Genomic DNA, 198,514 nt, shown 5'->3' with positions numbered 1-198,514 from the left:
GGCGCTGCAGAACGCCGCCTCCATCGCGGCGCTGTTCCTCACCACCGAGGCCGTCATCGCGGAGAAGCCCGAGAAGACCCCTGCCGCCCCGGCCATGCCGGGCGGCGGCGACATGGACTTCTAGGTCTAATCCCGTCGCACGGACGAAGAGCGGCCCGGGTTTTTCCGGGCCGCTCTTGTTTTGTTTATCTGCTATTACGTTTCACAATTGATCGATTACTTGGAGTGAGGGAAGGTGGGTGGCGCTCGACCTCAACCGAAGGAGCAGAACGTGCTTTTCCGCAGCACACGTAATATCGGCGTCGCGGCCCTCACTCTCGCCGCCGCGCTCGCCGTGGCCGCTCCGGCCCAGGCCGACGATCACTGGTCCGCCCTGTTCGCCCCGGCGGACGTCCTGTTCGTCCCGGTGGACGCAGGAGAGCAGGCGGAGGCCGAGGCGGACGCCGACGAGCTGGCGGCCAGGGCGCGCGCCGACGCGATGGAGGACCGGGCGCACGCCGAGGAGATGGAGGCCAAGTCGGACGCCGCCGGCCAGCCGGGCACACGGGTGCGCCTCGACAGGGAGTCGGCGCCCGCCATCGTGCTCCCGCGTGAGCTGCACATGCCCATCTGCGCGCCCGAGTCAGGTCTCGGCATCCCGATCGTGGACGAGGTGCTGCCGCAGCTCGTGGGCTGCCCGGCGGCGGCGCTGGGCCGCTGACCCGCCAGGGTGCCTGACGCACGGGTGTCTGACGCGCGAGGTGTCTGACGCGCGGGGTGTCTGACGCGCGGGTGTCTGACGCCTGGGTGTCTGACGCGCGGGTGCCTGACGCGCGCGGGTCAGGCACCCGGCGACGGGCGGCTCAGATGCCGAACTGGGCGACGATGTGACCGCGCGCCAGCGTGTTCGCGGTGATGTTGAAGCCCGCCACGGCGGGGCTGACGTCGCTGTCGATGCCGAGCTTGTCGACGCCCAGCGCGTGCACCGTGAACACGTAACGGTGCGGGTCGCCGGGGGGCGGGGCCGCGCCGCCGTACGCCTTGCTGCCGTAGTCGTTGCGGGCGTGCACGGCTCCGTCGGGCAGGCCCTTGAAGTCGGGGGCCGTGCCCGCGCCCGTGGGCAGCTCGGTGACCGAGGCGGGCAGGTCGAACAGGACCCAGTGCCAGAACCCGCTGCCCGTGGGGGCGTCGGGGTCGTAGCAGGTGACGGCGTAGCCGCGGGTGCCCTCGGGAGCGCCGGACCAGCGCAGGCCGGGCGACTGGTTCTGGCCCGTCATGCCCCAGTCGTTGAAGACGTGCAGGTCGGCGAGCGTCTGGCCGTGCTGGATGTCGTCGCTCTCGACCGTGAGCTCGGGCACCGGCGGCAGGTACTCGTGGGGAAGGGGTGCGGGCACGGCATCCTCCTAGCGTGAGTGGCTGCTTGCTCAGCCATCCTAGAAGCGGCCGCGCCCGCCGCTCGTCATGCCGCGTACCGCGCCGGGGGTGCCTTGCTCGTCATGCGACGAGCTGCGCCGGGAGCGCCTTGTCGTGCAGCACCGTCAGCGACGTGACGGCCCGAGTCAGCACCACGTACAGGCGGGCCAGGCCTCTCGGCTCGGCCGCGACGATGTCCGCCGGCTCGACGACGATGACGTGGTCGTACTCCAGACCCTTGGCCAGCGTGGCCGGCACGATGAGGAGGCGGTGCTCCTGCGTGGAGTCGGGATCGAGCACGGCGTGCGGCAGGCCCGCCAGCGCCGTCGAGACCTCCTCGATCAGCGCGTCGGGCACGATGACGCCGATGGAGCCCTCCTTGGCCAGCGCCTCCCCGGCGGCCTGCGCCACCGCGAGGCCCTGCCGGACCGTGAGCGACCCGGCGCCGGGCCGCAGCGAGCGCGGGGCGGCCAGGTCGGGGGCGATGGACGGCAGCAGGCGGGCCGCGAAGTCGAGGACCTCGCGGGGCACGCGGAAGCCGAGCGTCAGCTCCGTCACCTCGCCCTCGCGCTGGCCGAGGTGTTCGAGCACCGACTCCCACGAGCTGGTGGACCACGGCGTGGTGCCCTGGGCGAGGTCGCCGAGCACGGTGGCGGAGCCGTTGCGGCAGCGCCGTCCGAGCGCCCTGAGCTGCATCTCGGACAGGTCCTGGGCCTCGTCCACGACGAGGTGGCCGAGCGAGGGCGTGCGCTCCATGAGGTCGCGCAGCTCGTCGAGGAGCGCGGCGTCGGCCGCCGTCCACTTCGCGGACTTCCAGCTCCGGTACGGCTTGCGCCAGCCGAGCAGCTCCCGCTCCTCGGGCGTCAGGCCGGACTTGGCGGCCGTGGCGAGGAACTCGGGGTCGGACAGCAGCCGGTACAGCACCTGCTCGGGCGTCAGCTTCGGCCACACCGCGTCCACGAGCTGCTTGACCGGCTTCGACCTGGCCACCGCGTCCTGCACCCGGTCGTCGGGCGACTCGCCGCGCTGTTCCATCCTGACCAGCACCATGTGGGCCAGGCGCTGCGCCAGCGCGGCCCGGCCCGGGTTGTAGCGGGTGGTGCCGCGCAAGGAGGCCACGATCTCGCGGACCTCGTAGTCGGCCACCCTGTACCGGTAGGCGCCCTTGGTGAACACCACGCCGTCCGTCGGCTTCACGATGTGCAGCCAGAGGGCGCGTTCGAGCACCGCGGCCATCCTGGCGTCGCCCTTGACCGCCGCGACGAGCGGGTCCTCGGGCGCCGAGTGCTCGCCGAGCAGGCCGGCCACCGTGGTCTGGTCGACCTTGACCTCGCCCAGTGCGGGGAGCACGGAGGAGATGTAGGACAGGAAGGCGCGGTTCGGGCCGACGATCATGACGCCGGACCTGGCGAGCCGCTCGCGGTGGGTGAACAGCAGGTAGGCCGCCCTGTGCAGGCCGACGGCGGTCTTCCCGGTGCCCGGCGCGCCCTGGACGCACACGGTCTGGGCCAGCGTGGCGCGGACGATCTCGTCCTGGTCGGGCTGGATGGTGGCGACGATGTCGCGCATGGGGCCGGTGCGCGGGCGCTCGATCTCCTCGGTCAGGATCTTCGAGGGGCCGATCTCGGCGCCCTCGCCGAGCGGCTCGTCCTCGAACGCCGTGAGCTCGCCGCCGTGGTAGCCGAAGCGGCGCCGGCGCACGACCCCCATCGGGTCGGACGGGCTGGCCTGGTAGAACGCGCGGGACACCGGCGCCCGCCAGTCGATGACCAGCGGCTTGCTGCCGCCGTCGTGCACGTGGCGGCGGCCGACGTAGATGGTGCCGGGCAGGTCGTCGCCGCCGGCGCGGTCGAGCCTGCCGAAGAACAGCGGCGTGTCCGGGTGGTCGGCGAGCGCGGCCACCCGCTGGTCGAGCAGCGACTGGAGGATCTGCTGCGAGACCCAGTCGCCCGCCGCGTCCGCGGACAGCGACTGCGCGTGGGCGCGCATGGCCGTGAGCGCGGCCCTGGATTCCGCGAGGTGCGCCTGCTCGGCGGCGAGGACATCGGTGGGTATGTCGGGTGCCAGCTTGTGTGTGGGCATGCGAAAACGCCTCCCTGGTGCTTTACGGAGGTGGTCAAAGGCAGCGAATCGGCCAGTCTAGTGGCGACTTCCGCGTGACTCCAAAGCTTTTACCGGCGAGGGGAAGGGTAGGGATAACAGGTGGCGCGGATTCAGCTCCGGTTCTCGCCGATCATCCCCACGATCGCGAGCTTCCTGCTCGCGGCGCTGTGGGGGCTGTCGGTGTTCGCGGGGTGGGGGCTGGAGGCGTTCTGCGCGGGCGGCGAGGCCGCGTCCGCGTGCTCGCAGCGGCTGGGCACGGTCTCCACCGTGTCGGGGCTGTTCGCCGCGCTGGCCGCCTGCTGCACGGCCGCCGCCTGGTTGCTGCCCTGGTCACGGCATGATCCGCGGGCGTTCTCGCGCCTGATGGGGGCCGGGGTGCTGGCGTGGATCGCGGCGGAGGGCGTGCTCTTCCTCGGCGGCATGCTGGTGCGCTGAGGCGGCAGTGCTCGTGAGCTGAGATGGCTGTGCTCATGCGCTGAGACGGCAGTGCTGGTGCGCTGAGGCGACATCCTGGTGCGCTGATCCGCGCAACCTGCAACGAACCTGGGAATACCGAAAAATTCGGGCATATCAGGTGGGTTTGCCGGATCATGAGGGTATGTCGCAGGCGGCGTGATAGTACGCAGGTGAGGGGGGTGGTTCGAATGTCGGCCCGCGGAGTCTCGTGGACGTGACGCCACGTTGAGTGCCTGGCCGCTCAGGACGAGCGGCCGGGCATCCCAACCCTCAGACCCCGCCCAGCACGTCGTCGGCGTCGATGATCTGGTACGCGTACCCCTGCTCGGCCAGGAACCGCTGCCGGTGCGCCGCGAACTCCTGATCGACCGTGTCACGGCTGACCACCGTGTAGAACCGCGCGCCCCCGCCGTCGGACTTGGGCCGCAGCACCCGTCCCAGCCGCTGGGCCTCCTCCTGGCGTGAGCCGAACGTGCCCGACACCTGGATCGCGACCGTCGCCTCCGGCAGGTCGATGGAGAAGTTCGCCACCTTCGACACCACCAGCACCTGGATCTCCTTGTCGCGGAAGGCCTGGTAGAGCCGCTCGCGCTCCTTCACCCGGGTCTCGCCCTTGATGACCGGGGCGTTCAGGTGCTCGCCCAGCTCGTCGAGCTGGTCGATGTACTGGCCGATGACCAGCACCTGCTCACCCAGGTGGCGGCGGACCAGGGCCTCGGTGACGTGCGTCTTGGACGGCGTGGTGGCGCAGAAGCGGTAACGCTCCTCCGACTCGGCCATCGCGTACGCCAGCCGCTCCTCGTCCGTCAGCGTCACGCGCACCTCGACGCAGTCGGCGGGCGCGATCCAGCCCTGGTTCTCCATCTCCTTCCAGGGCGCGTCGTACCGCTTGGGGCCGATCAGCGAGAACACGTCGCCCTCGCGCCCGTCCTCGCGCACCAGCGTCGCGGTGAGCCCGACCCGCCTGCGGGCCTGGAGGTCGGCCGTCATCCGGAAGATCGGCGCGGGCAGCAGGTGCACCTCGTCGTAGACGATCAGGCCCCAGTCGCGGGCGTCGAACAGCTCCAGATGGCTGTAGACGCCTTTGCGGCGGGTGGTCATCACCTGGTAGGTGGCGATGGTGACCGGGCGGATCTCCTTCTTGTTGCCGGAGTACTCGCCGATCTCGTCCTCGGTCAGCGACGTGCGCTTGAGCAGCTCGGTCTTCCACTGGTGGGCCGAGACCGTGTTCGTGACCATGATGAGCGTGGTGGCCTTGGCGTGCGCCATGGCCGCCGCGCCGACGATGGTCTTGCCCGCCCCGCATGGCAGCACGACCACGCCGGAGCCGCCGTTCCAGAACGCCTCCGCCGCCTCCCGCTGGTACGGGCGCAGCTCCCAGCCGTCCTGGCGCAGCGTGATCGGGTGGGCCTCGCCGTCCACGTACCCGGCCAGGTCTTCGGCCGGCCAGCCCAGCTTGAGCAGGGCCTGCTTGACGTTGCCGCGGTCGCTGGGGTGCACGGCGACCGTGTCGGCGCCGACCCGCTCGCCCAGCATCGGCTGGATCTTCTTCGAGCGCAGCACCTCTTCGAGCACGGCCCGGTCGGTGGAGGTCAGGATGAGCCCGTGAACGGGGTCCTTCTCCAGCCGCAGCCGCCCGTAGCGGGCCATCGTCTCGGCCACGTCCACCAGCAGCGCGTGCGGCACCGGGTAGCGGCTGAAGCTGATGAGCGCGTCGATGACCTGCTCGGCGTCGTGGCCGGCGGCGCGCGCGTTCCACAGCGCCAGCGGGGTCACCCGGTAGGTGTGCACGTGTTCTGGAGCGCGCTCGAGCTCGGCGAACGGCGCGATCGCCTTACGACAGGCGTCGGCCCGCTCGTGGTCGACCTCGAGCAGCAGCGTCTTGTCCGACTGGACGATCAGCGGTCCATCGCTCACTGGCAGTCTCCGTGGGGTTCAGACGGGGGCCTGGCGCAACAGGACCATCGTCTCTCGATCCCGGCGCCCCCGCTCCGAGTCTCCAACAACGGGCGGGCCAGGATTAGTCCTCAGGATCGCCTGGTCACTCGTCGAAGGCGCCGTTGACGCCCAGGACGACGAACGTGCCGATGGTGAGCACGAAGCCCACTCCGAACAGGATCCAGCTCCACATGACCATGGTGCGGGCCGCCTGGGGCTCGCTGCTGGACTTGCTGATGGCCAGGCCCGCCAGGATCGCGCCGGGCAGCCCGAGGATGTTGCAGCAGGAGACCAGCGCGAAGAGGTTGAGCACCAGAGAGACGATCGCGTTGGCGCTGGGCCCGTTGCTGCGCGGGGGAGGCGGGTAGCCGTAGCCGTACGGCGGGGGCGGCTGCTCGCCGTAAGGCGCGCCATATGGCTGGTACGGATATCCCGACGGGTCACCCTGACTCATGCTCACCTCCAGACAGGTCAACACTTATCACGGAATTGACATGCGTCTGACCGAGAGCGCGAGATCTCCGGGGTGACCTAGCCGAGCCTGCCGCGCAGCGCCTTGCGGTCGAGCTTGAGCACGCTCGTCAGCGGGATGGAGTCGACGAACCGGATCTCGCGCGGGTACTTCACCCGCCCGACCCGCTCGCGGGCCCACTCGATCAGCTCCTCGGCGGTCACCGTAGCATCCGGCCTGAGTTGCACGAACGCCACGACCTCCTCCCCGAGGCGAGGGTCGGGCCGGCCCACGACGCCCGACAGCACCACGTCGGGGTGCCGGTCGAGCGCGTCCTCGACGTCGCGCGGGAAGACGTTGAAGCCGCCGCGGATGATCAGGTCCTTCTTCCTGTCCACGATGTAGAGGTAGCCGTCGTCGTCCACGCAGCCGATGTCGCCGGTCCGCAGCTCCTTGCCGGTCAGCGCGGTGCCCTCGGGGTCGGGCTGGTGCTCGCCCCAGTAGCCGAGCATCAGCGAGTCGCCGGAGACGCAGACCTCGCCGACGTCGCCGATCTCCATCGCCTCGCCGTCGCTGTCGCGGATGGTGATCGTGTAGCCGGCCAGCGGCAGGCCGACGCTGCCGATCCGCCGCCTGCCCGGCGGGTTGAACGTGGTGACCGCGCTGGTCTCGGTCAGCCCGTAGCCCTCCAGGATCTGCACGCCGGGCATCCGGCGCTCGAACTCCTCCAGCGTCTGCCTGCCGAGCGGCGCCGCGCCGCAGGTCAGGTAGGCCAGGTCGGGCAGCGGGTGCTCCTCCAGCGGCTCGGCGAGCAGGAGGTGGATCATGGACGGCACGACGGTGCCGTACTGCACGCGCTGCTCGGCGGCCAGGTCCAGGAACGCCCGCGGCTCGAACCAGCGCATCAGCACCGCCTGCTGCGGCTCGGTGGCGTGCAGCGAGGCGACCGTGATGATCAGCCCGTACGAGTGCGACAGCGGCACGGGCACCAGCGCGCGGTTCCTGCCCTCCTGGTGGGACAGGTCGAAGGCGTCCTTGGCCACCTGCCACAGGCCGTGGTGGCTCAGCATGACGCCCTTGGCCTTGCCGGTGGTGCCGCCGGTGTAGAGGAGCGCCGCCAGGTCGCCGGGGTCGCGGGCGACGGGGCCGCGTTCCGCCGCCCGTTCCAGCTCCGCGGTGTCCTCGTAGACGGGGATGCCGGCGTTCGCGGCGCGGACGGTCTGCGCCAGCTCTGGCGAGGTGACGATCGCGGCGGCGCCGCTGTCGATCAGCAGGTGGCGCAGCTCCTCCGCGCCCACCAGGAACACCACCGGCGTCACCACCGCGCCCGCCGCCCACAGCGCCTGGTAGACGATCGGCACCTCGGGGGAGTTGGCCATCATGACGGCCACCCGGTCGCCCGGCCTGATGCCCGCCTCGGCGAAGCCGCCGCTCATCCGGCGCGCCCGCTCGGCGAGCGCGTGACTGCGGTGCCAGACGCCTTCGTAGTACACCGAGTCGTGGTCGTCGAAGCGGCCCCACGACTCCTCCGCCAGCCTGCCCAGCGTTTGCTCGGTCACATGCACAACCTGATGCGTGTGAGGAGCTTCAGTCAAGCCTCGGCCTCTTGACTAGTCATTGTGGACGATGGTCTTGTAGCCCGTAAATAGGTATATCGCTTCTTCTGTCGCCATACGTGTTTTCATGTCGGTCGGGATCGTGTAAAGGTGGTGTGCCGAGAGTCGCAGGACGTTCCTGGCCACCTGTCTTCGCAGATCAGCAGCCAGGTGATGACGCTCGGTGACCTCCCGTAAAAACGAAGAAACTCGTTGTCTCGCGCTAATTCCTGTAGAAAAGTTTCCAGTTAGCTTCCGAGGTGGCTTCGTGACCGAAACGCCTGAGCCAGGCGAGATCGACCTCGACAACATGACGCTCACGGGGAGCCTCATGGCCGTCACCGAGCACCTCCGCGCCGTGGCCGGCCCGGCCACCAGAGACCTCACCCGGCGGGAGGCCGACACGCTGCTCCGCTCGTACCTGGAGCCCGGCTGCTTCCCCGAGGCGGTGCGCCGCCTGGCCACCCGCCACCTGCTGATCCTCGTCGGCGAGCAGGAGACCGGGCGCCGACTGGGGGCGCTCGCGCTGCTGTCGCGCATGTCGCTGGCCGAGAGCACCATCACCGTGCTGTCCCCGGCCGCCGGGGCGCACGACCTGCTGGCCGGCACCGAGTACGAGCCCGGCAGGGCGTACCTGCTGCACGACTGGATCGCGGCCAGCACCGACCGCACCGAGCTGATCAACCTGGCGCGCAAGCTGGCCGAGCTGGGCTCGTACCTGGTGATCACCAGGAGCGGCGGCCCGTCGCAGGCCGTCGAGGTGGAGCACGCCTGGGCCGTGCCGGAGCCGGGCGAGCTGTTCGACCTGTGCCTGAGCACCTACGACCTGCGCGCCGGGCTGTCACCCGAGAAGCTGAGCCGGGCCAGGGAGCTGGCGCTGACGCTGCCGACGCCCGCCGAGGTCGTCCGCCTCGCCGCGCGGCTGGCCCCGGGCGGCGAGCCCTCCGGGGAAGAGGTGGCGGCCTGGCTCGACACCAAGCCGCCCATGCGCGAAGTGCTGGCCGTCGCGGCGCTCGCCTTCACCCACCGGCTCGCCGAGGCCGCCTTCGACGAGCAGCTCGCCCGGCTCGAACGGCTCTGCCACGAGATCGGCCGGCGGCCCGTCACCGGCCCGCTCATCGGCGCCGAGGACGGGCTCGTCGCCTTCCGCGCCGGGCACCAGCGCGGCCGGGTGCTGGCCGAGCTGGCCGTGCGGTACGGGTTCTCGCTGTGGCAGCCCTTGCGGGAATGGGTCAGGTCGCTGCCGTCGCAGGGGCCAGCCCTCCAGGTACGGGCGGCGGAAGGGGTGGCGTTGCTGGCCCGGCATGCCATGCGGGAGGCGCGGCAGGAGTTCCTGGAGGTCTGGGCCCAGGGGAGCGCGGCCGAGCGGGTGGCGGCGGCCAACGTGCTGTCGTACATGTGCGCCGACGACACCCTCGCCCCCGAGGCGCTCGGGATCGCGGTGGGGTGGGCCGCCGACCCGGCGGACCTCAGGGCGACGGCGGCGGCGGTCGCGCTGGGCGGCGGGCTGGCCGTGCGCTACCCCGGCGACTGCGCGCGGCTGCTGCGGCGCCTGGAGACCCTGGGCGGCCCCGCGGCGGCGGTGGCCGCTCAGTCGCTCAAAGCCCTGCCTCAGGGATGACGCAGGAGGTCAGAGCCCTGCGACGCCGCTGACGCGGACGTCAGAGGCCTGCGACGCCGGTGATGCGGTGCAGGGCGAAGCGGTGCACGGCCGCCCTCGTCTCGTCGTACGCCGTGAGGTAGCCGCCCTCCATCCGCGCCGGCTCCAGGATGCGCGAGGTCGCGTTGCCCTGCGAGTCGAGGTAGCCGATCCACACCCGCACCCCCTGCTTGATCGCCTCCTGCAACGCCGAGATGGTGGCCGTGGCGGGCCCGCGCGGCACCTGACCGCCCGGCGCATCCACCGGCTCCCGGCGGGCCAGGTGCGCCGCGTCGCCGGCCCGCAGCGCGCGCACGGCCGCCGCCGCCACCTCGGGGTCGAGGCCGTTGGGCGAGGCCACGGCGCGGGCGGGCGCCACCCCCTCGGTGCGCCGGCTCTCGAGCTGGGAGATGATCACGTCGCCGTCGAGCGACTCGGCGACGGGGGCGTACCCCATCGCCCGCAGCGAGTCGACCAGCGCCGCCCTGGACGAGCGGGAGGCGATGACGGTCGGCGCGAGCCGGCGCAGCCGCAGCGCGGCCGAGCGGCGGTCGGCGGTGATCTGGTCGAGCAGGGCGGGGTCGTCGCAGCGGATGTACGCGCTCGCGGTGCCGACCCGGATCCGCCCGTGCCGCCTGGCCACGTCCGTCACCAGGTACGACAGCGCCTGCGGCACCGGCGTGGCGGAGTGGCGGGCCAGCATCGACACCAGCTCCTCGCCGCCGTGGCCCGCGTCGAGCGCGCGCCTGATCGAGCTCTCGCTGAACCGGTAGACCGTCGCCCCGCCCTTCGACTCGACGTCGGCGGTGAGCGTCATCCAGCGGTTCAGCTCGCTCGTCAGCGGCCCCGGCGCGACGGCGGTGAGGTCGGCCTGCAGCAGCACGTGATCGACGGGCTCGGGCAGCAGCGGCGCCAGCGCCTCGGCCGCCGCACCGCCCTCCACCAGCGCCCGCCCGTGCCCGGACAGCGCGCCCAGCCCTGTCACGCCGACCTGCTCGGCCTCCCGCAGCGTGAAGTCGACGAGCTGCTCGCGCAGCGGGCCGCGGCGGCGCGGCTGCTCCCACGTCAGCCGTTCGAGCACGGAGTCGCGGTCGGGCGCCAGGCCGGGCGCCGCGGCGAGCACGCCCAGCGTGGCCGCCCTGACCCCCGGCGCGGACGAGCGGCGCAGGTCGGTGTGCAGGGCGTTGAGCGGCCTGTCACGGTCGTCGCGCTCGCCGACCAGGCCCGGCACCCGGTCCATGTGCAGCCAGGTGGCCGCGAGCGTGGTCCAGCGGTCGGCCGTGGACCTGACCCGCCACAGGTCGTATCCGGACGTCGGCAGCCACTCGCCGTCCACGCCGCCGCCGGACGCGATCAGCCCGGCCGCGTGCGCGACCTCGACCACCAGCGCCGTCACCCACTCAGGCAGGTCCAGCTCGCCCGCCGCGCGCTTCAGGTCGCGGACGCCCAGACCGCCGGTGCGCAGCACGCCGGGCGGCTCGGCGCTCCACCGCTCGCACAGCTCCTCCACGGCCCTGACGAACGAGAACGCCTGCCCCGCCGCCGTACGGTCGGCCAGGCTCGGATCGCGCGTGGCGCCGTGCAGCGCCGGCGGGACGGCCAGCAGGTCGCGGTGCACCCGGCCGCCACGCAGGAAGAGGCCCACCTCGCGGGGCAGCGTCACGCTCTCCTCGCCCGTGGCGGCCAGCAGGCCGCGGGCGAGCAGCTCCTCGATGGGCGAGCGGGCGGAGGCCACCCGGACCTCGCGCCTGGCGTTGGGCACGCGGCCGGTCGGCGGGCCCCAGACGAGCTGGTCGAGCGCGCCTCTGGCCTCGGGCGACACAGCCCCGATGAGCGCGCCAGGCTCGGACAGCGCGGCGGCCAGTCGTTCCTTGCCCGAGCCCGCCGTGCCGGGGGCGACGTCGTCGGCCATCTCGTCGAGCTGCTCGGGCGCGTGGTGCCGGAACGCGTCGGCCGCCCTCGGGCCCAGGCCCGCCGGGTCGTCGAGCACCTTGCGCACACCGGGGCCCAGCTCCAGCGCGTCGTCAGGCCCGTAGACCAGGGCCAGGTCGCGCAGCCTGCCGAGCGCCGTGGACAGCGCGGGCTCCGGATCACCCGGCCCGCTCTTCGCCCCTGCCAGCTCGCCGGACGCCAGCGCCCTGCCGACGAGGTCGTGCAGCGCGTCCTTCGAGGTCGGCTCGTCCCGCACCGCCAGCGTCTCCACGACGGCCAGCGTGAACCGGTCGAGCCGGTCCAGCACCCTGCCGATCGCCGAAGGACTGGCGGCCCGCGAGGCGAGGCCCTCCAGATGCGCGGGCACCGGAGTGATCAACTCGGGACGCGCGGACACGAGCGCCCGTAGCTGTTCGTCGGTGCGCCCCCTGATCCACTCCGTGAACTCCATCGTTGCCATGGTATGTCCCCCCTGATTGGGGCAGCATTGCTAGGCGTGATAGAGCGCGCGGACCAGCTCGTGCTGAACTACGTCTCGGCGGCTGCCGACGCCGCTCACGGCGTGCTCAGGGCCGACCAGCGGCTCGACTTCGCCAAGCGGCTGCGGGCCAGGATCGAGGCCGAGCGGGGCGGCAGCCAGAACGCTCGTCAGGTGGCCAAGGTGCTGGCGCGGTTCGGGGATCCGGTGGCGTTGGTCGAGCGGGAGGTCAGGAGGCTGGAGGCCGCGGGGGTTCCTACTGCACGCGCCACAGTCCCGGCTTCTTCTGGAGTGGAGCCTTCGGGCGTGGCGGCCGTCCCAGGCGCGGTGGCGACGCGCGGACCGGTGGAGGGGGTTGGGAACACGCGGAGGTTTCCTGCCATCGTGGACGACGGCGCCGCGCCTCCCGGCGTCCGCACGTACCGCAGGCTCGCGCAGGACCGGATCGACAGGCAGCGGCAGGGCCGCGGGCTGCCGTTCGCGGGCCTGCGCAGGGCGGCGATGTCCAGCGCCAACCCGATGGCCACCGGCGGAAGGGACGCCAGGACCATCGTCAAGGAGCACCCCCGCGACGTGGCGGCGATGGTGATCCTGGTGGTGGCGGCGCTGCTGGTGCCGATCGACCTGCCACCGGTGGCGATCTTCGAGGTGCCCTTGGTGGTGTGGGCGGTGGGCGCGGCGCTGGTGCTGTTCGGGGAGAGCTGGAACGCGCGCGACAAGTTTCTCGGCATCGGCGCGCCGCTGCTGGGCTACTCGGTGGGCGGGGTGGTCGTCGGCGGTCTGCGGGTGGGGATCGAGGCGGGGGTGCAGGCGTTCGTTCAGCAGTTCTTCGACGTCAGCGGCACGATGTTCATGATCGGTACGGGTGTCGGCGTCGTGTGGCTGGCCTACCGGCTGCTGGACGTGAGCTGACCGGCGCCAGGCCGGACGTGAGCTGACCGGCACCGGGCTGGGCCGTCAGCTCACCGGCACCGGGCCCGGACGTCAGCTGACCGGCGCCGGGCTGGGCAGCAGTCCGACGGCCAGGCGTACCCAGGCGGCCACGAACTGGTCCTTCTCCGCGTGCCCCGGCAGCTCCCCCACCGTCTCCTGGAACAGCCGGTAGTGCACCACGGAGCCGCCGAGCACGGTCGAGATGCCCGCCCAGTCGAGCTTGACGTCGCGGTACTCGGGCTGCGCCTGGAACCAGCTCACGATGGCGTCGAACATCGGCTGCATCAGCCCTTCACGCACCACCGCGACCAGCTCGGGGAACTGGCTCAGGTCGCGGAAGAAGACCCGGGTCAGCTCGGACTCCTCGCGCACCTTGGCCAGGCCGGCGCGGCACACGTGGGCCAGCCGCTCCTCCAGGTCGACGGAGGCTTCCATGCTGCTGAGCTGGGCCAGGCTCTCGGCCACCTGGTACCTGGTGCGGCTGGCGTGCTCGTTGATGGCGGCGGACAGCACCTCGTACTTGGACTTGAAGTGCCTGTAGAGCCCTCCTGCGCCGGGAGACAGCCCTGAGGCGGCCTCGATCTCGGCCACGGATGTGGCGGAGTACCCTCGCTCGGCGAAAAGCCTGAGGGCCTCATCGATGATCCGCTCACGGGTCGATCTGCTCATATCTACGCTGATACCTCCGTAAGGAGAGTAATCGCTTCCGCGGGTCGCGGTTCAGCGGCACGCTGCGGGGATCGCACTTCGTCCTCAGGGGCCCGCGCGCCGGATCAGCCCCGCCAGGGCGGAGCCGATGATCAGCCAGACGATGGCGGCGAGCCCGTGGTTGACCAGCGCCGTCCAGCGCGGGTCGGCGAGCTGGAAGAGGTTGGCCAGGCCCAGCGAGAGCCACGAGGCGAGCAACTCGACGAACTGGTACCAGACGTTGGCGGGGTTGGCGCGCAAGACCGTGAAGAGCGCGTAGAGCAGGAGGGCCAGCGCGGCCACCCGGGAGGCCAGCCGCACCAGGCCGGCCAGGGTGGAGGCGACGCGCTGCCTGGCCGTCACGGTGTGCCCACCGGGGCGGGCCGGGCGGTGGGGGCGGGGAGGGGCGGAGGAGGCGACGAGCCGGTCGCCGGGCTCAGGGGTGTCGGTCAAGGCCGCTCCTCTCCGATAAGTAACTCCTTTCTTCCCATTTCTCTTGCCGCGGAACAAGGGCCGTTACGTGGGGTAGGGGCTCGTTTGGCATCCTGCACTCTGTGATGACTTCGGTGGGATTCGACCTCGACATGACATTGGCGGACACGCGGGCGGGCATCGCGGCCGTTTACGACGAGCTGGCCGTGCGATTGGGCGTGCCATTCGACAGTGCGGCGATCGTGAGCCGGTTGGGGCCGCCGCTGGAGATGGAGCTGGCCAACTGGTTGCCTTCGGCGGAGGTGCCGGCCGCCGCCGACCTCTATCGCGAGATATATCCGAAAATGGGGGTTCCGGTGCACACGGCCATGGCCGGCGCGCACGACGCCATCGCCGCCGTCCGGCAGGCCGGCGGCGGGGTGATCGTGGTGACGGGCAAGAACCCCCGCGACGCCAGAGGCACGGTCGAGGTGCTCGGTCTGGACGTGGACGAAGTGGTCGGCTCGGTTTTCGGAGCGGACAAGGGATCGGCACTCGCGCGCTTCGGCGCGGCGGCTTATGTTGGTGACCATGTCGCGGACATCCAGGCGGCACGCGCGGGCGGCGCCGTGAGCGTGACAGTCGCGACCGGCCCCTACACGGTGGGAGAGCTGCGTGATCACGGAGCAGATGTGGCACTGGGCGACCTGACCGAATTCGCCGCCTGGTTCACCGGTTGGCGCGAGCATGATGCGCTTCGCTAATTGTCCCGTAATTACCCGGTCGCCCCGGAGCTTCGCGGGGCATAACCTACATCCATCCATCATCTTTTCGACTGTTTGAACGAGGTCCTCCTGTGCCGAGTGGCAAGGTCAAGTGGTACGACGCCGACAAGGGTTTCGGCTTCCTCACCCGCGACGACGGCGGTGAGGTCTTCGTGCATTCATCCGCGCTGCCCGCCGGCGCAGGCCCGCTCAAGCCCGGCCAGAAGGTCGAGTTCGGCGTGGCCGAGGGCCGCAGGGGTCAGCAGGCGCTCTCCGTGAGGATCCTGGAGCAGCCGCCGACGCTGGCCAAGACCAAGCCCAAGGGCAAGCGGAAGAAGCCGGACGAGATGGTGGTCATCGTCGAGGACCTGATCAAGTTGCTCGACGGGGTCTCGACCTCCTACCAGCGGGGCAAGCACCCGGACGCGGCGCACGCCAAGAAGATCGCCCAGGTGCTCCGGGCGGTCGCCGACGACCTCGACGCCTGACCTCCCTCCTGACCCGCCTCCCCGCCCGGGGGCGGGTCAGCCGTTCGGGTTGGTGAGGGGTTTGGTGGAGTCGAGCTTGTCCTTGCGCGGCGGCTGCTCGCCGTTGGGGACGGTCCTGTCGTACGGGCTGACCTCGTCTGAGGGATTCGGCCCGGAGTAATCGGGCGAGGGCTGATCGGGCGAGGCATGGCCCGTCGAGGGATGCGCGGTCGCGGCGTGCGCGGTCGGGCCGTAAGCGGGCGAGGCGTCGGCGTGCGCGGGCGCGCCGTGATCGGGCGCGGGAGCGCCGTGATCGGGCGTGGCGTGCGGGGTCGCGGCGTCGGCGGGGGCTTCGGCGCGCTGGCGGCGCAGCTTGGCCTTGGTGGCGCGCACCCGCTGCCGCCGGGAGACCAGCAGCCACCCCAGCGCCGCCGTCAGCGCGACGGCCAGCGCCACCAGCCCCGCCAGGCTGCTCTCGGTGAGCGACAGCACCAGCCCCACCAGCCCGCCGAACACCCAGGCGAGCTGCAGCACGGCCTCCACCACGCCGAAGGTGGACGAACGCACCTCCTCGCCGATCTCCCGCTGCACGATCGCGTCGAGCGCCAGCTTGCCCAGCTCCTGGGCGAAGGCCGCGACCAGCGAGATCAGCAGCGCCGTCCACACCCCGAAGAAGATCGCGGTGACGATGGCGGTCACCGCGGTCAGTGCCAGCGTGGCCAGCACGATGAGCTGCGGCGCGTTGTTGCGCGTCCAGTTGGCCACGACGGCGCCCGCCAGGCCGCCCAGCCCGGCGGCGCCCGCCAGCAGCGCGATCGTCTTGGGGATGTCGAAGAACGGGTCGCGCGCCCACGGCTCGGCGGCGGCCAGCCACGGCACGGCCTCGTCCTGCACCAGGAAGAGCAGGAAGAACAGCAGGAACCCGGAGAACAGCCGGATGGCCACGTTCGCCCAGACGGCCTCGGCGACGGCGGGCCCCACCTTGAGCAGGGTGCGCCAGCGCGGGGCCGCGCCCTCCTCCTCCGTGTCGGGGGAGTCGACGTGCCGCGGCAGGCGTACGGCGACCACGCCCAGCAGCAGGAAGCCCACCATGGCGACGCGCAGGATCGCCGCGCTGCCCAGCCAGGCGGTCAGCCCGGCGCCGAGCGGCACCGCGACCCCGGCCGAGACCAGCGTGAACAGCGCCACCCGCGCGTTCGCCGACACCAGCGTGATGTCGGCGGGCAGCACGCTCGGCATGATCGCCGCCCGCGACACGTTGTACGCCTTCGACAGCACCAGCACGCCCAGCGCCCCGATGAACAGCGTCGGCAGGTCGCCGGGGCCCACGGCCGCCGCCATGGCGAAGCACAGCAGGCCGCGCCCGAACAGCGTGCCGGCCATCACGTAGCGCCGCCCTGACCTGAACCGGTCGAGTATCGGCCCGACGAACGGCGCGAGCAGCGCGAACGGCACCATCGTGATGACGAGGTAGAGGGCCACCGAGCCGCGCGCCTCGCCCACGGGGACGCCGAAGAAGACGGTGCTGGCGAGCGCCACGGTGACGAGCGCGTCGCAGGCGCTGTTGCCTGCCGACAGCTCGATCAGGCGGCCGAGCCCGGTGCGGCCCGCGCCGCCCGCGTACGTGAGCTTGCGGGTGGCCTTGCCGACGCCGCGCGCGCCCCTGGCGGTGGCCTTGCCGGCCCGCGCGGTGCCGCTCGCGGTGGCTTTGGTGGCCCGAGCGGTGCCGCTCGCGGTGGCCTTGGTGGCGCGCACGGTGGCGCGTCCGGCGTCAGCGGCGCCGCGCGCCACGCGCCGGGAGATGTGGCGTGCCCGCTCCCAGCCTCCCTCCACGAGTACCAGTCTTACCCGATCCTGGCCCGATCTCGGCCGTGTGGGCCCCCGCAGGTCCCGGGATGGGTGAGAATGAAGTGTGAGCGAACAGCACCTTTCGGCGGAGGCGGCCCGATGAGCCGCACCAGGGCCCGCGTCTCCGCTCCCGACCAGGCCTGTGTCGCCGCGGTCGATCTGGCGCGTGCCGCGGCCGAGGAGCTAGCGCGGCCGGGCGAGCCCGGCGAGCACCTCGGTCATGAGAGCGAAGGCGACCGGATCGTCACCCACTACTTCGCCTGCCTCGACCGGGCCTATCGCGGCTGGCGCTGGGCCGTCACCGTGACGCGCGCCTCGCGCGCGAAGAAGGTCACGGTCAGCGAGGCCGTGCTGCTGCCCGGCTCGGGGGCGCTGCTGGCGCCCGAGTGGCTGCCGTGGAGCGAGCGCCTGCGCCCCGGCGACCTGGGCGTGGGCGACCTGCTGCCGACCGCGGACGATGACGACAGGCTCGCGCCGGGTTTCACCGAGACCGACGACGACGCCGACCATCAGGCGGTTTTCGAGTACGGCCTGGGCCGAGCCCGTGTGCTCTCGGCCATCGGCAAGGACCGGGCTGCCAGACGCTGGCACTCGGGCGAGCACGGGCCGCACACGCCGATCGCACACGCCGCTCCCGCGCAATGCTCCACCTGCGGCTTCTACTGGCTGCTGGCGGGTGGCTTGCGGCAGATGTTCGGGGTGTGCACTAACGAGTACGCCCCCGACGACGGCAAGGTGGTGGCCGCCGACCACGGGTGCGGCGCGCACTCCGAGGCCGCCGTGCTGCCGCCGCCCGTGGAGCAGGCCATCCCGATTCTCGACGATCTGGGTTACGACCTCATGGAGGAGGAAGCAGGTTCGGTGGACGAATCGGCTTCCGAGGAGCTCGGCCATTCCTGACCGTGAGTGTCGGTGAAGGCCGCTACCCTACGGTGGCCCCCTACCCTCCAACCAGGATCGTGATCGATGAGCGACCACTACGGCACTGACCGGATGCGAGCAGCCGTCCTCTCCGCTTGGACGGCCTCGCCCGCCCGGTTCCGCGAAGACGCCAACGCGGAGGAGGACTTCGCGCTCGGCGGCTACCGCGATCGGCTGATCGTCGAGCTGGCGCAGAACGCCGCCGACGCGGCGCTGCGGGCGGGCGTGCCAGGGGTGCTGCGGCTGACGCTGCGCGGCGACGTGCTGACCGCCGCCAACACCGGCGCCGCGCTCGACGCCACCGGCGTGGAGAGCCTGTCCACGCTGCGCGCCTCGGGCAAGCGTGACGAGGCGGGCGCGGCGGGCCGGTTCGGGGTGGGCTTCGCGGCGGTGGTGTCCGTCTGCGACGCGCCCTCCATCGGCTCGCGCGGGGCGCCCGCGGTGCGCTGGTCCCGCACCGAGACCGCGGCCCTCGTCGCGGAGGTTCCCGCGCTGGCGGGTGAGCTGGCCGAGCGTGGCGGGCACGTGCCGCTGCTGCGGCTGCCGTTCGACGAGCCGCCGATGATCGACATTCCCGAGGGCTTCGACACGGTCGTCCGGCTGCCGCTGCGCGACCAGGCGAGCGTCGAGGCCGTGCGCCGCATGCTGGCGGAGACCAGCCCCGCGCTGCTGCTCGGCCTGCCGGCGCTGGAGAGTATCGAGGTCGACCTCGACGGATCCGTGCGCACGGTCGTCGCCGACGGCTGGCACGTGGTGTCGGAGTCCGGCGAGTTCACGCCCGAGGAGGTCGGCAGGCTGTTCGCCGACCGGCCCACCGAGGAGCGCGCGAGGCCGTACTGGTCGCTGCGCTGGGCGGTGCCGGTCACCGGCACGGGCGAGCCGGGCCCGCTGCCCGCCGCCGTGCCGCCCGTGGTGCACGCGCCGACGCCCAGCGACGAGCCGATCGACCTGCCCGCGCTGCTGATCGCCTCGTTCCCGATGGCCACCGACCGGCGGCACGTGGCCAAGGGGCCGCTGGCAGACTTCCTGGTCGAGCGGGTCGCCGACGCCTATGTGCGGCTGCTGCGCGAGCTGCCCCGCACGTCCAGGCTGCTCGACCTGGTGCCCTCCCTGATGGGCAAGGGCGAGCTCGACGCGCGCGTGCGCAGGGCCGTCCTGGAGCGGCTGCCCGGCACGCCGCTGCTGCCGGCGCTGTCGGCGCCCGCCCCGGCGGTGCAGACGCCGTCGTTCGCCGACGAGAAGGTCTACGAGCCCGACGCGCAGTGGCGGGTCGAGCACCCGGCGCCGGAGCCGGGAGGCGACGGCTGGGTGGTGACGGGCCGCGAGGCGGCCGTCGTGGCGTCCGCCTCGGCCGAGCTGCTCACCACCGTCGCCGACTTCGTGCCGGGGCTGCTGCCCGCAGGCTGGCCCGCCCGCCACCCCGCCATGACGGCGCTCGGGGTGCGCAGGGTGGAGCTGTCCGACGTCGTCGATCTGCTGTCGGGCGAGGCGCTGGAGGCGCGCGAGCCGTCGTGGTGGCGCGCCCTGTACGAGGTGCTGCCCGCCGACGACCCCGAGTCGCTGGGCGCGCTGCCGGTGCCGCTGGCAGACGGCCGGCTGGTGCGCGGGCCGCGCGGCACGCTGATCCTCACCGACGGCGGGGCCGACCTCGACCTGACGCCGCTCGGGCTGCGCATCGTGCATCCGGAGGCGGCGCACCCGGCGCTGCTGCGGCTGGGCGCGGCCGAGGCCACGCCCCGCACGGTGCTGGAAGACCCGCTGACCAAGGCCGCCGTCGCGCAGTCGCTCGACAGCCCCGACCCCGAGCCGGTGTCGCGGGCCGTGCTGTCGCTGGTGGAGGCGTCCGGGCTGGCGCCCGGCGAGGCGCCGTGGCTGGCCGAGCTGGCGCTGCGCGGCACCGACGGCGAGCTGTACGCGGCCGGTGAGCTGATGCTGGCCGACGGGGCGCTGGCGGCGGTCCTGGAGTCCGACACGCATCTCGGGGTGGCCGCGGCCGAGCTGGAGGAGACCTACGGGCCGCGCGTGCTGGCCGCGGCGGGGGTGCTCGACGGGTTCGCCGTGGTGCACGAGCCCGACGTGCTGCTCGACCCCGACGAGTGCGACCACGACCTCGACCGCGAGGCCGACTGGCTTGACCACGTGCTCGACCTGCTGCCGGAGCTGGACGTGCCGCCGCTGGTGCCCGAGTTCCTCGCGGTGCGCGACCTGGAGATGGTGGCCGACTGGCCGGCCGCGCTGCGGCTGCTGACCACGCCGCCGCTGCGGGCGGCGTTGCACCCGCTGCGCGTCGAGGGCGTGGAGGTGCCGTCCTACACGGCGTGGTGGCTGGCCCACCGGCCCGTGCTGGGCGGGCGCAGGCCGCTGGAGCTGCGGCTGCCCGGCGCCGACCCGCTGCTGCAGGGCCTGTACGCCGACGCGCCCGCCGGGCTCGACGAGGCGGCGCTGTCGATGCTCGGCGTCCGCACGACGCTGGCGGAGCTGCTGGCCTCGCACGGCGGCCCGGAGGAGCTGCTCGACCTGATGGCCGACGAGTCGATCGAGGTCGACCGGGCCCAGCTCCGGGCGTTGTGGATCGCGCTGGCCGCGGTCGACCCGTCGCGGGTCGCGCCGCCGTCGAGGGTGCGGGCGGTGCTCGGCGGTCAGATCGTGGTGGCCTCGGCCGAGGACGCCGTCGTGGTGGAGGCCCCCGACCTGCTGCAGCTCGTCACCGACCGGCCGCTGGTGCTGGCCTCCTACGACTTGGCCGAGTCGCTGTCCGAGCTGCTCGACCTGCCGCTCGCCGGTGAGCTGACCTCGGGCGAGGTCACCTCTGAGGGGGTGACGCGGCAGGTGCCGGCCGAGGTACGGTCGTTGCTGCCCGCCGCGCCCGGCACGTACGTCGAGCACGAGAAGCTGCTGGTAGACGGGGTGGAGTGCGCGTGGCGCTTCTTCGAGGGCGCCGTGCACTGCACCGGCGTTGACGGGCTGGCCAGGGGGCTGGCCTGGGCGACCGGGCAGTGGAACGACCGGCTCGCGGTGGCGGCCCTGCTGCGCGACCCGGAGGCGGTGCCGCTGCTGCTGGCCGAGGCCGACCTGTCCTGACGCGCACGTACCGGGGAGGCCCCCCGTCAGGGCCCTCCCCGGTCGGTCAGGCGGCGCAGGTGGTGCCCGCGGCCGGCACCTTGCCCTCGATCACGTACGCGTCCACGGTCTTCATGACGCACCCGTCGCCGGTCAGGTAGGCCCCGTGGCCCTCGCCCTCGTAGGTGAGCAGGACACCGGTGCGGAGCTTCTCCGTCAGGCTGGTGGCCCACTGGAACGGCGTGGCGGGGTCGCCCTTGCCGCCGACCACCAGGATGGGCGCGGAGCCGGTGGCGTCGATGCGCCTGGCCGCGTCGTCCCCGCGCACCGGCCAGTGCTCGCACGTCCCGCTGCTGATCCCGTCGAAGGACAGGACGGGGAAGATGTCCTTGATCCGCTCGTTGACCCGCTTCATCTGCGCGGCGGTGGGCCGTTCGGCGTAGTCGGCGCAGTTGATGGCCGCGAGGCTGGTCATCATCGTGTTGTAGGTGCCGTCGGGCCGGCGTCCTGTGTAGGAGTCGGCCAGGGCGAGCAGGATGGTGGCGTTGCCCTTGCGCGCGGCGGCGGTCGCCTGCTCCAGCACGGGCCAGCTCTGCTTGGCGTACAGCGGGGTGATGACGGCGAGCTGGCCCAGCCAGAACGTCAGCTCGCGGTCGCCCACCTTGATGGGGTTGGTCTTGAGCCCTTCGACGAAGTCCTCGACGGTCTTGACGACGGTGGCGGGGTCGCCGCCCAGCTCGCAGCTCTTGGCCACGCAGTCCTCGGCGAACGCCTCCAGCGCCTGGTCGAAGCCGGTGGCCTGGATGACGGCGCGCTCCTCGTACGTCACCGAGGGGTCGAAGGCGCTGTCCAGGACGAAGCGGCCGACGTTCTTGGGGAAGTGGGTGGCGTAGACGGCGCCGAGGTGGGTGCCGTAGGACAGGCCGAAGTAGTTGAGCCGCTGGTCGCCGAGCGCGGCGCGGAGCAGGTCGAGGTCCTTGGCGGCGTTGACGGTGCCGACGTGCGGCAGCACCTTGCCCGACTCGCGCTGGCAGGCCTGGGCGAGCTCCTTGGACATCGCGTCCTGGTCGGCGTCGGCGTCCGCGGCGAGGCTCTTGGCGAACTCGTCGCCGCAGGTGACGCCGGCGCTGCGGTCCACGCCGCGCGGGTCGAAGCTGACGAGGTCGTAGCGGGTGCCGAGCTTGGCGAACGCGGGGGCGGCCACGGCCATCGAGTCGACGCCGGAGGCGCCGGGGCCGCCGAAGTTGAAGACCAGGGAGCCGAGGCGCTCGCCGGTGGCCTTGACCCGGATGAGCGCGAGGTCGATCTTCTCGCCGCCGGGCTGGGCGTGGTCGAGGGGGACCTGAAGCTTGCCGCATTCGACACCGGGGCCGGGGGTGAGCTGCTTGCCGTCGGGGCCGACGAGGTCGGTGCAGGTGCTCCACGCCACCGTGCCGGTGCTGTTGCCAGCCGGCGGGGTCTTCGCGGCAGGGTCGGCAGTGCCGCAGGCGCTGAGCAGCAGGGCGCCCAGGAGGAAGGTGGCGATGGGCTTCTTCATGCAACCCAGCATGAGCCGACGGGCATATGCCGATGTAGTGGGCGAAAACACCACTTGGAGATGACTTCGGGGAACGGCGGGAGATGACGAATGTCACCTGCCGGGCGGGGTCAGCCGCGCCTGGGCCGCCGGACGAACCACATGCCGAAGAAGCCGAAGACCACCCCGGTCACGCAGGTCCAGATCCACCACGTGTTCTCGGGGGCGGGCCGGAAGATCAGCAGGGCGACGAGGGCGACCGCCCACACGGCCGTGCCGACGGCGATGGCGGCGGTGTCGTTGGTCTTGATCGGCTCCGGGTCGGGGTGCCACTGCTGCTTCACGTTGTCCAGCCTAGCTTCCAATCGGGTCTCGATCTCATCACTGGCTCTTTTCGCAGCTCATCACTACTGTCACTCTTCGCGTCGTGAGTGACACACGTAATGCGATAGACCGTTTCTTCGCAATCTCCGCACGAGGCTCCACCCTCTCCCGTGAAGTACGCGGCGGCTTCGCCACATTCTTCACCATGGCCTACATCGTCGTGCTCAATCCGTTGATCCTGGCCAACGGCAAGGACGTGACCGGCGAGTACATCGCCGACAGCGCGACCGCCCCCGTGGCGCTCGTCGCCGCGGGCACGGCGTTCGTGGCCGGCGTGCTGACGATCCTCATGGGGGTCATCGGCAGGGTGCCGTTCGCGATGGCGGCGGGCCTCGGCCTGAACGCCTTCGTCACCTTCCAGATCGCCACGATCATGACCTGGGAGGAGGCCATGGGCCTGGTCTTCCTGGAAGGGATCATCATCGCGGTGCTGGTGCTGACGGGGCTCAGAACGGCGATCTTCCACGCCATCCCCGCCCAGCTCAAGACCGCGATCAGCGTGGGCATCGGGTTGTTCATCGCGCTGATCGGGTTCGTGGACGCCGGTTTCGTGCGCAAGGCCGCCGGGACGCCGCTGGAGCTGGGCATCGGCGGCTCACTGACGTCCTGGCCGATCTTCGTGTTCATCATCGGGCTGCTGGCCACGGCGGTGATGGTGGCGCGCAAGGTCAAGGGCGCCATCCTGATCGGGATCGTCGGCACCACGATCCTGGCCATCATCGTCGAGGCGATCGCCAAGCTGGGCCCGTCGTCGCCGGACAACCCCTTCACCTGGCAGCTCAACCGGCCCGTCGTGCCGGAGCAGGTCGTCGGCTTCAACAACCCGCTCGTGCTGTTCGCCGAGTTCGACCCGTTCGGCGGGTTCGTCCGGGTGGACGTGCTGCTGGCCGCCCTGCTCGTCTTCACCCTGCTGATCACCGACTTCTTCGACACCATGGGCACCATCGTCGGCGTCGGCCGCCAGGCCAACCTGGTGCAGGAGGACGGGACGCTGCCGCGTACCAGGGAGATCCTGCTCGTCGACTCTCTCGGGGCCGCCGCCGGCGGCGCCGGGTCCGTCTCCTCCAACACCACCTACATCGAGTCGGCCGCCGGCGTCGGCGAGGGCGCTCGCACTGGCCTCGCCAGCGTGGTCACGGGGCTGCTGTTCCTCGTGGCCATCTTCTTCACGCCGCTCGTCACGATCGTGCCCTACGAGGCCGCCGCGCCCGCGCTGGTCATCGTGGGCTTCCTGATGATGACCGCCATCAAGGACGTCGACTGGGACGACTTCGACATCGCGATCCCGGCCTTCCTCACCATCGTCATCATGCCGTTCACGTACTCGATCTCGAACGGCATCGGCGCCGGGTTCATCACCTACGTGCTGATCAAGGTGGTGCGGGGGAAGGCGCGCTCGGTGCATCCGCTGCTGTGGGGCGTGGCCCTGCTGTTCGTGCTTTACTTCGCCATCGGGCCGATCCGGGCGATGCTCGGGTTCTGAGCCCGTACCTGACCGTCACACCTTCGAGGCCGTTCCGCACGCGCGGGACGGCTTCGGGGTATCAAGGGGTGGAAAGACAGTTGTGTCCGGAAATATCTTGCCTTGCCGTATAGTTAGCAAAGGTAATGACTCATGCTAACCAAAACCCAGCCCAAGATGGACCTGCGCAGCGACGCAGGCCTGGCTTCAGCCCTGCGCGTGTCCCTGGCAAGGCTGAACCGACGCCTACGACGACAGGCGGCGGCGCACTCGCTGACGCCCACCCAGTTCGCGACGCTCGCCGCGGTGGAACGGCATTCCGGGATAACCCCCGGCGAATTGGCCGAGCTCGAGAAGGTGCAACCACCCTCGATGACCCGCGTGATCGCCGCTCTAGAGGAACGCGGCCTGGTCGCCCGCACCCCGCATCCGACCGACCGGCGACAGGTGACCGTCTCGGTGACCGAGGACGCCGAGAAGCTGCTGAAGGAGGAGCGCCGCCGCAAGGAGGCGTGGCTGACACAGCGGTTGAAGGAGCTGTCGCCGGAGGAGAGGTCGATCCTCAGGCAGGCGGCGCCGATCCTGGAGAAGCTCAGCAAGATATAGAGCCGGAAGAACCCAGGACCGGAATGTTCCGGTCACTCAGGGTTCGTAACTACCGCATGTTCGCGGCGGGCGGCACCGTCTCCAACGTCGGCACCTGGCTGCAGCGCACCGCCCAGGACTGGCTGGTGCTCGACCTGACCGCGGGCCCCGGCAACGCCCACGGCAGCGCGGCGGCCCTCGGCACGGCGACCGCGCTGCAGTTCCTGCCGATGCTGCTGTTCGGGATGTTCGGCGGCGTGCTCGCCGACCGCTACCCCAAGCGGCCCATCCTCATCGCCGCCCAGTCGCTCATGGCCGGGCTGGCGCTGACCATCGGCATCCTCACGATGACGGGCACCGCCCAGGTGTGGCACGTGTACGTGATGGCGTTCCTGCTCGGCATGATCTCCTGCGTGGAGGTGCCGACGCGGCAGGCGTTCGTGGTCGAGATGGTCGGCCGCGCCGACCTGCCCAACGCGATCGCGCTCAACAGCTCCATCTTCAACCTGGCCCGCGTGGTCGGCCCGGCGCTCGCCGGCGTGCTGATCTACGTGCTGGGCGGCACGGGGCCGATCTTCCTGATCAACGCGCTGACCTTCGGCGGAGTCATCTCCAGCCTGATCTTCATGCGCAAGGCCGAGCTGAACGTCTCCCCGCCCGTCCCACGGGCCAAGGGCCAGCTCCGCGAGGGGCTCCGGTACGTGCTGCGGCGCGAGGAACTGCTCATGCCGGTGCTGCTGATCGCCTTCGTGTCGATGTTCTCGCAGTCGTTCTCGATGTCGATCGCGCTCATGGCGCGCGAGACGTTCGGGGCGGGCGCGTCGTCGTTCGGGCTGGCGTCCAGCATGTTCGCCGTGGGGGCACTCGGCGGGGCGCTGCTCGCGGCGCGCAGGGCGCGGCTGTCACGCAGGACGCTCTTCGCCGGGGCGATCGGATTCGGGCTGTTCCAGATCGCCACCGGGGTCGCGCCGTTCTACCCCGCGTACCTGCTGCTGCTGATCCCCACCGGGATCGCGCTGATCACGATCAACACCGTCGCCAACGCCAGCGTCCAGATCGCCACCTCGCCCGACATGCGCGGCCGGGTCATGGGCATCTACATGCTGGTCTTCACCGGCGGGGCGCCGCTGGGGGCGCCGCTGATCGGATGGCTGTCCGAGCTGGGCGGGCCGCGCACGGGCGTCATCCTGTCCGGCGTGCTGGTCCTGGTCGGGACGGGGCTGGCCGTGCTGATGACGCGGCTGATCAGCTCCCGCGTGGCCAAGCCGGCACTCGCCGTCGCATGAGTCATCGGCCGTCGTCGTCGGCGGCCTCCTGGGCGGGCACCTGCGGGTGCCCGCTCTTGTGCTGTACGGGGTGCCGTTCCGGGAGCGAGCACCCGCGGGGGCACAATCGGGGGGTATGAGGCTCTTCGCGGCGCTGGTGCCACCCGACGACGTGCTGGACGAGATCGCGCACGCCATCGCGCCGCACGTCGGGCAGGTGCCGGGCCTGCGCTGGCCAGGCCGGGAGACCTGGCACATCACGCTCGCCTTCTTCGGCGAGGTGCCCGACCGGGCGCTGCCCGACCTGGAGACCCGCCTGGCCCGCGCCGTGCGCCGCTACGACGTGCTCAACCTGGCCTTCGACGGCTTCGGCGCCTTCTCCTCCGTACGGCGGGCCAGGGTCTTCTGGGCGGGCGTCAGCGGCGATCCCATGACGAGGCTCGCCGACTCCGTCAAGGCGGGCGCCCGGCGGGCCGGGGCGGCGCAGACCGACGACAAGCGCTTCCACCCGCACCTCACGCTCGCCAGGGCCAAGGCGGAGACGGACCTGCGGCCGCTGGTGGAGTCGCTGGAGGGCTTCAGCGGGTCGCCGTGGCGGGCGGAGCACGTCCGGCTCGTACGCAGCCACCTGGGGCCACCGGTGAGGTACGAGTCACTCGCCGAATGGGCGCTGGCACCCGCAGAGCAGAGCTAGGCTCCAGGTCGTGGATCGTCCTCGTCCGTGGCTGCTGCCCATCGTGCTCGGCCTGCTCCTGCTGATCGTGATCGTCGGAGCCCTGCTGTCCTAGAGAAGGCCGGGGCCGCCGCCGGGCGAGTGGCGCCACGGCGACGGCCCGTTCACCTACCAGGCGTAGTCCTCCGGAGCGGTGCGGTGCCCGGGGAAGATCTCGTCGAGGCGGCCCAGGGCGGCCTCGTCCAGGTCGATCTCCAGGGCTCGCAGGCTGCCTTCGAGCTGCTGCATCGTGCGCGGCCCGATGATCGGCGCCGCGACCGCCCGCTGCTTGAGCAGCCAGGCCAGCGCCACGTCGGCGGGCTCCTCGCCCAGCTCGTCGCAGAACTTCTCGTACTGCTCGATCTGGTCGCGGTGCTTCTCGAGCTGCTTGAGCATGTGCTCGGCGCCCGAGCGGCCCTTGTCGAGCTTGCGCAGGACGCCGCCGAGCAGGCCGCCGGCCAGCGGGCTCCACGGGATGACGCCGAGCCCGTAGTCCTCGGCGGCGGGCAGCACCTCCAGCTCCGGCGCGCGGGTGAGCAGGTTGTAGTGGGTCTGCTCGCTGATCAGGCCGAGGAAGTTGCGGCGGGCCGCGGTCTCCTGGGCCTTGGCCAGGTGCCAGCCCGCGAAGTTGGACGAGCCGACGTACAGGATCTTGCCCTGCTGCCGCAGGACCTGCATGGCCTCCCAGAACTCCTCGAACGGGGTCGTCCGGTGCACGTGGTGGGCCTGGTAGATGTCGATGTAGTCGGTCTGCAGGCGCTTGAGCGAGGCGTCGCAGGCGCGGCGGATGTTCAGCGCCGACAGCCCCCGCTCGTTGGGCCACTCGCCCATGTCGCCGTAGACCTTGGTGGCCAGGACCGTCTTCTCACGGCGACCGCCGCCCTGGGCGAACCACCGGCCGATGATCTGCTCGGTGATGCCCTCGCCCTTCTGACCGCCGTAGACGTTCGCCGAGTCGAAGAAGTTCAGGCCCAGCTCGTGAGCCCGGTCCATGATCGCGAAGGAGTCCTCCTCCGTGGTGCGCGGACCGAAGTTCATGGTGCCGAGGCTGAGCGGGCTCACCAGGAGACCGCTGCGTCCGAGGTTGACATAGTCCATGCGGACAACCCTAAGGACCTGGAGTGCACTCCAGGCCATAGACTCGCTTCATGATCTCGGACGGCCGGCCGGATCGCCTCCTCCCATGATCGCACTGCTGCGTGCCGCCGTGCCGATCTTCCTGGCCATGGTCGCGGGCACCGTGGGGTCGCTGATCGTCACCTCGGTGCTGGGTCAGCATGACACGGTCACGCTGGCCGCGTTCGCCGTGGTCAGCTCGGTGCTCACCACCGCTGCCGCCGCCGTGCAGGGCGCGTTACGCGGGCTCGGGCCGTTCGTGGCCCCGTACAGGGAGGAGCCCGCCGCGGCCGTGCCGGTCGTGCGGGACGCGCGCTGGCTCAGCCTGGCCACGGGCGCGCTCGGCGCGCTCGCGGTGCTCTGCGTGCCGCTGCTCGCCGCAGCCACCGGGGTGCCGGGCGAGGTGGTGCGGGAGATGGGGGCGCTGCCCTGGTTCCTGGCCGCGTACCTGCTGGTCTTCGCCTCCACCGGCGGGGCGAGCACCATCCTGGTCGCGCTGGGCCGCAGCCGCGACGTGCTCTGGCCCACCCTCGTCTTCGGGACGGGCGTGGGCGGGCTCACCGCCCTGCTGGTGCCGCGGCTCGGGCTGACCGGCGTGGGCGTCGCCTGGGTGCTGTCCGGGCTGGCGGCGGCGGGCGTGGCCACGATCAGCCTGCGGCGGGCGCTCGGGCGGCCCATCGGGCAGGGACGCCCCAGGCCGCGCGAGATCCTCCGGCTGGCCAAGGTCAGCATCCCGCTCGCCGGGACCGTGCTCATCAAGTTCGGCGTGCTGGGCGTGGTGACCTTCGCCGCGAGCACCACCGGCACCCGCGACACCGCCACCCACGCGGTGCTGACCACCCTCACCGGCCTCATCATGCTGGCCTCCTTGTCGGTCGCGCAGGCCGCGGTGCCCGAGGTGGCCCGCGCGCCCGGCCCGGCCGCCGCGCGGCGGGCCCAGTGGCGCGCCGCGCTGCTCGCCGTCACGGGGACGCTCGTGGTGGCGGGGCTGCTGCTCGGCTTCGGCGAGCACGCGCTGCTGCTGTTCAGCGACGACGGCGCGGTGCGGCAGCGGGCGCTCGGGCTGCTGCCGGTGATGCTGCTGGCCTCGGCGCTCGACGCCGCCCAGGCGGTTCAGGGCACCGGCCTGACCGCGCTCAAGCGCTCCGCGAACAGCCTGCTGTACTTCGTCATCGGGTACGGCCTGCTGGTCGTGGCCGCCGTGCCCGTCGCCAGGACGTGGGGGATCGACGGGCTGTGGACGGCCATGGCGGTGGCCAACGGGCTCCTGGTGGTGCTGCAGGGCACCGGGTTCCACCGCCACAGCGCGAAGGTGGGTCAGAACCCGGGCAGCACGAGGTCGCCCGCCCAGGCGCGGTAGGTGTAGGAGGCCAGCTTCCGCACCCGGCCGCTGTTCACGTCCACCGCGTACGTCGTCTCGCCCAGCGTCGGAGTCCCGCCCTCACCGCGCGCGGACGGCGGCTCGCCGGTGACCATCACCTCGGTCCCGCTGATCCAGCCGCCGATCCGCGAGACGCTGAACCCCTTGGGGGCGTCGCGGAAACGGGCGCTCGTGAGCACCTTGCCGCTGGTGAGGTCCATGGTGGCGATCGTGTCGTGCGGCTCGGAGTTCATCCCGGACGTCGCGCCGTCCAGGAAGGGCACGACCCGGCCGTCGGCGGAGGGCTCGCCGTACGAGCGCGTCTCGTCGCCCGCCGGGGACACCACGCTCACCTGGCCGCCCTCCAGTCGTCCCACCCGCCTTGACTCGTCGAGGACGACGACGGGGCCGCCGCCGGCGCCGACCCGCACCGGGTACCAGCCGTCAGGCACCTCCGTCACCTGCGCGGTCAGCATGTCCACCACGACGTTCGGCACGCCGCTCCCGTTCAGGAGCAGGAAGCGCCCGTCGGGCGAGAGCCGCAGCAGGACACCGCTGGCCTTGACCATCGTCTCGCGCGGGATCCGCTGGGGCGACAGCAGGACGGAGCCGTCCGCCAGGTCGCGGACCGCGAAGCGCTGGTCGGACTCGCGGTAGTAGGCCACCTTCCGCCCGTCCGAGGAGATCGCCACCGGGGCGCCGGTGTTCATGTAGTTGCCGGCGCTCTGCTCGGCGTACACGCTCACCGCCTCCGGCATCCTGAACCGCTGCCCCCCGCTCGTCACGAGCCGCCACTGCGTGCACTCCTGGCCGGCGAAGGTGCGGGTGTTCTCGCGGGGGTCCCACTGCCTGCCGCAGAAGTCGTAGTACGCGTACGCGGCCCGGTCCAGCCCGTGCTCGGGCAGCACGTCCGTCATCGTGCCGCTGATCGTGTCGCCGCCGGGAGAGGCGGTGAGGACGCTCACGCCGAGCACGAGTGCGGCCAGCGTGGCCGCCGCCGACCCGAACGCCGCCCCCGCCCGCCGCCGTCGCGCGCCCCGCACCGCGCGTTCGGCCAGATCCACGTCGGGGGCCTGGTCGGCGAGCAGCCGGAGCTCGTCGGAAAACCTGCTCACTGGGTTACCTCCTCGGGATCGACGTCGTGCAGCAGATCGGCCAGCTCAGGCGCCAGGGTGCGCAGGCGGCCGAGGGCGTGGCTGGTCTGGCTCTTGACCGTGCCCTGCGAGCAGTTGAGCAGGTCGGCGGTCTCCTCGACGCTGCGGTCCTCGTAGTAACGCAGGACCAGCACGGCCCGCTGGCGCGGTGTCAGGCGCATCAGGGCGCGCTGCAACGCCATGCGCGTCAGGCTCTCGTCGCCGGGGTCAGGGCCCGTCCGGAGGTCCGGTGGCTGGGCGGTGAGCGTCTCCGCCCGCCTGCGCCGCCGCCAGGAGGTGTGCTCGTTGACGAGGGCGCGGCGCACGTACGCCTCCGGGTTGCCGTCGGCCAGCCGCCTCCAGTGCCTGGCCGCACGCATCAGCACGGTCTGTAACAGGTCCTCGGCCTGCAAGGCGTCGCCGGTGAGCAAGTAGGCGGTGCGCATCAGCGACCGCTGCCGCCCCCGGACGAACTCCCTGAAACCCTCATATGGATCCATGCCTCCCCTTTCACCTCCTATCAACGCGACCCGGGCCGACCGCGTTGGAAGGCCGGCCCGATGCGGGCGTCGGTGGGGCATGATGGCTGACGTGGGGGACTTCGTGAGCAGGATGCTCGTCGTGGCGGCCGTGTGCCTGCTGCCGGCCGCGCCGGCCTTCGCCGCGGCGCCGGAGGGCGACGGGGCGGAGAAGCTGTTCACCTTCAGGGACCAGCGGATCACGGAGTCGAGCGGGCTGGCCGTGTCGCCGACGCACGACGGCCTCTACTACACGCACAACGACAGCGCGGCGGCTCCGGCGTTCTACGCGGTGGACGAGCGGGGGCGCACGCGGGCCACGTTCCAGGTGCGGGGCGCGGAGGCGCGCGACTGGGAGGCGATGGCGGCCACCAAGGACCCGCAGACGGGGCGCGGGGTGCTCTGGTTCGCCGACATCGGCGATAACCTCGACGGCGCCTGGCCGAACGTGTCGGTCTACAAGGTGATGGAGCCGCGGACGATCGCCGACGCCACGCTGCCCGCCGTCCGCTACCGGTTCAGGTACGCCGACGGCGCGCGCAACGCCGAGGGCATCATGGTGCACCCGCGCACCGGGCGGCTGTACGTGGTCTCCAAGGAGTTCTCCGGCTCGGTGTACGCGGCGCCGAAGACGCTGCGCTCCGACCGGGTGAACGTGCTGCGCAAGGTGGGCAGCGCGCCGCTGATGGCCACGGACGCCGCCTACGCGCCCGACGGCTCGTCGTACGTGATCCGCACCTACTTCTCCGCCACCCTCTACCGCTCCTCAGGCGAGACGATCGGCCGGGTGACGATGCCGGAGCTGGAGCAGGCCGAGTCGATCGCGTACACCGCCGACGGGAAGTCGCTGCTGGTCGGCAGCGAGGGGCCGCGCAGCCCCGTCTACCGGGTGCCGCTGCCGGCGGCGGGCACCCCCACGCCGAGCCCGGTCAGGGCGGAGGAGGAGCCGAAGGCGACGTCGAGCGGCACGGCGCGGGCCGACGACGCCGCGGGGGACGGCACGGGGCTGTCGGTCAGCGACGTGCTCATCTGGCTCGCCGCGGCGGTGGGCGCGATCGGCGTGATCACGTTCCTGGCCCGCCGCACCCGCTGAGCCCGGCTCAGGGCCGGCGCATGGTGGCGGTGAACATGTCGCCCCTCAGCGCGCGCTCGACCACCTCGACGGAGCGGGACAGCCGCACCAGCCGCGGCCCCTCCTGCCGGTAGGTGTCGAGCACCGCCTCGATGGCGTGCGGCGGCAGGTGGCCCTTGAGGTCGACCGCCGCCGCCCGGTAGCCGGCGCGGGCCGCCTCGACGGCCGAGCTGACGTGGTGGCGGGCCATCGCGGCCAGCGCCACCGGATGCCGTCTGAGCACCTCGTACGCCCGGTAGTCCGGCGGCACCGCGTCGAGCAGCCAGGCCACTGCCGAGGTCTCCCAGTCGGGCACGCTTGGGGGCCGGACCTCCGCGGGCCATTCTGGTGGGACGTACATGAAGGCATCGTACTCATGTTCGATTCGCCCGGATATGGCGGGGATGGCCGGTAGCACGGAAAATCATCATTGTGACGGAGAAGATCGGAGTCGTGGGCGCGGGCATCGTCGGGCTGGCGGTGGCACGCGAGCTGGCCACCGCCAGGGGGGCCGAGGTGACCGTGCTGGAGAAGGAGGGGCGCGTCGGCGCCCACCAGACCGGGCACAACAGCGGCGTCGTGCACGCGGGGATCTACTATCCGCCGGGCTCGCTGAAGGCCAGGCTCTGCCGGGAGGGCGTGGCGCTGCTCAAGGAGTACTGCGCGGCGCACGCGCTGCCGTACGAGGAGGTCGGCAAGCTGGTCGTGGCCTCGAACAGGGCCGAGCGGCCGAGGCTGGCCGCGCTGGCGGAGCGGGCGCGCGCGAACGGCGTGCCGGGCGTGGCCGAACTGGACGCGCTCGCGCTGCGCGAGATCGAGCCGCACGCGGTCGGCGTGGCCGCCGTCCACTCGCCGCACACGGCGATCTGCGACTTCCCCGCCGTGGCGCGACGGCTCGCGCTGGACGTGGCCGAACTGGGCGGGTCCGTACGCCTCGGCCACCCCGTCAGGGCGATGCGGGAGCGGGCGGGCAAGGTCGAGGTGGTGGCGGGCAGGCGCAGGTTCGCCTTCGACCGCCTGGTGGTGTGCGCCGGGCTCGGCACCGACGCGGTGGCCCGGATGGCGGGCGCCGGGGGCGACGTGCGGATCGTGCCGTTCAGGGGCGAGTACTACGCGCTCAGGGGCGCCGCCCGCGACCTGGTGCGGGGGCTGATCTATCCCGTGCCCGACCCGCGCTACCCGTTCCTGGGGGTGCACCTCACCCGGCGGATCGGGGGCGGGGTGCTGGTGGGGCCGAACGCGGTGCTGGCCACGGCGTACGAGGGGTACCGATGGTCGAATTTCCGTAATGTTCGGCAAATTCTTGGTTGGCCGGGAACGCTGCGGATGGCCAGGGCGCACTGGCGTACCGGAGTTAAGGAAGTCTATGGATCTCTGGCCAAGAGCGCGTTCCTGATGGACGCCCGCCGGTACGTGCCGGAGCTCACCGCCGCCGACCTGGAGCGGGCTCCTGGCGGTGTGCGCGCGCAAGCCGTCGCCAGGGACGGGGGCCTCGTGGATGACTTCGTGGTGGATGTCCGGGGAAAGGTAGTTCTGGTGAGGAATGCCCCTTCTCCTGCGGCCACCTCAAGTCTGGCTATTGCCCGGCATATTGCCGGAATTGTCCCAGCACTCGTCCGATGAGGGCATCCTTGGAGGTGATGGAATCACGCCTGCTGATAGTCGAGGACGACCCGAACATCCTCGAACTCCTCGCCGCGAGCCTGAGGTTCGCGGGTTTCGACGTGACCACGGCGAAGAGCGGCCTCGACGCCGTGGCCGCCGTCCAGCGACACCGCCCTGACCTCGTCGTGCTCGACGTCATGCTGCCCGACCTGGACGGCTTCGAGATCGTCAGGCGGCTGCGCGGCGGCGGGCTGCACACCCCGGTGGTGTTCCTGACCGCCCGCGACGAGACCGAGGACAAGATCCGCGGGCTCACGCTCGGCGGCGACGACTACGTCACCAAGCCCTTCAGCCTCGAAGAGGTGGTCGCCAGGATCCACGCCGTGCTGCGCCGCACCGCCGGGGAGACGCAGGCCGCGCCGCCGCGGCTGACGTTCGCCGACATCGAGCTGGACGAGGAGAGCCACGAGGTGTGGCGCGGCGGCAACGCCGTGGCGCTGTCGCCGACCGAGTTCAAGCTCCTGCGGTACTTCATGACGAACGCGGGCCGCGTCCTGTCCAAGCCGCAGATCCTCGACCACGTGTGGGACTACGACTTCCGGGGCGAGGTGGGCATCGTCGAGTCGTACGTGTCCGTGCTCCGCCGGAAGATCGACAACCGGAGCCCGCGACTCATCCACACCCTGCGCGGTGTCGGATACGTCCTGCGCCTGCCACCGAGCCCCTGATGCGCGGCCTGCCGCTGAGGATCAAGCTCATCGCGTCGATGCTGGCGCTGCTGGGCTTCGGCATGTTCTTCATCGGCCTGGTGAGCGTCTCCGTGCTGCACGGCTACCTGCTCGACCGCGTGGACAGCCAGCTCGTCCTGCTCAGCGCGCGGATGGACAAGAAGGTCAGGAGCGACTGGAGGAAGGACAGGGAGACCGCCGAGCACCCCATCCTCATCGAGTCCGACGCGATCGCCCTGGTCAAGGAGCCAGGCGGCGCGTACGTACCGATGCTGACCGACCGCGACGTGGACAAGAAGCCCAAGCCCGTGCTGCCGCGCTCGCCCGGCCCCGACCCCTACACGGCGCCCGCCATCAGCGGCGACGGCGAGTGGCGGGTGCTCGGCAGCGTCGTCGCCCAGCGGCGCACGCTCGTGGTCGCGGTCAGCCTGGAGGAGGTGGACGCCATCACCACCCGCCTCGTGCTCATCGAGCTGCTGGGCGGCGGCGGCATCCTGCTCATCCTGGCCGTGGCCGGGGTCACGATCGTCCGGCACAGCATGCGGCCGCTGCGCGAGATCGAGCGCACCGCCGAGGCCATCGCCGGCGGCGAGCTGCACCGCCGGGTGCCCGACGGCGACCCGCGTACCGAGGTGGGCGGCCTGGCCAGGTCGCTCAACGGCATGCTGGCCCAGATCGAGGCCGCCTTCGCCGCCAGGTCCGCGTCCGAGCTGGCGGCCCGCCGCTCCGAGGACCGCATGCGGCAGTTCGTCGGCGACGCCTCCCACGAGCTGCGCACCCCGCTCACCTCCATCCGCGGCTTCGCCGAGTACGCCAGGCAGAACCCCGGCGCCGACCCCGCCGAGCTGATGCAGCGCGTGGAGAAGGCGGCAGGCCGGATGAGCGTGCTCGTGGACGACCTGCTCCTGCTCGCCAGGGTGGACCAGCAACGGCCGCTCAAGATGCAGCCGGTGGACATGCTCGCGCTGGCCGCCGACGCCGTGCAGGACGCCCGCATCATCGCCCCGGAACGCGTGATCAAGCTGGACGTCGTCGGCGGCGCCGCCCTGATCGTCTCCGGCGACGAGGTACGCCTGCGCCAGGTCATCAGCAACCTCGTCACCAACGCCATCGTGCACACCGAGCCGGGCTCCCCGATCATCGTCCGGGCCGGGGCGGCCACCGGCAAGCTGTTCATCGAGGTCGTCGACAACGGCCCCGGCCTCACCCCCGAGCAGGTCGAGCACGTCTTCGAGCGCTTCTACCGCGCCGACTCCGCCCGATCCCGCCGCCGCTCCGCCGAGGACCGCGGCAGCGGGCTCGGCCTGGCCATCGTGCAGGCACTCGTACGGGCCCACGGCGGCACCGTCACCGTGGACAGCGCCCCCGACAAGGGCTCCACCTTCCGCGTCGAACTCCCACTCGCCTTGGAGTGACCCTTCAGCTAACCCTCAGGCTGCTGAGTCACCCTGAGTACGTGACGAAATCCGAGGCGCTGATCATGGTGGTGGACGACGAGCCCAGCATCAGGGATCTGCTCGCCGCCAGCCTGCGCTTCTCCGGGTTCGAGGTGCTGACGGCGGCCGACGGTGAGGAGGCCGTGGAGGTGGCCGTCCGGGCCGCGCCCGACCTGGTGGTGCTCGACGTGATGCTGCCCGACCTCGACGGGTTCGAGGTCGCCAGGCGCATCGAGGCGCCCGTCCTGTTCCTCACCGCCCGCGACGCCACCGAGGACAAGATCGCCGGGCTGCGGGTCGGCGACGACTACGTCACCAAGCCGTTCAGCCTGGAAGAGGTGCAGGCCCGCATCCGCGCGGTGCTGCGGCGCACCCGCGGCGAGGCCGCGCCCGCCAACAAGCTCAAGGTGGCCGACCTGGAGCTGGACGAGGAGGCCCGCGAGGTCACCCGCGGCGGCCGGCAGGTGCGGCTGTCGCCCACCGAGTTCAAGCTGCTGCACTACTTCATGGTCAACGCCGGACGGGTGCTGTCCAAGGCGCAGATCCTCGACCACGTGTGGAACTACGACTTCGGCGGAGACGCAGGCGTGGTCGAGTCGTACGTGTCGTACCTGCGGCGCAAGGTGGACGACGTCGAGCCGCGGCTCATCCACACCCTGCGCAGCGTCGGCTACGTCCTGCGCGAGCCGCCGGCCTCCGGCTGATCACCGACGGTAACGCGGGTCAGTCCCGATTACCCGCCGCGATCGGGGATAGCGTGGTTCCCATGGACCTGCTGGGCGCGCTGGAGTCGCTGCGGCGACCGCTGGACAGGGAGCTGTTCCCGCTGGCCATCGGCGAGGCCGACGCCGACCGGCGCGCGCTGCGCGAGCTGACCGGCCAGCTCGACGACTACCTGCTGCCCCGACTGCGCGCCCTCGACGCCCCGCTCCTGGCCGTCGTCGGCGGCTCGACAGGCGCGGGCAAGTCCACGCTGGTCAACTCCCTCGTCGGCGCCGACGTGGCCGAGCCGGGCGTGCTGCGGCCCACCACGCTGGTGCCCACCCTCGTCGTCAGCCAGGCCGACAGCACCTGGTTCATGGGCCAGAACGTGCTGCCCGGCCTGTCCCGCGCCACCGGCCAGGGCCCAGGAGCGCTGCGCGTCGTCACCTCGCCCGCCCTCGGAGCAGGGCTCGCCCTGCTCGACGCCCCCGACATCGACTCCGTCGTCACCGCCAACCGCGAACTGGCCGCCCAGCTCCTCGCCGCCGCCGACCTGTGGCTGTTCGTCACCACCGCCGCCCGGTACGCCGACGAGGTGCCCTGGAGCTTCCTGCGCTCCGCCCGCGAACGCAGCACCGCCCTCGCCGTCGTCCTCGACCGGGTGCCGCCGGAGGCCGTCGAGCCCGTCTCCCGCGACCTGGCCCGCCTCCTCACCGAGAACGGCCTCGAAGGCACCCGCCTGTTCACCGTCCCCGAGGCCGCCCTCCCCGACGAGAAGGCCCGCCTCCCTGCCGCCAGTGTCGCCGACATCTCCGCCTGGCTCACCGGCCTCGCCGCCGACGCCGCCGAACGCTCACGGGTCGTCCGCCAGACACTGTCAGGCGCCCTCGACAGCCTCGCCACCCGCGTGCCGTCCCTGGCCGCCGCCGTCGAACGCCAGCAGACCGCCTTCGACGGCCTGCGCTCCATCGTCACAGGCGCCTACGCGGGCGGCATGGCCGACTTCGACGAAGGCATGCGGGACGGCTCCCTGCTGCGCGGCGAGGTGCTCGCCCGCTGGCAGGACTTCATCGGCACCGGCGACCTCATGCGCTCCCTGGAGAGCCGCGTCGGATGGCTGCGCGACCGCATCGTCGGCTTCTTCACCGGACGCGTACCCGAGGTCCAGCTCAGGGACGCCCTCGAAAGCGGCGTCGAAGCCCTCATCAGAGGCGCCGCCGACGGAGCCGCGGAACGCGCACTCGAAGGCTGGTCCGCCGCTCCCGGCGGCCCCGGCCTGCTCGAACGGCTCGGCCCCGTCGAATCAGCCCGCCTCGGCCGCGCCTCCGCCGACCTCGGCAAACGAGCCGAGTCGGCGGTGCGGGGGTGGCAGGAGTACGTGCTCGACCTCGTCCGCGAGGAAGGCGCGGAACGGCGCACCGCCGCCAGAGTGGCCTCCTTCGGGGTGAACGGGGCGGGGCTGCTGCTCATGCTGGCCGTGTTCGCGTCCACCGGCGGGCTGACCGGGATCGAGGTGGGCATCGCGGGCGGGACCAGCGTGCTGTCGCAGAAGCTGCTGGAGGCCGTGTTCGGGGACCAGGCGGTGCGCACGCTGACCGTGCGGGCTCGGGAGGATCTACGGGAACGGGTGCGGGGGTTGCTGGAGGAGGAGGCGGGGCGGTTCACCGAGCGGCTCGATGCGGTGGAGCCGGATGGGGGGACGGGGGAGGCCTTGCGGGCGGCTGCCCGGCGCATCCAGGACCATCGTGCGGAGTTGCCCGCCTCGGGGGCGGTGACCGTCGAGCTTCCTGTGCTCGCCGTGGAGGAGCCGTCCACGTCGCGTGACGCGGAGGAGAGGCCGTGAAGCTGCTGCGCCGCAAGGAGGGGCCCACCCTCGACACCCGCCTGGCCGCCCTGCTGGAGGCGGCCACCCTGGGCGAGGGCCGCCTGCCCGAACAGGACGTGTCCGCCGCGCGCACGGTCGCCGAACGCGCCGGCGTACGCCGCGAACTGTCCCTCGACCACACCGTGGCAGCCCTGGCCGGCGCCACCGGCAGCGGCAAGTCCTCCCTCTACAACGCACTGACCGGCCAGGACCTCGCCGACGTCGGCGTCACCAGACCCACCACCTCCACCGCCCAGGCCGCCCTATGGGACGGCGAGGGCGCGGGCCCCCTCCTCGACTGGCTCGACATCCCGCGCCGCCACTCCGCCGCCCCCGACCCGAACCTGACCGGACTGGTCCTGCTCGACCTGCCCGACCACGACTCCATCCGGCTGTCACACCGCCTGGAGGTGGACCGGCTGGTGGAGCAGGTCGACCTGCTGGTGTGGGTGGTGGATCCGCAGAAGTACGCCGACGCGGCCCTGCACGAGCGCTACCTCCGGCCGCTCGCCGGGCATCGGGACGTGATGGTGGTCGTGCTCAACCAGGTGGACCGGCTGCCCGCGGAGGCGGTCTCGCGCTGCCTGGACGATCTGCGGCGGCTGCTGGACGGGGATGGGCTGGACGGCATTCCGGTGCTGGCGGTGTCGGCGCGTACGGGGCGGGGGGTGGGGGAGCTTCGGGCGTTGCTGGGGGAGCGGGTCTCGGAGCGCAAGTCGTGGTCGGCCCGGCTGGCCGCCGACCTCACGGCCGCCGCCGACCGGCTCGCCGCCTCCGGGGGCTCGCCGGAAGAGGGCGACACTCCCGTTACGGCAGCGGACGGGAGGGCGTCGGCTGGGACTCGGTCGGCTGGGACTGTGTCTGTCGGGACTGTGTCTGTCGGGACTGTGTCTGTCGGGACGGGGTCGGCTGGGACTGTGTCCGCTGGGACGGAGCGGGCGCTGACGGGTGCGTTGTGTGCGGCGGCTGGGGTGCCGCTGGTCGTGGAGGCCGTCGCCAAGGGGCACCGGCACCGGGCCGTCGTCGCCACGGGCTGGCCGGTCACGCGATGGGTCAGGCGATTCCGCCCCGACCCGCTGCGACGGCTGCGCATCGGCGGCCTGGCCCCCGGCAAACGGCCCGGCCTGGCGCCCGGCGAACGGTCGGGCCTCGCGTCAAGCAAGCGGTCAGGCCTGGTGCCCGCCAAGCGGCCAGGCACGGCGTCCGCCAAGCGGTCGGGCGTCACGTCCCCCGGTCGGCCGGGCGCGTCGTCCGTCGGACAGCCAGGCGAGACAGGCACCGGTCGGTCGGGTGGGGAGGTCGTGGAGCGGCAGGGTGGGGGGATCGTCGGGCGTACCTCCGTGCCCGCCGCGTCCGCCGTCCAGCGGGCGCAGGTCGAGACGGCGATCAGGGACGTCGGCGAGGCGGCCGCCGCGGGGCTGCCCGGGCCGTGGGCGGCGGCGGTGCGGCAGGCGGCCAGGTCGCGCGCCCGGGAGCTGGCGGACGCGGTGGACCGTGCGGTGGCCACGACGTCAGCCGTCGGCACGAGGCGCCCCCTGTGGTGGCGGGCGGTGAACGCGTTGCAGTGGGTGGTGTTCGCGGTCATGCTGGCGGGCGCGTTGTGGCTCGGGGTGCTGTTCGGGATGGACTACCTGCGCCTGCCCGAGCCGCCGCTGCCGACCGTGGGCGTGGTGCCGTGGCCGACGGTGCTGCTGGTGGGCGGGGCGTTGGCGGGCGTGCTGATCGCGTTGTTGTCGCGGCTGGCGGCGTGGGCGGGCGGCAGGCGCCGGGCGCGTCGTACGGCCAAGGCTCTGCGCACGGCCATCGGGGAGGTTGGGGGGAAGCTGGTGCTGGAGCCGGTGGAGGGGGAGCTGGCGACGTACGCCCGCTTTGTCGAGGCGCTGGACCTGGCCCGCGCCCGCACCTAGAAACGCGCGGTCATGGGCAGCGCGCACATGCGAGCGGCGGGGCACGTGAGCGCACATGCAAGCTCAAGTGGCGTGCACACGAGTGGCACATATGCGAGCGGCGTGCACACGAGCGGCGCACGTGCGAGCGGCGTGCACATGACCCTATGCACATAATTCTCTGCACACATGAGCGTGCACAGGAACGCGTGCATGTGTGGGCGCGAGGTCAGGAGCGGTGGAGGAGAGGGATGGTCAGGGCTGCGCCCAGTAGGGCGAAGGTGGAGGCGGCGAGGAAGGGCGCGCCGGGGCCGACGCCTTCCCCGGCCAGCCCGGCCACCGCCGCCCCCGCCGCACCCCCCGTCCCGAGCGCCGTGGACACCCACCCGAACGCCTCGCCTTCAGCCCCCGCCGCATACTCGTCCACCAGCAGCGATGACGTCGTCAGCGCCGGGTTGAGTACCAGCCCTCCCGCGAACAGGGCCACACCGACCAGCGGTAACGAGCCGATCAGGGTGAGTGGGGCGAGGGCGAGGGCTAGGGCCAGCATCAGCCCTGCCAGCCGCAGTGGCACCCGCGACCGCCACGATCGGGCGCCGTAGGCGGCGGCGCCCGTGATGCCGCCCAGTGACAGCGCGGCGATGAGCAGCCCGGTGGCGGCCGGGACGTGGTGGGCGGCGGCGAGCGCGGGCACTCCCACCTGCAGTGCTCCGAAGGTGCAGCCGTGCAGCAGGACGACGGACAGGAGCACGAGCATGCGCCGGTCGGCGAAGACGCGTCCTCGCCCCCGCGAGGGCGCGCCCGGCCCGGACCGCAGCGCGCGGGAGAAGGCGACCGTGCCGAGCCCGGCCGCCGCGGCGACGACGCCGAGGGCGGGTGAGGCGGAGGCGACGGCGATGAGCAGGCCGAAGAGCAGCGGCCCGACCATCATGGCCAGCTCCTGCACCAGGTAGACGAGGCTGTAGGCGGCGGTGCGGCCGTCGTCGGCGGTTCTGCGTCCCCACTCGATCCGCATGCTGACGGAGATCGGCGGCAGCCCGATCCCGGCCACCCAGGCGAGCGCGGTCATCGTCCACCACGGCCAGCCGGCGTGCGCGCAGCCCAGCAGGGCCAGCAGCGCCGTCACGTGCGTGAGGGCGGTGACGGCGAGGACCGGTCCGGCGCCGCGCCGGTCCATGAGCCGCCCCTGTACGGGCCTGCCCATGCCGCCCCCGACGGAGAACGCCGCTGCCGCGACCCCCGCCAGGGCCAGCGAGCCGCTCGCCTCCTGCACCACCAGGACGATCCCGACGGGTGCGACCTGCTGGGTGAGCTGGGCCAGGAACCCGAGCACGGCCTGCGTCGTGACGCCGGGCAGGCCGAGCAGCCTCCGGTAGGGAGAGCCGCCCGGCCCGTTTCGTGTCATCTGCCGCACGCTACCCCTGAAGATCAGGAAACGGGGCAGCCGTACGCTCTCTGCGACTTCTTGTTCTGGAAGTCGATCCTGTCTTGCGGCACCGGCTCCTCCGAGACCGAGAGGGTGGCCACGCCGGGCTCGGTGAGGAAGCCGCCCTGGACGTGCCAGCCGCCGGGCACCGAGGTGCGCAGGTCGCTGCCGTCGTCCTTGGCGACGAGCGTGGAGTCGGAGTACTCGCCGACCCGCACTCCGCGCTGCTCCAGCATCTGCCGCACCTCGGTGACGGTCTTGCCGAGGTAGGGCACGCAGTGCATGGGCTCGCCCTTGGCGGCGAACGTGGTGACGCTCTGGTACTCCTCGCCCGGCCGCGCCTTCCTGCTCACGGCGATGTCGGCGGTCCCGGCGAAGTTCTTGGGGATCTTGACGCCGGTGGCGCAGCCGCCCAGCTTGTCGCACGGGCCCGGCGGGAAGATGCTCTCGATCTCGTCCACGTACTGGTCGTCGGGCGAGGTGGGGAAGACCTTGCGCTCGAAGGCGGCGGTGGCGGGGATCACCCGGAGCGTGACGTCGAGCCCGACCTTGCGCAGCTCCCGCTCGTACACCTTGGGGTTGGCGTAGAGGTCCTTGATCTCGATGACGTAGTAGCCGCCCTCCTGCTTGATGTCGAGCGCGGCGGCGGGCGAGGCGGGAAGCAGCCAGGTCGTGGCCGCCACCGCCCCGGCCGCCAGCAGCGCGCCCGCGGGGATGGCCACCCGCAGGCCGCGCCACCTGCGGGACCGCGCGGGTTCGGGGGTGGGGTCGGGGGCGGGGGTGTCCGCCATGATCTGGTGCATCAGCTCGCGGGCGCCCTCGCTGACGGAGGTGACGGGGGGCGCGGCGAACCGGGAGACGACGTCGATGACGTTCTGGTCGGACCTGGGCTGGTTGGACATGGGATGGTCGGACATGGTCTTGTCAGGCATGGGGGTCACTGTCCCTTCGCGAGAGAGACGGCGCGGCTGCCGTAGCCGGCGAGGTCGGGGTCGAGGACGGCCAGCTCCTTGGCCAGCCGCTTGCGGGCGCGGTGCAGCCGGAGCCTGGCGGCGCCGCGGGAGCAGCCGAGCACCTTGGCGATCTCGGGCCCGCTGAGGCCTTCCCAGGCGACGAGGGAGAGCAGCTCCCTGTCGTCGTCGGCCAGCCGCTGGAACGCCTGGTACGCCGGGTCGTGCGCGTGCTGCGGAGCGGCCCACGTGGCGGCCTCCTCGCGCAGCCGGACGGCCAGGGCGGTGCGGCGTTCCTCGGCGCGGAAGTGGTTGGCGAGCACGCGCCTGGCGACGCCGTACAGCCAGAGTCTGGCCTCGTCCCCCTGGGGGACGGCGGTCAGGCGGCGCCAGGCCGTGGTGAACGTCTCCGCGATCACGTCCGCGACGTCGTCGGGTGACCCGGCGCGGCGCCGCACGTAGCTGGCGACGGCGGGATAGTACGCCATGTAGATCTCCTCAAAGCGTTCTTCGGGCTCAGACGGCCCCATGCGGCGTTCCTTCCGATCGGCGAACACATTTGAGGAGATGTGCGGATATGCGGGGAGTGTTTCAGCCTGTTCCGAGAGATTCCGCGACCGTGCGGAGAGCGGACAGCAGCGGGCGCAGGAGGGGATGGGCGTCGGAGCCGCGGCGTACGGCGGCGAAGACGCGGCGCTCGGGGCCCGGCGTCTGCCGCACCGCCACCCCCGGCAGCGCCATGTCGCGCAGCGCCAGCCGCGGCACCAGCGCCACCCCCGCGCCCGCGCCGACCAGGGCGACCACGGCGCGGAAGTCGTCGGAGCAGTGCACGAGGTTCGGGGTGAAGCCCGCCTGCTGGCAGGCGAACGTGATCACGTCGTGCACCGGATTGCCCGGGTACGGGCCGATCCAGGTCTCCGCGGCCAGCGACACCAGCGTGGCCGAGCCCGCCAGGGGATGGTCGCGGGGGAGCACCAGGTCGAACGGCTCCGCGTACAGGGGGCGGCGTGACAGCCGGGGGTCGGCGGCGTCGGGCGCGCCGCGGTACTCCACCGTGATGGCCAGGTCCGCCTGGCCGTCCAGCAGCAGGGCCAGGCTGTGGTCGCCCTCCGCGTCCTGCACACGGACGTGCACGCCCGGGGACGTCTCGCGCAGGGCGGCGATGGCGGGGGAGAGCACGGCGCTGATGGCGGTCGCGAAGCAGGCCACCGTGACCTCGCCCGCCTGGCCCGTGGTGTACGCGGCCACCTCGGCCTCGGCGCGTTCGAGCTGGGCTAGCACCTCGTTGGCGTGACCCAGCATGATCTTGCCCACGGCGGTGAGGTGCACGCCGCGCCCGTCACGGGTGAACAGCCGGTGCCCCACCTCGTGCTCCAGCGCGACGAGCTGCTGGGACACGGCGGACGGGGTCAGGTGCAGCGCCGCCGCCGCGCCGGTGACCGTGCCGTGGTCGGCCACCGCGCGCAGCGTGCGCAACCGCCGCGTGTCAATCACCCGTGCTCCATAGCACGCGAGAATACTCAGCCCGGCGGGCCGGGCTGCCCAGCACCGTGCCTGGGCGAGCGCGGGGCGGGTGGCTCAGCCTCGGGCCTGGACGAACGCCTGGACGGCGCGGTCCACGTCCTCCTCCGAGTGGGCCGCCGAGAGCTGCACGCGGATCCTGGCCTGCCCGTGCGGGACGACGGGGTAGGAGAAGCCGATCACGTAGATGCCCAGGTCGAGCAGGCGGTCGGCCATGGCGGCGGCCTCGGCGGCGTCACCGATCATGACGGGCGCGATCGGGTGGTCGCCGGGCAGGATGTCGAACCCGTTCCTGGTCATCTCGCTGCGGAAGCGGGCGGTGTTGGCGCGCAGCCGCTCGCGGGCCTCGTTCGAGGTCTCCAGCAGGTCGAGGATGCGCAGCGACGCCGACGCGATGACGGGGGCCAGCGAGTTGGAGAACAGGTACGGGCGGGAGCGCTGCCGCAGCAGTTCGCAGATCTCCTTGCGGGCCGCGACGTAGCCGCCGCTGGCGCCGCCGAGCGCCTTGCCCAGCGTGCCGGTGATGATGTCGATCCTGTCGGTGACCCCGTGCAGCTCGGGCGTGCCGCGGCCGGTCGGGCCGACGAAGCCGACGGCGTGGGAGTCGTCGACCATGACCATGGCGTCGTACTGCTCGGCCAGGTCGCAGATCTCCCGCAGCGGCGCGAGGTAGCCGTCCATGGAGAACACGCCGTCGGTGACGATCAGCCGCCGCCGGGCCTGCGACGCCTCCTTCAGCCGGGCCTCCAGCTCGGCCATGTCGCGGTTGGCGTACCGGAGGCGCTGGGCCTTGGACAGGCGGATGCCGTCGATGATGCTGGCGTGGTTGAGCGCGTCGGAGATGACCGCGTCCTGGGCGTCGAGCAGGGTCTCGAACACGCCGCCGTTCGCGTCGAAGCAGGAGCTGTAGAGGACGGTGTCCTCCATGCCGAGGAACTCGGACAGGCGGGACTCCAGCTCCTTGTGCACCTCCTGGGTGCCGCAGATGAAGCGGACGGAGGCCATGCCGAAACCCCACCGGTCGAGCGCCTGCTTGGCGGCCTCCACCACGGTGGGCTCGTCGGCCAGGCCGAGGTAGTTGTTGGCGCAGAAGTTGAGCACCTCGCGGCCGGCCACGCTCACCTGGGAGCTCTGCGGGGTGGAGATCACGCGCTCGGGCTTGAGCAGGCCCGCCTCGGCGATCTCGTCGAGCGTCGTACGCAGTTGCTGGCGCACGTTCGTGAACATCAGAGGCTCCTGTCTACGGTCGCGACCGCTTCGGCTTCCGTTGGCTCGGCACTCGCTCTCTCCAGCCGAGCTCCTTCGCTCCAATCCAAAATGACCTTGCCTGTACGGCCGCTCGCCGCCGTGTCGAAGGCGGCGTCGAAGTCCCGGTACGAGAACCGGTCGGTGATCACGGGGGAGAGGTCGAGCCCCTTCTCCAGCAGCACGGACATGTTGTACCAGGTCTCGTACATCTCCCTGCCGTACACGCCCTTGATCGTGATCATGGAGGTGACGACGGTCGCCCAGTCGACGGCGAACTCTCCGGCGGGTAGCCCCAGCATGGCGATCTTCCCGCCGTGGGTCATGCTCGCGATCATGTCGCGCACCGCCACCGGGTTGCCGGACATCTCCAGCCCGACGTCGAAGCCCTCGCGCAGGTGGAGCTGGCGCATGCCCTCGGCGATGGAGGAGCGGGAGACGTTCAGTGCCAGGGAGACGCCGAGCTTGCCCGCCAGGTCGAGGCGCTCGTCGCTGACGTCGGTGATCATCACGTTGCGCGCGCCGACGTGGGTGGCCACGGCCGCCGCCATCAGGCCGATCGGGCCGGCGCCGGTGATCAGCACGTCCTCGCCGACGAGGGGGAAGGACAGCGCGGTGTGCACGGCGTTGCCGAACGGGTCGAAGATGGCCGCCACGTCGGGGTGGACGGGGACACGGTGCACCCAGACGTTCGAGGCGGGCAGGGTGACGTACTCGGCGAAGGCGCCGTCCCTGTTGACGCCGAGCCCGATCGTGTTGGCGCACAGGTGGCGGCGGCCGGCCATGCAGTTGCGGCACTTGCCGCAGACGATGTGCCCCTCGCCGCTGACGAGGTCGCCGACGGCGATGTCCTCGACGCCGGGCGCGACCTCGACCACGTGGCCGGAGAACTCGTGCCCGACGATGAGCGGGAGCTCCAGCGTGTGCCGCGCCCAGTCGTCATATTTCCGTATATGTAGGTCGGTGCCGCAGATGCCGGTCCGCAGGACCCGGATCTTCACCTCGCCGGGGCCGACCTCGGGCTCGGGCACGTCCACCAGCCACAGGCCAGCCTCGGGCCGCTCTTTGACCAGCGCTTTCATAGCTCCCATCCCCCCTTGACGAACCTAGTGCACTGTGCCTGCCCGATACGGGACGTGTCCATCGAGGAGTTCTTAAGTGCCCCCTCAGCTCTGCTTCACGCGATCGCCGTACCTGGCAGAATTAGCCAAACTTCTTGGAATAACCGGTTGGAGGTGCGGGTGCGACAGCAGGGCGGTGACGCCTCTCTCCTGCGCAGGCTCAACTCGGCGGCGGTCCTGCGCATCCTGCGCGAGAGCGAGGTGGCCACGCTGTCGGAGCTGGCCAGGGCGGCCCGCGTGTCCAGGCCGACCGCCGAGGTGATCGTGGAGGACCTGCTCGCCGAGGGGTGGGCGGAGGAGTGCGGCGAGGAGCAGGGCGACCGCCAGCGCGGGCGGCCGGCCAGGCGGTTCAGGTTCCGCGCGGCGGCCGGGCACGTGGTGGGCGTCGGCGTGGGCGCGTCCAGGCTGCGGGCCATGGTCACCGACCTGAACGGCGTCGTCGTGGCCGCGCACCGGGTGCCGCACCACCCCTCGACGCCCGCCGCGGACCGGCTCGACGCCATCGCGGGCCTGGTCGGCGCGGTGGTGGCCGAGGCGGGGCTGACCGTGCCGGAGGTGGCGGCCGTGGGCGTCGGCACCACGGGCACCGTCGACGGCTCGGGCAGGGTGGTCAAGAGCGTCGCGCTGGCTGGTTGGACGGGGCTCGACCTGCGAGGCGAGCTGTCCCGCCGCATATCGGCGCCGGTGCTGGTGGAGAACGACATGCGGCTGGCCGTGCTGGCCGAGCACTGGCGCGGCCAGGCGCGAGGACGCCAGGACGTCGTCTACCTCTTCACCGGCAGCAGGCTCGGCCTGGGCCTGCTCATCGGCGGCAGGCCGCACCGCGGCGCCCACGCGGCCTCCGGCGAGATCGGGCGGCAGTCCGGCGACCACTGGCGGGCCTACCGGCACATGAGCGAGTACGCGATCTCGGTGGAGCCGGGCGAGATGCGCTCGCAGCGGGAGGCCGCGGAGTTCGCGATCGAGCGCGCCCGCGCGGGCGACGCGCAGGCCGGGCGCGCGGTCAGGGACTTCGCCCGCCACCTGGGCGAGGGCCTGGTCACCGTGGTCAACCCGCTGGACCCGGAGATGGTGGTGATCGGCGGCAGCCTGGCGAAGGCCGGTGACCTGCTCATCGAGCCGATCAGGGAGCTGTTCTCGGAGGCGTGTATCTGTCCGCCGGTCGTGGTGGCCTCAGGGCTGGGCGGCGAGTGCATCGCGCTGGGCGCGGTCAGGCTGGCGCTCGACCACGCCGATCGTCTGCTCTTTACGCAGGCGTCCTGAAGAAATATGTCGGAAAGATGGCAGTATTGGTCATGTTTGCGTAGATCTGCATGATTTAAGCTGATGGCTTGGATAAATCAGCGCTGCCGGAAGGGGTACCTGTGGAAGACCTGCGCATCGGAGTGATCGGCCTCGGCCTGCGGAAGAGCCTCGCCCTGGCGGCTCACCGGCCGGGCGGGGGCGCGGTCGTGGCCGCCCTGTGCGACTCCGATCCGGCCGTGCTCAAGGCCCAGGCGGGCACGTTCGAGGCCGGCTTCCTCACGGAGGACTACCGCGAGCTGCTCGACCGCCCCGACCTCGACGCGATCGTGGTCAACACCCCGGACGACACGCACGAACGGCTGGCGATCGACTGCCTGGAGGCCGGAAAGGCGGTCTACCTGGAGAAGCCGATGGCGATCACGGTGGAGGGCTGCGACAACATCCTGCGCGCCGCCCGCCGCACCGGCACGCGCCTGTACGTGGGCCACAACATGCGGCACATGGGCGTGGTGCGGCTGATGCGCGACATCATCGCCAAGGGCGTGATCGGCGAGCCGAAGACGGTCTGGGTGCGCCACTTCGTCTCCTACGGCGGTGACTACTACTTCAAGGACTGGCACGCCGACCGCACCCGCACCACCGGGCTGCTGCTGCAGAAGGCGGCGCACGACCTCGACGTGATCCACTGGCTCGCCGGCGGCTACACGAGCAGGGTGAACGCCCTGGGCGACCTCATGCTCTACGGCGACCTGCCGCGTCGCGAGCCCGGCACGCCCCGGCCCGACGGGTGGCTGCGGGAGTACGAGTGGCCCCCCTCTACCCGTAGGAATCTGCACCACATCGTGGACGTCGAGGACGTGTCGGTGATGAACATGCGCCTGGACAACGGCGTCATCGCCGCCTACCAGCAGTGCCACTTCTCGCCCGACTACGTGCGCAACTACACGGTGATCGGCACCGAGGGCCGCCTGGAGAACTTCGGCGACGGGCCGGGCGACACGGTCAAGGTGTGGAACACGGGGCCCACCGGGTACCGGGAGGACTGCGACATCGCGTACAAGGTGCCTGCGGCGACCGGCTCGCACGGGGGCGCGGACGCGGAGATCGTGACGGAGTTCCTCAGGTTCGTCAGGGAAGGCGGGGCGACGGACACCTCGCCGGTGGCGGCGCGGATGAGCGTGGCGGCCGGATACATGGCCACGAGGTCGCTGCGGGACGGCGGCATGCCGTACGACGTGCCGCCGCTGGACGCGGACCTGGCGGCGTACTTCGACAACGGCCAGACGGAACCGGGGAGCGCGCCCGGACAGTAGACATATGTGGATATGTCTTTACGTGCTCGGATACGTGATGGTGATCAGGCGGCCTTCGGGCAACTCTTCGACGCATGCGCGAAGGCCGTCTACAACCATGCCTTCCGCCTGACCGGCAACTGGTCCACCGCCGAGGACGTGATGGCGCTGACCTTCCTGGAGGCCTGGCGCTTACGGGCGAAGATCGACCCCGAGGGCGGGTCGCTGCGGCCCTGGCTGCTGGGCATCGCCACCAACGTGCACCGCAACGTGCGCAGGGCCGCCCGCAGGCACGACGACGCGCTGGCCAGGATGCCCGCGGGCGAGACGGTGCCGGACTTCGCCGACGAGGTGGTGGGCCGCATCGACGACGCCGAGCGCCTGGCCGCCGTGCGCGCGGCGTACGGGAAGCTGCGCCGCCAGGAGCAGGACGTGTTCGCGCTGTGCGTCTGGGCCGGGCTCGACTACGCCCAGGCGGCCGAGGCGCTGGGCGTCCCGGTGGGCACGGTGCGCTCCCGGCTGTCGCGGGCGCGCAAGAAGCTCGCGACAGCCGGGGAACCGCCGCCGGGGAGGCGACAGGTAGTAGGTGACCGAGGCCCCGACAAGGAGGAGATCCGATGAACATGCCGGCTGAACGCGATCTTCCCGAGGGCCGTCACCGACTGCTCAAGGAGTTCGTCATGACCGAGATCGACCGGCGGCCCGGACGCAGGTCCCTCCGTTTCACCGTTCTGGCCTCTGCGCTGGCCCTGGCGGTCGCCGCCGCGGTGGCCGTCCCGGTGTTCCTGGGCGGCTCGCCCGCCTACGCGGTGTCGGAGCTGCCCGACGGCCTGATCCGCATCGACATCATGGAGGCCAAGGACCCGGACAAACTGGAGGCGGACCTGCGGGCCCTGGGGGCGGACGTGGTCGTGGACTACATCCCCAGGGGCAAGAAGTGCAGCCCGCAGCCCCGCAGCAGCCACTTCCTCAGCGTCGAGGAGGCCCCGCTGCACGTCTTCCCCACGCCGGAGGAGTACCTGCCGGGCTTCGTCATCGACCCGGGCGTGATCGGGCCGGGCCAGACGGGCGTCCTGGAGTTCAGCGTCCTGGAGCACCCGAACGGGGGCGTCGTTGCGGGCATCTGGGCGAAGGTGGGTGAGGGGCCGATCGCCGAGTGCGAGCTGGTGGACACCACGGAGGCGCCGCTGTCGCACTGACCGCCCGCACCCGGCGAAGGGCGGTCAGCCGCTCGGCCTCCGATCGCTCGCGCCCGGCGGCGGAGGCTCAGCCGCTCGGCCTCCGATCGCTCGCACGCGGCGGCGGAGGCTCAGCGCTCGGCCTCGGAGTGCTTCTTGTCCAGGTCGGGGAAGGGCGACGGCTCGCTGACCTTCTGCGTGATCTGCCGCGGGCCGTTCGGGCTCTCCGCCTCCTGCGCGTCGGCGACGGCCTCGGCCGCCGCTTCGGCCGCCTTGGCGGCCTCCTCCTCGGCCGCCGAACTCTGCGGGACCTCCTCGCGCGTGGCCGCCGACCGCGGCAGCGCCTCGGTGAACGCCTTGGAGACGCCCTGGAGGGCCGAGGTGACCTCGCTGGGGATCACCCAGAACGTGTTGCCGTCGCCCTGCGCGAGCTGCGGCAGCACCTGGAGGTACTGGTAGGCCAGCAGCTTCGGGTCGGGGTCGTTGCGGTGCACGGCCTGGAAGACCTGGTCGATGGCGCGCGACTGGCCCTCGGCCTCCAGGATGGCGGCCGTGCGCTGGCCCTCGGCGCGCAGGATGCGGCTCTGCTTGTCGCCCTCCGCGGTGAGGATCTGCGACTGGCGCTGGCCCTCGGCGTTCAGGATGGCGGCCCGCTTGTCGCGCTCGGCCCGCATCTGCTTCTCCATCGCGTCCTTGATGGTCTTCGGCGGGTCGATGGCCTTGATCTCGACGCGGTTGACGCGCAGCCCCCACTTGCCGGTGGCCTCGTCGAGGACGCCGCGGAGCTGGCTGTTGATGGTGTCGCGGGAGGTGAGGGTCTTCTCCAGGTCCATGGAGCCGACGACGTTGCGCAGCGTGGTGACGGTGAGCTGCTCGACGCCGGTGATGTAGTTGGCGATCTCGTACGCCGCCGCCCGCGGGTCGGTGACCTGGAAGTACAGGACGGTGTCGATCTCGACGACGAGGTTGTCCTCGGTGATGACGGGCTGCGGGCGGAAGGAGACGACCTGTTCACGCAGGTCGATCATGGTGTAGACGCGGTCGATGTACGGGATGACGAAGTTCAGCCCCGGTTTGAGCGTCCGGTGGTAGCGGCCGAGGCGCTCGACGTTGCGGGCCCGGGCCTGCGGAACGATCCGTACGGCTTTGAGCAGGGTCATCGCTGCGAAAAGTATGATGAAGAGTCCGACCAGCAACAGCGGATCCATCAGTCACTCCCGGGGATATACGAGGGCTGTCGCCCCCTCGATCTCGATGATGTCGACGGTCGCCCCGGTGGGGATCACGAGCGTCTCGTCGTAGGCGCGCGCCGACCATTCCTCGCCCCCGATGCGCACACGGCCGTCGCGGCCCGTCACTTCGGCCACGACGTACGCGGGTTTACCGACGAGCGCTTCCACCCCGAACCGCTGCAGCGGCGGCTGGTTGATATGACGCATCGCGATCGGCCTGAGCACGAGCAGGCCGGCCGCCGAGGACACGGCGAAGAAGATCAACTGCAGGGGGACGGGCAACCCGATGGCCGCGGTGGCGGCGGTCAGCAGAGCCGCGACGCCCAGGAGGCCGAGTGAGGCTGTGAGTGTGAAGATTTCGGCCACGCCGAGGACGACTGCGAGGATTATCCAGATGATCCATTCATCCATGTCCTGGCCCTCCTGATGGGACAACGGGCCTGTGTCCGCGAGTGGTTCCTCCCCCCTCTACCGTAATCCCGATATCACCGCTTCGGCACCCATCCACCTGCGTCGCGCATTTCCCGCAGCGCGCTTCCCTGTTGCCATTTCTCCCACGGGAGTTGCCAGAAACCCCATCCGTTGTCCCATTCCAGGACGCGATCGGTCCCGGTGATCGTCACGGGGTCGCCGCGCAGCGAGGTGGCGTAGAACCAGGCGGCCTGGTCGGGCCTGGCGTTGACGCAGCCGTGGCTGACGTTGGACCGGCCCTGGGCCCACACGTTGTCCTTGGCGTGCACGTATTCGCCGCTGTTGGAAATGCGGACGGCGTGGTCGATCATCAAGTCGTAATATCCGGGGTCACCCTTTTCGCGGCCGGGGGAGATCATGCGCACCGGGTTTCCCTTGTCCATGGTCAGGTGAATGCCGCTGGTCGTGGTGTATTCGGTGGTGGTGGCCATGCCGGCGCTGATGGCCATGCGCTGCGCCGCCTTGCCGTCGCGCAGGACGAGCATCTGGTGGGTCCTGGTGTCGATGGAGCTGGTCTGCCTGCGTCCGACGATGAAGGAGAAGGTGGAGTCGGTGGCGCCGTGCAGGCCGTCGCCCGCGCGCACACCGGCCAGGTGCGCCGTGACCGTGACCCGCTGCCTGGACGGCCACCACCGCCGGGTGCGGTAGACCACCTGCGTGTCGCTGGTCCACCGCCAGGCGCCCTCGACCGGCGACTCGGCCCGCACCTCGAGTGCGCGCTCGACGGCCGCCTTGTCCTCGATGGGCGCGTCGAAGTCGATGACGACGGGCATGCCGACGCCGACCGTCTCGCCGGGCAGCGGCGCGGTGGCGGCCACCTGGAACGTCCTGGCGGCGGTGCGGGTGCGGATGCGGCCCATGGCGACCGTGGCGGGCGCGCCCTCGCGGGTGGCGGTGGCGGTCACGGTGTATTCGGCCCCCGGCCGCAGGGTCCAGTCGGTGCGCCAGGTCGTGCGCGTGTCGTCGAGCTTGCCCGGCACCGGCTCGCCGCCCTCGTAGACGAGCACCTGGGTGAGCGTGCCGCCCTGCACCTTGACCAGCAGGCCGCGGTCGGTGCGGGCGCGCTTGGAGTCGAACGGCGGCCAGACCTGCACGGTGGGCGGTGAGGCGGGCGGCTCGGCCGGGGCCGAGCCGCAGCCGCTGACCAGGAGCAAGCACCCGCAGACCAGGACAAAGGCGACACAAAGGGTCGCGGCGTGCCGCATGGAACTCCTGCTCTCCGAGGGAAGGGTCGTCCTAGGGTAGCGGTGAGTCACCGTGCAAGCACGCCGAGTCAGCTATCCGACAGTTCCGGAAACCTCCCCCAAGCTCAGGCCGGCGGCGGTGGCCCTGATCGTCACCGTGTCGCCGTCCTGCAGGAACGTGCGCGTCTCGCCGCCCGGCAGCTTGATCGGCTCGTCGCCGTTCCAGGTCAGCTCGATGAGCGAGCCGCGCTGGCCCTGCTCGGGCCCCGAGATCGTGCCGCTGGCGAACAGGTCGCCGGTCCGCAACGAGGCGCCGTTCACGGTCAGGTGCGCGAGCATCTGGTCGGGCGTCCAGTACATCGCCGAGTACGGCGGGCGCGACACGACCTCCCCGTTCAGCAGGATCTCCAGCGCGATGTCCAGGCCCCAGTCGGCCTGCCTGCGCAGGTAGCCGACAGGCTCGGGGCTCTGCTCCCGGCCGGGGATCCTGGGCAGCGCCTCCAGCGGCGTGACCCACGGCGAGACGGACGTGGCGAACGACTTGGCCAGGAAAGGCCCCAGCGGCACGTACTCCCACGCCTGGATGTCGCGCGCGCTCCAGTCGTTGACCAGCGTCACCCCGAACACGTGGTCCTCGAACGCCCCGGCGGGCGAGCCCATCGAGGTCGGCACGCCCACCACGAACCCCAGCTCCGCCTCGATGTCGAGCTTCCCGCACGGCCCGAACACCCCGGCCCCGAGCTGCCCCTGCGGACGCCTGACCGGCGTGCCCGACACCACGACCGTGCCCGCCCTGCCGTGGTAGCCGACGGGCAGGTGCCGCCAGTTCGGCTGCAGCGGCTCCGAGCCGGGGCGGAAGATCTTGCCGATGTTGCTCGCGTGGTCGATCGAGCAGTAGAAGTCGACGTAGTCGGCCACCTCGAACGGCAGGTGCAGCCGCACCTGGTCCAGCGAGATCAGGTGCCGCTCCGTGACCGACCTGTCGGTGGTGAGCTTGTTCTGGATCAGCGCCCTGGTGTCGTGCCAGGCCGCGCGGCCCCTGGCCATGAACGGGTTGAGCGACGGGGCCGCGAAGACCTCGTCGTGCAGGGCGGCGGCCAGGTCGAGCACCTTGTCGCCGTACCGGACGCCGACCCTGGGCTGCTGCCCAGGGCAGGAGAAGACGCCGTACGGCAGGTTGTCCACGCCCCAGCTCATGAGATCAGCCCCAGTGTCCGCAGGTCCTCGATGGGCGCGTTGGTGCTGCACGAGCCGTAGCTCACCAGCAGCTTGCGCGCCCGCTCCGCCGTCTCGCGCGGCACGGCGTTCGCCATCCGCACGAGGTGGCCGACGTCGGTCGTGCGCAGCGCGGGCACCGGGTCGCGGCCCTCCACCGCCTCGCAGACGCTCAGCAGCAGGTTCAGGAAACCGTGCCGGTCCACGCCGAGCGACGGGTCGAAGTGGCGGACGGCGTGGTGCAGCCCGGCCGTGGCCTTGAACGGGATGCCGTTCTCCGCGCACGACTTGATGAACTGCCCCAGGTGCTCCGCGGGAGGGAACGCCTCGGCCGTGGCGCCGCCGCAGCGCACCTTCAGCCCGACGCCGTCGGGCACGTCCATGGCCGTCTTGCGCGCGGGCACCTCGGCGAACAGCCGCACGCCGTCGCGCAGCGCGAGCCGTCCGGCCAGCTCCTCGACGGAGGTGTCGGGCGGCAGCGGAATCTCGACGTAGTCGACCGGCAGGTCGCCCCAGTCGGGCAGCGTGCTGGTGTCGGCGATCAGCCCGATCCTGCGCGGCCGGTAGTCCATGCCGCGCAGCCGGTCCAGGCGGCTGGCCGGGCAGAGGAAGCGGTGGGTGAGCACCTGGCTGCCGCGCTCCAGGTCGCGGCGGTTGCGCGCCAGGGCCTCGTCCATGTGCAGGGACGTCGGCGGGAACAGGCCCGCGTCGTCCACCAGTGCGGTGAAGAGGCTCGTGGCCGTGGAGATGGTCATCGGGCCCAGGTCCAGGCGTATCCGGGGTCCTCGCAGGACAGCGCGTCCTGGCCGAGGTCGAGCGGGCGGAAGGTGTCCACCATGACGGCCACCTCGCTGGTCGTCGTGACGCCGCGCGAGACGGCGTCGATCACGGCCTCCACCGCGCCCGGCTGTGGCCCGTGGGTGAAGCCGGCCGGGTGCAGCGAGATGGAGCCGACGTCGATGCCGGAGCCCGCGCGGGCCGAGTAGTCGCCGCCGACGTAGAACATGAACTCGTCGGAGTCCACGTTGTGATGGTTGTACGGGATCGGCACGGCCTCCGGGTGGTAGTCGAGCGGCCTGGGGCAGAACGAGCAGATCACGAACCCCGGCCCCTCGAACGTCTGGTGCACCGGCGGCGGCGCGTGCGTCTTCTTCACGATCGGCTCGAAGTCGTCGATGTTGAACGCGAACGGGTAGAGGTAGCCGTCCCAGCCGACCACGTCGAACGGGTGGTGGCGGTAGACGAGCCTGGTCAGGCCGCCGCGCGTGCGGACCAGGACGGGCACCTCCTCGCCCTCGACGACGTGCGGCTCCGACGGGGCGCGCAGGTCGCGCTCGCAGTAGGGGGCGTGCTCCAGGAGCTGGCCGTACTGCGACAGGTAGCGCCTGGGCGGCCTGATGTGCCCGGCCGCCTCGATGGCCAGCACGTTGACCTGGCCCTCTGGCACCCAGCGGTGGATGGTGCCGGTGGGGATCACCACGTAGTCGCCCTCGGCGGCGTCGATCACGCCGTACGTGGACTCGAAGCGCACCCGGCCGCGCTGGACGTATACGCACTCGTCGCCCATGGAGTTGCGGTAGTGCTCGCTGGGCCGGTCGCTGGTGGCGTACGACAATCGGACGTCGCCGTTGCCGGCCAGCGTCATCCGCCCGCTGACCAGGTCGCCGGCGCTTGTCAGGTCCTGGGTGCGGAAGTGGCGTGGTGAGAGCGGCAGGTTGGGCTCCAGCCGCGCTCGCACGGCCGGGGTGACCGCCTCGGCCTTGATGATCGCGGTCGGCAGGTGGCGGTGGTAGAGCAGCGAGGAGTCGGACGAGAAGCCCTCCTCGCCCATCAGCTCCTCCGCGTACAGGCCGCCGTCCGGCCGCCTGAACTGCGTGTGCCGCTTCCTCGGCACCTCTCCCACGAGCCGGTAGTACGGCATCGGCCCCTCCATACCTGTCCGACTATCGGACGGATGTGTCCACTATCTGTGACTACCGTCCGCTATCCCCGAGGAGATGTCAACCCAGGGCAGCGGCCAGCTCGGCCGCGGCGGCCACCACGCGCGGCCCCGTCGACTCCTCCAGCGGCCCGAACGTCACCACCCCCACCGACGCCTCCAGCCACGGCAGACCGGTCACGGGCGCGGCGACGCCCCGCGCCCCCTCCTGCAACTGCCCCTCCGTGACGAAGTAGTCGTGCCGCCCCTCCCGCAGGGCCAGGATCGCCTGCCCCGCCGCGCCCCTGGCCAGCGGATGGCGAGAGCCCTCGCGGTAGGCCACGTGCATCCGCGTCCAGGACGGCTCCACCACCGCGACGGCCAGCCCGTCGTCGCCCTCGGCCACGGTCAGGTGCGCGGTCGCGCCCACCTGCTCGGCCAGCCGCCGCAACGTCGGCACCGCCGCCGCGCGCAGCAGCGGCTGAACGGCCTGCGCCAGCGCCAGCACCCCGAACCCGAGATGCACCCGCCCCTCGGCGTCCCTGCGCACGAAACCCTCGCCCAGCAACGTCGTGAGCAGCCGGTACACCACGGGACGGCTGAGCGACAGCTCGGCGCTCAGCTCGGTCGGCGTTCGCCCGCCCTTGCCGTCGGCGAGCAGTCGGAGCAGGCGGAGCCCGCGCTCCAGGGTCTGAGCTGATTCAGCGGCCATGCGACCGATTATGGAGTGACGCTCCGCGGTGAAGGGGGTACGTATCGGCGTAGAAGAGCCGGGGGGTAATGATGCGGCAAAGGTGGGTTCTCCTGCTTGCCGGGGCGGCGATGTGCGCTCTTTCGCCTGCCATGCCGTCGCTCACCACCCCCATGGTCCAGGTGTCCAGGGAGACCCCCGCCGACGAGAGCCTGGTCGAGGACACGTTCTACGTCACGGTCGGCATCGAGGTGAGCCAGTTCCTGCTGCCCACGGCCAAGGGCGTCACCTTCCGCCCCGCCTACCTCGCGGTCGGCGTCCAGGTCGACCAGGGCGGCCGGCTGTACGGCAAGCCGCAGCGCTCCGGCACGTTCGTCGCCACGGTGCAGGTCTGCTCGGGAGGCTCGTGCCGTGAGCAGGACGTCACGCTCGTCGTGCTGGCCAACGTGCCGTGGGAGCCGCGCGAGCTGACCTTCCCCGGCAGGGCGGGCACGGCGCTGAACGGCGAGATCGGCATCAACGGCGGCCCCGCCGGGGTGGTGCCCACCTTCACCGTGACCGACCACGACAAGGTGCCGGAGGGCGTGAGCATCGGCCCCGACGGGCACGTGGGCGGGGTGCCCGCCAGGCCCGGCATCTCCGAGGTGCCGGTGCGCGTCTGCGTGGCGGGCAACTGCGCGGGCGTGGTCGTGCGGCTCATCATCGTCTGAGTCTTGTGGCGAGCCCTGGTTACCGGTCACGGTGGTCTCATGAAATCGGTCATTGTGGTCGGAGCGGGCATTTGGGGGTCGTCACTGGCGTTGCGGCTGGCCGAAACCGGCTGGCGGGTGACGCTGGTCGAGCAGCACAAACCGGGGCACGTACGGCAGGCCAGCGCGGGTGAGACCCGCCTGCTGCGCTGCGCGCACGGAGCCGACGACTGGTACGCCCGCCTCGCCTGGGAGGCCAGGGACGGCTGGCGGCGGCTCGGCGAGCGAGCGGGGGAGGAGCTGTACCTGGAGGCGGGCATGGTGTGGCTGGCCAGGACCCCCGACGGGTGGGAGCGCGCCAGCGCCCGGGTGCTCAAGAGCCTGGACATCGAGTGCGTGGAGCTGGACCCGGCCGACGGCGGCAGGTTCTTCCCCAGCTTCAGCGGCGACGGCCTCAGCTTCCTGCTCTGGGAGCCGAACGCGGGCGTGATCAGGGCCAGGCGGGCCACCCAGGTCACCGCCGGCCTGGCCCTCGACGCCGGCGTCCGGCTGGTCAGGGCGCGGGCGCTGCCCGTACCGGACAAGAGCGCGGTAGAGATCGACGGCGAGATCCACCGCGCCGACCGGGTCGTGTGGGCGTGCGGCGCCTGGCTGCCCCACCTCTTCGACGGCCTGCCGATCACCGTGACCAAGCAGGACACGCTGCACTTCGCGGTGCCGCCCGCCTGGTCGGTCCCCGAGACCCCGGCCTGGGTCGACTACGACGCCTCCGCCTACGGGCACGGCGACGTGGACGGCGCCGGCATGAAGTCCACCTCCGACGCGGAGGGGCAGCCGTACGACCCCGAGCACGGCAGCCGCCAGGTCGACGCGGACAGCGTCGAGCGGGCCGCGAGCTACCTGGGCCGCAGGTTCCCCGCGCTGGCGCGGGCGCCGGTGGTGTTCAGCCAGGTCTGCCAGTACGCGCTCACCCCCGACGCCGAGTGGCTGCTCACCGAGAGATCGCCCGGCGTGTGGCTGCTCGGCGGCGACTCGGGGCACGGGTTCAAGCACGGGCCGGCGCTGGCCGCGTACGTGGCGGGGGTGCTGGACGGCGCGCACGCGCCGGAGCCGCGCTTCGGGCCGCGGGAGCGTCTCCCTACCCGTGGCCTGCGGACGAGCGGCCAGGTGGGGTAGGGCGCGCCCCACCGCAAGTCGGGGGAGCGCGGGCATGATCTGGATCGGGTGCGCGACGGAGACTGCGGTATCACCACTTCTCCGGAGGTTTCCACCATGAGCACCTCTGTCATGAGGACCGAGACGGCCCCGCCCGTCGTGCACACCGCCGCCATGCTGTGGCTGTCGGCCGTCGCGTTCGGCGCGTTCGAGGCCGTGCTGATGATCGGCAGTCTGCTGTACGAGGGCACGCCGGTGCTCGGGCTGCTGCCGCAGGCCGGGTTCCGGCTGGCCGTGTTCGCCGGGGCGGTCTTCCTGGCGCTGAAGCTGAGAGGCGGCGCCGACTGGGCCCGCTGGGCGCTGGCCGGGACACTCGGCGTGTTCGGCACGCTCTCGCTGGTCAAGGAGCCGATCGAGTGGCTGGTCGCGGGCGGCTCGATCACCGAGGCGATGGCCGGGGCCGACGCGATGGCGTGGGTCTTCGCGGCCAGCCGCGTCCTGCACGTGCTGGCCGTGCTGGGGGCGGTGACGCTGATGTTCCAGCCCAGGGCCAACGCCTACTTCAGATCGGCGTGAGCGGCCGCCTGCGGCTGCGGCGCACGCAGGTTCCTGACCCCCGGCGACAGCAGCGCGGCCAGCGTGGCGACCACCACGATGACCGCGCAGCCCAGCAGCGACTCCTCGGTGCCGAACCAGCCCGCCGCCGGGCCGGCCAGCAGCAGCCCGATCGGGCCGAACATCATCGAGCCGAGGATGTCGTACGAGCTGACCCGCGACAGCGACTCCGCCGGGATCTCCCGCTGCATCGTGGTCTGCCAGAGCACGCCGAACACGTCGAAGCACACGCCGAACACGAACGCCCCCGCCACGATCAGCCACAGCGGCGCGTCCAGCCCGAGCAGCAGGTACGGCAGCGCGGTCGGCAGGCACAGCAGCACCGCGACCAGGATCGGGCGGCTGGGGCGCAGCCGCAGCGAGATCAGCACCCCGGCGATCGTGCCGACCGCCTCTCCGGCCAGGAACCCCGACCAGGCCAGCGGGCCGCCCAGGCTCTGCTTGGCCAGCAGCGGGCCGAGCACGCCGTGCGCCGCCTGGATGGCCATCACCATCAGCGAGAACTGCGCGACCACCACCCAGATCCACTGCCGCGAGGCGAACTCCCGCCAGCCGTCCCGCAGGTCGGCCAGCACCGAGTGGGACTCGCCGCGCTGCCGGTCGCCGGGCGCCATCCGCAGCAGCGCGACCAGCACGCCCGCCACCGCGAACAGCGCGCCGCTCATCACCAGCGCCCAGCCCCCGCCGAACAGCACCACCATGCCGCCGCCGAGCACCGCGCCCGCGACCCGCGAGGCGTTCGCGCCCAGGCCGAGCAGCGCGTTGCCGGTCTGCAGCCGATCCAGGGGGACGACCTCGGGGATGATCCCGGTCAGCGCCGGGAACGTGACCGCCGTCGCCACCCCGGCCAGCGCCGACGCGGCGATCAGCGCGGGCAGCGGGGTCCAGCCGGTGAGCAGCATCGCGCCCAGGCAGAAGAACCCGGTCGCCATCAGGAACTCGCCCGCCATCATCACCCGGTGGCGCGGCAGCCGGTCGGCGATCACGCCGCCGGCCAGCATGAACAGGATCATGGGCAGCGCCTCGGCGGTGAGCACCGCCGACAGCGTGGAGGCGTCGGCGCCCGGCAGGTTGAGCACGCCGAACGCGAGCGCGACGGGCGCGAACGCGCTGCCGAGCACGGAGATCGTGCGCGCTGAGAGCAGGAGTGCGAAGCGACGGTCCTTGAGCAGGCCGAGATCGCCTAGATTGCCGTGCATTTTCGCAAACCCCCTGAAAGCAGCCAAACCCCGCCATTCTGCCGCAAGGGAATCCGTGATGTCGTCTGCTTATTTCCTTGTCACTTCGGCAACAACATCCGTCGCGGATTGTGCCGGCGCCTGGCAAGAATCGCGCCCGCTTCTCCCGTAATTTGCTAGGTCCTGCTCACGGTGAGGGGACCAGGCATGCGCGACGACATGTTGCTCGCACAGGTGGCCCGGTGGGCCCGCGAGATCCCGCAGGCGCCCGCGTACACGTTCGTCGACCACCTCGGCGGCGGCGCGCGGCACACGCTCACCTGGGCGCGCGCCGACCTCAAGGCCAGAGCGCTCGCCGTGCGGCTGCGCGAGCTGGCCGGGCCCGGCGACCGCGTGGCCGTCCTCCTGCCGCAGGGGCTCGACTACGTCGTCGCCATGATCGGCGCCATGTACGCGCGGCTCGTCGCCGTGCCGCTGTTCGCCCCCGGGCTGCCCGGCCACGGCGAACGGCTGGCCGGGGCGTACGCCGACGCCGACCCCCTCATCGTGCTGACCACCACCGACGCGCTCCCCGGCGTCGCCGATTTCCTGGCCACCGCCCAGGCGCCCAAGCACGTGCTCGCCGTGGACACCGTCTCCGACCTGCTGGCCGACGAGTGGGAGCCCGAGCCCGCCGGGCCCGACGACCTGGCCTACCTGCAGTACACCTCCGGCTCCACCCGCGCGCCCGCCGGCGTCGAGATCACCCACGGCAACCTCACCGCCAACGCCACCCAGCTCTGGGAGCTGTTCAGGGCCACGCCCAGGACCTCGGTGGCCGCGCTGTGGCTGCCGCTCTTCCACGACATGGGGCTGGTCGCCACCGTCGCGATGCCGATGATGGGCGGGAACCTGGCCGCGTTCATGGACCCCGTCGCGTTCGTCATGCGGCCGGTGCGGTGGCTGCGGCTGCTGTCGGAGCACGACGACGTGTTCACCGCCGGGCCCAACTTCGCCTACGAGTACACCGCCGCCCGCGTCACCGCCGAGGAGAAGGCCGGGCTGGACCTGTCCGGGGTGCGGGTCATGCTGAACGGGGCCGAGCCGGTGCGGCCAGGGGCGATCGAGGCGTTCGACGCGGCGTTCGGCGGGTGCGGGCTGCGGCCCGAGGCGCACACGCCCGCGTACGGGCTGGCCGAGGCCACCGTCTTCGTCGCCGCCACCGGGCGCGACGAGCGGCCGGTGACCACCGTCTTCGACCGTGACGCGCTGCGCGACGGGCGCGCGGTGCCCGCCGAGGAGGGGGCCGGGCTCGTGTCCTGCGGTCGGCCGCACGGCCAGCGGGTCCGCATCGTGTCCGGCAGGGCTCTGCAGGACGGGCAGGTGGGCGAGATCTGGGTGCAGGGGCCGAACGTGGCCCGCGCCTACTGGCGGGACGCCGCCCGCAGCGCGGAGGTGTTCGGGGCGGTGCTGGAAGGCGAGGAGGGCACCTGGCTGCGCACCGGGGACCTGGGCGTGCTGCACGACGGGCGGCTGTACGTCACCGGGCGGATCAAGGACCTGGTCATCGTGGACGGGCGCAACCACTACCCGCAGGACATCGAGGCCACCGTGCAGGAGGCGCACCCGGCCGTGCGGCGGGACCGGGTCGCGGCCTTCGGCCTATCAGGTGATGCGGGGGAGCGGCTCGTCGTGGTGGCCGAGCGGTCGCGGAGCGGGGAGGCGGCCGACGTGGCGGAGGTCGGGCGGGCCGTACGCGCCGCCGTCCGGAAATATCACGAACTATCGGTGCACGACTTCGTGCTGACCACCGCCGGAACCATCCCCAGGACGTCGAGCGGGAAGATCGCCCGGCGGGCCGCGCTCCAGGCGTACCTGGAGGGTCTGCTTGTTTGAGTCGGCGGGGCGGCTGGTCTACCGGAGCCGGTGGACGCTGCTGGCGCTCACGCTGGCGGCGGCCGTCCTCGTCGCGCCGCTCGGGCTGGAGCTGTTCGGCCGGATGGCCGATGGCGGCTTCGAGGACCCGCGCGCCGACTCCACCACCGCCGCCCGCTGGAACGACGAATGGTACGGCGGCCACGCCCCCGACGTGGTCGTCCTCTACCGGCACCCCACCGTCAAGGTGCGCGACGCCCGCTACAAGGCCGCCGTGCACGCCTCGCTGCGGGCGCTGCCGGGCCGGTACGTGCGGGCGATGGCCACGTACTGGACGACCGGCTCCAAGAAGATGGTCTCGCGGGACGGGCACGCGACGTACGCCGTCGTCACCCTCAAGGGCGACGAGCAGCGCGCCTACGCCGCCATCGCCGACCGGCTCAGGACCGTCGAGAACCTGTACGTGTCCATCGGCGGCTCCGTGCCCCTCCTCGACGAGCTCAACGACCAGACCGCCGCCGACCTCACCCGCGCCGAGGCCATCTCCATGCCGGTGCTGCTGGTGCTGCTCGTCGTGGTCTTCGGCAGCCTCGTCGCCGCCGGGCTGCCGCTGGTCGTCGGGCTGCTCGCGGTCCTCGGCGCGTTGGTGCTGCTGCGGCTGCTCACCTCCGTCACCGAGGTGTCCGTCTTCTCGCTGAACGTCGTCACCATGCTCGGGCTCGGCCTGGCCATCGACTACTCCCTCTTCGTGCTCAAGGCGTTCAGGGAGGAGATCGCCCGCGGCGCCACGAACGAGCAGGCCGTCGTGCGCACCATGGCCACGGCCGGGCGCACCGTCGCCTTCTCCGGGCTGACCGTGGCCACGGCGCTGCTGGGGCTGCTGCTGTTCCCGCAGATGTTCCTGCGCTCCATCGGGCTCGGCGCCGCCGCCGTCGTCCTCGTCGCCGTGGGGGCCGCGCTGATCGTGCTGCCCGCCGTGCTCGGCGTGCTCGGGCCGCGCGTCAACGCCCTGCGCATCACGCCCGACTTCGGGCCGCGCGGGCAGGGCGGCCTGTGGCACGCCGTCGCCACCAGCGTCATGCGGCGGCCCGTCCTTTACCTGGTGGCGGTGACCGCCGTGCTGGCCGGGCTGGCGGTGCCGTTCCTGCACGTCAAGTTCGGGAACGTGGACCACAGGGTGCTGCCCGCTGCCTCCGAGAGCCGCCGCGTCGCCGAGACCCTCGACCGGGACTTCGCCCGCAACGCCATGGCCGCCATCGACGTGCACGTCCTCGTCGAACGCACCTTCACCGACGACCCGCCCCTCCCAGGACCGCTCGGCCAGGGACACACCCCGATCAGCGCCGTCACCCCCGTCAGCCCCGTGGACGTCCGGCCGCTGGTGCGGCGCCTGGGACGGCTGCCCGCCGTCACGGAGGTCGAGGTCGCCGGCCTGTCCCAGGACAACGGCGCTGTGCGGCTGGCCGTGCGCTACGCGGCCGACCCCATGTCGGACCAGGCCAGGGCGCTCGTCCGGGCCATCCGCGCCCTCCCGCCCGAGCCGAACGTGCGGCGGGTCGTCGTCGGCGGGCCCACCGCTGCCCAGCTCGACCTCCAGGACAGCCTGGTCGCCACGCTGCCGTGGATGGCGCTGGTCGTCTGCTCCGTCACGTCTGTGCTGCTGTTCGCCGCGTTCGGGTCGCTGGTGCTGCCGATCAAGGCCCTGCTGATGAACGTGCTCTCGATCGGGGCGTCGTTCGGGGTGATCGTGTGGGCCTTCCAGGACGGGCACCTCGCCTCTGCCCTCGACTTCACCTCCACCGGGGCCATCGAGGCGACCGTCACCGTGCTGATCCTGGCCGTGGTGTTCGGGTTGTCCATGGACTACGAGCTGTTCCTGTTGTCGCGGGTGCGGGCGGAGTGGGAGCGGACGGGGGACAACACGGCTGCCGTGGCGGCGGGGCTGCAGCAGACGGGCGGGGTGATCACCAGTGCGGCGTTGTTGTTGCTGGTGGTGATCGGGGCGTTCTCCACGGCCGGGATCACGATCGTGAAGTTGCTCGGGGTGGGGATGTTCGTGGCGATCGTGGTGGATGCGACGTTGGTGCGTGCTCTGCTGGTGCCTGCTTCTATGCGGTTGATGGGCGGGGTGAACTGGTGGTTGCCGCGGTCGTGGCGGGCGTTCCACCGGCGCATCGCCCTCCGCGAGCCCACCCCCACCCCACCGCCCACCCCCGCGCCCCCGCCCGCGCCCGCGTCTGCGCTGCGTCCGGCTGCCGCGCCACACACGCCTGCGCCTGCTTCAGCCCCTGCACCCGCGCCACACCCGGCCGCCGCCGTGCCACCCGCCGCCGTGTCACCCGCCGCTGTGTCGCCTGCCGATGCGTCGTCCGGCGATGCGTCGTCTGCCGCTGGGGCGTCGGCTGATGCGTCGTCGCGTGCCGTCGCACCGTCGCCCTCCGAGGTCGTGCCACCGGCGGTGACCCTCAACGGGCGGCCGGCCGTCTTCGGCGCGGACACCGACCCCGTGCCGCTCACCGCCCCGATCCCCCGTCCCGACGCGAGCCAGCCCCAGGAGCGGCCGGGCTGGGTGCGGGTGGTGGAGAAGCGGGCCCGTGTGGTGCGCCCGCTGCCGGGCGGCGGCTGGACCTGGGAGGAGGCGGACGAGTGAGCCTGACCGCCACCACGACGGGGCAGCGACGCACCAGGGCCTGGCCGCTGCTCCTCGTCACGGGCCTGGCCGGTTTCATGACCACGCTGGACAACACGGTCGTCACCGTCGCGATCCCCACCATCCAACGCGACCTCGACGCCAGCCTGGCCGCCCTGGAATGGGTGGCGACCGGCTACATCCTCACCTTCGCGGGCCTCATGCTCGCGGGCGGCCGTCTCGCCGACGTCCACGGGGCTCGGCGGGTGCTGATGGCGGGGCTGGCGGCGTTCGCGGCGGCCTCGCTCGCGGCGGGCCTGGCGGGCTCGATCGGGGTGCTGATCGCGGCCCGCCTGGCGCAGGGGGCCGGGGCGGCGCTGATCCTGCCCGCGACGCTGGCCGCGCTGGCCGGGCGGGAGGAGCGGCAGCGGTCCATGGGGGTGGCCGTGTGGATGGCCTCCGGGGCGGCGGCGCTGGCGCTGGGGCCGGTGGCGGGCGGTTACGTCAGCCAGCACCTGCACTGGAGCTGGGTGTTCCTGGCCAACGTGCCGCTGGGCGCCGTCATCATGGCGCTGGCCGCGGTGGCCGTCCCGCCGGGTCCTGCCCGCCCGGACGCACGTCCAGCCGGAGCCCGAGCCGGTGGCGGTGGCGGGGTCGGTGGGGGGGAGTTGGACGGGGCCGGGGTGGTGGCGTCGGTGGTGTGCCTGGCGGCCGGGACGTTCGCGTTGATCCACGGCGGCGCACACGGATGGACGTCACCGGCCGTCGTGGCGGCGGTGCTGGTGTGTGCGGGCGGCGGGGCGGCGTTCGTGGTGGCCGAGCGGCGGGCCAGCGAGCCGATGGTGGATCTGGCGCTGTTCAGGGTGCGGAGCTTCGCGGGCGGGGTGGCGGCGCAGGTGCTGTGGGGGCTGGGGGTGAACGGCGTGTTCTTCTACACGGCGATCTTCCTGCAAGGGGTGCTCGGGTTCACGCCGACGGACTCCGGGATGGCGTTCGTGCCGCTGGCGCTGCTGGTGGTGATCGTCACGCCGGTCGTGCCGCTGGTGGAAAGGTGGCTCGGGGCCGGTCGTACGGTGGCCGCCGGGCTGGCGCTCGTGGCCGGCGGGATGGCGCTGGCCGCGACCCTGGAGGCAGGGGACGGGTGGGGGCGGTTGCTGCCCGCCGTGTGCGCCATCGGGGTGGGCTCGGCGTTGACCATGCCGTTGGGGTCGGCGGTGCTGGGGGCCGTGCCGGAGTCGAGGGCCGGGGTGGCGGGCGGGATCTTCTCGGTGAGTCGTGAAATTTCGGGACTGTTCGGGATCGCGGCCGTGGGGGTGATCGTGCACGCGGCCGGTGCGTTCGCGGCGGGGTACGTGGTCGGGTTGCTGGTGGCGGCCGGGTTGGTGCTGGCCGGGGCACTGATCAGCCTGCTGGCCCTGCCATGAGTGCGCCTGCCATTGGGGCGCCTGTCGTGAGGGTGGCGGTCGTGAGGGTGGCGGTCGTGAGGGTGGCGGTCGTGAGGGTGGCGGTCGTGAGGGTGGCGGTCGTGAGGGTGGCGGTGTCATGAGGGTGGCGGTGCTGGGGCTCGGGTCGCGGGGGGACGTGCAGCCGTGTGCGGCGCTGGCCCACGGGCTGGCGGCGCGCGGTCACACGGTCACGCTCGTCGCGCCCGCCCGATACGCCTCCCTGGCACGACGCCCCGACCGGCACGCCATGCCTGAGGAGCGTGGGCCGGGCGTGACGTTCGCTCCCCTCAGCGTCGATCCAGCGCAGATCGTGGCGAGCGAGGAGGGGCGGCGCTGGCTGAGGAGCGGCCCGCTGGGGTTCGTCCGCGGCTTCAGGACCGTGGTGGAGCCGCTCGCCACCACCCTCGTCAAGGAGGTGGACGCCGCCTGCGCCCCCGCGGACCTGGTGCTCGCCCCCGCCCTCGGCGCCTTCGGCAGGCACCTGCACGACCGCTACGGCACCCCGTACCAGATCCTGCACTTCCAGCCCAGCGAGCCGACCCGCGAGTTCCCCAACCCCCTGATCCCGCTGACCACCCTGGGCCCTCTGGCCAACCGGGCCAGCTACGCGCTGGTCGAGCGCCTCGGCTGGCTGCTGCTCGGCCGCATGGTGAACAGGTTGCGGTCGAGCGTCTGGGGCCTGAGGCCGTTGCGCGGCAGCCCGTTCGCGGCGGATCGGCGGGCGCGGGTGCCGGTGTTGTGCGGGGTCAGCCCGCTGGTGGTGCCGAGGCCCGCCGACTGGCCGGAGCACGTGCACCTGACCGGCTACTGGCGGCTCCCGATGAAAGAAGGTGGGAGCGGGGATGTGGAGGAGTTCCTGGCGGCTGGGCCCAAGCCGGTGTTCGTGGGGTTCGGGAGCATGGTGCCGGACGAGCCGGAGCGGGTGGCGGCCGAGGTGATCGGGGCGTTGCGGCGGGCGCGGATGCGGGGCGTCGTGCAGGGGCTGCCGGTGGCGGAGGACGACGACGTGCGGGTGGTGGGGGAGGTGGCGCACGAGTGGTTGTTCCCGAGGACGGCGGCGGTGGTGCACCACGGCGGCGCGGGCACGACGGGGACGGCGCTGGCGGCCGGGGTGCCGAATGTGGTGTGCCCGTTCTTCTCGGATCAGCCGTTCTGGGCCAGGCGGGTGGCGGCGCTGGGCGCGGGGCCGCGGCCGTTGCCCGTGACCGGGCTGACCAGGGACGCATTGGCGGCGCGGCTGATCGACGCAGGTGAATGTCGGGAAAACGCCGCACGACTGGGACGGCTACTGCATGTTGAGCATGGCGTGAAGAACGCCGTAGATCTCATTGATCGTCCTTGATCGTCCGGATATTGTTCATATGCCCACGATCACCCCCTGGAAGTTAGGTGCCATGAGACGGCGGCTACGGCAGGTCTTCATCATCGGTCTCACCCTCTCGCTGCTGGGCATCGGCGGCCCCGCGTACTCCGAGGACGGCGACAGGAACTGCAACGAGGAGTTGCCCGCCGGCACCCCGTCGTACGTCGTGTGCACCTGGCTGAACACGCCGGAGGAGGCACTGGAGACCGCGATGTTCTGGCTCGGCAACGACGGCCAGAACATGGAGGACGCCGCCCCGATCCCGCCGATCATGATCGACTGCAGCGAGGAGGGCAACTCCTGCCCGACCGACTCCGAGGGCGACGGCCAGCTCCACGACGTCGACTCGCCTGACGTGCCGGGCGCCGAGGACGGCGGCACGCCGGAGTGCCAGACCGGCGAGCAGTGCTACGTCGACCCGAACACGATCACCGAGGCCGAGAAGACCGCCGCCCAGGCGACCCCGGCCGGCCAGGCCACCCAGGCGATGGCCCAGACCCAGACCACCATGCGGGTCTGGATCGACACCGAGCTCGCCGACGACTACAAGGCCGGCAAGCTCGCCGAGGCCGCCAAGAAGGTCGCCGCGCTGGTCGCCACGCAGCCCGGTGTCGTGGGTGTCAGGTTCACCTCGCAGCTCGGCTACAACCAGACCTTCGCCACGGCGGACGAGCTGGACAAGTTCGTCTCGGAGACGGCGACCGCGCTGCGCACGCTGCTGCCGGGCAAGAAGCTGGCCGCGCACACGGTGGTGCCGGTGCTCGGCTGCGGTGCCGACCAGACCTGCACGGCGGAGCTGACCAAGAAGTACCCGCTGCTCGACCCCGAGCGCATCGGCGCCTGGCTGAGCAAGGGCTACCTCGACCAGCTCGCCCTCGACAGCGGCCACTTCGCCACCGAGTACGCCACCTGGAAGATCGACGCCACCGCCGCCCAGCGCAACCAGTGGGCCCAGGTCCAGGCCCGCGCCTGGGACGCCTACGCGCAGATCTCCGCCGAGGACGCCTCCTTCGCCGCCGCGGGCTCCTCCGCGATGACCGAGGAGCAGGTCACCCAGGCGATCGCCGCGAAGATCGCCGCCCCGCTGCGGGACGACGCCGCCGAGACCGTCACCCTGTGGACGCGCTGGCAGAACGACCAGGGGCAGGTCAGCCGCGTGTACGGTGAGAAGTGGGCCGCCAACACCACGTGGGACCAGCTCAAGAAGCTCGGCACGATCAAGCCGCGGCTGGCCACCGTCTACGACCCGGCCCACCCCGAGGTCGACATGGCCACGGACCTGAAGAACCTGTCGGAGGTGTTCGGCCAGGTGTACCTGCACACCTCCTGAGTCTCGAACGACGCGAAGGGCCGGGCGCCGCCACGTGAGGCGGCGCCCGGCCCTTCGCGCTCGCAGCCGAAGCAGAGGCGGCGTCCGGCCCTTCGCTCTCAGCCGAAGTAGCCGTTGACGGTGGCGTTCGCCTGGTCGAGCGAGTTGACGTCCGCCTTGAAGGAGAAGATGGCGTCCATCGTCTCCGTCATCGTCGCCGTGATGTCGGCCCAGTGCTCGGCGATCGGCGCCAGGTGCGTGGTGCCCTGCTCGACGTGCATGGTGAACGGCCCGACGTCGATCCCGGCGTCCTTGAACGCCTGCTCGGCCTTGACCGTGGCCGTCTTGACCGCCGGGAACACGATGGCCTCCTTGGCGACGATCTCCTCCTGGCAGGCCGGGGAGCCGAGGAACTTGACCCACGCCCACGCCGCGTCCGGGTTGTCGGTGGACGCGGAGATGTTGTCGGCCAGGCCGTTGAAGAGGCTGGCCCGCTTACCGGTGGGCCCGATGGGCGTGGGGGCGAGTGCCGACTTGACGCCCTTGAGGTTCCAGTACGTCTTGGTGTTCCAGCTTCCCTCGGTGACCATCGCGTACTTGCCCGCCCCGTACGCGTCGATCTGCCCGACCCCGGAGCTGACGATGTCCATGGTCGGCATGTACCCCTTGTCGATGAGCGAGGTGAACCACTTGATGGTCTCCTTGAACTTGGGGTCGGCGTAGTTGAACTTCGAGGGCCACGGGTTCTTGTCGCCGTACTGCCAGCCGTTGCTCATCGTGTACTGGCTCCACTCGGTCTGCCCGAAGCCGGCGCCGCTGCCGTTGAGCCCGAGGCCGTAGACGGCCACGTTCTTCTTGTCGAAGCCGGGCTCGTCGCCGCGCTTGCCGTTCTTGTCGACGGTGAGGCGGGCGATGACCTTCTCGTACGTGCCGCCGTCCTGCGGGTTCCAGTTGAGCTCGGCCATCTCCTCGGGCTTGAGGCCGGCCTCCTTGAGCTTCTCGGTGTTGTAGATCACGGCCACGGTGTCGAAGTCCTTGGGCAGCCCGTACCGCTTGCCGTCCTTGGCGACCCACAGGTCGGCCAGGCCGTCCTGGTAGATGGACAGGTCCAGCTTGTCCTTGGTGACCTGCTCGTCGAGCGGCATGATCTGGCTCTGGGCGGCCAGCTCGGGGTAGCGCGACAGGTGGCCGACGAAGACGTCGGGGGCGGTGCCGGAGACGAAGGCGGTGGTCAGCGTGTTCCAGTAGTCGTCCCAGCCGTACTGGGTGATCTTGACTGTGTAGTTCGGGTTCGCCTTGTGGAAGGCGTCGGCGCAGGCCTGGTACTGGGGCTGCTGGGCGGTGTCCCAGAGCCAGTAGTCGATCGTGGCGGGCCCGGCGGCGGCCTGGGGCTCCTCCTGGGCGCCGCATCCGGCCAGCAGCAGCACCGCCGCTCCCGTGACAGCAAGACAACGCTTCATCACAACAAACCTTCCGTGGTGGGGGGCGGCGCTCACTTGACGCCGGTGTAGCCGATGGAGTCGATGACGCGGCGGCCGAGCACGGCGAACAGCGCCATGATCGGCAGTGCGGCGAAGAGGGTGGCGGCCATCAGACCGGCCCAGTCGGGGCTGCCCTGCGGCGTCTGGGAGCGGAAGATTCCCAGCGCCACGGTGAGCACCCGGACGTTCTCCGCCTTGCCGACCAGCAGCGGCCAGAAGTAGTCGTTCCAGCTCGTGATGTAGGTGAGGATGGCCAGCGTGGCGATGGGCCCGCGGCTCATCGGCAGCACGATGCGGAAGAACGTGCGCACGTGCCCGGCCCCGTCGATGCGGGCGGCCTCCTCCACGCTCGCGTTGATGCCGAGGAAGAACTGCCGCAGGAAGAACACCGCGAACGGCGTCATGAGCAGGTGCGGCAGCACGATCCCGACGAACGTGTTGAGCAGCCCCAAGTCCTTGATCAGCACGAAGTTGGGCAGCGTGGTGAAGATCGGCGGCACCATGAGCGCGGTGACGAACAGCGTGAAGACGGCGTTCCTGCCGGGCCAGCGCAGCCGCGCGAAGGCGTAGGCGGCCAGCGCGCCGAAGAAGACCTGCCCGGCCGTGGTGACCGTGGAGACGATGATCGAGTTGCGCAGGTAGAGCCAGAAGTTGACGGTGCCGCTCGACCCGCCCTCCGCGACTGCCTCCGCGGTGCTCGACAGGCCGAGCACCCGGCGGTAGGCGCCGAGCGTGAAGTCCACGGGCAGCAGGTCGGCGGCTCCGGCGGCCAGCGCGCGGGTGTTGGAGAAGGACGTGCGCAACATCCAGTAGAACGGGAACAGCGTCACCAGCATGACCACCACGAGCACGGCCCAGCCGGCCACCCGGCCCCAGCGGATCCCGGCCATCACGAACTCCTCAGATCGGACTCGCCGGCGCGGGACAGCCGCAACTGCAGGTACGCGACCCCGGCGAGCAGCACGAACAGCACGGACGACAGCGCCGCCGCGTAGCCGAAGTTGAACCGGTTGAACGCCAGGTCGTAGATGTAGAAGTAGATGACCCTGGTGGCGTTGATCGGCCCGCCCGCCGTGGTGACCGCGATCGTGTCGAAGACCTGGAAGGAGCCGATCACGCTCAGCACCATGACCAGCGCCATCACGGGCCGCAGCAGCGGCAGCGTGACCCGCCAGAAGGTGCGCCACTCGGAGGCCCCGTCGATGGCGGCGGCCTCGTACACGCTGGGCGGGATCATCTGCAGCCCGGCGAAGATGAGCAGCGCCGTGTAGCCCATGTGCCGCCAGGTGTTGATCCCGGCGATGGTCGGGATGGCCAGGTCGGAGCCGAAGAACGCGACCCGGTCGAAGCCCAGCCACTCGATGACGTTGTTGACCACGCCGAGCTGGAAGTCCAGCATCCAGAACCACAGGAGGGCCACGATCACGTTGGCGACGAGGTAGGGCAGCAGCACGATCCCGCGTACGATCATCGACTTCGTCAGCCGGTACAGCAGGACGGCCAGCAGCATGGAGATCACCGTCTGGGAGACGATGTTGAGCACCACGTACTCGGCGGTGACCTTCAGCGCGTTCCAGAACAGGCGGTCGCCGAAGAGCTTCTGGTAGTTCTCCAGCCCGATGAAGCGGGGCGGCGTGAGGACGTTGTACTTGGTCAGGCTGAGGTAGGCGCCGCGGACGGCGGGCCAGAGGTAGAAGAGCGCGAAGCCGACGGCGGCGGGGAGGACGAACAGGACGGCGACGGGAAGGTCGCCGAGGCGGCGTAGGAGCGGGGGACGGGGGGTTGTGGGCACTGTCCCTGGCACTGGTCCGGACGGGGTGCGGGGGGCGGCGCGGACGGTATCACTGGTCATTCGACCTCCTAGTGCCCGCCGGCGGTTGATCAGCGGTGCAACAGCAGATGCTGGAGAGCGGTGACGGCCGCTCCCCTGGCCCACTCGTTGAAGGCGAAGGGCTTGACGGCGACCCGCACGGGGGCGGCCGTCCAGTGGGTGTGGGCGGCGAGGGCGGTGTGGAAGGCCCCCGCGCACACGTCGTACATGTGGACCGACTCGCCGGACAGGACGACGAGCTCGGGCCCGGTGATGTTGGCGACGGTGGCGACGACCTGGCCGAGGGCGGCGCCCGCCTCGTCGAGCACGCGGCGGGCGACGGGGTGGCCGTCGGCCGCCAGCGCGAGGCAGTCGTCGAAGGTGAGCTCTGGCCGGTCGATCGTGGTGGCGATCGAGCGGCGGATGGAGGGGGAGGAGGCGTAGGCGCGGGCGCAGCCGCGGTGTCCCCGCTCGCACAGGGGGCCACGGTCGTCGATCTGCAGGTGCCCGACGAGGCCGGTGGCGCCCGACCGCCCGGTGACCAGGCGGTCGCCGACGACGAGCCCGCAGCCGAGGCCAGCCCCGACGGTGACCAGCGCGAACGACGAGTGCCCCACGCCCTCGCCGAACCACTGCTGCACCGCCGTGAGCGCGCGCACGTCGTTGTCCAGCACGGTCGGCACGTTCACGGCCCGTTCGACCAGCTCGGCCAGCGGTAGCTGGCTCCAGCCGAGGAACGGCGAGGTGTGCACGACGGGGTCGCTGGGCGTGGCGGTGCCGGCCAGGCTGATGCCGACGCCCGACAGGGGACGGCCGGGCACGGTCAGCTCCGCGACCACCTCGGCGATCTGGCCGAGCACGTGGTCGATGTCGTGGCCGGCGAGCGGCCTGGACGTTTCGGCCTGGACGGTGGCCGCCAGGTCGGTGCGCACGGCGAACAGCTCGTCCTCGGTGAGCTTGATGCCCGCGAAGGACATGCGGGAGGCGTCCACCTGCAGCGGCTGCGAGGGCCGCCCGACGGTCGCCGGGCCCTCCTCGCCGGTCGCCTCCAGCAGGTAGCCCGCCTCGATGAGCGGCCTGGTCAGCTTGGTCAGCGCGGACGGCGACAGGGCGAGCCGCCGTGCCACCTCCGCCCTGGACAGGGGGCCGTGCACGAGCAGCTCGACGAACACGGAGCGCATGGCGTCGGTGAGGCGCACAGGGTCCGTGGCGGTGTGTGAGAACACGGGGACATGGTTGGGGTTATTTGTTGGGCTTGTCAAGTAAAGCCGTGGTGTGGATCACAACTTCGCGGGTTTCTCGCCAGGCTTTCATTGACCAAGTGCATTAAAGCGGGTTAGTCTCCAGCCGCCTGATCGATCCAGCAGCTCGGGGGACGCCGATGCCTGTAATCCCGCTCGACGACCACCATTGGGCGCTCACCACGCCCGCCTCCACGTACGTCATAGGCGTGGACCTCGACCCGGACACCGGGGAGGCCGCGCCACGGCAGACGTACTGGGGCCCTCGGCTGTCAGCCGAGGCCGCGCGGCAGGTCACCGCCCTGCCCAAACGGCACGTCTCCAGCTTCTCCACGCCCGCCGAGATCGAGGAGCTGCTGCCGGTGGACGGCGGCAAGCGGTGGGGCTCGCCCTCGCTGCAGGTCACCTTCGGCGACACGCGCTCGGTGGAGCTGCGCTTCGCCGGGTCGCGGCGGCACGACGAGGGCGGCGGCGCCGAGCGGCTGGACGTGCTGCTGGCCGACGCCCACCACCCGTTCGAGGTCGTGCTGTCGCTGCGGGTGCGCGACGACACCGACGTCATCGAGCGCTGGACCACCGTCAGGGCCGGCGCCGAGGCCGTGGTCACCCGCCTGGACTCGGGCAACTGGTTCGTCCCCGACGCCCCCGCCTACCGCTACAGCGGCGTGTTCGGCGCGTGGGCCGAGGAGACGCAGCTCCAGCGTGGCCTGCTGCCGGTCGGCGAGCTGGTCTTCACCAGCCGCCAGGGCATCACCAGCCACACGGCCAACCCCTGGGTGATGATCGACGCCGGCGCGGCGACCGAGGAGCACGGCGAGGTCTGGGGCGTCGCCCTGGCCTGGAGCGGAAGCTGGCGGCTGACCACCACGCAACGGCCGGAGGGCGGCGCCTGCGTCTCCGGCGGCTTCGGCCACGACGGCCTGCGCTGGACGCTCGCGCCGGGCGAGGAACTCGTCACGCCGCCCGCGCTGGGCCTCTACAGCGACGGCGGGTTCGGCGGGGCCAGCAGGGCGTGGCACGCGTACGCCCGCGGCCACGTGCTGCCGACCCCCGCCGAGGAGCGGCCGGTGCTCTACAACTCGTGGGAGGCCACCACGTTCGCCGTCACCGAGGCGCAGCAGCTCGACCTGGCCAAGACGGCGGCCTCGCTCGGCGTCGAGCTGTTCGTGATCGACGACGGCTGGTTCGGCCGCCGCGACGACGACACCACCTCGCTGGGCGACTGGTTCCCGCACCGCGAGCGCTTCCCCGACGGGCTGCGCGGCATGCTCGACGGCATCCGCGACCTCGGGATGCTGGTCGGCCTGTGGGTGGAGCCGGAGGGGCTGAGCAAGGAGAGCGAGCTCTACCGCGCCCACCCCGACTGGGCGCTGCACATGGAGCACCGCCGCCGCGACGAGAAGCGCGGCCAGCTCGTGCTCAACTTCGCCCGCGACGACGTGCGCGAGTGGGCGATCGGCTGGCTCGACGGCCTCGTCACCGACCTGCGCCTCGACTACCTCAAGTGGGACATGAACCGCCCGTTCACCCAGGCCGGCTGGCCGGAGCGGGGCGGCGACCAGGACCGCGTCTGGATCGACCACACGCGCGGCGTCTACGAGGTGATGCGGACGCTGCGCGAGCGGCATCCTGGCCTGCGCATCGAGTCGTGCTCGGGCGGCGGCGGCCGGGTCGACCTCGGCATCCTGCGCCACACCGACGAGGTGTGGCCGTCGGACAACACCGACGCCCGCGACCGGCAGACCGTGCAGCACGGCTTCTCCCAGCTCTACCCGGCCGGCGCCATGTCCGCCTGGGTCACCGACTCGCCCAACCCGACCACCCGCCGCGAGATGCCGCTGCGCTACCGCTTCCACGTGGCCATGGCGGGCGTGCTCGGCGTCGGCGGGAACCTGACGGAGTGGTCCGCGAGCGAGCTGGAGACGGCCGCCGAGCTGATCGCCCAGTACAAGCGGGTGCGCGCGACCGTGCAGCACGGGGCGCAGTACCGGCTGGCGGGCACGCCGGGGCAGGAGCGCTCCGCCGTGCAGTACGTGCTGGACGACCAGGTCGTGGTGCTCGTCTACAACCCGCTCGGCAACGCCAAGCGCGGGCCGCGCACGCTCAGGCTGACCGGGCTCGACCCTGAGGCCCTGTATGAGCTGGAGTCCGACGGCTCCCACTGGCACGGCGCCACCCTCATGGGCGCCGGGATCAGGCCCGCCGCGTGGGAGCCGATCGGGGCCGACCACCGCAGCGAGCTGGTGGTGCTCACGAAGCTGTGTCCTGGCCGTTAGGGTCTCGTGGGGGTGCCCGGCAGCCCTGTCGTCACTCCGGGAGGGCATGAGAGTTTGAGCCATGGGACGGGTCACCGGCCGCAAGCGGGAGGCGGGGCCCGCGTGGGGGTATCACCTGTAACGAAGGGGGCTTCACCATGGCCGAGAACTTCGCGGAACTGCCCGCGCCGTCATCGGTACGGCTGATCGACTTCGAGGAGGCGCGGGTCGTTCCCGGCATCGTGCCGAAGTCGTTCATCCTCATCGTCAGCGGGACGAAGCCGTACATCAACATGACGGTTTCGCTGTCCCCGCTCGTCTACATCAAGCAACCTGAGTACTGGGGCATCGAGGTCATCGGCTCGCTGCCCGGCATCGGGCTGCCCGCCACGGCCCCCTACACGGTGTCGCTGCCGCTCGACGGCATCCTCGGCACCAAGGGGATCGAGGTCATCGGGGCCAACAACCGCAAGACGTTCGACGTCCCGTAGGAGGCGATGTTCCGTATGACGCAGGCTGGGGACGCGCTCGCCGGCGAGGCCGTGCGACGCGCCCTGGCCAGCGTCGACGGCAGCGCCTACACCCTCCTGCCGGGCGGCGCGCGGCTGCCGCAGCCCGCCGACCCGGCCGTGGTCGCCGCCATGCTGCAACACCTGGAGGTGGAGCCGGGCCATCGGGTGCTGGAGATCGGCACCGGGTCGGGGTTCTCCGCCGCCGTCCTGTCGCGGCTGGTCGGGCCCGGCGGCCGGGTCACGACCGTCGACATCGAGCCCCGGCTGACCGGCAGGGCCGCGCGGCTGCTGGAGGGCGACGGCTGCCACAACGTGCGGCTGGTGACGGGCGACGGCACGCGCTGGGCTCCGGAGGCGCGCTACGACCGGGTGATCGCCTGGGTCGCGCCCGTACGGGTCCCCGACGTCTGGGTGCGGCAGGCCGTGCCGGGAGCCGTCATCGTCAGCCCGGTGCACCTCGCGCCGCTGGCCCGCGCCATGGGCGTGGTCCGCCTGCGCCGCGGCCCGACGGCCGTCCAGCTCACCGCCGACCTGCTGATGCCGGGCGGCTTCGCCGAGGCCAGGCCCGAGCCGCACGACCAGTGGCCGGTGCCCTCCTACGGCGTGGACGCGCTGACCCGCGACGCGGCCGGCCGCATGTGGTGGGTGGCCGCCGAGTGGCTGCGCGCCCACGAGCCGTTCGTCGGCATGCGGCTGCTCGAACTCATGATCACCGACGGGCGCGGCGAGCCGGGCTTGCCGGGCGTCGTCGACTTCCACGCCTACCTCATGGCCACCCGTCCCGACGGGCTGACCACGGCCGCCCTCGGCGACCAGGGCTGGGGCGTCGGCTGCTCGCAGCCCGACGGCGTGGCGCTGGTCGGCTCCGCCGGCCACCTGTTCCTGGCGGGCGACCCCGCCGCGACCGAGCGGCTCTACGCGTGGGTGCGCGACTGGCGCGAGCGCGGCCGGCCCGGCATGGCCGGCCTGGCGCCTGAGCTGCACCGGCGCGGCTCCGGCTGGGACGTGCGCGCGGTCGTCGCCTGAAGCGGCCTCGACGATCGGCCGCGCCGCCGTCCCGCGCCGGGAAGCCGGGGTCGTCAGGCGCCGAGCGCCTTGCGGATCATCGGGTACGAGCTCTTGAACTCCCTGATCCAGTACGGCCACGTGTGCGTGCCGTTCCCGTACAGGTGCAGCGTGTGCGGGATGCCCAGCCGCTTGAGCCGCTTGCTCAGCGCCTTGCCCGTGTACGCCGAGATCGGCTCGCCCAGGTGCGCCGGATGCCACGGCGAGCCCGGCGGGTCCAGCGGGCCGTTGAAGCTGTTGGTGCCGCTGGACAGGTAGAGGCTGACGCCCCTGAGGTTCGCGGCCAGGGCGAGGGGGTCGTTGGCGGCCCACACCCGCTTGTCGCGCTCAGGGTCGCCCCACAGGGACCGCGGGTCCTGCTTCTCGCTGGCCTGGGCGTTCATGATGACCGCGGGGATGCCGGGCAACCGGGTGGCCAGGATGCCGCTGTAGGCGCCCGCGAAGCGGAACATGCCGCGGTAGCGGGCGGCGTACTTGACGGCGCCGTACGCGCCCATCGACAGGCCCGCGATCGCGCGGCGGGTACCGGCGCGGTAGCCGATCTCCAGCAGCCTGCGCACCTCGTAGGTGTGGAACGTGGCCCACGCGGGCGGGCCGCCCCTGCCGCCGTTGTGCCAGTTCGAGTAGTTGCCCGCGCGGCCCGCCTCCGGCATGACGACGATGGCGTCCAGGTCGGCGGTGTAGGTGGAGACGTCGGTCATGCGGGTCCACGAGGTGTAGTCGTCCGCGCCGCCGTGCAGCAGGTACAGCACAGGCCACGTCCGCCGCGCGCTCTTCGACCAGCCCTGGGGGAGGAGCAGGCGCACCGGCAGCATGCGGCCGACCGACGGGGAGGAGATGAGCACGTCCAGGGTGCGGGCGTCGAGGCGGCGCTCGCGCACCACCCTGGCCTGGCCGGGCAGCGCCTTCTGCCAGGGCAGGTAGCCGGTGTCCTGGGCGGGCGGCGTCGGCTCCGCCGTGGGCTGTGCCCCTTCGGGGACCAGCGACCAGTCGGGGTCGGCGGCGGCGACGCCGGGCGCGGACAGGACGAGCAGCGGCACCACCGCCACGGCCACCAGGCGGCGCGTGCGTGAAGGCATGGTCGGGCTCCTTCGCCGGGAGTGCAGGCGAGGGTAGGCGGTGTCGCGGGGGCGGGGCTATGAGCGTCCGTACGAAAATCCAGCCCTTGATGCGCCAGGCCGGATAAATCATCACCCGCGTGACAAAACGCGGCCGAGGAATGTTCCGTTCGGGCCTGACCCTCGCCCCTGACCCGTGGGTATCTTGGCCGATCACCCCGGTTGCATGGGAGCGCAGATGGACGTACCCGGCGAAGGTGAGATCCGCCGCTTCCTCGCCGAGCGGCTCGGCGAGCACGTGGACCCCGACCGGCCCCTGGGCGAGTACGGGCTCTCCTCGCGCGAGTCGGTGGCCGTCGCGGCCGAGCTGGGGGAGCTGCTGGGCCGGGAGCTGAGCCCGACGCTCCTGTGGGAGCACCCCACCGTCAACCGCCTGGCCCGCGCGCTCGCCGCCCCCGAGACCCCCGTACGCGCCGCGCCCCCCGCCGGCGAACCCGTCGCCGTGGTCGGCGTCGGATGCCGGTTCCCCGGCGCGCACGGGCCCAGGGCGTACTGGGAACTGCTCGTCGAAGGGCGCGACGCGGTCGGCGAGGTGCCCGCGGGACGGTGGGAGGCGTTCGGCCTCAGGACGGGCGCTTCGCGGCACGGCGGGTCCTCCTCCGAGACGGGCGCTTCACGGTACGGCGGGTCCTCCTTCGAGACGGGCGCTTCGCGGCACGGCGGGTTTCTTGATGACGTGGCCGGGTTCGACGCGGAGTTCTTCGGCATCGCGCCGGGCGAGGCGGCGGCCATGGACCCGCAGCAGCGGCTGCTCCTGGAGACCGCGTGGGAGGCGCTCGAACACGGCGGCATCGCGCCCAGATCGCTGGCCGGCACCCGCACCGGCGTGTGGACCGGCATCTCCGGCAACGAGTACGCCTACCTCACCACCTCCGACCTGGCCTCCGTGGACGCCTGGACCGCCACCGGCGCCGCACTCGGCATGGGCGCCAACCGCCTGTCGTACCTGCTCGACCTGCGCGGCCCCTCCATGGCCGTGGACACCGCCTGCTCCTCCTCCCTCGTCGCCACCCACCTGGCCGTCTCCAGTCTGCGCGCCGGCGAGTGCGACCTGGCGCTGGCCGCCGGCGTCAACCTGCTGCTCTCCCCGGTGATCACCCTCGCCTTCGACCGGGGCGGCGGCACGTCCCCAGACGGGCGGTGCAAGGCGTTCGACGCCTCCGCCGACGGGATGGTGCGGGCCGAAGGGTGCGGCGTGGTCGTGCTCAAACGGCTCGCCGACGCCATCCGGGACGGCGATCGCGTGCTCGCCCTCGTCGGCGCCACCGCCGTCAACCAGGACGGCCGCTCCAACGGCCTCGTCGCGCCCAACCCGGAGGCGCAGGAGGCGCTGCTGCGGCAGGTGTACGGGGATCGCGGGCCCGACTACATCGAGGCGCACGGGACGGGCACCTTCCTCGGGGACCCGATCGAGGCCCGCGCCATCGCCGCCGCCATCCGCACGCCGGTGCTGCTCGGCTCCGCCAAGACGAACCTCGGCCACCTGGAGGCCGCCGCCGGGATCGCCGGGCTGATCAAGACCGTGCTCGCCCTGCACCACGGCGTCATCCCGCCCAGCCTGCACTTCCGGCGGCCCAACCCGCACATCCCCTGGGAGACGCTGCGGGTCGTCACCGAGCCGATGCGGTGGCCTCGGGCGGATGCTCGGGCGGGGGTGTCGGCGTTCGGGTTCGGCGGAACGAACGCGCACGTCGTCCTGGACGGCCTCGGCACCAGCACCAGCACCAGCACCAGCACTGGCACCGGCACGGGCTCCGGCTCCGGCACGGGCTCCGGCTCCGGCTCCGGCACGGGCTCCGGCTGCGGGGAGGCTCCGCGCAGGGCCACGGCCAAGCACGTCTTCCTCCTCACCGACACCACCGAGGACAGGGTCCGCGACCAAGCGCGCGCCCTGGCCTCCTGGCAACCCGCGAACGACCTGCGGGACGTTGCCCACACCCTCGCCCGCCGAGCCGGACGCGGCAAGGTCGCCGCCGCCGTGGTGGCGGGCGACGCCGCCGAACTGGCCAGGCGGCTGCGTGACGTACGCCCCGCGCAGGCGACCGGCGCCGGCCCCGTGTGGGTCTTCGGCGGCTACCGCCCCCACCCACCCGACCTCGGCCTCTACGACGTCGAGCCCGCCTACCGCCGGACACTCGACGCCCTGGCCCCCCTGCTCGCCGCCGAGGCGGGCATCGACCTCCACGACCCGCTCCCCACCGGCGTGGCCACCATCCAGCCCGTCCTCTTCGCGGCGCAGCTCGCCCTCGCCCAGACCTGGCGGGCCTACGGCTTCGAACCGGCCGCCGTGATCGGCCACTCCATGGGCGAGGTGGCGGCGGCCGTCGTGGCGGGCGGCCTCTCCCTGCGCGACGCCGTCAAGGTCATCTGCACGCGCGCCAGGCTCCTCGGCGAGCTGGGCGGCGGCGGCGCGATGGCCGTGCTGGGCGTGGACGCCGCCGAGGTGCCGCCCGACCTGCACGTGGCGGTGTACTCGGCGCCCGGCCAGTGCGTGGTCACGGGGGAGCCGGAGCGGGTGGCGGCGTTCGCCGCGTCGGTGGCGGAGCGAGGGCTGTTCGCCAGGACGCTCACGGCGGAGGGCGCGGGGCACTCGCCGCAGGTCAAGCCGCTGCTGCCGGTGCTCAGGGAGGAGCTGGCGGGGGTCGCGGGAGGCAAGCCGCTGGTGCCGTACTACTCGGTGGTGTTCGAGGACCCCCGCGAGGCGCCCGTGTTCGAGGCGGCGTACTGGGCGGCGGGGGTGCGCCGTCCCGTGCGGCTCATGCAGGCCGTACGGGCCGCCGCCGACGACGGCTTCACCCTGTTCACCGAGGTGAGCCCGCATCCCGTGCTGACCGGCGCGCTGCGCGACACCCTGCCGCCCGCCGCCGTCCTGACCACCGGTGACCTGCACACCCAGCTCGCCACCGCCGCCACCGCCGTCGCCCCGCGCACGTCGGGGCGCGTCGTGGACGTGCCGCTTCCGCCGTGGCGGCACGTCCGCCACTGGGCCGGGCCCCTGCCCCCGGTGGGCCGGCCGCACAGGCTGGACGGCAGACTGGTCGTACGAGACTGGGCCGTCACGCCACCACGGGAGGCGGGCTCGTCCCGCGCATGGCTCATCCTGGCCGATGAGGGGGATGCGCGGGCAGCCCGCCTCCACTCCCTGCTCGGCCCGGCCACCACCCTCCTGTCCGACGTGCAGTCTCCCAGTGGGGCGTCCGTGCTCGTGCTGCCCTCCCGGGGGCTGGATCCGGCGGGTGCGCGGCGCGTGATCCTGGACGTCGCCGCCCTCGTCACGCGGGGTTGCCGGGTGACGATCGGGACCGAGCGGGCGCAGGCCGTCCTGGAAGGCGAGCGGCCCGACCCGGGGCTCGCCGCGTTGCGCGGGCTGGTGCGCGTCCTCGCCCTCGAACGCCCCGAAGCCCGCACCGCCGTCGTGGACTTCGACGACCTCACGGACCTGGTGCGGGAGCTGAGCGGCGGCGCGGCAGGTGGCGGGGCGCATGGCCGGACGGATGACGAGGTGGCCTGGCGCGGCGGGGTGCGCTACGCGGCCCGCCTGCGCCGCACCTCGCTGCCCCCCACCGGCCCGAACCACCTCACCGGGCCGAACCACCTCACCGGGCCGGACGCCCTCACCGGGCCGGACGCCCTCACCGGGCCGGACGCCATCGCGGGGCCGGACGCCATCGCGGGGCCCGGCGCGTACCTCATCACCGGCGGCACCGGCAAGCTGGGCAGGCTCGCCGCCCGCCGCCTGGTCGAGCGAGGCGCCACCAGGGTCGTGCTGAACGGCCGGTCCGGGGCCGCCGCCGACGGGGTCGTCCAGGTGGTGACGGGCGACCTGGCGCTGCCCGGCACGGCGGAGCGGCTGGTGGGGGCGGCCACCGCAGGAGGGATGCGGCTGCGCGGTGTGATCCACGCGGCGGGCGTCCTGGACGACCGCCTGATCGCGGACCTCGACCGGGAGAGCCTGGAGCGCGTGTGGGCCGCCAAGGTGGACGGCGGTCTGCGCCTGCACGAGGCCACCAAGGCGCTGGACCTGGACTGGTGGGTGGCGTTCTCGTCGGCTGCCGGGGTGCTCGGCTCGCCGGGGCAGGCGGCGTACGCGGCGGCGAACGCCTGGCTGGACGGGCTGTGCGAGCTGCGGCGGGCGGAGGGGCTGCCGGGGGTGGCGATCGCGTGGGGGCCGTGGGCGGGGACGTCCGCCGGTGCGTTGCCCGCCGTGGAGCCGTTGACGGCGGAGGAGGGGCTTGAGGCGCTGGAGGAGCTGATCCGGGGCGGGGTGTCGGCCGGGGTGGTCAACGTGAACGCGAGGGAGGCGGTCACGATATTTCCGGCCATCGGGCGCATCCCGTACTTCGCCGAGGTGGTGAGCGAAGCGACCGGCCGTGCGCGTCGGGGCTCTGGCGGCGCGGAGGCTCGCTCGGGTGGCGGCTCCGGCGCGGAAGCTCGCTTGGGTGGCGGCTTCGGCGGCGCGGAGGCTCGCACGGGCAGCTTCGGCGGCGCGGAGGCTCGCACAGGCGGCGGCTTCGGTGGGGTGGGTGCTTCCGTGCCGTCCGCCGACCCTCTGGACCTGGAGGCGCTCACGCCCGAGGTCGTGTCGGCGCGGGTGCGGGAGCGGGTGGCCGTCGTGCTCGGGGTGGCCGCCGACGCGCTGGGCGAGGACGTGGTGCTGACGGACCTCGGGCTGGACTCGCTGGCCGCGACCCGGCTGCGCGGCACGATCGAGCACGACTTCGCGGTCACGGTGGCCACCGCGCCGATGCTCACGGGAGGCACGGTGGGCACGCTCGCGGGCGCTGTGGTGGCCGAGCTGGGGCTGACGGCGAGCGCGCCGCCCGTCGGGGCCAGGGACGCGGCGGAGCGGCAGGTCGTGCGGGTGCTCGCCAGGCTGCTCGGCCGCGAGCCGTCCGTGACGGACCCCGTCCCGCCGGACGCCCTGCCCGAGGCGATCGCCCTCCTGAGCGAGGAACTCGGCAGGCCGATCCCGCCACCGCACGCGAGCGGGCCGCGCGACGCGACCGCGTCCGGCGTGGCGAGCGGCCCGGGAACACGCGACGTGGCGAGCGGCCCGACAACACGCGACGTGGCAAGCGGCCCGACAACACGCGACGTGGCGAGCGGCCCGACAACACGCGACGTGGCGAGCGGCCCAGAAGACGCCGGCGAACCGGGCCCGGTGAGCGTGGCGGAGCTGGCTGACGTGGTGCGGGGTCTGGACGAGGCGGAGGCGGAACGGTCGCTGGTGCGGCGGTTGAACGCCGCCGCCCCCACCCGGCGGCCGCTCTTCCTGGCCCACCCCGCCGGCGGCACCACCGGCGTCTACGCCCTCCTCGCCGACCGCCTCCCCACGACCCCCGTCCACGGCCTGGAGCGCCTGGACGGCTCCCTGGGCGTCCCGGAACGCGCCGGCCGCTACGTCGAGGCGATCAGGGAGGCGGGGAAGGGGCCGTACCGGCTGGGTGGGTGGTCGTTCGGGGGGATCCTGGCGTTCGAGATCGCCCGCAGGCTGGGCGAGGCGGACGTCGAGCTGGTCGCGATGATCGACGCGGGCCTGCCCGAGGAGGTGCCGGAGGCGGCGCGGCGGGAGATCGAGGCCCGCCGCTACGCGGACTTCGCGGCGCACCTGAGCAGGACGTACGGCGTCGAGGTGGACCTGGACCCTGCGGACCTGCTCGATCTGGCGGAGGAGGCGAGGACGGCGCTGGTGATGGAGCGGATGGCCGCGTCGGGGGCCGCGAGGGTGCTGCCCGCCGCGGTGCTGCGGCACCAGCTCACCTCGCACGAGGACACCAGGGCCATCGAACGTTACCGCCCCGCCGCCCCGTTCCACGGCCGGGTCGTGCTCTACCGCTCCACCGAGCCCACCCCCTGGACGGTGCGGGACGTCCGCTACGCCCACGAGGGCGACCCGGCCAGGGGTTTCGGGCCGTACTGCACGAATCTGGAGATCGTCGAGATCGCCGGAGCGCACCACCTCGACCTGCTCGATCCCCCTCACGTCGAGGTCATCGCCGAGCACCTGGGAGGACTGCTATGACGCTGGCACAGGCAGTGGTGGCAGGCGCGGAGCCCGCCGAGCTGGCGCGCCTGGACGTGCCGACCACCTACCGGGCCGCCCACCTGCGCAAGGACGAGGTGGGCACGTTCGACCAGGACGAGCCCGACAAGGACGTGCGCAGGACGTTGCACGTCGGCGAGGTGCCGATGCCGGAGCTGGCCGCGGACGAGGTGCTCATCGCGGTCATGGCCAGCGCGATCAACTACAACACGGTGTGGTCGGCGATGTTCGAGCCGATCCCGACGTTCGCGTTCCTGGAGCGGTTCGGGCGTACGGACCCGCGGCACGACCTGCCCACCCACGTGCTCGGCTCGGACGCGGCCGGCGTGGTCGTCAGGACGGGCGGGGCGGTGCGCCGCTGGCGGGTCGGCGACCGGGTGGTGACCAGCCCCGCGTACGTGGACGGCGAGGACCCGGTCGTGCAGCACGACGGCATGCTCGCCGCCGACCTGCGGGCCTGGGGCTTCGAGACGAACTTCGGCGGCCTGGCCGACTTCGCCGTGGTCAAGGCCACCCAGTTGCTGCCCAAGCCCCGCCATCTGACCTGGGAGGAGGCGGCCTGCAACATGTTGTGCGCCTCGACCGCGTACCGGATGCTGGTCGGCGAGCGCGGCGCGCGGATGAAGCAGGGCGACGTGGTGCTGCTGTGGGGCGCGACGGGCGGCCTCGGCGGGTACGGCGTGCAGCTCGTGCTGGGCGGCGGCGGCATCCCGGTCGGCGTGGTCAGCTCGCCGGAGAAGGCGGAGCTGCTGCGCCGGATGGGCTGCCCGCACGTGATCGACCGCGGGCAGTTCGACGACCTGGCCGACGAGAAGGCGTGGCGGCGGCTGGGCGCGGAGGTGCGGCGGCTGGTGGGGGAGGACCCGGCGATCGTGTTCGAGCACACGGGCAGGGAGACGTTCGGCGCCTCCGTGTACGTGGCCAGGCGCGGCGGCTCGGTGGTGACGTGCGGGTCGTCCAGCGGGTACGCCCACGAGTACGACAACCGGCACCTGTGGATGAAGCTCAAGCGGATCATCGGCTCGCACGGCGCGAACTACCAGGAGTGCCACGAGGTCAACCGGCTCATCTCGCTGGGCCTCCTCCAGCCGACGCTCTCGGCGGTGTACCCGCTGACGGGGGCGGCGGACGCGGCCCGCGCCGTGCAGCTCAACCAGCACGTGGGCAAGGTAGGCGTGCTGGCGCTGGCTCCCGGGGAGGGGCTCGGCGTCGAGGATCGGGAGCTGCGGGAGCGGGTGGGCGAGGACCGTCTGCGCCTGTTCCGTCCGCACTGAGACCCTTTCCGTTCGCTTTGAGACCCTCGCGGAGCGGAACGCCGGGATTCGGTATCTTGCGTAGTCCGAGATGACCGAACCTGCGACAGAAGGGAACGGCACGTGCCCGACGATGCCGGCCTTCAGGCGCTCCGCGAGGCGGCGCGTCTCTCCCCCGACAACCTCCCCCTCCGGCGGCTCCTCGCCGGTCAGCTCCTCGCCAAGGGGTACCTGGCGGACGCGGAGGCCGAGTTCCGCGCCGCGCTCGCGCTGTCCCCGCAGGACCCGGAGCTGATCGCCGGGCTGGCGGACGCGTTCATCCGCCAGAGCGCCTTCGGGGCGGCGATGGCGGCGCTGGAGCCGCTGCTGGCCACCCAGGGGTATCCGCCCGCGGTGGGGGTGCTGGCGGCTCGGGCGTTGCTGGGCGAGGGGGACACGGGCCGGGCGGCCTTCCGGTACTTCGAGGCGACCTCGCGTGACGCGTCCGTGGCCGACCCGGCGCTGGAGTCGCGGATCACGGGCTCGACACGTCCCGCCACGGGAACGCCACCCGCCACGGGAGCGCCGCCCGCTGTGGAAGTGCCAGCCCCGCCCGGCCCCGAGTCGCCGTTCCTCCCCTCCGTCCCTCTCCCCGGCGACACGACCACGGCGGAAGTGGAGCGTTCGAAGGTCTCCTTCGCCGATGTGGCCGGCATGGACGCCGTCAAGGAGGCCCTGCGCATCAAGCTGCTCCTCCCGATGCAGCAGCCGGAGATGTTCGCCGCGTTCGGCAAGCGCGCCGGCGGCGGCGTCCTGCTGTACGGCCCGCCGGGCGCGGGCAAGACCCATCTGGCCAGGGCGGCGGCCGGCGAGCTCGGCGCGGCGTTCGTGAACGTGGGCCTGGCCGACATCCTCGACATGTACATCGGCAACAGCGAGCGCAACCTGCGCGCCACGTTTGACCTGGCCCGCCGCAACCGACCGTGCGTGCTGTTCTTCGACGAGGTGGACGCGCTGGCCGGTCGCCGCTCCGACATGCGCAGCGCGCACGGCCGCCAGCTCGTCAACCAGTTCCTGTCCGAGCTGGACGGCGTGGACCAGGACGCGAACGAGGGCGTGCTGGTGCTGGCCGCCACGAACGCCCCCTGGTACGTGGACGTGGCCTTCCGCCGTCCGGGCCGCCTGGACCAGCCGGTGTTCGTGCCGCCGCCCGACCAGCACGCGCGCGCGGCCATCCTGCGCATCCTGTGCCGGGACAAGCCGCTGGCCGAGATGGACTACGACGCGGTGGCGCAGGCGACCGAGCACTTCGTGGGCGCGGACCTGAAGGGGGCGGTGGACCGGGCGGTGGAGGCCAAGCTGCAGCAGTCGCTCAGCGCCGGGCGTCCCATCCCGCTGACCACGCAGGACCTGCTGGCCGCCGCCAGGAGTGTGCGGCCGACGGCGGTGCGGGAGTGGATGGGCACCGCGCGGAACTACGTCATGCACGCCAACGACTCGGGCGCCTGGGACGAGCTGATGCCCTGGGTGAAGGCCAAGTGGTGACGGCAGCGCCGGCGTGGACGCCGTGGTAGGGGTCGCCGACCCCATCGAGCGGGCGCGGGCGCTCCTGCGGCTGCGGCGGCCCGCCGACGCCGAGCGGGAGCTGCGCGGCCTGCTGGCGCGGGAGCCGCAGCACATCGACGGCCACGCCCTCCTGTCGCTCGCCCTGATCGAGCAGCGCCAGGTGGCCGAGGCGGTCGAGGAGGCCCAGGAGTCGGTACGGCTCGCCCCCGACCAGTGGCTGCCCCACTACGTCGCCGCCCAGGTGTACAACAGGGCCCGCCGGCCCGACGACGCCGTGGCCGCGATCCGGGCGGCCCTGGACCTCTCCCCCGAGTACGCCCCGGCCTGGGAGGTGCTGGCCCGCGCGCACCTGCTGAAGGGCGAGTGGCAGCGGACGCTGGACGCGGCGCTGCGCGGCCTGAGCATCGAGCCGGAGGACTGCGACCTGGTCAGCCTGGTGTCGCTGGCCTACACCAACCTGGGTGACGCCGCCCAGGCCAGGGCCGCCGCCGCGCACGCCGTACGGATCGACCCGGAGAGCCCGACCGCGCACTTCGTGTACGGGCACGCGGAGCTGAGGTTCGGCGCGCCGGGGCGGGCGGCGGAGAGCTTCCGCGAGGTGCTCAGGCTGGATCCCGGGTTCGGCGCGGCGCGGGATCTGCTGGTGTCGGCGCTGAAGCAGCGCAACCCGGTCTACCGGCGGCTGTCGTGGCTGCGCGGCAGGTTCCCGCAGGGCTGGCGGCTGATCTTCCTGCTGCCGGTGCTCCCGCCGGTGATCGCGGTGTTCGTCATCCTGGCGCTGCTGCACTGGGTGGGCTGGGTGGCCGAGGCGTGGACGGTGCTGCGGCTGGCTCGCGGCAGGGCCACCCGGCTGCTGTTCGAGGGGGCGGAGTCGCGGGTGGCGGTGGCCTGCCTGGGCCTGGTGGTGGCCGGGGCGTTGCTGCTCGGGCTGGGCATCGGGCTGGGGGACGAGGCGGTCGGCCTCGCGGGCGCGGCCGTCATGGCTCTGGTCACGCCCGTCCAGGAGGCCGCCCACACCGGGTCGCCGGTCGGCCGGGCGATCCTGTACGGCTGGGCGGCCCTGCTGGGCGTGGCCGTGGCGGTCTCGGTGCCCACGGCCAGCCCCGGGGTGGCGCTGCTGGCCCTTTATGCCGCGATCGCCACGGTCTGGCTCGCCACCCCTGTCAGGGGCAGGCTGACGCCCGTGATCTAGAGCAGCGTTCCGCCGCTGACCTCGAACCTGGCGAGCGCCTCGTCGAGCCTGGCCAGGGTGTCGGGGTGCAGGGTGAGGTCGGCGGCGGCGAGGTTCTCCACGATGTGGGACGGGGTGCGGCTGCCGGGGATGGCCACCACGTGCTCGTCCTGGTGCAGCAGCCAGGCCAGGGCGAGCTGGGCGGGCGTGATGCCGAGGTTGGCGGCCAGGGTCCTGACGGGGGCGTAGCGGTCGTTGTTGCCGGAGAGGTTCTCGGCGGAGAAGCGGGGCGCGTTGTGGCGGAAGTCGCCCTCGCCGAGCTGCTGCACGGTGCCGGTCAGGAAGCCGTTGCCGAGGGGGCTCCACGCCACGATCCCGACGCCCAGCTCGCGTGCCGCCGCGAGCAGCTCGGCGTCCACGGGCCGCCACATCGACCACTCGTTCTGCACGGCCGTGACGGGGTGCACCGCGTGCGCGGCCCTGAGCTGGGCGGCGGTCACGTTGGACAGGCCGATGTGCTTGATCAGCCCGTCGCGCACCAGGTCGGCCAGCGCGCCGGTGGTCTCCTCGATGGGCACGCCCGGGTCGGGGTAGTGGGCGTAGTAGAGGTCGATCACGTCGATGTCCAGGTTGCGCAGGCTGCGTTCCGCGTAGCCGCGCACCAGGCGGGGCTCGGCGTTGACGCGCAGCTCGTTGAAGGCGTACCCGACGGGGTGCGAGCGGCTCGGCTCGCCCTCAGGGATCGCCAGGCCGAACTTGGTCGCGACCACCACCTCGTCCCTGCGGCCCTTGATGGCGCGGCCGACCAGGCGTTCGTTGTGGCCGTCCGCGCCGTAGGCGTCGCTGGTGTCCAGGTGGGTGGCGCCCGCGTCCAGCGCCGTCTTCAATGCCGCCTCGGCGCGGGCGTCGTCCACCTCGCCGTACACGCCGGGGGAGAGCACCATGGCGCCGAAGCCGATGGCGGGAACCTGCAAGCTGCCGAGAGTGCGTGTCTTCATGGGCCTGATCCTGCCGCCGCCACCCGTCCGGAGTCCAAGACCTTTTGCTATAACCAGTGGCTATGGACGTGCATCTGCGTGATCTGCGGTACTTCGTGGCGGTCGGCGAGGAGCTGAACGTGACGCGGGCCGCCGAGCGGCTGTTCGTGTCGCAGCCCGCGCTGTCCAAGCAGCTCGGGGCGCTGGAGCGGCAGCTCGGCTTCAAGCTGTTCGACCGGGTGCCCAGCGGGGTGGTGCTCACGCGGCAGGGCGCGGTGCTGCTGCCGGTCGCCCGCGAGCTGATCGAGCGCTGGAACGCGGGGGCGGAGCAGGCGCGGGCGGCGGCGCCCACGGGCACGCTGGTGATCGGCCTGCAGACGGCGGTGGGCCGGGGGTTGCAGCAGGAGGCGCTGCGCCGCTTCCGCGCGGCGATGCCGGGGTGGGAGGTGTCGTTGCGGCTGGTGGGCTGGGACGATCCCAGCGGCGGGCTGGCCGACGGCTCCTCCGACGTGGCGTTCATCTGGCTGCCCGTGCCGCCGGGGCTGCGCACGCACGTGCTGGCGACCGAGGGGCGCGGGGTCGCCATGCCCGCCGACCATCCGCTGGCGGAGCTGGCGGAGATCCCGTTCGAGGCGCTGCGCGGGGAGCCGTTCATCGCGCTGCCGAGGGCGGCGGGGCCGCTGCGGGACTTCTGGCTCGGGCTCGACGCGCGTGACGACGAGCCGGTGGTCGGGGTGACGGCCAACACGCCGGAGGAGGTGTTCGAGGCGGTGATCAGCGGGCTCGGGGTGGTGCTGGTGGCCGAGGGGAACGCCGCGCTCTACAAGCGGCCGGGGATGACGTACCGGCCGGTTACAGGGCTGCCTCCCGGGGAACTGGCCATTGCCTGGCGCGAAGGGGACGCGAGTGCGCAAGTCCTCGCATTCATCGACGCGCTGCGACAGGTGACCACTAAGGTCTGACCCGAGATCGAGACGTAGAAAGGTGCCCCCCATGAGCGAGTTCGCCACCACCTTCGACCTGATCGACGCCGACAAGGACGGCCGGATCTCCGCCGTCGAGCTGGTCCGGCTGATGGAGGTGCTCGGCCAGCCCGTCACGCTGGAGGCCGCCCAGGAGGGGGTGCTCAAGCTGGACAAGGACGGCGACGGCCTGATCGATCTGGCGGAGTTCAGCGCGTTCCTCCAGAAATGACAAAAAACAAGCGTTTGCTACACAATCTTCTGTTGCCTGGGTCACAATGGCGACAGGAGGGACGATGGCGATCAAGAGTGACATCAGCGAAAGCCGTACACCCGCGGACATCGTGAAAACGCTCAGGTCGGGCATCGGGCCGGTCTCCGAGGAGGTCATCGAGGAGATCCAGGCCCGCATCCCCGAGTACGCCCGGCCATCGGACGAGATCTACATCAAGGTCGTGCGCATGGCGGTCGAGCAGGCCATCGAAGGCTTCCTCGACCGCATCGAGAGCCCGGACGCCCCGTGGGACCCCGAGCCGTTCCGCATGATCGGCAAGGGGGAGGCGGCGGAGGGCCGCAACCTGGAGCCGCTGCAGGCCGCGATGCGGCTCGGGGCGCGGGTCGGCTGGCGGCGGCTGACCGAGATCGCCGGCCCGCTCGGCCTGTCGCCCCGCTCCCTGTGCGAGCTGGGCGAGGCCGTCTTCGTCCACCTCGACCGGCTCGCCGACGCCGCCGCCGAGGGCTACGACCAGGCCAGGGCGCACGAGGCGGGCGAGATGGAGCGCCGCCGCGCCCGCCTGCTCGACCTGCTGCTCAGCCAGCCGCCCGCCAGCCCGGACGCCATCGCCGACCTGGCCAAGGCCGCCGCCTGGCGGCTGCCCAGGACGGTGGCCTGCGTGGCGCTCGACGACCAGCACGGCGCCTGCCGGGTGCCGCCGCTGCCGCCCGACGTGCTCGCCGGGCCAGGCCGGCCTCTGCCGTGCCTGCTGGTGCCCGACCCGGCGGGGCCGGGCCAGGGCCAGATGCTGGAGCACGCCCTGCGCGGGCAGCGCGCCGCCATCGGGCCCGCCGTGCCCCTGGACGCCGCCGCGACCTCGCTGCGGTGGGCGGGTGAGGCGCTCGACCTGTCCCGGCGCGGGGTGCTGCCCCGTGGGCTGCTGCGGTGCGAGGACCACCTGGCCACGCTGGTGGTGTTCAAGGACGAGGAACTGGTCAGCGCGCTGGCCGAGGTGCGGCTCGCCCCCCTGGCGCACCTGCGTCCCACGCAGCAGGACCGGCTGGCGGAGACGCTCCTGGCCTGGCTGCGGCACGGGCGCGGGGCCGGCGAGGTGGCGGCCAAGCTGCACGTGCACCCGCAGACCGTGCGGTACCGGCTGCGGCAGCTCGAAGAGCTGTACGGCGACCAGCTCGCCGACCCCGACATCCGGTTCGAGCTGGAGATCGCGCTGCGGGCCAGACAGGCGGCCATGTCCGACCGCTAGCCACGGCGACCCTGTCATGAGGAGCGCCGCCTGGGGTAGCGGGAACGGATGCGACTGACGTACACCTCCGACGTCTGGTGGAAGAACGCCGTTGTGTACTGCCTTGACGTGGAGACGTTCAAGGACGGGAACGGCGACGGCGTGGGCGACTTCCGAGGCCTGACGCAGCAGATCGACTACCTGGCGGGGCTCGGCGTGACCTGTCTCTGGCTCATGCCGTTCTTCCCGACCCCCAACAAGGACGACGGCTACGACATCACCGACTTCTACTCCATCGACCCGCGCCTGGGCACGCTGGGCGACTTCGTGGAGTTCATGCGGACCGCGCACGACAGGGGCCTGCGAGTGATCGCCGACCTCGTCGTCAACCACACCTCGGACCAGCACCCGTGGTTCAAGCAGGCGCGGTCCGGCAGGGACTCGCCGCGCCGCGACTGGTACGTCTGGTCCGACAAGCCCGAGCCCGACAACCCCGAGCAGATCGTCTTCCCCGACAAGGAGGACAGCGTCTGGGAGTACGACGAGGGTTCGAGCCAGTACTACCTGCACAGCTTCTACCGGCACCAGCCGGACCTGAACGTGGGCAACCCCGAGGTCAGGGACGAGATCACGCGGATTCTCGGGTTCTGGATGGAGCTGGGGCTGTCCGGGTTCAGGGTGGACGCGGTGCCGTTCCTCATCGAGAACGTCAACCCCAGGCTGGCCGAACCGCACGAGTTCCTGGCGGATCTGCGGGCCTTCATGACGCGGCGCAAGGGCGGGTCGATCCTGCTCGGCGAGGTGAACGTGCCGTACAAGGACTTAATCGCCTACTTCGGTGACGGGCTGGGCGACCAGATCACCATGTGCTTCGACTTCATCGGCATGCAGAAGGCCTGGCTGTCGCTGGCGCGCAACGACGCCACGCCCCTGGTCGAAGCGCTGCGCGAGCGTCCGAAACCGCCCAAGGACTGCCAGTGGGCGATGTTCCTCCGCAACCACGACGAGCTGACCCTCGACAAGCTGACGGAACAGGAGCGGGAGGAGGTCTTCCGCGCGTTCGGCCCGGAGAAGGAGATGCAGATCTTCGGGCGCGGGCTGCGCCGCCGCCTGCCGACGATGCTCGGCGGCGACCTGCGGCGCATCAAGATGGCCTACAGCCTGCTGTTCTCGCTGCCCGGCACGCCCGTGATCTTCTATGGCGAGGAGATCGGGATGGGGGAGAACCTGGAGGAGGAGGGCCGGATGGCGGTCCGCGTCCCGATGCAGTGGTCAGAGGACGGCGGGTTCAGCCAGGCCGAGCCGGTCCGCGAGATCCCCGAGGGCTCCTTCGCCCCCGACCGGGTGAACGTGGCCGACCAGAAGCGCGACACCGCGTCGCTGCTGCGCTGGTTCCAGCTCCTCATCGAGCGCTACCGGGAGTGCCCTGAGCTGGCGTGGGGCGAGTACACCGTGCTCGACACCGGGCATCCGGCGGTCTTCGCGCACCGCTGCGACGCCGACGGGGCCACGGTCGTGGTCGCGCACAACCTGTGCGACACGGCGCAGGACGTGGAGCTGCGGCTGGACGGGCTGGAGCGGCACCTGCTCACGGACCTGCTGGTGGACGGGACGCTGAAGGTGTCGGAGCAGGGCGTGGTGCGGCTGCCGATGGACCCGCACGGCTGCCGCTGGCTGCGCGCCTCGCCGCCGGAGATTCCCCCGGAGGACGCCTCCGTCAAGGCACTGTGACAGCCTCCACCTGGGGATAGGCGGACATCGCGAGGGTGGCGATGGCGAGCAGGTCCTCGTAGGAGGCGCCGTCGCGTGACTGCGTGGACATGCCCTGGATCGTCGCGGCGTAGAACGCGGCCAGCCCGGCCGTGTCCGTCGCGGCGGGCAGCCGCCCGGCCGCCACGTCGCCGTCGATACGCGCCTTGATCGCGGTCTTGGCCTCCTCCCTGAACCCGCGCAGCAGCGCCTCCACCTCGGCCGACTCGGGGCCGCAGTTCACGGCCGCCGTGATGATCAGGCAGCCGCCCGGATGCTCGCGGCTGGCGTACTCGGCCGCCGCCTCCCGCAGCACCCGCTCGATCGCGCCCCGCCCGGTGGGCTCCTCGGCCAGCGCGCGGGTGGTGAAGGCGCCGTAGGTCTCCTGGTAGCGCCGGACGGCCTCCTCGAACAGCCGCCGCTTGTCGCCGAAGGCCGCGTACAGGCTGGGTGGCCTGATGCCCATCGCGGCGGTCAGCTCCGCGATGGAGGTGGCCTCGTAGCCGTGCCGCCAGAACGTGAGCAGCGCGGTCTCCAGCGCCGCCTCCCTGTCGAACCCCCGTTGCCTGGCCATGCGCCCATTCTATAGCGATCGCTATGCTATCTTTCTGTAGCGATCACTACGGAAAGGTCTGCCATGCCCACGGTCATCCACGACGGCGGCGACGTCCACTACGCGAAGGCGGGCGCCGGCCCCGGCCTCGTGATGGTGCACGGCACCGGCGGCGACGCCGTCACCAACTACGCCCACCTCGTCCCCGGCCTCGCCGACGTGCGCACGGTCATCACCCCCGACTACGCCGGCAGCGGCCGGACCTTCGACCCGGGCGGCGACCTCACGCTCGACCTGCTCGCCGGGCAGGTGGCCGCCGCGTTCGAGGAGCCGTCCGACCTGGTCGGGTTCTCGCTGGGCGCCGTCGTGGCCGCCAAGGTCGCCGCCGAGCGCCCCGAGCTGGTCAGGCGGCTGGTGCTGATCGCCGGCTGGACGCACCTGGCCGACTCGCGGCTGGAGCTGGGCCTGCGTACGTGGGCGCGGCTGGCCGCCACCGACCCCGAGAGCTTCGCCGCGTACGGGCCGCTCGTCGGGTTCAGCCCGGAGTTCGTCGGCTCGGTGGGCGCGCAGACCCTGATGGCGGGCGAGCCGCCGCCCGGCACCCTGCGCCAGATCGAGCTGGACCTGCGGGTGGACATCAGGGACCTGCTGCCCACGATCACCGCCCCCACCCTGGTCATCGGCAACACCCGCGACTACCTGGTCCCGGTCGCGCACGCCCGCGCGCTGCACGCCGCCATCCCCGGCAGTCAGTACGCCGAGCTGGACAGCGGCCACGTCGTCCTGCACGAGCGCCCCCAGGAAGTCACCACACTGATCCGAGATTTCATTACTCGTGTAATCAATGAGTGATTTGTCCCGATTAACCTTCGCGCCATGCAGACCAAGAAGCTCGCCCTCGCCGGGGCCGCCGCGACCTGCGCGCTGGCCCTGGTGGCACTCCCCGCGCAGGCCGCGCCGGCGAAAAGCGTCACGGTCACGGTCATGGGCACCTCCGACCTCCACGGCAACACCCTCAACTGGGACTACTTCAAGGACGCCGCCTACTCCGACAGCCAGGGCAACCACGTCGGCCTGGCCAAGGTGTCCTCGCTGGTCAACCAGATCAGGGCCGAGCGCGGAGCTGAGCGCACGCTGCTGTTCGACTCGGGGGACACGATCCAGGGCACGCCGCTGGCGTACTACTACGCCAAGGTCGAGCCGATCACCGAGACCGGCGAGATCCACCCGATGGCCCAGGCCATGAACGCCATCGGGTACGACGCCGTGACGCTGGGCAACCACGAGTTCAACTACGGTCTGCCGCTGCTGGCCACCTGGATCGACCAGATGAAGGCCCCCGTGCTCGGCGCGAACGCGGTGCACGACAGGTCGGGGCTGCCGGCGTACAAGCCGTTCGTGATCAAGAGCATGAAGGTCAAGGGCGACAAGCCGGTCAAGGTCGGCGTGCTCGGCCTGACCAACCCGGGCGTGGCCATCTGGGACAAGGCCAACGTCGAGGGCGAGCTGCGCTTCACCGACCTGGTCGAGTCGGCGAAGAAGTGGGTGCCGATCATCCGGGGCCTCGGCGCGGACGTGGTCGTCGTGACCGCGCACGCGGGCGACAACGGCATGTCGTCCTACGGCGGCGACCTGCCGGTCGAGAACGCCTCGGCGATGGTGGCCGAGCAGGTGCCCGGCATCGACGCGGTGCTGTTCGGGCACGCGCACAACGAGGTCGCCCAGCGGTTCGTGACCAACAAGGTCACCGGAAAGCAGGTGCTGCTGACCGAGCCCGGCAAGTGGGGCCAGCGCCTGTCGCGGCTGGACTTCCAGCTCACCAAGCAGCGCGGCAAGTGGGTGGTCACCGGCAAGTCGTCCGCCACGATCAACACGAACACGGTCCCCGAGGACCCGAAGATCGTGACGCTGCTGAAGCCGCAGCACGACACCACGGTCGGCTACGTCAACACGGTCGTGGCCAAGTCGGCGCAGCAGCTCTCCGCCGCCGAGTCGCCGTACAGGGACACGCCGATCCTCGACTACATCCAGCACGTGCAGATCGAGACGGTCAAGCGGGCGCTGCCGGACAACACGCTGCCGGTGCTGTCGATCGCCGCGCCGTTCAGCCGCAGCGCCGTCTTCCCCGCCGGTGACATCCGGGTCAGGGACGTGGCCGGCCTGTACGTCTACGACAACACGCTGATGGCGGTCAAGCTGACCGGGGCGCAGCTCAGGGACTACCTGGAGTACTCCGCCAAGTACTTCAACCAGCTCGCGCCCGGCGACCCGGTGGACGTCACCAAGCTGACCAACGCGAACAACACCCCCGACTACAACTACGACCAGCTCGCCGGCGTCTCCTACGACCTCGACGTGGCCAAGCCCGCAGGGCAGCGCGTCGCGAACCTCACCTACGAGGGCGCGCCGATCCCGGCCGGCAAGGAGTTCCTGGTCGCGATCAACAACTACCGCCAGTCGGGCGGCGGCGGCTTCCCGCACGTCACCACCGCCCCCGTGCTCTACAACGCGCAGGTGGAGATCCGGCAGGCGCTGATCGAGTACGCCACCGCCCAGGGCACCATCGACCCGGCCGGCTTCGCCGCCGCCAACTGGAAGCTGACCCGCGACGGGGCGCCGCTCTTCTAGAGATAGGACGGGCCGCTCACCCGGTGCCTGAACGTCCACCACACCCACGCCTGGGCCGCCACCAGGAACGGGATCAGCGTCAGGACGACCGGCACCAGCAGCGGCCCCGACGTGCCGGGCTCCAGCGGCAGCCGGAGCCCGGCCAGCACCCCCACGGCCACCAGCACCGCCGAGGTCAGCGCGTACGTGCGGCCCTCGCCGGCCCCGCCCGCGAGCACCGCCGCCCGCGCCCGCAGCGTGCCGCGCAGCCGCAGCGCCGCGAACGCCAGCCCGTGCGTGCCGAACACCACGGCGAGCACCAGCGCGGGCAGCAGCGCCACCGGCCCCTCGATGCCGAGCAGCACGTGCGCCAGCAGCGCGCCCCAGCTCAGCGCCAGCCCCCAGCTCCCGGCCACGATCGCGCCGTCCCAGCAGGCCCGCCAGCGCGCCCCCGGCAGCCGCCCGCGCAGCCACAGCCCCATGTCGCGCACCACCCAGGCCAGCAGCAGCGTCACCACCACGCTGTGGTTGCCGTGCAGCAGCTCGCCTTCCAGCGCAGGGAACAGCCCCGCCAGCACGCCCGCCGTGGCCACCAGCCACACCTCGTTGCCGAGGAAGAACGGCGCGATCGCGGCGATCACCTCGCGCCGCTCGCCCGCCGTCCTGCCCAGGTACGGCAGCGCCATCCCGACCCCGATGTCGGCGCCGGCCAGCACCAGGTAACCGATCGCGAAGAAGGCCAGAACGAAGATCTCCATGACGTGCGTCCCCTAGAACGAAGGAGCAGGAACGGGGGTGTCGACCGGCCGGTCGCCCAGCGCCACCGCGCCGGGCCCGCGCCGCGCCTGCCTGGCCAGCAGCCAGTAGTTGACCGTGATCAGGATCGTGAACACCGTGACGAACGCGGCCAGCGAGAAGACCATCTGACCCTCGGTCACCGGCGACATGGCGTCGGACGTCCGCAGCAGCCCGTACACGGCCCAGGGCTGGCGGCCCATCTCGCGGAAGACCCAGCCGGCCAGCACGGTGAAGAACGGGACCGGGATCATCAGCGTCAGCAGCCGGTGCCAGACCCGGAACCCGCGCACGACGGGCCTGATGAGCATGAGCAGGAAGCTCGGCACCGCCACGAACAGCATGAGCGCGAACAGCGTCATCATCGCGATGCCGCTCGTCTGCACCGCCTCCACCGGCGGCAGGTAGTCGCCCGGCCCGAACCTGGCCACCATTCCGGCCTGCGCGGCGGCCAGCCGCTCCGGGTCGTTCACCCAGGCGGCGACCTTCGTGGGTTGCATGGTCTCGAACCCGAGCCCGCCGAACGTCGCCGTGACCAGCAGGGCGGGCAGCGCCACGCCGATCCCGATCCGCAGCGACTTGCGGAACAGGTCCTGCTCGGCGGTGCGCCTGCGCAGGTGGTACGCGCTCACCCCGGCCATGAAGAAGCCGCCCACGATCATCGCGCCGGACAGCACGTGCCCGAACGCCACCTGGGCCGCCGGGTTGGCCACCATCGCGCCGAAGTCCGTCAGCCGCAGCCGGCCGCCGTCCACGACGTGCCCGACCGGGTTCTGCAGGAAGCCGTTGGCCACCATGATCCAGAACGCCGACGCGTACGCGGTCAGCGTCACCACCCAGATGAGCGCCAGGTGCGCCCACCGGTTCAGCCTGTCCCAGCCGAAGATCCACAATCCCAGGAACGTGGACTCCACGAAGAACGCCACCAGCGTCTCGATGGCCAGCGCCGACCCGAACACGTCGCCCGCGTACGCGGTCAGCCCGCTCCACGACAGCCCGAGCTGGAACTCCATCACCAGCCCGGTGACGATGCCCATCGCGTAGTTGATGATGTAGAGCTGGCCCCAGAACCGCGTCATCCGCAGGTGCACGGGATCGCCGCCGAAGGTGGCGCGGGTCTGCACGACCGCGACCAGCGTCGCCAGCCCGAGCGTCAGCGCCACGAACAGGAAGTGCGCGCCCGCCGTGAGCGCGAACTGCAGGCGGGCGAGGTCCACGATGTCCATACCGCAGACCCTCCCGGTACGGCTGCGCCCGCCGCGTCATGCCGGGGCGTGCTCTCGCCTTACCTCCCCGGTCGCACGAGTTCCGCCGACGTACGACTCAGGGAGTAAGGCGACTCAGGGAGTAAGGCGACTCAGGGCTCAGGGCGTGAGCCAGCCCGGCGTGATCATGCCGGCCTCGTACGCGATGACCACGAGCTGCGCCCTGTCACGCACCCGCAGCTTGGTCATGATCCGGCTGACGTGCGTCTTGGCCGTGGCGGGACTGAGCACGAGGCGGGCCGCGATCTCGTCGTTCGACAGGCCGCCCGCCACCAGCGCCATGACCTCCCGCTCCCGCTCGGTGAGCGCGTTCAGCTCGGGGCCCGGCTCGGGACGCTTGACCCGGCCGGCGAACTCGGCGATCAGCCGCCGCGTGATCGACGGCGCGATCAGCGCGTCGCCCCTGGCCACGACCCTGACGGCGTGGATCAGCTCGGCCGGCTCGGTGTCCTTGACCAGGAAGCCGCCCGCGCCCGCGCGCAGCGCCCCGTAGACGTAGTCGTCGAGGTCGAACGTGGTCAGGATGATCACCTTGACGCCGTCCAGCGCAGGGTCGCCCGCGATGCGACGGGTGGCCTCCAGGCCGTCCAGCTCGGGCATGCGGATGTCCATGAGCACCACGTCGGGGCGGTGCTCGCGGGCTCCGTCGATCGCCTGCGCGCCGTTGCCGGCCTCGGCCACCACCTCGATGTCGTCCTCGTCGCTGAGTATGGACCGGAACCCGGCGCGGACCAGGGTCTGGTCGTCGGCGAGCAGTACGCGGATCATCGGGCCCCGTTCGTCGGCTGGCTCAGTGGCAGGCGGGCGGTGACGCGGAAGCCGCCCCCGGGGCGGGCGCCGGTCTCCAGGGCGCCGCCGAGCGCGGTCGCGCGCTCGCGCATGCCCTGGATTCCGAAGCCGCTGCCTCCGTCGTAGGTGGCGCCTGGCCCGTCATCCTCCACGGTGATGATGATATTTCCGGACGCGCTGGTGATCGTTAGCGTGGCCTGTTCCGTGCCCGAGTGGCGGGAGACGTTCGTCAGCGCCTCCCTGACGATGCGGGCGGCGGCCAGGTCGACCTCGGTCGGCAGGTCGTCGAGCGGGCCCGACAGCTCCGTGCGTACCTTCAGCCCGGACGCCGCGACCAGCGCGTCCACCCGGGCCAGGCTGTCGGCGGGCGCGACCGGCGCGTCCTCGTCCACCTGGCGCAGGACGCCCAGCGTGGTCCGCAGCTCGCGCAGCGTCTCCTTGCTGGTCTCCTTGATCGTCCGCAGCGCCGCCTCGGCGTCCTCCGGCCGCTTCCTGATCCCGTGCAGCGCCGCGGACGCCTGCACGTTGATCATGGAGATGTTGTGCCCGAGCACGTCGTGCAGCTCCCTCGCGATCCGCAGCCGCTCCTCGCTGGCCCGCCGCCTGGCCTCCTCCTCCTTGGTCAGCAGGGCGTCCAGCGCGTGCTGGCGGGCCTCCGACAGGTAGGCGCGGCGGTTGCGGGTGACCCCGCCGAACGCGATGCACGCGACCACCCAGCCGGTGATCATCAGGAACATGCTGTCGTCCACGTGCCTGACCCCGCCGGTCTCGCCGAGCCCCATGGCCAGCAGCGCCGCCGCGCCCGTGACGATGGCCGCGACCAGATGGCCGCGATCGGCCGCCGTGTAGAGGGCGACGAAGAGCATCACGATGAGCGGCCCGTCGAGCCCCGCGTACGGGTAGTACGCCGCCACGGACACCGTCATCACGACCAGCGACGCCACCGGGTAACGCTGCCGCGTCAGCAGCGCGGCGCAGGCGATCAGCGGCAGCACGATGTCCAGGACGTTGAGCCGACCGGCGTTGCGGAAGGCGAAGAACGAGCCGGCCAGCACGGCGGCGATGGTGACCAGCGACACGATCGTGCTGGGTGACGGCCTGCGCATGCCCTCATTCTCTACGCTCTTCTGGGTAGAGCCGTTGAATGAGCACTAAGGACGAACTTCAGCAGGTCGAAGAGGACCTGACCCGGTTGCGGACCGAGAACCAGGAGGTGCGCGACCAGATCAGGGACATGGGCGCGACCGACCAGGTGGAGATCTCGGCGATGATCAGTCAGGCGGACGAGCAGGTCGAGCTGATCGCCGAGCTCGAACGCCGCCGCGACCGGCTGATCGAGCGGCTGGAGGAGGAGGGCGCCCGGTAAGGGCGCCCATGGATGAGGTCAGCGGAGCGGGGCGCCGACCTCATGCAGGTGCCGCAGGGCCTGCCCGTACGACTCGACGAGGCCGGTCTGGAGATAGTCGACGCCGATCTCCGCGCAGTAGCGCTCCACGATGGGCTGCGCCTTGCGCAGGTTCGGGGCCGGCATGTTGGGGAACAGGTGGTGCTCGATCTGGTAGTTGAGCTGGCCGAGCGCCACGTCGGTGAACAGGTTGCCGCGCACGTTGCGGGAGGTCAGCACCTGCTTGCGGAGGAAGTCCAGCTTGTCCTCCTTGGTGAGCACCGGCATGCCCTTGTGGTTGGGCGCGAACGTGGAGCCGAGATAGACCCCGAACAGCCCCTGGTGCACGACCAGGAACAGCAGCGCCTTGCCGAACGGCAGCACGGCGAAGACCGCGCCGAAGTAGACCACGACGTGCGTGATGAGGAGCGTCAGCTCAATGGCGGGCCGCTTGGCCGTCCCCTGGAACAGCGCCTTGAAGCTGGCGATGTGCAGGTGCCAGGCCTCCAGCGTGAGCAGCGGAAAGAACCAGAAAGCCTGATATTTCGCTATAAAACGGGGCAAGCCAGCGCTCCGCCTCGCCTGCTCCTGCGACCAGACGATCACCGCAGGTGAGACGTCCGGGTCGTGGTCCTCGTGGTTGGGGTTGGCGTGGTGCTTGTTGTGCTTGGTCGTCCACCAGCCCCAGCCGAGGCCGACGCCCAGATTGCCGATGATCAGGCCCGCGATGTCGCTCGGGCGGCGCGTCCTGAAGACCTGCCGGTGCCCGAGATCGTGGGCGAGAAAGCCCAGCTGCGCGAAGATCACGGCCAGCGCAGCCGCGACGAGGAGTTGCCACCAGGAGTCGCCTACCCAGACGAACAGAGCCCAGCCGCCGGCGTACACGGCGGCCATGATGCTCATCCGGATGGCGTAATAAAAGGGACGCCGGTCGAGGAGACCGGCGTCCGCTATGCGATGGGCTAGTCGGGCGAAGTCACTGCCTCGAGTGTCGATGGTGCCAGGACTGGCCACTGCTCTCCTTACCTCGCGGTGCAAGTTGCCCTAACCTTGGCGCATCCGCCGCCAAACCGGAAGCGCGGAGCCCGGCCGTGTGATCCACCTCAAGCCGCCCTCCACCGCCGTGGCCCCGACGCCGTGGCCGCGACCTGGGGTGTCGAGGGCCGGTGCGGCCGGGAGCGATCCAACGGAATCACCCGGGGCGCCAGCCCCGATCGGCGCGTCTCCTCACGCGGGCGCCGGCCCCGATCGGCGCGTCTCCTCACCCGGACTCCAGCCATCCCAGCGCGTACTTCTCGGGATCGGTCAGCGTCGCGCCCCGCTCCAGCGCCGCCTGGCAGACGTCCGCGCCCAGCGCCCGCACACACCTGCCCACCAGCCCGTTGACGTGCGGATCCGCCGACTCCCTGATGCCACGCAACGCCCGCGCGGCCCCCAGCAGCTCGGTGGCGGGCAGCGGAGCCAGATGCTCGGCCACCCCCTCCAGCACGGCCGCCCGCACGGTCCTGTCGGAACACCCCGCCATCAGCTCCAGCGCCCGCCGCAACGGCACCACCGGCGCCCCGCTCACCCGGGCGAGCTCCACCCGCAGCAACGCCCCGAACTGCGCAGTCGTCTCGACCCCGAGAGCCATGGCCCGCTCCAGCAGCCGCGCGGCCTCACCCGGATCGCCACCGCGCCGCGCCAGCTCGGCCCTGCCGTGCAGCACCCGGGCGATCATGTCCTGGTCCTCGGAACGCTCGGCGGCGGCCCAAGCCCGATCCAGCGCCCGCGCGGCCCCCTCCCGATCACCGGCCCGCCCCTTGAGCTGCCCCAGCCGCAGCAGGAACGTCATCGGCCCCAGCGGCGTCTCCAGCCCGGACAGCTCCGTCGCCAGCCGCTCCGGCTCCTCGCCGAGCGCCACCGCCGCGGCGAAGTCCCCCCGGTTCTCCGCCACCAGCGACAGCCAGTACAGCGACGCCCACTGCCCCCACCGGTCGCCGGTCTCGCGGAACCCGGCCAGCGCCGGCTCCAGCAGGTCCTCCGCGCCCGCCACCGCGCCGTACTCGAACCGCGTGACACCCGCCGCCAGCAGCGCCGCCGACCGCGTCCACACGTCGGGGTGGTCGCGCAGCCGCGCCGCCGCCCGCTCAGCCAGCTCCACCGCCTCGGCGGGCGTCGTCAAACCGCTGCCCAGCATGTACGCGTTCAGCGCCGCCGGATGGTCAGACTCGCGCACCACCCGGCTCACCCCGCCCCCGGTGAGCGCCACGCAGAGCCCGTGCGCCAGCTCCCGCCCAGGCGGCGCCACCGCGCCCACCCTGGCCAGCACCGCCGCCGCCTGCTCGGTCATCTCGCGCCACCGGCCGCGCACGATCCACGACAGGAAGCGCGGCAGGATGAGCCTGAGCGGGTCGTCGCCGCGCCGCAGCGCCGCGTCCAGGTTGTCCCGCTCGGCGTCCAGCACCGCCAGCCAGGCGAGCTGCGCCCCGGTCCGCAGGTGCGGCTCCGCCTTCTCGGCCAGCTCCGTGTAGTAGCGGGCATGATCGTGGCGCAGCTCCGGCAGGTCGGCGGCGGCGTACTGCCTGATGGTCTCCAGCATCGTGTAACGGTCGCCGGACATGGCGATCAGCGACTTGTCCACCAGCGAGGAGAGCAGGTCGGGATCGCCGCCGCAGACCCGCGAGACGGCCTCGTACGTGGCGCCGCCCGAGAACACCGTGAGGCCGCGCAGCAGCTCCCGCTCGCGCTCCGACAGCAGGTTCCAGCTCCAGTCGATGACCGCGCGCAACGTGCGGTGCCGCGGCTCCGACGTACGGCCGCCGCGGAACGTCAGCCGGTCGCCGAGCTGCTCGACCAGCACCGGCATCGGCATCGTGCGCAGGCGCGCGGCGGCCAGCTCGATCGCCAGCGGGATGCCGTCCAGCTCGCGGCAGATCCGCTCCGCCTCCGCCCGCGTCACCACCAGGTCGGGCCTGGCCGCCGCGGCGCGGTCGGTGAACAGCTCGGCGGCGGGGCCCGCCGGCAGCGGCAGCACCTGGTGCAGGCGCTCGCCGGGGATGTCCAGCGGCTCCCTGCTGGTGGCCAGCACGCGCAGGCCCGCCACCTCGGACAGCAGCCACCGCGCCACCCGCGCCGCCTCCTCGATCAGGTGCTCGCAGTTGTCCAGCACGATCAGCGGCGCGGTGCCGCGCAACGCCGCCACCAGGTCCGTCGCCTTCAGCACGCCCTCCACGGCCGCCCGGACGCTCGCGGCCGAGGCCAGCTCCACCAGCCACACCCCGTCGCGCACGGCCAGCCCGGCGGCCACCTCCAGCGCCAGGCGCGTCTTGCCCGCGCCGCCCGGGCCGACCAGCGTGACCAGCCTCGACCCGGCCAGGGATCCGCGGACCCGCTCGATGTCCTCGTGGCGGCCCACGAAGCTCGTGAGCTGGGCGGGCAGGTTGCTCCTGGGCTTCCGCGGCTCCCGCAGCGCCTCCAGGTGGGCCTGCCGCAGCTCAGGGCCCGGGTCGGCGCCCAGCTCGGTCGCGAGGGCCGTCCTGATCCGCTCGAAGAGCGCCAGCGCCTCCCCGCGCCTGCCCTGCGCCGCCAGGGCGCGCACGAGCAGCGCGTGGAACGGCTCGCGCAACGGATACGCGACGACCAGCCCCTCCAGCTCGGCCACCACCCCGGCGGCGTCGCGGTCGAGGTCGGCGGTGAGGCGGGTGGCCAGGGCCGTGAGCCGCAGCTCTTCGAGCCGCGCCGCAGGACCCGCCGCGAACGGCAGGCCGGCCGCGTCCGCCAGTGCGGGCCCGCGCCACAACGCCAGCGCCGCACGTACGTCACCCTCGCGCACCAGCCGCTCGAACGCCCACGCGTCCACCTCACCGGGCGGCACGTCGAGCAGGTAACCGGCGGGATGCGAGGAGATCAGCCCCGGCGCCTCCCTGCGCGCCCTCGACACGAGCGACTGCAGCGCCGCCATCGGATGCGCGGGCGAGTCGCCGGGCCACAGGTCGTCGATCAGGCGGTCGGCGGTCACCACCCGCCCGGGGTCGAGCGCCAGCCGCACCAGCAGCGCACGCACCCGGGCGCCGCCGATCTCGCCGCCCGCCACCCGCAGCGGCCCCAGAATCCCGACCCGCATCCACCCTCCACGACCGCGCGCCGAGTCAACAGTACGCACCCGACACGCCCGCGCCGCACCGGGCTCGAAGGCCGAGCCGTCCTCACAGACAGGGCTCAGAGGCCGAGCCGGTCCCGCAGCAGCTCGACCGGCAGGTGCGGCACCGTGGCCTCGCCGAACTCGGGCAGCCCCACCAGCAGCTCCTCCTCGGCCGCGTGCAGCCCCGCCACGGCCGCGTACCCCCTGCTCACCCGCGGCTCGATGTTGTAGTAGCTGCCGTTGCCGTACTGGATGCGCACGCTCTCCACCGCCGGCCGGGCGCTGGCCAGGCAGGCCCCCATCGGCAGCCCCAGCTCGGTCGGCGAGGTGAGGGTGTGGGCGTTGCCGGCCACGACCAGCGCGGGCTCGATGCGCGCGGCCAGCACCCGCTCCGCCATGAGCGCGTCCCGCTGCGACCAGTCGCCGGTGAACATCCCCCCGTCGAACAGCGTGACCGTCAGCTCGGGGATGGCTTTGAGCATCGCGAAGTGCCCCGCCGTCACGCGCCCGTCGCCGAGCCACCACAGCGGATGGTCGAGCCCCGTGCCGTCGGACAGGTAGACGTCGAGCTGCGGCTTCAGGTTCTCCGGCCATTCGAGGGCGAGGTGGGTCAGGCCGAGCGCCCGCATCAGCCCGAGGACGATCAGCGGGTTCTCCCTGACGCCGTGCACCTCGCCGAGCAGCAGCAGCCCCGTCTCCTCCAGCGAGCGTCTGGCCCGGTCGAGGGCGGTCTTCTCGATCGGCAGCGTGTAGTCGTCCGTGCGGAATTCGGCGACGGCCTCCAGCAGGCCGCTCAGCGTGTCGACGCCTGGCATGTCTCCACAGTGTTCGTCGCGGTCGCTGAGCGCAACCGTCAGGATTACTGGGTCGAGAGACGTTCGAACAGCGCCAGAGCCGCCTGCCTGACCTCCTCGGGCGTGACACCGTCCAGGGTCTGCCTGGCGTCGGCGATGTCGCGCGTGGTGGCCAGCGTGATCGCCACGGAAGAGGCGGCGGCGCGGTCGATCGATCCCGTCGGGGCGGCGTCAGCCAGTTCCTGGGCGCTCGCGGCGAGGTCGAGGTTGTCTCTCAACGGATCTCCTCGGGTGAAGACGGTTCGGCCCATTGCATCATCTGGCATCGTGCCGCATCCACCATTCGGTGAATTCCCGGCATCGCCCGTCGGGAGCGAACCGTATCACCCAGAGGTTGCTGTACGTCTTGTCCGGGTACGTCGTGACTCCCTGGATGACGCTCACGTCCTCCGTCACACTCACCGGATGCCACTCGAAGGTGGCCTCACCAGGCTTGTCCTGCCGGCCCAGCCACTCGCGGACGATGTCGTCGCGCCCCTGCCACGGCGAGCTGTACGGCTCGGTGTAGTAGACGGCGTCTTCAGTGAACAGGGCGGCGATGTCGTCGGGATCGTTGGAGTTCCACGCGCGTACGTAGCCCTCGATCCACGGGTGCGGCTGGACCATCCGGGTCATCCTCTCAGTGGGTCGTGGCCGACGGACATCAGCTCGCGCCGCGACTCGTCGTCCGTACGGTCGCCCAGCGTCTCGACCAGCTCCACGACCTGACGCATCACGTCGAGATCGTTCTTGGTGAGGTCGCCCTTGCGCTTGCTCAGGACATGCAGCACGCCCCGGCCCAGCTCGTCGATGCCCAGGTCGGGGTCGGGCGGGAAACCCTCCTCGTCGGAGGCGTCGGCGAGCAGGTACGCGCGCAGCTCCTCGGAGTTCATGTTGACCGCCCGGTGGAACTCTTCCCACAGCATGTCGGTGTCAAAGCCCTCAGTCATACTCGCCCGCCTACCCGTCAGGTCTCGCGTTACGCCCCTGTGACATTCCGGCCGCAGCCCCACACCGCCCAGGCTGTCGGCCCGCCCTTCCCAGACGGTCCGGCCACGCCGCCCAGGCCGTCAGCCTGCGCTCTCCCAGGCGGTCATGCCACGCCGTCTGCGAGTTCGGCCACCGTGTCGGCGACGCGCCGCTGCCGGGTCTCGGGCTTCTTGGCGCCCTCGACGTTCAGCACGTGCCACCGCTTGCGCGAGCAGGACAGGCTCTCGAAGAACTTCTTGGCCTCGGGCGCCGCGTCGAGTGCCGCGGCCAGGTCGTCGGGCACCGTCACCTCGCGGGGTGCGGTGTCCAGTGTGACCTCCACCTCGACCTCGTCGCCCGCCGCCACGCCGCAGCCCTGCCGGTTCTCGGCGCGCCGTTGATCGTCACGGTGACGGCGGGCCGCTTGCCGCCGCCCAGCTCATCGACCACTGGTGCGACAGCTCAGCGGGCGAACGCGCGGAAGACGGGGCTGGTCGCCAGCAGCTCGTCGTACGTGCCCTCCGCCGACACCCGGCCCTGGTCGAGCACCAGGATCCGGTCGGCCGTGCGGATGGTGGACAGCCGGTGCGCGATGGTCAGCAGGGCGCTCTCCCTGGCCAGGGCCGTGGTGGTGGCGGCGAGCGCGGCTTCGGCGGCCGGGTCGAGGTGGGCGGTGGGCTCGTCCATGAGCAGCAGGCGGGGGCGGGGCAGCAGGGCGCGCGCGATGGCCACGCGCTGCCGCTCGCCGCCGGACAGCAGCGCGCCGTGCTCGCCGACCGGCGAGTCCAGCCCGCCGGGCAGCCGCTCGACCACGGGACGCAGCCCGGCCAGGTCGACGACGTGCTCGACGCGGGCGTCGTCCGCGTGCGGGAGCGCGTAGACGATGTTGTCGCGCAGCGTGCCGTGCAGCAGCGGGGCGTCCTGCTCCACCACGCCGATGCGGGCCCGGCAGGCTTGGCGGCCCAGCAGGTCGGCGGGGACGCCGTCGAACAGGATGACGCCCGAGTCCGGGTCGTGGAACCGGCCCGCCAGGGCGAAGATCGTGGACTTGCCCGCGCCCGAGGCGCCGACCAGGGCGATGTGGGCGTGCTCGGGGACGCTGAAGGAGACGCCCCTGAGCACGCGACGACCCGGATAGCCGAACCACACGTCGCGGAACGCCAGCGCCGCCGGCGGCCCTGCCTCGTGGAGCGGTGGGGGCTCTGGCGCGGCGGACGGTTCGGGGCGGTCGCGTTCGACGGGCAGCTCCATGATCTCGTGGACGCGTTGCAGCGCCCCCAGCGCCCGCCGCACCGTGGCGAGCCCCTCGAACAGCGCGGCCACGGGCACCACGAGGAAGAGCGCGTACATCAGCACCGCCACGAGATCGCCCAGCGAGGTGGTCCCGGTGGCCACCCGGATGCCGCCGACGAACAACATCACCAGGAACGAGCCGTTGGCCGCCAGCGCCATGACCGGATGCACGGCGGCGGTGAGCTTCGCCGCCCGCACCCCGGCCGAGCAGGCCTCCCGCGCGGCGGCGCCGATGGCGGCGCTCTCCCGCTCCTCGGCCCGGCAGACCCGCACCGTGCGGATGGCGCTCAGGGCGCGGTCCAGCTCGGCGCCGACCGCCCCCACCCCCGCCTGCACCCGCTCGGACGCCGTGCGGATGCCGGACAGCGCGACCTCGACGAGGGCGGCGGCGACGGCGATCACGATCAGGATGAACGTGAACAGGACCGGGTCCAGCCACACCATCAGGGCGATGGCGGCGGCGGCGGTCAGCGCGCTGGTGGCGACGTCCACCGCGGTGTCGGCGACGACCTCGCGCAACTGGCCGACGTCGGCGGTGACGCGGGTGACGAGGTCGGCTCTGCGGCGGCGGGCGTACTCGGCCATCGGCAGCCGCAGCAGCCGCCCGATCAGCGCGGTGCGCAGGCGCAGCAGGAGGTGCTCCGCGGTGCGGCCCAGCACGTAACGGCCGGACGCCTCGACGGCGGCCTGCGCGGCGAACAGGGCGGCCAGCGCGGCGAGGGCTCCGCCGAACGGGCGGCCCGCGCCGGCGGCGTCGATGGCGTTCTTGGCCAGCAGCGGCTGCGCCATGCCGAGCCCGGTGCCGATCAGGCTGAGCACCGCCGCCACGGCCATGGCCGGGCGGTGCGCGGTGGTGAGCCGCAGCAGGTGCCTGACGCCGACCCGCTCCGGCGGCTCAGGACTCGGCACGGCGACCGGTGCCGTCATCACCAGGCGGACTCGGCGGCGGGACATCGGGGCGGTGGCGGTCCGGTGGTGGGTCGGCGGCGCGCTGGGGGCTCAGTGGTGGGACATCGGTGCTGTGCGGGCACGACGGTGGGACGGGGGTGCGGGGATGGCTCGGCAGCGGGGCGACGGTGCGGGGGACGGCGCGGTGGAGCGGGGGGACGACGATGGTGCGGTGGTAGCTCGCGGGCGGCTCGTCGACGGGCCGGTTGCCCGCCTCGACCCAGGCGTGCGCCGCGAACGGATGCACCCGCACCCCCGCACACCAGGTCGGCCACGAGCCGCGCATCCGGCACAGCAGCGCGGTGGCGATCGAACGCGGCAGGCACCCCTCACCGGCGCAGGACAGGCTGACGGCCATCACCGCGTCCCTGGCCGCCTTGGCCTGCGAGGCGGTCGCGGGCGGGGCCCCGCGCCGGGCGAGTTCGAGCACGGCCCGGATGCGGGCGGGCGGCAGCCGTCCGATGAGATGCGCGGCGCCCACGGCGGCCAGCGCGGGCGGGCGGCGCCACCAGGGCAGGCGGGTGCGGGGAGCGGGGGTCATGGGAACGCTCACGGGAGGCTCGTCTCGTCGATCAGGTCGGCGGCGCGCAGCCGCGCGAGGAGGGCTTCGACGTCGGCTTCGGCGGTGGGCGCGGCACCGGGGTGGGCGCGCGCCAGCTCGCGGGCCGCCTCGGCGGGGCCGCCGCCCGACAGCAGGCTGCGCAGCACGAGCACCGCGGTGGCGTTGAGCTGGCGGTAGCGGCCGTTGCGTTCGTCGAGCAGCACGGCGGCGTCGTCGGCCTCGGTCATGGTGACGCCGGGGCGTAGCCTCATCGGTCGGGGCCTTCCTGTGCGGGTCGGGTGCGGGGTGGCGGGGGCAGGGCGCGCAGCCAGTTCTCCATCGCGATGAACCGTTCGAGGTCGTCGCCGGGATCGTCGGTGGTGGGGGTGCGCAGGACGGCGCGGCGCAGCGCGGCGGGGTCGGCGAGGCCGAGTGCGGCCAGCCGGGAGCCCTCGGCCAGGGCCAGGAGCTGGTCGCGGTGGCGGCGCAGGCCGTCGAAGAAGGTGAAGGAGAACTCGCCCTTGGTGGTGCGGCTCAGGCACTGGGCCGGGACCCGGCCGGCCATGGCGGCGACGGTCAGCGGCTTGTACGCGCCGGGCCGGGCGCGGTGGTCGACGCGGATGGCCAGGCAGGCGTCGATGACCGGGGTGTCCAGGTACGGGGTCTGCATGGCGGCGCCGTACCGGGCGGTCAGCCGTTGCGCGAGACGCAGGTCGGCGGCGCTGTCGCGGATGGCGGCCAGCGTCAGGTGCTGGGCGCGCGTGCCGGCCAGCGGTTCGGCGTGGGCGGCGGCCTGGCGGAGCAGGCGGGCGGCGGTCGCGGCGGCGTCGGGGTGCGTCCAGGAGGGCAGCCGGAGCGGCCATTCCCAGCCCAGGTCGGGCCGGTGCTCGGGCGGGTACGGGGCGGTGAGCAGGCCGGCCTGGCGGGCCAGCCACGACGGGTAGGAGCGGTGTCCGGCCAGCGCGGCCAGGCTGGCGGCCAGCGGCCAGCGGGACTTCGCGCGGCGCTCGCGCAGGTGCGGCCACCACGCCAGCGGGTGCCGCCTGGCCAGGTCGTGCAGGTAGCAGGGCGGCGGCAGGGTGACCTCGTCGCCGCCGTGCCCGGTCAGGTGCACGCTCGCGCCGTGCGCGGCCAGTCGCTCGGCGACGGTGCGCAGGTCCGCCACGTTGGACAGGACGCCCAGTGGCTCGTCCAGGCCGGTGACCGGTTCGGCGACGCGGGCGTACCGGCCGGGCAGCTCGCCGGGGGCGAGCACGAGGTGCTCGCCGTCCAGCAGCGCGGCGGCCTGGCGGGCCCAGCGCTCGTCGTCGTGGGCGAGGTCGAGGGCGCCGGAACGCACGGTGACCAGCCGCCCGGCACCTTCGCGCACCCCGGGGTGCAGGAGCGTGGGTGGGCGGGCCGTGTGTTCTCGTAGGGCGGTCTGGGCGAGGAAGCAGAGCGGGGTGGAGTCGAGCCCGCCGGACAGGTCGGCCGCGATCGTCCGCCCGTCGCGCACGCGGCAGGCGACCGCCTCGGCCACCGCCTGCCCCACCATCGGCGCGCCCTGACCCAGGTCGAGCCCGGGCTCGGGCGGCTGCCACCACCGCGTGGCCCGCACCGACCCGTCGCGGGACAGCAGCACGGCCTGGCCGGGCTCGACCGCGTGCACGCCGTTCCACATCGAGCCCGACAGGGGCGGCGGCACGAACGTCAGCAGCCGCGAGACCAGCCGGTCCTGGTTCACCTCGGCGCCGCGCCAGGCGGCCAGCACGTCGGCCCGGTCGGCGGCCACCGTGACACCGTCCAGCGTGGTGTGGAAGACGCGGCGCAGACCGGCGGCGTCGCCCCGGATCCGCGGCGCGCCGTCGACCACGGTGACCAGGTGGAAGCTGCCGGGCAGCCCGGCCACCACGTCCTCGGCGGCGCCGTGGTGGGTGAGGCGGGCCGCCCGGCGTTCCAGGTCGGTGGCGGTGACCGGGCTGTGGCCGATCACCGCCACCTGGATCGGGCCGAGCGTCACGCAGACGGGCGCCGGTGCGGTGAAGACACCGATCAGGCAGGGACGGCCGGAGGGGTGGCGCAAGGCCACCACGACCCCTGGCGATCGCACCAGCCCAGTCACCGCGACGTCGGCGGCGGCGCTGTCGGGCAGCACCGCGAACCAGTCATCCGCACGCATCGGCACCGATCACACTCCTCAGTGGAAGAGGCGGCGAAGCCAGTCGCGGTAGCGGTGCGGCCCGTGGCCGCGGGTGACCTCGGCGAAGTCACCTGCCTCCTCCATGGCCGGCGGCAGGTACGGAGCCTGCTTGTCCATCACGTTCTCCTCTCTTTGGTGAGATGCGTCCGGTTGACGCACCACTCCTCCCTCTCTAGCGCATCTAGCAGGAAAAATCGCATAGAGTAACTGTTATGTAACTTTGAGTTATGCTAAATGTGGTTACGATTCGCCGAATTTCGTATCTCGTTTAGGTATGGAGGTACTCAGGCCGTACGTCGGTGCCTCGGGGAGTATGGAGTCGCCTCGGCGCGGGGGACGCGGGGGCGACTCCCAGGGAAATGCCGCGAGGAGGGGACGGCACGTGTCACGGGCTCGGACGGGCGGTCTGCCAGCCGCGGTCCCGGCCCGCGACACGTGCCGAGCGGGTCACGAAGGCGAGGGTGCGGGCCCGGTGCTGCCACGTGGCGTGAGGATGGCGGCCTGGTCCTCGTAAGGCGGCACGTCCTCGCCCGCGATCAGCGCCAGCAGCCGCTGCGCCGCGTGCGCGCCGTAGGCGGGGATGTCGCGGGTGAGCGCGGTCAGCGGCGGCCTGACCACCTGGGCGAGCGGCGAGTCGTCCCAGGCCACGATGGACAGGTCGGCGGGCACCTCCACCCGCATCTCCTGCGCCACCGACAGGCCGGCCACGGCCATGATGTCGTTGTCGTAGACGATGGCGGTGGGCCGGTCGGGCGAGCTGAGCAGCCGCCTGGTGGCCCTGGCGCCCTCCTCGCCGGTGTAGTCGGTGTGCACGATGACGTGCTCCGCCACCCCTTCGCACGCCTGCGTGAACGCCTGGTCGCGTACCGTCGTGTGCACCAGCTCGGGCAGCCCGGCCACCCGCGCGATGCGGCGGTGCCCCAGCGCCCTCAGGTAGCCGACGGTCTCGCGGACGGCCTCGCCCTCCTCCGACCAGATGGCCGACAGCGAGCCCGACTGGGAGGGGTGGCCGATGACCACGGCCGGCATGCCGAGCCGTTCGAGCTCGGCCACGCGGGAGTCGTCGTAGTGCAGGTCCACGAGGAACACGCCGTCGATGCGGCTCTCGCCCCACCAGTGGCGGTAGACCTCGCTCTCCTGCTGGTGGCTGGTGACGACCTGGAGCAGCAGCGCGTACGAGCGGTCGCCGAGCACCCCTTCGATGCCGCTGATCAGCTCCATGAAGAACGGCTCGACGCCCAGGATGCGGGCCGGGCGGCACAGCGCGAGGCCCACGCAGTTGGCCCTGGCGCCGTTGAGCGCGCGGGCGGCGCTGTTGGGCCGCCAGCCGATCTCGTCGGCGATGGCGATGATCCTGGCCCGGGTCGCCTCCGACACCCCCGGTTGCCCGTTGAGCGCGTAGGAGACCGCCACCTTGGACACGCCGGCCCGGCTGGCGATGTCGGCGATCGTCGGTCGCTTCACCGGACTCCCTCTCTGAACCGGATAACCCTCCACACTCTAGGACACTGGCATGGTGCCCCTGCACAGCGGCCGTTAACCGCTTAAGTCGCATGCCAGGGCCGGGAATCCTGGGTCTCCTTGGCGGCCTCGGCCACCCGCAGCGCGAACGTCGGCCGCTGGGAACCCTCCACCGGCCCCAGGTAGGTGTGCCCGGTCAGGTGGCACCACGCGGGCAGGTCCACCGGGGCGGCGGGGTCGGTGGCGATCAGGTGGATCACGGCGCCCGGCCCCGCGGCGCGCACGTGCGCCCGCAGCTCGATGAGCAACTGCACGCAGAGCTTGTCGCCGCCGTCGACCACCAGATCAGGCATGCGTATAGGAAACCACCACTCAGGCACCCGTGTGCGCGCGGGCCACTTGCGCGAAGGCGACGGCGGCGGGCAGCGGGTCGGCGGGCAGGGCGAGCAGGATCGTGCGCAGCGACGGGGGCTCCAGGGGCAGGGCGGCGACCCCGGTGAGGCGGGCGGGCAGCGACAGCTCCGGCATGATGCTCACCCCGAGGCCCTCGGCCACCATGGCGAGGATGCTGCCGGTGTCCCGCACCCGGTAGTGGCAGCGCCAGCTCACCCCGAGGCCCCTGATCAGCGGCTCGCACCCGCCCGTGGACATGATGAACGGATGCCGCGCCAGCTCGGCGACCGGCACCGACGGCCCGGCGCTCAAAGCGTGCCCGCTGGGCACGACGGCCAGCAGCCGGTCCCGCGCCAGGGGCCTGGTGACCAGCTCCGGGTCGGAACCGGTGACCGTGCCGACGTCGGCCGCGCCCGTCCGCAGCCAGTCCAGCACCTCCTCGTCCGACCCCTCGATCACCGCGAGCCGCACCCGCGGATGCGCCTCGCCGAACCTGCGCAGGATCGGCGGCAGCAGCCGGGCGTTGGCGCTCGGCACGACGCCGACGCGCAGCACCCCGCCGTCCTGCCCGCGCGCCGCCGCGGCCTCCTGCTCCAGCGCTTCGAGCTGCGCGAGGATCAGCGTGGCCCGGCGGCGCACGGCCTGCCCGGCAGCGGTCAGCGCCACCCCCTGCGGGCTCCTGACCAGCAGGGTCACGCCCAGCTCCCGCTCCAGCGCGCGCAGCGCGTGGCTGACGGCCGACTGCGTGGTGTCCAGCTCCTCGGCGGCGCGCGTCATGTTGCCCGTACGCGCGACCGCCGCGAGGATCCTGAGCTGGGTGAACGTCATAGCGCCGCGCTGAGCAGCCCCGTCACCAGCGGATGCGGCGACCCGGGCGCCGACCTGGTCTGCGGGACGTACAGGGTGGCCAGGTAGAACGGGTGGCCGGGCAGCTCCAGCACGCGGGCGTCGCCGTCGCCGTCCACCCCGGTCACCAGCAGGCCGCCGTCGTGCAGGGTGTCGCGGTGGGCGGGGTCGAGGCCGAAGTCGCAGTAGTACTCCTCCTCGGCGCCGGTCGCGCCGTAGAGTGCCGCGGCGCGGGAGCCTTTCGCGAGCGTCACGGGCATCGTCCTGCCCGCGAGCGAGCAGGCCAGCTCGGAGACGAACAGGGTGGAGGCGTACGGGTCGTACTCGGCGTGCCCGGCCTCCGCGAAGCCGAGCACGTTCCTGGCGTACTCGATCACCATGTGCTGGAGGCCGCCGCACGTGCCCAGCGTGGGCACGCCGTTCTCGCGCCCGAGCCGCAGCGCGGCCAGCGCGCCCGCCAGGCTCTGGTACGGGCTGCCGGGCGCGCACCACAACACGTCGGCCGCCGCCACCCGCGCCAGGTCCCGCTCCAGCGGCTCGGTCGCCAGCCACCGCACGTCCACCTCGACGCCCAGGCGGTCGGCGGAGTGGCGCAGCGCGTCGTCGGTCGCGGGGTGCGGCGGGAAGGCGGGGTCGTGGTCGCCGATGACGGCGACCCGCAACGTATCGGTCATGCGGGCCACTATGCGTCGCTCCGGCCATGAACTCCCATACCGGAGGCCGCGCCCGTCATGAGCGGATGCTCATGCCGGCGGTCAGGAGCGGGAGCATGACCTCGACGCGGGTGCCCGCGCCCGGCTCGCCCGTCACCACGCAGATGCCGCCCAGCTCCGCCGCCCGTTCCCGCATCGAGCCCAGCCCCACGCCCGCGCGGTGCGAGGCGGGCAGGCCCTTGCCGTCGTCGGCGATGAGCACGCGCAGCATCGGCTCCTCCCGCTGCAGCGCGATCCGGGCGCGGGACGCCTCGGCGTGCCGGCGGATGTTGGTGAGCGCCTCCTGGACGATGCGGTAGACGGCCACCTCCACGGCGGCGGGCAGGTCCTCCAGGTCGCCTTCGACGGCCACCTCGATCTCGGTGCCGGGCGAGGACTGCCCGGCCAGGTCGCGGACGGCGCGGGCGAGGCCGAGGTCGTCGAGGGCGGGCGGGCGCAGGCCGTACACCAGCTCGCGGATGTCGCCGGTCACGGCGCTCATGCCGGCGTGCAGCTCGCGCAGCAGCTCGTCGGCCGCCTCGGGGGAGCTCTTGAGGCTGAGCCGGGCCATGTTGATGGTCATGGCCATGGCGGACAGGGTCTGGCCGAGGCCGTCGTGCAGGTCGCGGCGCAGGCGGCGGCGCTCCTCCTCCCTGGCGGTCAGGATGCGCTCGCGGGAGCGTTGCAGGTCGGCCGCCATGCGCACGGCGTGCGCCACGTCCGCCGCGTACGGGGTGAGCGTGGCCAGCACGCGCTCGTTGTGGGCGGCGGGGAAGCGGCGCGGCCCCGGCGGCCCGACGAGCAGGCGGCCGACGCGCGACCCGTGCCAGATCAGCGGCACCTCGCGGGGTTCCGCTCCGACGCGGCCGCTCTCCACGTAGCGGGGCTCGCCGTCGGCCACCTCGACGGCGACGCCTTCGACGGCGAGCCCGTCGCGCAGCACGCTGACCACGGAGTTCAGCGCTCTGGCCGGGTCGGCGCCGCGCACGGCCTGGGTGAGCCGCTCGGCCAGCACGCCGGGGTCGCCGACGGCGCCGTACAGGAGCCGGTCCACGGCCCGCTGCAGCGCGCGGCGCAGCGGCTGGAAGAAGGCGCCGGCGAACAGCGCGGCGGCGATCCCGGCGACCTGGTGGTAGCCGGAGACGACCAGGCTCGACAGGGTGCCGGCGCCGAAGTAGACGAGGCTGACCACGACGATGACGCCGGCCGCCACGATGGCCCGGCTGATCACGGTGTCGATGCCGTAGAGCCGGTACCGCATCACGGAGAACGCCACCGCGAACGGGATGGCCGCCGCCCACGCGATGGCCGGCCACATGAACACCGGCGAGATCGCGGCGCCGATCAGGAACACGATGTATCCGGCGAACGCGAACAGCGGCCAGCCGATCTGCCGCCGTTCGGCCGGGCCTGCGCCGCGCAGCCGCGACGCCAGCGACAGCGCGGCCAGCGCCATCGCGGTGTAGATGCCCGCCCAGCCGACCGTCGCGATCGTTTCCGCGTAGGGCGTCAGCGCGGGGATCTGCAGCGGGTTGGGGATGACCGCGGGGTACGGGTATCCCTCGACGCGCGGCGCCCTGAACAGGTACTGGACGGCGGCGGCGCTGATCGAGACGCAGCCCAGCCACAGCGCGGGCCGCCACCGCTTGGACGGCAGGCGCCCGTCCGGCGAGTACAGCGGCAGCACCATCGTGAGCGACAGCCCGCACACCGCCCACCCGAGCCGCAGCGGCACCCGCAGCCAGCCTGCCAGCGCGAGGTCGCCGCCGGCGGCGGAGGCGAACATCAGCGCGCTCGACACGTCGCTGACGGCCGCGGCCAGCCCGCCGACGCACATGAGCCAGGCCATGTTGAGCCGGGGCCGGTGGTAGATGAGGAAGGCGCCGACGGCGGGGAAGGTGAGGGTGACGGCCGACTGGGGGCTGACGGTGACGTCGGGCGCCCACTCCGTGGGCAGCCGCGCCCACACCAGGTACGCCGTCACGGACAGGATCGGCGAGGCCACGGCCATGACCGACGCGACCACGACCGGGCCCGTCAGGCGTCCACGCTGATGCTCCGCGAGTTCGGCCATCGTGCTCTGTCCCCGCTCCTGTCCTGGCCCCGCGAAACGGGCGGGGCCAGGACAGAATAGGCGCTACTGGACGGTGACGGTGGTCTTCGCGGTCACAGTTGTGCCCGTAACCTGCCCGGTCACGGTGAACGCGCCGGGCTGGGCGTACCGCCCGGGATCGACGGACTCCCAGGTGACGGCCACCGAGCTGTCCTTCGACCCGTCGTTGTACGTCGCCACCACGGTCCTGGGCAGCACCGGCGCGACCCCGGCCCGGGTGGTGACGGCCTCCTCCGCGATCGAGGTGATCGTCACCGCCGAGGTGGCGCGGACGTACACGGTGGCCTGGGCGGGCTGCCGCACGCCTTCCGCCAGGCCGGTGATCGTGAAGCTGGTGCCGCCGGTCCTGACCTGCTCGGGGGTGACCTGCTGCCAGGTGACGGCGGCCTGGCCGCGGGAGCCGTCGGCGTAGACGGTCTCCACGGTGGCGGGCAGCTCGGGCAGCGTGTTCACCAGGGTGGGCACGTGGACGGGGCGCACCGAGTCGGGCGGCACCTCGTACACCTTGACCTCCAGCAGGCCGACCGACGCCGCACCGGATTCGAGCCGCACGCGCAGCCGCGAGGTGGTGACGGTGTCGAAGGAGACGGTGTTGTAGGCGTCCACGGCCGCCGGGTAGGACTGCGCGCCGGTGACGTCCTCGAAGGAGTCGCCGTCCCACTGCTGGATCTTCCACGAGGCGGGCACGCGCACGCCGCCGCCGTCGTCGAAGAAGTACACGTCCGCCTTGTTCACCTGGACGGGGGCGGGCCAGTCGAGCTGCACCCACTGCGTGCCCTGCTGCGGCCAGGTGCCCCAGCGCGGGTTGGCGGCGTCGTTGGAGCGCGGCGGGTCGATGTCGTCGTTGATGGCGGTGACCCGCTCCCACGGCGAGGTGTAGGAGGCCGTGGGCGTGGCCCTGGGCGCGATGTTCACCTGAGCGGCCTGGTCGGTGGCGGTGACGCGCACGGTGGCGGTGGTGGTCCTCGCGCCGTCCGTGGCGGCCAGCTCCAGCGTGTACGACCCCGCCGCCGAGAACGCGACCACCGTGGCAGGGCCGGTCGGCTCGGTGAAGTACGCCTCACCGGGCCCCGACACCTTGGACCACTGCATGCTCAGCGTGCCCTTGGGCAGGGCGTCGTCCTTGACCACGGCCTCGATCCTGGCCTGCCCCGGGCGGGTGAAAGCGGGATCGACCACGGGCACCACCTGCGGCGGCCGGTTGGACACGCGGCCGGCGGACCCGCCCGCGTGGTAGGCCTGCACCTCCTTCACGCTCGCGCCCCCTGCCAGCACCCGCAGCTTGGCGGTGGTCACGGCGGGGAAGCGGATCTCGTTCAGGTTCGCCCGGGGGTAGGGCGGTGTCCTGTCCTGTCTCGGCACGTCCTTCCAGGCGCCGCCGTCCTGGTACTGCAGGGTGTAGAGCGCGGGGTCGAGGCGGGTCTTGCGGTCGTTGTAGAAGTACAGCCGCACCGTATCCACCTTGCGCACCGCGCCGAGGTCCACCTCCAGCCAGTCGCCGCCGCCCCAGTAGGGCTCGTTGATCGTGAACCCGTCCACCGCGCCCGCGGCGTCGCCGGTGGAGGCGGTGGCCGTTTCGACCAGGTTCCGGCGCGTGGAGTCCAGGTCCACGCCGGCCTTCTGGAACAGGTCCTCGACACGGTCGCCGGTCAGCCTGACCTCGGTGGGCGACTTCAGCGACGGGGCCTTCTCCGCGTGCAGCACGTCGCCGCCCTCGACCTTGCCGGTCCTCGGGTCCCAGGTGGCGTGCGCGAGGCCGGAGAGCGTGACCTTGCGCTTGCCGTCGATGACGATCGAGTAGCCCTCGGGCACGCCCGCGTAGTGGCGGGCGCCGTCGCCCGGCTTGTCCCAGACGATGCTCAGGTCGGCGCCGCGGTAGTCGATGCCGTTGACGGTGAAGTGGTCCCAGCCGATGTCCACCGGCCACAGCTCGACCTTGCCGTCCGAGCGCGGGCGCAGGCCCATGACGTCCTCGATGACGGTCCAGTTGCTGCTGCCCAGGATCGTGTGGTGGATCCAGGAGCGGTAGTCGATGGTCTTGGTCTTGGGGTTCCAGTTGGCCCAGAACTCGTTGGCGTCGGGGTAGCGGGTGTCCCCGCCGACGTACTGCGACCAGGCGTTCCAGTAGAGGAGCTGCTTGTACTGCGCGGCCGTCAGGTACGGGTTGGCGTACTCGCGCAGCGCCTTGGAGAACAGCGCGAAGTTCCTGGTGGAGTTGATCTGGGAGAAGTTGTTGGAGCCCGGCTTGCCCTGGGCGGCGGCCTCCGCCTTGTCCTTCTGGTTGGCCGTGTACGCCGGGAAGATCGGATATTCCGCAGGATCGGCCCACAACCTCAACGCCTCCCGATATTTCGGGTCATCGGTGGGGACGAGGCCGGTCGCGTACGGGATGTAGTTGTTGGACTCCTTCCACGGGATCAGGTTGCCCGTCTGCAGGTCGCGGTGCTTGAACAGCTTGTTCTGCTCGTCCCACAGCAGGGTGAGGATGCCGTCGCGCACCTTGCCCGCCACGCCCCGCATCTCGGTGGCCTTCGCGGCGTCGCCCGACAGCTCGTACGCCTGCGCCGCCGCCATCGCGTTCGCGTAGACGTAGGCCCCTTCGAGCCGCTCGTTGGCCCGGTCGTAGTAGTGGAACGACACCGCGTCGGCGTCGTTGCCGGTCATGGCCTCCCAGTCGTACTCGATGACGCCGTTGTCGTTGGAGTCGTAGGCGTCGAGCTGCCCGTACACGTCCTTCTCGGCGTACCTGGCGAGGTTGCGCAGGATCGACGGCTGCCCGCCGTGGAGCTGGTAGCTCTCCAGGGCGGCGGCCGAGATGTACTGGGTGTAGCTGTTCGACCAGTTCTCCGGGTCGCCGGGGTTGTCGGTGTACTTCGAGTTGCGCGACACCTCGCCCGCCGACACCCACGGCCCGTAGGAGTAGACCGGGTCCCGCAGGTACTTCAGGTCCTGCACGAACATCGGCACGGTCAGCACGATCGCGTTGTTGTAGCCCAGCGCCCCCTCCACCGACGTGGGGAACTGGTAGTCGTTGCCCGGGATGTCGGCGTCCAGGAAGTTGAAGCGCATCAGCCACCAGCGGTAGTAGACGAACTTCTTGATGTTCTCGTCGGGCACGTCGATGTAGGGCAGGTTCTCCGCCCACCAGGCGTTGTAGTCCTGGAGCTGGCGGCGCAGCGCCTGCTCGGGCGAGCGGCCCTTGTACCCGTCGTACTCGGCGCGCGACCTCGGCAGCTCCTCGGTGACGAAGCCCATCTGCACCTTGGTGCGCACGGTCCTGCCAGGCTCGACGGTCAGCGAGCCCTTCAGCGCGCCGTCCGACACCTTCAGGCCGTCGCCGCTGAGCCTGGGGAAGATCGTGGTCAGCTTGTTCTTCGCCCACACCGCGCCGGTCAGCTCCCGGTCGCCGTCGGCGTTCCTGGCGTAGGGGGAGGTGACGGTGACGGGCACCGAGCGGGCCTGCGCGCCCGTGTTGGTGATCTCCAGGGTGGTCACGGCCACGTTCTCGTGGGTGATGAACTTCTCGACCCCGACGGCCAGCCCGTCACCGGCGTACCGGCCGGTCCAGTGGCTGGGCATCTGCAGACGCTGGGAGACGTCCTCGGTGAGCGGGGCGCCGAGCGAGATCTCGTACGCGTCGCGGTTGTCGATGCTCTCCCAGTACGCCACGGACCCGCCGAAGCCGAGCACCGACGGGTCGTGCTCCTTCATGAACAGCGCCCGCCCGCGCGTCATCAGCCACGGCCCCGCCGGGTCGTCACCGGGGCGGGCGAGCATGCGGTCGATCCAGTACGAGTCGCCGCCCTTCTCCTTCTGGTAGATCTCCGCCATCATCCTGCGCGGGTGGTAGCCCACGGGCTCGGCCGGAACCGGGTCGTCACCCGTGAAGACCGGCATGCCGAGCGCGTCGTCCGCGTGGGACGGCGGCACGCCCAGCGAGGCGGTGAGCGCTAACACGGCCAAGCAGACCAGGGGTTTGCGCACGTCCATCTCCTAGATCGTCGGAAGCCAGACCCGCATGGTGGCGGGACCCCGGTTGCCCCAGCGGTGGTAGGGCACCAGCCGCAGCCGCACGTCCGCGCCCTCCTGGGAGGCGGGCGCCGCGCCGTACGGCCAGGTGCCGTCGCCGCCGGAGCTGACCTTCGCCCCCACCTCCAGCTCCACCACGCCGTCCGTCTCGTGCTCCTCCGGCGGATCGACGCGCGCCGTCACGGCGGCGAGCGGCGGCTCGTCGGCCACCGACTCCGCGCAGTAGACGAGCGGCCCGCGCTCCACGGCCGCGCTGCCCCGTAGCGCGTCGATCCGCCGGTCGGGGAGGGTCCACCTGGGCCGCATCGGCAGTTCGAGGCGGATCTCGTCACCGGCCCGCCACGGCCCCTCGACGTAGGCGTAGCCGGGGCCGACGGGCCGGATGACCGGGCCCTCCGGCAGCGGCGCGTCCTGGGAGGACACCGGCACGTGCGCGAGCGTGGCGTCCGTGGCCCAGGCGGGCACCCGCAGCCCGACCCGGCCCTCGCCGTCCTCCAGCACCCGCACGCTCACCGAGCCCTGCCACGGGTAACCGGTCTCCACCCGCAGCGCCAGCCGCCCTGACCTGATCTCCGCCGGGGTGAGGTGGTGGATCAGCACCCCGCCGTCCTTCGCGGCGGCCACGTACGCGGGCAGCGACGCCAGCGTCCTGGCGATGTTGTTCGGGCAGCACGACACGTCGAACCACGGCGAGCGCAGCCCGCCCTCGGCCGCGTGGTTGACCCCGTCGAGCGGCGTCGCGGGCACCCGCACCTGCAGCGGGTTGACGTAGAAGAACGACGCGCCGTCCAGCGCCACGCCCGTGGCGAGCATGTTGTACATGGTCCGCTCCGCCAGGTCGGCGTAGCGGGCGTCGCCGGTGGCCAGCAGCAGCCGGTGCGCCAGCATGATGGAGGCGATGCTCCCGCACGTCTCGTTGTAGGCGCGGTCCGGCGGCAGCTCGTAGTCCTCGCCGTACGACTCGTCGGCATGCCTCGAGCCCATGCCGCCGGTCAGGTGCGTACGCCGGGCGACCGTCCGCTCCCACTGCGACTCGACCGCCTTGAGCAGCTCCTGGTCGCCGGTCTCGACCGCCACGTCCACCACGCCGGAGGCCAGGTAGAGCGCCCGCACGACGTGCCCGCGGAACACCTGCGCCTGCCTGACGGGCAGGTCGTCCTGGTAGTAGGCGCGGCCGAACGGGATGTCGGCCAGCGCCGGCAGCCCTCGGCGCTCGACGAAGCGGCGGGCCATCTCCAGGTACCGCTCGGTGCCGGTGGCCCGGTACAGCTCGACCAGCGCCATCTCGATCACCGGGTGGCCGCAGGTCTCGTCGCCGTCCATGAAGCGGCGGCACACGTGGTCGGCGGCCCTGGTGACGACCTCGGTGAGCTGGTCCTCGCCGTGCATGCGCAGCCGCGCGACCCCGGCCTGGATGAGGTGGCCGTAGCAGTACAGCTCGTGCCCCCACTCGAAGTCGGTGTAGCGGCTGCCCGTCCAGCGGGTGTTGAGGTAGCCGTCGCCCTCCTGCGCCTGCGCCACGATCTCGGCCAGCGCGGGCAGCCCCGGGTGATCGGCCCAGGCCATGGCCTCCAGCAGCTTGTAGATCTCCGAGTCGCTGAACTCCCGTCCCCTGCGGGGCCGCTCGCCCCTGAAGTTGCCGATCCAGCCTTCGCGCTCCTCCCACTCCTGGCAGTGGGCGATCGTCACGTCGTTGTTGAGCGCGATCCGGTCGCCCCAGAAGCCGGGCAGCACGCGTACGGAGTCGAGGCCGAGGGGGGACAGGACGCCCGATGAGGGCAGGACGGGATTAGCCACGCAGAGCTCCTGACATGAATCCGCGCACGTAGTGGCGCTGCAGAACGATGAAGAGGACGAGACAGGGGATGGCCATGACCATGACTCCGGCCTGGAGCATGCCGTAGTCGATGGCGCCGAACGTGTGCTGCGTCATGCTGACCACGGCCACCGGCAGCGTGAAGGATGATCCGTCGTTGAGCAGGATGAGGGGCGCGAAGAAGTCGTTCCACGACGCCAGGAACGCGAACAGGCCGACCGTGATCAGCGCGGGCCGCACGGCGCGCAGCAGGATCCTGGAGAACGCGCGGAACGTGCCACAGCCGTCCACCAGCGCGGCCTCCTCCAGTTCGCGCGGCACCGCCTCGAACGCGTTGCGCATCATGAACAGCGCGAACGGGAGCTGGAACATCACGAACACCAGCGACAGCCCGACCAGCGAGTTCTGCAGGCCGAGGTAGCCGAGCAGCACGTAGAGCGGGATGAGGATGGTCGCGTACGGCACCATGAGGATCGCCAGCGTGGCCAGGAACAGCAGGTTCTTGCCGGGGAAGTCGAAGCGGGCGAAGCCGTAGCCGCCGAGCGCCGAGACGACCAGCGTGCCGCCCACGGTCATCGCCGACACCAGCACGCTGTTGGCGGCGTAGGTGTCGATGCCCTCGCCGAAGCGGGCCATCTCCAGGTAGTTGGAGGGCTCCTCCAGCGAGGCGTAGCCGCTCCACACCAGCGGGAACAGGAACAGCACCGCCAGGGCCGACAGGGTGAGGTAACGGCTCAACGGAGCCTCCGCATCATCAGCGTGTTGAGCCCGACCAGGGCCACGAGCAGGACGACCGACAGGGCCGCCGCGCCGCCGAGGTCGAAGCGGAAGAACGCGTCCCGGTAGACGACCATGACCATGGAGACCGTGCTGTTGTCCGGGCCGCCGTTGGTGAAGACGAAGAACTGGTCGAAGGCCAGCAGCGAGCCCGTGACGCTGAGTATCAGCATCAGCGCCAGCGTGGGGCGCAGCAGCGGAAGCGTGATCTTGGTGAAGATCTGCCATCGGTTCGCACCGTCGCTCCTGGCGGCCTCGTACACCTCGGCGGGGATGGCTTGGAGCCCGGTCAGCAGGATGAGCATGTTGAACCCGGCGAAGCGCCAGATCACCAGCGTGATCGTGGAGAACAGCGCCATGTTCGGGGTGCCGATCCACTTGACCGGCTCGCCGGTGAAGCCCAAGGCGCGCAGCATCGGGTCGATGGGGCCGAAGTCGTTGTTCAGCATCCCGTAGAACAGCAGGCCCGCCGCCGCGAAGCCGACCGCGCCCGGCAGGAAGAACGCGGTCCTGAAGAACGCGATGCCGGGCCTGCGCTCCTGCACCAGCAGCGCCAGGCCCAGCGCCACGCCCGACAGCAGGACGGTGGTGATGGCCGTGTACTTCAGCGTGAAGAGGACCGCGTCGATGAAGAGCGGATTGTCGGCGATCTTGAGGTAGTTGGCCGGCGCGTTGAAGGTGGCCTGGCCGAGCAGCGGCCAGCGGTTCAGCGACATCCAGACGACCAGCACCAGCGGGGCGATGAACAGCACGCCCACGATGACGGCCGTCGGCGCCGCGTACAGCCAGCCCTGGACCTTCCTGCTCCGCCACCGGGCGGACGGCGCCGAGTGCGCCGCCCGCCTCGTCCGTGGGGCCGTCAGAGTCATTGCTGCAGCGACTTCGTGACTTCGGCGTTGAGCTGGCTGATCTTCGAGGCGTCACCGAAGACGGCCTCGCGGGCCAGCCGCAGCCAGGGTCCCTGCGGGTCGTTGTAGGTCTGGCCGAAGCGCAGCGCGAACGGCGTCTCGCCCTTGGCCACCAGCGAGTTGATCAGCACCACGCGCGGGTCCTCTGCCGAGTACTTGTTGCTGGCCAGGTCGGTGCGCGCGAGCACGTCCTTGTTCTTGGCCATCACCTCGACCTGCGCCTGGTCGGAGACCGTCCAGGAGACGAACTCCCAGGCCGCGTCGGCGTTCCTGGAGGTCGAGGCGATGCCGAGCGAGTCGCCGCCGACGAACGTGGACTCGCCGCCGTCAGGGCCCGCGATCGGGGTGACGCCGATCTTCATCTCCTTCGGCATCAGGCCGAGCGTGGTGGACGGCATCGGCATGACGCCGATCTCGCCCTTGGGGAAGAACCCGGTCCAGGTGGGGCCCTGCTCCTCCTTGGCCGTCGGGCCGGTGACCTTGTTCTCGTACAGGCCGCGCCAGATCTTGAACACGTCGGTCATGCCCGGCTGGTCGTTCAGCGAGACCGTGCCCTCGGCGTTCATGACCTGGGCGCCGGCGGCCCAGACGGACGGCCAGAAGGTGAAGACGTAGCAGCCGCCGCAGTTGCCGCCGAAGAAGGTGCCGTGGATCTTGCCGTCCTTGCCCAGCTTCTCCTGCACGGTGGTGGCCTGCTCGGCGAACTCCTTGAGCGTCTTGGGGCCCTGCTCGGGGTCGAGCCCGGCCTTCTCGTACAGGTCCTTGTTCCAGAACCAGACCGACAGGTCGAGAGTGTGGGGGAGCGTGTACTGCCGGTTGTCCAGCGTGCCGAGCTTCATGTGGGAGGGGGCGAGCTTGTCCTTGTACGGCAGGGCCGCGATCCTGTCCGTGATGTCCATGAACAGGCCTTGGGAGGTGTAGTTCGGGACGAAGATGACGTCGGCCGCGAACACGTCGGGGAGCTGCTTGGCGCCGGCCGCGGCGGCGATGCGGGGCTGGTAGTTGTCCGTGGGGATGACGGTGAGCTTGACCTGGTTCTTGTGGGTCTTGTTGTACTCGGCGACCAGGCGCTCGCTCTGCGTCTGCGTCGCCGCGCGGGTCCACATGGTGATGGTCACGGGACCGTCCGCCGCCTGTGTCCCGCCGCCGCCACCGCCGCCACTGCCGCAGGCCGCCGCTGTGAGCGCTAACACACCGAGGAGGGAGATCCCGGCCAGCCTTCGTCTCATGATGTGCTCCTGGACTTAAAGGTTTTCGGAAACGTAGAAGAAACATGAGCCCATGTCAATGGGTGCTAAGGTGCTAAGCGGTTCACAATTCACCGAAAAGGGTTTCGACGTATGGCGGGTAAGCGGGCGACCATCAACGACGTGGCCTCGCTGGCGGGGGTATCGATCGCCACGGCCTCCAAGGCGCTCAACGGGCGCCAGGACGTGCGGGCGGCCACACGCGAACGCGTGCTCGCCGCCGCGGCGGAGCTCTCCTTCCAGCCGAACGCCCTGGCCAGGGGGCTGCTGTCCGGGCAGACGAAGACCGTGGGCCTGCTGACCTCCGACAGCGTCGGCCGCTTCGGCATCCCCGTGCTCCTGGGGGCCGAGGACGCGTTCGGCGCGGGGGAGATGGCGGTGCTGCTGTGCGACGCGCGCGGCGACGCCATCAGGGAGCAGCACCACCTGCGCGCCCTGCTGTCACGGCGGGTGGACGGGCTGATCGTGGTGGGGGAGAGCACGAACCCGCGCCCGTCCGTGAGCAAGGACCTGCCGGTGCCCGTCGTCTACGCCTACGGCCCCTCCGAGGACCCCGCCGACGTCTCGTTCGTGCCCGACGACGTGGGCGCGGCGGCGATGGCCGTCAACCACCTGCTCGCCCTCGGACGGCGGCGCATCGCGCACGTCACCGGGCCCGCGCACTACAAGGCGGCGCGCGACCGCGAGGAGGGCCTGCGTCAGGCGCTCGCCGAGGCCGGCGTCCAGCAGGCCGGGCAGACCCTCTCCGGCGTGTGGTCGCAGCGGTGGGGGCGGCACGCGGCCGAGATGCTGCTGATGGCCGAGCCGGAGATCGACGCCGTGTTCTGCGGCAGCGACCAGATCGCCGCCGGGTTCGTGGAGGCCGTGCGCGAGCGGGGGCGGCGGGTGCCCGACGACCTCGCGGTGGTCGGCTACGACAACTGGGAGGTGCTGTCCACCGAGACGCGGCCCGCGCTGACCACCGTGGACATGAACCTGGAGGTGCTGGGGCGGACGGCGGCGCAGCACCTGTTCGCCGCCATCGACGGCAAGGCGACTCCCGGCGTGCACACGCTGCCGTGCCAGCTCGTCATCCGCGACTCCACCTCACCGCCCGGGGTGTCGTGACTCAGTAGGCGGCCAGGGCGGTTTCGAAGTCGGGCTGGTGCTTGGCGGCCCTGCGGTACTTGTCGCGGGGGCCGGCGCCCAACTGCTCCTCCCCCTCCAGGACCGCGTGCGCGAGCTGCGCCACCTCGGCCGGGTCGGGCAGCACGCCCAGCTCGAAGTCGTAGTAGGTGTGGGCGTAGCCGCGTACGGCGCCGGGCTCGTTCACGTCGAGCAGCGCCCAGCCGTGCTCCTCGTCCCACTCGAGGCTCATCCACGCCGAGTCCTCGAAGTCGGGGATGTGCCAGTAGGAGCCCGTCAGTGAGATCGTCAGGGCGCGTTTCGCCTGGCCCGGCTTCCCGGCCCGCGCGGCGCCGCCGTTCTCGATGCCCGCCGCCGTCAGCGCCTCGGCCACGGCCGTGCCGTACCCGAGGGCGTCGGCGCGTTCCCGCTCGGTCATGATCAGAGCGTAGCCGCCCCCACCGTTCGGAGGGGGCGACTCTCGACGTCTCGTCAGGACGCGGCGCAGGTGTACGAGCTGACCGTGGCGGTGTTCCCGCCCGGCCGGGCGACCTGGAAGCCGAAGCTGGTGTTCCCGCCCGCCCCCACGTTCCCGTTGTAGCCCGCGTTCTTGGCCGTGACCGTCTGCCCGCTGGTCGTCACCGTGGCGTTCCACGAGCCGGCCAGGGTGTGCCCGGCGGGCAGGGTGAAGGTGACGGTCCAGCCGGTGATGGCCGACGTGCCGGTGTTGGTGACCGTGACGGGCTGGACGACGTACCCGCCGCCCCACTGGCTCTGCACGGTCCCGGCGGCCGTGCAGCCGCCGCCGGTGCCGCCGCCGGACGTGGTGGTGAAGGTGGTGGTGGCCGAGGCGGTGGACTGGTTGCTCGCCCCGTCACGGGCCCGCACGTACACCTGGTACTGCGTGGACGGCGTCAGGCCCGTCAGGGTGATGGAGTTGGTGGTGGACGAGCCGAGCAGCGGGTCGGTCGCGCCCTGCTCCCGGTAGACGTCGTACCCGGCTAACCCCGAGCCGCCCGCGTCTGTCGAGGCCGTCCAGGTCAGGTTCGCGCCGGTGGCGGTGACGCCGGAGGCCGACGGGGTGCCGGGCGTGGTCGGGGCGGTGGTGTCGGTGCCGCCGCCGCTGAAGAAGGTGGCCTCGCGGGAGGTCGCGGTGATGCCGTTGGCGCCGTTGAAGATGCGCTGGCCCCAGGACGTGAGCGCGGCCGGGTCGAAGTTGGTGACCATGTCGAGGTACTCGACGCCGCCGCCGTTGCCGCTCCACGACCAGCCGATGTAGCCGAGGCCGCGCGACACCGCCTGCGCCATGATCGTGTCCTCGTCGGGGTTGCCGTCGGAGTGGTTGTGCCCGAACTCGCCGATCACCAGCGGCAGGCCGGCGGTCTGGAACGCGTCCAGGTAGGCGGTGATCTCGGCGGCCGTGTCGAAGACGCCGTACATGTGGATGGAGAACACCGTGTTCTTCTGCGTGTCGGCGTTCGCCACGGTCTGGGCGGTGTTGCGCATGGTGAACTGCCAGTCCTGGCCCCAGTTGGGCGCGTCCACCATCAGCATGTGCTGGAAGCCGAGGCCGCGCATCCGGGTGATCGCGCTGGTGGTGGCGGCGGTCCAGGCGGAGACGTTGTTGTTGCCGTACGGCTCGTTGCCGATGTTGACGATGATGAAGTCCTCGGTGCCGGTGAGGGCGCTGCGGACACTGCTCCAGTAGTCGACCGCCTGGTCGAGCGTGTACGCGCCGCTCTGCTCGCCGTACCCGGTGGTGTCGTGGTTTTCGAGCACGCATATTAACCGGTTCTGCCGACACAGGGACACGACGTTGGCCACGTCGGACGCGCTGTTCGGGGTCCACCGGCCGCCGCTGAGCACCACGCGCACGGTGTTGGCGCGCAGCGCCTTGATGTTGGCGAAGGAACTGGTCTGGTTCGTGTACCAGGTGTGCGCGTGGCTGACGCCGCGCATGACGAACGCGTTCCCGTTGGCCTCCAGGATCCTGGTGCCGCTGACCCGGAGCCCGACCGCGGCGTGCGCGGGAGCCGGGACGATCAGCATCGAGACGAGCAGCGACAGGAGCGCCGCCGCCGCGAGCCCGAGTCGTTTGGTCATGGGGGGTGCCTTCCTGTTAACCGGTTAGGTCCGGGGCACATGGTCTGCGGAAACCGTCCCGATGTACAGCGCCACGATCGCGTCCGCGAAAGAATGCCTGGAGAGAGGTGAAACTTTCACTCTTCCCTGAGGGTCGGCAGTCCGGCGGCCAGGGCGGAGAGCGCCCGCAGCAGGGTGGGCAGCAGCACCGGGCACGAGGCGGCCAGCTCCGGGTCCTCGGCGTAGACCTGGGCCAGCGCGGGCGGCGGGTTGGAGGCCGGGTAGAGCATGCCGGCCAGCCCGCTGCAGGCCGCCGCCAGCTCGCCGCCCTCGCGCTCGGTCAGGTCGGTTGCGCCGGCCATCACGGCGCCCATCTCGGCGATCCGGGCGTGCACCGCGTGCTTGAACGCGCGGGCGGCGGGGACCGACACGTTGTGTTCGAGACTGGTGGAGGCGTGGCTGAGCAGGTCGCAGAAGAGCGGCCGCTCGGCGATCGTCTCGACCAGCGCGGTCACGGCCTGCGCGGTCGCCGTCGTGCCGCTGATGGTGCGCAGCCGTTCGGCGACGGCTTCGCCCCACTGGCGCCACTCGTCGGCGAGCAGCTCCAGGTAGATCTCCTCGCGGGTGCCGAAGTACCGCACGATGTTGGACTTGGCCAGCCCCACGGCCTCGGCGACCGCGCCCAGGCTCACGTTGCGCACCCCGGAGGTGCGGGCGAGCTCGCGGGCAGCGGCGAGGATGGCCTCGCGCCGCTGCTGCTTGTGCTCGGGCCGCCTGGCCCGGAGGAATGCCGACCGCGTCATGTCGCCATCAGCATACTGGCGCGGATTTAAGAGGACGCCGTTCACTTGTTAAGGAAACGCTGTTCTGTTAGCGTCCGGACCACAAGGCGAGAGGGAAGCGCGTGACCGAGATACGGATGAAAGTGAACGGCTCCGTCGAGTCACTCGACGTCGAGCCGTGGGTGAGCCTGCTCGACGCGCTGCGCGAGCGGCTCGGGCTGACCGGCCCCAAGAAGGGCTGTGACCAGGGCGCCTGCGGGGCCTGCACGGTGCTCGCCGACGGCGTGCGGATCAACGCGTGCCTCGCCCTGGCCGTCCAGTACGACGGCAGGGAGATCACCACCATCGAGGGCGTGACGCATCCGCTGCAGGAGGCGTTCGTCCGCAACGACGGCCTCCAGTGCGGCTACTGCACCCCCGGCCAGATCTGCTCGGCGATCGGCATGCTCGCCGAGTACGAGGCCGGCATGCCCAGCGCCGTCACCGAGTCCCAGGGGCTCGACGAAGCTGAGATCAGGGAGCGCATGAGCGGCAACCTGTGCCGGTGCGGCGCCTACAACGGCATCGTGGACGCGATCAAGGAGGCCTCCCGATGAGGCCGTTCGCCTATGTCAAAGCCGCCGACGTCGACTCAGCCGTGCGCGCGGCCAGCGAGCCCGGCGCCAGGTTCCTCGGCGGCGGCACCAACCTGGTCGATCTCATGCGCGAGGGCATCGAGCGCCCCGACACCGTCGTGGACGTGACGGGCCTGCCCTTCGACACCGTGGACGACCTGCCCGGCGGCGGCCTGCGCGTCGGCGCGCTCGTCCGCAACAGCGCCCTGGCCGCCGACCCCCGGGTGCGCGCCCGCTACCCGATGGTGTCGCAGGCGCTGCTGTCCGGCGCCTCCGGCCAGCTCCGCAACATGGCCACCGTGGGCGGCAACCTGCTGCAACGCACCCGCTGCCCGTACTTCTACGACCACGCCTCCGCCTGCAACAAGCGCTCGCCCGGCGCAGGCTGCGACGCCCTCGACGGGTTCAACCGCGGCACCGCGATCCTGGGCGTCAGCGAGAGCTGCGTGGCCGCCCACCCGTCCGACCTGTGCGTGGCGTTGGCCGCCCTCGACGCGGTCGTCGAGGTACGCGGACTGGACGGCACCCGCCGCGTCCCCATGGCCGACTTCCACCGGTTGCCCGGCGACACCCCCGACCTCGAGACCACCCTCGCCCCCGGCGAGCTGGTCACGGCGGTCGAGCTGCCGCCCGCCCCGGTCGCCGCCAACTCCCGTTACCGCAAGGTCCGCGACCGCGCCTCCTACGCGTTCGCCCTGGTCTCGGTGGCGGCGGCGCTGGAGGTGCGCGACGGTGTCGTCACCGAGGTGCGGCTGGCGCTCGGCGGCGTCGCGCCCAAGCCGTGGCGCGCCGCGCGGGCCGAGCGCCTGCTGACCGGCGGCCCCGCCGACGAGGACGCTTTCCGCCGCGCCGCCCAGGCGGAGCTGGCCGAGGCGACCACCAGGCAGGGCAACGCCTTCAAGGCCCCGCTCGCCGTGGCCACCATCACCGCCGCGCTGCGCGAACTGAGCACGGGAGGGACGGCCCGATGAGCATCAAGTACGCCGAGACCGAGCAGACGACCGGCACCACTAAGTACGTCGGGCAGGCGGTCGACCGAGTGGACGGCCCCGCCAAGACGACCGGCGAGGCCCGCTTCGCCGCCGAGTACCCGTACCCGGGCCTGGCCTACGCCGCGATCGTGCACGCCACGATCCCCCGGGGCCGCATCACCGCCATCGACACGGACGAGGCGCGGGCGGTGCGCGGCGTCATCGACGTCCTCACCCACGAGAACACCCGGCCCATGAAGCCCAGCCCCAAGGTGAGCTTCCTCGACCTCAGCACGCTCGTCGCCGGCACATCGGTCAACTACCTGGCCACCGACGAGGTGCTCTGGAACGGCCAGCCCATCGCCGTCGTGGTCGCCGAGACCCCGGAGACGGCCCGGTACGCGGCGTCGCTGGTGCGCCCGGCGTACCAGGAGCTGCCCGCCGCGGTGGACCTGGCGGCCGAGCAGGGCAACGCCGTCCCCCAGAAGGGCAACCTCATCAGCGAGGCCGAGGCGACCAAAGGGGACGCGCCCGCCGCGCTGGCCGCCGCGCCGCACTCGGTGGACCTGACGTTCACCACGCCGCCGCACAACCACAACGCGATCGAGCCGCACGCCACCACCGCCGTCTGGGACGGCGACCGGCTGACCGTGCACGAGGCCACCCAGAACATCACCTGGACACGCAAGCACCTGGCCCAGCGGTTCGAGGTGCCGGAGAAGAACGTCAGGGTGCTGGCCCCGTTCGTCGGGGGCGGGTTCGGCGGCAAGGGCTCGGTCTGGGCCGGCACGCTGCTCGCCGTGCTCGCCGCCCGCGCGACAGGCAGGCCGGTACGGCTCTCGCTCACCCGCGAGGGCGTCTACCACACGGTCGGCGGGCGCACGGGCAGCATCCAGCGGGTCGCGCTGGGCGCCGGCGCGGACGGGAAACTGTCCGCGATCATCCACACCAGCGTGTCCAGGACGGGACGCAGCGGCGGGAACGGCGAGCCGGTCACCGCCGGAACCCGGCACCTGTACGCCGCGCCCAACATCCACCTGCGGCAGAGCACCGTCCAGCTCGACCTGCTGGCCAACACGTTCATGCGCGCGCCCGGCGAGTCCATCGGCACCTTCGGCCTGGAGTCGGCCATGGACGAGCTGGCCTTCGAGCTGGGCCTGGACCCCGTCGAGCTGCGCCTGCTCAACGAGCCCGACCGCGACCCGGTGGGCGGGCAGCGGCTGGCGCACCGGAGGCTGCGGGAGGCGTACGCGCTGGGGGCCGAGCGGTTCGGCTGGCGTGAGCGCGACCCCAGGCCCGGCTCCATGCGGGACGGCCGGTGGCTGGTCGGCATGGGGGTGGCCGCCGCCTACCACCCGTCGATGCGGATGCCCGCGAACGTCACGCTGCGCCTGGGCGCGGACGGCACGCTCGTGGTGCGCTCCGGCCTCCAGGAGATGGGCATGGGCACGGCGACGGTGCTGGGGCAGATGGCCGCCGACGAGCTGGGGGTGCCGCTGGCGTCCGTACGCGTCGAGTACGGCGACTCCGACCTGCCCGTCGCGCCCGGCGCAGGCGGCTCCATGCAGACCGCCAGCGCGGCGGCGGGCGTGCAGGACGCCGCCGCCAAGCTCAGGCGCACCCTGCTCGGCCTGGTCCGCCGCTCACCCGGCTCACCGCTGCGCGGCCGCAAGCCCGACGAGGTGCAGGCCCGCGACGGCGGCCTGTACGCCGGAGCCGCAGGTCAGACGTACGCGGAGATCCTGGCAGCGGCCGGTCGCGACCACGTGGAGGTGGAGAGCAAGGCGGGCATGCTGGGCTTCATGGTGCGGACCCTGCGCGAGCGCAGGAGCCTGGTGCGGGCGGCGACCGGCGCGCAGTTCTGCGAGGTGCGGGTCGATCCCGACACCATGGAGGTACGCGTCTCGCGCTGGACGGGCGTCTTCGACGTCGGCACCGTGATCAACGCCAGGACGGCGGCGAGCCAGCTCAGGGGCGGCATCGTGATGGGCATCGGCATGGCGCTGTCGGAGCAGACGCTGATCGACCACCGCAACGGGCGGATCATGAACGCGAGCCTGTCGGAGTACCACGTGCCCGTGCACGCCGACATCCCGCGCATCGACATCCACTGCCTGGACGAGCCGGACTCCACCATGCCGATGGGGCTGCGCGGGGTCGGGGAGGTGAGCATCACCGGGGCCGCGGCGGCCGTGGCCAACGCGGTGCGGCACGCGACCGGCAAGCGCGTGCTCGACCTGCCGATCACCCTCGACAAGCTGATGTGAGCCTTACGCTCCCCGGGCTGCCGTGAGCGCGCGGGCGGCCTCACCCGCCGCCCGCGCCGCCGCCGCTCCTCGTTCCGGGTCCACCATGGCGGTGACCGTGGCCCCGTCCACCAGGACGAGGAGCTGCTCGGCCGTCAGGTCATCGGCGACCAGCCCGCGCAGGTAGTCACGCAACCGCCGCTTGTGCCGCCGCACCACCCCGGCCACGGCCTCCGACGTCGGGCCCAGCTCCCCGTACGCGTTGACGAACCCGCACCCGCGGAAGTCCGCCTCGCCGAACCACCGCTCCAGCCACCCGAACACGGCCCCGACCTGACCACCGTGCTCACGCACATAGGACGTCAGCGACCCCATCCACCGCTCGTCCCGCCGCTCCAGGTAGGCCACCACGAGCGCCTCCTTGGACGGGAAGCACTGGTAGAGCCGCTTGAGCGACACCTCCGACGCCGCCCTGACGTCGTCCATGCCGACGGCCCGGATCCCGCGCCGGTAGAACAGCTCGCCGGCCGCCGTCAGAAGTCGTTCGGCGTGTTCCATGGCACCTCGCTTGCTCCGGAGAACGGTCGTTCTCTAGGCTATCCCGCGAGAACGACCGTTCTCCTGCCGTCGAGGAGGCCGCCATGTCCCGCCCGCCCGTCCCGCCGTTCACCGAGGAGAGCGCCCGCGTCAAGGTCCAGGCCGCCGAGGACGCCTGGAACACGTGCGACCCCGACCGGGTCGCGCTCGCGTACACGGAGGACTCGGTCTGGCGCAACCGCGGCGAGTTCCTCGCCGGCCGCGACGAGATCAGGGCGTTCCTGCGCCGCAAGTGGGACAGGGAGCTGGACTACGCGCTGCGCAAGGAGCTGTGGGCGGTGCTCGGTGACCGCATCGCGGTCCGCTTCCAGTACGAGTCCCGCGACGCCTCGGGGCAGTGGTGGCGCAGCTACGGCAACGAGCAGTGGGAGTTCGACGCGGACGGGCTGATGCGGCGCAGGGAGGCCAGCATCAACGACGTGCGCATCGAGGAGTCGGAACGGCGCATCTTCGGGCCGCGCGGCGACGACGAACGCGGCGCGGACGTACTGCCGCTCAGATGAGGCGTGGCCGCGTGGTCGTTCAGCTCGGGCGTGGACGTGCGGTCGCTCAGACCAGGTAGCGCAGCCACAGGTACGGGGTGCACAGGGCGATGGTCACCAGCGTGACGACCAGCCCGTACTTCGTGAACTGCCAGAAACTGATCGGGGTGCCGTTGCGGGCGGCGATGCCGACGACCACCACGTTGGCCGCCGCCCCCACCGCCGTCGCGTTCCCGCCCAGGTCGGCCCCCAGCGCCAGAGCCCACCAGAGCACCTGCGCGTGCTCGTTGCCGCCGTTCGCCTGCACGAGGTCGGCGACGATCGGGCTCATCGTGGCCACGTACGGAATGTTGTCGATCACCGCGGACAGACCGGCCGAGGCCCACAGCAACACCATCGTGGTCACCCCGAGCTGGCCCTGCGTGGCCGTGGCCGCCGCGTCCGAGATCCGCTCGATCACCCCGGTCTCCACCAGCGCCCCCACCATCACGAACAGCCCGGCGAAGAACACCAGCGTCGGCCACTCGACCTCGCCGATGGCGTCCTCGGTGGTCACCTTCGTGGCCGCCACGAGCACCCCGGCGCCCAGCAGCGCCACGACCGACGGCTCGTAGTGCAGCACGGGATGCAGCACGAACGCCGCCATCACCAGCGCCAGCACGGCCAGCGACTGCCACAGCAGTCGCCGGTCGGCGATGGCCTCCCGCTCGTTCAGCGCCATGATCTCGGCCGCCCGCTCGGGGTCGTACCGGAACGAATTCCTGAACAGCCACCGGCACAGCCCGATGAACACCGCCACCAGCACCACGATCAGCGGCGCCAGATGCGCCAGGAAGTCGTTGAAGCTCAGGCCGCTCCGGCTGGCGATGATGATGTTCGGCGGGTCGCCGATCAGGGTGGCGGTGCCGCCGATGTTCGACGCCATCGCCTCGGCGATGAGGAACGGCGCCACCGGCAGCGCCAGCCGCTCGCACACCAGGAACGTCACCGGCGCGATCAGCAGCACCGTGGTGACGTTGTCCAGCAGCGCGGACGCGCTCGCGGTGATCAGCACGAGCAGCGCCAGCAGCCGGAACGGCCGCCCGCGCGCCCGCTTGGCCGCCCAGATCGCCAGGAACTCGAACACCCCGGTCTGCTTCAGCACCCCGACGATGACCATCATGCCGAGCAGCAGGAAGATGACGTTCCAGTCGATGCCGGAGTCCTCGGAGAAGAACGCCGCGCCCGCGTCCGTGGCGTGAATCAGCAGCATGATCGCCGCCCCGCCGAGCGCCGCCGCCACCCGATGCACCTTCTCGGTGGCGATCAGCGCGTACGCCCCGAGGAAGACGGCCACCGCCGCCCACGCCGTCACCGTCACATCATCAGTATCAGGGCACGCGCAACCACCGAGGATCGTCGTAGCGCTGCTCCACCCCGTCGCCGGGCAGGAAGTCGGGCGCCGTGCACAGCACCACCTCGCCCTGCACCTCCAGATACCTGATCAGCCCCGCCGCCACCGACAGCACCGTCTCGGCGCCGCCCTCCATCCGCCTGCCCAGCACCTCGACCACGTCGCTCAGCCCGAACTCGGCAGGCAGCAGCGCGGCCATCTCCTTGACGAAGCTCTGCGTCACCCGCGCCTGGATCATGACCGAGCCCGGCGCCGACTTGCCCGAACCCGCGCAACTGTCGCAGCCGCCGCTGTGGTGCGGATTGATGGAGATCGTGCCGGAGCCGAGACACATCAGGCACTGGCCCACCTCGGCGGCGTGCCGCGTGGCGGCGTCGCGGTCGGCCAAGGGCTGATCACAGGTGCACGAGAAGGTGTTGTAGGTGCCTTCGACGTAGTCGTGGTAGGCGATCTCGTCGGGGGCGTCGACCCACTCGGTGGTGATGACGTGCTGGTCCATGGAGACTGGTGCGCTCTCGTCCGCGGCGGATGGAGCCACCCAAGATAGCCCGCGCACGCCGCGAGGATCACTGAATCGGCAGAAGTCGTCACGTTACGTAAGGCCCTCAAAGCTTGGGCCTCCCTCTCAAAGCTCGGGCCTTCGCATGGGGCGCTTCGCGCATTGAGCTTCGGGCTGCGCCTTGTGGGGGAGCCGAGCTCCCCCACACCCCCTTGCCGGGGGCCTCCCGGCCCCCGGACCCCCGGCCTTGGCCGGGTTCGGCTTTCCTTGGTGCTCTTCAAGCTCAACTGTCGGTAGCACCTGCGAGCATTGCGCAATGATCTTCGACAAGAACCACGCCGAGCTCGCCGAGATAGGCGGCTGCATCACCTACGTCCGTGGCCTGACACCGGAGGAAGTGGCGATCCGGCTCGGCGTCCGCCTTGAGGACTTCGAGCCGGCGACTTTCACGCAGCTGTTCGGCAGCTCGTCCGGGGCGCTCGTCGGAATCACAGTCGTCGGTGACTGGGTGTTGATCGTCGAAATGGCGGGCACCGTGCTCGGCCTCACCACAGACATCGTCACTCGGTTGTCCGCGGGCACCCGCCTCGTCTCCCACTACTGCCTCGACATCAAGGCACTCGACTACTTCTACTGGCTTGAGGACGGGCAGCTTCGGTTCTGCTTCGTCGCCCAGGAGGGGTACATGGAGCCGGTGCCGGAGGAACTCGTGGAGACCATGAACGAGATCGACGCTCGCTACCCACCGCATGTCGATATACACAGGGGCCCGATGTTCCTCCTCGCCGAGCGCCTCACGGGGATCAAGCTGACGCCGCAGTTGCTGGAGGAGGCCACCTACCTGTGCGGGGTCGTTCCCGAGCCTGAGTGGGAGATCATGGGCTGGTGAGAAGCCGGACGCTGGTTTCCAGCTGCGGCGTGGCTCTTGTAAGGGGCGGTGATCGCATCATTGGCCGGATCGGGCGTGCACGGGATACCTCCTCTGTGGGCGACGACGTCTGGCACGATGAAGTGCACTGGCTTCTCGATGAGCTGTGTGTCCGCCACGGGTTCTGCCTCCCGCCCGGGAAGCAGCAGCGGCTGCTTGAGCAAGCACCTTTTATGACCGTGGATGCCTTCACGGATGCCGTCTTCATTGCCGAGGGGATGGACCCGTCCCTCTACAAGAATTTGCGCCGAGGGGTACGAGAAACGGTGCAACGGCGCTTGCCTGCCATAAAGCACGAGTCCGAGTGGGACATCCGCTCCGAGTGATGAGCTGTTTCCGGCCCCTGTTGGTCTCTTGCGCAGTGGCTTGTGAGCGGCCTCACGGGTGCTGAGCTCGCAGGTCGTTCCAGTGATAGCCGCACTCGACAGGCGGAAGGCCTTCGAAGGTGTGTAGAGGGTCGATCTGCAGGTCGCTCAGTCGTTGATCCTGCGAATGCGCGTGGTACGCCATCGCCTTGTTGATCGCGTTGGCCACATCGGGCGCCTCCACCACCCACGTGTACGGCGCCTCACCGTCGTAGCGTTCAGTACCTGCGACGGTCACGGTGAAGGTCTTCATGCAACCTCAGCGTTCCTGCAGAAGACGGAGCAAGCGGGAAACTTGACGCGGAGATCGTCGAGGGCATCTTGCATGGGCACAGGCTATGCCGACCTCTCTTGTCCTGCCCGGGAGTTCCAAGATATCCCGGTTCGATGACCTTCGCTGACGGACGAAATCCGGTGCTGTATTCCAACGAAGACCTCTTCGCCGGGCATGCTCGTCCCCGCCGAGCCGCGGTCGGCAGTCGGGCCGGGGCGTGTCCAAGGAAGGCGTGGCGAGCGCTAACTCTGCTGCTCGTAGACGGCACGCTCTACTTGATCCTAGGCGCAGGGCATTCTCGTCGGTCAACCAGCCATCGGTCAGGGCCTGGCGCCATGGCGCTGACAAGGATGTGTTACGAGCGGGCACTCCGGTTGGAGCCTGATATATCCGGCGTAGAGGTCGATCAGAATAGGTTTGTAATCGAGCCACCGGCGTTGAGAGTGTGGTGGTTGCTGCGACATGAGATGACAAACCGATATGGGTGCGCCAGAATGCAGAGCCGTCAAGCTTCTACCGCAGCTGGGGAGATTTCAATGATGCGCCGACCTCTTGGGTTATTCGCTGCTGCCGCTGCTCTGGCCACGATCGCCGCGCCCATGAGTCCCGCGCAGGCTGCGACGGCGTCCCTGTCTTCTGGCGTTGGCCAGTCCGGCTCGTTCATCCTGTCCCGGCTGGCCACCACGGCGTCCTCTTTCGGCGCTGCCGCAGTGGGATCGGCGCAGGAGAACGAGGTCGTGCGGCTGGTCAACGCCCGGCGAGCGAAGAAGAAGGGATGTCGAGCGCTGAAGCACCACCGGCAACTTCACCGGGCCGCCCGCGGACACTCGGTCGACATGGTCGAGAACAACTACTTTTCGAGCACTGACCGCGACGGCCGAACCTTCATGGACCGCATCAGAGAGGCCGGCTTCACCGGCGGCACCAGCTTCGCAGAGAATATCGGCAAGGGCCAGGGCACCCCAGCCAAGGTCGTGCAATCCTGGATGGAAGCCCCCGTAACAAAGGCCGCCATCATGAACTGCAAGTTCACTTTCATCGGGGTCGGTGCGGCCGAGGACTCCAATGGAGTGATCTCTTGGACCCAGGACTTCGCCGCCAAGTGACCCGTGCCGTAGTGAGCTGCTGGAAGAAGATTGCCGGCGACCTGTTTTGCTGGCGCTGAGAGCACAGCCCGTCCATCAGCCGATCGAGCGGGATAAACCTGCTGTGGTCGTGTCGCGGGCGTAATGCCGAACCAGCCGCCGATCTCAGGCGCTGCCGTCGCTGGTGTTGAGCCACATGGCGCTGGATCCCAGCGCCCACGGGTTCATTTCGGCGTCAAGCCCCGCCATGTAGGCGTTTATTTGGCCCAGTAGCTACGATGCTGGCGTACATACTGGATGCCGATGGAGTGCTTCGGGTGAGTTGCGAGCTTGCCGATGATCTGCTGGGACGTCGCGTCCACAATTCTCAGATCATCGGTGAGATAGAGCGCACCATAATCAAATCGTAGATGATCGTTCGGGCACAGGCAGAGAGCGTTTTCTTCGCAGTCTGGGCCGTTGTGTGGCTCGCCTAGTCCCTGGATGTGGGCGACCTCGCTAGCGGGGCCGCCAGGCAGCTCAACTGTTGTGCGGCAGATTTGGCAGACATTGTCGTGCCACTTCTTGATATTCCTGACCACGCTTGCCCTGCGGTTGAGTTGCTGGATGGCTCGCTCTGTGCGACTCACCGGACCTGACTGAGTGAGGGACTGCGCTTCCGGCTGGTCAGCTTCGTCTGCTTGGCCGAAGTCTCTCACGATCTCGGATGTAGAGATCTTCTCCATTCGGAACTGGAGCACTCGAAAGCCGTCATCACGCGGCTTGAACCAGTGCCGCACTACGCGGTACAAACCGTCGTACCGATATCCCGTAGTGGGAGCGTAAACGGATTTCTCTTCGTACCCTCGGATAACTCGTACAGGGAGTCCCTCGGCCTGGCTTCTGACAAGGCCGGCGTTGCCGCTGGTGAGTTCCTGGTCGGCGATCTGGCGCCCTCGCGAATCCTGCCCTCCTTGTCCTGTATAGATGATGATGTCTCCATCATCCTGGTCGTCCGGGTATCCGCCGTTCAGTACGATCGCATCGGCGCCCTCTGCCGGCGTGCCTGAGATTCCGTTCTGCTTGTGTGCGTGCAACCCAGCGAGACGGAGCTCTTCTCGATCCGCGTAAGACGTACCTTCGGGGTGCCCGGGGATTTCGCCAAATGTCCGGATATATGCCACGGGCGTGATCATGCCACCTGGCGGCGAATGGTGCACGCGGAGCCGTCAGGGCTCGGCGGATGTAGTTGCTTCGCAGGGAGCGGTAGTTGATGCTGAGCGCTGGTCCGGGGGTGGCCGCTGATCCATGGGAGCGCTAGCTGGGGCGCCGCTGCGCCGCCCTGCTGGAGCGGCTCCGCCTTGCCGTTCTGGGCATCCCGCCGTTCGCGGCGATACGCGACCCGAGCCGTCTTCGTCCCGCCAGGTGCATCAACAAGCACCTCGCCATGGAACTGCTGAGGGAGGCGCTTCGCACTCCACATGACCATGTGGTGAAGCGCATTTGGGCTGCGCTAGAGGTACATGCAGGCAGGGATGTCGTCAGCTCGCCTGGTGTCTCGCTATCAGTCGGAGAAGCCGAACTCTCCCGCATGGACCCCGGCCAGGAACGCTTCCCACTCGGCCTTGGTGTAGATGATCACGGTGTCCCGCTGCTTGCTGTGCCGAACAGCTACCCGTCCGGACCCGTCCTGGAGCGGACCGGCCTCGACGCAGTTACCGCCGCCGTCGGCGCTGTAGCTGCTGATATGCCAGGCGATCTCAGGCGTGGTCATGACCGAACGGCTCCGTCCCTAGGCGTCGGCGAGACTCTCCTCGGCTGTGGTGATCAGCCTTAGCGAGTCTTCAGTGCTGAGCGCATTGCGTTGCATGCGGTCATATTTCAGCTTAAGCCCGTCGGCGGCTTCTCCTTCGACGTAGATCGCGCCGGCCGGGGTCGGGACGTACGCCACGGCGGGAAAGGGCTCGGGCAACTCGAAGATGCGGAAGGCGCCATCGGGGCTGGCATGGGCTCCTGCTTGGAGCGGAAGTACGCGGAGCTGGATGTTGGGCGCGGCAGCGTACTGCATGAGTCGGGCCAGTTGCCCGCGCATGATCTCGGGCCCACCCATCGGGCGGCGGAGCACGCATTCGTCCAGGATCGTGGAGAAGCAGGGGCCGTCGTCGGTCAGGATCTTCTGTCTGCTGAGGCGGAACTCGACCCAGCGGTTGACCTGCTTGTCGGTTGCGTCCGGGTCCTCCGCGCGGATGACGGCTTCCATGTACTCGCGTGTCTGGAGCAATCCGGGGATCACCAGCGCGTCGAAGGACGTGATGCTTTCGGCGCGGGCTTCCAGCCAGGCGTAGTCCACGATGCCGAGGGAGACATCGCCTGAGTAGTCGTCCCACCAGCCGTTCTGCCAGACGTCCCGGCTGAGGCGGACCAGGCCTTCGCGTGCCTGGGGCGCTGTGACGCCGTACAGATCGAGGAGGGCGAGGACGTCAGGGGTGCGGGCCGGGTACAGGCCGACCTCGAAGCGGCTGACCGTGGAGCCGTCGCGCTGGAGGTATTCTCCGGCGTCCTTGAGCGTGAGGCCGGCGCGTTCGCGTAGTTCTCGCAGATGCTTGCCGAGCCATTGGGCTCGGAGCGTCACCCCGCGCTTTCCGCTCATGCTCACCACCTCGATCGGCTGTCCCGAAGGTTACACCTGCAACGTGCACCTCAGAATGATTCAGCTTTTCGCTATGCAAGTTTGCACGATGCATGTCAGTATCGAGTCTGTTGCTCAGCGTGACGATCCGAATGGCGGTGGGCGCCGCCGTTGGTGACGAAGGGCGGGACGATGAACGGGATGACGTGGTGGGGCGACTTCCCCGGTGAGTGTGCACAGGTCGCGCAGGTTCGACGGCTTGCCGGCGCGTTGCTCCAGGACTCCCGGGTTCGCGATGATGCGATCTTGTGCCTGGTCGAACTATCCAACAACGCGATCCTGCACACCCGATCGGCGGGCGGTGTCTTTACGGTCGGAATCTGGTCGGCAGAGGCCATGGCCAGGGTCGCAGTGAAGGACGCAGGTGGCTGGGATGAACCTGTGCTGCGCTCAGCCAGTCGGGGACAACTGGCTGAAGGTGGTCGAGGGCTTGCCATCGTGGTCGCGCTTGCCGGAAGGGTCGGAGTCGCGGGCGGCGAGGAAGGGCGCGTGGTGTGGGCGGACCTGTGGTGCGAGGGCGTAGGTGCGGAAGCCGACGCAGCGTGGTGGGAAGAAGTTCCGCCACTGAGTGCGGGCTGTGGAGGGTGTTGGGCGTCGAGCGGGCGGCCGTCTCGGACGATCTACTCTGCGGTGTGCACGAAGGGCGAAGTGCGTCATGGCTGACCAGGAGTGGCATGGTGTTCACCCGGTGCCGTTCCGGGATGGGTATCAGCGTCTCGGGTGGCGGGTGCCGAGTGGTCGGACGCGGCGTGTGCGGGTGCGCGAGCACACGTGTGAGTGCATGTCCGTGATCTACGAGTTCTGTCAGGCGGGTGGGCTGATGTTCATTCAACGCGTGGTTCGGGCCGAGGGAGGAGAAGAGCGGCACGAGACGGCGCGGCTGCCATGTGCTGAGGCGAAGCTTCTCTGGGATCTTCTTCTGGACGGGCGCGCCGGATGAGACGGGGCCTGTGTCGAGTCAAGTCGACCACCGAACCCGAGGCGATTCACGCACTCGGCCGCTGGTTGTTCTAACCGCCGCATGCTGTCCGTGCTCAACCTGTGCGCACCGCGTGGATCAAAAGCCCGATGGTGGTCTTGGGCCCCATGTAGGAACCGGCCTCGGGAAAGCCGGCCTGGGCCAGGTGGGTGAAGCGCTCAGAGAACCTGACGAACTCGACCTCGTCGATCGGGCGGGTGTCGGCACCGGCGGTGACGTCTCCGACGACCCCGCAGACGCGAGTGACCTTGAAGGTCAGGTGCACGACGTTCACGGGCAGGTGATCACAGATATACAGCAGGCGGCCCACCCGGACCTGCAGTCCGGTCTCTTCCCGCATCAGAGCGTCCCCGAGCGCCTCGCCCTTTTCCTCCGGGCAACGACCACGACCGCCCGCTGTCGGTGTCCTGGTTGAGCAATGGCAGGTGGCCGGTCTCGGTGAGAGCACCGGTCACCCGTACGACCTTCATGCAGGAACCTACTGGCTGAACATGGCGGGGCTCATCGTCGTGTTGATCGCGTACTTGCCAGATCTGTCGCGCTGAGCTGCCCGCGCCCGCTATTCAGCGATGAAGACCGGTCGTGCGCCGAGGTCGGTGCCTCTCCAGGACAGTGGCTCGGAGCCGTGTACCCAGCCCACGTGCCGGCCGGTGCCGACGAACTCGTAGACGTGGGCGTCGGGCCGCCCGGGCACCTCGACGCGAACGACCGATTTCGCGCCGCTCAGTTGGGCGGCGAGTTCGGCGAAGGCGTCCGCGCTGGGGTGCCGCACCGTCAGCAGGCCCTGGTCGTCGTAGTCCAGGAGTGTGAACTTCGAGAACAGCAGGTTGAGCCAGGCGTAGGGGTCGGCCGGGCGGAGTGCGTCCGGGCCGAGCTGCCAGCACACCGTACGCCGGATGCCGCAGGACAGAGCGATGACGTTCCTGACGATGATGTCGTCGGCGTTGAGCCGGTGCCGCTCGGCCTCCAGGTCGGCCGGGCAGCCGGTCATGAACATCTGCAGGGTGGGCGGCAGGTCCGGCATCCGGTTGTACAGCCGCCGCATGGCCTGCCGTACCGGCTCGGCGGTGAACAGACCGGTGCGGAAGTCCTCGATGGTCATCGTGTGCCATGGGGTGAGGGCGCCTGCTGCGAGTACCTCGCCCAAGTGCTCGAACGCCTCGGGGTACTGGACCAGCAGTGGTCCGTTGTACTCGCCCACGATCACTGGCTTGTCCGTCAACGAACGGACCTCGGCGACGATCGACGGGATCTGGTACGGGTCGCCGTAGAGGTGGATGTCGAAGATGTCGTAGCTGTGCTCGCCGTCGCGGATCAGTTGCAGGAAGAAGTCCTGTTCTGCGCCTGGTTCCGCGAAGGCGGTGGGTGGGCAGCCGCCGAGCACCACCAGGGCTTGCGGGTCCGTCGCCTTGACTGCCTGGTGGAATCCGGCCAGGTGTGTGACGTACTCGCCTGCCGTGCCCGCCCAGAACAGGGGGTTGGAGGGCTCGTTCTCGCATTGCCAGTACCGCACGCGTCCGCCGCAGTGCTTCACCAGTGCCCGCACCAGGCGGGCGTAGGCGGCTGGGTCGTGCGGCGGCGACGCCGGGAGGAGATCCGTGGCTCTGGTCGTTCCCCACGTCGAGGAAGAGCCCAGGGTGAACCACAGCTCGGTGTTGGCGTCGGCCTGGTCGAGGACGGCGTCCACCGCGCTCCAGTCGTAGTGGCCGGGCTCGGGCTCCAGTTGCGACCAGTAGAAGAACGTGCGGATGAGACCGGCGCCGAGAGATTGGGCTTGCGGGGCGAAGATGTCGGGCTCGGCGATGAGGCCGTACTGGATGCTGCGCACTACGCCGAGTCTGATGTCTGATGTGATCGTCATGCCGCTCATCGTGGGGATCAGGGCTGGCAGACGCCTGGCATCTGCCTGGCAGCGTGAGTGCCGCAGCACGGCCGCATGCTGGGGTGCGGGGTGCGGCGCCGTCATGGCCTGGCCGGTCGAGTGCTCACCCCGCACCGGCCCGAAGCCGAGGTGAGCGCCTCGCTCCTGATCGACTGCCGCACCGAGCGGGTCGGATAAGCAGGTGGCGGCAGGGGCGGCGGGGTAGCGTGGATGAAGTGAGTCAGACCTTTCTGCCGCCCGCCGAGTGGTACGCCACCCTGCCCACGGTTCACCTGTCGGCGTGCATGCTGCTCACCGACGAAGCCGACCGCGTCCTCCTGGTCAAACCCAACTACCGCCCCCACTGGGGAGTGCCCGGCGGCATAGTGGACGACGGAGAGCCGCCCCACGTGTGTGCCGTGCGTGAGATCGGCGAGGAGCTCGGCCTGGAGATCCCCTCCGGCCCGCTGCTCGTGGTCGACTGGATTCCTCCGATGGGTGAGCGGGTGCGGCCGATGATGAACTTCATCTTCGACGGCGGCACCATCGCCGATCCCTCCCGCATCCGGTTGCAGACCGACGAGCTCGACGATGCCCGGTTCTGGGGCTGGGAGGAGGCGGCCACCAAGCTGCCCGCCACGACCGCAGCCCGCATCCCGGCTGCTCGGGCCGCTCGCGACAACCAGCAGACGATCTTCCTTCCGGCCGAGCGTGACGCCTGAGCTGGTGGGCATGACTCCGGGCCGGGTGACGAGGCAAGCCGGACGGGCGAGGCGCCGGCTTCCCTAGGCGGCGCCGGGGATACACACTCCCGGGTATGGAGACGCGGCGCATCGGCACGATCCTCGCGGTTCTGCTGACGATCCTCTACCTGGCCTACATCGTGGCCATCCCTCTCGGCCTGGTGACTCACCGGCTTGAGGTGCATGAGGTGGCGTTGGCCGCGGCTCTGCTGGCTGGGGTGTGGTTCGCGGCGTCGCCGTACTTCATCACGGATGTGTCGATCGGCGCTGAGGGGTTCAGCGCCCGGTTGGAGAGGGCCGAGGCGAAGCAGCGCGTACTGGAGGGTGAGTTGCGGGCGCTGCAGGTGACGCTGGGCGGGCTGGTGACCAAGCACGAGTGGAACCATCTGCGGCGGCTGTCTGAAGAGAAGTCGGTGCTGGTTCGGCATCGGGAGGACGGGAAGCTGCAGCAGGAGCTGGAGCGGCTCGACGCTCTGGGGTTCTTGGAGCCGCTCGATTCGCAGCGGGGGCTCAATGCGATTCGCGAGGATCATGGGCGGCCGGGTGAGGAGTTCGACCTGACGCGGTACGTCAAGATCACGGATGCGGGGCTGGAGTATCTGGGGTTGCGCGAGAAGCTGTGAGGGTGTCTGCCGGGTGCGGGAAGCAGGCAGACATGGCCAGGGGTGACGAGACGCCAGATCTCCGCGGCCAGGCCGGGTCCATGTTGCTGCTCTGCTCCTGAGAGCGGCGGCAGGTCGTCGAAGCGGGCGCGTCCGAGCCGTCCAAGCGCTTGCAGTACAGCAAGACCACCGCCGACCAGGCGCTGCCCGCCGTGACCGCGCGTCCATGACCCACCCTCATGAAGATCTCGGAAGCCCTTGACGCCGCCTGAGAGCAAGCACTGTCAGCTGTCAGTCACCGCGTCAGGCCGATGACGGCCCCGTATCAGGACGCTCGGCGAAAGTTCTTCTCGTGACCGGCTCGGCACGACGAACCGGCTCACACCGAGACACAACAATCTGAGGGAGATCCTGATGACCACCGGCTTTTCTGTAACGGGACTGCGCAGGCTGCGCGAGGTTCTGACCAGGCACGTCGACTCCGGTAAGATCCCCGGCCTGGTGGCGCTGGTCAGCCGCAACGGCCAGACCCACGTAGAGACGCTCGGCACGATGCAGCATGACGGCGGCGCCCCGATGCAGCGGGACACCATCTTCCGGATGGCCTCCACCTCCAAGCCGCTGTCCATCGCGGCGGCGATGGTGCTGCTGGACGAGTGCCGGCTGCGGCTGGACGACGTGGTGGACCCGTGGCTGCCCGAGCTGGCCAACCGCCAGGTCCTGACGAGCCCCGGCGCCGACCTGGACGACACGGTGCCGGCCCGCCGCCCGATCACGGTCAGGGACGTGCTGACCTCCACCTTCGGCCTCGGCATGGACATGACCGCGCTGGGCACCCCCATCCTGGGCGCCATCTTCGAGCGGGGCCTGACGCCGAACCTGCCGGTCGAGGTGCCCGAGCAGGACGAGTGGATGCGCCGCCTCGGCGAGCTGCCGCTGATGCACCAGCCCGGCGAGCAGTGGCAGTACCAGATCAGCAGCGACCTGGTCGGCGTGCTGGTGTCCAGGGTGACCGGTAAGACGTTCGAGGAGTTCCTGAGCGAGCGCATCTTCGAGCCCCTGGGCATGAAGGACACCGGCTTCCACGTCCCCGCCGACAAGATCGACAGGCTGCCCCCCCTGTACGCCCCCGACCCCGCCACCGGCGAGTTCCAGGTCTGGGACGAGGCCGAGGGCGGCAGGTGGAGCGCCCCGCCCGCGTTCCAGGGTGGCGGCGGCGGGCTGGTGTCCACGGCCGACGACTACCACGCCTACTTCCGGATGCTGCTCAACGGCGGCGTGCACGACGGCAGGCGGATCCTGTCCAGGGCCGCGGTGGAGCTGATGACCACCAACCGCCTCACCCCCGAGCAGCAGGCCGTCCGGCACGCGCTGGCCACCAGCGCCGTGCACATCTCCTTCGGCCAGGGCCAGCAGGGCGGCTGGGGCCTGGGGATGGCGGTCCGCACCCACCACAACGACTACGCCCCCATCGGCCAGTTCGGCTGGGACGGCGGCAGCGGCACCTCCACCTACGCCGACCCCGCCAACCAGATCGTCGGCGTCCTGCTCACCCAGGTCGGCTACACCGTCCCCAGCCCGGCCCACGTGATGGCCGACTTCTGGACGACCGTCTACCAGGCCATCGAGGACTGACGCGGAGCCGCGCCCGAGGGGGACATCCCCTCGGGCGGGCCTGGCCTCAAGCAAGTCCAGCGAAGCCCGATCGCCCTCCGCACACACGAAACGGAAGCTGAAGAGACATGCAACCGCACCCCCGCCGCTGGCTGATCCTGATCGCCCTGTGCCTGAGCACGATGGTCCTGGTCATCGACAACATGGCGCTCACCGTGGCGGTCCCCGCCCTGGCCGCCGACCTGGGCGCCACCTCGCAGGACATCCAGTGGGTCCTCGAGTCCTACATGCTGGTCTTCGCCGGCCTGCTGCTCACCGCCGGCTCCCTGTCCGACCGATTCGGCAGGCGCAAGGTCATGGTCATCGGCCTGGTGCTGTTCGGCGCCTCCTCCGCGGTCGCCACGTTCGCCACGAACCCCGGCGAGCTGATCGCCGCCCGCGTGGCGATGGGCGTCGGCGGGTCGCTGATCATGCCGTCCAACCTGTCCATCATGATGACGGTCTTCACGGACGAGGCCGAACGCCGCAAGGCCATGGCCGCCGGAGCCGCCTTCAGCGTGCTCGGCCTGGTCGGCGGGCCCGTCCTCGGCGGCGCGCTGATCGCCACCCTCGGCTGGGAGGCGGTCTTCTGGATCAACGTCCCGGTCGCCGCCCTGGCGATCCTGGCCGCCGTGACCCTCATGCCCGAGTCCAGGGGGCCGGTGACCAGGCCCGACCCGCTCGGCGCGGTCCTGTCCGTGGTCGGGATGTCCGCGCTGGTGTGGACGATCAACGAGCTCGCACACGGCGTCGCCTGGACCCCGCTGATCATCGCGGTCGTCGCCCTCGGCGCGTTCATCGTCTGGGAGCTGCGCACCGAGCACCCGATGGTGCCGCTCAAGCTGTTCGCCGATCGGAACTTCGCCGGCGGCAGCCTCTCGCTCACGCTGGTCCAGGTCGGCAACGGCGGCCTGCTGCTGGTGCTCACCCAGTACATGCAGTTCGTCCTCGGCTACACCTCCGTCCAGGCCGGTCTGGCCTTCATCCCGATGTTCGCCGCCTCCATCGTCTTCAACGGCGTCGGCGCCGCGCTGGGCACCAGGCTCGGCAACCGCACCACCGCGGTGCTCGGCTTGCTCGTCATGGCGGCCGGGTTCGGGCTGCTCAGCTTCTCCTCCGCCGACAGCTTCGCGACGCTGGCCATCGCCCAGGCCGTGCTCGGCGCAGGCAGCGGCCTGGCCATGCCGTCGGCCGTCGTCTCCCTGATGGGCGCCATCCCCGCCGAACAGGCCGGGGTCGGCTCCGCGCTCAACAACACCATCCAGCAGGCGGGCGCCGCGCTCGGCGTGGCCATCCTGGGCAGCCTGGCCACCAGCAGCTACGCCTCGGCCATGCCGGCCACCGCCTCCGAGGAGGCCCGCCGCTCGGTGGCCGCCGCCGTGACCGACCCGTCCCTGGCCGCGGTCGCCCGTCAGGCCTACGACGCGGCCATGTCGTCCGCCTTCCTGGGGGCCGTGGCCGGGGTGCTCGCCGCCGCCGTACTCGCGCTGCTCCTGCTGCGCGGACGCAAGGCGAGCGCGCCCGTCACCCGCGACACGCAGTCCCTCACCGCCTGAGATACCCCTCGCCACCTGTACGGAGGTCACCCGCCATGTCTGTCACCCTCTCCCGCCAGGACAAGATCACTCTGCGCACCGCCGCCTGGGGCTCGGTCTCACTGATGGCCGCCGCCGACGCCGCCGGACGCCCGCACCGGGCCGCCACCCACGGCTCCATCGCCCTGGCCTCCGCGACCGGCCTGGTCGGGCACGTGCTCGCCGAGTGGCCCAAGGGCGTGAACCTGCGCGGCAAGTCCGTCGCCGAGCTCGCCGACGTCGTCCTCCCGGCCCTGACGGCGACCCGCAGCCTGCTCAACCGGCAGGACCCGGTGGAGGCCGACAACTTCCGCCGCACCGTGCTCGTCGCCGTCGAAGCCGTCGTCAGCACCCACAAGGGCGAGCCCAGCCCGGCCCTCGCCGAGATGGTCCGCAAGATCACCGCTGCCCTCGACGCCGCTTGACCTCCTGCCGGCCGCACGCGGCACCCCGACATAACGCGCGTATAACCACTTCCGGTGACGGCCGGGTTATGCGCCGCTCGCTGAACTACCTCCCCGATGGCCGGGACCCGCTCGGCCCTCTCCATCGGGGGATCATCCATGACCACCACCCTGGCCCGTGGAGTCCGCATACCCGCGGACCTCACGGGCCGCAGTCTTTCCCGGCACCGGGTGTTCGGGTGCCTGCTCGTCCTGGCCGCCGCACTGCGCGTGCTGGTCATGCTGGGGTACGACACCGCGCAGCTCTACTGGTACGACTCCTTCACCTACCTCGACACGGCCGTCCACCTGAGGCCGCAGGGCGCCTTTCACCCCGCCGGGTACTCGTGGTTCCTGTGGCTCCTGCGTCCCTTCCGCAGCGTGGAGGTGGTGGCGGGGGTGCAGCACGCGATGGGGCTCGGGGTCGCGATCATGCTGTACGCGGTCGCGCGGCGCTGGTCGTTGCCCGGGTGGGCGGCGGCCCTGGCCACGGTGCCGGTGTTGTTCGATCCGTCGTTCGTGCGGCTGGAGCACGCCGTCCTGTCGGACCTCCAGGTCATCTTCCTCGTCACGGCGGCGCTGACGGTGCTGCTGTGGCACCCGGGCACTCCCCAGCTCACGGCAGTCGTGAGCCGGACGCCTCAGGTCTCCATCCGCCCCGCTGCGGCAGCAGGGCTGTTGCTCGCCCTGGCAGGTCTGACCCGCACCGCCGCCGTCCCCCTGCTCGGCCTGGCCGTGCTCTACTTGCTGGCACGCCGCACGTCCTGGCGGGCGATCATGGCGTTCGTGCTGGCAGGCGGCCTGCCGCTGCTGGCCTACGCCGGTTGGTACGCCCAGCACCACGGCAGGTTCGCCCTCAGCGGCTCCGACGGCGTCGCGCTGTGGGCCCGCACCATGACCTTCGCCGACTGCACGCGCATCCAGCCGCCGCCCGACCTGGCCCCGCTCTGCCCCAACGGCACCGTCCTCGACGCCGCCTCCGAGTACGTCTGGGCCCCCGGCTCCTCCCTCAACCTCCTGCCCGGCGACCGGTTCACCCACAACGACCAGGCCAGGTCGTTCGCCGTCGCCGCGATCACCGCCCAGCCGTTCGACTACCTGCGCGAGGTCGTCCGGGACACCTCGCTCGCCTTCACCTGGCAGCCCGTCGCCCACCCCAGGCGGGTCAGCGCGCACACCACCTTCCCGCGCGGCTCCTGGCCGCTGCCCGAGCAGCACGCCCTCATCGGCAAGGTACGCGGCGAGTACGACCCCGACATCCGCGGGATGCGGTCGGTCGAGCCGTTCGCGTCAGTGCTGGCCGCCTACCCGTATCCGTGGCTGCTGCACGGGCCCCTGTTCGGGGTGGCGCTGGTGGCGGGCGGGGTGGGGGCGCTGCGGCGGGGACGCAGGACGGCGCTGCTGCCGTGGTCGTTCGCGGTGTTCCTGCTGGTCGCGCCGGTGGCCGCGCTGGACTTCGACCATCGGTACGTGTTGCCGGCGATCCCGTTCGCCTGGCTTGCCGCCGCGCTCGGTCTGCGGCGTTTCAGGTAAACGCCGGTATGGAGCATGAGTCGAAGAGCATGGTGTCTACATGGCGGCTGAGCATTGTCCGGAGGAGATCGGCACGGTCTGACAGTCTGTTAGCGTGCCGCGGTGGATCTCTTCTCGCAGTCGTGGGCCGCGTTGCGCACGGCGGTCGCCGAGCTTCCCGACGAGGCTTTCGAACGGCCGTCCGGGTGCGCGGGCTGGCTCGTCCGGGACCTCGCCTGTCACCTGGTCATCGACGCCCAGGACGTCCTGATCACCCTCGCCACCCCCGAGGACGGGCCGCCGACCAGGAACGCGGTCACGTACTGGGACCTGCTCGACGAGCCGCCGACCGGCGACGACCCGCTCGACGCGCTGATCGTCCGCCTCGCCGCCGCCTACCAGGAGCCGAGGCTGCTCAAGTTCCACCTGGACGACGTCGGGGCCGCCGCCGGGCGGGCCGCCGTGCTGGCCGATCCGGCCGCCAGGGTGGGGACCAAGGACCAGGTGCTCACGGTGGGCGACTACCTGTCCGCGTACGTCCTGGAGTGGACTCTGCACCACCTCGACCTGATCGCCCACCTTCCTGACGTCGGCGGGCCGTCCGATGAGGCGCTGTCCAGGTCCCGCGCGATGCTGGAGGAACTGGCCGGAGCGAGGTTCCCCGAGGCGTTCTCCGACGCGGACGCGCTGCTGGTCGGCACGGGACGGCGGGCCGCGACCGGCGAGGAGCGGGCGAAGTTCGGCGCGTTGGCAGGGAGGCTGCCTCTCGTCCTCGGGTGAGTGGCGGTCAGCTCGCGATGGCGCGGTGGGCGATCACCTTGTCGATACGTAGCCGCACAAGACACTCACCCGGTACGGCGTTGCGGGTGCCGAACTCCTGGGCGCGATCGTCCCCCATGTACCGCCTGCCGATCTCGACGGCCCACGCCAGCATCTCCTCCAGGTCCAGCGAGATGGCCGCACGCCCCTTGAGCAGCACGTACGAGAACGGCGGCGTCTGATCGTCCACGCACAACACGGCCCGCGGGTCGCGGCGCAGCGCCTTGGCCTTGAGCCCGGTCTCAGAGGTGTTGAAGACGACGTCGTCCCCGTCCAGCAGGAACCAGATCGGCGTCACGTGCGGCGCGCCGTCGGACAGCGTCACCCCGAGCTTGCCCGTGCGGGTGCCGGTCAGGACGAACGCCCGCCATTCCTCATCACTCATGCGTTCCATGCGGCTACGCTACGCCGGCGCGTTAAAGGGTTCGAGAACTGTCGGTGCCCGGTGGTACAAAGCAGGTTCCACCTAGCCGAGAGGCGTCAGGCATGTCGATCACCAGTGGCTCGGAGTTCTCCGTCTCCGGGCCGCGCTACAACCGGCGCGGCCCGGTGCGCTGGCTCTGGTCGCATCTGCGCCGCCATCCGCTGCACCTGCTCGGGTTCCTCGGCGGGTCGCTCGTCATGGTGGTGCTCAACGCCCTGGTGCCGCAGTTCACGGGTGACGCGTTCGACGCCGTGCTGGGCGTGCGCGGCGAGCCGATGGACGCGCTGGGGTCGATCGCGTGGGCGTTGCTGGCCGTGGTGCTGGCGCGCGGGCTGTTCGACCTGTGGGCGCGGCTGTCGAGCGAGGTGCTGGCCAAGCGGCTGGAGCGGGACGCGCGCGACGAGCTGTACGTGAGCCTGCTCGGCAAGAGCCAGACGTTCCACAACCGGCAGCGGGTCGGCGACCTGATGGCGCGGGCGGCGAACGACATCCGGCAGCTCTCCATCATGATCACGCCGGGCGCCGACCTGATCGTGGACTCGGGGCTGACCGGGCTGGTGCCGCTGTTCTTCATCGCCGCCATCGATCCGCGGCTGCTGCTGGCCCCCGGGGTGTTCGCGGTGGTGTTCGGGTTCGCGCTGTGGCACTACATGCGGCAGCTCAACCCGGTCTCGACCCGGATGCGGGAGGAGTTCGGCGACCTCAATGCGGGGCTCAACCAGGCGGTGCGGGGCATCGAGGTGATCAAGGTGACCGCGCAGGAGGAGCAGGAGCGGCTGCGGTTCCGGGCGAACGCGCGGCGCTACCGCGACTCGTTCGTCCGCAACGGGCTGGTGCAGGCGCGTTACCTGCCGACGCTGCTGTTCGCCTTCGCCATGGCGGGGGCGCTGTGGCACGGCCTCTACCTCCAGGGCATCGGGGCGATCACGATCGGCGAGATGGTCGCGTTCATGGGGCTCATGGGCATGCTCGGGTTCCCCACGCAGATGTCGATCTTCACGTTCTCGCTGATCCAGATCGGCATCGTGTCCGCGCGCCGGATCCTCGGCGTGGTCACGTCCGAGAGCGAGATCGACCAGCGGCCCGACGGGCACGCCGCGCCGATCAGCGGCGAGATCGTCTTCGAGGACGTCACGTTCGGCTACGAGGAGGACGGCGAGCCGGCGCTGCGCGGGGTGACGTTCACGGTGCGGCCGGGGGAGACGGTGGCCGTCGTCGGCGAGACCGGGTCGGGCAAGAGCACGCTGACCAAGCTGGTGCCGCGCATCTACGACGTCACGTCGGGGCGGATCCTGGTGGACGGCGTGGACGTGCGCGAATGGGACCTCGACTCGCTGCGCTCCCAGATCTCCACCATCGAGCAGGACATCGTGCTCTTCTCCCGCTCCGTGGCCGAGAACATCGCCTTCAGCAAGGGCCAGCGGGCCGACCGCGAGGCGGTGGTGGCGGCGGCGCGCGACGCGCAGGCCGCGGAGTTCGTGGAGGAGCTGGACGACGGCTACGACACCGTGATCGGCGAGCGCGGCGTGACGCTGTCCGGCGGGCAGCGGCAGCGGCTGGCGATCGCGCGGGCGCTGCTGACCGACCCGGCGATCCTCGTCCTCGACGACTCCACCAGCGCCATCGACTCCGCCACCGAGGACAAGATCCAGCAGGCCATCGGCCGCATCCTCGACGGGCGCACCACCCTGCTCATCACCCACCGGCTCTCGCAGATCCGCTGGGCCGACAAGGTGCTGCTGCTGCGCCGCGGCCAGGTGGTCGACTTCGGCACCCACGACGAGCTGATCGGGCGCAGCCGCCTCTACCGGCGCGTCTTCGCCCACTACGACGAGGCCGACCTACGCGACGACGGGCCGGTCCTGGCCGGCGAGCAGGGAGGGACGCGCTGATGGGCTTCCTCATGGACGGCCTCGACGCGGAAGACTACGACCGCACCTACAACGACCGCGATCTGCTGCGCCGGATCCTGTCGTACTTCCGGCCCAAGCTGGGCGCCATGATCCTGGTCGCCGTGATGATCGTGCTGGGCTCGGCGGCCCAGGCGGCCATCCCCACGCTGGGCAGCCTGGCCGTCGACGCGATCGCCGACGGCACGATCGGCGACGTGGGATGGCTGCTGATCGCGGGCGTCCTGGGCACCGGGGTGCTGTCGTGGGGCTTCAACTACGTCCGGCAGAAGAACAGCGCGAAGGTGACCGGCGACGTGGTGCTGAGCCTGCGCGAGGACGCCTTCGACGCCGTGCTCAAGCGCGACCTGTCCTTCTACGACGAGACGCCGTCCGGCAAGATCGTCAGCCGGGTGACGTCCGACACCGACGACTTCGCCACCGTCTCCACCCTCACCATGGACCTGATCAGCCAGGTGCTCATGGTCGGCTTCGTCACGGTGCTGCTGTTCGTGCGCAGCGTCGAGCTGGCCCTGCTGACGCTGCTGGTGGTGCCCGTCGTGATGGGGCTGGCGTTGCTGTTCAGACGGCTGGCCAGGGTCAGCACGCGGCGGGCGCAGCGGTCGCTGAGCCGGGTGAACGCCAACCTCCAGGAGACCATGGGCGGCATCGCCGTGGCCAAGAACTTCCGGCAGGAGCAGCAGGTCTACGACGAGTTCCGGCCCATCAACCGGCAGAGCTACCAGGTGACGCTGCGGCAGGGGTTCGTCTTCTCCGCCATCTTCCCGGTGCTCTTCCTGGTGGCCGGGCTCGCCACGGTCGCGCTCGTGCGGCTCGGCGGCGCGTCGGTCGTCGCGGGCGGGCTGTCGGCCGGCGACTGGTACCTGTTCCTGCAAGGCGTGTCGCTCTTCTGGTTCCCGCTGACGTCCATCGCCGCGTTCTGGTCGCAGTTCCAGCAGGGGCTGTCGGCGTCCGAGCGGGTCTTCGCGCTGATCGACGCGCCGCCGCGGGTCGTGCAGACCGACTCCCGGCCCGCCGGGCGGCTGGCCGGGCGCATCGAGTTCGAGGGCGTGACCTTCGGGTACGATCCCGCGCACCCCGTGCTCAACGGCTTCGACCTCGTCATCGAGGCGGGCGAGACCGTGGCGCTGGTGGGCCACACCGGCGCCGGCAAGTCCACGCTCAGCAAGCTGATCACCCGCTTCTACGAGTTCCAGGACGGGCGGCTGCTCATCGACGGCCGCGACATCCGCACCCTGGAGCTGGGCAGCTTCCGCAAGCAGATCGGGGCCGTGCCGCAGGCGCCGTTCCTGTTCAGCGGCACGGTCGCCGACAACATCCGCTACCCGCGGCCCGAGGCCACCGACGAGGAGGTGCTGGCCGCCGCGTCGGCGGTGGGCGGCGGCGACTGGATCGAGGCGCTGCCGAACGGGCTGGAGACGGACGTCGGCGAGCACGGGCGGGCGCTGTCGATGGGGCAGCGGCAGCTCGTCGCGCTGGCCCGGCTGCTCGTGCAGGACCCGGCGATCGTGGTGCTGGACGAGGCCACGGCCAGCGTCGATCCGCTGACCGAGGCGCAGATCCAGGAGGGGCTGGACGTGGTGCTGGCCGGGCGGACGTCGATCGTCATCGCGCACCGGCTGTCCACGATCGAGCACGTGGATCGCATCATCGTGCTGGATCACGGGCGGATCGTGGAGGAGGGGGATCACGGGACGTTGCTGGCCGCCGGCGGGCGGTACTGCCAGGTTTACAACACCTACTTCCGGCATCAGTCGCCGAACTACAAGGCGGGCTCGGGGTTCGTGCCGGTCACTTCCTCGTGAGCTGACGCCGGCCTGGCTCTCCGCTGGCATGGACAGCGTCCACTCGTTGCAGCCGACAAAATCGGTCCGACATTTTGGGTCGTCCGCGACATCTGGCTGCATGGCGAAGCCCTGGCATCGTTCGAAGCAGCGATCAAGGGAGATGCGGATGCAGCACGTGACGGTCACCGGGCTCGGCGCCACCACGCCCCTGGGCGGAGACGTGAGTCAGACCTGGGCGGCCCTGCTGGAGGGCCGTTCCGGGATCACCGCCCTGGAGGACGACTGGGCGCGGGACCTGCCGGTGCGGATGGGCGGGCGGATGCGTACGGACCCCGGCGAGGTGCTGGGCCGGGTGACGGCCCGGCGGCTGGACCGCTGCCAGCAGGCCGCGCTCGTCGCCGTACGGGAGGCGTGGCAGGACGCCGCCGCCCCCGAGGTGGAGCCCGAACGGCTGGCCGTGGTGATCGGCACGGGGGTCGGCGGCGTGCTGACCACGCTGGGCCAGGACGACGTCCTGGAGGCTTCGGGCGCGCGCAAGGTGTCGCCGTACACGGTGCCCATGCTCATGCCCAACGGCCCCGCGGCGGTGGTCAGCATCGAGTTCGGGGCGCGCGGCGGCGCGTACACGCCGGTCAGCGCCTGCGCCTCGGGGGCCGAGGCGATCGCGATGGGCCTGGACCTGATCCGGCTCGGACGGGCGGACGTGGTGATCGCGGGCGGCGCGGAAGCCTGCCTGCATCCGCTGACGATCGCCGGGTTCGCGCAGGCCAAGGCGATGTCCAGGCGCAACGACGCGCCGGAGCAGGCTTCGCGGCCCTTCGACAGCGGCAGGGACGGCTTCGTGCTCGCCGAGGGGGCGGCCATGGTGATCCTGGAGCGGGCCGGGTTCGCCGCGGCGCGGGGCGCTCGGGCGTACGCGATGCTGGCGGGGGCGGGCATCACGTCCGACGCGTACCACATCACCGCGGGCCTTCCCGAAGGGCAGGCCCGCGCGATGCGGCTGGCGATGGAGTCGGCCGGGCTGGGAGCCGGGGACGTGCGGCACGTCAGCGCGCACGCCACCTCCACCCCGCCCGGCGACCTCGCCGAGGCCACCTCGATCAGCCGCGCGGTGGGCACCCACGCCGCCGTCACCGCGATCAAGTCGATGACCGGGCATCTGTGCGGCGCGTCGGGAGCGCTGGGGGCCGTGGCCACGGTCCTCGCGCTGCGGGACGAGGTCGTGCCCGCGACGCGGAACCTGGACGCGCCAGACCCCGAGATCGGGCTCGACCTCGTCTCCGGGAAGCCGCGTCACGGGCGGTTGGGGGCGGCGATGGTCAACTCCTTCGGGTTCGGCGGGCACAACACGTCGCTGGTGTTCACCGCCGCCTGATCAACTGACGTTGACGGAGTAGGCGGTGGTGTCCAGGCGGCCCTGGCCGATGAACACCTCGGTGCCGGCCTGGACGCTCGTCAGGTACTTCGAACTCGCCAGCCACCCCCGGCTCACCAGGTGGTTGAGGAAGTCGCGCAGGTTGAGGTTGACGCTGCTGGTGTTGCCGGTCCGGACGAACGAGTAGACCTCCCAGCCGATGTTGCCCCGGTAGAGGTCCCAGTTCGTGCCGCCCAGGGTGACGGTGGCCTGCCTGGTGCCCACCGGGCCCGCGCCGCCGGTCCGGTACGTCCAGATCATCACCTCGTCGGTGGGGTTGTTCTCCCAGGTGGGGTTGGCGATCGTGTGCAGCCACAGGTCGTAGGCGACGTTCATGGTGCCGGTGGTGGAGACGTTGTAGTTCCACGTGGTGCTCACGTTGCGGTTCGCCGAGACCTGGGTCGGCAGGCCCGTGTTCGACAGCTTCCAGCCCCAGTGCCAGCCGAGGACCGAGCTGGCGTACGACTTGACCTGGTTCGACTGGCCCGACCAGTTCCAGCTCGTGCCCCACGAGATGGTGCTGCCGCTGGTGGAGCCCGCCCAGACGCACTGCGTGCCGGTGCCGGAGTCCTGGCCCCACAGGTTGTTGTTGATCCAGTACTTGCCCATCGTCACCGAGTCGAAGGCGTTGCAGAGCTGGCCCTGTGGCGGGGTGACCGTGGGCGTGGGGGTCGGCTCGCCGGGGGTGGTGCCGCCGGTGCAGGTCACGCCGTTCAGGGTGAACGTGGCGGGGGCGGGGTTCGTGGAGTTGTTCCAGGTGGCGTTGAAGCCGAGGTCGGTGGTGGCGTTCGTGCCGAGGGCGGCGTTCCAGCCGGCGTCGGCGGCGCTCACCTGGCCGCCGTTCTGGGTGAAGGTGGCCTTCCAGCCGGACGTGATCTGCTGGCCGGCGGTGAACGACCAGCCGAGGGTCCAGCCGGTGAGGGGGTCGCCGAGGTTCTTGATGACGACGTTCGCGGAGAAGCCGCCGGACCACTGGTTGGGGACGGTGTAGGTGACCTGGCAGCCGGTCGCGGCTCGGGCGGTGGTGGCGGTGAGGACGGTGGCGGCTGCCACGAGGATGGCGGCCAGCGTTGCCATGCGTATTCTCATTTGTTAATTGTTAGTCGTGTCGACAAACTAACCCCAAAGGTGAGTGCTGCTCCGGCTTGGCGGGCGTGCGGGAAGCGCCAGCGTGTGGAGCTTCGTGGTCGGTGGCACGAGGTGAAACTTTCAAGGAATGTCGGTCATCGGCTCTACGCTCGGCGTCCATGAGCGAATCGAGCGGGTTACCGGACACCGTGCACATCGACCTCCACGTCAGCTACCGGCAGGCGTACCTGATCGACTGCACCGACGACGCCGAGGGCCCCGAGGGCATCCCCGACGACCACCCTGCCCACCCTGTCGGCATCGTCCGCGTCGAGGGCGGGGACGCGTTCCTCATCACCGGCCTGCACACCGGGACGGTCGACTTCACCGTGGTCGTGGCCGGTCGTGACCCCGGGGCGGACGTCGAGGGTTTCGAGGACGTGGTGGAGATCAGCATCTCGTCCGAGTCCGGGCAGTTCCAGCTGCACGAGTGGGGCGGGACGGCTCACGCGCTGCCCGCGCTGCCTGCCGGGCCCGGGTGGTACCGGCTGCGGTACCACGCACGGGGGATGGATGACGCCGTCGATGGCGTGGATCTGTCGGGCGGGCCCGTCGATCACTACCTGTTGCAGATCTGGCCGGCTGAGGAGTCGTTGCCGCAGGTGGTCAAGCACGGCAGCGCGTCGGCCGCGTACTGGCGCCAGCCCGACTGAGGCAGCCCGGCCCGGCATGGCCAGGCTCGGCGTGGTCCTGTCCAGCGCGGCCCGCTCCAGAGCCACCCGGCGCGGCCCAACCCGGCCGAGCGCGGTGCGGAGTGCAGGGTAGGCGGTGGGGTGTGGTGGGGTGTCAGCGGTCGTCGCGGAGGGTGCGGAGGGTTTCGGCTTGTTCGGCGGTGACGCCTTTGGCGCGCTGGGCGACGGCCTCCTCCGGGGTCAGGCCCGCCCCCGCCCAAGACGCCGTCTCCTCGAACGGGATGCCGGCCTGCCACCACGCCCTGGCGACCCCCATCGGGGTGAGGCCGCGCTGGATGTAACGCCTGGCCTCACCGGGCCGTAGCCCCAGCTCCTGCCACATGCGGGCGGTCGGGGCGTCCACGTTCTGGCGGGCCCAGGCGGCGGCCTCGTCGTCCACCCAGTCCGCGCCGCAGTAGCTGTAGATGACCAGGGCGTCGATGTTCCCCAGGCGGGCGATGAACCGCTGGGCCCTGTCGCGGGGATCGCCGCCGCCCGCGAACGCCATCAGGCTGGTGAACGCGTCCCCCGGAGCCGTGGGGTCGTCGAGGCTGCGGGGCTTGCGGCCGTGCTTGAGGTCGTAGGCCTGGTCCGGGGTGTGGCCCTGGCGCTTGAGGGCGATGGCGTCGTCGAGGCCGAACTCGTACTCGTGCCAGAGCAGCGCCTCGGCGGCGGTCAGCCCCGCGGACAGGCACCTGCCGACCGCGCCGGGGGTGACCTGGGCGGTGGTCCACTGGGTGGCCTCGGCGGGGTCGGCGATGCCGGCCCGCCGCCAGGTGACGGCCTGGGCGGGGGACAGCCGCCAGGTCCACCAGCGGCGCGCCTCGGCGGGCGGGATGCCGGCGGCCTCGTACGGGGCCGGGTCGAACGTCATGATGCTCCTTCCACCTGTACGGTCTCCGCCCACTCGGGCGCCTGCCCCGTCGCGTCGAGCAGGGCGACGATGACCCGGGTGGCGGGCGGGCGGTGCGGCCACGGGGTGCGGCCGTCGGTGAGCGCGATGATCAAATCTGGCGGCGGGCGTCTGGCCAGGGCGGCGGCGAAGCCTGCTCGCAGGTCGGTGCCGCCGCCGCCGTCCAGCCGCACGTCCGAGACGCGGCCGATGTTCTGCGGACGGTACGCGCGCGCGTCGCACGTGATCACCGCGAGGAGCCGCCTGCCGATCCCGACGGCCCGCAGCACCCCGGTGACCTCGGCCAGCGCCTGAGCCAGCATGGCTTCGGTGATGGAGCCCGAGGTGTCGATCAGCACGGTCACCGAGGGCAGAGGACGGCGCAGGCTCGGCAGGACGACGCCGGGCAGCGCGGCGGCCCTGCGCGACGGGCGGCGGTAGGTGTAGTCCACGCGGCCCGCCGCCTGGGCGAGGCCGTGGCGCACCTTGGCGGACAGGTGGCGGCGCCAGCTCACGGCCGGTTCGAGCACCTCGCCTGCCCAGCGGAGCCAACCCGCCGGGACGTCGTCCTGGGCGTTCAGGCGTTCGCGGATCCTGCGGGCGGTGTCGAGCGCGGTCAGGCGGGCGGCGGTGGGGGAGAGGCCGGGCAGGTCGTGGTCCCATGCACGGGGCAGGCCGTCGCACCCGCTGCCGCAGTCCCCTGGGGTGTCTCGTGTCTCTTGCAAGGCGTGCCAGTACTGTTCGGCGGTGCAGCCGTCCGGGAGGCCGAGACGGGCTGGAGTGGTCGCGTCGGGTGGGCGGGCGGTGAGGTCGTCGTTGATCTCGGCGTCGGCGGCCAGGTTCCAGGTGCGTTGCTCCTCGGGGGCGGACATGCCCGGGTAGCGGCGGGCGTGCTCCCGTAGCAGGTGCGTCACCTGGTGGATGAGCCAGAAGCCGACCTCGGGGACGGTCTGGCGGGCCAGCTCCTCGGCGCCTACGTACACGTGCCAGCGCTGGTCGGTGGGGAAGCGGCGCAGGTCGGCGGCAGCGTCGGTGATCATGACGGGGTGGAGGGAGAGGAGGGCGCTCGCGAGGTAGGGGGCATGGTGAGCCGCCCACACGCGGGCCGCCGACCACTTCTGCCACAGCTCGGGGCTGGTCACTGCGGCACCCCGTCCGAGCTAGTCACCGAGCAGTCCTGCCGCGCGCAGGATCGGGGTGAGCTCCAGCAGCGCGGACGGGATCGCGGCGCCCGGCGGGCGGTGGCCTGCCAGGGTGCGGGCGGCGAGGGAGGCCACGTCCGGTGCGGTACGGGCGGCCTTGGCGATCACCCGCCAGGCGGCGTCCCACCGGTCCGCGTCCCCGGCGGACACCGCCACCGCCACCACTGAGGTGAGGACGGCGAAGGCGCGGTCGCTGCGGTGGGGGAGGTCGAACGCGTCCGGGTTCGCGAGCACCGCCGTGGGGTCCGGCAGGTCCAGGTGCTCCAGCCAGGACAGGAACTCCAGGGCCGCTCCCTCACCCACGGCCCCTGTCACCAGGACGGCCAGGACCTCGGCTGCGGCACCTGCGGCTTTGCAGGCGGCCATGAGCTTGGCCGTCGCCTCCCAGGAACGAGGGCTGGGCCACCCCTGACTGCCTGCGCCGGTCGCGGTGCCGCCGTTCGACGGGACCCGCAGTGCCAGCGTGGGCCTGACCTCCAGGAACGCCGCCACCGTCGCCCGCGCCTCCACCACCTGCTCCCGGGATGGCGGCTGCGCGAACCCCGACAGTGACGGCGCGGGGAAACCCACGGCCAGCCCCCGTGCGATCTGCCTGCCGTCCACCGGCCAGTTCAGATGAACGAGCCGGTTGGCCAGCGGCGGCGCCAGATCCCACCCGTCGGCCGCCTCCTCGGGCGGGTTGGCGGCGGCGACCACCTGCACCTTGTCCGGCAGCCGTACGTCGCCGACCACCCGCTCCAGCACTACCCGCAACATCGCCGCCTGGACGGCCGGGGGAGCGGTCGTCAGCTCGTCCAGGAAGAGCAGCCCGTGCCCGGCCGTGGCCAGGCGCTGAGCCCAGGCGGGAGGGGTCAGCCGGACGGTGCCGTCGGAGATCACCGGCAGGCCCGCGAAGTCGCTCGGCTCTCTGATCGAGCCTATGACGACCTCGATGGGCCAGTTCAGGGAGTCGGCGAGGGCTACGACGGCTGAGGTCTTGCCGGTGCCGGGGCTGCCCCACAACAGCGTCGGGACGCCCGCTGACACGGCGATCGACAGCGCCTCCAGGACGATCCGCGTGTCTCCGCCGCTCACTGCTTGGCCACCCGCGACGCGTCACCTTCCGTCGCCTGCGCGCCTGCGCCCGCCTGTGACGCGGCGTCTTGCGCCGCCTGCGCGCCTGCGCCCGCCTGTGACGCGGCATCTTGCGCCACCCGCTCTCCTGCGCCCGCCTGCGGAGCCGGGCTGTTCGCCAGTTGCGTCGCCAAGCCAGGCACCCCCAACTGCCCCGCCACCAACGCCAGCTCATGCCCCACGAACTCCCGCCGCACAGTCGCCACGTTGTCCACCAGCGGCGAAGCAGTCAGCCGCACTTCCCTCACCCCCGCCCGGAACGCCTCCACATCCCACGGCAACGCCACTTCAGCCCCCGCGCAGATCCGCGCCACGTCCTCCTCAGAAGGCTGCGACGCGATCCCGAGCCGAGTAGTCAGCCGATCACCGACCATCAGCCCCGCCAGGTAACTCCGCCCAGCGGCAGGGCTACGCCGAGGCCGGGGATCGGCCCCGTGCACCCAGGCGGTGACGATCTCGGCGACCATCCGGGCGGCAGCGTGGCCGGGCCGATCGGACAGCCCGAAGTCACCCAGATCAAGCTGGTTGGCGGAGATCACCAGCGCCACCCGATCCTCGGTCCACCCCCGCGTGAAGTGCGTCCACCCCCACGGGTACTCGCCGCCATGCCCGACGTACGGATGCTCCCCGCCGAACACGTTGAACACCAGCCCCACAGCCAGGTCCGGCCGGGGCCCAGCCAGGGTGCCCCCGGACGCCTGCGCCGTGATCATCTGCGTCGCCAGCTCCCGGGACAGCACCGGAGCCCCGCCGTTGAGCATCGCCAGCACGAACCGGGCATGGTCGGAGGGCGTGCTCAACGCCGACCCCGCCGGATAGTCACCCGGATACAACGTCGGCAACGGCAGCCGCAGCCCCGGCAGGGTCGCGTACCCGGTGGAGCGGCGCGCCAGCAGCTCGGCCGGCACGAAGTCGGGATGCTGCGCCCGGGGGAACACGGTCGACCCCATCCCCAGCGGCTCGAACACGTGCCGCCCCACCCACTCCGAGAACGTCACCCCATCCGGGTTGAGCAGCTCGACGAGGTGCCCGACCAGGGCGATCCCCACGTTGCTGTACTGGTAGGCGGCTCCCACGGGCCCGGCCCAGAACGGGACCATCGTGCCCCCGTACGCGTCGGACCGTTCCGCTTCGAGCACCCGCCGCAGGTGCTCGCCCAGCGGCGGGGGCGGCACCCGGTCGAAGTTGCCCATGCCGACGCCGAGCCCGCTGCGGTGGGTGAGCAGGTCCCGCAGGGTGATGGGCCGCTGTCCGTACGGGTTGACGACGCGGACGTACGGGTCGATCGGCTCGTCCAGCCCGATCACGCCGCGTTCGACGAGCTGGAGGGCGGCGACCCCGGTGTACGGCTTGCAGTCCGATCCGGTGGGCGCGACCGTGTCCGCCGTCATCGGGCGGCCGGTGGCGAGGTCGGCGACTCCGTACGCGCGGGTCAGCGCCACCTCCGTGCCGGCGCCCACCGCGATCGACAAGCCGGGCGTGCCGCAGTGCTCCATGATCTCGGGCACGAACGTGTCGAGTGCCTCTCCCAACGTGCTGATGTCCATGCGTCAAGGCTCGCATTGACACTTCGAAAGTGTCAAGACAATCGTTGACAGTCATAATGGTACGGTGCCACAGCTACCCGACCTCGCCGACCTGCTGTCGATCGTCGAAGAGCGCAGCGCGGACGACACCGACCACCTGAGCCGGCTCACGGTGGCCGAAGGTGTCCTGTCCGACCTGGAGAAAGTCGGCGATCGCCTGCTCGGCTACCTGGTCGAGCTGGCCCGCGCCGAGGGCTGCTCCTGGGCGGACATCGGCGACCATCTCGGCATCAGCCGCCAGGCGGCCCAGCAGCGCTACGGGCGGCGCTGGTCCAGCCTCACCATCGCCGACCTGGCCAAGTCGGGGGCGTTCGAGCGCTACACGGGGCGGGCCAAGGAGACGCTCGAACGGGCGGAGGCGCACGCCCGCCGCCTCGGCCGTCCGTCCATCGAGGCCGGTCACGTGCTGCTCGGCATCCTCGACGACCCGGACACGCTGGCCGTGCGCGCCATCGCCGCCCAGGACGCCGACCCGGCCGCCGTACGCGAAGGACTGGAACGTCGCCTGCCCACCGGGCCCGGGTCACCGGCCGCGCTGTCGGTCGGAGCGGACGCGCGCCGCGCCCTCACTGCCGCGCTGACCGAGACGGCGGAGCTGCGGCACAACTACATCGGCACCGAGCACATGCTGCTCGGGCTGCTGCACGACAGGTCGGGGGTGGCGGGGAAGCTGCTGTGGGAGCACGGGATCGCACTGGACCCGACCCGCGCCGCCGTCCGCGCCGCACTGGAAGCGTTCCTACGCGCCCGGGAGGCATAACGCGCCCGGAAGGCGTCACGCGCCCGGAAGGCGTCACGCGCCCGGAAGGCGTCACGCGCCCGGAAGGCGTCACGCGCCCGGAAGGCGTCACGCGCCCGGAAGGCGTCACGCGCCCGAGAGGCGTCACGCGCCCGGGAGACGTAATGCGCCCGTCAGGCATTACGCGCCCGGGAGGCACGATGCGCCCGGGAGGCCACGACGCGCCCCCGGAAGTAAGGAGCGTCGCCGGTTCAGGCGAACGGCCGAATGGTAGGGCTGGCCCTACCGATGATCGTCCCGTATACGGGATCGCTACCAGCTCATGACCGTCCGTAGTTTAGAAGCATGATCGAAACGAGCTTGCGCCGGTGGTCCGGCGCCTCCGCCCTCGTCCTCGCCGTCTTCTGCGGCAGCGCCACGCAGGCCGCCGCCGCCTCCCCGTCCACGCAGGCGACCCTGAACGAGCTCGTCACCAAGGACGGTTTCCCCGGCTCCCTCGCCTCCGTGCAGTCCCGCGGCGGCCGGCTGCGTGACTACACCGCCGGGGCGAAGGGACGGCCGCCCGCTGACGCTTACGTCCGCATCGGCAGCAACACCAAGACCTTCACCGCAGTGACCGTCCTGCAGCTCGTCGGCGAGGGCAAGGTCAAGCTGGACGCCCCCGTCGAGACGTACCTGCCCGGACTGCTGCGCGGCGACGGCATCGACGGACGCCGCATCACCGTACGCCAACTGCTGCAGCACACCAGCGGCCTGCCCGAGTACACCGACGTGCTGCTGGCCGAGGGCATCCTGCCCATCCTCCACACGCACTACGAGCCTCGGCAGCTCCTCGACCTCGCGCTCAGCAAGAAGGCCCAGTTCGCGCCCGGCGCCAAATGGGCCTACACCAACACCAACTACATCGTCGCGGGCCTGCTCATCGAGAAGGTCACCGGTCACCGCGCCGCCGAGGAGATCACCCGGCGCACCGTCTCGAAGATCGGGCTGACCCGGACGTACTTTCCCGGCGACGGCGATCAGAAGGTGCGCCGTCCGTACGCCACCGGCTACCACCGCGACGACCCCGAGCAGCCGATGACCGACGTCACCGAGTTCGACCCGTCCCAGGCCTGGACCGCCGGGCAGATGATCTCCACGCCCAGCGACCTGAACCGCTTCTTCACCGCGCTCCTCGACGGCAAGCTGCTCAAGCCCGCCCAGCTCAAGGAGATGCGCACCACCGTCGCCGCGCCGCAGTTCGGCCGCGAGGGGCGGTACGGGCTTGGGGTGAGCAGCGTGAAGCTGTCGTGCGGCGTGACCGCTTGGGGGCATGGTGGCTCCATCCCCGGCTACTACACCGCCAACGCCGCCACCGAGGACGGCCGCGCCGCCGCCGTCGCCGTCACCCACCTGCCCACCACGGTTCCCGCCCAGCAGCGGGTCGAGGCCGCCGTGGACACCGCCATCTGCTCCCAGCGCTGAGGCGCCCTGGTGGGCACCGCGCTCGGGGTTGCGGCGGCTCGCGAAGAGCACCGCCATCTCGGTCAGCGTTGAGGCTGGCGGCGGTCTCGCCATCTGCCCCCAGCGTCGAAGCTCGCGGCGTCATAGCCGTCTGGGTCCCAGCGCCGAGGCTGGCGGTGGGTGCCGCCACCTCGCCTTGGCGTGGAGAGGCGTTCGCCGAGACCAGGTGGCGGTACCTGCTCTCAGCGTTGCGGCGCCCGATGGACCACCCTGTCGTCGCCGCGTCCCGGCCACGCCATGACGAGCAGCCGCTGCCCCACCCGCTTCTCCCAGTCAGGCGGGTCGTAGTGGACGCGGATCCGGTAGTGCCCCTTCCTGCCACGCAGGGAGAGGTCCGGCAGCCCGGCACCGGACAAGTCGTCGATGAGCTCGATCCTGCCCGCCGGGCTCTCGTACCCGATCTCGACCACGTGATCCCAGCCCTTCGTCTCGACCGGGGGACGGCGGTCATAGGTCTCGGTGGTGACGCAGACGCGGTAGGTGGTGTCCACCCCGATGAGCAGATGACCGGGCGCGACGGCCACCAGATCGACCTCCTGCTCGTACAGCCCGTCCTGCGGCATCCCCTCCTTCTCGTACGCCTCCAGCCAGAACTCGGGCCAGACCGGCTCCTTCTCCCTGGTGGCCCGCACCGGGTCGATCAGCGGCCGATGGCGCGGCGCGCGGTCGCACATGGCCTGCGCCTCGGCCTCCCACGCCAGCATCTCGGCCTCGTCGTCGGCGGCTGCCTTGTCGAGGTCCGCGTCGGCCTTCGGGCAGAGGTCCTGCAGGTACGCGGCTTGGTCAAGGGGCGCGACGCCGTACGCGCTTCGGAATGCCGCCGCCTCTGCGAGGTCGCCTCGGGTGTAGACGTCGCAGAGCCGCCGCCCGTACGCGATCAGGCGGTCGTCGGGCATGTACTTGCCGAACGGCGGCTCCTCGCTGCCCCGCACCCCACAGACAAACCGCATCTCACCCGCACCCACACCAGAACCCCAGCCTGGATCGACGCCCGCGCCCGCGTCCGTGCCTGTGCCTGTGCCCGCGTCCGTGCCTGTGCTCGCCTCCGCGCCCGCGTCCGAGTTCGTGCGCGCGTCCGAGTTCGTGCCTGTGCCCGAGTCGGCGCTGGCGCCCGCGTCCGAGTTGGGGTTCAAGCCCGATTCTGCGCTGGAGCCCCCGCCTGAGCCCTCATCGAAGTTCATGTCGTCGCAGTCGCTCGCCGTGGTGAACCGGCCGGGCTGCTGGTCCGACACAGGCACGAACGCCACCACCGCCACCGTGACGACGCTCGCCACCACCGTCCGGTACGGGCGACGCATGCGACCGCCGCCGTACGCGAGAAGCAGCAGCAGAGCGGAGACCGTGAAGGCGGCGCTGTACCAGAGCGGCGAGATGCCAATCCCACCCGCCAGCATCGCGTTGAACAGCAGCGGAACACCCTCGTCGTGACGTAACGGAGGGCTCTCGAAGGGGCGGACGAGGCCGACGACCCCATTCTCGTAGTCGGGGACGACGGCGTTCGTATCGGGGAAAATCGCGGCCTGGAACGCGGACTCGAAAGCTTGGAACGCCCGCTCTCCCTCGTTCCACGTCGTCGCCCCGCTCACCACCCCGGCCACCGCCGCGAGCAGCAACAGCCCCACCGAGCCCAGCACGAGCCGCCGCGTCCGCAGCAGCACGGCCGCCAGCACCAGCCCCGAGGCGCCGCCGACGCCGGCGAGGAGGTCGAGCGAGAGCCAGAGCGGCCGCACGAACCACCCGTTCTCGGCGAACCAGGACGCGATCGCCCCGCGCGGCCCGACCCACGTGAACACCCCGTTGACGCAGTTGACCGCGGCGGGCACCAGCGGCACTACCACGGCCACCCCCTGCACCGGCCACCACCGCAACGGACGCTTGGCTGCGGTGCCCATCGCGCCCTCGGACCGGGCGCCCATCACGCCCTTAATGCTGCGCCTGTCGCGCCTTCGGGCATTGCGCCTGTTGCGTCCTCGGGCGGGGCGCTTGTCGTGTCTTCGGCCCGAGCGCCCACCGCTTCCTCGGGTGGGGCGCCTGTCGTGTCTTCGGCCCGAGCGCCCACCGCTTCCTCGGGCGGAGCGCCTGTCGCGCCTTCGGGCATTGCGCCTGTTGCGTCCTCGGGCGGGACGCCTGTCGCGCTTCCGGACCGAGCGCCCATCGCGAGCTTGGGTGCGCGGCCGGTCTCCCGGGCGGACCGGCCGAGCCACACCACCATGAACACGTCGATGAGCAGCGCGGACCCCTCGAACCAGACGAAGGACCGGATGAAGAGGAAGTCGAGCTGCGGCGTGAGCACCGGCCCGGCGGCGGCCACCGCTCCGGCCCACAGCGTGCCCCGCCGCCATCGGCCGTCCTTCGCCTGCGTCACCAGCGTCAGCGCGATCCAGATCAGCCAGGACGCCGCGCTCACCGGCGGGGCGCCGTAGAGAACGGTGCCGTCGATCCCGGGCAGCACCTGGGCCAGCACCCCGACCGGCTCCAGCAATCCCATGGCGAGGGCGACCAGCCGCAACCCCAGGGCCACCGTGCGCGTGACCCGGAAGAACAGCACTACGGCGGCGGCTTGGACGAGTACCTCGGGCAGTTCCACCCACGGGAGGCGGTCGGCGAACACGCCCAACATCCAGACGTACAGCACGATCCGCAGCAGCCGCTCGTCCCAGCCCAGATTCCTGCCGCCGTCGCCTTTGCCCGGCTGCCTCTCGCCGTTGTCCCGGGCTGGCTCGCTCCCGTCGTTGTTCTTGCCCGGGTTCCTCCCGCTGCCGTGCTTGCCCGGGTTCCTCCCGTCGTCATCCCTGCCTGGCTTCTTCGCGTCGTCGTCCTTTCCGGGGTTCCTGCCGCTGTCGTCCTCGCCCGAGTTCATCCCCTCGGCGGCCCTATGCAGGTTTCTCCCGTCGTCGTCTCTGCGCGGTTTCCTCTCGCCGTCGTGCCGCTTCGGCAGGATCTGCCACAGCGCCCACACCTGCGCCAGGCCCACCAGGACGAGCATCACGAGGTGGTCCGTGGCCACCTCGCCAGGCTCCCCGGTGAACCTCGCGTGGACGAACAATATGGACAGCCGGGGATCACCGGTCACGAAGGCGATGACGCCGGAGGCGGCGACCAGCACCGCGAGGACGGCCACCACCATCAGGCCAATGCGGTAGCGAAGCACGGGTGCTTCCTCGGGGGGCGAAGGGACGAAGCGCCCAACCCTAACGGTGGGGCCACCCCGAAGTCGATCACGCAGGCTCATCGCGCGACGCCGATCATGCGCTGGCTCGTCCTCCGAGATCGGTCGCGTCGGCTCGCCCCTGAGGCTGGCCCCGTTGGCTCGCGCTTGTGGTTGGTCGCGTCGGCTCGCCTCTGAGGTCGGCGCCGCTGGCCCGTTCCCTGAGGTCGGCCGCGTTGGGTCGTCCTCTGGAGGAGGTCATGCTGGCTCATCGCCTTCCACCAGCGTGGGCCGTGCCCGCTGTGGTGTCAGGTTGGTTCGGCCGGTCAGCCAGTCGGCGAGTTGGTCGCGTTCGATGAGGATGAGTGGTTGGCGGGCGTTGAGGGCTTCGGTGCGGGCCTGTCGGGTGAGGTGGCCTGACGTGACGAGAACGCCCGTGTGCCCGTCGAAGGCGTTGGCCAGTGCCCCCAGGAAGTTGCGCACGTCGGGGGCGCCGACGGTGCGGCTGTAGCGCTTGCACTGGACGGCGTACGGGGTGCCGCCGGGGGCGACGGCGGTGATGTCGACGCCGCCGTCACCGCTGCGGCCTCTTTCCCGCACCCGGCGGAAGCCGTCGGCGATCATGCGTTCGGCGATGAGGTGCTCGAATTGGGGGCCGGTCATCAGGTCGACTTTTGCCAATTCCGTGTTGGCGGCGAGGAATTGTCGGCGGTGTGCCTGAATGGCCCGATATCTTAGGAAAAAGGCTGTGCAGAAGATGGCGATCAGGATCGCGGCGGCGAGCGTGGCTCGCACTGGATTCTCCACCGTGAATTTCGCCACGAGGGCGGCCACGGTGAACGCGCACGCGAGGCCGAGCAGGGACAGCCGCTCCCGCATGCCCGACCTGCGCCGTCGCCTGGGTCGCCTGACCATCGCCGCCTCCCTTCCGAGCGTCGTTGTTGAGGGTGATTATGTACGGCGGGACCGACAGAATTGAGGCCTGGGGAATGAGGGTGAGCGACTTCCCGGTCGGCCGAACTTTCGGTGACCTTTCGATGGACATGCGGCAAACCCTCTTCTTTGGCGTGAAACGCGGCTGTTAGCGTCCGGGCATGTCAGCACCAGATCTCATCGCCGCGCTGGAACGCATCCCCGGCTGGTTCTGGCCGGCCGACCAACGCCTGTTCGAGTGGTTCCTGTCGGAGCAGGACGCCCCCGGTGACGTCCTGGAGATGGGGACGTACCTCGGCAAGAGCGCCGTGCTGATCGGCGGCCACGTACGCCGGGGTGAGAAGTTCACCGTCTGCGACCTGTTCGAGTCGGACGCCCCCGATGCCGACAACGACGCCGAGACCAGCCGGTCGTACGGCGCGCTCACCCGCCACCGGTTCGAGCAGAACTACCTCGGCGTCCACGACACCCTGCCCGAGATCGTGCACGGGCCGACGTCGATCATCCTCGACCACGTCAAGGCCGGCGCCTGCCGCTTCGTCCACGTGGACGCCTCCCACCTTTACACGCAGGTCGCGGACGACGTTCTGGCGGCGCGGACCGTGCTCAGGGCGGACGGGATCGTCGCGTTCGACGACTACCGCAGCGAGCACACGCCCGGCGTCGCGCTCGCCGTCTGGGAGGCGGTCGGCAGACTCGGGCTGGAGCCGGTCTGTGTCACCACGCACAAGCTGTACGGGACGTGGGGCGATCCGGCGCCCGTTCAGGAGCGGCTGCTTGAGTGGCTCGCCACCCGGCCCGATCTGTGGCACACGACGGACGTGCTCGGCGACCGCCACCTCGTCCGGCTCAACCAGCGCAAGAAGCCGAAGGCCGAGCGGCCCCAGAGTGACCTCGACCGGCTCACCGCCGAACTGCGGCGTACGACGGCTGAGTTGAAGAAGGTCACTGCGGAGTCGCAGCAGGCCGTGCAGGCGTTGAGGAAGGCGACCAAGGAGGTCAGCGTGCTGGGACCGGTGGCACACCGCGCCGCCGGCTGGCTCCGCCGCCGCTCCACCCCGGCCAAGTAGGCAACGCGCGCCTGACGTTTAGTGATGCGCTCACGCCAGGTGGACGCGTGCTTGCCAAGCAACGCACGCCGCCGAGTGAGACGCCTTCGCTCAGCAAGGCGGCCTCGCGAGTAAGGCGCCTCGCCATGTAACGCGCCCGACGGTAAGTGATGCGCTCACGCCAAGTGGACGCGTGCTCGCTAAGCAACGCACCTCCCGCCGAGTGAGGCGACTCCAGCAAGTGAGGCGCCCGCACCGGGTAACGCGTCTCCGAGGGCGTCAGAGGAACGCGCTGACCTGCTCGGCGAACTCCTCCGGGCTGACGATCCGCACCCCTAACGTCTCGGCCTTGGCCCGCTTCGAGCCCGCCTTCTCCCCGGCCACCAGCATCGACGTCTTCGCGGAGACGCTGGAGGACGACTTGCCGCCGGCACGCTCGATCAGCTCGTTGACCTCGTTGCGCGTCAGCGCCGCCAGCGGCCCCGTCATGGTGCCGGTCACGACCACTGACATCGAGGCCAAAGGCAGGCTCTCGACCTCGGCCGTCTTGGGGTCGTCGGTGGGCGGGGTGGCGCCGGGCTCGGTCATGTTCACCCCGGCGCGTACCAGCTTGTCGATCAGCGGGGCGAGCTCGGCCAGCTCCTCCACCACGACCGGCGCCTTCTCCGGGCCGATGCCCTCCACCTGCTGGATGGCTTCGGCGTCGGCGGCGCGGACGGCGTCCATGGTGGCGAAGTGGCGGGCGATGCGGCGGCTCATGGAGCGGCCGGTGCCGCGCACGCCGAGCGCCGCGAACACCCTGCTCAGGGGCCGCGTCTTGGCTCGCTCGATGGCGGCCAGGAGGTTGTCGGTGCTGGTCTCGCCCATGCGCTCCAGGCCCAGGAGCTGCTCGCGGGTCAGGAAGAACAGGTCGGCGAAGTCGGCGATCAGGCCGGTTGCGAGCATCTGCCGGATGCGGTTCTCCGCCAGGCCCTCGATGTCGAGCGTGTCGCGGCCGACCGCGTAGATGATGGAGACGATCGCCTGGCATTCGCGACCGCGCACGCACCGCCACCGCTCCTGCGAGCGGTCGATGGCGTCTCCGCAGGTCGGGCAGACCTCGGGGATGGGGATCGGCCGCTCCTCGCCGGTACGCAGGTGCACCACCGGCGCCTCGACCCTGGGGATGACGTCGCCCGCCTTGTAGACGGTGACGCTGTCACCCAGCATCAGGCCGCGCCGGGTGATGTCGGCGACGTTGTGCAGGGTGGCGTAGGTGACGATGCTGCCGTCGAGCTCCACGGGCTCCAGCACGGCGCGGGGTGCGATGACGCCGGTGCGGCCGGTGTTCCACGTCACGTCGAGCAGCTTGGTGATCTTCTCGGTGGCGGGCAGCTTGTACGCCACCGCCCACCGTGGCGCCCGCGAGCTGAAGCCCGCCGTGGCCTGATCACCGGCCAGATCGCACTTGATCACGATGCCGTCGATCCCGAACGGCAGCTCGGCCCGCGCCGCGGCGATCTCGCCGACGCGCTCCTGCACCTGGTCGAGCGTCTCGGCCACGATGCCGGCCACCGGGGTGGCGGCCGTGGTCTGCACGCCCTGCGCGGCCACCCACTCCATGATCTCGCTGTGCGGCAGCTCGCGCAGGCGCACCGCCAGGTCGGACTCGTCGCCGGGCGCGGGCAGGGCGCCGTAGCCGAAGAACGTCAGCTCGCACACGTAGGGCCGGTCCTGGGCGCGCAGCGTGCCCGCGGCGGCGCTGCGCGGGTTGGCGAACGTGGTGCCGTCGTGCGCCTGCCGCTTGGCGCACGCCTCCTCGAACTGGGACGTCGTCATCATGACCTCGCCGCGCAGCTCCACCGTCACGGCGTCGGCGAGCCGCTCGGGCAGGCCGACGACGGTGCCGATGGCGTGCGAGACGTCCTCACCGGCGGTGCCGTCGCCGCGCGTGACGAGCTGCGCCAGGCGGCCGTGCCGGTAGCGGGCCGAGATCGCCAGCCCGTCGAGCTTGGGCTCCACGCTCCACACCGTCACCGGACGCCCGAGCCTGCGCTCCACCCCCGCCGCCCAGTCGGCGAGCTGCTCGGCGCCGAACACGTTGTCGAGGCTCAGCATGGGCACCGTGTGCGGCACGTCGCCCACGACCGCCCCGCCCGCCACCTTCCCGGTGGGCGAGGACGGCAGCACCGACTCGGGGTGCTCCTCCTCGTACGCCTGGATGCCGCGGACCAGCCGGTCGTAGGCGTCGTCGTCGAGCGTCGAGGTGCCGTCGGCGTAGTAGGCCGCGGAGGAGTCGACGGCGAGCTGGACGGCCTCGGCGTAGGCCGTGTCGTCGGCCAGGGTGGTGACGGGGGGTGTCTCGGTCATGGGTTCATCATGGCTGGTCGCACTGACAATTCAGCCGGTGGTTCCGAACGGGTTGTCGATCGCGTACCGCCAGCGGCCGTCCTCGCCGCGCCGGGCGACGTCCGTGGCGGTGCCCTCGATGCGGACCTGCTCGCCCGCGCGGGTCGTGCCCTCGATCGTCCAGTCCACGATCAGCAGCGCGAGGTCGCCCGTCGTGTAGACGTGCCGGGGTCGTACGGTGATCGGCACCCCGAGACGCATGAACACCACGTTGGCGGCGTGCGCCTCGGCGCCGGTCAAGGGGCGGCCCGGGTCGGGAACGAACACCGCCCCGCCCTCGTACACCTCGGCCACCGCCGCCGGATCGCCGCTGTTGAAGCGTTCGGCGAACACGGCGGGCACGTCCTGCGGGCGCTCGGCAAGCTCACGCATCGTTCATCACTCCCTCTGAGCAGGTAGAAACGAGACACGGCAACGCTAGGAGGCTCCTCAGTGGCTCACCAAACGGTTGGTCACGTCGTCCGGCCGGGGCTGCCGGACGACCCCCGGGCGGACGTCGCCGCGCCCACCCCGTCCTGCCCGGTGGAGGTCACGCTCGCCGCGCTGCGCGGCCGGTGGACGACGCTGGTGGTGCGCGAGCTGCTGCGCGGCGAGCGTACGTTCACCGAGCTTGCGCAGGCGCTGCCCGCGCTGTCGGACAAGGTGCTGGCGGATCGGCTGGCGCAGCTCGCGAGGAGCGGGGTGCTCGTCCGGGACCGCCGTCCCGGCTTCCCGCCGCGCACCTCCTACCGGCTGACCCCGCAGGGCCACCGCCTCGGGCCGGTGCTCCAGGCGCTGTGGGACTGGGGAGCTGAGGGGTGACGTGATCCGGCGCGATGGGCCTGAGGGCTGAGGGGTGACGTGATCCGGGCGCGACTGAGGGCTGAGGGATGACGTGATCCGGGCGCGATGAGACTGAGGGGCCGAGGAGCTGACAGCGCCCGGCAGCCGCTGACAGCGATCCGGCAGCGCCGCCTGGCACGGTCTGCCGCATGAACGACAACACGGACGTACTCATCGTCGGCGCCGGCCCCACCGGCCTCACCCTCGCCGTGGACCTGGCGCGCCGCGGCGTCACCTGCCGCATCGTCGAGCAGGCGCCGGAGCCCTCCGGAGGCTCCAAGGGCAAGGGGCTGCAGCCCCGTACGCAGGAGGTCTTCGACGACCTCGGGGTGATCGCGCCGATCCTGGCCGCGGCCACGCCGTACCCGCCGCTGCGGGTCAGGATCGGCAGGGTGCCGATCTGGCAGGCGCGCATGCACAAGCGGGCCGCCGCGACGGACGCGGTGCCGTACCCGACCGTGCTGATGCACCCGCAGTGGCGCACCGAGGCGGTGCTGCGCGAGCGGCTGGCGGAGCTGGGCGGGAAGGTGGAGCAGGGGGTCGCGCTGACGGCGTTCGAACAGGACACGCACGGGGTGACCACGAGGCTGAGCTCCGAAAGAGCGGGGCTGGGCTCCGGGAGAGCGCGGCTGGGCTCCGAGAAAGTGGGGGAGAGCGTGGTGCGGGCGCGTTACCTGGTCGCAGCGGACGGCGGCAGGAGCACCGTACGCAAGGCGCTGGCCATCCCCTTCACCGGCGAGACCCGCGACGAGCAGCGCAGCGCCCTGGCCGACGTCCGCGTGGAAGGGCTGGACAGGGACCACATCCACGTCTGGGTACGCCCAGGCAAGGGCATGGTGGCGCTCTACCCGATGGCGGGCACCGACACGTTCCAGCTCCTCGCCTCCCTGCGGCCCGGAGCAGAGCCGGAGCGGACGCTGGCCTGGTACCAGCGGCTGTTCGCCGAGCGGTCGATGCTGCGCGGCGTGCGGCTGACGGAGCTGCTGTGGTCCTCGCTCTACCGGGTCAACATCCGGCTCGCCGACCGCTACCGTTCCGGCCGCGTGTTCCTGGCGGGCGACGCCGCGCACGTGCATCCGCCGGCGGGCGGCCAGGGACTCAACACCGGCGTGCAGGACGCCTACAACCTGGGCTGGAAGCTGGCCAGGGTGCTGGCGGGCGCGCCGGAGGCGCTGCTGGACACCTACGAGGAGGAGCGCAGGCCGATCGCCGCCGGCGTGCTCGGCCTCAGCGCGGGCCTGCACGACAAGAAGTCGGTCAAGCGGGACGAGGAGACCTACCAGCTCTCGCTGAGCTACCGGGGTGGGTCCCTGGCCAGGAGTGGCGGGGAGCGGGTGCCTGACGGGCCGGTCGAGCTGGCGGACGGGCGGCGGGCGCGCATGTTCGACCTGCTGCGGGGGCCGCACTTCACGCTGCTGTCCCCTGATCCGGCGCCCCGCGTCCCGAAAAGGGGGCCGGAGGTGCGCGCGTACGTGCCCGCGCAGCCGCGCGACAAGGCGAGGCACACGCTGATCAGGCCGGACGGTTACGTCGGCATCGCCACCTCCTCGCCCGAGGAACTGGCCGCCTACCTGGCCATGGTGTGATCCGCCTCAGTCGCCGTTCACCAGCCGCGCAGGGAACCCGCCGGTCGCGATGGGCCCCCACCGGTCGATGTGGATGCGGATCAGCGACTTGTCCTGGCGGCGCATGGCCTCGCGGTACTCGTCCCAGTCGGGGTGCTCACCGGCGATGCACCGGTAGTACTCGACCAGCCCTTCCAGCGCCTCCGGCATGTCGAGCACCTCGGCGCGCCCGTCCACCTGCACCCACGGCCCGTTCCAGTCGTCGGACAGCACGCAGATCGACACCCGGTCGTCGCGGCGGGCGTTGACGGCCTTCGCACGGTCGGGATAGGTGGAGACGACGATCGTGTCGCGAGCGTCCACGCCGCAGGAGACGGGGGAGAGCTGGGGGCGTCCGTCCGCGCGGGTGGTGGACAGCAGGCCGTGGTGCCGGGGGCGCAGGAAGTCGAGCAGGCCGGGCAGCTCGACCCGACGTGCGGTGGCGATGTTGGGTGCCATCTCGATGGGCCTTCCGATAGGTCGTACTCGAAAGTCGATCCTTTCAGACCGGGCGAAACAAGGGCGCAACAGCCGTACTCGATGATCGGGGGTCACGAGCGAGTCGTTGTGAGGAGCCCCCATGAAGACCCCGGCCGACGTACGGAACGCCCTGATCACCAGACTCGGACGCCGGAGCTTCCTGCGCGTCGCGGCGGCCCTCGGCGCGGGCGCGGGCGCCACCTCGGTGGCGGCGAGCCCGGCGGCGGCCCAGCCTCGCGAGATCCTCCAGCCGGGCAAGGGCCCGATCCACGGCAAGCACTACCTCCGCTCCACCGCCGACCAGATCAGATGGGGCTACGTGCCGTCCACGACCAGCGAGCCCGTGCTGCGGATGCGGTCGGGTGAGACGGTCACCGTCGACTCGGTCTCCCACGAGGGCATCCTGGAGGACCAGGGCCGCGACCCCGTCGCCTACTTCGGCGGCCACGGCGTCCGCCGCGCCGACGTGCTCCAGGACGCCGTCGCGATCGCCCGCGACTACTCCCGCACCCCGCGCAGCTTCGACGTGGACGGCCCGCACGTCGTGACGGGCCCGATCCACGTGGACGGCGCGCGCCCCGGCGACGTGCTCAAGGTCGAGATGCTGTCGTTGCTGCCGCGCGTCCCGTACGGGGTGATCTCCAGCCGCCACGGCAAGGGCGCGCTGGCCAGGGCGGCGTCCGGTGCCGCACCCGACGGCATCACCGTGGACGAGGTCATGCCGCCCGTGTCCACCGACGGCCGCCCCACCGGCGATCCGACGAAGTACGGGAACGTGTCCGTGTTCACCCCGGTGCGCCGGGGCCGCGGCGTGCTCAAGGGCGGGCGGAAGGAGGCGACGTTCCCGCTGCGGCCGTTCATGGGGATCATGGGCGTCGCGTTCGCCTCCGCCGGCCGGATGACCGACCCGGCGCTCAACTCCATCCCGCCGACCCTCGGCGGCGGCAACATCGACATCCACCACCTCGGCGTGGGCGCCACCTTCTACCTGCCGGTGTTCGCGGAGGGCGCGCTGTTCTACACCGGCGACCCGCACCACGCGATGGGCGGCGGCGAGGTGGCGCTGACCGCGATGGAGGGCTCCCTGCGTGCCACCTTCCGCCTCACCGTCTGCAGGGCGGGCTCGTCCGACGCGCCGTCGGTGGCCTTCCACTACCCGTTCGCGGAGACGCGCGACGCGTGGCTGCCGATCGGCCTGTCCGACCCCGACGGCTCCCAGGGCGGCCAGGTGAACGACCTGGACGTGGCGATGCGCCGCGCGGTCGTCAACGCCCTCGACTTCCTGGAGCACGACCAGGGGATGGAGCGGGCCGTGGCCTACGCGTACCTGTCGGCCGCGACGAACTTCGAGGTGTCGCAGGTGGTCGACAGGACGACGGGCGTGCACGGCGTCATCCTGAAGGAACACTTCGACGACTAGCGCCGAAATTCCCGTGTTCTGAAATTTCGGCCGTTGACCGCCCTGTGAGCCGCGCCGACGATCGGGCTGACGTCTCAACCAGGGAGCGGTTGGCGATGAAAGCCGTACGTCTGCACGAGTACACCAGGCGTCCCGTCGTGGAGGACGTCCCGGAACCCAGGGTGAGCGACCCGCTGGACGTGCTGGTCGAGATCGGCGGCGCCGGGCTGTGCCGTACGGACCTGCACATCGTCGAGGGGCAGTGGGCGCGCAAGACCGGGGTGGGCCTGCCGTACACGATCGGGCACGAGAACGCGGGCTGGGTGCGGGAGGTCGGCGCGGCCGTGACGAACGTGCGGCCGGGCGACGCGGTGATCGTGCATCCGCTGGTCACGTGCGGGCTGTGCCGGGCGTGCCGGGGCGGGGACGACGTGCACTGCGCCGCCGCGCGGTTCCCCGGCATCGACTCCGACGGCGGCATGGCGGAGCTGCTGCTCACGTCCGCGCGTTCGGTGGTGCGGCTGAGCCCGTCACTGCATCCGGCCGAGGTGGCGGCGCTGGCCGACGCGGGGCTGACGGCCTATCACGCGGTGCGCAAGGCGCAGCCGCTGCTGTACCCGGGCACGAGCGTGGCGGTGATCGGTGCGGGCGGGCTCGGCCACATCGGCGTGCAGTGCCTGGCCGCGATGACGCCCGCCGAGATCATCGTGGTGGACCGGTCGGCGGAGGCGCTCAAGCTCGCCGAGGGCCTCGGCGCCACGCACACCGTGCCCGCCGACGGCAGGCAGGTGGAGTCGGTCATCGAGCTGACCGGCGGTCTGGGCGCGCACGTGGTGCTGGACTTCGTCGGCGAGGACGGCGCGGAGCGGGAGGGCGTGGCGATGCTGCGCCGCGCGGGCTCCTACTTCGTCATCGGGTACGGCGGCAGCGTCCAGATCCCCACCATCGACATCATCTCCACCGAGATCAACGTCATCGGGAACCTCGTCGGCTCCTACAACGACCTGGACGAGCTGATGGCCTTGGCCGCCAGGGGCAAGGTGCGCCTGCACACCAGGACGTACCCCATGGACGCCGTCAACGACGCCATGGACGACCTGGACGGCGGGCGGCTGCGGGGCCGCGGGATCCTGGTGCCGTCGAGGAGCTGACCATGTACGAGAAGGACGGCGAGCGGTACTTCGTCGTGGACGGGCACGTGCACTTCTGGGACGGCCGCCCGTCGAACCAGGCCAACCGCTACGGCACCGGCTTCATCAACTGCTTCTACGACTACCACCGCAACCTGTCGCCCGAGTCGGAGGTGTGGTCGCTGGAGGAGTTCTGGCAGCAGAGCCAGGAGCGGGTCCTGCACGACCTGTTCCAGATCGGCCACGTGGATCGGGCGATCTTCCAGCCCACCTACCTCACGGACTTCTTCGTCAACGGCTTCAACACCACCGAGCAGGATGGGGCGTTCGCCGAGAAGTACCCGGACAAGTTCATCGTCAACGGCGCGTGGGACCCGCGCGACGGCGAGGCCGGGCTCGACGACCTGGAGGAGCTGGCCGAGCGGTGGAGCCTGCGCGGCGTCAAGCTCTACACCGCCGAGTGGAAGGGCGCCTCGAAGGGCTGGAAGCTTAGCGACCCGTGGGCCTACCGGTATCTGGACAAGTGCCAGGAGCTGGGCATCCGCAACATCCACGTGCACAAGGGGCCGACCATCTGGCCGCTCAACAGGGACGCGTTCGACGTGGCCGACGTGGACGAGGCCGCGACCGCCTTCCCCGGGCTGCGCTTCATCGTGGAGCACTGCGGGCTGCCCCGGCTGGAGGACTTCTGCTGGATCGCCGCGCAGGAGCCCAACGTGTACGCCGGGCTGGCGGTGGCGATGCCGTTCATCCACTCCAGGCCGCGCTACTTCGCGCAGATCCTGGGCGAGCTGCTGTACTGGGTCGGCGAGGACCGCATCACGTTCGCCAGCGACTACGCCATCTGGACCCCCAAGTGGCTGATCGAGCGGTTCGTGGACTTCCAGATCCCGGACGACCTGCGCGAGGAGTACGGCGAGCTGACGCCGGAGGTGAAGCGGAAGATCCTCGGCCTGAACCTGGCCGGGCTCTACGACCTCCCGGTGCCCGCGTGAACGCGCTCGGGGCCGGGCCGGAGCCGCACGAGCTGTGGGCCGCGCTGGCCACCGTGCGGGACCCCGAGCTGGACGAGCCGATCACGGAGCTGGGGTTCGTCGGGTCGGCGGAGCTGCGCGACGGGCACGCGTCGGTGCGGCTGCGGCTGCCGACGTACTTCTGCGCGCCGAACTTCGCCTACCTGATGGTGGCGGACGCGCTCGACGCCGTACGGGCGGCGCCCGGCGTGACGTCGGCGGAGGTGCGGCTGGTCGACCACTTCGCGGCCGAGGAGATCAACGCGGGGGCGGCGCTGGGCGGCGGGTTCGCGGGCGCCTTTCCCGGTGAGGCGTCGGGGGAGCTGGACGGGCTGCGGCTGACGTTCCGGCGCAAGGCGTACCTGGCGGGGCTGGATCGGGTGGTGCGGCGGTGGGGCAGGCTCGCGCGGCTGGGGGAGGTGCCGGACGGGCCCGAGCTGGCCGGGCTGGTGCGCCGCCGGGCCGAGCTCGGGCTGGACTGCTCGCCCGGCTCGCCGCTGCTGCTCGACGAGCGCGGGCGGCCGATCCCGGAGGAGGAGGCGGAGCGGCGGCTGCGGTTCGCCAGGACGGTGCGGGTCAGCATCGAGGGCAACGCGGGCCTGTGCCGCGGCCTGCTCCGCACCCGGTACGGGGACTGATCACAGCTCGGTCAGCCCGAGCCCGACCAGGACGAGCGCGACCGCGGACGCCACGGCGCGCAGCGTGTTGAAGGCGGTCCACCTGGGCGAGTAGTCCTTGAACGGCATGGTGCCCGCGTCCAGCGCGTTGTTCATCGGCACGTTGACCGCCACCGTGACGAGGAACGAGCCGGCGAAGCTCACCCCGGCTGCGGCGAAGAACCACAGGGCGGCCCGCCCGTCCGCGAGGAACCCGGCCACCAGCGCGGCCAGCGGCGAGCCGAGGAAGACGAGGTAGAGCCAGGGGTTGAGGATCTTCCTGTTGATGCTCCGCATCGCCGCCTCGGCCTGGGCGGGGTCGGTGGCGTTCAGCCCCGGCATGACCGACATGGAGAAGGTGTAGAACAGGCCCGTCAGGGCGCCGTGCAGCACGAGGGTGATCAGAGCGAGTAGCAGCATGGTCACATCGTGCCGCCCTTCTCCTGAGACGGTCCATGGCGGACGGTCTCACCTCCATACGCGAGCGTCTCGCGCTCTGGCCTCCAACGCACTGCGGTAGGCAGACTTAAGTAACAAAAGGGAGGAAGCGCGCAGTGCTACCCGAATGGCTGGAAAACGAGCTGGACACGGTTCCGGACTTCGAGGCCTTCGCGGGCGTCGACGAGCTGGAGAACCTCCTGGAGACGCTCGCGTCGCAGTTCCCCGACGTCACCGAACTGCGCGAGGTCGGCCGGTCCAGGCAGGGCAGCCGCCTGCTGTGCCTGACCGTCGGCCCGCCCGGCGGCGCCGAGGCGCTGGTGTTCGGCCTGCCGCACCCCAACGAGCCGATCGGCGGGCTCACCGCCGTCCACCTCGCCCGACGGCTGTGCGCCGACGCCGGGCTGCGCGCCCGCCTCGGCCACCGCTGGCACGTCATCGCCTGCATCGACCCCGACGGGCTCCGGCTGAACGAGGGCTGGCTGCGCGGGCCGTTCACCCGCGAGCACTACGCGCGCCACTTCTACCGCCCGGCGGGCGGCGACCAGATCGAGTGGACGTTCCCGCTCGCCTACAAGGACGCCTACTTCGACACGCCGCTGCCCGAGACGCGGGCCCTGATGAGCCTCATCGACGAGCACCGGCCCGCGCTGGTCTGCTCCCTGCACAACAGCGAGCTGGGCGGCGTCTACTACTACGTCAGCAGGCCCGAGCGGGCCCTGTTCCCCGTCCTGCGCGAGGTGCCGGAACGGCTCGGCCTGCCCCTGCACCGCGGCGAGCCCGAGGCGCCGCACATCGTCCGCTACGACGACGGCGTCTTCCACGTCGGGTCGATCAGGCGCGCCTACGACCGCATGATGGAGCAGGGGCAGCAGTGGAACGGCGACTCCGGCGACAACACCGCCTCCTACGCCGGCCGGCACGGCGCGCTCACGCTGATCAGCGAGCTGCCGTACTGGAAGGACCCGACGGCCGGCGACGACACCCCGACCGCCACCTCGTACGCGGACGCGCTCATGGCCAAGGCCGAGGCCGTCGCCGAGTTGGCCGGGCTGCTGGAACGCGCGCTCGACGCCGTACAGGACGACCTGGTCGCGCCCGGCTCGCCGTACTGGCGGGCCACCCGCTTCTTCACCCCCGTCATGCGCGGTGCGGCGCGGAGCACGGCGGAGCGCAGCCGCCTGCCCGAGTCCGGCAGGCCCGCCACGGTCGCCGAGGTCAGCTCGCTGACCGGCGACGGGCACAGCTTCAGGCTGCGGTACGGCGGCATCCTGCTGCGGGGGCTGGACGCCGAACTGGCCGCGGGCAACCGGGCCGCCTCGATCGGGCGCACGCGGGAGGCGGTCGCCGCGGCGTACGAGCGGTGGCTGGCCACCGACGCGGCCGCCGCGCACGAGGTCATCCCGATCAGATCGCTCGTCGCCACCCAGTACGCGGCCACGATCGCCGCCGCCGCCCACCTGAGGGGCAACCTGTAGCCGGGGCTTGCCAAGCGAACCCGATCAGGAGACCGTGACGGGGTGCGCGACATCCCCGGACCCCCTCCCCAGCCGGACAGCGGGCTGAGCGCCATCACGGCCGCAGGCGGCCTGCACGCCTACCAGCTCGACCTGCACGAACGCTACGGCCCGCTGGTGCGCTTCCAGCTCCCTGGCGCCCCGTCGGCCGTCTCGGTGGCCGACCCCGTGCTCCTGGAGGCCACGGCCGCCGTCAACAAGCGGCCCGACGAGCTGTTCGCGTTCCTGGCCCCGCTGTGCGAGGCGGGCAACCTCCAGACGCTGCCCGCCGACGAGCACGTCCCGTTTCGCCGCGCCCTGCTGTCGGTGCTGGCCGGGCGCCGCTCCCACGAGACGCACTTCCCCGCCTTCACCGCCCTGGCCACGGAGCTGGCCGACCGCTGGGAGGCCATGGGGGAGGTGGCGCTGCAGCAGGACCTGAGCGCGCTGTCGCTGCGGATGATCTGCCGGTACGCGCTCGGCGGCGACCTCGACGACCCCGCCCGCGTGGTGAGCGCGTTCGAGACCGTGCTGACCGTCTACCTGGGCCGCCTGCACGAGAGCGACGACGACCTGAGGCGGGCTGAGCAGGCGCTGGCCCACCTGCGCGCGGTCGTGGACGGCGTCCTGGCCACCGGCGGCAGCGACCTGGCCGCCGCCCTGGTCAAGGCCGACCTGACGGCGGCCCGCATCCGCGACACCGTCCTGATGATCATGCTGGCGGCCCACCACACCACCGGCGTGGCCGTCTCCTGGACCCTGCACCTCCTGGCCCGCCACCCGGAGGCCGCCGCGCGGGTGGCCGCCGAGCTGGACGACGTCCTGGGCGACCGGGCCGTCCCGTCCTACGCCGACCTCAAGCGCCTGCCGTACCTGGAGATGGCGCTCAAGGAGGCCATGCGCCTCTACCCGCCCGGCCCGTACGGCGCCCGCGAGACCACCGAGGACCTCACCCTCGGCGGCCACCGCATCCCGGCGGGCACCACGATCTTCTACCCCTTCTGGGCCGTCCACCTCAACCCCTCCTACTGGCCGGACCCGCACGCGTTCCTCCCCGACCGGTTCACCTCCGCCGCCTCTGCGGGCCGTCCCCGGTACGCCTACGTCCCCTTCGGGCTGGGGCCGCGCAGTTGCGAGGGGGCGAGCCTGGCCATGGTGGAGGCCGAGCTGGTGCTGGCCGTTCTGCTCAAGCGGTTCCGGTTCGAGCCGGTGGCGGGTCATCCGGTGGTGCCGGTGGAGCGGTTCGTGCTGTGGGCGGAGGACGACATCAGGATGCGGGTGACGCGCAGGTAAGGGGATGTGGCGCCCATCACGGCCGATGTGTGGATTCCTCCACAGATGATCGCTCGCGTCGTCCGTAGTGTTCTTCTCGTCGGGACGAGCCCGGCAGCACCAAGACCCCGAAAGAAGGACCCGATCATGCGTAAGACCCTCGCGATCGCCGCCCTGGCCGGTTCGATGGCCGTCACCGGCCTGGCCCTCAGCCCGGCCGCCGCCCAGGCTTCTCCTCAGAGCGCCGCAACCGTGGTCAAGTGGGGCAAGTTCTTCTCCAGCGACCACAAGGCCTACACCTTCGGCAAGACCTGGAAGTCGGGCGGCAAGGTGTTCACGAAGTGGTACGGCGTGGACCGCCCCGGCGGCAAGAAGGGCTGGGTGTGGTTCGAGGTGTACCAGAACGGCTCCTGGCACAAGTTCAACAAGGCCTGGGACGGCAAGGTCACCGGCGCGTGGAGCGGCAAGGGGATCAAGAAGGTCTACACCTTCACCTGCTGGGCCGGCAAGTTCGACAACTGCGGCAAGAAGTACCGCATCTACTAAATCTTGAACGGGCACTGCCCGGCATCACGCACGAACGACGGGGCGGTCACGCGAAGCTGGCTGTCATGGTTGGATCATCGCTCGCCGCCCTCGTTCTGATCACCGCGTTCCCGGCTCCGGCCGTGACGCTGCAGCAGAAACTCACAGCGCTGTCCGCGCTCACCCAGCCCACCGCCCGCAGCGCCGCCGCCTGGCGCGACGCCTATGAGCACCGCTCGTCCTGGGCCCCGTACGCCTTCGACTGGTCCACGGACCTGTGCTCGGGCAGCCCCGACAAGCCGCTCGGCTACGACTTCCGGATGCCGTGCGTGCGTCACGACTTCGGCTACCGCAACTACAAGGCGATGAGCCGCTTCCCCGGCCACAAGGAGCACGTCGACCAGGCGTTCCTGTTCGACATGGGACGGGTGTGCGCCACGTACGCCGAGATCCGCAGGACCGCCTGCGACCGGCTGGCCCGCTCCTACTACCAGGCGGTGCGGCGGCTGGGAGCCTTCAGCTAGCGCTCAGCCACCACGATCATGCGGCGGCTGTCCATCGTGAACGGCCCGCCGTCTGCGCCCACGACCCGGACGTCCGTGAAGCCGGCGGCGAGCAGCCAGTCGCGCAGCTCCGGATAGGTGAACATGCGTACGAAGTACGGCACCTTCCGCTGCCGGCCGTCGCGCACGATGGTCCGCTCCACCAGGTGCCTGCTGGTGAGCAGGTCGAGTTCGTGCTGGTCGAGCACGAGGTCGCCGTTCCTTTCGATGACGCGGGACGGCTGGAAGGCGCGGACGACGGCGGAGTAGTTGTTCAGCTCCAGCGCCATCCTGCCGCCCGGCCTGAGCGCGGCGGCGGCCTGGGCGAGCACCTGCCGGTTCTCGGGGTCGCTGAAGTAGCCGAAGGCCGTGAACCAGCTCACGACCAGGTCGAAGCGTCCGGTCCAGGGCAGCCGGCGCATGTCGCCGTGCACGTACTCGACCGTGACGCCGAGGGCGCGGGCGTCCTGGCGGGCCCTGTCGAGGAACACGGGGGAGCTGTCGAGGCCCGTGACGTGGCAGCCGCGCAGCGCGAGCCGGTTGGCGATGCGCCCGTGGCCGCACGCCTGGTCCAGGATCTCCAGGCCGGGCCGCAGGTCGAGCACCTGCCAGATCAGGTCGGTCTCGGCGTCGGCGCGGGCGTCGAGGTGCTCGGCGAAGAAGTAGAGGTAGTCGTCGTCGAAGAGGCCTTCGAACTCCGGCACGGCCTCAGCCCTCTCCCTCGACGGGTGTCAGCTCGAACACCGGGTGGTGCTGCGCCTCGGCGACGAAGTCCGCCACCGGGGAGTCCTTGGTGGCGCGGAAGTACGGCCGCGTCGGGGTCGCGACGGCGATGTACAGCTTGAGCACGGGCCCGGCCTCCTGCGGCGTGGCCTCCCGCACGGTGTAGGAGCGCGAGCCGAAGCGGCGGCGCAGCGTCACCTTCGGGTCGGCGCGCACGTTGTGCACCCAGGAGACGACCCCGTAGGGCGCGACCAGCCACCGCTTGCCGTCGTGCTCGACGACGGTCACCGGGTTGGTGCGGGGCCGCCCCGTCTTACGGCCGCGGGTGGTCAGCAGGTAGGAGCCGGGCACCAGGCCCGCCCGGATGAACACGCTGATGACCGCGTCGCCCGCGCGGCGGCCACGGCTCGATCGGAACCGGCGGGGCGGCTGGTCGGGGGTCGCGTCGGCCATGTGCCGCACCTCTCGTCGGTCGCTGCGGGGGCCAATCCTCTACCAGCCTATGCGCGGCAAGAAGATTGAAAGCGAAGAACGTTCTCCGGCAAGTCATCTGAAATCGATCGACCGCACAGTATGGCCATCCCCCAGTTGAGAGGACGGCCCCCGATGGCGATCGTTCGAACCCTTGCAGGCCTGACCCTGGCGGCCACCGCCGCCCTCGCCCTCACCGCCCAGGCCGCCAACGCGGCGAGCGACACGTGGGGCCCTTACCACGCTCCCGGCAAGGCGGCCAAGGCCGCGGGCACGCTGACCGCCACGGGCGAGGACCACGCCGACCTGCCGACCGCCGACGTGGTGCGCGTCTCCGGCAAGATCCAGGACAACACCCGCGGCGCGGCCTGCGGCTGGGCGGTCTTCCGCATCACCTACCGCTCCGGGAACGAGCTGCCGAACCGGGAGCACTGGGCCCGCGACTGCTCCTACGGCACCCCGAAGAAGTTCTCCTTCAAGTACCGCGACGTCTACCAGGTCGAGCTGAAGGTCTGCGCGGAGGCCAAGGCCGCCAAGCCGTCGCTCAACTGCCTGTACGCGGGCACCTGGAAGACCCTCTACCTGTCGAAGTAGGGGGGCGACCGCACGCTGAAGATCATGTACGGTGAGCCCCAGCGTATCCGCCGAACGGCCTGGAGCTCGCCGTGCCGCACTTGTCCCGCCGCCAGGTTCTCTCCCTCATCCCCGCCACCGGCCTGCTCGCCGCCACCGCCTCCCCGTCGCGCGCCGCGGCGGTGGACCACGCGAGACTGCTCGCCAACACCCTCGCCATCTTCGCCGGCACCCCCGAGGTCAACGCCCGTCCCGAGGTGGCGGGCAAGCTCGCCGCCATCCTCGCCGCCGCCAGGCAGCGGCTGACGGCCATGGACCAGGCGGGCGACGGCGAGCTGTTCGCCGGCCTGCGGCTCGGCGCCGACGACGCCAACCTCCGCCTCGCCTACCAGTACCTGTACGAGATAGCGCTCGCCACCCGCGCCCCCGGCAGCGCCCTCCTGGACGACGCCACCGCGCAGCAGCGCGTCGCCGACGGCCTGCGGTGGCTGCACGAGCGCTACTTCGGCGACCAGTCGGCCGGCTACTACGGCAACTGGCACAACTGGGAGATCGGCATCCCCACCCACGTGAGCAGGACGCTGGTCCTGCTCCCCGAAGGGTTACGCGGCGACCTGACCGCGACGTACCTCACCTCCATGGACGCCTACCTGCGCAGCGGCAAGAACGGCGACGTCGACCTCGACTCCCGCTTCCACACCGGCGCGAACCTGGCCGACATCACCGCCAACCGCATCCTGCAAGGCGCGCTCACCGCCGACGACGCCCGCGTCACCAAGGCCATCGCCGACCAGGCCACCGTCTTCGCCACCATCGACCCGTACCGGCTCCAGCACGGCGTCACCGACGGCTACTACCGCGACGGCTCCTTCATCCAGCACCATTCGGTCGCCTACACCGGCTCGTACGGCCGCATCCTGCTGACCCGCGTCGTCCAGACGCTCAAGATGCTCGAAGGCGTGGCGGCGGGCGGCGCGCAGGACCTGCCCGGCGTCGTGTACCGGTGGATCGCCGACGGCTTCGCCCCGCTGATCTTCGAGGGCTGGATGATGGAGATCGTCAAGGGCCGGGCGGTCTCCCGCACCAGCAGCGGCTACACCGACATCGGCGTCGTCATCGAGGCCATCGCCGACCTGGCCGACCATGTCGAGGACGCGCTGCCGCTGCGCAAGTACCTGAAGTTCCTGCCCGCGGCCGACACGGCCTCGTTCGTCTCCCCGGTGAGCATCGCCCGCTACGCCGCCATCCGCGCCGACACCACCGTCCCGGCCGCCGACCTCAACCCCGCCGAGCGCTGCGTCGCGTTCAACGCCATGGACCGGACCGTGCACCGCCGCCCCGGCTACGCCTTCGCGCTGGCCCGCAGCTCGGAGCGGATCAGCAAGTACGAGTACATGAACGGCGAGAACCTCATGCCGTGGTTCCAGGGCGACGGCGCCTACTACCTGTACCTGGCGGGCGAGGACCAGCGGGAGGCGTTCGGCGTCGACTACTACACGGCCGTGTCGCCGTACCGGCTGGCCGGGGTCACCGCGCCGGTCGAGGAGCGGCGGACGGTCCCCGACCTGTACGGCCGCTTCTGGTACGAGAACCCGGGACACCCGCTCAACTTCACCTCCTCCTCCGAATCCCAGAACACCTACGTGTACTTCCCCCGCGCCGGCAACGCCTTCTCCGGCGGTGCCACGCTCGGCGCCTACGGCGTCGCGGGCATGGTGCAGTCGGACGACGCCGCGTACACCGCCAAGCAGGCGGGCCTCCTGCCGGACGACTTCGTCGCCTACCGCAACGCGCGCGCCACCAAGTCCTGGTTCATGTTCGACGACGAGATCGTGGTGCTCGCCGCCGGCGTCTCAGGGCAGGGCGGGCGCGACGTGGTGACCACGGTGGACAGCCGCATCGCCGCTCCCGCCGACGCGGTCACGCTCACCGGCGAGCGCTGGGACGGCCAGGCCTGGCAGCCGGGGACGTCGGCGCCGCGCTGGCTCCGCTACGCCAACGGCACCCGCGGCACCGCCGTCGGCTACGCCTTCCTCACCAGCCAGCCCGTGACGGCGGGCCTGGAGACGGTCACCCGCAGCCGCCGGGCGGTCCGCACGTCCAACCCGGACACCCCCATCACCAAGAACGTGTTCACCGCCGCCATCGGCACCTCCGCCTTCGCCTACGCCCTGGTGCCGAACGCCACCGAGGCCGACCTGCGCGCCTACCGGGGCGGACCGCTGACGGTCCTGGCCAACGACCGGCACGTCCAGGCCGTCAAGCACAAGGCGCTCGGCATCGTGGCCTGCAACGTGTTCGCCGACGGGCCGCCGCGCCCGGTCGAACGGCTGCTCGTGGACGGCCCCGCCTCGGTCCTCGTCCGGTCGGCGGGCGGGCGCACGACCGTCGCGCTGTCCGACCCCACGATGAAGCGCGAACGGGTCTCCGTCGTGGTGCACGGGGCGCGGCTCCGGCTCGACTCGGCCGACGAGGGGGTGACGGTGCGCCGCGTGCCGGGCGGCACCCTCATCCAGGCCACCACCCACCAGTCCTACGGCCGCACCTTCACAGCCACCCTCCACTGAACGCTACTTCTGGTCCGGTGTTCCTCTGGCTCTGAGCGGGAATCTGCTCAGGGTCAGGAGGTCCGCACATGCCCGTCATCGTGGGCGCCATCGCCGCCCTGCTCACGTTCATCGTGATCGGCAGCCTGCTGGCCCCGCTGGGCGCCCGGGGCGCCGTCGAGATCGCCGTCATCGCGTTCGTCGGGCTCGTCTCGGGCGTCGCGGCGGGCCTCTGGGAGGCCCGCCGCCGCCGGCCGTGAAACTGCTCAGAAAAGTGCTCATTCCGTGAGCACTTTCGGGGTTCATGATGAAGGCACAACCCCGCGAACAGGAGCAGGAAATGCTACGAGGACTCACCACCACCGCCTTCTACTCACCCGACTTCGAAGCCACCAAGCGCTGGTACACCGAGCTGTTCGGCATCCCGCCGTACATGGACACCCCGGCCTACATGGAGTGGCGCATCGGCGACTACCAGCACGAGTTCGGCGTCATCCACAGCCAGTACGCCGGCACCCCGCTCGCCATGACCCCCGACCCCGCCACCATCGGCGGCCCCGCCGGAGCCATGATCCACTGGCACGTGGACGACGTCCCGGCGACGCTCGCGCGGCTCGTCTCGATGGGCGCCAAGGAGCACGACGCGGTCCACGACCGGGGCGACGGCTTCATCACCGCCTCCGTCATCGACCCCTGGGGCAACGTCCTCGGCTTCATGTACAACCCGCACTACCTGGAGATCCTCGCCTCACTCAAGGGCACCTCATGATCCTCTTCCCGGACGCGGCCGCGTGGCGCGACTGGCTCGCCGACCACCACGGCACGGCCACCGAGGCGTGGGTGGTGCTCGCCAAGAAGGGCACCACCCAGCCGACGAGCCTGACGTACGAGCAGGCGCTGGAGGAGGCGCTGTGCTACGGCTGGATCGACGGCCTGACCCGCCGCCGCGACGCCGCCACCTACCTCCAGCGCTACACCCCGCGCCGGCCGCGCAGCGCCTGGTCGGCGCGGAACGTGGCCAGGGTGGCGCGGCTGCGCGAACAGGGCCGCATGCGACCGGCGGGCCTCGCCGCTGCCCCTGAGTGAAGCGAGCAGGGCCGCATGCGTCAGGCGGGTCTGGCTGCGGCACCTGAGTGAACGGACCGGATGCCCAGGATTCCGGACAGCTCGAACAGGGGAGCGGGTCCGGGGCGGGCCGGTCCGTGAGAGTCGGGGGCATGGCAGAAATCTCCTCCTCCCCGCCCGGCGTGCTGACCTTCCTGGCCCACCGCTGGCCCACCTTCGCCGGCCTGGCCGCCATGGCACTGGCCGTCCTGGACGACCAGGACGGCCGCAGCCAGGCCCTCGTGGTGTTCCTGGCCGCCCTCATCTACCTCGGCACCGCGCTGGTCGGCAGGCCGGGAGTCGTGTGGATCCTGTTCGGCGCCGCCGTGGCGGGGGTGACGGTGGTGCGGGTGCTGGACGGTGAGTTGTGGACGGTGCTGGTCGCCGCCGGGGTGGCCGTTATCGTGCTCAGCCTGGTGAGCGACCTGCCGCGCGGGCCCAGGCTGGCGGCCGTGCAGATTCCGCTGATGCTGGTGTTCGGGGCGGCGGCGCTGGTCGCGGTGAGCCTGGATCCGGTGCTGGGCGCGTGGCTGGTGGCGGTGGCGCTGATCGGGCATGCGGTGCAGGACGTGATCGTGTGGCGGAGCGGCAAGGTGGTGGCGCGGTCGCTGGCCGAGTTCTGCGCCGTGCTCGACTTCACCCTCGGCATCGCGATCGTCATTCTGCAGTTCGTGTGAGGTGGCGGCGCCGACACTACGATGAGGGCCGTGGCGCCGATCCGACGTGAGCCGTAGCGACGATGGCCGTGAGCATGCACGACGTGGCTCGCGCGGCCGGCGTCTCGCAGCGGACGGTCTCCAACGTCGTCAACGACTACGCCTACGTCCGCCCCGAAACCCGGCAGCGCGTGCTCGACGCGATGGCGGAGCTCGGTTACGTGCCCAACGCCGCCGCGCGGAGCCTGCGCGCCGGGCGTACGGGGCTGATCGCGCTCGTCGTCCCCGACTTCAGGGCGCGCATCTTCGCCGACCTGGCCGGTCCGGTGGTGCGGGAGGCCGAGGCGCTCGGCTACACGGTGCTGATCGAGCTGACGGAGTCGGAGCGGGAGCGCGAGATCGAGGTGCTGACGGGCGGCCGCAACCAGCTCACCGACGGCGCCATCATGATGGCCCTGTCGCTGCGGCCGGAGGACGGGGAGCGGCGCCGCGCGGATTACCCGATCGTGCTGGTGGGCGATGAGGTGCTGACGGGCGACGTGCGGCACGTCGCGATCCCGAACCGGGAGGCGGCCAAGGCGGTGGTGCGGCATCTGGCGGGCCTGGGCAGGCGGCGGCTGATGTTGCTCGGGTACGCCCCGGCGGAGCATCAGACGGGGCGGATGCGGTTGCGGGGGTTCCTCGAAGGGCTGGCGGAGGCCGGGCTGACGGCGCAGGAGGAGCTGCTGGTCGAGGCGGGGTGGACCAGGGCGGAAGGGCAGCGGGCGATCGAGGAGCACCTGGACGCGCGGCGGTCGATGCCCGACGCGATCTTCGCGATGAACGACTCCCTGGCCCTCGGCGCGCTGCGGGCGTTGCAGGCCCGCGGGGTGCGGGTGCCGGAGGAGGTGGCGCTGGTGGGGTTCGACGACGTGGAGGAGGCCAGGTACTCGACGCCGTCGCTGACCACGGTCTCGCCGGACGTCGAGGCGCTGGCCAGGAACGCCGTCGCGATGTTGCACGAGCAGATCAGCGGCAGGCCGGCCGGGCGCGGGCCGCACGTGGTGGTGGACTTCGAGCTGAAGGTACGGGAGTCCAGCCGATGAGGGGTGTGACACACTTTGCTACGTAGCAAAAGGCATGGCGCGAAGGGTGTGAGATGGCGACCTCTGAAGTCCCCCGACCGGAATATCCCCGCCCCCAGATGGTCCGCGCGGACTGGCTGAACCTCAACGGGCCGTGGCAGTTCGAGATCGACGCCGCCGACTCCGGCCTCGACCGTGGCCTGCGCGAACGCGAGCTGGCCACGACGATCACCGTGCCCTTCGCGCCGGAGTCCGAGCTGTCCGGGCTCGGGCACACCGACTTCATGGAGGCCGTCTGGTACCGCCGCACGGTGACGATCCCGGCCGATTGGGCCGGCCGCCGCACGCTGCTGCACTTCGGCGCCGTCGACCACGACGCCACGGTATGGGTGAACGGCACGGAGGTGGCCCGCCACCGTGGGGGCTTCTCGCCGTTCACGGCTGATCTGTCCGACGTGGCGCGCCCCGGCGAGGACGCCACCATCGTCGTACGCGTACGCGACCCCCGCCGTGGACCCCAGGCCCGAGGCAAGCAGTCCACCAGGTACGGCAACTACGAGTGCCTCTACACCCGCACCACCGGCATCTGGCAGACGGTGTGGCTGGAGCCCGTCCCCGACGCGCACCTGCGCCGCCCCCGCATCACGCCGGACGTGGCCGCCTCCGCCTTCACCGTCGTCACCCCGCTGTCCGCCAACCGCCCCGGCACCTCCGTCCGCGTGATGGTCTCCGACCCTGACGGGGTCGTCGCCACCGCGACCGTCCGCGCCGACGTGGACCTCGCCCCCTCGCTGCGCCTGCGACTCCCCGGCGACCGGGTCCGCCTGTGGGAGCCGGGCGACGGCTTCCTCTACGACGTCAGGATCGAGCTGCTCGACGCCGGCGGCGCCGTCACGGACGCCGTGGACAGCTACGCCGGGCTGCGTTCCATCGCCATCGACGGCAAGCGCGTGCTCATCAACGGCCGCCCCGTCTTCCAGCGGCTCGTGCTCGACCAGGGCTACTACCCGGACGGACTGATGACCGCGCCGTCCGACGCCGCCCTGCTGCGCGACATCGAGCTGTCGGTCGCCGCGGGCTTCAACGGCGCGCGCCTGCACCAGAAGGTGTTCGAGGAGCGGTTCCTCTACCACGCCGACCGGCTCGGCTACCTGGTGTGGGGCGAGTTCGGCGACTGGGGCGCGTTCGACGGGCGCGAGCAGCACCCGACCGCGTCCTTCGTCACGCAGTGGCTGGAGGTGCTGGAGCGTGACTACTCGCACCCGTCGATCGTCGGCTGGTGCCCGCTGAACGAGACCTTGCAGGTGATCGACGATCAGATCGCCCAGCTCGACGACGTCACCCGCGGCCTGTTCCTGGCCACGAAGCTGGCCGACCCCACCAGGCCCGTCCTCGACACCTCCGGCTACAGCCACCGGGTGCCCGAGACCGACGTGTACGACTCGCACAACTACGAGCAGGAGCCTGCGGCGTTCGCCGGGCAGTTGAGCGGCCTCGGCAAGGACCGGCCCTTCGTCAACGCCGCCGGTGACCGGCCCATCTCCGTCCCTTACCGTGGGCAGCCGTACTTCGTCAGCGAGTACGGCGGCATCTGGTGGAACCCCGAGCTGGCGGGCACCGAGCAGGACGCGGCGCGGGTCGGCTCCTGGGGGTATGGGCAGCGGGTGCGGGACGAGGAGGAGTTCCACGCCCGGTTCGCCGGGCTGACCGGGGTTTTGCTGGACGATCCGGACATGTTCGGGTACTGCTACACGCAGCTCACCGACGTCTTCCAGGAGGAGAACGGGATCTACCGGTTCGACCGCACGAGCAAGCTCGACGTCGGACGCGTCCGCGCGGTCCAGACCCGCCAGGCGGCCTCCGAGCGCTGACCGCGTCCGGAACGCTGACCGCGTCCGGAACGCTGACCGCGTCCGGAACGCTGACCGCGTCCGGAACGCTGACCGCGCCCGAGCACAGGGCTCACCTGAAGGCGTCGCGCAGTTCGCCGATCGAGGCCATCTCGGTGACGAACCCGAACCGCCCCGCGCGCATCTGCCTGGCCCCGTCCAGGAACGAGCGCAGGGCGAGCCGGGACAGCGCGCCGCCGATGCTGACCCGCCGCACGCCGATCCCGGCGAGCTGCTCCAGCGTGATGGCCGGGTCGGCGAAGCCCATCACGACGTTGACGGGCCTGCCGACGGAGGAGACGACGGCCCGCATCTGGTCGAGCGTGCGCAGGCCGGGCGCGTACAGGACGTCCGCGCCCGCCTCCTCGAACGCCTGCAGCCGCCGGATCGTGTCGCCGAGGTCGCCCACCCCGTACAGCAGGCTCTCCGCCCTGGCGGTCAGCAGCAGCGGGACGGGCAGCGCGCGGGCGACCTCGACGGCGGCCCGCACCCGTTCGACGGCCGGCCCGAAGTCGTAGATCGGGGTGCGCCGGTCGCCGGTGGCGTCCTCGATGGAGGCGCCGACCGCGCCGTGGGCGCAGGCGTCCGCGACCATCCGGGCGGCCTCGGCGGGGTCGTCGGCGTAGCCGTTCTCCAGGTCGGCGTTGACGGGCAGGTCGGTGGCCGCGCTGATCAGGCGGCAGTTGTCGAGGATGTCCTGCCGGTCGGCGCGGTGCCGGCCGAGCAGGTTGGCGACGCCGAGGCTGGTGGTGGCCAGCGCCTCGAAGCCGAGGTCGGCCAGGAGCCTGGCCGTGCCCGCGTCCCACGGGTTCGGCAGCAGGAGTGGCTCCGGTCGTTCGTGCAGTGCGCGGAAGCGGGCCGCTCTGGCCATCTGATCCGTCATGGGCCCACTGTCGCCAGCGCTCCCCGATCGGTCAAATGCATAGTCGGGATAAATCCCATCAGGAATACTGATGGATGTGACGCTCGAAGAGCTGGAGACGTTCCTCTGCATCGCCCGGGTGGGCGGGTTCACCGAGGCGTCCAGGCGGCTGAACAGGTCGCAGCCCGCGATCAGCCGCCGCGTCCACGAGCTCGAACGGTCGCTGGGGGCGGCGCTGTTCGAGCGGTCGGGGCGGCAGGTGGCGCTGACCGAGGCGGGCCGGGCGCTGCTGCCGCACGCGGAGGCCGTGCTGGCGTCGGTGCGCGACGCGCAGCGGGCCGTCCACGACACGCGCGCCGACGCGGGCGCCCGCACGCTGAGCCTGGCGATCGTCGGCACGCTGGCCGACTCGCACATCGTGGACGCGCTGCGCACCTTCGAGTCGCGCTTCCCTCAGGCCGAGATCGAGCTGCGCACGGCCACCAGCCGCGAGGTGAGCGCCCTCGTCCGCACCGGCGAGGCGACCATGGGCCTGCGCTACTTCCCCGACCAGGATCCGAAGCTGGAGTCGATCCCCCTCGGCGCGGAGCGGCTGCTGGTCGTGGTGCCCGCCTCCTACCCGGTCACCGCGTCCCGCCTGCCCGACCTGCGGGTCTTCGAGGGCGAGCGCTGGCTGAGCTTCCCGCCCGAGCGGGGCCGCGCCGACTCCTACGGCCACCTCCTGGAACGGCAGCTCGCCGCCGCCGGCCTGACGGAGCCCGCGATCACCCGCATCGACAGCCTCACCGCGCAGCGGCGGCTGGTCGAGGCGGGCTTCGGCATCGCGCTCATGCCGACCAGCAGCGTCCGCGAGGAGCTGCGGCTCGGCAGCCTGCGGGCGATCGAGGTGGCGAGCCTGGACGCCGGCCTGCCGGTGGTCGCGATCCTGCGGCGGCGCGGCCACCGCGGCCCGCTGGCGGAGTCCTTTCTGAGCCTGCTCAAGGAGCACACGCCCGAGCTGCTTACCTGGTGACGCGGACGCCTTGCCTGGTGACGCGGACGCCGTCGAAGTCGACCGCCGCCCGGCCCGTGACGAGCTGGACGGAGCCTGGCCCGGTGATCGGGCTCGGATCCGTCACCGTGACCCGGGGCGCGGGGTCGTCGCCGACGAAGGCGCGCAGCTCCGCCCCGCGCAGCTCGACCCTGAACTTGACCGGGCCGGTGACCGCCGGGCCCGTGCCGGTCGCGAGCACGCCCGCGCCCGCCTTGTAGATGTCCACGGAGCCGTTGGGGCGCAGGTAGACGAGGTAGCCGGACTGCGTGTAGGAGTCCCCGGGGGCGGCCGTGCGCACCTGGACGCCGCCGAACGCGGTGGAGGTCGCGAGCGTGCGGAAGTCGAGGCTGGTCTCGACCGTGCCGTCCTCGATCGTCAGGCCGTTGACGACGGTGCGCCAGCCCGTACGGGTCGTGTCCTGCTGGCGGTAGACGCCGCCGGTGACGCTCCACGAGCCGTCCACGGCGGTCCACGCCTGCGACGGCGCGGAGAAGCCGTCGCGGAAGACGACGCCCTGGGCGTCCGGCACGATGGTCAGCGGGAGGGTGTCCAGCTCGGTCGTGCCGCTGGTGCGCACCGTGCGGACGGTGATCGGGCACGATCCGGGCAGCGTCGTCTCCCGTACGGTGACCTGCGCGGCGCCGGTGGTGGTGACGTCGCCGGTCAGGCAGGGGCCCGACACCGTCGCCTCGCGGATGGTCCGCCCCGAGAGCCGCACGTCGAGCCGCGTGCCCGCGACCGCCTCCGTCGTGCTCAGCGAGGCGGTGACGAGGTTCTTGCCCACGTCGGAGCGGGCCGCGGCGGCGACCAGGCGGGCGGCGTCGCGCCGGGTCAGCACCCGCTTCCTGACCAGGGCCGTAGTGGTCTTGGTGACGTGGGTGACGAAGGCGCGGTGGCTGTCCCACTGCTCGCCGGCGCGCAGGCGGTCGGCGACCGTGCAGCCGGTGCCGTCGCCGGGGTTGGCGACGTGGGTGTCGCGGTCGCCGATGAAGACGTGCGCCCGCTCGTCCGAGCCGACGCACGCGTCGTCCACCACCCTGATGTCGTACGCCAGCGGCCCCGCCGCCTTGAGGTCGAGCACCTGGAGCGTGCGGCTGCCGCCCGCGACCTGCGCGGACGACGGCCACAGGGCCGCCGAACCGGCGCCGGACCAGCGGATCTCGACGCTGCGGCCGTCGCGGTTGACGACGACGCCCGAGACGCCGACGGCCTCAGACCGAGAGCCGACCACCACGGCCCGGTCGCCCGGCGCGCCTTCGGCCGATGCGCCTTGGTCGGACCTGGCGCGCCAGTCGGCTGAAGCGCCTGCGTCCGGCGTGCCTGCGTCCGGCGTGCCTGCGTCCGGCGTGCCTGCGTCCGGCGTGCCTGCGTCCGGCGTGCCTGCGTCCGGCGTGCCTGCGTCCGGCGTGCCTGCGTCCGGCGTGCCTGCGTCCGGCGTGCCTGCGTCCGGCGTGCCTGCGTCCGGCGTG

179 protein-coding genes and 1 pseudogene are annotated in these 198,514 nt (G+C 71.6%); 89 read left to right on the top strand and 91 right to left on the bottom strand.

The genetic code is table 11. The features are described from left to right. Positions 1-271: 271 nt before the first annotated feature. Complete coding sequence (locus ABD331_RS26160; RefSeq protein WP_344479699.1) at positions 272-700, top strand: hypothetical protein; 429 nt, start codon at positions 272-274, stop codon at positions 698-700. A 142-nt stretch (positions 701-842) separates the two neighbouring features. Here the strand turns inward: ABD331_RS26160 and ABD331_RS26155 are convergent, their stop codons facing one another. Next, the gene (locus ABD331_RS26155) at positions 843-1,373 is read right to left on the bottom strand and encodes a YbhB/YbcL family Raf kinase inhibitor-like protein (RefSeq protein ID WP_344479696.1); all 531 of its coding nucleotides are present in this window, start codon (positions 1,371-1,373) and stop codon (positions 843-845) included. A 100-nt stretch (positions 1,374-1,473) separates the two neighbouring features. Then, positions 1,474-3,474, bottom strand: coding sequence for a HelD family protein (locus ABD331_RS26150; RefSeq protein ID WP_344479693.1), 2,001 nt, complete (start codon positions 3,472-3,474; stop codon positions 1,474-1,476). Positions 3,475-3,594: 120 nt separating this feature from the next. Between ABD331_RS26150 and ABD331_RS26145 the strand changes: the two genes are divergently transcribed. Further along, the gene (locus ABD331_RS26145; protein ID WP_344479690.1) at positions 3,595-3,930 is read left to right on the top strand and encodes a hypothetical protein; all 336 of its coding nucleotides are present in this window, start codon (positions 3,595-3,597) and stop codon (positions 3,928-3,930) included. 291 nt (positions 3,931-4,221) lie between these two features. On the opposite strand, the gene ABD331_RS26140 is transcribed toward ABD331_RS26145, so the two are convergent. The 3 genes from ABD331_RS26140 to ABD331_RS26130 form a co-directional block, all read right to left on the bottom strand. Continuing rightward, positions 4,222-5,868 (bottom strand): DNA repair helicase XPB, encoded by a 1,647-nt coding sequence (locus ABD331_RS26140; protein WP_344479687.1) that lies wholly within the window; start codon positions 5,866-5,868, stop codon positions 4,222-4,224. A 124-nt stretch (positions 5,869-5,992) separates the two neighbouring features. Continuing rightward, positions 5,993-6,343 carry a hypothetical protein gene (locus ABD331_RS26135; protein ID WP_344479684.1) on the bottom strand — a complete coding sequence of 117 codons (351 nt, stop codon included), beginning with the start codon at positions 6,341-6,343 and terminating at the stop codon, positions 5,993-5,995. 77 nt (positions 6,344-6,420) lie between these two features. Next, positions 6,421-7,899 (bottom strand): AMP-binding protein, encoded by a 1,479-nt coding sequence (locus ABD331_RS26130; RefSeq protein ID WP_344479681.1) that lies wholly within the window; start codon positions 7,897-7,899, stop codon positions 6,421-6,423. Positions 7,900-8,203: 304 nt separating this feature from the next. On the opposite strand from ABD331_RS26130, the gene ABD331_RS26125 reads away from it, so the two are divergent. After that, complete coding sequence (locus ABD331_RS26125; protein WP_344479679.1) at positions 8,204-9,556, top strand: hypothetical protein; 1,353 nt, start codon at positions 8,204-8,206, stop codon at positions 9,554-9,556. 40 nt (positions 9,557-9,596) lie between these two features. Here ABD331_RS26125 and ABD331_RS26120 read toward each other — a convergent pair whose 3' ends face one another. Further along, positions 9,597-11,957, bottom strand: coding sequence for a helicase-associated domain-containing protein (locus ABD331_RS26120; RefSeq protein WP_344479677.1), 2,361 nt, complete (start codon positions 11,955-11,957; stop codon positions 9,597-9,599). Between the two features lie 45 nt (positions 11,958-12,002). Here ABD331_RS26120 and ABD331_RS26115 point away from each other — a divergent pair, with 45 nt between their 5' ends. Further along, positions 12,003-12,896 (top strand): hypothetical protein, encoded by an 894-nt coding sequence (locus ABD331_RS26115; protein WP_344479674.1) that lies wholly within the window; start codon positions 12,003-12,005, stop codon positions 12,894-12,896. 72 nt (positions 12,897-12,968) lie between these two features. Here ABD331_RS26115 and ABD331_RS26110 read toward each other — a convergent pair whose 3' ends face one another. Together ABD331_RS26110 and ABD331_RS26105 are read right to left on the bottom strand one after the other, a co-directional pair. After that, entirely contained in the window at positions 12,969-13,586 is a 618-nt protein-coding gene (locus ABD331_RS26110) for a TetR/AcrR family transcriptional regulator (protein WP_344479671.1), read from the bottom strand. 84 nt (positions 13,587-13,670) lie between these two features. Continuing rightward, a complete protein-coding gene (locus ABD331_RS26105) occupies positions 13,671-14,057 on the bottom strand; it encodes a hypothetical protein (protein WP_344479669.1) in 387 nt (128 codons plus the stop codon). Positions 14,058-14,161: 104 nt separating this feature from the next. On the opposite strand from ABD331_RS26105, the gene ABD331_RS26100 reads away from it, so the two are divergent. After that, entirely contained in the window at positions 14,162-14,779 is a 618-nt protein-coding gene (locus tag ABD331_RS26100) for an HAD family hydrolase (RefSeq protein ID WP_344479709.1), read from the top strand. Positions 14,780-14,871: 92 nt separating this feature from the next. Continuing rightward, positions 14,872-15,267, top strand: coding sequence for a cold-shock protein (locus tag ABD331_RS26095; protein ID WP_101789277.1), 396 nt, complete (start codon positions 14,872-14,874; stop codon positions 15,265-15,267). Between the two features lie 36 nt (positions 15,268-15,303). Here the strand turns inward: ABD331_RS26095 and ABD331_RS26090 are convergent, their stop codons facing one another. After that, positions 15,304-17,079 (bottom strand): MFS transporter, encoded by a 1,776-nt coding sequence (locus tag ABD331_RS26090; RefSeq protein ID WP_344479662.1) that lies wholly within the window; start codon positions 17,077-17,079, stop codon positions 15,304-15,306. 114 nt (positions 17,080-17,193) lie between these two features. Here ABD331_RS26090 and ABD331_RS26085 point away from each other — a divergent pair, with 114 nt between their 5' ends. Both ABD331_RS26085 and ABD331_RS26080 read left to right on the top strand, forming a co-directional pair. Next, positions 17,194-17,994: a DUF3027 domain-containing protein gene (locus ABD331_RS26085; protein ID WP_344479660.1), complete on the top strand. Its 801-nt coding sequence runs from the start codon at positions 17,194-17,196 to the stop codon at positions 17,992-17,994. A 66-nt stretch (positions 17,995-18,060) separates the two neighbouring features. Continuing rightward, positions 18,061-21,096 carry a sacsin N-terminal ATP-binding-like domain-containing protein gene (locus ABD331_RS26080; protein ID WP_344479658.1) on the top strand — a complete coding sequence of 1,012 codons (3,036 nt, stop codon included), beginning with the start codon at positions 18,061-18,063 and terminating at the stop codon, positions 21,094-21,096. Between the two features lie 46 nt (positions 21,097-21,142). On the opposite strand, the gene ABD331_RS26075 is transcribed toward ABD331_RS26080, so the two are convergent. Next, complete coding sequence (locus ABD331_RS26075) at positions 21,143-22,612, bottom strand: alpha/beta fold hydrolase (RefSeq protein ID WP_344479656.1); 1,470 nt, start codon at positions 22,610-22,612, stop codon at positions 21,143-21,145. Between the two features lie 110 nt (positions 22,613-22,722). Next, complete coding sequence (locus ABD331_RS26070; RefSeq protein WP_344479654.1) at positions 22,723-22,935, bottom strand: DUF2530 domain-containing protein; 213 nt, start codon at positions 22,933-22,935, stop codon at positions 22,723-22,725. Between the two features lie 83 nt (positions 22,936-23,018). Here ABD331_RS26070 and ABD331_RS26065 point away from each other — a divergent pair, with 83 nt between their 5' ends. From ABD331_RS26065 to thpR, 4 genes are all read left to right on the top strand, one after another. After that, positions 23,019-24,458, top strand: a complete 1,440-nt coding sequence (locus tag ABD331_RS26065; protein ID WP_344479652.1) for an NCS2 family permease — start codon at positions 23,019-23,021, stop codon at positions 24,456-24,458. 156 nt (positions 24,459-24,614) lie between these two features. Continuing rightward, positions 24,615-25,043 carry a MarR family winged helix-turn-helix transcriptional regulator gene (locus ABD331_RS26060; protein ID WP_425566046.1) on the top strand — a complete coding sequence of 143 codons (429 nt, stop codon included), beginning with the start codon at positions 24,615-24,617 and terminating at the stop codon, positions 25,041-25,043. A gap of 23 nt (positions 25,044-25,066) precedes the next feature. Next, the gene (locus ABD331_RS26055; protein ID WP_148439073.1) at positions 25,067-26,308 is read left to right on the top strand and encodes an MFS transporter; all 1,242 of its coding nucleotides are present in this window, start codon (positions 25,067-25,069) and stop codon (positions 26,306-26,308) included. Between the two features lie 115 nt (positions 26,309-26,423). Next, positions 26,424-26,981, top strand: coding sequence for an RNA 2',3'-cyclic phosphodiesterase (gene thpR, locus ABD331_RS26050; protein WP_344479650.1), 558 nt, complete (start codon positions 26,424-26,426; stop codon positions 26,979-26,981). A 147-nt stretch (positions 26,982-27,128) separates the two neighbouring features. Here thpR and ABD331_RS26045 read toward each other — a convergent pair whose 3' ends face one another. Then, complete coding sequence (locus ABD331_RS26045) at positions 27,129-28,097, bottom strand: aldo/keto reductase (protein WP_344479649.1); 969 nt, start codon at positions 28,095-28,097, stop codon at positions 27,129-27,131. A gap of 85 nt (positions 28,098-28,182) precedes the next feature. Between ABD331_RS26045 and ABD331_RS26040 the strand changes: the two genes are divergently transcribed. Beyond that, positions 28,183-29,475 (top strand): MATE family efflux transporter, encoded by a 1,293-nt coding sequence (locus ABD331_RS26040; protein ID WP_344479645.1) that lies wholly within the window; start codon positions 28,183-28,185, stop codon positions 29,473-29,475. Here the strand turns inward: ABD331_RS26040 and ABD331_RS26035 are convergent. Beyond that, the gene (locus tag ABD331_RS26035; protein ID WP_344479642.1) at positions 29,433-30,590 is read right to left on the bottom strand and encodes a hypothetical protein; all 1,158 of its coding nucleotides are present in this window, start codon (positions 30,588-30,590) and stop codon (positions 29,433-29,435) included. The two genes, ABD331_RS26040 and ABD331_RS26035, sit on opposite strands and share 43 nt — an antisense overlap. After that, a complete protein-coding gene (locus ABD331_RS26030; RefSeq protein ID WP_344479640.1) occupies positions 30,587-31,108 on the bottom strand; it encodes a SigE family RNA polymerase sigma factor in 522 nt (173 codons plus the stop codon). The genes ABD331_RS26035 and ABD331_RS26030 overlap by 4 nt, the downstream gene beginning before the upstream one ends. Before the next feature lie 82 nt (positions 31,109-31,190). Here ABD331_RS26030 and ABD331_RS26025 point away from each other — a divergent pair, with 82 nt between their 5' ends. Continuing rightward, positions 31,191-32,219 (top strand): hypothetical protein, encoded by a 1,029-nt coding sequence (locus ABD331_RS26025; protein ID WP_425566047.1) that lies wholly within the window; start codon positions 31,191-31,193, stop codon positions 32,217-32,219. A 7-nt stretch (positions 32,220-32,226) separates the two neighbouring features. Here ABD331_RS26025 and ABD331_RS26020 read toward each other — a convergent pair whose 3' ends face one another. After that, the gene (locus ABD331_RS26020; protein ID WP_344479635.1) at positions 32,227-32,598 is read right to left on the bottom strand and encodes a hypothetical protein; all 372 of its coding nucleotides are present in this window, start codon (positions 32,596-32,598) and stop codon (positions 32,227-32,229) included. Between the two features lie 65 nt (positions 32,599-32,663). On the opposite strand from ABD331_RS26020, the gene lhgO reads away from it, so the two are divergent. From lhgO to ABD331_RS25990, 6 genes are all read left to right on the top strand, one after another. Continuing rightward, positions 32,664-33,860, top strand: coding sequence for an L-2-hydroxyglutarate oxidase (lhgO, locus tag ABD331_RS26015; protein ID WP_344479707.1), 1,197 nt, complete (start codon positions 32,664-32,666; stop codon positions 33,858-33,860). A 17-nt stretch (positions 33,861-33,877) separates the two neighbouring features. Next, the gene (locus ABD331_RS26010) at positions 33,878-34,570 is read left to right on the top strand and encodes a response regulator transcription factor (RefSeq protein ID WP_344479633.1); all 693 of its coding nucleotides are present in this window, start codon (positions 33,878-33,880) and stop codon (positions 34,568-34,570) included. Continuing rightward, complete coding sequence (locus tag ABD331_RS26005; RefSeq protein ID WP_344479631.1) at positions 34,570-35,985, top strand: sensor histidine kinase; 1,416 nt, start codon at positions 34,570-34,572, stop codon at positions 35,983-35,985. The genes ABD331_RS26010 and ABD331_RS26005 overlap by 1 nt, the downstream gene beginning before the upstream one ends. 65 nt (positions 35,986-36,050) lie before the next feature. Then, on the top strand, positions 36,051-36,710 hold the full coding sequence (locus ABD331_RS26000; protein WP_187414757.1) for a response regulator transcription factor: 660 nt from the start codon (positions 36,051-36,053) through the stop codon (positions 36,708-36,710). Positions 36,711-36,772: 62 nt separating this feature from the next. Further along, positions 36,773-38,551, top strand: coding sequence for a GTPase family protein (locus ABD331_RS25995; protein ID WP_344479627.1), 1,779 nt, complete (start codon positions 36,773-36,775; stop codon positions 38,549-38,551). Beyond that, on the top strand, positions 38,548-40,479 hold the full coding sequence (locus ABD331_RS25990) for a YfjP family GTPase (RefSeq protein WP_344479625.1): 1,932 nt from the start codon (positions 38,548-38,550) through the stop codon (positions 40,477-40,479). The genes ABD331_RS25995 and ABD331_RS25990 overlap by 4 nt, the downstream gene beginning before the upstream one ends. A 208-nt stretch (positions 40,480-40,687) precedes the next feature. Here the strand turns inward: ABD331_RS25990 and ABD331_RS25985 are convergent, their stop codons facing one another. The 6 genes from ABD331_RS25985 to tdh all read right to left on the bottom strand — a co-directional run bounded on the left by ABD331_RS25985 (position 40,688) and on the right by tdh (position 46,682). Continuing rightward, positions 40,688-41,863, bottom strand: coding sequence for an MFS transporter (locus ABD331_RS25985; RefSeq protein WP_344479622.1), 1,176 nt, complete (start codon positions 41,861-41,863; stop codon positions 40,688-40,690). Between the two features lie 23 nt (positions 41,864-41,886). Further along, complete coding sequence (locus tag ABD331_RS25980; protein ID WP_344479619.1) at positions 41,887-42,816, bottom strand: hypothetical protein; 930 nt, start codon at positions 42,814-42,816, stop codon at positions 41,887-41,889. Positions 42,817-42,821: 5 nt separating this feature from the next. Beyond that, positions 42,822-43,364, bottom strand: coding sequence for an RNA polymerase sigma factor (locus ABD331_RS25975; RefSeq protein WP_344479617.1), 543 nt, complete (start codon positions 43,362-43,364; stop codon positions 42,822-42,824). 61 nt (positions 43,365-43,425) lie between these two features. Then, complete coding sequence (locus tag ABD331_RS25970; protein WP_344479615.1) at positions 43,426-44,328, bottom strand: LysR family transcriptional regulator; 903 nt, start codon at positions 44,326-44,328, stop codon at positions 43,426-43,428. A gap of 84 nt (positions 44,329-44,412) precedes the next feature. Continuing rightward, positions 44,413-45,582, bottom strand: coding sequence for a glycine C-acetyltransferase (locus ABD331_RS25965; RefSeq protein WP_344479612.1), 1,170 nt, complete (start codon positions 45,580-45,582; stop codon positions 44,413-44,415). Then, positions 45,582-46,682 carry an L-threonine 3-dehydrogenase gene (tdh, locus tag ABD331_RS25960; protein ID WP_344479609.1) on the bottom strand — a complete coding sequence of 367 codons (1,101 nt, stop codon included), beginning with the start codon at positions 46,680-46,682 and terminating at the stop codon, positions 45,582-45,584. The genes ABD331_RS25965 and tdh overlap by 1 nt, the downstream gene beginning before the upstream one ends. A 159-nt stretch (positions 46,683-46,841) precedes the next feature. Between tdh and ABD331_RS25955 the strand changes: the two genes are divergently transcribed. The 4 genes from ABD331_RS25955 (at position 46,842) to ABD331_RS25940 (ending at position 50,457) form a co-directional block, all read left to right on the top strand. Next, positions 46,842-47,984: an ROK family protein gene (locus ABD331_RS25955; protein WP_344479607.1), complete on the top strand. Its 1,143-nt coding sequence runs from the start codon at positions 46,842-46,844 to the stop codon at positions 47,982-47,984. 101 nt (positions 47,985-48,085) lie between these two features. Then, a complete protein-coding gene (locus tag ABD331_RS25950; RefSeq protein ID WP_344479604.1) occupies positions 48,086-49,279 on the top strand; it encodes a Gfo/Idh/MocA family protein in 1,194 nt (397 codons plus the stop codon). A 12-nt stretch (positions 49,280-49,291) separates the two neighbouring features. After that, positions 49,292-49,879, top strand: coding sequence for an RNA polymerase sigma factor (locus ABD331_RS25945; RefSeq protein WP_344479601.1), 588 nt, complete (start codon positions 49,292-49,294; stop codon positions 49,877-49,879). Further along, the gene (locus ABD331_RS25940; RefSeq protein WP_344479598.1) at positions 49,876-50,457 is read left to right on the top strand and encodes a hypothetical protein; all 582 of its coding nucleotides are present in this window, start codon (positions 49,876-49,878) and stop codon (positions 50,455-50,457) included. The genes ABD331_RS25945 and ABD331_RS25940 overlap by 4 nt, the downstream gene beginning before the upstream one ends. Before the next feature lie 110 nt (positions 50,458-50,567). Here the strand turns inward: ABD331_RS25940 and ABD331_RS25935 are convergent, their stop codons facing one another. The 7 genes from ABD331_RS25935 to ABD331_RS25905 form a co-directional block, all read right to left on the bottom strand. Continuing rightward, a complete protein-coding gene (locus tag ABD331_RS25935) occupies positions 50,568-51,644 on the bottom strand; it encodes an SPFH domain-containing protein (RefSeq protein WP_344479595.1) in 1,077 nt (358 codons plus the stop codon). A gap of 3 nt (positions 51,645-51,647) precedes the next feature. Next, entirely contained in the window at positions 51,648-52,079 is a 432-nt protein-coding gene (locus ABD331_RS25930; protein ID WP_344479592.1) for an NfeD family protein, read from the bottom strand. 74 nt (positions 52,080-52,153) lie between these two features. Beyond that, a complete protein-coding gene (locus ABD331_RS25925) occupies positions 52,154-53,344 on the bottom strand; it encodes a L,D-transpeptidase (RefSeq protein WP_344479590.1) in 1,191 nt (396 codons plus the stop codon). A gap of 72 nt (positions 53,345-53,416) precedes the next feature. Continuing rightward, positions 53,417-54,520, bottom strand: a complete 1,104-nt coding sequence (gene fahA, locus ABD331_RS25920) for a fumarylacetoacetase (RefSeq protein WP_344479587.1) — start codon at positions 54,518-54,520, stop codon at positions 53,417-53,419. Continuing rightward, complete coding sequence (locus ABD331_RS25915) at positions 54,517-55,293, bottom strand: hypothetical protein (RefSeq protein ID WP_344479585.1); 777 nt, start codon at positions 55,291-55,293, stop codon at positions 54,517-54,519. The genes fahA and ABD331_RS25915 overlap by 4 nt, the downstream gene beginning before the upstream one ends. Continuing rightward, positions 55,290-56,459, bottom strand: a complete 1,170-nt coding sequence (locus ABD331_RS25910; RefSeq protein ID WP_344479583.1) for a homogentisate 1,2-dioxygenase — start codon at positions 56,457-56,459, stop codon at positions 55,290-55,292. Before ABD331_RS25910 ends, ABD331_RS25915 begins: the two co-directional genes overlap by 4 nt. Before the next feature lie 79 nt (positions 56,460-56,538). Then, complete coding sequence (locus ABD331_RS25905; protein ID WP_344479580.1) at positions 56,539-57,168, bottom strand: IclR family transcriptional regulator; 630 nt, start codon at positions 57,166-57,168, stop codon at positions 56,539-56,541. 131 nt (positions 57,169-57,299) lie between these two features. Between ABD331_RS25905 and ABD331_RS25900 the strand changes: the two genes are divergently transcribed. The 3 genes from ABD331_RS25900 to ABD331_RS25890 all read left to right on the top strand — a co-directional run bounded on the left by ABD331_RS25900 (position 57,300) and on the right by ABD331_RS25890 (position 59,567). Beyond that, positions 57,300-57,857 carry a hypothetical protein gene (locus ABD331_RS25900; protein ID WP_344479577.1) on the top strand — a complete coding sequence of 186 codons (558 nt, stop codon included), beginning with the start codon at positions 57,300-57,302 and terminating at the stop codon, positions 57,855-57,857. 39 nt (positions 57,858-57,896) lie between these two features. Next, positions 57,897-59,012, top strand: a complete 1,116-nt coding sequence (locus ABD331_RS25895) for an NAD(P)/FAD-dependent oxidoreductase (RefSeq protein WP_344479574.1) — start codon at positions 57,897-57,899, stop codon at positions 59,010-59,012. Positions 59,013-59,108: 96 nt separating this feature from the next. Beyond that, positions 59,109-59,567: a hypothetical protein gene (locus ABD331_RS25890; protein ID WP_344479572.1), complete on the top strand. Its 459-nt coding sequence runs from the start codon at positions 59,109-59,111 to the stop codon at positions 59,565-59,567. Here ABD331_RS25890 and ABD331_RS25885 read toward each other — a convergent pair. Continuing rightward, on the bottom strand, positions 59,549-60,805 hold the full coding sequence (locus ABD331_RS25885) for an MFS transporter (protein WP_344479569.1): 1,257 nt from the start codon (positions 60,803-60,805) through the stop codon (positions 59,549-59,551). The two genes, ABD331_RS25890 and ABD331_RS25885, sit on opposite strands and share 19 nt — an antisense overlap. Positions 60,806-60,991: 186 nt before the next feature. Here ABD331_RS25885 and ABD331_RS25880 point away from each other — a divergent pair, with 186 nt between their 5' ends. The 5 genes from ABD331_RS25880 (at position 60,992) to ABD331_RS25860 (ending at position 69,405) form a co-directional block, all read left to right on the top strand. Beyond that, entirely contained in the window at positions 60,992-62,659 is a 1,668-nt protein-coding gene (locus ABD331_RS25880; RefSeq protein WP_344479566.1) for a fatty acyl-AMP ligase, read from the top strand. Continuing rightward, complete coding sequence (locus ABD331_RS25875) at positions 62,652-65,288, top strand: MMPL family transporter (RefSeq protein WP_344479564.1); 2,637 nt, start codon at positions 62,652-62,654, stop codon at positions 65,286-65,288. The genes ABD331_RS25880 and ABD331_RS25875 overlap by 8 nt, the downstream gene beginning before the upstream one ends. Continuing rightward, the gene (locus tag ABD331_RS25870; protein WP_344479561.1) at positions 65,285-66,691 is read left to right on the top strand and encodes an MFS transporter; all 1,407 of its coding nucleotides are present in this window, start codon (positions 65,285-65,287) and stop codon (positions 66,689-66,691) included. Before ABD331_RS25875 ends, ABD331_RS25870 begins: the two co-directional genes overlap by 4 nt. Before the next feature lie 118 nt (positions 66,692-66,809). Further along, positions 66,810-68,054 carry a glycosyltransferase gene (locus ABD331_RS25865; protein WP_344479558.1) on the top strand — a complete coding sequence of 415 codons (1,245 nt, stop codon included), beginning with the start codon at positions 66,810-66,812 and terminating at the stop codon, positions 68,052-68,054. 52 nt (positions 68,055-68,106) lie between these two features. Then, a complete protein-coding gene (locus tag ABD331_RS25860; protein WP_344479556.1) occupies positions 68,107-69,405 on the top strand; it encodes a hypothetical protein in 1,299 nt (432 codons plus the stop codon). Positions 69,406-69,503: 98 nt separating this feature from the next. Here ABD331_RS25860 and ABD331_RS25855 read toward each other — a convergent pair whose 3' ends face one another. The 4 genes from ABD331_RS25855 to ABD331_RS25840 are packed head-to-tail and all read right to left on the bottom strand — an operon-like array spanning position 69,504 to position 73,901. Further along, positions 69,504-70,844 carry an ABC transporter substrate-binding protein gene (locus ABD331_RS25855; RefSeq protein ID WP_344479555.1) on the bottom strand — a complete coding sequence of 447 codons (1,341 nt, stop codon included), beginning with the start codon at positions 70,842-70,844 and terminating at the stop codon, positions 69,504-69,506. A gap of 32 nt (positions 70,845-70,876) precedes the next feature. Further along, positions 70,877-71,755, bottom strand: coding sequence for a carbohydrate ABC transporter permease (locus ABD331_RS25850; RefSeq protein WP_344479552.1), 879 nt, complete (start codon positions 71,753-71,755; stop codon positions 70,877-70,879). Then, a complete protein-coding gene (locus ABD331_RS25845) occupies positions 71,755-72,717 on the bottom strand; it encodes a carbohydrate ABC transporter permease (protein WP_344479549.1) in 963 nt (320 codons plus the stop codon). The genes ABD331_RS25850 and ABD331_RS25845 overlap by 1 nt, the downstream gene beginning before the upstream one ends. 29 nt (positions 72,718-72,746) lie before the next feature. After that, positions 72,747-73,901, bottom strand: coding sequence for an ROK family transcriptional regulator (locus tag ABD331_RS25840; protein ID WP_344479546.1), 1,155 nt, complete (start codon positions 73,899-73,901; stop codon positions 72,747-72,749). A gap of 155 nt (positions 73,902-74,056) precedes the next feature. On the opposite strand from ABD331_RS25840, the gene ABD331_RS25835 reads away from it, so the two are divergent. The 3 genes from ABD331_RS25835 (at position 74,057) to ABD331_RS25825 (ending at position 77,709) form a co-directional block, all read left to right on the top strand. Further along, entirely contained in the window at positions 74,057-76,192 is a 2,136-nt protein-coding gene (locus tag ABD331_RS25835; protein ID WP_344479544.1) for an alpha-galactosidase, read from the top strand. Positions 76,193-76,329: 137 nt separating this feature from the next. After that, a complete protein-coding gene (locus tag ABD331_RS25830; RefSeq protein WP_344479541.1) occupies positions 76,330-76,662 on the top strand; it encodes a hypothetical protein in 333 nt (110 codons plus the stop codon). Positions 76,663-76,677: 15 nt separating this feature from the next. Then, positions 76,678-77,709 carry a protein-L-isoaspartate O-methyltransferase family protein gene (locus tag ABD331_RS25825; RefSeq protein WP_344479539.1) on the top strand — a complete coding sequence of 344 codons (1,032 nt, stop codon included), beginning with the start codon at positions 76,678-76,680 and terminating at the stop codon, positions 77,707-77,709. Positions 77,710-77,762: 53 nt separating this feature from the next. Here the strand turns inward: ABD331_RS25825 and ABD331_RS25820 are convergent, their stop codons facing one another. Continuing rightward, positions 77,763-78,827 (bottom strand): alpha/beta hydrolase, encoded by a 1,065-nt coding sequence (locus tag ABD331_RS25820; RefSeq protein WP_344479537.1) that lies wholly within the window; start codon positions 78,825-78,827, stop codon positions 77,763-77,765. A gap of 217 nt (positions 78,828-79,044) precedes the next feature. Between ABD331_RS25820 and ABD331_RS25815 the strand changes: the two genes are divergently transcribed. The 4 genes from ABD331_RS25815 to ABD331_RS25800 all read left to right on the top strand — a co-directional run bounded on the left by ABD331_RS25815 (position 79,045) and on the right by ABD331_RS25800 (position 88,899). Next, positions 79,045-84,888, top strand: a complete 5,844-nt coding sequence (locus tag ABD331_RS25815; protein WP_344479535.1) for an SDR family NAD(P)-dependent oxidoreductase — start codon at positions 79,045-79,047, stop codon at positions 84,886-84,888. Further along, positions 84,885-86,183, top strand: coding sequence for a crotonyl-CoA carboxylase/reductase (ccrA, locus tag ABD331_RS25810; protein ID WP_344479532.1), 1,299 nt, complete (start codon positions 84,885-84,887; stop codon positions 86,181-86,183). The genes ABD331_RS25815 and ccrA overlap by 4 nt, the downstream gene beginning before the upstream one ends. A gap of 102 nt (positions 86,184-86,285) precedes the next feature. Further along, a complete protein-coding gene (locus ABD331_RS25805) occupies positions 86,286-87,686 on the top strand; it encodes an AAA family ATPase (RefSeq protein WP_344479529.1) in 1,401 nt (466 codons plus the stop codon). Between the two features lie 13 nt (positions 87,687-87,699). Beyond that, on the top strand, positions 87,700-88,899 hold the full coding sequence (locus ABD331_RS25800; protein WP_344479527.1) for a tetratricopeptide repeat protein: 1,200 nt from the start codon (positions 87,700-87,702) through the stop codon (positions 88,897-88,899). On the opposite strand, the gene ABD331_RS25795 is transcribed toward ABD331_RS25800, so the two are convergent. Continuing rightward, a complete protein-coding gene (locus ABD331_RS25795) occupies positions 88,896-89,876 on the bottom strand; it encodes an aldo/keto reductase (RefSeq protein WP_344479524.1) in 981 nt (326 codons plus the stop codon). The genes ABD331_RS25800 and ABD331_RS25795 overlap by 4 nt on opposite strands. A 62-nt stretch (positions 89,877-89,938) precedes the next feature. Between ABD331_RS25795 and ABD331_RS25790 the strand changes: the two genes are divergently transcribed. The 4 genes from ABD331_RS25790 to ABD331_RS25775 all read left to right on the top strand — a co-directional run bounded on the left by ABD331_RS25790 (position 89,939) and on the right by ABD331_RS25775 (position 94,005). Further along, positions 89,939-90,817 (top strand): LysR family transcriptional regulator, encoded by an 879-nt coding sequence (locus tag ABD331_RS25790; protein WP_344479521.1) that lies wholly within the window; start codon positions 89,939-89,941, stop codon positions 90,815-90,817. A gap of 31 nt (positions 90,818-90,848) precedes the next feature. Continuing rightward, positions 90,849-91,049 (top strand): EF-hand domain-containing protein, encoded by a 201-nt coding sequence (locus ABD331_RS25785; RefSeq protein ID WP_187414748.1) that lies wholly within the window; start codon positions 90,849-90,851, stop codon positions 91,047-91,049. A gap of 64 nt (positions 91,050-91,113) precedes the next feature. Beyond that, on the top strand, positions 91,114-92,295 hold the full coding sequence (locus ABD331_RS25780; RefSeq protein ID WP_344479518.1) for a PucR-like N-terminal domain-containing protein: 1,182 nt from the start codon (positions 91,114-91,116) through the stop codon (positions 92,293-92,295). A 48-nt stretch (positions 92,296-92,343) separates the two neighbouring features. Beyond that, positions 92,344-94,005: an alpha-amylase family protein gene (locus ABD331_RS25775; protein ID WP_344479515.1), complete on the top strand. Its 1,662-nt coding sequence runs from the start codon at positions 92,344-92,346 to the stop codon at positions 94,003-94,005. Here the strand turns inward: ABD331_RS25775 and ABD331_RS25770 are convergent. After that, on the bottom strand, positions 93,992-94,597 hold the full coding sequence (locus ABD331_RS25770; protein ID WP_344479513.1) for a TetR/AcrR family transcriptional regulator: 606 nt from the start codon (positions 94,595-94,597) through the stop codon (positions 93,992-93,994). The two genes, ABD331_RS25775 and ABD331_RS25770, sit on opposite strands and share 14 nt — an antisense overlap. 63 nt (positions 94,598-94,660) lie before the next feature. Between ABD331_RS25770 and ABD331_RS25765 the strand changes: the two genes are divergently transcribed. Both ABD331_RS25765 and ABD331_RS25760 read left to right on the top strand, forming a co-directional pair. Next, complete coding sequence (locus tag ABD331_RS25765) at positions 94,661-95,428, top strand: alpha/beta fold hydrolase (RefSeq protein ID WP_344479510.1); 768 nt, start codon at positions 94,661-94,663, stop codon at positions 95,426-95,428. A 24-nt stretch (positions 95,429-95,452) separates the two neighbouring features. Beyond that, a complete protein-coding gene (locus ABD331_RS25760) occupies positions 95,453-97,204 on the top strand; it encodes a bifunctional metallophosphatase/5'-nucleotidase (protein WP_344479507.1) in 1,752 nt (583 codons plus the stop codon). Here ABD331_RS25760 and ABD331_RS25755 read toward each other — a convergent pair. The 4 genes from ABD331_RS25755 to ABD331_RS25740 form a co-directional block, all read right to left on the bottom strand. Next, positions 97,201-97,941, bottom strand: a complete 741-nt coding sequence (locus ABD331_RS25755) for a cytochrome d ubiquinol oxidase subunit II (protein ID WP_344479504.1) — start codon at positions 97,939-97,941, stop codon at positions 97,201-97,203. The genes ABD331_RS25760 and ABD331_RS25755 overlap by 4 nt on opposite strands. Before the next feature lie 12 nt (positions 97,942-97,953). Beyond that, positions 97,954-99,204 (bottom strand): cytochrome ubiquinol oxidase subunit I, encoded by a 1,251-nt coding sequence (locus ABD331_RS25750; RefSeq protein ID WP_344479501.1) that lies wholly within the window; start codon positions 99,202-99,204, stop codon positions 97,954-97,956. Between the two features lie 138 nt (positions 99,205-99,342). After that, on the bottom strand, positions 99,343-100,011 hold the full coding sequence (locus tag ABD331_RS25745; protein ID WP_344479499.1) for a response regulator: 669 nt from the start codon (positions 100,009-100,011) through the stop codon (positions 99,343-99,345). Continuing rightward, positions 100,008-101,138, bottom strand: coding sequence for a sensor histidine kinase (locus ABD331_RS25740; protein WP_344479496.1), 1,131 nt, complete (start codon positions 101,136-101,138; stop codon positions 100,008-100,010). Before ABD331_RS25740 ends, ABD331_RS25745 begins: the two co-directional genes overlap by 4 nt. A gap of 38 nt (positions 101,139-101,176) precedes the next feature. On the opposite strand from ABD331_RS25740, the gene ABD331_RS25735 reads away from it, so the two are divergent. After that, positions 101,177-101,398: a hypothetical protein gene (locus tag ABD331_RS25735; RefSeq protein WP_344479493.1), complete on the top strand. Its 222-nt coding sequence runs from the start codon at positions 101,177-101,179 to the stop codon at positions 101,396-101,398. A gap of 18 nt (positions 101,399-101,416) precedes the next feature. On the opposite strand, the gene ABD331_RS25730 is transcribed toward ABD331_RS25735, so the two are convergent. From ABD331_RS25730 to ABD331_RS25625, 22 genes are all read right to left on the bottom strand, one after another. Beyond that, positions 101,417-102,319, bottom strand: coding sequence for a fatty acid desaturase family protein (locus ABD331_RS25730; RefSeq protein WP_344479490.1), 903 nt, complete (start codon positions 102,317-102,319; stop codon positions 101,417-101,419). Between the two features lie 358 nt (positions 102,320-102,677). Continuing rightward, a complete protein-coding gene (locus tag ABD331_RS25725; RefSeq protein WP_344479487.1) occupies positions 102,678-105,521 on the bottom strand; it encodes an AfsR/SARP family transcriptional regulator in 2,844 nt (947 codons plus the stop codon). 95 nt (positions 105,522-105,616) lie between these two features. Beyond that, complete coding sequence (locus tag ABD331_RS25720; protein WP_344479485.1) at positions 105,617-106,354, bottom strand: hypothetical protein; 738 nt, start codon at positions 106,352-106,354, stop codon at positions 105,617-105,619. Positions 106,355-106,398: 44 nt separating this feature from the next. Next, complete coding sequence (locus ABD331_RS25715; protein WP_344479482.1) at positions 106,399-106,611, bottom strand: hypothetical protein; 213 nt, start codon at positions 106,609-106,611, stop codon at positions 106,399-106,401. A 37-nt stretch (positions 106,612-106,648) separates the two neighbouring features. After that, complete coding sequence (locus ABD331_RS25710; protein ID WP_225269803.1) at positions 106,649-106,999, bottom strand: nuclear transport factor 2 family protein; 351 nt, start codon at positions 106,997-106,999, stop codon at positions 106,649-106,651. 5 nt (positions 107,000-107,004) lie between these two features. Further along, positions 107,005-107,322 carry a DUF3140 domain-containing protein gene (locus ABD331_RS25705; protein WP_344479475.1) on the bottom strand — a complete coding sequence of 106 codons (318 nt, stop codon included), beginning with the start codon at positions 107,320-107,322 and terminating at the stop codon, positions 107,005-107,007. Positions 107,323-107,465: 143 nt separating this feature from the next. Further along, positions 107,466-107,708, bottom strand: coding sequence for a YdeI/OmpD-associated family protein (locus tag ABD331_RS25700; protein ID WP_344479472.1), 243 nt, complete (start codon positions 107,706-107,708; stop codon positions 107,466-107,468). Positions 107,709-107,803: 95 nt separating this feature from the next. Then, a complete protein-coding gene (locus tag ABD331_RS25695; RefSeq protein WP_344479469.1) occupies positions 107,804-109,561 on the bottom strand; it encodes an ABC transporter ATP-binding protein in 1,758 nt (585 codons plus the stop codon). Then, on the bottom strand, positions 109,530-110,135 hold the full coding sequence (locus ABD331_RS25690) for a lasso peptide biosynthesis B2 protein (RefSeq protein WP_344479466.1): 606 nt from the start codon (positions 110,133-110,135) through the stop codon (positions 109,530-109,532). The genes ABD331_RS25695 and ABD331_RS25690 overlap by 32 nt, the downstream gene beginning before the upstream one ends. Continuing rightward, positions 110,132-110,395 (bottom strand): lasso peptide biosynthesis PqqD family chaperone, encoded by a 264-nt coding sequence (locus ABD331_RS25685; protein WP_344479463.1) that lies wholly within the window; start codon positions 110,393-110,395, stop codon positions 110,132-110,134. Before ABD331_RS25685 ends, ABD331_RS25690 begins: the two co-directional genes overlap by 4 nt. Beyond that, positions 110,392-112,281 carry an asparagine synthase-related protein gene (locus ABD331_RS25680; RefSeq protein WP_344479460.1) on the bottom strand — a complete coding sequence of 630 codons (1,890 nt, stop codon included), beginning with the start codon at positions 112,279-112,281 and terminating at the stop codon, positions 110,392-110,394. Before ABD331_RS25680 ends, ABD331_RS25685 begins: the two co-directional genes overlap by 4 nt. Before the next feature lie 18 nt (positions 112,282-112,299). Then, positions 112,300-112,419 (bottom strand): lasso RiPP family leader peptide-containing protein, encoded by a 120-nt coding sequence (locus tag ABD331_RS25675; protein WP_344479457.1) that lies wholly within the window; start codon positions 112,417-112,419, stop codon positions 112,300-112,302. Positions 112,420-112,749: 330 nt separating this feature from the next. Then, positions 112,750-113,766 (bottom strand): LacI family DNA-binding transcriptional regulator, encoded by a 1,017-nt coding sequence (locus tag ABD331_RS25670; protein ID WP_344479454.1) that lies wholly within the window; start codon positions 113,764-113,766, stop codon positions 112,750-112,752. Between the two features lie 80 nt (positions 113,767-113,846). Beyond that, positions 113,847-114,116 carry a sulfurtransferase TusA family protein gene (locus ABD331_RS25665; RefSeq protein ID WP_344479452.1) on the bottom strand — a complete coding sequence of 90 codons (270 nt, stop codon included), beginning with the start codon at positions 114,114-114,116 and terminating at the stop codon, positions 113,847-113,849. 19 nt (positions 114,117-114,135) lie between these two features. Next, positions 114,136-114,984, bottom strand: coding sequence for a LysR family transcriptional regulator (locus ABD331_RS25660; protein WP_344479449.1), 849 nt, complete (start codon positions 114,982-114,984; stop codon positions 114,136-114,138). Further along, positions 114,981-115,676, bottom strand: coding sequence for a CTP synthase C-terminal region-related (seleno)protein (locus tag ABD331_RS25655; RefSeq protein ID WP_344479446.1), 696 nt, complete (start codon positions 115,674-115,676; stop codon positions 114,981-114,983). The genes ABD331_RS25660 and ABD331_RS25655 overlap by 4 nt, the downstream gene beginning before the upstream one ends. A 55-nt stretch (positions 115,677-115,731) precedes the next feature. After that, complete coding sequence (locus tag ABD331_RS25650; protein ID WP_344479444.1) at positions 115,732-117,768, bottom strand: sensor histidine kinase; 2,037 nt, start codon at positions 117,766-117,768, stop codon at positions 115,732-115,734. Positions 117,769-117,831: 63 nt separating this feature from the next. Beyond that, positions 117,832-121,791 (bottom strand): Ig-like domain-containing protein, encoded by a 3,960-nt coding sequence (locus tag ABD331_RS25645; protein WP_344479441.1) that lies wholly within the window; start codon positions 121,789-121,791, stop codon positions 117,832-117,834. A gap of 9 nt (positions 121,792-121,800) precedes the next feature. After that, positions 121,801-123,633, bottom strand: a complete 1,833-nt coding sequence (locus ABD331_RS25640; RefSeq protein ID WP_344479438.1) for a glycoside hydrolase family 127 protein — start codon at positions 123,631-123,633, stop codon at positions 121,801-121,803. After that, on the bottom strand, positions 123,626-124,390 hold the full coding sequence (locus ABD331_RS25635; protein WP_344479436.1) for a carbohydrate ABC transporter permease: 765 nt from the start codon (positions 124,388-124,390) through the stop codon (positions 123,626-123,628). Before ABD331_RS25635 ends, ABD331_RS25640 begins: the two co-directional genes overlap by 8 nt. Continuing rightward, entirely contained in the window at positions 124,387-125,298 is a 912-nt protein-coding gene (locus tag ABD331_RS25630; protein WP_344479433.1) for a carbohydrate ABC transporter permease, read from the bottom strand. Before ABD331_RS25630 ends, ABD331_RS25635 begins: the two co-directional genes overlap by 4 nt. Continuing rightward, complete coding sequence (locus tag ABD331_RS25625) at positions 125,295-126,566, bottom strand: ABC transporter substrate-binding protein (RefSeq protein WP_344479431.1); 1,272 nt, start codon at positions 126,564-126,566, stop codon at positions 125,295-125,297. Before ABD331_RS25625 ends, ABD331_RS25630 begins: the two co-directional genes overlap by 4 nt. A gap of 111 nt (positions 126,567-126,677) precedes the next feature. On the opposite strand from ABD331_RS25625, the gene ABD331_RS25620 reads away from it, so the two are divergent. Then, entirely contained in the window at positions 126,678-127,691 is a 1,014-nt protein-coding gene (locus ABD331_RS25620) for a LacI family DNA-binding transcriptional regulator (protein ID WP_344479428.1), read from the top strand. 1 nt (position 127,692) lies between these two features. Here the strand turns inward: ABD331_RS25620 and ABD331_RS25615 are convergent, their stop codons facing one another. The 3 genes from ABD331_RS25615 to ABD331_RS25605 all read right to left on the bottom strand — a co-directional run bounded on the left by ABD331_RS25615 (position 127,693) and on the right by ABD331_RS25605 (position 130,573). Next, positions 127,693-128,127 (bottom strand): DUF6292 family protein, encoded by a 435-nt coding sequence (locus ABD331_RS25615; protein ID WP_344479426.1) that lies wholly within the window; start codon positions 128,125-128,127, stop codon positions 127,693-127,695. 53 nt (positions 128,128-128,180) lie between these two features. Continuing rightward, positions 128,181-129,791: a cellulase family glycosylhydrolase gene (locus ABD331_RS25610; protein ID WP_344479423.1), complete on the bottom strand. Its 1,611-nt coding sequence runs from the start codon at positions 129,789-129,791 to the stop codon at positions 128,181-128,183. 116 nt (positions 129,792-129,907) lie between these two features. Next, entirely contained in the window at positions 129,908-130,573 is a 666-nt protein-coding gene (locus ABD331_RS25605; RefSeq protein WP_344479420.1) for a TetR/AcrR family transcriptional regulator, read from the bottom strand. Positions 130,574-130,689: 116 nt separating this feature from the next. On the opposite strand from ABD331_RS25605, the gene ABD331_RS25600 reads away from it, so the two are divergent. The 3 genes from ABD331_RS25600 to ABD331_RS25590 are packed head-to-tail and all read left to right on the top strand — an operon-like array spanning position 130,690 to position 134,404. Continuing rightward, positions 130,690-131,148 (top strand): (2Fe-2S)-binding protein, encoded by a 459-nt coding sequence (locus ABD331_RS25600; protein ID WP_344479704.1) that lies wholly within the window; start codon positions 130,690-130,692, stop codon positions 131,146-131,148. Then, entirely contained in the window at positions 131,145-132,137 is a 993-nt protein-coding gene (locus ABD331_RS25595; protein ID WP_344479418.1) for an FAD binding domain-containing protein, read from the top strand. Before ABD331_RS25600 ends, ABD331_RS25595 begins: the two co-directional genes overlap by 4 nt. After that, a complete protein-coding gene (locus ABD331_RS25590) occupies positions 132,134-134,404 on the top strand; it encodes a xanthine dehydrogenase family protein molybdopterin-binding subunit (protein ID WP_344479416.1) in 2,271 nt (756 codons plus the stop codon). The genes ABD331_RS25595 and ABD331_RS25590 overlap by 4 nt, the downstream gene beginning before the upstream one ends. Before the next feature lie 3 nt (positions 134,405-134,407). On the opposite strand, the gene ABD331_RS25585 is transcribed toward ABD331_RS25590, so the two are convergent. Continuing rightward, a complete protein-coding gene (locus tag ABD331_RS25585) occupies positions 134,408-134,941 on the bottom strand; it encodes a TetR/AcrR family transcriptional regulator (protein ID WP_344479413.1) in 534 nt (177 codons plus the stop codon). Between the two features lie 83 nt (positions 134,942-135,024). On the opposite strand from ABD331_RS25585, the gene ABD331_RS25580 reads away from it, so the two are divergent. Next, complete coding sequence (locus tag ABD331_RS25580; protein WP_344479411.1) at positions 135,025-135,483, top strand: DUF1348 family protein; 459 nt, start codon at positions 135,025-135,027, stop codon at positions 135,481-135,483. Between the two features lie 46 nt (positions 135,484-135,529). Here the strand turns inward: ABD331_RS25580 and ABD331_RS25575 are convergent, their stop codons facing one another. Together ABD331_RS25575 and ABD331_RS25570 are read right to left on the bottom strand one after the other, a co-directional pair. Further along, entirely contained in the window at positions 135,530-136,822 is a 1,293-nt protein-coding gene (locus tag ABD331_RS25575; protein ID WP_344479408.1) for an ArsB/NhaD family transporter, read from the bottom strand. Positions 136,823-136,832: 10 nt separating this feature from the next. Beyond that, entirely contained in the window at positions 136,833-137,354 is a 522-nt protein-coding gene (locus ABD331_RS25570) for a hypothetical protein (RefSeq protein ID WP_344479405.1), read from the bottom strand. Between the two features lie 316 nt (positions 137,355-137,670). On the opposite strand from ABD331_RS25570, the gene ABD331_RS25565 reads away from it, so the two are divergent. Together ABD331_RS25565 and ABD331_RS25560 are read left to right on the top strand one after the other, a co-directional pair. After that, positions 137,671-138,243 (top strand): DUF6461 domain-containing protein, encoded by a 573-nt coding sequence (locus ABD331_RS25565; protein ID WP_344479402.1) that lies wholly within the window; start codon positions 137,671-137,673, stop codon positions 138,241-138,243. Between the two features lie 95 nt (positions 138,244-138,338). Continuing rightward, positions 138,339-138,608 carry a hypothetical protein gene (locus tag ABD331_RS25560; RefSeq protein ID WP_344479399.1) on the top strand — a complete coding sequence of 90 codons (270 nt, stop codon included), beginning with the start codon at positions 138,339-138,341 and terminating at the stop codon, positions 138,606-138,608. Between the two features lie 52 nt (positions 138,609-138,660). On the opposite strand, the gene ABD331_RS25555 is transcribed toward ABD331_RS25560, so the two are convergent. Beyond that, complete coding sequence (locus tag ABD331_RS25555) at positions 138,661-138,900, bottom strand: hypothetical protein (RefSeq protein WP_344479396.1); 240 nt, start codon at positions 138,898-138,900, stop codon at positions 138,661-138,663. A gap of 557 nt (positions 138,901-139,457) precedes the next feature. On the opposite strand from ABD331_RS25555, the gene ABD331_RS25550 reads away from it, so the two are divergent. Next, positions 139,458-140,027, top strand: a complete 570-nt coding sequence (locus tag ABD331_RS25550) for a CAP domain-containing protein (protein ID WP_344479394.1) — start codon at positions 139,458-139,460, stop codon at positions 140,025-140,027. A 236-nt stretch (positions 140,028-140,263) separates the two neighbouring features. Here ABD331_RS25550 and ABD331_RS25545 read toward each other — a convergent pair whose 3' ends face one another. The 3 genes from ABD331_RS25545 to ABD331_RS25535 all read right to left on the bottom strand — a co-directional run bounded on the left by ABD331_RS25545 (position 140,264) and on the right by ABD331_RS25535 (position 142,635). Next, positions 140,264-141,181, bottom strand: coding sequence for a YDG/SRA domain-containing protein (locus ABD331_RS25545; protein ID WP_344479392.1), 918 nt, complete (start codon positions 141,179-141,181; stop codon positions 140,264-140,266). 368 nt (positions 141,182-141,549) lie between these two features. Then, complete coding sequence (locus ABD331_RS25540; protein WP_344479390.1) at positions 141,550-141,759, bottom strand: DUF397 domain-containing protein; 210 nt, start codon at positions 141,757-141,759, stop codon at positions 141,550-141,552. A gap of 18 nt (positions 141,760-141,777) precedes the next feature. Beyond that, the gene (locus ABD331_RS25535; protein WP_344479388.1) at positions 141,778-142,635 is read right to left on the bottom strand and encodes a helix-turn-helix domain-containing protein; all 858 of its coding nucleotides are present in this window, start codon (positions 142,633-142,635) and stop codon (positions 141,778-141,780) included. A gap of 171 nt (positions 142,636-142,806) precedes the next feature. Here ABD331_RS25535 and ABD331_RS61010 point away from each other — a divergent pair, with 171 nt between their 5' ends. Both ABD331_RS61010 and ABD331_RS25530 read left to right on the top strand, forming a co-directional pair. Beyond that, a complete protein-coding gene (locus tag ABD331_RS61010) occupies positions 142,807-143,337 on the top strand; it encodes an ATP-binding protein (protein ID WP_425566041.1) in 531 nt (176 codons plus the stop codon). A gap of 118 nt (positions 143,338-143,455) precedes the next feature. Beyond that, positions 143,456-143,614: a hypothetical protein gene (locus ABD331_RS25530; protein WP_344479386.1), complete on the top strand. Its 159-nt coding sequence runs from the start codon at positions 143,456-143,458 to the stop codon at positions 143,612-143,614. Positions 143,615-143,708: 94 nt separating this feature from the next. On the opposite strand, the gene ABD331_RS25525 is transcribed toward ABD331_RS25530, so the two are convergent. Then, a complete protein-coding gene (locus ABD331_RS25525) occupies positions 143,709-143,993 on the bottom strand; it encodes an NUDIX hydrolase (RefSeq protein ID WP_344479384.1) in 285 nt (94 codons plus the stop codon). 219 nt (positions 143,994-144,212) lie between these two features. Next, positions 144,213-145,514, bottom strand: a complete 1,302-nt coding sequence (locus ABD331_RS25520) for a hypothetical protein (protein WP_344479382.1) — start codon at positions 145,512-145,514, stop codon at positions 144,213-144,215. A 236-nt stretch (positions 145,515-145,750) separates the two neighbouring features. Here ABD331_RS25520 and ABD331_RS25515 point away from each other — a divergent pair, with 236 nt between their 5' ends. The 7 genes from ABD331_RS25515 to ABD331_RS25485 all read left to right on the top strand — a co-directional run bounded on the left by ABD331_RS25515 (position 145,751) and on the right by ABD331_RS25485 (position 152,821). Beyond that, the gene (locus ABD331_RS25515) at positions 145,751-146,236 is read left to right on the top strand and encodes an NUDIX domain-containing protein (protein ID WP_344479380.1); all 486 of its coding nucleotides are present in this window, start codon (positions 145,751-145,753) and stop codon (positions 146,234-146,236) included. 95 nt (positions 146,237-146,331) lie between these two features. Then, entirely contained in the window at positions 146,332-146,880 is a 549-nt protein-coding gene (locus ABD331_RS25510; protein ID WP_344479378.1) for a hypothetical protein, read from the top strand. Positions 146,881-147,273: 393 nt separating this feature from the next. Further along, positions 147,274-148,494 (top strand): serine hydrolase domain-containing protein, encoded by a 1,221-nt coding sequence (locus ABD331_RS25505; RefSeq protein ID WP_344479376.1) that lies wholly within the window; start codon positions 147,274-147,276, stop codon positions 148,492-148,494. Between the two features lie 107 nt (positions 148,495-148,601). Next, positions 148,602-150,068 carry an MFS transporter gene (locus ABD331_RS25500; protein WP_344479374.1) on the top strand — a complete coding sequence of 489 codons (1,467 nt, stop codon included), beginning with the start codon at positions 148,602-148,604 and terminating at the stop codon, positions 150,066-150,068. Positions 150,069-150,103: 35 nt separating this feature from the next. Further along, complete coding sequence (locus tag ABD331_RS25495) at positions 150,104-150,511, top strand: hypothetical protein (protein WP_344479372.1); 408 nt, start codon at positions 150,104-150,106, stop codon at positions 150,509-150,511. A 138-nt stretch (positions 150,512-150,649) separates the two neighbouring features. Beyond that, positions 150,650-152,062, top strand: a complete 1,413-nt coding sequence (locus tag ABD331_RS25490) for a phospholipid carrier-dependent glycosyltransferase (RefSeq protein ID WP_344479370.1) — start codon at positions 150,650-150,652, stop codon at positions 152,060-152,062. 102 nt (positions 152,063-152,164) lie between these two features. Continuing rightward, positions 152,165-152,821, top strand: a complete 657-nt coding sequence (locus ABD331_RS25485; RefSeq protein ID WP_344479368.1) for a maleylpyruvate isomerase N-terminal domain-containing protein — start codon at positions 152,165-152,167, stop codon at positions 152,819-152,821. 7 nt (positions 152,822-152,828) lie between these two features. On the opposite strand, the gene ABD331_RS25480 is transcribed toward ABD331_RS25485, so the two are convergent. Beyond that, on the bottom strand, positions 152,829-153,254 hold the full coding sequence (locus ABD331_RS25480; RefSeq protein ID WP_344479366.1) for a PPOX class F420-dependent oxidoreductase: 426 nt from the start codon (positions 153,252-153,254) through the stop codon (positions 152,829-152,831). A gap of 92 nt (positions 153,255-153,346) precedes the next feature. Here ABD331_RS25480 and ABD331_RS25475 point away from each other — a divergent pair, with 92 nt between their 5' ends. The 3 genes from ABD331_RS25475 (at position 153,347) to ABD331_RS25465 (ending at position 158,356) form a co-directional block, all read left to right on the top strand. Further along, positions 153,347-155,176: an ABC transporter ATP-binding protein gene (locus tag ABD331_RS25475; protein ID WP_344479364.1), complete on the top strand. Its 1,830-nt coding sequence runs from the start codon at positions 153,347-153,349 to the stop codon at positions 155,174-155,176. Continuing rightward, positions 155,176-156,999 (top strand): ABC transporter ATP-binding protein, encoded by a 1,824-nt coding sequence (locus ABD331_RS25470; protein ID WP_344479362.1) that lies wholly within the window; start codon positions 155,176-155,178, stop codon positions 156,997-156,999. The genes ABD331_RS25475 and ABD331_RS25470 overlap by 1 nt, the downstream gene beginning before the upstream one ends. A 142-nt stretch (positions 157,000-157,141) precedes the next feature. Beyond that, the gene (locus ABD331_RS25465) at positions 157,142-158,356 is read left to right on the top strand and encodes a beta-ketoacyl-[acyl-carrier-protein] synthase family protein (protein ID WP_344479360.1); all 1,215 of its coding nucleotides are present in this window, start codon (positions 157,142-157,144) and stop codon (positions 158,354-158,356) included. On the opposite strand, the gene ABD331_RS25460 is transcribed toward ABD331_RS25465, so the two are convergent. Continuing rightward, complete coding sequence (locus tag ABD331_RS25460; RefSeq protein ID WP_344479358.1) at positions 158,357-159,472, bottom strand: GH12 family glycosyl hydrolase domain-containing protein; 1,116 nt, start codon at positions 159,470-159,472, stop codon at positions 158,357-158,359. It lies immediately after the preceding gene. 170 nt (positions 159,473-159,642) lie between these two features. On the opposite strand from ABD331_RS25460, the gene ABD331_RS25455 reads away from it, so the two are divergent. Further along, positions 159,643-160,176, top strand: coding sequence for a hypothetical protein (locus tag ABD331_RS25455; RefSeq protein ID WP_344479355.1), 534 nt, complete (start codon positions 159,643-159,645; stop codon positions 160,174-160,176). A gap of 133 nt (positions 160,177-160,309) precedes the next feature. Here the strand turns inward: ABD331_RS25455 and ABD331_RS25450 are convergent, their stop codons facing one another. Genes ABD331_RS25450 through ABD331_RS25435 form a run of 4 tightly spaced genes read right to left on the bottom strand, consistent with a single transcriptional unit; the run spans position 160,310 to position 164,948 of the window. After that, on the bottom strand, positions 160,310-161,068 hold the full coding sequence (locus ABD331_RS25450) for a hypothetical protein (RefSeq protein WP_344479352.1): 759 nt from the start codon (positions 161,066-161,068) through the stop codon (positions 160,310-160,312). Continuing rightward, positions 161,065-162,228: a vWA domain-containing protein gene (locus tag ABD331_RS25445; RefSeq protein WP_344479349.1), complete on the bottom strand. Its 1,164-nt coding sequence runs from the start codon at positions 162,226-162,228 to the stop codon at positions 161,065-161,067. Before ABD331_RS25445 ends, ABD331_RS25450 begins: the two co-directional genes overlap by 4 nt. A gap of 18 nt (positions 162,229-162,246) precedes the next feature. Continuing rightward, positions 162,247-163,362: an AAA family ATPase gene (locus ABD331_RS25440; protein ID WP_344479347.1), complete on the bottom strand. Its 1,116-nt coding sequence runs from the start codon at positions 163,360-163,362 to the stop codon at positions 162,247-162,249. Further along, a complete protein-coding gene (locus tag ABD331_RS25435; RefSeq protein ID WP_344479344.1) occupies positions 163,359-164,948 on the bottom strand; it encodes a serine hydrolase domain-containing protein in 1,590 nt (529 codons plus the stop codon). Before ABD331_RS25435 ends, ABD331_RS25440 begins: the two co-directional genes overlap by 4 nt. A gap of 64 nt (positions 164,949-165,012) precedes the next feature. Between ABD331_RS25435 and ABD331_RS25430 the strand changes: the two genes are divergently transcribed. Both ABD331_RS25430 and ABD331_RS25425 read left to right on the top strand, forming a co-directional pair. Continuing rightward, positions 165,013-165,747 carry a Clp protease N-terminal domain-containing protein gene (locus ABD331_RS25430; protein ID WP_344479342.1) on the top strand — a complete coding sequence of 245 codons (735 nt, stop codon included), beginning with the start codon at positions 165,013-165,015 and terminating at the stop codon, positions 165,745-165,747. A 324-nt stretch (positions 165,748-166,071) separates the two neighbouring features. Next, complete coding sequence (locus ABD331_RS25425) at positions 166,072-167,190, top strand: serine hydrolase domain-containing protein (protein ID WP_344479338.1); 1,119 nt, start codon at positions 166,072-166,074, stop codon at positions 167,188-167,190. Between the two features lie 221 nt (positions 167,191-167,411). Here ABD331_RS25425 and ABD331_RS25420 read toward each other — a convergent pair whose 3' ends face one another. From ABD331_RS25420 to ABD331_RS25410, 3 genes are all read right to left on the bottom strand, one after another. Then, the gene (locus ABD331_RS25420; RefSeq protein ID WP_344479336.1) at positions 167,412-169,148 is read right to left on the bottom strand and encodes a hypothetical protein; all 1,737 of its coding nucleotides are present in this window, start codon (positions 169,146-169,148) and stop codon (positions 167,412-167,414) included. Beyond that, positions 169,145-170,380 carry a hypothetical protein gene (locus tag ABD331_RS25415; protein ID WP_344479334.1) on the bottom strand — a complete coding sequence of 412 codons (1,236 nt, stop codon included), beginning with the start codon at positions 170,378-170,380 and terminating at the stop codon, positions 169,145-169,147. Before ABD331_RS25415 ends, ABD331_RS25420 begins: the two co-directional genes overlap by 4 nt. Before the next feature lie 255 nt (positions 170,381-170,635). Then, positions 170,636-171,256, bottom strand: coding sequence for a restriction endonuclease (locus ABD331_RS25410; protein ID WP_344479332.1), 621 nt, complete (start codon positions 171,254-171,256; stop codon positions 170,636-170,638). Between the two features lie 215 nt (positions 171,257-171,471). On the opposite strand from ABD331_RS25410, the gene ABD331_RS25405 reads away from it, so the two are divergent. Then, positions 171,472-172,380, top strand: coding sequence for a class I SAM-dependent methyltransferase (locus ABD331_RS25405; protein ID WP_344479330.1), 909 nt, complete (start codon positions 171,472-171,474; stop codon positions 172,378-172,380). Positions 172,381-172,638: 258 nt separating this feature from the next. Here ABD331_RS25405 and ligA read toward each other — a convergent pair whose 3' ends face one another. Both ligA and ABD331_RS25395 read right to left on the bottom strand, forming a co-directional pair. After that, positions 172,639-174,708: an NAD-dependent DNA ligase LigA gene (gene ligA / locus ABD331_RS25400; protein ID WP_344479327.1), complete on the bottom strand. Its 2,070-nt coding sequence runs from the start codon at positions 174,706-174,708 to the stop codon at positions 172,639-172,641. Between the two features lie 30 nt (positions 174,709-174,738). Beyond that, positions 174,739-175,119, bottom strand: a complete 381-nt coding sequence (locus tag ABD331_RS25395; protein WP_344479324.1) for a YybH family protein — start codon at positions 175,117-175,119, stop codon at positions 174,739-174,741. Positions 175,120-175,179: 60 nt separating this feature from the next. Between ABD331_RS25395 and ABD331_RS25390 the strand changes: the two genes are divergently transcribed. Both ABD331_RS25390 and ABD331_RS25385 read left to right on the top strand, forming a co-directional pair. Continuing rightward, positions 175,180-175,548 (top strand): winged helix-turn-helix transcriptional regulator, encoded by a 369-nt coding sequence (locus ABD331_RS25390; RefSeq protein ID WP_344479323.1) that lies wholly within the window; start codon positions 175,180-175,182, stop codon positions 175,546-175,548. A 170-nt stretch (positions 175,549-175,718) separates the two neighbouring features. Further along, positions 175,719-177,155 carry an FAD-dependent oxidoreductase gene (locus ABD331_RS25385; protein WP_344479320.1) on the top strand — a complete coding sequence of 479 codons (1,437 nt, stop codon included), beginning with the start codon at positions 175,719-175,721 and terminating at the stop codon, positions 177,153-177,155. Between the two features lie 6 nt (positions 177,156-177,161). On the opposite strand, the gene ABD331_RS25380 is transcribed toward ABD331_RS25385, so the two are convergent. Next, positions 177,162-177,632 (bottom strand): PPOX class F420-dependent oxidoreductase, encoded by a 471-nt coding sequence (locus tag ABD331_RS25380; RefSeq protein WP_344479317.1) that lies wholly within the window; start codon positions 177,630-177,632, stop codon positions 177,162-177,164. 121 nt (positions 177,633-177,753) lie between these two features. Between ABD331_RS25380 and ABD331_RS25375 the strand changes: the two genes are divergently transcribed. The 4 genes from ABD331_RS25375 (at position 177,754) to ABD331_RS25360 (ending at position 181,833) form a co-directional block, all read left to right on the top strand. Continuing rightward, positions 177,754-179,073 carry an acetamidase/formamidase family protein gene (locus ABD331_RS25375; protein WP_344479316.1) on the top strand — a complete coding sequence of 440 codons (1,320 nt, stop codon included), beginning with the start codon at positions 177,754-177,756 and terminating at the stop codon, positions 179,071-179,073. A 95-nt stretch (positions 179,074-179,168) separates the two neighbouring features. Next, a complete protein-coding gene (locus ABD331_RS25370) occupies positions 179,169-180,203 on the top strand; it encodes an NAD(P)-dependent alcohol dehydrogenase (RefSeq protein WP_344479314.1) in 1,035 nt (344 codons plus the stop codon). 2 nt (positions 180,204-180,205) lie between these two features. After that, positions 180,206-181,177 carry an amidohydrolase family protein gene (locus ABD331_RS25365; protein WP_344479307.1) on the top strand — a complete coding sequence of 324 codons (972 nt, stop codon included), beginning with the start codon at positions 180,206-180,208 and terminating at the stop codon, positions 181,175-181,177. Continuing rightward, a complete protein-coding gene (locus tag ABD331_RS25360; protein WP_344479304.1) occupies positions 181,174-181,833 on the top strand; it encodes an iron-sulfur cluster assembly protein in 660 nt (219 codons plus the stop codon). Before ABD331_RS25365 ends, ABD331_RS25360 begins: the two co-directional genes overlap by 4 nt. On the opposite strand, the gene ABD331_RS25355 is transcribed toward ABD331_RS25360, so the two are convergent. Continuing rightward, positions 181,834-182,271: an anthrone oxygenase family protein gene (locus ABD331_RS25355; RefSeq protein WP_344479301.1), complete on the bottom strand. Its 438-nt coding sequence runs from the start codon at positions 182,269-182,271 to the stop codon at positions 181,834-181,836. It lies immediately after the preceding gene. 134 nt (positions 182,272-182,405) lie between these two features. Between ABD331_RS25355 and ABD331_RS25350 the strand changes: the two genes are divergently transcribed. From ABD331_RS25350 to ABD331_RS25335, 4 genes are all read left to right on the top strand, one after another. Next, complete coding sequence (locus tag ABD331_RS25350; protein ID WP_344479298.1) at positions 182,406-183,767, top strand: M14 family zinc carboxypeptidase; 1,362 nt, start codon at positions 182,406-182,408, stop codon at positions 183,765-183,767. A gap of 42 nt (positions 183,768-183,809) precedes the next feature. After that, positions 183,810-185,078: a cytochrome P450 gene (locus ABD331_RS25345; protein ID WP_344479295.1), complete on the top strand. Its 1,269-nt coding sequence runs from the start codon at positions 183,810-183,812 to the stop codon at positions 185,076-185,078. Positions 185,079-185,204: 126 nt separating this feature from the next. Further along, a complete protein-coding gene (locus ABD331_RS25340; protein WP_344479291.1) occupies positions 185,205-185,603 on the top strand; it encodes a hypothetical protein in 399 nt (132 codons plus the stop codon). A 65-nt stretch (positions 185,604-185,668) separates the two neighbouring features. Beyond that, positions 185,669-186,106 carry a phospholipase gene (locus ABD331_RS25335; protein ID WP_344479288.1) on the top strand — a complete coding sequence of 146 codons (438 nt, stop codon included), beginning with the start codon at positions 185,669-185,671 and terminating at the stop codon, positions 186,104-186,106. Here the strand turns inward: ABD331_RS25335 and ABD331_RS25330 are convergent. Both ABD331_RS25330 and ABD331_RS25325 read right to left on the bottom strand, forming a co-directional pair. After that, positions 186,103-186,828 (bottom strand): SAM-dependent methyltransferase, encoded by a 726-nt coding sequence (locus ABD331_RS25330; RefSeq protein WP_344479284.1) that lies wholly within the window; start codon positions 186,826-186,828, stop codon positions 186,103-186,105. The two genes, ABD331_RS25335 and ABD331_RS25330, sit on opposite strands and share 4 nt — an antisense overlap. A 4-nt stretch (positions 186,829-186,832) precedes the next feature. Further along, positions 186,833-187,300: a nitroreductase family deazaflavin-dependent oxidoreductase gene (locus ABD331_RS25325; protein ID WP_344479280.1), complete on the bottom strand. Its 468-nt coding sequence runs from the start codon at positions 187,298-187,300 to the stop codon at positions 186,833-186,835. Between the two features lie 153 nt (positions 187,301-187,453). Between ABD331_RS25325 and ABD331_RS25320 the strand changes: the two genes are divergently transcribed. The 8 genes from ABD331_RS25320 (at position 187,454) to ABD331_RS25285 (ending at position 195,132) form a co-directional block, all read left to right on the top strand. Beyond that, positions 187,454-187,912 carry a hypothetical protein gene (locus ABD331_RS25320; protein ID WP_344479278.1) on the top strand — a complete coding sequence of 153 codons (459 nt, stop codon included), beginning with the start codon at positions 187,454-187,456 and terminating at the stop codon, positions 187,910-187,912. Between the two features lie 71 nt (positions 187,913-187,983). Then, positions 187,984-190,458, top strand: coding sequence for a polysaccharide lyase family 8 super-sandwich domain-containing protein (locus ABD331_RS25315; RefSeq protein WP_344479275.1), 2,475 nt, complete (start codon positions 187,984-187,986; stop codon positions 190,456-190,458). Between the two features lie 68 nt (positions 190,459-190,526). Continuing rightward, a complete protein-coding gene (locus tag ABD331_RS25310) occupies positions 190,527-190,697 on the top strand; it encodes a hypothetical protein (protein WP_344479272.1) in 171 nt (56 codons plus the stop codon). Positions 190,698-190,777: 80 nt separating this feature from the next. Continuing rightward, positions 190,778-191,206, top strand: a complete 429-nt coding sequence (locus ABD331_RS25305) for a VOC family protein (RefSeq protein ID WP_148443482.1) — start codon at positions 190,778-190,780, stop codon at positions 191,204-191,206. Continuing rightward, on the top strand, positions 191,203-191,523 hold the full coding sequence (locus ABD331_RS25300) for a YdeI/OmpD-associated family protein (RefSeq protein ID WP_344479268.1): 321 nt from the start codon (positions 191,203-191,205) through the stop codon (positions 191,521-191,523). Before ABD331_RS25305 ends, ABD331_RS25300 begins: the two co-directional genes overlap by 4 nt. 131 nt (positions 191,524-191,654) lie before the next feature. After that, positions 191,655-192,218: a hypothetical protein gene (locus tag ABD331_RS25295; protein WP_344479265.1), complete on the top strand. Its 564-nt coding sequence runs from the start codon at positions 191,655-191,657 to the stop codon at positions 192,216-192,218. 74 nt (positions 192,219-192,292) lie between these two features. After that, complete coding sequence (locus ABD331_RS25290; protein ID WP_344479263.1) at positions 192,293-193,282, top strand: LacI family DNA-binding transcriptional regulator; 990 nt, start codon at positions 192,293-192,295, stop codon at positions 193,280-193,282. A 53-nt stretch (positions 193,283-193,335) separates the two neighbouring features. Beyond that, positions 193,336-195,132 (top strand): glycoside hydrolase family 2 protein, encoded by a 1,797-nt coding sequence (locus tag ABD331_RS25285; RefSeq protein WP_344479260.1) that lies wholly within the window; start codon positions 193,336-193,338, stop codon positions 195,130-195,132. Between the two features lie 91 nt (positions 195,133-195,223). On the opposite strand, the gene ABD331_RS25280 is transcribed toward ABD331_RS25285, so the two are convergent. Continuing rightward, entirely contained in the window at positions 195,224-196,033 is an 810-nt protein-coding gene (locus ABD331_RS25280) for an isocitrate lyase/PEP mutase family protein (RefSeq protein ID WP_344479258.1), read from the bottom strand. A 70-nt stretch (positions 196,034-196,103) separates the two neighbouring features. Between ABD331_RS25280 and ABD331_RS25275 the strand changes: the two genes are divergently transcribed. Next, positions 196,104-197,024, top strand: a complete 921-nt coding sequence (locus ABD331_RS25275; RefSeq protein WP_344479255.1) for a LysR family transcriptional regulator — start codon at positions 196,104-196,106, stop codon at positions 197,022-197,024. Here ABD331_RS25275 and ABD331_RS25270 read toward each other — a convergent pair. Further along, positions 197,014-198,514, bottom strand: a pseudogene (locus tag ABD331_RS25270) (hypothetical protein); the annotation flags it as partial. The gene ABD331_RS25275 and the pseudogene ABD331_RS25270 overlap by 11 nt on opposite strands.

This window comes from Nonomuraea monospora (genome assembly GCF_039531895.1).
In the GTDB taxonomy this organism is placed as follows: domain Bacteria; phylum Actinomycetota; class Actinomycetes; order Streptosporangiales; family Streptosporangiaceae; genus Nonomuraea; species Nonomuraea monospora.
The sequence above is the reverse complement of the archived record's forward strand: the minus strand, read 5'-3'. Positions and strand labels throughout refer to the sequence as shown.

What these genes read in the sequence shown, in the direction of transcription:
- ABD331_RS25735 (WP_344479493.1), top strand. Translation starts at nt 101,177, where the DNA reads ATGAGCACTAAGGACGAACTTCAGCAGGTCGAAGAGGACCTGACCCGG.
- ABD331_RS25435 (WP_344479344.1), bottom strand. Translation starts at nt 164,948, where the DNA reads ATGGACATCAGCACGTTGGGAGAGGCACTCGACACGTTCGTGCCCGAG.
- ABD331_RS25425 (WP_344479338.1), top strand. Translation starts at nt 166,072, where the DNA reads ATGATCGAAACGAGCTTGCGCCGGTGGTCCGGCGCCTCCGCCCTCGTC.
- ABD331_RS25750 (WP_344479501.1), bottom strand. Translation starts at nt 99,204, where the DNA reads ATGGACATCGTGGACCTCGCCCGCCTGCAGTTCGCGCTCACGGCGGGC.
- ABD331_RS25835 (WP_344479544.1), top strand. Translation starts at nt 74,057, where the DNA reads ATGCCTGTAATCCCGCTCGACGACCACCATTGGGCGCTCACCACGCCC.
- ABD331_RS25985 (WP_344479622.1), bottom strand. Translation starts at nt 41,863, where the DNA reads ATGACACGAAACGGGCCGGGCGGCTCTCCCTACCGGAGGCTGCTCGGC.
- ABD331_RS25610 (WP_344479423.1), bottom strand. Translation starts at nt 129,791, where the DNA reads ATGACCAAACGACTCGGGCTCGCGGCGGCGGCGCTCCTGTCGCTGCTC.
- ABD331_RS25855 (WP_344479555.1), bottom strand. Translation starts at nt 70,844, where the DNA reads ATGAAGCGTTGTCTTGCTGTCACGGGAGCGGCGGTGCTGCTGCTGGCC.
- ABD331_RS25385 (WP_344479320.1), top strand. Translation starts at nt 175,719, where the DNA reads ATGAACGACAACACGGACGTACTCATCGTCGGCGCCGGCCCCACCGGC.
- fahA (WP_344479587.1), bottom strand. Translation starts at nt 54,520, where the DNA reads ATGAGCTGGGGCGTGGACAACCTGCCGTACGGCGTCTTCTCCTGCCCT.
- ABD331_RS25565 (WP_344479402.1), top strand. Translation starts at nt 137,671, where the DNA reads ATGATCTTCGACAAGAACCACGCCGAGCTCGCCGAGATAGGCGGCTGC.
- ABD331_RS25995 (WP_344479627.1), top strand. Translation starts at nt 36,773, where the DNA reads ATGGACCTGCTGGGCGCGCTGGAGTCGCTGCGGCGACCGCTGGACAGG.
- ABD331_RS25410 (WP_344479332.1), bottom strand. Translation starts at nt 171,256, where the DNA reads ATGCGGGAGCGGCTGTCCCTGCTCGGCCTCGCGTGCGCGTTCACCGTG.
- ABD331_RS25655 (WP_344479446.1), bottom strand. Translation starts at nt 115,676, where the DNA reads ATGACCGATACGTTGCGGGTCGCCGTCATCGGCGACCACGACCCCGCC.
- ABD331_RS25900 (WP_344479577.1), top strand. Translation starts at nt 57,300, where the DNA reads ATGCCGTCGCTCACCACCCCCATGGTCCAGGTGTCCAGGGAGACCCCC.
- ccrA (WP_344479532.1), top strand. Translation starts at nt 84,885, where the DNA reads ATGACGCTGGCACAGGCAGTGGTGGCAGGCGCGGAGCCCGCCGAGCTG.
- ABD331_RS25860 (WP_344479556.1), top strand. Translation starts at nt 68,107, where the DNA reads ATGAGACGGCGGCTACGGCAGGTCTTCATCATCGGTCTCACCCTCTCG.
- ABD331_RS25455 (WP_344479355.1), top strand. Translation starts at nt 159,643, where the DNA reads ATGAGCGAATCGAGCGGGTTACCGGACACCGTGCACATCGACCTCCAC.
- ABD331_RS25500 (WP_344479374.1), top strand. Translation starts at nt 148,602, where the DNA reads ATGCAACCGCACCCCCGCCGCTGGCTGATCCTGATCGCCCTGTGCCTG.
- ABD331_RS25930 (WP_344479592.1), bottom strand. Translation starts at nt 52,079, where the DNA reads ATGGATGAATGGATCATCTGGATAATCCTCGCAGTCGTCCTCGGCGTG.
- ABD331_RS25495 (WP_344479372.1), top strand. Translation starts at nt 150,104, where the DNA reads ATGTCTGTCACCCTCTCCCGCCAGGACAAGATCACTCTGCGCACCGCC.
- ABD331_RS26055 (WP_148439073.1), top strand. Translation starts at nt 25,067, where the DNA reads ATGTTCCGGTCACTCAGGGTTCGTAACTACCGCATGTTCGCGGCGGGC.
- ABD331_RS25450 (WP_344479352.1), bottom strand. Translation starts at nt 161,068, where the DNA reads ATGACGTTCGACCCGGCCCCGTACGAGGCCGCCGGCATCCCGCCCGCC.
- ABD331_RS25785 (WP_187414748.1), top strand. Translation starts at nt 90,849, where the DNA reads ATGAGCGAGTTCGCCACCACCTTCGACCTGATCGACGCCGACAAGGAC.
- ABD331_RS25780 (WP_344479518.1), top strand. Translation starts at nt 91,114, where the DNA reads ATGGCGATCAAGAGTGACATCAGCGAAAGCCGTACACCCGCGGACATC.
- ABD331_RS25620 (WP_344479428.1), top strand. Translation starts at nt 126,678, where the DNA reads ATGGCGGGTAAGCGGGCGACCATCAACGACGTGGCCTCGCTGGCGGGG.
- ABD331_RS25585 (WP_344479413.1), bottom strand. Translation starts at nt 134,941, where the DNA reads ATGGAACACGCCGAACGACTTCTGACGGCGGCCGGCGAGCTGTTCTAC.
- ABD331_RS25915 (WP_344479585.1), bottom strand. Translation starts at nt 55,293, where the DNA reads ATGACCATCTCCACGGCCACGAGCCTCTTCACCGCACTGGTGGACGAC.
- ABD331_RS25460 (WP_344479358.1), bottom strand. Translation starts at nt 159,472, where the DNA reads ATGGCAACGCTGGCCGCCATCCTCGTGGCAGCCGCCACCGTCCTCACC.
- ABD331_RS25730 (WP_344479490.1), bottom strand. Translation starts at nt 102,319, where the DNA reads ATGAGCATCATGGCCGCCGTGTACGCCGGCGGCTGGGCTCTGTTCGTC.
- ABD331_RS25760 (WP_344479507.1), top strand. Translation starts at nt 95,453, where the DNA reads ATGCAGACCAAGAAGCTCGCCCTCGCCGGGGCCGCCGCGACCTGCGCG.
- ABD331_RS25570 (WP_344479405.1), bottom strand. Translation starts at nt 137,354, where the DNA reads ATGGACCAGCACGTCATCACCACCGAGTGGGTCGACGCCCCCGACGAG.
- ABD331_RS25480 (WP_344479366.1), bottom strand. Translation starts at nt 153,254, where the DNA reads ATGGAACGCATGAGTGATGAGGAATGGCGGGCGTTCGTCCTGACCGGC.
- ABD331_RS25320 (WP_344479278.1), top strand. Translation starts at nt 187,454, where the DNA reads ATGGCGATCGTTCGAACCCTTGCAGGCCTGACCCTGGCGGCCACCGCC.
- ABD331_RS25885 (WP_344479569.1), bottom strand. Translation starts at nt 60,805, where the DNA reads ATGCACGGCAATCTAGGCGATCTCGGCCTGCTCAAGGACCGTCGCTTC.
- ABD331_RS25465 (WP_344479360.1), top strand. Translation starts at nt 157,142, where the DNA reads ATGCGGATGCAGCACGTGACGGTCACCGGGCTCGGCGCCACCACGCCC.
- ABD331_RS25820 (WP_344479537.1), bottom strand. Translation starts at nt 78,827, where the DNA reads ATGCCTTCACGCACGCGCCGCCTGGTGGCCGTGGCGGTGGTGCCGCTG.
- ABD331_RS25340 (WP_344479291.1), top strand. Translation starts at nt 185,205, where the DNA reads ATGCGTAAGACCCTCGCGATCGCCGCCCTGGCCGGTTCGATGGCCGTC.
- ABD331_RS25405 (WP_344479330.1), top strand. Translation starts at nt 171,472, where the DNA reads ATGTCAGCACCAGATCTCATCGCCGCGCTGGAACGCATCCCCGGCTGG.
- ABD331_RS25375 (WP_344479316.1), top strand. Translation starts at nt 177,754, where the DNA reads ATGAAGACCCCGGCCGACGTACGGAACGCCCTGATCACCAGACTCGGA.
- ABD331_RS26075 (WP_344479656.1), bottom strand. Translation starts at nt 22,612, where the DNA reads ATGAAGAAGCCCATCGCCACCTTCCTCCTGGGCGCCCTGCTGCTCAGC.
- ABD331_RS25830 (WP_344479541.1), top strand. Translation starts at nt 76,330, where the DNA reads ATGGCCGAGAACTTCGCGGAACTGCCCGCGCCGTCATCGGTACGGCTG.
- ABD331_RS25580 (WP_344479411.1), top strand. Translation starts at nt 135,025, where the DNA reads ATGTCCCGCCCGCCCGTCCCGCCGTTCACCGAGGAGAGCGCCCGCGTC.
- ABD331_RS25545 (WP_344479392.1), bottom strand. Translation starts at nt 141,181, where the DNA reads ATGATCACGCCCGTGGCATATATCCGGACATTTGGCGAAATCCCCGGG.
- ABD331_RS26020 (WP_344479635.1), bottom strand. Translation starts at nt 32,598, where the DNA reads ATGTACGTCCCACCAGAATGGCCCGCGGAGGTCCGGCCCCCAAGCGTG.
- ABD331_RS25705 (WP_344479475.1), bottom strand. Translation starts at nt 107,322, where the DNA reads ATGACTGAGGGCTTTGACACCGACATGCTGTGGGAAGAGTTCCACCGG.
- ABD331_RS26025 (WP_425566047.1), top strand. Translation starts at nt 31,191, where the DNA reads ATGGCTGACGTGGGGGACTTCGTGAGCAGGATGCTCGTCGTGGCGGCC.
- ABD331_RS26010 (WP_344479633.1), top strand. Translation starts at nt 33,878, where the DNA reads ATGGAATCACGCCTGCTGATAGTCGAGGACGACCCGAACATCCTCGAA.
- ABD331_RS25380 (WP_344479317.1), bottom strand. Translation starts at nt 177,632, where the DNA reads ATGGCACCCAACATCGCCACCGCACGTCGGGTCGAGCTGCCCGGCCTG.
- ABD331_RS25600 (WP_344479704.1), top strand. Translation starts at nt 130,690, where the DNA reads ATGAAAGTGAACGGCTCCGTCGAGTCACTCGACGTCGAGCCGTGGGTG.
- ABD331_RS25775 (WP_344479515.1), top strand. Translation starts at nt 92,344, where the DNA reads ATGCGACTGACGTACACCTCCGACGTCTGGTGGAAGAACGCCGTTGTG.
- tdh (WP_344479609.1), bottom strand. Translation starts at nt 46,682, where the DNA reads ATGAAAGCGCTGGTCAAAGAGCGGCCCGAGGCTGGCCTGTGGCTGGTG.
- ABD331_RS25720 (WP_344479485.1), bottom strand. Translation starts at nt 106,354, where the DNA reads ATGCCAGGCGTCGACACGCTGAGCGGCCTGCTGGAGGCCGTCGCCGAA.
- ABD331_RS25305 (WP_148443482.1), top strand. Translation starts at nt 190,778, where the DNA reads ATGCTACGAGGACTCACCACCACCGCCTTCTACTCACCCGACTTCGAA.
- ABD331_RS25310 (WP_344479272.1), top strand. Translation starts at nt 190,527, where the DNA reads ATGCCCGTCATCGTGGGCGCCATCGCCGCCCTGCTCACGTTCATCGTG.
- ABD331_RS25745 (WP_344479499.1), bottom strand. Translation starts at nt 100,011, where the DNA reads ATGATCCGCGTACTGCTCGCCGACGACCAGACCCTGGTCCGCGCCGGG.
- ABD331_RS25880 (WP_344479566.1), top strand. Translation starts at nt 60,992, where the DNA reads ATGCGCGACGACATGTTGCTCGCACAGGTGGCCCGGTGGGCCCGCGAG.
- ABD331_RS25625 (WP_344479431.1), bottom strand. Translation starts at nt 126,566, where the DNA reads ATGAGACGAAGGCTGGCCGGGATCTCCCTCCTCGGTGTGTTAGCGCTC.
- ABD331_RS25280 (WP_344479258.1), bottom strand. Translation starts at nt 196,033, where the DNA reads ATGACGGATCAGATGGCCAGAGCGGCCCGCTTCCGCGCACTGCACGAA.
- ABD331_RS25520 (WP_344479382.1), bottom strand. Translation starts at nt 145,514, where the DNA reads ATGACGATCACATCAGACATCAGACTCGGCGTAGTGCGCAGCATCCAG.
- ABD331_RS25680 (WP_344479460.1), bottom strand. Translation starts at nt 112,281, where the DNA reads ATGCGTGCGGATGACTGGTTCGCGGTGCTGCCCGACAGCGCCGCCGCC.
- ABD331_RS25740 (WP_344479496.1), bottom strand. Translation starts at nt 101,138, where the DNA reads ATGCGCAGGCCGTCACCCAGCACGATCGTGTCGCTGGTCACCATCGCC.
- ABD331_RS25650 (WP_344479444.1), bottom strand. Translation starts at nt 117,768, where the DNA reads ATGGCCGAACTCGCGGAGCATCAGCGTGGACGCCTGACGGGCCCGGTC.
- ABD331_RS26005 (WP_344479631.1), top strand. Translation starts at nt 34,570, where the DNA reads ATGCGCGGCCTGCCGCTGAGGATCAAGCTCATCGCGTCGATGCTGGCG.
- ABD331_RS25935 (WP_344479595.1), bottom strand. Translation starts at nt 51,644, where the DNA reads ATGGATCCGCTGTTGCTGGTCGGACTCTTCATCATACTTTTCGCAGCG.
- ABD331_RS25685 (WP_344479463.1), bottom strand. Translation starts at nt 110,395, where the DNA reads ATGAGGCTACGCCCCGGCGTCACCATGACCGAGGCCGACGACGCCGCC.
- ABD331_RS26110 (WP_344479671.1), bottom strand. Translation starts at nt 13,586, where the DNA reads ATGAGCAGATCGACCCGTGAGCGGATCATCGATGAGGCCCTCAGGCTT.
- ABD331_RS25975 (WP_344479617.1), bottom strand. Translation starts at nt 43,364, where the DNA reads ATGGGGCCGTCTGAGCCCGAAGAACGCTTTGAGGAGATCTACATGGCG.
- ABD331_RS25905 (WP_344479580.1), bottom strand. Translation starts at nt 57,168, where the DNA reads ATGGCCGCTGAATCAGCTCAGACCCTGGAGCGCGGGCTCCGCCTGCTC.
- ABD331_RS26030 (WP_344479640.1), bottom strand. Translation starts at nt 31,108, where the DNA reads ATGGATCCATATGAGGGTTTCAGGGAGTTCGTCCGGGGGCGGCAGCGG.
- ABD331_RS25945 (WP_344479601.1), top strand. Translation starts at nt 49,292, where the DNA reads ATGTCTTTACGTGCTCGGATACGTGATGGTGATCAGGCGGCCTTCGGG.
- ABD331_RS26085 (WP_344479660.1), top strand. Translation starts at nt 17,194, where the DNA reads ATGAGCCGCACCAGGGCCCGCGTCTCCGCTCCCGACCAGGCCTGTGTC.
- ABD331_RS26000 (WP_187414757.1), top strand. Translation starts at nt 36,051, where the DNA reads ATGGTGGTGGACGACGAGCCCAGCATCAGGGATCTGCTCGCCGCCAGC.
- ABD331_RS25550 (WP_344479394.1), top strand. Translation starts at nt 139,458, where the DNA reads ATGATGCGCCGACCTCTTGGGTTATTCGCTGCTGCCGCTGCTCTGGCC.
- ABD331_RS26060 (WP_425566046.1), top strand. Translation starts at nt 24,615, where the DNA reads ATGGACCTGCGCAGCGACGCAGGCCTGGCTTCAGCCCTGCGCGTGTCC.
- ABD331_RS25675 (WP_344479457.1), bottom strand. Translation starts at nt 112,419, where the DNA reads ATGGACAAGCAGGCTCCGTACCTGCCGCCGGCCATGGAGGAGGCAGGT.
- ABD331_RS25335 (WP_344479288.1), top strand. Translation starts at nt 185,669, where the DNA reads ATGGTTGGATCATCGCTCGCCGCCCTCGTTCTGATCACCGCGTTCCCG.
- ABD331_RS25475 (WP_344479364.1), top strand. Translation starts at nt 153,347, where the DNA reads ATGTCGATCACCAGTGGCTCGGAGTTCTCCGTCTCCGGGCCGCGCTAC.
- ABD331_RS25590 (WP_344479416.1), top strand. Translation starts at nt 132,134, where the DNA reads ATGAGCATCAAGTACGCCGAGACCGAGCAGACGACCGGCACCACTAAG.
- ABD331_RS25370 (WP_344479314.1), top strand. Translation starts at nt 179,169, where the DNA reads ATGAAAGCCGTACGTCTGCACGAGTACACCAGGCGTCCCGTCGTGGAG.
- ABD331_RS25770 (WP_344479513.1), bottom strand. Translation starts at nt 94,597, where the DNA reads ATGGCCAGGCAACGGGGGTTCGACAGGGAGGCGGCGCTGGAGACCGCG.
- ABD331_RS25615 (WP_344479426.1), bottom strand. Translation starts at nt 128,127, where the DNA reads ATGACCGAGCGGGAACGCGCCGACGCCCTCGGGTACGGCACGGCCGTG.
- ABD331_RS26135 (WP_344479684.1), bottom strand. Translation starts at nt 6,343, where the DNA reads ATGAGTCAGGGTGACCCGTCGGGATATCCGTACCAGCCATATGGCGCG.
- ABD331_RS25765 (WP_344479510.1), top strand. Translation starts at nt 94,661, where the DNA reads ATGCCCACGGTCATCCACGACGGCGGCGACGTCCACTACGCGAAGGCG.
- ABD331_RS25555 (WP_344479396.1), bottom strand. Translation starts at nt 138,900, where the DNA reads ATGAAGACCTTCACCGTGACCGTCGCAGGTACTGAACGCTACGACGGT.
- ABD331_RS25825 (WP_344479539.1), top strand. Translation starts at nt 76,678, where the DNA reads ATGACGCAGGCTGGGGACGCGCTCGCCGGCGAGGCCGTGCGACGCGCC.
- ABD331_RS25530 (WP_344479386.1), top strand. Translation starts at nt 143,456, where the DNA reads ATGTCCGTGATCTACGAGTTCTGTCAGGCGGGTGGGCTGATGTTCATT.
- ABD331_RS25525 (WP_344479384.1), bottom strand. Translation starts at nt 143,993, where the DNA reads ATGCGGGAAGAGACCGGACTGCAGGTCCGGGTGGGCCGCCTGCTGTAT.
- ABD331_RS25595 (WP_344479418.1), top strand. Translation starts at nt 131,145, where the DNA reads ATGAGGCCGTTCGCCTATGTCAAAGCCGCCGACGTCGACTCAGCCGTG.
- ABD331_RS25605 (WP_344479420.1), bottom strand. Translation starts at nt 130,573, where the DNA reads ATGACGCGGTCGGCATTCCTCCGGGCCAGGCGGCCCGAGCACAAGCAG.
- ABD331_RS25535 (WP_344479388.1), bottom strand. Translation starts at nt 142,635, where the DNA reads ATGAGCGGAAAGCGCGGGGTGACGCTCCGAGCCCAATGGCTCGGCAAG.
- ABD331_RS25910 (WP_344479583.1), bottom strand. Translation starts at nt 56,459, where the DNA reads ATGCCGTACTACCGGCTCGTGGGAGAGGTGCCGAGGAAGCGGCACACG.
- ABD331_RS26080 (WP_344479658.1), top strand. Translation starts at nt 18,061, where the DNA reads ATGAGCGACCACTACGGCACTGACCGGATGCGAGCAGCCGTCCTCTCC.
- ABD331_RS25850 (WP_344479552.1), bottom strand. Translation starts at nt 71,755, where the DNA reads ATGGCCGGGATCCGCTGGGGCCGGGTGGCCGGCTGGGCCGTGCTCGTG.
- ABD331_RS25795 (WP_344479524.1), bottom strand. Translation starts at nt 89,876, where the DNA reads ATGAAGACACGCACTCTCGGCAGCTTGCAGGTTCCCGCCATCGGCTTC.
- ABD331_RS25295 (WP_344479265.1), top strand. Translation starts at nt 191,655, where the DNA reads ATGGCAGAAATCTCCTCCTCCCCGCCCGGCGTGCTGACCTTCCTGGCC.
- ABD331_RS25965 (WP_344479612.1), bottom strand. Translation starts at nt 45,582, where the DNA reads ATGTTCACGAACGTGCGCCAGCAACTGCGTACGACGCTCGACGAGATC.
- ABD331_RS26045 (WP_344479649.1), bottom strand. Translation starts at nt 28,097, where the DNA reads ATGGACTATGTCAACCTCGGACGCAGCGGTCTCCTGGTGAGCCCGCTC.
- ABD331_RS25665 (WP_344479452.1), bottom strand. Translation starts at nt 114,116, where the DNA reads ATGCCTGATCTGGTGGTCGACGGCGGCGACAAGCTCTGCGTGCAGTTG.
- ABD331_RS25285 (WP_344479260.1), top strand. Translation starts at nt 193,336, where the DNA reads ATGGCGACCTCTGAAGTCCCCCGACCGGAATATCCCCGCCCCCAGATG.
- ABD331_RS25365 (WP_344479307.1), top strand. Translation starts at nt 180,206, where the DNA reads ATGTACGAGAAGGACGGCGAGCGGTACTTCGTCGTGGACGGGCACGTG.
- ABD331_RS25510 (WP_344479378.1), top strand. Translation starts at nt 146,332, where the DNA reads ATGGAGACGCGGCGCATCGGCACGATCCTCGCGGTTCTGCTGACGATC.
- ABD331_RS25540 (WP_344479390.1), bottom strand. Translation starts at nt 141,759, where the DNA reads ATGACCACGCCTGAGATCGCCTGGCATATCAGCAGCTACAGCGCCGAC.
- ABD331_RS26150 (WP_344479693.1), bottom strand. Translation starts at nt 3,474, where the DNA reads ATGCCCACACACAAGCTGGCACCCGACATACCCACCGATGTCCTCGCC.
- ABD331_RS26040 (WP_344479645.1), top strand. Translation starts at nt 28,183, where the DNA reads ATGATCGCACTGCTGCGTGCCGCCGTGCCGATCTTCCTGGCCATGGTC.
- ABD331_RS25710 (WP_225269803.1), bottom strand. Translation starts at nt 106,999, where the DNA reads ATGGTCCAGCCGCACCCGTGGATCGAGGGCTACGTACGCGCGTGGAAC.
- ABD331_RS25300 (WP_344479268.1), top strand. Translation starts at nt 191,203, where the DNA reads ATGATCCTCTTCCCGGACGCGGCCGCGTGGCGCGACTGGCTCGCCGAC.
- ABD331_RS25395 (WP_344479324.1), bottom strand. Translation starts at nt 175,119, where the DNA reads ATGCGTGAGCTTGCCGAGCGCCCGCAGGACGTGCCCGCCGTGTTCGCC.
- ABD331_RS25505 (WP_344479376.1), top strand. Translation starts at nt 147,274, where the DNA reads ATGACCACCGGCTTTTCTGTAACGGGACTGCGCAGGCTGCGCGAGGTT.
- ABD331_RS25755 (WP_344479504.1), bottom strand. Translation starts at nt 97,941, where the DNA reads ATGGAGATCTTCGTTCTGGCCTTCTTCGCGATCGGTTACCTGGTGCTG.
- ABD331_RS26100 (WP_344479709.1), top strand. Translation starts at nt 14,162, where the DNA reads ATGACTTCGGTGGGATTCGACCTCGACATGACATTGGCGGACACGCGG.
- ABD331_RS25890 (WP_344479572.1), top strand. Translation starts at nt 59,109, where the DNA reads ATGAGCACCTCTGTCATGAGGACCGAGACGGCCCCGCCCGTCGTGCAC.
- thpR (WP_344479650.1), top strand. Translation starts at nt 26,424, where the DNA reads ATGAGGCTCTTCGCGGCGCTGGTGCCACCCGACGACGTGCTGGACGAG.
- ABD331_RS26120 (WP_344479677.1), bottom strand. Translation starts at nt 11,957, where the DNA reads ATGGAGTTCACGGAGTGGATCAGGGGGCGCACCGACGAACAGCTACGG.
- ABD331_RS25470 (WP_344479362.1), top strand. Translation starts at nt 155,176, where the DNA reads ATGGGCTTCCTCATGGACGGCCTCGACGCGGAAGACTACGACCGCACC.
- ABD331_RS25725 (WP_344479487.1), bottom strand. Translation starts at nt 105,521, where the DNA reads ATGCGGGTCGGGATTCTGGGGCCGCTGCGGGTGGCGGGCGGCGAGATC.
- ABD331_RS25355 (WP_344479301.1), bottom strand. Translation starts at nt 182,271, where the DNA reads ATGCTGCTACTCGCTCTGATCACCCTCGTGCTGCACGGCGCCCTGACG.
- ABD331_RS25980 (WP_344479619.1), bottom strand. Translation starts at nt 42,816, where the DNA reads ATGCCTGACAAGACCATGTCCGACCATCCCATGTCCAACCAGCCCAGG.
- ABD331_RS25815 (WP_344479535.1), top strand. Translation starts at nt 79,045, where the DNA reads ATGGACGTACCCGGCGAAGGTGAGATCCGCCGCTTCCTCGCCGAGCGG.
- ABD331_RS25490 (WP_344479370.1), top strand. Translation starts at nt 150,650, where the DNA reads ATGACCACCACCCTGGCCCGTGGAGTCCGCATACCCGCGGACCTCACG.
- ABD331_RS25940 (WP_344479598.1), top strand. Translation starts at nt 49,876, where the DNA reads ATGAACATGCCGGCTGAACGCGATCTTCCCGAGGGCCGTCACCGACTG.
- ABD331_RS25695 (WP_344479469.1), bottom strand. Translation starts at nt 109,561, where the DNA reads ATGACGGCACCGGTCGCCGTGCCGAGTCCTGAGCCGCCGGAGCGGGTC.
- ABD331_RS25925 (WP_344479590.1), bottom strand. Translation starts at nt 53,344, where the DNA reads ATGCGGCACGCCGCGACCCTTTGTGTCGCCTTTGTCCTGGTCTGCGGG.
- ligA (WP_344479327.1), bottom strand. Translation starts at nt 174,708, where the DNA reads ATGACCGAGACACCCCCCGTCACCACCCTGGCCGACGACACGGCCTAC.
- ABD331_RS25660 (WP_344479449.1), bottom strand. Translation starts at nt 114,984, where the DNA reads ATGACGTTCACCCAGCTCAGGATCCTCGCGGCGGTCGCGCGTACGGGC.
- ABD331_RS25865 (WP_344479558.1), top strand. Translation starts at nt 66,810, where the DNA reads ATGAGGGTGGCGGTGCTGGGGCTCGGGTCGCGGGGGGACGTGCAGCCG.
- ABD331_RS25790 (WP_344479521.1), top strand. Translation starts at nt 89,939, where the DNA reads ATGGACGTGCATCTGCGTGATCTGCGGTACTTCGTGGCGGTCGGCGAG.
- ABD331_RS25895 (WP_344479574.1), top strand. Translation starts at nt 57,897, where the DNA reads ATGAAATCGGTCATTGTGGTCGGAGCGGGCATTTGGGGGTCGTCACTG.
- ABD331_RS61010 (WP_425566041.1), top strand. Translation starts at nt 142,807, where the DNA reads ATGAACGGGATGACGTGGTGGGGCGACTTCCCCGGTGAGTGTGCACAG.
- ABD331_RS25845 (WP_344479549.1), bottom strand. Translation starts at nt 72,717, where the DNA reads ATGACCAGTGATACCGTCCGCGCCGCCCCCCGCACCCCGTCCGGACCA.
- ABD331_RS25630 (WP_344479433.1), bottom strand. Translation starts at nt 125,298, where the DNA reads ATGACTCTGACGGCCCCACGGACGAGGCGGGCGGCGCACTCGGCGCCG.
- ABD331_RS25325 (WP_344479280.1), bottom strand. Translation starts at nt 187,300, where the DNA reads ATGGCCGACGCGACCCCCGACCAGCCGCCCCGCCGGTTCCGATCGAGC.
- ABD331_RS25275 (WP_344479255.1), top strand. Translation starts at nt 196,104, where the DNA reads ATGGATGTGACGCTCGAAGAGCTGGAGACGTTCCTCTGCATCGCCCGG.
- ABD331_RS25290 (WP_344479263.1), top strand. Translation starts at nt 192,293, where the DNA reads ATGCACGACGTGGCTCGCGCGGCCGGCGTCTCGCAGCGGACGGTCTCC.